205 protein-coding genes are annotated in these 191,581 nt (G+C 63.7%); 117 read left to right on the top strand and 88 right to left on the bottom strand.

The genetic code is table 11. From position 1 onward, the window contains the following. Positions 1 to 712, top strand: a 712-nt coding sequence (locus E8E95_RS04975) for an OprD family outer membrane porin (RefSeq protein WP_280348612.1), incomplete at its 5' end; no start/stop codon positions are given. Between the two features lie 459 nt (positions 713 to 1,171). Here the strand turns inward: E8E95_RS04975 and E8E95_RS04980 are convergent. Genes E8E95_RS04980 through E8E95_RS05005 form a run of 6 tightly spaced genes read right to left on the bottom strand, consistent with a single transcriptional unit; the run spans position 1,172 to position 6,345 of the window. Next, positions 1,172 to 1,825: an HAD-IB family hydrolase gene (locus tag E8E95_RS04980; RefSeq protein ID WP_280348614.1), complete on the bottom strand. Its 654-nt coding sequence runs from the start codon at positions 1,823 to 1,825 to the stop codon at positions 1,172 to 1,174. Continuing rightward, positions 1,825 to 2,814: an ABC transporter ATP-binding protein gene (locus E8E95_RS04985; protein WP_280348616.1), complete on the bottom strand. Its 990-nt coding sequence runs from the start codon at positions 2,812 to 2,814 to the stop codon at positions 1,825 to 1,827. The genes E8E95_RS04980 and E8E95_RS04985 overlap by 1 nt, the downstream gene beginning before the upstream one ends. Beyond that, positions 2,811 to 3,608: an ABC transporter permease gene (locus tag E8E95_RS04990; RefSeq protein ID WP_280348618.1), complete on the bottom strand. Its 798-nt coding sequence runs from the start codon at positions 3,606 to 3,608 to the stop codon at positions 2,811 to 2,813. The genes E8E95_RS04985 and E8E95_RS04990 overlap by 4 nt, the downstream gene beginning before the upstream one ends. Then, a complete protein-coding gene (locus tag E8E95_RS04995) occupies positions 3,595 to 4,437 on the bottom strand; it encodes an ABC transporter permease subunit (RefSeq protein WP_280348620.1) in 843 nt (280 codons plus the stop codon). The genes E8E95_RS04990 and E8E95_RS04995 overlap by 14 nt, the downstream gene beginning before the upstream one ends. Next, complete coding sequence (locus E8E95_RS05000; protein ID WP_280348622.1) at positions 4,434 to 5,240, bottom strand: alkaline phosphatase family protein; 807 nt, start codon at positions 5,238 to 5,240, stop codon at positions 4,434 to 4,436. The genes E8E95_RS04995 and E8E95_RS05000 overlap by 4 nt, the downstream gene beginning before the upstream one ends. Positions 5,241 to 5,286: 46 nt before the next feature. After that, entirely contained in the window at positions 5,287 to 6,345 is a 1,059-nt protein-coding gene (locus E8E95_RS05005; protein ID WP_280348624.1) for an extracellular solute-binding protein, read from the bottom strand. 301 nt (positions 6,346 to 6,646) lie between these two features. Here E8E95_RS05005 and E8E95_RS05010 point away from each other — a divergent pair, with 301 nt between their 5' ends. Next, positions 6,647 to 7,363, top strand: a complete 717-nt coding sequence (locus tag E8E95_RS05010) for a UTRA domain-containing protein (RefSeq protein WP_280348626.1) — start codon at positions 6,647 to 6,649, stop codon at positions 7,361 to 7,363. Between the two features lie 291 nt (positions 7,364 to 7,654). On the opposite strand, the gene lpcA is transcribed toward E8E95_RS05010, so the two are convergent. From lpcA to minC, 7 genes are all read right to left on the bottom strand, one after another. Beyond that, on the bottom strand, positions 7,655 to 8,242 hold the full coding sequence (gene lpcA, locus E8E95_RS05015) for a D-sedoheptulose 7-phosphate isomerase (RefSeq protein ID WP_280348627.1): 588 nt from the start codon (positions 8,240 to 8,242) through the stop codon (positions 7,655 to 7,657). A 17-nt stretch (positions 8,243 to 8,259) separates the two neighbouring features. Beyond that, positions 8,260 to 9,549, bottom strand: coding sequence for a M18 family aminopeptidase (locus E8E95_RS05020; RefSeq protein WP_280348628.1), 1,290 nt, complete (start codon positions 9,547 to 9,549; stop codon positions 8,260 to 8,262). Between the two features lie 306 nt (positions 9,550 to 9,855). Continuing rightward, positions 9,856 to 10,431: a class I SAM-dependent methyltransferase gene (locus E8E95_RS05025; RefSeq protein WP_179062213.1), complete on the bottom strand. Its 576-nt coding sequence runs from the start codon at positions 10,429 to 10,431 to the stop codon at positions 9,856 to 9,858. Positions 10,432 to 10,469: 38 nt separating this feature from the next. After that, the gene (locus E8E95_RS05030; protein WP_120652641.1) at positions 10,470 to 11,105 is read right to left on the bottom strand and encodes an RluA family pseudouridine synthase; all 636 of its coding nucleotides are present in this window, start codon (positions 11,103 to 11,105) and stop codon (positions 10,470 to 10,472) included. Positions 11,106 to 11,168: 63 nt separating this feature from the next. After that, positions 11,169 to 11,423 carry a cell division topological specificity factor MinE gene (gene minE / locus E8E95_RS05035; RefSeq protein ID WP_016491219.1) on the bottom strand — a complete coding sequence of 85 codons (255 nt, stop codon included), beginning with the start codon at positions 11,421 to 11,423 and terminating at the stop codon, positions 11,169 to 11,171. After that, a complete protein-coding gene (gene minD / locus E8E95_RS05040) occupies positions 11,420 to 12,235 on the bottom strand; it encodes a septum site-determining protein MinD (RefSeq protein WP_077523931.1) in 816 nt (271 codons plus the stop codon). The genes minE and minD overlap by 4 nt, the downstream gene beginning before the upstream one ends. Before the next feature lie 99 nt (positions 12,236 to 12,334). Continuing rightward, positions 12,335 to 13,081: a septum site-determining protein MinC gene (gene minC, locus E8E95_RS05045; protein WP_280348629.1), complete on the bottom strand. Its 747-nt coding sequence runs from the start codon at positions 13,079 to 13,081 to the stop codon at positions 12,335 to 12,337. A gap of 121 nt (positions 13,082 to 13,202) precedes the next feature. On the opposite strand from minC, the gene E8E95_RS05050 reads away from it, so the two are divergent. Together E8E95_RS05050 and E8E95_RS05055 are read left to right on the top strand one after the other, a co-directional pair. Further along, positions 13,203 to 14,123: a lipid A biosynthesis lauroyl acyltransferase gene (locus E8E95_RS05050; protein ID WP_280348630.1), complete on the top strand. Its 921-nt coding sequence runs from the start codon at positions 13,203 to 13,205 to the stop codon at positions 14,121 to 14,123. Between the two features lie 43 nt (positions 14,124 to 14,166). Next, positions 14,167 to 15,369 (top strand): patatin-like phospholipase family protein, encoded by a 1,203-nt coding sequence (locus tag E8E95_RS05055; protein WP_280348631.1) that lies wholly within the window; start codon positions 14,167 to 14,169, stop codon positions 15,367 to 15,369. 101 nt (positions 15,370 to 15,470) lie between these two features. Here E8E95_RS05055 and E8E95_RS05060 read toward each other — a convergent pair whose 3' ends face one another. Beyond that, positions 15,471 to 16,214 (bottom strand): VacJ family lipoprotein, encoded by a 744-nt coding sequence (locus E8E95_RS05060; RefSeq protein WP_280348955.1) that lies wholly within the window; start codon positions 16,212 to 16,214, stop codon positions 15,471 to 15,473. Between the two features lie 13 nt (positions 16,215 to 16,227). Further along, the gene (locus tag E8E95_RS05065; protein ID WP_179062218.1) at positions 16,228 to 17,523 is read right to left on the bottom strand and encodes a serine/threonine protein kinase; all 1,296 of its coding nucleotides are present in this window, start codon (positions 17,521 to 17,523) and stop codon (positions 16,228 to 16,230) included. A 267-nt stretch (positions 17,524 to 17,790) separates the two neighbouring features. Between E8E95_RS05065 and E8E95_RS05070 the strand changes: the two genes are divergently transcribed. Beyond that, entirely contained in the window at positions 17,791 to 18,174 is a 384-nt protein-coding gene (locus tag E8E95_RS05070; protein WP_280348632.1) for a hypothetical protein, read from the top strand. 125 nt (positions 18,175 to 18,299) lie between these two features. Here E8E95_RS05070 and E8E95_RS05075 read toward each other — a convergent pair whose 3' ends face one another. Both E8E95_RS05075 and E8E95_RS05080 read right to left on the bottom strand, forming a co-directional pair. Then, the gene (locus E8E95_RS05075; RefSeq protein ID WP_280348633.1) at positions 18,300 to 19,850 is read right to left on the bottom strand and encodes a beta (1-6) glucans synthase; all 1,551 of its coding nucleotides are present in this window, start codon (positions 19,848 to 19,850) and stop codon (positions 18,300 to 18,302) included. 114 nt (positions 19,851 to 19,964) lie between these two features. Beyond that, positions 19,965 to 20,189 (bottom strand): DUF2061 domain-containing protein, encoded by a 225-nt coding sequence (locus E8E95_RS05080; protein ID WP_280348634.1) that lies wholly within the window; start codon positions 20,187 to 20,189, stop codon positions 19,965 to 19,967. 224 nt (positions 20,190 to 20,413) lie between these two features. Here E8E95_RS05080 and E8E95_RS05085 point away from each other — a divergent pair, with 224 nt between their 5' ends. Then, positions 20,414 to 20,722, top strand: coding sequence for a DUF485 domain-containing protein (locus E8E95_RS05085; protein WP_179062222.1), 309 nt, complete (start codon positions 20,414 to 20,416; stop codon positions 20,720 to 20,722). Beyond that, positions 20,722 to 22,380: a cation acetate symporter gene (locus tag E8E95_RS05090; RefSeq protein WP_280348636.1), complete on the top strand. Its 1,659-nt coding sequence runs from the start codon at positions 20,722 to 20,724 to the stop codon at positions 22,378 to 22,380. Before E8E95_RS05085 ends, E8E95_RS05090 begins: the two co-directional genes overlap by 1 nt. A 160-nt stretch (positions 22,381 to 22,540) precedes the next feature. On the opposite strand, the gene E8E95_RS05095 is transcribed toward E8E95_RS05090, so the two are convergent. Then, a complete protein-coding gene (locus tag E8E95_RS05095) occupies positions 22,541 to 22,696 on the bottom strand; it encodes a DUF3309 family protein (RefSeq protein ID WP_280348637.1) in 156 nt (51 codons plus the stop codon). Between the two features lie 135 nt (positions 22,697 to 22,831). Between E8E95_RS05095 and E8E95_RS05100 the strand changes: the two genes are divergently transcribed. The 7 genes from E8E95_RS05100 to cls all read left to right on the top strand — a co-directional run bounded on the left by E8E95_RS05100 (position 22,832) and on the right by cls (position 28,281). Continuing rightward, a complete protein-coding gene (locus tag E8E95_RS05100) occupies positions 22,832 to 23,200 on the top strand; it encodes a DUF2784 domain-containing protein (RefSeq protein ID WP_280348638.1) in 369 nt (122 codons plus the stop codon). A gap of 104 nt (positions 23,201 to 23,304) precedes the next feature. Further along, entirely contained in the window at positions 23,305 to 24,114 is an 810-nt protein-coding gene (locus E8E95_RS05105) for an SDR family oxidoreductase (protein WP_280348639.1), read from the top strand. 303 nt (positions 24,115 to 24,417) lie between these two features. Continuing rightward, positions 24,418 to 25,572 carry an MFS transporter gene (locus E8E95_RS05110; RefSeq protein ID WP_280348640.1) on the top strand — a complete coding sequence of 385 codons (1,155 nt, stop codon included), beginning with the start codon at positions 24,418 to 24,420 and terminating at the stop codon, positions 25,570 to 25,572. Between the two features lie 75 nt (positions 25,573 to 25,647). Continuing rightward, positions 25,648 to 26,076: a hypothetical protein gene (locus tag E8E95_RS05115; RefSeq protein ID WP_280348641.1), complete on the top strand. Its 429-nt coding sequence runs from the start codon at positions 25,648 to 25,650 to the stop codon at positions 26,074 to 26,076. Positions 26,077 to 26,111: 35 nt separating this feature from the next. Then, on the top strand, positions 26,112 to 26,444 hold the full coding sequence (locus tag E8E95_RS05120; RefSeq protein ID WP_280348642.1) for a YnfA family protein: 333 nt from the start codon (positions 26,112 to 26,114) through the stop codon (positions 26,442 to 26,444). Positions 26,445 to 26,605: 161 nt separating this feature from the next. Next, entirely contained in the window at positions 26,606 to 26,767 is a 162-nt protein-coding gene (locus E8E95_RS05125) for a hypothetical protein (protein WP_280348643.1), read from the top strand. A 122-nt stretch (positions 26,768 to 26,889) separates the two neighbouring features. Next, on the top strand, positions 26,890 to 28,281 hold the full coding sequence (gene cls, locus E8E95_RS05130; RefSeq protein WP_280348644.1) for a cardiolipin synthase: 1,392 nt from the start codon (positions 26,890 to 26,892) through the stop codon (positions 28,279 to 28,281). Positions 28,282 to 28,293: 12 nt separating this feature from the next. On the opposite strand, the gene E8E95_RS05135 is transcribed toward cls, so the two are convergent. Both E8E95_RS05135 and E8E95_RS05140 read right to left on the bottom strand, forming a co-directional pair. Then, complete coding sequence (locus tag E8E95_RS05135) at positions 28,294 to 29,379, bottom strand: alpha/beta hydrolase (RefSeq protein ID WP_280348645.1); 1,086 nt, start codon at positions 29,377 to 29,379, stop codon at positions 28,294 to 28,296. A gap of 157 nt (positions 29,380 to 29,536) precedes the next feature. Next, entirely contained in the window at positions 29,537 to 29,899 is a 363-nt protein-coding gene (locus E8E95_RS05140; protein ID WP_280348646.1) for a hypothetical protein, read from the bottom strand. An 815-nt stretch (positions 29,900 to 30,714) separates the two neighbouring features. On the opposite strand from E8E95_RS05140, the gene E8E95_RS05145 reads away from it, so the two are divergent. Continuing rightward, positions 30,715 to 32,184 (top strand): multiheme c-type cytochrome, encoded by a 1,470-nt coding sequence (locus E8E95_RS05145; protein ID WP_280348647.1) that lies wholly within the window; start codon positions 30,715 to 30,717, stop codon positions 32,182 to 32,184. 137 nt (positions 32,185 to 32,321) lie between these two features. Here the strand turns inward: E8E95_RS05145 and E8E95_RS05150 are convergent, their stop codons facing one another. From E8E95_RS05150 to mnmC, 7 genes are all read right to left on the bottom strand, one after another. After that, on the bottom strand, positions 32,322 to 32,552 hold the full coding sequence (locus tag E8E95_RS05150; RefSeq protein ID WP_280348649.1) for a YheU family protein: 231 nt from the start codon (positions 32,550 to 32,552) through the stop codon (positions 32,322 to 32,324). A 49-nt stretch (positions 32,553 to 32,601) separates the two neighbouring features. Beyond that, positions 32,602 to 35,379 carry a hybrid sensor histidine kinase/response regulator gene (locus tag E8E95_RS05155; RefSeq protein ID WP_280348650.1) on the bottom strand — a complete coding sequence of 926 codons (2,778 nt, stop codon included), beginning with the start codon at positions 35,377 to 35,379 and terminating at the stop codon, positions 32,602 to 32,604. Positions 35,380 to 35,539: 160 nt separating this feature from the next. Further along, positions 35,540 to 36,733 carry an osmoprotectant NAGGN system M42 family peptidase gene (locus E8E95_RS05160; RefSeq protein WP_280348651.1) on the bottom strand — a complete coding sequence of 398 codons (1,194 nt, stop codon included), beginning with the start codon at positions 36,731 to 36,733 and terminating at the stop codon, positions 35,540 to 35,542. Between the two features lie 40 nt (positions 36,734 to 36,773). Continuing rightward, positions 36,774 to 38,513 carry an N-acetylglutaminylglutamine synthetase gene (gene ngg / locus E8E95_RS05165; RefSeq protein WP_280348652.1) on the bottom strand — a complete coding sequence of 580 codons (1,740 nt, stop codon included), beginning with the start codon at positions 38,511 to 38,513 and terminating at the stop codon, positions 36,774 to 36,776. A 4-nt stretch (positions 38,514 to 38,517) separates the two neighbouring features. Then, positions 38,518 to 40,287 (bottom strand): N-acetylglutaminylglutamine amidotransferase, encoded by a 1,770-nt coding sequence (locus tag E8E95_RS05170; RefSeq protein WP_280348653.1) that lies wholly within the window; start codon positions 40,285 to 40,287, stop codon positions 38,518 to 38,520. Between the two features lie 170 nt (positions 40,288 to 40,457). Continuing rightward, positions 40,458 to 41,207 carry a sulfite exporter TauE/SafE family protein gene (locus E8E95_RS05175; protein ID WP_280348654.1) on the bottom strand — a complete coding sequence of 250 codons (750 nt, stop codon included), beginning with the start codon at positions 41,205 to 41,207 and terminating at the stop codon, positions 40,458 to 40,460. Between the two features lie 2 nt (positions 41,208 to 41,209). Further along, complete coding sequence (gene mnmC / locus E8E95_RS05180) at positions 41,210 to 43,180, bottom strand: bifunctional tRNA (5-methylaminomethyl-2-thiouridine)(34)-methyltransferase MnmD/FAD-dependent 5-carboxymethylaminomethyl-2-thiouridine(34) oxidoreductase MnmC (protein WP_280348655.1); 1,971 nt, start codon at positions 43,178 to 43,180, stop codon at positions 41,210 to 41,212. Positions 43,181 to 43,423: 243 nt separating this feature from the next. On the opposite strand from mnmC, the gene pap reads away from it, so the two are divergent. Continuing rightward, complete coding sequence (gene pap, locus E8E95_RS05185) at positions 43,424 to 44,911, top strand: polyphosphate:AMP phosphotransferase (RefSeq protein ID WP_280348656.1); 1,488 nt, start codon at positions 43,424 to 43,426, stop codon at positions 44,909 to 44,911. Positions 44,912 to 45,015: 104 nt separating this feature from the next. Next, positions 45,016 to 46,200, top strand: coding sequence for a thiolase family protein (locus tag E8E95_RS05190; RefSeq protein WP_280348658.1), 1,185 nt, complete (start codon positions 45,016 to 45,018; stop codon positions 46,198 to 46,200). Between the two features lie 181 nt (positions 46,201 to 46,381). Here the strand turns inward: E8E95_RS05190 and E8E95_RS05195 are convergent, their stop codons facing one another. Continuing rightward, on the bottom strand, positions 46,382 to 46,591 hold the full coding sequence (locus E8E95_RS05195; protein ID WP_280348660.1) for a DUF6316 family protein: 210 nt from the start codon (positions 46,589 to 46,591) through the stop codon (positions 46,382 to 46,384). 221 nt (positions 46,592 to 46,812) lie between these two features. Between E8E95_RS05195 and E8E95_RS05200 the strand changes: the two genes are divergently transcribed. Continuing rightward, entirely contained in the window at positions 46,813 to 47,772 is a 960-nt protein-coding gene (locus E8E95_RS05200; protein WP_280348662.1) for a DMT family transporter, read from the top strand. 276 nt (positions 47,773 to 48,048) lie between these two features. Here the strand turns inward: E8E95_RS05200 and E8E95_RS05205 are convergent, their stop codons facing one another. The 3 genes from E8E95_RS05205 to E8E95_RS05215 form a co-directional block, all read right to left on the bottom strand. After that, positions 48,049 to 48,672, bottom strand: a complete 624-nt coding sequence (locus tag E8E95_RS05205; protein ID WP_179062241.1) for an NAD(P)H-dependent oxidoreductase — start codon at positions 48,670 to 48,672, stop codon at positions 48,049 to 48,051. Beyond that, positions 48,665 to 50,059, bottom strand: coding sequence for a class II fumarate hydratase (locus tag E8E95_RS05210; protein ID WP_280348664.1), 1,395 nt, complete (start codon positions 50,057 to 50,059; stop codon positions 48,665 to 48,667). Before E8E95_RS05210 ends, E8E95_RS05205 begins: the two co-directional genes overlap by 8 nt. Positions 50,060 to 50,131: 72 nt before the next feature. Beyond that, positions 50,132 to 51,142, bottom strand: coding sequence for a DUF2804 domain-containing protein (locus E8E95_RS05215; RefSeq protein ID WP_280348666.1), 1,011 nt, complete (start codon positions 51,140 to 51,142; stop codon positions 50,132 to 50,134). Between the two features lie 341 nt (positions 51,143 to 51,483). Between E8E95_RS05215 and E8E95_RS05220 the strand changes: the two genes are divergently transcribed. The 5 genes from E8E95_RS05220 (at position 51,484) to E8E95_RS05240 (ending at position 55,872) form a co-directional block, all read left to right on the top strand. Further along, entirely contained in the window at positions 51,484 to 51,993 is a 510-nt protein-coding gene (locus E8E95_RS05220; protein ID WP_077523899.1) for a DUF2059 domain-containing protein, read from the top strand. A 13-nt stretch (positions 51,994 to 52,006) separates the two neighbouring features. Beyond that, complete coding sequence (locus E8E95_RS05225) at positions 52,007 to 52,312, top strand: BolA family protein (protein ID WP_077523898.1); 306 nt, start codon at positions 52,007 to 52,009, stop codon at positions 52,310 to 52,312. Between the two features lie 209 nt (positions 52,313 to 52,521). Beyond that, positions 52,522 to 53,457 (top strand): rhodanese-related sulfurtransferase, encoded by a 936-nt coding sequence (locus E8E95_RS05230; protein WP_280348700.1) that lies wholly within the window; start codon positions 52,522 to 52,524, stop codon positions 53,455 to 53,457. Between the two features lie 38 nt (positions 53,458 to 53,495). Beyond that, positions 53,496 to 54,098 (top strand): DsbA family protein, encoded by a 603-nt coding sequence (locus tag E8E95_RS05235; protein WP_280348957.1) that lies wholly within the window; start codon positions 53,496 to 53,498, stop codon positions 54,096 to 54,098. Then, positions 54,091 to 55,872, top strand: coding sequence for an ABC transporter ATP-binding protein (locus E8E95_RS05240; RefSeq protein WP_077523896.1), 1,782 nt, complete (start codon positions 54,091 to 54,093; stop codon positions 55,870 to 55,872). Before E8E95_RS05235 ends, E8E95_RS05240 begins: the two co-directional genes overlap by 8 nt. Before the next feature lie 327 nt (positions 55,873 to 56,199). Here the strand turns inward: E8E95_RS05240 and E8E95_RS05245 are convergent, their stop codons facing one another. Both E8E95_RS05245 and E8E95_RS05250 read right to left on the bottom strand, forming a co-directional pair. Beyond that, positions 56,200 to 57,096: a class I SAM-dependent methyltransferase gene (locus E8E95_RS05245; protein WP_280348702.1), complete on the bottom strand. Its 897-nt coding sequence runs from the start codon at positions 57,094 to 57,096 to the stop codon at positions 56,200 to 56,202. A 153-nt stretch (positions 57,097 to 57,249) separates the two neighbouring features. Further along, positions 57,250 to 58,347 (bottom strand): helix-turn-helix transcriptional regulator, encoded by a 1,098-nt coding sequence (locus E8E95_RS05250; protein WP_280348704.1) that lies wholly within the window; start codon positions 58,345 to 58,347, stop codon positions 57,250 to 57,252. 296 nt (positions 58,348 to 58,643) lie between these two features. Between E8E95_RS05250 and maiA the strand changes: the two genes are divergently transcribed. Together maiA and E8E95_RS05260 are read left to right on the top strand one after the other, a co-directional pair. Then, on the top strand, positions 58,644 to 59,309 hold the full coding sequence (gene maiA / locus E8E95_RS05255; protein ID WP_280348706.1) for a maleylacetoacetate isomerase: 666 nt from the start codon (positions 58,644 to 58,646) through the stop codon (positions 59,307 to 59,309). Between the two features lie 227 nt (positions 59,310 to 59,536). Next, complete coding sequence (locus E8E95_RS05260; RefSeq protein ID WP_280348708.1) at positions 59,537 to 60,952, top strand: amino acid permease; 1,416 nt, start codon at positions 59,537 to 59,539, stop codon at positions 60,950 to 60,952. Between the two features lie 161 nt (positions 60,953 to 61,113). Here E8E95_RS05260 and E8E95_RS05265 read toward each other — a convergent pair whose 3' ends face one another. The 3 genes from E8E95_RS05265 to E8E95_RS05275 form a co-directional block, all read right to left on the bottom strand. Continuing rightward, complete coding sequence (locus E8E95_RS05265; RefSeq protein WP_280348710.1) at positions 61,114 to 62,721, bottom strand: methyl-accepting chemotaxis protein; 1,608 nt, start codon at positions 62,719 to 62,721, stop codon at positions 61,114 to 61,116. Positions 62,722 to 62,839: 118 nt separating this feature from the next. Continuing rightward, on the bottom strand, positions 62,840 to 63,877 hold the full coding sequence (locus tag E8E95_RS05270; protein ID WP_280348712.1) for a metal-dependent hydrolase: 1,038 nt from the start codon (positions 63,875 to 63,877) through the stop codon (positions 62,840 to 62,842). A 184-nt stretch (positions 63,878 to 64,061) separates the two neighbouring features. Next, positions 64,062 to 64,349 (bottom strand): hypothetical protein, encoded by a 288-nt coding sequence (locus E8E95_RS05275; RefSeq protein WP_280348714.1) that lies wholly within the window; start codon positions 64,347 to 64,349, stop codon positions 64,062 to 64,064. Positions 64,350 to 64,860: 511 nt separating this feature from the next. Between E8E95_RS05275 and E8E95_RS05280 the strand changes: the two genes are divergently transcribed. The 11 genes from E8E95_RS05280 to E8E95_RS05330 all read left to right on the top strand — a co-directional run bounded on the left by E8E95_RS05280 (position 64,861) and on the right by E8E95_RS05330 (position 75,906). Further along, complete coding sequence (locus tag E8E95_RS05280) at positions 64,861 to 65,754, top strand: VOC family protein (protein WP_280348715.1); 894 nt, start codon at positions 64,861 to 64,863, stop codon at positions 65,752 to 65,754. Positions 65,755 to 65,765: 11 nt separating this feature from the next. Beyond that, positions 65,766 to 66,647 (top strand): CoA transferase subunit A, encoded by an 882-nt coding sequence (locus E8E95_RS05285; RefSeq protein WP_179062255.1) that lies wholly within the window; start codon positions 65,766 to 65,768, stop codon positions 66,645 to 66,647. 10 nt (positions 66,648 to 66,657) lie between these two features. Next, positions 66,658 to 67,470, top strand: coding sequence for a ketoacid CoA transferase (locus tag E8E95_RS05290; RefSeq protein ID WP_280348717.1), 813 nt, complete (start codon positions 66,658 to 66,660; stop codon positions 67,468 to 67,470). Positions 67,471 to 67,485: 15 nt separating this feature from the next. Then, the gene (locus E8E95_RS05295) at positions 67,486 to 68,355 is read left to right on the top strand and encodes an enoyl-CoA hydratase (protein ID WP_280348719.1); all 870 of its coding nucleotides are present in this window, start codon (positions 67,486 to 67,488) and stop codon (positions 68,353 to 68,355) included. After that, positions 68,355 to 69,422, top strand: a complete 1,068-nt coding sequence (locus E8E95_RS05300; RefSeq protein ID WP_280348721.1) for a nitronate monooxygenase — start codon at positions 68,355 to 68,357, stop codon at positions 69,420 to 69,422. The genes E8E95_RS05295 and E8E95_RS05300 overlap by 1 nt, the downstream gene beginning before the upstream one ends. Before the next feature lie 12 nt (positions 69,423 to 69,434). Next, positions 69,435 to 70,193, top strand: a complete 759-nt coding sequence (locus E8E95_RS05305; RefSeq protein ID WP_280348722.1) for an enoyl-CoA hydratase family protein — start codon at positions 69,435 to 69,437, stop codon at positions 70,191 to 70,193. Positions 70,194 to 70,197: 4 nt separating this feature from the next. After that, entirely contained in the window at positions 70,198 to 71,364 is a 1,167-nt protein-coding gene (locus E8E95_RS05310; RefSeq protein WP_280348723.1) for an acyl-CoA dehydrogenase family protein, read from the top strand. A 10-nt stretch (positions 71,365 to 71,374) separates the two neighbouring features. Next, positions 71,375 to 72,427 carry an acyl-CoA dehydrogenase family protein gene (locus E8E95_RS05315; protein WP_280348724.1) on the top strand — a complete coding sequence of 351 codons (1,053 nt, stop codon included), beginning with the start codon at positions 71,375 to 71,377 and terminating at the stop codon, positions 72,425 to 72,427. 148 nt (positions 72,428 to 72,575) lie between these two features. Then, positions 72,576 to 73,724, top strand: coding sequence for an acetyl-CoA C-acetyltransferase (locus tag E8E95_RS05320; RefSeq protein WP_280348726.1), 1,149 nt, complete (start codon positions 72,576 to 72,578; stop codon positions 73,722 to 73,724). 114 nt (positions 73,725 to 73,838) lie between these two features. Beyond that, complete coding sequence (locus E8E95_RS05325) at positions 73,839 to 74,714, top strand: SDR family oxidoreductase (RefSeq protein ID WP_280348728.1); 876 nt, start codon at positions 73,839 to 73,841, stop codon at positions 74,712 to 74,714. Beyond that, positions 74,704 to 75,906, top strand: coding sequence for a helix-turn-helix transcriptional regulator (locus tag E8E95_RS05330; RefSeq protein ID WP_280348730.1), 1,203 nt, complete (start codon positions 74,704 to 74,706; stop codon positions 75,904 to 75,906). The genes E8E95_RS05325 and E8E95_RS05330 overlap by 11 nt, the downstream gene beginning before the upstream one ends. 9 nt (positions 75,907 to 75,915) lie before the next feature. On the opposite strand, the gene E8E95_RS05335 is transcribed toward E8E95_RS05330, so the two are convergent. Further along, positions 75,916 to 77,208, bottom strand: a complete 1,293-nt coding sequence (locus E8E95_RS05335) for an MFS transporter (RefSeq protein ID WP_280348732.1) — start codon at positions 77,206 to 77,208, stop codon at positions 75,916 to 75,918. 209 nt (positions 77,209 to 77,417) lie between these two features. On the opposite strand from E8E95_RS05335, the gene E8E95_RS05340 reads away from it, so the two are divergent. The 7 genes from E8E95_RS05340 (at position 77,418) to E8E95_RS05370 (ending at position 88,610) form a co-directional block, all read left to right on the top strand. Beyond that, positions 77,418 to 78,785, top strand: a complete 1,368-nt coding sequence (locus E8E95_RS05340) for an FAD-dependent oxidoreductase (protein WP_280348734.1) — start codon at positions 77,418 to 77,420, stop codon at positions 78,783 to 78,785. Between the two features lie 128 nt (positions 78,786 to 78,913). Further along, positions 78,914 to 80,104 carry a saccharopine dehydrogenase NADP-binding domain-containing protein gene (locus tag E8E95_RS05345; RefSeq protein WP_280348735.1) on the top strand — a complete coding sequence of 397 codons (1,191 nt, stop codon included), beginning with the start codon at positions 78,914 to 78,916 and terminating at the stop codon, positions 80,102 to 80,104. Between the two features lie 104 nt (positions 80,105 to 80,208). Then, positions 80,209 to 81,582 (top strand): DUF1329 domain-containing protein, encoded by a 1,374-nt coding sequence (locus E8E95_RS05350; RefSeq protein ID WP_280348737.1) that lies wholly within the window; start codon positions 80,209 to 80,211, stop codon positions 81,580 to 81,582. A 154-nt stretch (positions 81,583 to 81,736) separates the two neighbouring features. Next, positions 81,737 to 83,359, top strand: coding sequence for a DUF1302 domain-containing protein (locus E8E95_RS05355; protein WP_280348738.1), 1,623 nt, complete (start codon positions 81,737 to 81,739; stop codon positions 83,357 to 83,359). A gap of 58 nt (positions 83,360 to 83,417) precedes the next feature. Continuing rightward, complete coding sequence (locus tag E8E95_RS05360) at positions 83,418 to 84,434, top strand: YCF48-related protein (protein WP_280348740.1); 1,017 nt, start codon at positions 83,418 to 83,420, stop codon at positions 84,432 to 84,434. Beyond that, positions 84,434 to 86,803, top strand: a complete 2,370-nt coding sequence (locus E8E95_RS05365) for an MMPL family transporter (protein ID WP_280348742.1) — start codon at positions 84,434 to 84,436, stop codon at positions 86,801 to 86,803. The genes E8E95_RS05360 and E8E95_RS05365 overlap by 1 nt, the downstream gene beginning before the upstream one ends. Positions 86,804 to 87,137: 334 nt before the next feature. After that, complete coding sequence (locus E8E95_RS05370) at positions 87,138 to 88,610, top strand: FAD-dependent oxidoreductase (RefSeq protein ID WP_280348744.1); 1,473 nt, start codon at positions 87,138 to 87,140, stop codon at positions 88,608 to 88,610. Positions 88,611 to 88,957: 347 nt separating this feature from the next. On the opposite strand, the gene E8E95_RS05375 is transcribed toward E8E95_RS05370, so the two are convergent. The 4 genes from E8E95_RS05375 to E8E95_RS05390 form a co-directional block, all read right to left on the bottom strand. Further along, complete coding sequence (locus tag E8E95_RS05375; RefSeq protein ID WP_280348746.1) at positions 88,958 to 89,461, bottom strand: hypothetical protein; 504 nt, start codon at positions 89,459 to 89,461, stop codon at positions 88,958 to 88,960. A gap of 730 nt (positions 89,462 to 90,191) precedes the next feature. Then, positions 90,192 to 90,593, bottom strand: a complete 402-nt coding sequence (locus E8E95_RS05380) for a type II toxin-antitoxin system MqsA family antitoxin (protein WP_280348747.1) — start codon at positions 90,591 to 90,593, stop codon at positions 90,192 to 90,194. A gap of 2 nt (positions 90,594 to 90,595) precedes the next feature. Beyond that, entirely contained in the window at positions 90,596 to 90,829 is a 234-nt protein-coding gene (locus E8E95_RS05385) for a type II toxin-antitoxin system MqsR family toxin (protein ID WP_280348749.1), read from the bottom strand. A 54-nt stretch (positions 90,830 to 90,883) separates the two neighbouring features. After that, positions 90,884 to 91,810 (bottom strand): LysR family transcriptional regulator, encoded by a 927-nt coding sequence (locus tag E8E95_RS05390; protein ID WP_280348751.1) that lies wholly within the window; start codon positions 91,808 to 91,810, stop codon positions 90,884 to 90,886. Positions 91,811 to 91,988: 178 nt separating this feature from the next. On the opposite strand from E8E95_RS05390, the gene E8E95_RS05395 reads away from it, so the two are divergent. The 11 genes from E8E95_RS05395 to E8E95_RS05445 all read left to right on the top strand — a co-directional run bounded on the left by E8E95_RS05395 (position 91,989) and on the right by E8E95_RS05445 (position 102,244). Beyond that, the gene (locus E8E95_RS05395; protein ID WP_280348753.1) at positions 91,989 to 93,329 is read left to right on the top strand and encodes a dicarboxylate/amino acid:cation symporter; all 1,341 of its coding nucleotides are present in this window, start codon (positions 91,989 to 91,991) and stop codon (positions 93,327 to 93,329) included. A gap of 63 nt (positions 93,330 to 93,392) precedes the next feature. Next, the gene (gene ttdA / locus E8E95_RS05400) at positions 93,393 to 94,292 is read left to right on the top strand and encodes a L(+)-tartrate dehydratase subunit alpha (protein WP_077524645.1); all 900 of its coding nucleotides are present in this window, start codon (positions 93,393 to 93,395) and stop codon (positions 94,290 to 94,292) included. Continuing rightward, positions 94,289 to 94,897, top strand: a complete 609-nt coding sequence (gene ttdB, locus E8E95_RS05405; RefSeq protein ID WP_077524644.1) for a L(+)-tartrate dehydratase subunit beta — start codon at positions 94,289 to 94,291, stop codon at positions 94,895 to 94,897. Before ttdA ends, ttdB begins: the two co-directional genes overlap by 4 nt. A gap of 240 nt (positions 94,898 to 95,137) precedes the next feature. After that, positions 95,138 to 96,004 carry an oxaloacetate decarboxylase gene (locus E8E95_RS05410; RefSeq protein ID WP_280348757.1) on the top strand — a complete coding sequence of 289 codons (867 nt, stop codon included), beginning with the start codon at positions 95,138 to 95,140 and terminating at the stop codon, positions 96,002 to 96,004. Between the two features lie 431 nt (positions 96,005 to 96,435). Then, positions 96,436 to 97,593, top strand: coding sequence for an acyl-CoA dehydrogenase family protein (locus tag E8E95_RS05415; protein WP_280348759.1), 1,158 nt, complete (start codon positions 96,436 to 96,438; stop codon positions 97,591 to 97,593). Further along, positions 97,590 to 98,777 (top strand): acyl-CoA dehydrogenase family protein, encoded by a 1,188-nt coding sequence (locus E8E95_RS05420; protein ID WP_280348761.1) that lies wholly within the window; start codon positions 97,590 to 97,592, stop codon positions 98,775 to 98,777. Before E8E95_RS05415 ends, E8E95_RS05420 begins: the two co-directional genes overlap by 4 nt. Before the next feature lie 14 nt (positions 98,778 to 98,791). After that, positions 98,792 to 99,574: an SDR family oxidoreductase gene (locus tag E8E95_RS05425; RefSeq protein ID WP_280348763.1), complete on the top strand. Its 783-nt coding sequence runs from the start codon at positions 98,792 to 98,794 to the stop codon at positions 99,572 to 99,574. A gap of 2 nt (positions 99,575 to 99,576) precedes the next feature. Beyond that, positions 99,577 to 100,035, top strand: coding sequence for a MaoC family dehydratase (locus E8E95_RS05430; protein ID WP_280348765.1), 459 nt, complete (start codon positions 99,577 to 99,579; stop codon positions 100,033 to 100,035). A gap of 151 nt (positions 100,036 to 100,186) precedes the next feature. Further along, positions 100,187 to 101,389, top strand: a complete 1,203-nt coding sequence (locus tag E8E95_RS05435) for an acetyl-CoA C-acyltransferase (RefSeq protein WP_280348767.1) — start codon at positions 100,187 to 100,189, stop codon at positions 101,387 to 101,389. Positions 101,390 to 101,399: 10 nt separating this feature from the next. Continuing rightward, positions 101,400 to 101,789: a nuclear transport factor 2 family protein gene (locus tag E8E95_RS05440; RefSeq protein WP_280348769.1), complete on the top strand. Its 390-nt coding sequence runs from the start codon at positions 101,400 to 101,402 to the stop codon at positions 101,787 to 101,789. Further along, positions 101,786 to 102,244, top strand: coding sequence for a nuclear transport factor 2 family protein (locus E8E95_RS05445; protein ID WP_280348770.1), 459 nt, complete (start codon positions 101,786 to 101,788; stop codon positions 102,242 to 102,244). The genes E8E95_RS05440 and E8E95_RS05445 overlap by 4 nt, the downstream gene beginning before the upstream one ends. Positions 102,245 to 102,458: 214 nt before the next feature. Here E8E95_RS05445 and E8E95_RS05450 read toward each other — a convergent pair whose 3' ends face one another. After that, positions 102,459 to 103,232 carry an SDR family oxidoreductase gene (locus tag E8E95_RS05450; protein WP_280348772.1) on the bottom strand — a complete coding sequence of 258 codons (774 nt, stop codon included), beginning with the start codon at positions 103,230 to 103,232 and terminating at the stop codon, positions 102,459 to 102,461. A gap of 311 nt (positions 103,233 to 103,543) precedes the next feature. On the opposite strand from E8E95_RS05450, the gene E8E95_RS05455 reads away from it, so the two are divergent. From E8E95_RS05455 to dmpG, 4 genes are read left to right on the top strand one after another with little or no spacing between them, the layout of a single operon-like run. Then, positions 103,544 to 104,371: an alpha/beta fold hydrolase gene (locus tag E8E95_RS05455; RefSeq protein ID WP_280348774.1), complete on the top strand. Its 828-nt coding sequence runs from the start codon at positions 103,544 to 103,546 to the stop codon at positions 104,369 to 104,371. Further along, entirely contained in the window at positions 104,368 to 105,159 is a 792-nt protein-coding gene (locus tag E8E95_RS05460) for a fumarylacetoacetate hydrolase family protein (protein ID WP_280348775.1), read from the top strand. The genes E8E95_RS05455 and E8E95_RS05460 overlap by 4 nt, the downstream gene beginning before the upstream one ends. A gap of 15 nt (positions 105,160 to 105,174) precedes the next feature. Beyond that, a complete protein-coding gene (locus E8E95_RS05465) occupies positions 105,175 to 106,083 on the top strand; it encodes an acetaldehyde dehydrogenase (acetylating) (RefSeq protein ID WP_280348777.1) in 909 nt (302 codons plus the stop codon). 14 nt (positions 106,084 to 106,097) lie between these two features. Continuing rightward, positions 106,098 to 107,132 carry a 4-hydroxy-2-oxovalerate aldolase gene (dmpG, locus tag E8E95_RS05470; protein WP_280348779.1) on the top strand — a complete coding sequence of 345 codons (1,035 nt, stop codon included), beginning with the start codon at positions 106,098 to 106,100 and terminating at the stop codon, positions 107,130 to 107,132. A 4-nt stretch (positions 107,133 to 107,136) separates the two neighbouring features. Here the strand turns inward: dmpG and E8E95_RS05475 are convergent, their stop codons facing one another. The 12 genes from E8E95_RS05475 to E8E95_RS05530 form a co-directional block, all read right to left on the bottom strand. Next, a complete protein-coding gene (locus tag E8E95_RS05475) occupies positions 107,137 to 107,268 on the bottom strand; it encodes a hypothetical protein (protein WP_280348781.1) in 132 nt (43 codons plus the stop codon). 256 nt (positions 107,269 to 107,524) lie between these two features. Further along, on the bottom strand, positions 107,525 to 108,571 hold the full coding sequence (locus tag E8E95_RS05480; RefSeq protein ID WP_280348783.1) for a chemotaxis response regulator protein-glutamate methylesterase: 1,047 nt from the start codon (positions 108,569 to 108,571) through the stop codon (positions 107,525 to 107,527). Positions 108,572 to 108,575: 4 nt separating this feature from the next. Further along, the gene (locus E8E95_RS05485) at positions 108,576 to 109,187 is read right to left on the bottom strand and encodes a chemotaxis protein CheD (RefSeq protein ID WP_280348785.1); all 612 of its coding nucleotides are present in this window, start codon (positions 109,185 to 109,187) and stop codon (positions 108,576 to 108,578) included. After that, the gene (locus tag E8E95_RS05490) at positions 109,184 to 110,029 is read right to left on the bottom strand and encodes a CheR family methyltransferase (RefSeq protein WP_280348787.1); all 846 of its coding nucleotides are present in this window, start codon (positions 110,027 to 110,029) and stop codon (positions 109,184 to 109,186) included. Before E8E95_RS05490 ends, E8E95_RS05485 begins: the two co-directional genes overlap by 4 nt. Positions 110,030 to 110,077: 48 nt before the next feature. Next, on the bottom strand, positions 110,078 to 112,084 hold the full coding sequence (locus E8E95_RS05495) for a methyl-accepting chemotaxis protein (protein WP_280348788.1): 2,007 nt from the start codon (positions 112,082 to 112,084) through the stop codon (positions 110,078 to 110,080). An 18-nt stretch (positions 112,085 to 112,102) separates the two neighbouring features. After that, positions 112,103 to 112,588, bottom strand: a complete 486-nt coding sequence (locus E8E95_RS05500; RefSeq protein ID WP_190827640.1) for a chemotaxis protein CheW — start codon at positions 112,586 to 112,588, stop codon at positions 112,103 to 112,105. Beyond that, positions 112,575 to 114,401: a chemotaxis protein CheW gene (locus E8E95_RS05505; RefSeq protein ID WP_280348792.1), complete on the bottom strand. Its 1,827-nt coding sequence runs from the start codon at positions 114,399 to 114,401 to the stop codon at positions 112,575 to 112,577. The genes E8E95_RS05500 and E8E95_RS05505 overlap by 14 nt, the downstream gene beginning before the upstream one ends. Positions 114,402 to 114,422: 21 nt before the next feature. Then, positions 114,423 to 114,788, bottom strand: coding sequence for a response regulator (locus E8E95_RS05510; RefSeq protein ID WP_077523849.1), 366 nt, complete (start codon positions 114,786 to 114,788; stop codon positions 114,423 to 114,425). A gap of 215 nt (positions 114,789 to 115,003) precedes the next feature. Further along, positions 115,004 to 116,152, bottom strand: coding sequence for a methyl-accepting chemotaxis protein (locus E8E95_RS05515; RefSeq protein WP_280348796.1), 1,149 nt, complete (start codon positions 116,150 to 116,152; stop codon positions 115,004 to 115,006). Positions 116,153 to 116,317: 165 nt separating this feature from the next. Next, positions 116,318 to 116,470, bottom strand: a complete 153-nt coding sequence (locus E8E95_RS05520; RefSeq protein ID WP_178123565.1) for a PSPA7_2676 family Cys-rich small protein — start codon at positions 116,468 to 116,470, stop codon at positions 116,318 to 116,320. Between the two features lie 174 nt (positions 116,471 to 116,644). Then, positions 116,645 to 118,174, bottom strand: coding sequence for a glycerol-3-phosphate dehydrogenase (gene glpD, locus E8E95_RS05525; protein ID WP_280348800.1), 1,530 nt, complete (start codon positions 118,172 to 118,174; stop codon positions 116,645 to 116,647). Between the two features lie 138 nt (positions 118,175 to 118,312). Beyond that, positions 118,313 to 119,071 carry a DeoR family transcriptional regulator gene (locus E8E95_RS05530; RefSeq protein ID WP_280348801.1) on the bottom strand — a complete coding sequence of 253 codons (759 nt, stop codon included), beginning with the start codon at positions 119,069 to 119,071 and terminating at the stop codon, positions 118,313 to 118,315. 101 nt (positions 119,072 to 119,172) lie between these two features. Here E8E95_RS05530 and ybaK point away from each other — a divergent pair, with 101 nt between their 5' ends. From ybaK to E8E95_RS05550, 4 genes are all read left to right on the top strand, one after another. Next, on the top strand, positions 119,173 to 119,643 hold the full coding sequence (gene ybaK / locus E8E95_RS05535) for a Cys-tRNA(Pro) deacylase (protein ID WP_077523846.1): 471 nt from the start codon (positions 119,173 to 119,175) through the stop codon (positions 119,641 to 119,643). A gap of 63 nt (positions 119,644 to 119,706) precedes the next feature. Next, positions 119,707 to 121,194, top strand: coding sequence for a glycerol kinase GlpK (glpK, locus tag E8E95_RS05540; protein ID WP_280348802.1), 1,488 nt, complete (start codon positions 119,707 to 119,709; stop codon positions 121,192 to 121,194). Positions 121,195 to 121,222: 28 nt separating this feature from the next. Then, positions 121,223 to 122,014: a transporter substrate-binding domain-containing protein gene (locus E8E95_RS05545; protein ID WP_280348803.1), complete on the top strand. Its 792-nt coding sequence runs from the start codon at positions 121,223 to 121,225 to the stop codon at positions 122,012 to 122,014. Positions 122,015 to 122,108: 94 nt separating this feature from the next. Next, positions 122,109 to 122,891, top strand: coding sequence for a PhzF family phenazine biosynthesis protein (locus E8E95_RS05550; protein ID WP_280348804.1), 783 nt, complete (start codon positions 122,109 to 122,111; stop codon positions 122,889 to 122,891). 50 nt (positions 122,892 to 122,941) lie between these two features. Here E8E95_RS05550 and E8E95_RS05555 read toward each other — a convergent pair whose 3' ends face one another. From E8E95_RS05555 to E8E95_RS05605, 11 genes are all read right to left on the bottom strand, one after another. Then, positions 122,942 to 124,051, bottom strand: coding sequence for an ABC transporter ATP-binding protein (locus E8E95_RS05555; RefSeq protein ID WP_280348806.1), 1,110 nt, complete (start codon positions 124,049 to 124,051; stop codon positions 122,942 to 122,944). Further along, complete coding sequence (gene argF, locus E8E95_RS05560) at positions 124,048 to 124,965, bottom strand: ornithine carbamoyltransferase (RefSeq protein ID WP_280348808.1); 918 nt, start codon at positions 124,963 to 124,965, stop codon at positions 124,048 to 124,050. The genes E8E95_RS05555 and argF overlap by 4 nt, the downstream gene beginning before the upstream one ends. Positions 124,966 to 125,148: 183 nt before the next feature. Further along, complete coding sequence (locus E8E95_RS05565; RefSeq protein ID WP_280348959.1) at positions 125,149 to 126,261, bottom strand: site-specific integrase; 1,113 nt, start codon at positions 126,259 to 126,261, stop codon at positions 125,149 to 125,151. After that, positions 126,165 to 126,509: a hypothetical protein gene (locus E8E95_RS05570; RefSeq protein ID WP_280348809.1), complete on the bottom strand. Its 345-nt coding sequence runs from the start codon at positions 126,507 to 126,509 to the stop codon at positions 126,165 to 126,167. Before E8E95_RS05570 ends, E8E95_RS05565 begins: the two co-directional genes overlap by 97 nt. A gap of 56 nt (positions 126,510 to 126,565) precedes the next feature. Next, a complete protein-coding gene (locus E8E95_RS05575; protein ID WP_280348811.1) occupies positions 126,566 to 127,012 on the bottom strand; it encodes a hypothetical protein in 447 nt (148 codons plus the stop codon). Further along, positions 127,005 to 127,865, bottom strand: coding sequence for a hypothetical protein (locus tag E8E95_RS05580; RefSeq protein ID WP_280348813.1), 861 nt, complete (start codon positions 127,863 to 127,865; stop codon positions 127,005 to 127,007). Before E8E95_RS05580 ends, E8E95_RS05575 begins: the two co-directional genes overlap by 8 nt. Next, the gene (locus E8E95_RS05585; RefSeq protein ID WP_280348815.1) at positions 127,862 to 128,071 is read right to left on the bottom strand and encodes a hypothetical protein; all 210 of its coding nucleotides are present in this window, start codon (positions 128,069 to 128,071) and stop codon (positions 127,862 to 127,864) included. Before E8E95_RS05585 ends, E8E95_RS05580 begins: the two co-directional genes overlap by 4 nt. Continuing rightward, the gene (locus E8E95_RS05590; protein ID WP_280348818.1) at positions 128,068 to 128,397 is read right to left on the bottom strand and encodes a hypothetical protein; all 330 of its coding nucleotides are present in this window, start codon (positions 128,395 to 128,397) and stop codon (positions 128,068 to 128,070) included. The genes E8E95_RS05585 and E8E95_RS05590 overlap by 4 nt, the downstream gene beginning before the upstream one ends. Further along, entirely contained in the window at positions 128,394 to 128,579 is a 186-nt protein-coding gene (locus tag E8E95_RS05595) for a hypothetical protein (RefSeq protein WP_280348820.1), read from the bottom strand. The genes E8E95_RS05590 and E8E95_RS05595 overlap by 4 nt, the downstream gene beginning before the upstream one ends. 133 nt (positions 128,580 to 128,712) lie before the next feature. Next, positions 128,713 to 128,907, bottom strand: coding sequence for a hypothetical protein (locus E8E95_RS05600; RefSeq protein ID WP_280348822.1), 195 nt, complete (start codon positions 128,905 to 128,907; stop codon positions 128,713 to 128,715). Then, a complete protein-coding gene (locus E8E95_RS05605) occupies positions 128,904 to 129,761 on the bottom strand; it encodes a hypothetical protein (protein WP_280348824.1) in 858 nt (285 codons plus the stop codon). Before E8E95_RS05605 ends, E8E95_RS05600 begins: the two co-directional genes overlap by 4 nt. 115 nt (positions 129,762 to 129,876) lie before the next feature. On the opposite strand from E8E95_RS05605, the gene E8E95_RS05610 reads away from it, so the two are divergent. After that, positions 129,877 to 130,137: a hypothetical protein gene (locus E8E95_RS05610; protein ID WP_280348826.1), complete on the top strand. Its 261-nt coding sequence runs from the start codon at positions 129,877 to 129,879 to the stop codon at positions 130,135 to 130,137. On the opposite strand, the gene E8E95_RS05615 is transcribed toward E8E95_RS05610, so the two are convergent. From E8E95_RS05615 to E8E95_RS05655, 9 genes are all read right to left on the bottom strand, one after another. Next, positions 130,138 to 130,431 (bottom strand): hypothetical protein, encoded by a 294-nt coding sequence (locus tag E8E95_RS05615; RefSeq protein WP_280348828.1) that lies wholly within the window; start codon positions 130,429 to 130,431, stop codon positions 130,138 to 130,140. 59 nt (positions 130,432 to 130,490) lie between these two features. Next, positions 130,491 to 132,191 (bottom strand): DNA cytosine methyltransferase, encoded by a 1,701-nt coding sequence (locus E8E95_RS05620; protein WP_280348830.1) that lies wholly within the window; start codon positions 132,189 to 132,191, stop codon positions 130,491 to 130,493. 9 nt (positions 132,192 to 132,200) lie between these two features. Continuing rightward, positions 132,201 to 132,518 carry a hypothetical protein gene (locus E8E95_RS05625; protein WP_280348832.1) on the bottom strand — a complete coding sequence of 106 codons (318 nt, stop codon included), beginning with the start codon at positions 132,516 to 132,518 and terminating at the stop codon, positions 132,201 to 132,203. A gap of 60 nt (positions 132,519 to 132,578) precedes the next feature. Further along, positions 132,579 to 132,794 (bottom strand): GntR family transcriptional regulator, encoded by a 216-nt coding sequence (locus E8E95_RS05630; protein WP_280348835.1) that lies wholly within the window; start codon positions 132,792 to 132,794, stop codon positions 132,579 to 132,581. Further along, on the bottom strand, positions 132,782 to 133,297 hold the full coding sequence (locus tag E8E95_RS05635) for a hypothetical protein (RefSeq protein WP_280348837.1): 516 nt from the start codon (positions 133,295 to 133,297) through the stop codon (positions 132,782 to 132,784). The genes E8E95_RS05630 and E8E95_RS05635 overlap by 13 nt, the downstream gene beginning before the upstream one ends. 2 nt (positions 133,298 to 133,299) lie before the next feature. Next, positions 133,300 to 133,869 carry a hypothetical protein gene (locus E8E95_RS05640; RefSeq protein ID WP_280348839.1) on the bottom strand — a complete coding sequence of 190 codons (570 nt, stop codon included), beginning with the start codon at positions 133,867 to 133,869 and terminating at the stop codon, positions 133,300 to 133,302. A 56-nt stretch (positions 133,870 to 133,925) separates the two neighbouring features. Continuing rightward, entirely contained in the window at positions 133,926 to 134,060 is a 135-nt protein-coding gene (locus E8E95_RS05645) for a hypothetical protein (RefSeq protein ID WP_280348841.1), read from the bottom strand. A gap of 647 nt (positions 134,061 to 134,707) precedes the next feature. Further along, positions 134,708 to 135,457 carry a hypothetical protein gene (locus tag E8E95_RS05650; RefSeq protein WP_348532572.1) on the bottom strand — a complete coding sequence of 250 codons (750 nt, stop codon included), beginning with the start codon at positions 135,455 to 135,457 and terminating at the stop codon, positions 134,708 to 134,710. A 315-nt stretch (positions 135,458 to 135,772) separates the two neighbouring features. Continuing rightward, the gene (locus tag E8E95_RS05655) at positions 135,773 to 136,021 is read right to left on the bottom strand and encodes a DUF1654 domain-containing protein (RefSeq protein ID WP_280348842.1); all 249 of its coding nucleotides are present in this window, start codon (positions 136,019 to 136,021) and stop codon (positions 135,773 to 135,775) included. Between the two features lie 123 nt (positions 136,022 to 136,144). On the opposite strand from E8E95_RS05655, the gene E8E95_RS05660 reads away from it, so the two are divergent. Then, the gene (locus E8E95_RS05660; RefSeq protein WP_280348844.1) at positions 136,145 to 136,387 is read left to right on the top strand and encodes a hypothetical protein; all 243 of its coding nucleotides are present in this window, start codon (positions 136,145 to 136,147) and stop codon (positions 136,385 to 136,387) included. A gap of 192 nt (positions 136,388 to 136,579) precedes the next feature. Here E8E95_RS05660 and E8E95_RS05665 read toward each other — a convergent pair whose 3' ends face one another. From E8E95_RS05665 to E8E95_RS05675, 3 genes are all read right to left on the bottom strand, one after another. Continuing rightward, complete coding sequence (locus E8E95_RS05665; protein ID WP_280348846.1) at positions 136,580 to 137,089, bottom strand: DUF4411 family protein; 510 nt, start codon at positions 137,087 to 137,089, stop codon at positions 136,580 to 136,582. After that, positions 137,086 to 138,267, bottom strand: coding sequence for an XRE family transcriptional regulator (locus E8E95_RS05670; protein ID WP_280348848.1), 1,182 nt, complete (start codon positions 138,265 to 138,267; stop codon positions 137,086 to 137,088). Before E8E95_RS05670 ends, E8E95_RS05665 begins: the two co-directional genes overlap by 4 nt. Before the next feature lie 116 nt (positions 138,268 to 138,383). Further along, positions 138,384 to 139,040: a LexA family transcriptional regulator gene (locus tag E8E95_RS05675; protein ID WP_280348850.1), complete on the bottom strand. Its 657-nt coding sequence runs from the start codon at positions 139,038 to 139,040 to the stop codon at positions 138,384 to 138,386. Positions 139,041 to 139,153: 113 nt separating this feature from the next. On the opposite strand from E8E95_RS05675, the gene E8E95_RS05680 reads away from it, so the two are divergent. Continuing rightward, entirely contained in the window at positions 139,154 to 139,432 is a 279-nt protein-coding gene (locus E8E95_RS05680; RefSeq protein ID WP_280348852.1) for a YdaS family helix-turn-helix protein, read from the top strand. A 100-nt stretch (positions 139,433 to 139,532) separates the two neighbouring features. Here E8E95_RS05680 and E8E95_RS05685 read toward each other — a convergent pair whose 3' ends face one another. Then, positions 139,533 to 139,751 (bottom strand): hypothetical protein, encoded by a 219-nt coding sequence (locus tag E8E95_RS05685; RefSeq protein WP_280348854.1) that lies wholly within the window; start codon positions 139,749 to 139,751, stop codon positions 139,533 to 139,535. Positions 139,752 to 139,825: 74 nt separating this feature from the next. Here E8E95_RS05685 and E8E95_RS05690 point away from each other — a divergent pair, with 74 nt between their 5' ends. From E8E95_RS05690 to E8E95_RS05890, 41 genes are all read left to right on the top strand, one after another. After that, a complete protein-coding gene (locus tag E8E95_RS05690) occupies positions 139,826 to 140,437 on the top strand; it encodes a hypothetical protein (protein ID WP_280348856.1) in 612 nt (203 codons plus the stop codon). Positions 140,438 to 140,567: 130 nt separating this feature from the next. Then, a complete protein-coding gene (locus tag E8E95_RS05695) occupies positions 140,568 to 141,215 on the top strand; it encodes a phage regulatory protein/antirepressor Ant (protein ID WP_280348963.1) in 648 nt (215 codons plus the stop codon). Then, positions 141,215 to 141,970: a DnaT-like ssDNA-binding domain-containing protein gene (locus E8E95_RS05700; protein WP_280348858.1), complete on the top strand. Its 756-nt coding sequence runs from the start codon at positions 141,215 to 141,217 to the stop codon at positions 141,968 to 141,970. Before E8E95_RS05695 ends, E8E95_RS05700 begins: the two co-directional genes overlap by 1 nt. Next, positions 141,970 to 142,644 carry a replication protein P gene (locus E8E95_RS05705; RefSeq protein WP_280348860.1) on the top strand — a complete coding sequence of 225 codons (675 nt, stop codon included), beginning with the start codon at positions 141,970 to 141,972 and terminating at the stop codon, positions 142,642 to 142,644. The genes E8E95_RS05700 and E8E95_RS05705 overlap by 1 nt, the downstream gene beginning before the upstream one ends. After that, positions 142,637 to 142,876, top strand: coding sequence for a hypothetical protein (locus E8E95_RS05710; protein ID WP_280348862.1), 240 nt, complete (start codon positions 142,637 to 142,639; stop codon positions 142,874 to 142,876). The genes E8E95_RS05705 and E8E95_RS05710 overlap by 8 nt, the downstream gene beginning before the upstream one ends. Continuing rightward, positions 142,873 to 143,232, top strand: a complete 360-nt coding sequence (locus tag E8E95_RS05715) for a Ref family recombination enhancement nuclease (protein ID WP_280348864.1) — start codon at positions 142,873 to 142,875, stop codon at positions 143,230 to 143,232. Before E8E95_RS05710 ends, E8E95_RS05715 begins: the two co-directional genes overlap by 4 nt. Continuing rightward, on the top strand, positions 143,229 to 144,209 hold the full coding sequence (locus E8E95_RS05720) for a site-specific integrase (RefSeq protein WP_280348866.1): 981 nt from the start codon (positions 143,229 to 143,231) through the stop codon (positions 144,207 to 144,209). The genes E8E95_RS05715 and E8E95_RS05720 overlap by 4 nt, the downstream gene beginning before the upstream one ends. A 50-nt stretch (positions 144,210 to 144,259) precedes the next feature. Continuing rightward, positions 144,260 to 144,550, top strand: coding sequence for a hypothetical protein (locus tag E8E95_RS05725; protein WP_280348868.1), 291 nt, complete (start codon positions 144,260 to 144,262; stop codon positions 144,548 to 144,550). Next, entirely contained in the window at positions 144,547 to 144,891 is a 345-nt protein-coding gene (locus E8E95_RS05730) for a DUF1064 domain-containing protein (RefSeq protein WP_280348870.1), read from the top strand. The genes E8E95_RS05725 and E8E95_RS05730 overlap by 4 nt, the downstream gene beginning before the upstream one ends. Further along, the gene (locus tag E8E95_RS05735) at positions 144,891 to 145,202 is read left to right on the top strand and encodes a hypothetical protein (RefSeq protein WP_280348872.1); all 312 of its coding nucleotides are present in this window, start codon (positions 144,891 to 144,893) and stop codon (positions 145,200 to 145,202) included. The genes E8E95_RS05730 and E8E95_RS05735 overlap by 1 nt, the downstream gene beginning before the upstream one ends. A gap of 10 nt (positions 145,203 to 145,212) precedes the next feature. Next, positions 145,213 to 145,587 carry an antiterminator Q family protein gene (locus E8E95_RS05740; protein ID WP_280348874.1) on the top strand — a complete coding sequence of 125 codons (375 nt, stop codon included), beginning with the start codon at positions 145,213 to 145,215 and terminating at the stop codon, positions 145,585 to 145,587. Between the two features lie 140 nt (positions 145,588 to 145,727). Further along, positions 145,728 to 145,952, top strand: a complete 225-nt coding sequence (locus tag E8E95_RS05745) for a hypothetical protein (RefSeq protein WP_280348876.1) — start codon at positions 145,728 to 145,730, stop codon at positions 145,950 to 145,952. 33 nt (positions 145,953 to 145,985) lie between these two features. Further along, entirely contained in the window at positions 145,986 to 146,357 is a 372-nt protein-coding gene (locus tag E8E95_RS05750) for a hypothetical protein (RefSeq protein WP_280348878.1), read from the top strand. A gap of 179 nt (positions 146,358 to 146,536) precedes the next feature. Beyond that, on the top strand, positions 146,537 to 147,058 hold the full coding sequence (locus tag E8E95_RS05755; RefSeq protein ID WP_280348880.1) for a DUF1441 family protein: 522 nt from the start codon (positions 146,537 to 146,539) through the stop codon (positions 147,056 to 147,058). Further along, positions 147,039 to 149,147: a terminase gpA endonuclease subunit gene (locus tag E8E95_RS05760; RefSeq protein ID WP_280348882.1), complete on the top strand. Its 2,109-nt coding sequence runs from the start codon at positions 147,039 to 147,041 to the stop codon at positions 149,145 to 149,147. The genes E8E95_RS05755 and E8E95_RS05760 overlap by 20 nt, the downstream gene beginning before the upstream one ends. Further along, the gene (locus E8E95_RS05765; protein WP_151133187.1) at positions 149,147 to 149,377 is read left to right on the top strand and encodes a hypothetical protein; all 231 of its coding nucleotides are present in this window, start codon (positions 149,147 to 149,149) and stop codon (positions 149,375 to 149,377) included. Before E8E95_RS05760 ends, E8E95_RS05765 begins: the two co-directional genes overlap by 1 nt. After that, positions 149,377 to 150,828, top strand: coding sequence for a phage portal protein (locus E8E95_RS05770; protein WP_280348883.1), 1,452 nt, complete (start codon positions 149,377 to 149,379; stop codon positions 150,826 to 150,828). Before E8E95_RS05765 ends, E8E95_RS05770 begins: the two co-directional genes overlap by 1 nt. Positions 150,829 to 150,873: 45 nt before the next feature. Next, complete coding sequence (locus E8E95_RS05775) at positions 150,874 to 152,277, top strand: S49 family peptidase (RefSeq protein ID WP_280348884.1); 1,404 nt, start codon at positions 150,874 to 150,876, stop codon at positions 152,275 to 152,277. 5 nt (positions 152,278 to 152,282) lie between these two features. Beyond that, a complete protein-coding gene (locus tag E8E95_RS05780) occupies positions 152,283 to 152,645 on the top strand; it encodes a head decoration protein (RefSeq protein WP_280348885.1) in 363 nt (120 codons plus the stop codon). 31 nt (positions 152,646 to 152,676) lie between these two features. Further along, positions 152,677 to 153,672 carry a major capsid protein gene (locus E8E95_RS05785; protein WP_280348886.1) on the top strand — a complete coding sequence of 332 codons (996 nt, stop codon included), beginning with the start codon at positions 152,677 to 152,679 and terminating at the stop codon, positions 153,670 to 153,672. Further along, positions 153,672 to 154,004, top strand: a complete 333-nt coding sequence (locus E8E95_RS05790) for a hypothetical protein (RefSeq protein WP_280348887.1) — start codon at positions 153,672 to 153,674, stop codon at positions 154,002 to 154,004. Before E8E95_RS05785 ends, E8E95_RS05790 begins: the two co-directional genes overlap by 1 nt. Further along, complete coding sequence (locus E8E95_RS05795; protein WP_280348888.1) at positions 154,001 to 154,618, top strand: phage tail protein; 618 nt, start codon at positions 154,001 to 154,003, stop codon at positions 154,616 to 154,618. Before E8E95_RS05790 ends, E8E95_RS05795 begins: the two co-directional genes overlap by 4 nt. Then, positions 154,615 to 155,082, top strand: coding sequence for a hypothetical protein (locus E8E95_RS05800; protein ID WP_280348889.1), 468 nt, complete (start codon positions 154,615 to 154,617; stop codon positions 155,080 to 155,082). Before E8E95_RS05795 ends, E8E95_RS05800 begins: the two co-directional genes overlap by 4 nt. Before the next feature lie 4 nt (positions 155,083 to 155,086). After that, entirely contained in the window at positions 155,087 to 155,278 is a 192-nt protein-coding gene (locus E8E95_RS05805; protein WP_280348890.1) for a hypothetical protein, read from the top strand. Beyond that, a complete protein-coding gene (locus tag E8E95_RS05810; RefSeq protein ID WP_280348891.1) occupies positions 155,271 to 156,014 on the top strand; it encodes a hypothetical protein in 744 nt (247 codons plus the stop codon). The genes E8E95_RS05805 and E8E95_RS05810 overlap by 8 nt, the downstream gene beginning before the upstream one ends. Positions 156,015 to 156,125: 111 nt before the next feature. Further along, positions 156,126 to 156,593 carry a hypothetical protein gene (locus E8E95_RS05815; protein WP_280348892.1) on the top strand — a complete coding sequence of 156 codons (468 nt, stop codon included), beginning with the start codon at positions 156,126 to 156,128 and terminating at the stop codon, positions 156,591 to 156,593. Positions 156,594 to 156,651: 58 nt separating this feature from the next. Beyond that, the gene (locus E8E95_RS05820; protein WP_280348893.1) at positions 156,652 to 157,092 is read left to right on the top strand and encodes a hypothetical protein; all 441 of its coding nucleotides are present in this window, start codon (positions 156,652 to 156,654) and stop codon (positions 157,090 to 157,092) included. A 55-nt stretch (positions 157,093 to 157,147) separates the two neighbouring features. Further along, complete coding sequence (locus E8E95_RS05825; RefSeq protein WP_280348894.1) at positions 157,148 to 157,615, top strand: hypothetical protein; 468 nt, start codon at positions 157,148 to 157,150, stop codon at positions 157,613 to 157,615. Positions 157,616 to 157,650: 35 nt separating this feature from the next. Next, a complete protein-coding gene (locus E8E95_RS05830; RefSeq protein ID WP_280348896.1) occupies positions 157,651 to 157,788 on the top strand; it encodes a hypothetical protein in 138 nt (45 codons plus the stop codon). An 18-nt stretch (positions 157,789 to 157,806) separates the two neighbouring features. Then, a complete protein-coding gene (locus E8E95_RS05835) occupies positions 157,807 to 161,082 on the top strand; it encodes a phage tail tape measure protein (RefSeq protein WP_280348898.1) in 3,276 nt (1,091 codons plus the stop codon). Then, entirely contained in the window at positions 161,079 to 161,585 is a 507-nt protein-coding gene (locus E8E95_RS05840; RefSeq protein WP_280348900.1) for a hypothetical protein, read from the top strand. The genes E8E95_RS05835 and E8E95_RS05840 overlap by 4 nt, the downstream gene beginning before the upstream one ends. After that, positions 161,585 to 163,363 carry a hypothetical protein gene (locus E8E95_RS05845; RefSeq protein WP_280348902.1) on the top strand — a complete coding sequence of 593 codons (1,779 nt, stop codon included), beginning with the start codon at positions 161,585 to 161,587 and terminating at the stop codon, positions 163,361 to 163,363. The genes E8E95_RS05840 and E8E95_RS05845 overlap by 1 nt, the downstream gene beginning before the upstream one ends. A gap of 3 nt (positions 163,364 to 163,366) precedes the next feature. Next, positions 163,367 to 163,741 carry a hypothetical protein gene (locus E8E95_RS05850; RefSeq protein ID WP_280348904.1) on the top strand — a complete coding sequence of 125 codons (375 nt, stop codon included), beginning with the start codon at positions 163,367 to 163,369 and terminating at the stop codon, positions 163,739 to 163,741. A gap of 95 nt (positions 163,742 to 163,836) precedes the next feature. Further along, a complete protein-coding gene (locus E8E95_RS05855) occupies positions 163,837 to 165,306 on the top strand; it encodes a hypothetical protein (protein ID WP_280348906.1) in 1,470 nt (489 codons plus the stop codon). Between the two features lie 52 nt (positions 165,307 to 165,358). Further along, on the top strand, positions 165,359 to 166,147 hold the full coding sequence (locus E8E95_RS05860; protein ID WP_280348908.1) for a hypothetical protein: 789 nt from the start codon (positions 165,359 to 165,361) through the stop codon (positions 166,145 to 166,147). Further along, a complete protein-coding gene (locus E8E95_RS05865; RefSeq protein ID WP_280348910.1) occupies positions 166,144 to 167,121 on the top strand; it encodes a WD40 repeat domain-containing protein in 978 nt (325 codons plus the stop codon). The genes E8E95_RS05860 and E8E95_RS05865 overlap by 4 nt, the downstream gene beginning before the upstream one ends. A gap of 46 nt (positions 167,122 to 167,167) precedes the next feature. Then, entirely contained in the window at positions 167,168 to 169,654 is a 2,487-nt protein-coding gene (locus E8E95_RS05870; protein WP_280348913.1) for a hypothetical protein, read from the top strand. Positions 169,655 to 169,684: 30 nt separating this feature from the next. Next, positions 169,685 to 170,179, top strand: coding sequence for an XkdW family protein (locus E8E95_RS05875; protein WP_280348915.1), 495 nt, complete (start codon positions 169,685 to 169,687; stop codon positions 170,177 to 170,179). A gap of 164 nt (positions 170,180 to 170,343) precedes the next feature. Beyond that, positions 170,344 to 170,703 (top strand): HNH endonuclease, encoded by a 360-nt coding sequence (locus E8E95_RS05880; RefSeq protein ID WP_280348917.1) that lies wholly within the window; start codon positions 170,344 to 170,346, stop codon positions 170,701 to 170,703. 47 nt (positions 170,704 to 170,750) lie between these two features. Then, positions 170,751 to 171,239: a glycoside hydrolase family 104 protein gene (locus E8E95_RS05885; protein ID WP_280348918.1), complete on the top strand. Its 489-nt coding sequence runs from the start codon at positions 170,751 to 170,753 to the stop codon at positions 171,237 to 171,239. Beyond that, on the top strand, positions 171,236 to 171,757 hold the full coding sequence (locus tag E8E95_RS05890) for a DUF2514 family protein (protein ID WP_280348920.1): 522 nt from the start codon (positions 171,236 to 171,238) through the stop codon (positions 171,755 to 171,757). The genes E8E95_RS05885 and E8E95_RS05890 overlap by 4 nt, the downstream gene beginning before the upstream one ends. On the opposite strand, the gene E8E95_RS05895 is transcribed toward E8E95_RS05890, so the two are convergent. The 4 genes from E8E95_RS05895 to E8E95_RS05910 form a co-directional block, all read right to left on the bottom strand. Further along, positions 171,748 to 172,035 carry a hypothetical protein gene (locus E8E95_RS05895; RefSeq protein WP_280348922.1) on the bottom strand — a complete coding sequence of 96 codons (288 nt, stop codon included), beginning with the start codon at positions 172,033 to 172,035 and terminating at the stop codon, positions 171,748 to 171,750. The genes E8E95_RS05890 and E8E95_RS05895 overlap by 10 nt on opposite strands. A gap of 84 nt (positions 172,036 to 172,119) precedes the next feature. Next, positions 172,120 to 172,824 carry an SOS response-associated peptidase gene (locus tag E8E95_RS05900; protein ID WP_280348924.1) on the bottom strand — a complete coding sequence of 235 codons (705 nt, stop codon included), beginning with the start codon at positions 172,822 to 172,824 and terminating at the stop codon, positions 172,120 to 172,122. A 47-nt stretch (positions 172,825 to 172,871) separates the two neighbouring features. Next, positions 172,872 to 173,354, bottom strand: coding sequence for a hypothetical protein (locus E8E95_RS05905; RefSeq protein WP_280348926.1), 483 nt, complete (start codon positions 173,352 to 173,354; stop codon positions 172,872 to 172,874). 346 nt (positions 173,355 to 173,700) lie between these two features. Beyond that, positions 173,701 to 174,189 (bottom strand): HNH endonuclease, encoded by a 489-nt coding sequence (locus E8E95_RS05910; protein ID WP_280348928.1) that lies wholly within the window; start codon positions 174,187 to 174,189, stop codon positions 173,701 to 173,703. A gap of 399 nt (positions 174,190 to 174,588) precedes the next feature. On the opposite strand from E8E95_RS05910, the gene E8E95_RS05915 reads away from it, so the two are divergent. The 4 genes from E8E95_RS05915 (at position 174,589) to grxD (ending at position 179,409) form a co-directional block, all read left to right on the top strand. Next, positions 174,589 to 176,112 carry a sensor domain-containing diguanylate cyclase gene (locus E8E95_RS05915; protein ID WP_280348930.1) on the top strand — a complete coding sequence of 508 codons (1,524 nt, stop codon included), beginning with the start codon at positions 174,589 to 174,591 and terminating at the stop codon, positions 176,110 to 176,112. Between the two features lie 196 nt (positions 176,113 to 176,308). Further along, positions 176,309 to 176,746: a hypothetical protein gene (locus E8E95_RS05920; protein WP_280348932.1), complete on the top strand. Its 438-nt coding sequence runs from the start codon at positions 176,309 to 176,311 to the stop codon at positions 176,744 to 176,746. Between the two features lie 134 nt (positions 176,747 to 176,880). Then, positions 176,881 to 178,989: a molybdopterin oxidoreductase family protein gene (locus tag E8E95_RS05925; RefSeq protein WP_280348934.1), complete on the top strand. Its 2,109-nt coding sequence runs from the start codon at positions 176,881 to 176,883 to the stop codon at positions 178,987 to 178,989. A gap of 93 nt (positions 178,990 to 179,082) precedes the next feature. Continuing rightward, entirely contained in the window at positions 179,083 to 179,409 is a 327-nt protein-coding gene (gene grxD / locus E8E95_RS05930) for a Grx4 family monothiol glutaredoxin (protein WP_077523837.1), read from the top strand. A gap of 177 nt (positions 179,410 to 179,586) precedes the next feature. Here the strand turns inward: grxD and bfr are convergent, their stop codons facing one another. Further along, positions 179,587 to 180,057: a bacterioferritin gene (gene bfr, locus E8E95_RS05935; RefSeq protein WP_280348936.1), complete on the bottom strand. Its 471-nt coding sequence runs from the start codon at positions 180,055 to 180,057 to the stop codon at positions 179,587 to 179,589. Between the two features lie 202 nt (positions 180,058 to 180,259). Beyond that, entirely contained in the window at positions 180,260 to 180,478 is a 219-nt protein-coding gene (locus E8E95_RS05940) for a bacterioferritin-associated ferredoxin (RefSeq protein ID WP_069085145.1), read from the bottom strand. A gap of 280 nt (positions 180,479 to 180,758) precedes the next feature. On the opposite strand from E8E95_RS05940, the gene E8E95_RS05945 reads away from it, so the two are divergent. Next, a complete protein-coding gene (locus tag E8E95_RS05945; protein ID WP_028626298.1) occupies positions 180,759 to 181,361 on the top strand; it encodes a peroxiredoxin C in 603 nt (200 codons plus the stop codon). Between the two features lie 122 nt (positions 181,362 to 181,483). On the opposite strand, the gene rnt is transcribed toward E8E95_RS05945, so the two are convergent. Both rnt and pyrC read right to left on the bottom strand, forming a co-directional pair. Further along, complete coding sequence (gene rnt, locus E8E95_RS05950; RefSeq protein WP_280348939.1) at positions 181,484 to 182,158, bottom strand: ribonuclease T; 675 nt, start codon at positions 182,156 to 182,158, stop codon at positions 181,484 to 181,486. After that, entirely contained in the window at positions 182,155 to 183,201 is a 1,047-nt protein-coding gene (gene pyrC / locus E8E95_RS05955; RefSeq protein WP_280348941.1) for a dihydroorotase, read from the bottom strand. The genes rnt and pyrC overlap by 4 nt, the downstream gene beginning before the upstream one ends. A gap of 167 nt (positions 183,202 to 183,368) precedes the next feature. On the opposite strand from pyrC, the gene E8E95_RS05960 reads away from it, so the two are divergent. From E8E95_RS05960 to modC, 6 genes are all read left to right on the top strand, one after another. Then, positions 183,369 to 184,385 (top strand): OmpA family protein, encoded by a 1,017-nt coding sequence (locus E8E95_RS05960; RefSeq protein WP_280348943.1) that lies wholly within the window; start codon positions 183,369 to 183,371, stop codon positions 184,383 to 184,385. A 129-nt stretch (positions 184,386 to 184,514) separates the two neighbouring features. After that, positions 184,515 to 185,732 carry an argininosuccinate synthase gene (locus tag E8E95_RS05965; protein ID WP_280348945.1) on the top strand — a complete coding sequence of 406 codons (1,218 nt, stop codon included), beginning with the start codon at positions 184,515 to 184,517 and terminating at the stop codon, positions 185,730 to 185,732. Positions 185,733 to 185,826: 94 nt separating this feature from the next. Next, entirely contained in the window at positions 185,827 to 186,219 is a 393-nt protein-coding gene (gene gloA / locus E8E95_RS05970; RefSeq protein WP_077523832.1) for a lactoylglutathione lyase, read from the top strand. Between the two features lie 57 nt (positions 186,220 to 186,276). After that, complete coding sequence (locus E8E95_RS05975; protein ID WP_280348947.1) at positions 186,277 to 187,323, top strand: GAF domain-containing protein; 1,047 nt, start codon at positions 186,277 to 186,279, stop codon at positions 187,321 to 187,323. Between the two features lie 68 nt (positions 187,324 to 187,391). Next, on the top strand, positions 187,392 to 188,078 hold the full coding sequence (gene modB / locus E8E95_RS05980) for a molybdate ABC transporter permease subunit (protein ID WP_179062307.1): 687 nt from the start codon (positions 187,392 to 187,394) through the stop codon (positions 188,076 to 188,078). Positions 188,079 to 188,081: 3 nt separating this feature from the next. Next, entirely contained in the window at positions 188,082 to 189,167 is a 1,086-nt protein-coding gene (modC, locus tag E8E95_RS05985) for a molybdenum ABC transporter ATP-binding protein (RefSeq protein WP_280348950.1), read from the top strand. 41 nt (positions 189,168 to 189,208) lie between these two features. On the opposite strand, the gene E8E95_RS05990 is transcribed toward modC, so the two are convergent. Beyond that, positions 189,209 to 190,723, bottom strand: coding sequence for an amino acid permease (locus tag E8E95_RS05990; protein ID WP_280348952.1), 1,515 nt, complete (start codon positions 190,721 to 190,723; stop codon positions 189,209 to 189,211). A 132-nt stretch (positions 190,724 to 190,855) separates the two neighbouring features. Further along, positions 190,856 to 191,581, bottom strand: a 726-nt coding sequence (locus E8E95_RS05995) for an aldehyde dehydrogenase family protein (protein WP_280348954.1), incomplete at its 5' end; no start/stop codon positions are given.

Raw genomic sequence — 191,581 nt, forward strand, 5'->3', positions numbered from 1 at the left:
CAACAAGTTCTACTTCGCCGGTGGCGACTACAAGGTCAGCGACAACCTGCTCGCGCAGTACTATTACGGCAACCTGGAAGACTTCTACCAGCAGCACTTCGTCGGCCTGACCCACAACTGGGCGCTGCCGGTGGGCGCGCTGAAGTCCGACCTGCGCTACTTCTACAGCGACTCCGATGGCAAGAACGCCAGCGTCGAAGGCCGCCGCGAAGGCTTCCGCAGCTCGGGCAACTGGGCGACCAACGACCCGGACCGCTTCGAGGTCGACAACCGCACCTGGAGCGCCCTGTTCACCTACACCCTCGGCGGCCACGCGGCCAGCCTGGGCTACCAGCAGGTCTCCGGCGACAGCGCCTTCCCCTTCCTCAACCAGGGCGATGGCGCCACCGCCTACCTGATCACCGACCGCCAGATCGGCAAGTTCCTCAGCGCCGGCGAGCGCACCTGGGTGGCCGAATACGGCTACGACTTCGCCAAGCTCGGCGTGCCGGGGCTGAAGGCGGTGGGCACCTACCTGAAGGGCAGCAACATTGAGACCCAGGGCAGCGACCAGGGCGAGTGGGAACGCGACTTCCGCCTCGACTACGTGCTGCAGGGCGGCCCGCTGAAAGGCCTCGGCGTGTCCTGGCGGAATGCCGCGCTGCGCAGCGACGCCGCGCGTGACCAGGACGAGAACCGCCTGATCCTGAGCTACACCCTGACGCTGCTGTAAGGGCTGGTGGGCTGAAGCCCACCCTACGATCGCGAATGAATTCGCCCCCACAGGAAAGCGCCAATGCCGAACGCCGGCACGGATAGCCCCCTCTCCCTTCAGGGAGAGGGTTGGGGTGAGGGGCTTTTGTAGGTTGGGCAGAGCGCAGCGAAGCCCAACGAGGTGCGCCGAAACTCCGCGTGTTGGGCTTCGCGTAGCTCAGCCACAACCTACGGGACCGCTGCGCGGCCCTTGGCGAATGAATTCGCCCCTACAGGGAAGTGCCTGGCCTGAACGCCGGCACGGACAGCTCCCTCTCCCTTCAGGGAGAGGGTTGGGGAGAGGGGCTTTTGTAGGTTGGGCAGAGCGCAGCGAAGCCCAACGAGGTGGGTCGCAACTCCGCGTGTTGGGCTTCGCTTAGCTCAGCCACAACCTAAGGGTCAGGCTCACTAATGAATTCGCTGCCACATCAAGAAACGATCAACGCCAGTCCAGCACCGGCCAGCCGGCCTGTTCGGCATGGGCGCGCAGGGTCGGGTCGGGGTTGACCGTGTTCGGGTGGGCCACCAGCGAGAGCAGTGGCAGGTCGTTGCGTGAGTCGGAATAGAAGTAGGCGCCTTCCAGGCTTTCGCGCTGTTCCTCCAGCCAGGCGTTCAGGCGCGTTACCTTGCCGTCGCGGTAGGTGAGCACGCCGCGCGTGCGGCCGCTGTAGCAACCGTGCTGTTCTTCCAAGTCGATGGCCAGCACTTCTTCCACGCCCAGGCGTTCGGCGATGGCGCTGACCAGGAAGTGTGCCGAGGCGGAAATGATCAGGATGCGATCGCCAGCGGCGCGGTGCCGGGCCAGGCAGCGCATGGCGTCGGAGTGGATCAGCGGCTCGACCACGTCCTCGACGAAGGGCCCGACCACGAACTCCACTTCTTCAGCGGTGCGACCCACCAGTGGCGACAGGCTGAAGGCCATGTAGTCCTCCATGGCTAGCTTGCCCTCGGCGTACAGCGCCATCAGTTCATGGTCCTTGCGGACGAAGGATTCCCCATCGACCCAACCCAGTTCTGCCATGTGGGCGCTCCACAGGCTGGCGCAGTCGCCGTCAATCAGGGTGTCGTCAAGGTCGAAGATTGCCAGGGCCATCAGGCCACCTCCCGTATTGCGTGATCGTCTATTCGAAGGCCGATTCGTTGGCCTTTGCGGTGCAGATCTTCGGCGGAGCAGTTGAGTACGTCCACCACCAGTTCCACGCCGCGTGCCTCGACGCGATAGCGCACCACGTTGCCCAGCAGGCTGTGGCTGCGCACTTCGGCCTCGATACCGCCTTCGTTGCTCAGGGCAATGGCCTCCGGGCGGATGGCGACGCGGCTGTTGACCGGGCGCTGCAGCAGTCGGCTGGCGGCGTCGGCGTCGAGCAGGTTGTAGTTACCGATGAAGCCGGCGGCGAAGGCGTCCACCGGTGCGGTGTAGAGGGTTTCCGCGTCGCCGCTCTGGACGATGCGTCCGGCGTTCATCAGGAAGATGCGGTCCGACAGGGTCAGGGCTTCTTCCTGGTCGTGGGTCACGAAGATGGTGGTCAGCCCCAGCTCCTGCTGGATGGCGCGGATCTGCTCGCGCAGGTGCTTGCGGATGCGCGCGTCCAGCGCCGACAGCGGCTCGTCGAGAAGCAACAGGCGCGGACGGGTAACCAGCGACCGGGCCAGGGCCACACGTTGGCACTGGCCGCCGGAGAGCTGGTGCGGGTAGCGCGTGGCGAAGTCGGAAAGCTCCACCATGGCGAGGACTTCGTCGACCCGCCGCTTGCTGTCGGCGGCGCTGACTTTCTGCATGCGCAGGCCGAACGCGACGTTCTGCTGCACGTTCATGTTGGGAAACAGCGCGTAGCTCTGGAACACCATGCCGATGCCGCGCTTCTGGGGCGATACGGGCACCAGGTCCTGGCCGTCCAGCAGGATCTGCCCGCCATTCACGTCGGTCAGGCCGGCGATGCAGCGCAGCAGGGTGGATTTGCCGCAGCCGGACGGGCCGAGCAGGGTGACGAATTCGCCCTTGCCTATCTCACAATCGATGTCGGTGAAAATGGTGGTCTGGCCGTAGTTCTTGTGCAGGCCACGGATGGAAAGAAAACTCATGCGTTGTCCTTGTTCAGGCGGTTGGCTGCCCAGGTGAACAGCAGCACGAAGAAGAAGTAGGAGATCACCAGGGCGCTGTTGAAGTGGCCGCTGCTGTTGCGCATGTTGTTCAGGTAGACCTGCAGGGTCTCGTAGCGGGTGCCCACCAGCAGGTTGGCGAAGACGAATTCGCCGAAGAGGAAGGAGAACGACAGGAACAGCGACACCATCAGGCCCTTGCGCAGGTTGGGTAGCACCACCAGGAAGGCCGCCTTCCAGGTGCTGGCACCGAGCAGTTGGGCGGCGTCCATCAGGTCGCGCAGGTTGATCGCCTGCAGGTTGTTGGTGATGGCGCGGTACATGAAGGGCAGGGCGATGGTGAAGAAACAGCCGATCAGGATCCACGGCGTACCGACCATGGCCAGCGGGCCTGAACCGTAGATCTGCAACAACCCCACCGAGGACACCACCGGCGGAACCGCGAAGGGCAGCAGGATGAGGATGTTCATCAGCCCGTCGAGCCGTGGGAAGTGGTAATGCACCACGAACAGCAGCGGCAGGATCAACACCACCGACAGCGCCAGGGCACCGAAACACACCAGCAGCGACTGGCCGAAGGCGGTGAGAAACCGCGTGTCGCTCCACAGCGCCAGGTACCACTTGAGGGTCAGTCCATCCGGCAGGATGGTCGCCGACCAACTGGTGGAGAGCGAGTAGAGCAGGGTGCCGGCCAGAGGCAGCAGCAGTATCAGGAACAGCAGCCAGACCACCACGCGATGATAGAGGCCGCCATTGCGGGATTCAGCGCGCGACATGGTAACTCCTCTTCAGCAGCCACTGATGGACCACGGTGATCAGCGCCATCAACCCCACCAGCACCATCGCCAGGGCGCTGGCCAGGCTGGGATTCAGCGCGATGTCGCCGGCGACCATGGCGGCGATGCGAATGGTCATCACGTTGAAATTGCCGGTGGTCAGGGCGTAGACAGTGGCGTAGGCGCCGAGGGCGTTGGCCAGGAGGATGACGAAGGTGCCGAGCAAGGCGGGCGTCAGCACCGGCAGGCCGATGTGCCGCCAGAACTGCCAGGGGCTGGCCCCCAGCAGCGAGGCAGACTCGCGCCAGTCCTCGCGCAGGGCGTCGAACGCCGGATAGAGCAGGAGCACGCCGAGGGGAATCTGGAAGTAGGTGTAGAGCACGATCAGGCCGACCTTGGAGTAGAGGTTGAAGTCCTCGATCACCCCGGACTGCTTGAGCAGGATGGTCAGCGCACCGTTGAAGCCCAGCAGGATGATGAAGGCGAAGGCTAGCGGCACGCCGGCGAAGTTGCTGGTCATGTTGGAGAAGGCCATGACGAAGTCACGCAGCTTCGAGTCCACCCGGCGCAGCGAGTAGCTGCCGATCACCGCGATGACGATGCCGAACAGGCTGGACCAGAACGCGATCTGCAGGCTGTGCTTGATGGCCTGGAGGTAGAACTTCGAGCTGAACACCTTGGTGTAGTTGGCCAGCCCCCAGCCTTCGGGCGTGTTCAGGCTGTGGATGGCGACCCAGGCCAGCGGCGCGATCTGGAACAGGATGAAGAACAAGGCGAAGGGCAGCAGGCAGAGTAGCGCGAGCCATTTGCCCCGGTTGGTTGAACTCACTTCAGCAACTCCCGGCAGACCGCCTTGTCGTGGGCGGCGCCCAACAGCTCGCAAACGGTGCCGCACAGTTCGGTCTGCTTCGGCTGCGCCGTGGCGTCCAGGCTGAAGGCATCGCCCAGCACGAACAGCGGTACTTCACGTTCCTCGGGGAGCAGGCCGTTGTGGGAGCGGTCGTTGTTCATGCCATGGTCGGCGGTCACCAGTACCTGATAACCGGCGTCCAGCCAGCGCTGCAGGTATTCGGCCAGCAGAATGTCGGCGACCCGCGCACTGTTGCGGTACTGCGGCGAGTCCAGGCCGTGCTTGTGGCCGGCGTCGTCGACGTTCATCGGGTGCACCAGGAGGAAATCCGGGTTGTGGCGCTGGCGCAGGCTTTCCGCGTCGGCGAACAGGTGCGAGTCCGGGTAGTGGTCGGCGTAGTAGAAGTGGCCGTGCTGGATCGGCAACTGCGGCGCTTCGGTGTGGCGGTCGCGGGCGGCGTTGAAGGGCGAGTCGTTGTACAGCTCGCTGACCCAGTGGTACGCGGCGGCGGCGGTGCTGAGTCCGGCGGCGCTGGCGTAGTGGAAGATGCTGCGTTCCTTCGACAGGCGCGATACATCGTTGTGGACGATGCCGCTCTGGATCGGTGGAACGCCGGTGAGGATGCATTCGTAGAGCGGACGGGACAGCGCCGGCAGCTCGCACTGGAGCTTATAAAGCACTGCCTTGCCGGCGCCGCAGTAGGCCTGAAGGTGACCCAGCGCGTGCCGGGCCACCTCGTAGTTCAGGCCATCCAGCAGGACGAGGATGACTTTGTTCTTCATGGTTCGCCTCAAAGCAGCCCAAGCGCCCGGCGATTGGGCCGGCTCCTTATTCCATCTCGATGATCACGTGTTCCTGCCACAGCTGCGGCAGTGCCTTGGAGGTTTCTTCCCAGGCCTTGGCATCCTTGATCGGCTGGACCTTGGCGTACTGCTCGTTGGGCAGCAGCTTGGCCTTGACCTCGGCCGGCAGGGTCAGATGCTCGGCACGGATCGGACGGGCGTTACCCTTGGCCAGGTTGATCTGGCCGGCATCGCTGAGGATGTACTCACGGGCCAGCTTCGCCGCGTTGGGGTTCTTCGCGTACTTGTTGATGATGGTGGTGTAGCCGGAGATCACCGAACCATCCGAGGGGATCAGCACGTCGAAGCGGCTGGGGTCGATCTGGTCGCGATAGGACAGGCCGTTGAAGTCCCAGACGATGCCCACTTCCACCTCGCCCTTTTCCAGGGTCTGGATGGTCGGGTTGGACAGCGACAGGCGACCCTGCTTGGCGATTTCGGCGAAGAAGTCCAGGCCCGGCTGGATGTTCTTCTCGTTGCCACCGTTGGCGATCGCAGCGGCGAGCACGCCGTTGACGGCCTGGGCGGCGGCGCTGACGTCGCCGATGGCGACCTTGTACTTGCCTTGCTTCAGGTCGGCCCAGGACTTGGGCGACTCCTTCACCAGTTGCTTGTTGACGATGAAAGCAATGGAACCGGTATAGGCCAGCATCCAGTGGCCGTCGGCGTCCTTGGCCCAATCGGGGATCTGCGCGAAGGTGCTGGGCTTGTAAGGCTGGGTCACGCCCTGCTGGACGGCGATGGGGCCGAAGGCTGCGCCCACGTCGCCGATGTCGGCGGTGGCGTTGTCCTTCTCGGCGGCGAATTTGGCGATTTCCTGGGCGGAGCTCATGTCGGTGTCGACATGCTTCAGGCCGTACAGCTTGTTCAGGTCAACCCAGGTGTCCTTCCAGTTGGCCCAGCTGTCGGGCATACCCACGCTGTTCACCGCGCCTTCCTTGCGGGCGGCTTGTTCGAGATTCTTCAGATCTGCGTCGCTCGCCATCGCCTGGGTTCCCAGGGCGATGGCCGTTCCCATCAGTGAAGCCAGCAACAGGCGTTTCATGTGAAGCTCCTTAGCAGGTTTGGAGGTTGGTCTAGATCAGCAAGACCCAGGCCAAATCTAAAAGCCTTGGATGACGGTTTGATTTCAGGGTCGCCACCCGGTCCGGCGGCGGCAGACGCCTGAAAAGCGTAGACCATGGGCAAGTGGCGGATTCGCAGGGCTGTCGCTATTGGCGATGGCATGGCGCCTGCAGGCGCGCCTGACTGTCATCCCGCAGTCATCTAGGCTGCCTAGGATGGCCGGCAAGCCCGGCCATGACGCACCCAAGTGGTGCTGGTCTATTCCAGATTGGAGTTTTTCGATGCGCGATGAGGCGCCCCGCACCCTGACCGCCATCTGTAGCGCGCTGCAGGAACAGATCGAGCACGGCTTGCTGCCCCAGGGCAGCAAGTTGCCGGCCGAGCGCAAGTTGAGTGAGCTGTTCGACACGACCCGCATCACCTTGCGCGAGGCGTTGGGGCAACTGGAGGCCCAGGGGCTGATCTACCGCGAGGAGCGTCGCGGCTGGTTCGTCTCGCCACCCCGGCTGCTCTACAACCCGCTGGTGCGTAGCCATTTCCACGCCATGGTGGCCGGGCAGGGCCGGGTGCCCGCAACCGAAGTGCTGGGGGCACGGCTGATTCCGGCCAGTGTGGAAATCTGCGAGTTGCTGGAGCTGCCGGCGCTGTCCAGCGTCTACCAGATCCGTCGCGTGCGCCGCATAGACGGGCGCCTGGTGCTCTACGTAGAGCACTACCTGAATCCCGCCTACTTCCCCGGCATCATCGATTTCGACCTGACCCGTTCGCTGACCGAGCTCTATGACAGCCAGTACGGCATCCGCTACGGCCGGGTGCGTTTCGACATGGTGCCTACCGCCCTGCATCCGGAGGCGGCGGCGACGTTGAAAGTGTCAGCAGGAAGTCCGGCGCTGAAGATCACCCGTATCAACCGCGACCAGCATGGCCGTCTGATCGACTGCGACCTGGAGTTCTGGCGGCACGATGCGATCCACGTGAGCGTCGAAGTGCCGGAGTGATTGGACGGCTGCGCCGCCCTTGGCGAATCAATTTGCCCCCACAGAGAACGGCGGCACTTGTAGATTGGGTAGCGGAACGAAACTCAACGTTGCGGTGTTTGTGACTGGCGACGTTGGGCCTCGCTGCGCTCGGACCAACCTACGGGGCGGCTGCGCAGCCCTTGGCGAATGAATTCGCCCCCACAGAGAACGGCGGCATTTGTAGGTTGGGTAGAGGAACGAAACCCAACGCTTCGCGGCCGATGCCAGAATTGTTGGGCCTCGTTGCACATGGGGTGAGGGGATTCCCCCTCAGGCGTAGTTCTCTGGCGACAGCTTGCGTTCCACCAGTTCGATGAGGATATGCACGACCTTGATGTGCAGCTCCTGTACGCGGTCGGCGAAGTCGCCACCGGGGGCGCAGATGCAGACGTCGGCCAGGGCTTCCAGGGCGGAGCCGGGCTTTCCGGTGAGGGCCACTACCTTCACGCCGAGGGCGCGGGCGGCTTCGGCGGCCTTGATCACGTTGGGGCTCCTGCCGCTGGTGCTGAAGGCGAGCAACACGTCGCCTTCGCGGCCGTGGGATTCGATGTAGCGGGAGAAGATGTGGTCGTAGCCGAAATCATTGGCCACGCAGCTGATGTGGCTGGCGTCGCTGATGGAGATGGCAGCGATGCCGGGACGGTTCTTGCGGTAGCGGCCGGTCAGTTCTTCGGCGAAATGCATGGCATCGCACATCGATCCGCCGTTACCGCAGGAAAACGCCTTGCCCTTGTTCTCGAAGCTCTCGACCAGGAGCTCCGCCGCACGCTCAATGCTTTTCAGCGCTTGCTCGTTGGCGATGAAGTTGTCCAGCGCGGTCCTGGCTTCCTCCAAGCTGTTGCGAATATGGCTGAGCATGCGGGTTTCCTTCCTGCTCAGGGCAGGTCGTGGCTGGAGTAGAAGGCGGCGAGGACCTTCACCAGGTGGGCCAGGTCATGGCTTCCGGCCAGTTCGCGGATGGAGTGCATGGCGAAGGTGGGCAGGCCGATGTCCACGGTGCGCACGCCGAGCTGGCTGGCGGTGATCGGACCGATGGTGGAGCCGCAACCCATGTCGCTGCGGGTCACGAAGCTCTGGACCGGCACTTCGTTCTCCAGGCAGAGGTGGCGGAAGAAACCGGCGGTTTCGCTGTTGGTGGCGTAGCGCTGGTTGCTGTTGACCTTGATCACCGGGCCGGCGTTGAGCTTCGGGCCGTGGTTGCCGTCGTGCTTGTCGGCGTAGTTCGGGTGCACGCCATGCGCGTTGTCGGCCGATACCAGCAGCGAGCGTTGGATGACGCGGGCAAAGGCATCGCCTTCCGGCAGCACGCGGCGCAGCACCTGTTCCAGCATCGGACCGTCGGCGCCGCAAGCGGAGCATGAACCCACTTCCTCGTGGTCGGTGCAGACCAGCACGCAGCTTTCGTCGGCTTCGGCAGCGAGCAGGGCTTGCAGGCCGGCGTAGCAGGACAGCAGGTTGTCCAGGCGCGCGCCGGCGATGAAGTCGCCGTCCAGGCCGATGACCGCAGCACTCTGGGTGTCGTAGAAGGACAATTCGTAGTCCAGCACCGCATCCGCGACGATGCCGTGTTCCAGGGTCAGCTGTTCAGCCAGCAGGTCACGGAATTCGCGGGCCTGGCCGGCGGCGAGCTGGGCCAGGATCGGCGGCAGTTCGGTCTGAGCGTTGATGGCCCAGCCCTGGTTGGCTTCACGGTTGAGGTGGATGGCCAGGTTGGGGATCACGGCGATGGGCGCCTGGAAGTCCACCAGCTGGCTTTCCACCATGCCGGCGGCACGGTAGGTGACGCGGCCGGCGAGCGACAGGTCGCGGTCGAACCAGGGGGCGAGCAGGGCGCCACCATAGACTTCCACGCCCAGTTGCCAGAAACCTTGCTTGTGCAGTTCCGGGTTCGGCTTGACCCGCAGACAGGGGCTGTCGGTGTGGGCGCCGACCAGGCGCAGGCCGCCTTCCAGCACCGGGCGCTTGCCCAGCTTGATGGCGACGATGGAGGAGTCATTGCGGGTGACGTAGTAACGGCCGCCGCTTTCGATACGCCAGGCCTCGCGTTCGTCGAGGCGCACATAGCCGGCGGCTTCGAGGCGCTTGGCCAGGCTGCGGGTGGCGTGGAAGGGGGTGGGCGAGGCCTTGAGGAAATCGATCAGGCCCTGGTTCAACTCTTCGCGCATTGGGGGACTCCAGACAGCAGTGGCGCGAGTTTATCCCATAGCCCCCGAGGATTAGGAGGCCGACCAGCGGTGAATTTTCCTAACAGGCCGATAGGTGGGGTGTTGCGTCATTGCTACGGAGCTATATCCAGCCAGGCATTGCGCCGGCTTTCAGCTACTGCCGTAGGGTGGATGTCGCTTTTCACATCCACCAGCGATGCCTGGTCCCGACGCCGATGGTGGATCGATGGAGCGTGATCCACCCTACAGGTGCTTGGGTGAATACATTCGCGATTGAAATCGCCCCCACAGGAAAGCGGTGACCGATCAAAGGCGCCGGGCGACCACCGAGAACAGGTGCCAATGCTTGTTGCGGCCCTTGGCGGTGACGCCGTCTTCTTCTTTCTCTTCGAGCATCAGCACGTCCCAGCCCGAGAGCAGTTCTTCCAGTTGCCGGCGGCGCAGGATGGTGATGCCGTTGTTGGCCCAGTCGTCCCGTTCGCCGAACAGGTGGCCGGCGAACAGTCCGCCAGTTGGCAGGGCGCCGCAGATCGCCTGCCAGAGGGAGGGAAAGGCCTCGGGCGGACAGAGGGGCAGGGCGAAACTCGAATTGACCAGCTGAGCTGCCGGCAGCGGCATGGTTTCGAAACGGCAGCAGCGGCTCTGCAGTCGCTGGCGTTTCTCGTCGTCCACCTGGGCTTCCAGGCGGGCCAGCGCTTCGGGTTCGGCGTCCACGGCCAGCACCTGCCAGCCACGCCTGAGCAGTTCCAGGGTGTCGCGTCCGGCGCCGCAGCCCAGGTCCAGCGCGCGGCCGGGCGGCCCGTCCCAGCATTCCAGGGCGGTACGCAGGGTGACGCGTGCAGGTTGGCCTTCTGTGGCGTTGTAGAAATCGGTGAAGCTCATGGTTTTCCCGGAACTGCAGCCTTTTTCTTGAGCCTAGGTCAGAACGGCGCCGGGCACTCGAATCTCAGGCGTTCACCTGTCTGCGGATGGGTCAGGCACAGCATGCTGGCGTGCAGGCACAGGCGATCATGGGCGGCCAGGGCTTCCGGGTTGGCATACAGACGGTCGCCCAGCAGGGGGTGGCCGATGGACAGCATGTGCACGCGGAGCTGGTGCGAACGGCCGGTGATGGGCGTGAGTTCGACGCGACTGTAATGGCCGCAACGCTCGACCACCTGCCAGAAGGTCAGGGCATGGCGGCCCTGCTCGAAGTCCACCACGTGGCGCGGCTTGGTCGGCGGGTCGTAGCGCAGGGGGAGTTCGATGCGGCCGCTGTCCAGTTCCGGTTCGCCCCAGCAGAGGGCCGTGTAGGCCTTCTCGGTCTCCCGGTCGTGGAACTGGCGGGACAGTTCGCGGTGACTGTCGGCGTCACGGGCCAGCACGATCAGGCCGGAAGTCTCCCAGTCCAGCCGGTGGACGATGCGCGCCTCCGGGTAGCCGTTCTCCTGCAGGCGGGTGATCAGGCAGTCCTTGTTGTCGTCGGCCCGGCCGGGCACGGAGAGCAGGAGGGTCGGCTTGTTGACCACCAGCAGGGCGTCGTCCTTGTGGATGAACTCGATCTGGGAAAGCGGCATGGATTGGGGCGTCCGAAAAAGCAAACGGCGGCCGAGGCCGCCGTTAGTGCACAACTGCGTCGATCAACGATCGGGCAGGGTGATGTTCAGTTCGAGAATGGAGCAGCTGCCCTGATTCTCCAGCAGGACCTGAACCTGCTCTTCGTCGATGTCGACATATTTGCGGATCACGTCCACCAGATCTTTCTGCAGGGCCGGCAGGTAGTCCGGCTGGCTACGCTGGCCACGTTCGTGGGCAACGATGATTTGGAGTCGTTCCTTAGCGATCGAAGCGCTGTTCTGCTTCTTCCGCTCGCGAAAGAAGTCGAAAATGTTCATTCACGGCCTCCGAACAGGCGTTGTAAGAGTCCCTTCTTCTGCACGTCGAGGAAGCGGTGGGGCAGCTCCTTGCCGAGCAGGCGGTCGACGGCATCGCTGTACGCCTGGCCGGCGTCGCTCTGGTCGTCGAGGATGACCGGAATACCCTGGTTGGAGGCCTTGAGTACCGCCTGGGATTCCGGGATGACACCGAGCAGGTTGATGGCGAGGATTTCCTCGACGTCTTCGACGCCGAGCATTTCGCCCTTGGTGACGCGCTCGGGGTTGTAACGGGTCAGGAGCAGGCGTTCCTTGATCGGATCTTCGCCTTTCTCGGCGCGGCGGGACTTGCTGGCCAGCAGGCCGAGCATGCGGTCCGAGTCACGCACGGAGGAGACTTCCGGGTTGGTCACGACGATCGCCTCGTCGGCGTAGTACATGGCCAGGTGGGCGCCTTTCTCGATACCGGCCGGCGAGTCGCAGACCACGTATTCGAAATTCTGCTTCAGTTCCTCGATGACCTTGCCGACGCCTTCGAGGGTCAGCGCGTCCTTGTCACGGGTCTGGCTGGCGGCCAGCACGTAGAGGTTCTCAAGGCGCTTGTCCTTGATCAGGGCCTGGGTGAGGGACGCTTCGCCATTGATGACGTTGACGAAGTCGTACACCACGCGGCGTTCACAACCCATGATCAGGTCGAGGTTACGCAGGCCAACGTCGAAGTCGACGATGACAGTCTTGTGACCGCGCAGTGCGAGACCGGTACCGATGGCGGCGCTGGTGGTGGTTTTACCCACACCACCCTTGCCGGACGTGACAACTAGGATCTTGGCCAAGGTGATTCACCCCAAATGATAAGAAAATCGGGAAGTTATCGGCCCGATCGAGCCATTCCTCTTCCCTTTCAGGTCCCTGAAATTTCGCGGCAGTATCCGTTAAAGGCGGGTGATGTTCAACACGTCTCCCGACAGGCTGACTTGTACCTGCTGACCCCAGAGCGGGTCGCGCCGCAGGTCGTCGGCAACCTTGTATTGACCCGCTACCGACACCAGCTCGGCGGCCAGTTGACGACAGAAGATGCGAGCCTTGGTATCCCCCTTGATACCGGCCAGTGCACGACCGCGCATGGGACCGTAAACATGGATATTGCCATCGGCGAGAAGTTCCGCGCCGGGGCTGACCGCCGCCAGGACTACCAGGTCGCCGCCAGGAGCATAGACCTGTTGGCCGCCGCGCACCGGGGTGGTGATGACTTTGGTCGGTTGCACCTCGGGTTTGGGCGGCTCGGCCGGTTTCTCGACTTTCTTCTTCGCCTCGGGTTCTACCGGGTCGATGCGCCGCTCGCGGGCCCCGGACGGTGGCAGGACCGGGATGTCCAGGGCATCGGCGGCGGCGATGTGCTCCTCGCGGCTGGCACGGACCGCCAGGGTGCGCAGGCCATGGCGGCGGCAGATTTCCAGCAGCGCGGGCAGGTCCAGGGGCGGTTCGCCCTCGGGCAGCTTGTCCAGCGCCATGACCAGCGGGGTGTTCTGGAAGAAATTGGGGGCCTGGGCGACTTTTTCGTCCAGTTGCCGATTGAGGCGTTCGAGGTCGTTGTGTGCCAGTTCCATCACGGTGATGGCGAGCATGCTGCCCTTGAGCTGGAACACGGGTTCTTGGTCGAGAAAGTCGGCTTGGCTCATGGTCTGCCTGCAGTCGTGAATGGCGAGGACTTATAGCGAGATCGTCCGGCGCTAGCAAGCCGGAAGGGGGCGGCGCATTTGGAGTAGAATGCGCGGTTTTCTCGCTCAAGCGGATTCAGAGATGGATAGACCTCAATTTCGCCCACAGTTCCTCTACCCGCGTTTTTGGCCGCTGTGGCTGGGGCTCGGTGTGCTGTGGCTGATCACCCTGTTGCCCTATCGGGCGCAACTGGGAATGGGGCGCGCACTGGGGGCGCTGATGCTGCGGGTGGCCGGGTCACGGCGCAAGATCGCCCGGCGCAACCTGGAGTTGTGCTTCCCGGAACTGTCCAGTTCCGAGCGGGAGCGTCTGCTGCGCGAAAACTTCGCCTCCACCGGCATCGCCTTCTTCGAGATGGCCATGAGCTGGTGGTGGCCCAAACCCCGCCTCGCACAGCTTTCCCACATAGAAGGGCTGGAACACCTGCAGAAGGCCCAGGCCGAAGGCCAGGGCGTGATCCTCATGGCCCTGCACTTCACCACACTGGAGATCGGCGCGGCACTGCTCGGACAGGTGCACACCATCGACGGCATGTACCGCGAGCACAAGAACGCGCTGTTCGACTTCATCCAGCGTCGTGGCCGCGAACGCCATAACCTGGACGCCAGCGCCATCGAACGTGAGGACGTGCGTGCCATGCTCAAGGTGCTGCGCGCCGGCCGCGCGATCTGGTACGCACCCGACCAGGACTACGGCCGCAAGCAGAGCCTGTTCGTGCCGCTGTTCGGCATCGAGGCCGCCACCGTTACCGCCACCACCAAATTCGCCCGTCTGGGCCGTGCCATCGTGCTGCCCTTCACCCAGCGCCGCCTGGAGGATGGCTCCGGCTACCGGTTGGTGATCCATCCACCGCTGTCGGACTTCCCTGGCGAAACCGAGGAGGCCGATTGCCTGCGCGTCAATCAGTGGGTGGAAGGTGCTGTCCGCGAATGCCCGGAGCAGTACCTCTGGGCCCATCGCCGCTTCAAGACGCGGCCGGAAGGCGCACCGAAGCTTTACTGATCGCTGAACCTATACTCGGAAAATCCCGCCCGGAGAGCAGTCCATGGATGCCAGCGCCGCCACCACGAAGCCCGTGACCGGGCTGATCCTTTCCGGTGGTGGCTCGCGGGCGGCCTATCAGGTGGGCGTGTTGGGCGCCATCGCCGATCTGCTGCCGGATTCGGCCTGCAATCCCTTCCCCGTGATAGTCGGCACCTCGGCCGGCGCAGTGAATGCCGTCGGCCTGGCCTGCGGCGCGCTGCACTTCAGCCAGGCCATTCGTCGCCTGAATGCCGTCTGGAAGGGCTTCCGTTGCGGGCAGATCTACCGCAGCGACTGGCCCGGTGTGTTGCACCAGAGCTCGCGCTTCTTCGGTCACAATCTGCTGGGACTCGGCCGCGACATCCCGGCGGCCCTGCTGGACAACGCCCCATTGCGTGAATTGCTGGAGCGCGAGCTGGATTTCTCCGGCATCTCCGCCGCCGTGCGCACCCGGCAACTCCGCGCGGTGGCGGTGACCGCCTTCGGCTACGAATCTGGGCAGGCGGTGACCTTCTACCAGGGCCGCGCCGCCATCGATCCCTGGTTCCGCCATCGCCGTGTCGGCGTGCCGACCCGGCTGGGCGTCGAGCACCTGATGGCCAGCGCAGCGATTCCGCTGCTGTTCCCGGCGGTGCGCCTGGGCCGTGAATACTTTGGTGACGGTGCGGTGCGGCAGACGGCGCCGATCAGCCCGGCCCTCCATCTGGGGGCCAACCGGGTGCTGGTGGTCGGGGTAAGTGGCAACCCGCTGGGTATGAACCCCAATCAGGAAATGCCGTTGCCGCAGAGCGGACGTCCGCCGACCCTGGCGCAGATCAGCGGGCATCTGCTGAACAGCACCTTCATCGACAACCTGGAAAGCGATATCGAACTGCTTGAGCGAATCAACCGCATGAGTCGGGCGATACCGGCCGAGGCGCGTCCGCGAAACCTCAGCTCGGAACAGGTGGAAGTGCTGGTGATTTCCCCGAGCCGGCCACTGGATGAAATCGCCGCCCGCCATCGACGGGAAATGCCCCGCGCCATCCGTACCTTCCTGCGCGGACCGGGTGCGACACGGGCGAGCGGGGCAGGCGTACTCAGTTATCTGCTGTTCGAACCGGGCTACTGCAATGAGCTGATCGAACTGGGTTACCAGGACGCCATGGCCAAGCGTGCTGAGCTGCAGAGCTTCCTCGGCCTGGAGATGGCGCCGGCCTATCCCCACACCGTTCCTGCCGTCTAGCTGTAGCGTGAGTAGGAGCTGGCTTGCCAGCGAATGGCCCCTGTTCGCTAGCAAGCTAGCTCCTACAAGGCTCCTCGCCCCTACAAGTGCCGCGTAAGGCCTTACTCGGCAATCTGCAATCTGCGTGACTCGGTGTAGACGTAGCGCAGTTTCTCGTACTCGAAGGGGGTGTTGAGCTGGCCGTAGCGGAAATTGGTGGAGTAGCGCTTGTCCACCATGCGCAGCACCGTGATTTCCGGATGGTTGCTGCTGACTTCCGGCACGTTGAGGAAGTTGATCTGGTAGTCGGCCACGTAGTCCACCACCAGCCCACCGGTGTCCCGCAGGTTGGAAGGGCCGAGGATCGGCAGCATCAGGTACGGACCATCGTTCACGCCGTAGTAGCCGAGTGTCTGGCCGAAATCCTCGGTCTGCTTGGGCAGCCCCATGCGCGCGGCCGGGTCCCAGAGACCGACGACGCCGATGGTGGTGTTCAGCAACAGGCGCCCGGTGATTTCCATGGAACGCTGGCCCTTGAGCTGCAACATGCTGTTCAGCAGGTTGGGCACGTCGCCCAGGTTGCTGAAGAAGTTGCTCACGCCGCTGCGCAGGAATCCCGGCGTGACATACCGGTAGCCGCGCACCACGGGCAGGAACACCCATTCATCGAAACGGTAGTTGAAGTGGTAGATGCGCCGGTTCCAGGCTTCGTAGGGGTCGTAGACATTCAGCGCGTCCAATGTCGAGCGCTCGAACTCGCGCTGGTCGAGTCCGGGGTTGAACTTCAGGTCTTTCAGCGGTTCGGTGAATCCGTCCTGGTCGGGCTCCTGGGCCCAGGTCAGGCCGCTGGTCAACAGCAGGGCGATGAAGAGTGCTTTCTTAGCCACGGAAGAACTCCAGCATGGCGTCGCCGTTGACGCGGTAGTTGAGGTTGCCGCAGTGACCGCCGTGGGGGTACACGGTCAGGCGGTCGCCGATGGTGCGGCGCAGGAAGCCCAGGTCGCCCGGACCGAGGATGAGGTCGTCGGCGTTGTGCATCACGGCGATCTTGCTGTTGCCCTTCAGGTAGTCCTCCAGCGCATAGAGGCTGACCTGGTTGATCAACTGGGTCAGGCTGCCGCCGTCATAGCGGGCGCGCCAGTAGGGGATCAGTTGCTCCGTCATGTAGCAGTCGAAGTCGCACTGCAGGGCGCGTTTATAGAAAGGCGTCAGGCTGGTGCCTTCGCTGATCGGGTATTTCACCGGGGTGATCAGGCCGCGATGGTTGATCAGGTCCGAGGTGAAGGCGATATCCGACGACGAGAAGCGGAAGGCGGTGCCGATCAGCATCGCCATCTGCTCGTTGGACAGCCGCTGCTTGGACTCCTGGAAGTCGAACATCAGCGCGTCGTTGAGATCGATGTAGCCTTTCTGCTGGAAGTAGCGGGTCAGCTTGCCGAGCACCACCTGGTAGAAGGTCGTGTTGTCGTCGACGCCTTTCACGCGGGTCTGCACCAGGCGGTCGAGGTTGGTCACCGAGGTGTAGAGATTCACCGGCGGGTTCAATAGCAGGACGCGCTTGAAGTTGAAGCTGCGGCGAGTTTCATCCAGATGACTGACGAAGGCGGCTTGCAGGGCGCCAAGGCTGTAGCCGGTGAGGTAGAAGTCGCTGACCTCCAGGCCCGGATGCTGGGCGCGTACGGCCTGCATGACGCGGTAGAGGTCGTCGGCATCCTCGGCTGAAAGCCCGGGGGTGGCGTGGCGCGAGGCGGCGGCCATGAAGTCGTAGCTGGTGGGCGAGGAGAGCTGCACCACGTGGTAGCCAGCGCCATAGAACAGCTTCTTGAGGCTTTCGGCGTGCGTGCTGGCGTAATTGCCGCCGGTGCCGGCGATGACGAACACCAGCGGCGCGGAACCCTTCTGCTGGGCGAGGCGGTAGCGCAGCTTCTTCACCGACCAGAAGTTGTCGGGCAAATCGGCCTCACGCTCGGGGCGCAGTTTCAGGTCGTAGTCGGCCTGGTTGATGTCTTCGTCCGCCGGCACTTTGCTACGCAAGTCGGGCGGCGTCGTGGCGATGGTCGCTTCGAAGGGGTTGCTGATCGGAAAGCCGTAGCTTGCCGCATCCAGGTCCGTGGCCAGCACATGGGCACAGAAAGTCAGGCTGCCCAACAGGGCGGCAAGTCGAAGACGGAGCATAGGAAAGGTCCCTGTTCAGTTTCTGCGGAGGCCGTGCCGCAGTCGCTTGCAGGCTCCAGCCTCTCCCCCGGTTCCACCCCGTTCAGGGGCCACCGGGCCGTGTTCCTTATAAGAGAACGTGATGAGTGAATACCGAGCCTATGACAACTGCAAGTCCCGTGAGTGCGGGCCGTACGTCAGGCCAGGTTGTTACCGATGGTTGGAAGGTCCTTGCATAGCCTGGGCTTGGGGGTATCCTTGGCGCCGCTTACCCATTCGGAGATCACCATGTCCAGCCGTTCGTCCCTCATCCTGCTGCTGATCCTGCTGCCACTCTGGCTGGCCGCCAGCTACGGCGTTCGTTTCGCCCTGATGGAGGACGGCCAGTGGGTCGGCTTGTGCGTCGATGAAGCGCAACGCTGGGAATGCCAGGTTCGCGCAGGCCTGGGCCTGTTGATCCATTTCCGGGTGATCGCCTGGATCGGCCTGGGCGCCGCGCTCGCCGCGTTCTTCGTTCCCGGCCGCGCGGGTTGGATTCTCGCTCTGCTGGCCCTGCTGTTCGCCCTGCCGGCCCTGGTGCTCTACACCGCCAGCCTCGCCGTGTTCGCCTGCGTCATCGCCGGCCTGCGCCTGGTGCGCCGTGAAACGGAACTGGTTGCGGCCACCGCCTGAGTTTCCAGCGAGCAATAAAAAAGGACGCCTTGGGCGTCCTTTTTTGTTTCCTGCGATACCGTGCCTGTGGGAGCGATTTCAATCGCGAATGAATTCGCTCCTACAGAGGCAGAGCATGTCCCGGATTAGCCGCGAACCCGCAGGCTGCGCCACAGGGCAGCCAGCAGCAGAACGCTGACGGCGGCCCAGCCGATCGCCTGGACGTTGCCCAGGGTTTCTTCGTAGAGCTGCGGCACGATGCCGGCGCCGACCAGCACCGCCATCAAGGCGACTTCGCGGCGCGGGGCGGCAACCGGGCGGAACAGGTACACCAGGGCCGGCAGCAGCAGGGCTGCGCTGGGGAAGCTGCGGTAGCGAGCGTCGAACACCAGTGCCAGCATCAGCACCGCGCCGGCAAAACCGGAAGCCAGCAACCACCAGCCGCCACGGGACTCCAGCCAGTCGAACAGGCGGCTGCGTACCCCGCCACGAGCTGAAAGCGCCAGGGCGCCGTGAGCCAGGACCATCAGGTTGAGGCCGACCAGGAAGGCCGCCCACGCCCATTCGCCGACGAAGCGACTGGTAACCCGCGCCATCTCGCCCCACAAACCGATGCACGCTGCGCCAGTTGCCGCCAGCAGCGGCAGTACCAGAGCTGCGCGCGTGGAAGCGGGACGGCCGGCAAGCAGCAGGGTCGTCAGGAAAATCAGGCCGGAAACGCCCAGCCACATGGGCCAGTAGGGCAGGTTGGTGACCGGGCCGGCGAGCACGCCTTTTTCCTGGCGGTCGGCGTCGAACAGACCCCAGTAGCCGCCCACGGCGCCTTCGCTGGCGCGCTTCCACGGCTGGTCGAAGGCTTCGATCAGGTTGTAGCCCCAGCCGTTCTGCTCGGCCATGGCGACGAAGCCACGGATGAACTTGGCCTCGTTGACGCGGCTCGGTAGAGCGGTTTCACGCTGGCGGCCTTCGCTGGGCCAGCCGGTTTCGCCGATGAAGATGTCCTTGGGGGCGAACTTGTTGCCGAATACCTGGCGGATTTCGGCGACGTGACGCAGGGCCTGGTCGATGCCGGCAGGATCGTCTTCCCAGTAGGGCAACAGATGGATGGTGAGGAAATCAACCGCCGGCGCGACTTCCGGATGGCGCAGCCAGAATTCCCACACGTCCGCGTAGGTCACCGGCTGCTTCACCTGAGCCTTGACCTGCTCGATCAGCTTGGCGAGTTGGGCGCCGGTGACTTCCTTGCGCAGCAGGGTCTCGTTGCCCACGATCACCGATTGCACCACATCGGGGTTGGCATTGGCCGCCTTGACCAGGGCGTCGATTTCTTTCTGCGTGTCCACCGGGTTGCCGTTCACCCAGGCACCCAGCATCAGCTTGAGGCCGTGTTTGCGGGCGAGTTCCGGGATGGCTTCCAGACCGGTCATGGAATAGGTGCGCACGCAGTGGAAGCGAGTCGCCAGCAGGGCCAGGTCGGCGTCCATGCGCTCGGGGCGCAGCACGAAAGGCTGGTCGAACGGCGATTGGTCCTTGTCGAACGGGCTGTACGACGCGCACTGCAGCTTATGGCTGGGAGTGGCGGCGTCCGGCAGGATCACCGGCTTGCCAAGGCCGTACCAGAGGCCGGCAAGGGCGAGCGCCGCGATCACGAAGGAAAGCAGATAGGGGAGTGCAGGGAAGCGGTCGTTCTGACTCATGGCTAAGGGTGCTTGCGTTGGGGGCAAAGCCGCGCATCTTAGCGGATTAGCCCCCCGCGCTCCTACGGCCAGGAAGGGGAAATTCCTGACAGCGCATTTCGGTCCCGAGCCCCGTTACGCGTGGTGATGCAGCCAGGCGTGCTTTGGAATCTCCTGGCCCGGCTTGTCGCCTTTTTCGAAGCGCTTCCAGAACTTCTCGTGGAAGTAGAAACCGACCGAGTTGCACAGCGGCTCAACCGCCGCGACCAGCCCGCCGACCGTCACACTGCCGGTCAGGGCATAGGCCACGCTGAAGGCGATGCAGAAGTGCATGAGGGTGAAGGTCACGGTCTTGAGCATGGCGCACCTCGGGAATGAGAATGATTATTCGGTGTGCTCAGGCTAGGCCCATCGCGTGATACAGGGAAATGTTCATCCAGCATGGCGCTGATAGTTTCACTGCATGGACGGCGTACGACCTTGGTCGAGAATCGCCCCGAGTAAGACTAAGGTCGTCTGTTGCGCTTGTACCGCCGTTCTATTGTTGGCTTCACCAGCAACCCGCGCTGTGGAGGACAACAATAATGAACGACAGCACCTACAAGCGGATTCAAGAGAATCCGCGTTTTCAGGAACTGGTTTCCAAGCGAGAGCGCTTCGCCTGGATCCTCTCCGCAATCATGCTCGGCCTTTACCTGGCCTTCATTCTCCTGATCGCTTTCGAGCCACAAGTGCTCGGCACCCGCATCAACCCTGATTCTCCTGTCACCTGGGGTATCCCGATCGGTGTCGGTCTGATCCTGTCCGCCTTCGTGCTGACCGGCATCTACGTACGTCGTGCCAACGGCGAGTTCGACCGTCTCAACGTGGAAATCCTCAAGGAGGTCCAGTAATGATCGCGCGCATCCTTGCCGTGCTCGGCCTGATGGTCGTGGCGCCCGCCCTCTGGGCCGCCGGCGCCATCGAGGGCGATGTCCAGCGCCAGCCGCTGAACGCCTCGGCCATCGTCATGTTCGTCGCCTTCGTCGGCGCCACGCTGTACATCACCTACTGGGCGTCCAAGCGCAGCAAATCCGCTGCGGACTTCTACACCGCCGGCGGCAGCATCACCGGCTTCCAGAACGGCCTGGCGATTGCCGGTGACTACATGTCCGCCGCGTCCTTCCTGGGTATTTCCGCCCTGGTATTCACCTCCGGCTACGACGGCCTGATCTACTCCATCGGCTTCCTGGTGGGCTGGCCGGTGATCCTGTTCCTGATCGCTGAACGGCTGCGCAACCTCGGCAAGTACACCTTCGCCGACGTGGCCTCCTACCGCCTGAAGCAGAAGGAAATCCGCACGCTGTCCGCCAGCGGTTCCCTGGTGGTGGTGGCCTTCTACCTGATCGCCCAGATGGTGGGTGCCGGCAAGCTGATCGAGCTGCTGTTCGGCCTCAACTACCACGTCGCCGTGGTCCTGGTCGGTATCCTGATGGTGCTCTACGTGCTGTTCGGCGGCATGCTGGCGACCACCTGGGTACAGATCATCAAGGCGGTGCTGCTGCTCTCCGGCGCGTCCTTCATGGCGATCATGGTGCTCAAGCACGTCAACTTCGACATCGCGACCCTGTTCAGCGAAGCCATCAAGGTTCACCCGAAAGGCGAGGCGATCATGAGCCCCGGTGGCCTGGTGAAGGACCCGATCTCCGCGATCTCCCTGGGCCTGGCGCTGATGTTCGGCACCGCTGGCCTGCCGCACATCCTGATGCGCTTCTTCACTGTCAGCGATGCCAAGGAAGCCCGTAAATCGGTGTTCTACGCCACCGGCTTCATCGGTTACTTCTACATCCTGACCTTCATCATCGGCTTCGGCGCCATCCTGCTGGTCAGCACCAACCCGGCCTTCAAGGACGCTACCGGTGCCCTGCTGGGCGGCAACAACATGGCGGCGGTGCACCTGGCCAACGCCGTAGGCGGCAGCCTGTTCCTGGGCTTCATCTCCGCCGTGGCCTTCGCCACCATCCTGGCGGTGGTTGCCGGACTGACCCTGGCTGGTGCCTCGGCTGTGTCCCACGACCTCTACGCTTCCGTGTTCAAGAAGGGCAAGGCGAGCGAGAAGGACGAGCTGCGCGTATCGAAGATCACCACCGTGGTGCTGGGCTTCGTGGCCATCGGTCTTGGCATCCTGTTCGAGAAGCAGAACATCGCCTTCATGGTGGGCCTGGCCTTCTCGATTGCCGCCAGCTGCAACTTCCCGGTGCTGATCCTCTCCATGTACTGGAAGAAGCTGACCACCCGTGGCGCCATGATCGGCGGCTGGTTGGGCCTGGTCACCGCAGTGGGTCTGATGATCCTCGGCCCGACCATCTGGGTACAGATCCTCGGCCATGCGACCGCGATCTACCCGTACGAGTACCCGGCGCTGTTCTCCATCCTTGTGGCCTTCGTCGGTATCTGGTTCTTCTCCATCACCGACAAATCCGCTGCCGCAGACGAGGAACGCGCGCGCTTCTACCCGCAGTTCGTACGTTCCCAGACCGGCCTGGGCGCCAGTGGTGCAGTCGCCCACTGATCCCTGGCTGGTACGCAAGACCATGGGGCAGCCTTCGGGCTGCCCTTTTTCATTTGGACTCAGGGCTAATGTAGGAGCGAGCTTGCTCGCGAAAGATCGTGCGCGGACCCTTCGCGAGCAAGCTCGCTCCTACAAGTTTTGGCAGGCGCAGAGCGGGCGGCTAGATCATTCCTAGCAGCATCAGCACGACCACGATGACCAGCAGTACACCGACCATGCCGGATGGGCCATAGCCCCAGTTACGGGAGTGGGGGAAGACTGGCAGGCCGCCAATCAGCAGCAGGATAAGGATGACGAGCAGCACAAGGGTGATCATGGGCAATGGTCCTCGGTATCTGGGATTGCCAAGCGCACGTCGCGTTATCGTTGGTGGCAGATTGACGTGCCTGTAATAACCGACTGACCACCTTTCGTGATGGTTCAAGGAAAACGACCCTGTGGATGACTCGCCATGAGCTACCGGATCGCCGCTGATGCCGTACTGCTGCTGCACCTGGCCTTCATTCTCTTCGTGGTGCTGGGCGGGCTGTTGGTGCTGAGGTGGCCGCGCCTGGCACTGCTGCACCTACCGGCGGTGGCCTGGGGCGCCACGGTGGAGTTCCTTCATCTGATCTGCCCGCTCACGCCGCTGGAGAACCGTCTGCGCCTGGCGGCGGGGGAGCAGGGTTACAGCGGCGGATTCATCGAGCATTACCTGGTGCCGATGATCTATCCGGCTGGACTGACACCGGCCATCCAGCTCTGGATCGGCGCCTTCGTGCTGCTGCTCAACCTGGTGCCCTATGGGCTGCTGGCGATGAGGCTGTTGCGGCGCCACTAGCGGCGTTTGCCCTCATCATTCAGCGCCGTGATTTACGGGTGGCGGAATTATGGCCTTCGCTACACTGCGGCTCATCTACCGCACAAGCAGAAAGGCACCTCACCATGCACAACCGCATCATGATCACCGGCGCCGGTTCCGGACTCGGTCGCGAAATCGCCCTGCGCTGGGCGCGCGAGGGCTGGAAGCTGGCCCTGTCCGACGTCAACGAAAGCGGCCTGGCCGAAACCCTCAAGCTGGTCCGCGAAGCCGGTGGCGATGGCTTCACCCAGCGCTGTGACGTTCGCGACTACAGCCAGCTCACTGCCTTCGCCCAGGCTTGCGAAGAGAAGCTGGGCGGCGTCGACATCATCGTCAACAACGCGGGCGTCGCCTCGGGCGGCTTCTTCGAGGAGCTGTCCCTGGAAGACTGGGACTGGCAGATCGCGATCAATCTGATGGGCGTGGTCAAGGGGTGCAAGGCCTTCCTGCCGCAGCTGCAGAAGAGCAAGGGCCGCATCGTCAACGTCGCTTCCATGGCGGCGCTGATGCAGGGCCCGGCCATGAGCAACTACAACGTCGCCAAGGCTGGCGTGGTGGCCCTGTCCGAGAGCCTGCTGATCGAGTTGAAGGAAGAGGGCGTCGGCGTGCACGTGGTCTGCCCGTCGTTCTTCCAGACCAACCTGCTGGACTCCTTCCGCGGCCCGACCCCGGCCATGAAGCAGCAGGTGGGCAAGCTGCTGGAAAGCTCGCCGATCAGCGCCGCTGAGATTGCCGACTACATCTTCCGGGAAGTCAACGCCGGCACCTTCATGATCCTGCCCCACGAGCAGGGCCGTATGGCCTGGGCGGTGAAGCAGAAGAACCCGCAGGCGCTCTACGACGAGATGGCCAGCATGGCGGCCAAAATGCGCGCCAAGCATCACAACGCCTGATATGACCTGCTGCGCGTCGGAATAACTGCGTTGGGAATGGCTTCGGGCTTGCTCATTTACAGCACGTAAACTCCGCACCCTCAGCCATGACGCGCTGCGCTCGCCCTGCGGGCCAGCCTTCGGCAGTTACTCCGCTTCGCTACGTTTCCCGCCTTGTTCTTCTCTAGCTCGCTAGGTCATGGCTGATTGTTTGGAATTGGCTGTCCAATCGGTCAGCTTTCGCTGCGTTCGGGGTTGCCCGGCGGCGGATCGGGGGAGTAGGGTTGCTCCCCCGGCCTGCCCGCCAACCCGGATGGTTCCATCGTGAAACCCCTTTCCCGTGCGCTGCTGATGCTGGCGCTGGTACTGGCCGCTATCAACCTGCGGCCCGGTATCACTTCCCTTGCCCCCTTGATCGAACGCATCGCCGATGAGCTGGCGCTCAGTCGCAGTCTGATCAGCCTGACCACCGCCCTGCCGGTGCTCTGCATGGGCTTGCTCGCGCCCCTGGCGCCGCAGCTGGCGGTGCGTTACGGCCTGGAGCGGGTGATCACCGTTTGCCTTGGCCTGATCGGCGTTGCCTTGCTGGCGCGCCTAGGCAGCCATGCCAGCAGCGTGCTGATCGGCAGTGCCGTGGTGATGGGAGCCGGTATCGCCGTAGCCGGCCCGCTGCTGTCCGGTTTCATCAAGCGCCATTTCCATGATCAGGTCGGCCGGGTGGTCGCCTGGTACTCCCTGAGCATGACGATTGGCGGCGCTGCCGGCGCGGTGCTGACGCCGCCGGTTACCCAGTTGCTGGGGGACCAATGGCATCTCGGACTGGCCTTCTGGGCCGTGCCAGCACTCGGCGCCCTGTTGCTCTGGCTGATGGTGCCGAATCGCGCCGAGACCGCCAGCGAAGCGGGGCAGGGCGGACTGCCCTGGGGCGAACCGCGAGCCTGGCTGATCACCGCTTTCTTCGCGCTCCAGGCCGGCCTGTTCTATGCCCTGACCACCTGGCTGGTGGCGCGCTACCACGAGGCCGGGCTCAGCCTGCTGCGCAGCAACAGTCTGTTCAGCCTGTTCATGCTGGTGGGGTTGCCCAGCGCTTTCGTCCTGCCCTGGCTGGCCCAGCGCTTCGACAACCGCTACCAGTTGCTGCTGGTCTGTGGCCTGGTCAGTACGGTCTGCCTGGGGATGATCTGCTTCCAGCCGACGCTGCTGCCGGAAGTCTGGGCGGGCTTCCTGGGGCTGGGCCTCAGCGGTTCGTTCGCATTGTCCCTGGTGCTGCCGCTCTATGAAGCGCACACGCCGCTGGCGGTGAGTCGCTGGACAGCGATGATGCTGTTCGCCGGCTACGGGATGGCCAGTTTTGCGCCCGTCCTGGCCGGTTTCGGCCGTGATATGGCGGGGAGTTACCAGGTGCCTTTCATGGTCATCACCGCACTTGCCCTGGTGATGTGCGCATTGGCCTGGCTGCTCGGTCGCAGGCCGGCCTGAAGACTTCGACGCAATTCCTTTCTCCCGTGGCAGTCCTGTGTTAGAAGGCTGCCACTGTTTTACTGGAGTGCCCGCGTGGAGTCCGAATCCATCGTCTATGGTTGCATCCGCGACTGGCCGTCGCTCGACGATCAGGAACACCGCCTGCGCCGCGAGACCAACCGTCGAGTGCTCGACAACCTGCCCAGCGGGGAGGCCTGGCCGTTCCTCGGCCGCGAGATGTTCTCCTGCTGCGAGCACCCCGGCGAAGGGCTCTTCCGCACCCAGGTGATCCATTTCGGTGCCAGCTACCCGGCGATTGAATACGAGTGGAGCCTCTGGGTGAAAGCCTTCGAAGGGCTACTCAAGCAGCTCTACTGGAGCAGTGCGGTGGTCCATCTGGAAACCGAGCTCAACGGCATCCACACCTTCCGCTGGGAAAGCGAGCAGGGCTTCCACAGCCCCCAGGAAGACAACTTGCGTGTGCGTTGTGCCTGGGAGCGTGAAGGCGGCGTACACGGCTGACAACGGGATCGGTCCACCTCGCAGGGAAAACATCGATGCTCAATTACCTGTGGTTCTTCCTCGCCGCGCTCTTCGAAATCGGTGGTTGCTACGCCTTCTGGCTGTGGCTGCGAATGGGCAAGAGCGCCTGGTGGGTCGTGCCCGGCCTGCTCAGCCTGACCCTCTTCGCCCTGCTCCTGACCCGTGTGGAAGCCGCCTACGCAGGCCGCGCCTATGCGGCTTACGGCGGTATCTACATCGTCGCCTCGCTGCTCTGGCTCGGCATCGTCGAGCGCACCCGGCCGCTGGCAAGCGATTGGCTGGGGGCCGCGCTCTGCGTAGTGGGCGCAACCATCATCCTGCTGGGGCCGCGCTTCTCGCAAAGCTGATGGACGGCCGGGCCGTGATTCGCGGGATACGCAGTCGCGTGCCAGTATTTGCGGACAGCGCCTCCACCAGGGAAGGGTTTGATGAAACGCGCCTGGCCGCTCCGCTTCTATCTCGTGCTCTTCATGAGCCGAGCAAGACCCTGGACCAGGCCCTGGCGATCATGCGAAATATGTGCGAGCAGGGCCATCTCGACCCCGACCTGTTCAGCCTGCTGCTGCGTTCCGGTGCCTGCCTGCGGTATGCCGAACGCTACCTGCCTGACGACCTGCCTACACCTGAAGCGCTACTGCGTTTCGTTCCGGACAACCGTGTCCAGGTGTGATTCCCGCAACGCAGATTGTGCCAACCTTTTCCCTGCAGGCACTGTCGAATCGCTCAGGATCGTCCGGAAAACAGTCGTTGCGAGTCTTCGCGTAACGACGTCATTCAGGTGGAGGATGCTGAATGAAATTGCCGTCATCAGGGACAGTGGCGTTTGTCCTGGTGGTGCTTTCATCGCTCCTCCTGGCGTGTACGTCACTGCCCCGTATCAATCCCGACATGGTCCACTCACCCGAGGCGCAAGTGCAGGTCGACGGTGCCCATGGCCCGCTTTCGGAGGCCCGCAGCAAGGCCGTTCTGGAACGACTCAAAGCCTCCGGGATGGAGACCAATATCTTCGACTTGCACCTGGCGATCGAAGAGGCTCTGGTCGGGAGCCCGCTGACCGCCGGTAACAAGGTGGAGTTGCTGCAGGATGGGCCGGACACGTATAAATCCATGTTCGAGGCCATAGAAGGCGCTCGCGACCACATCAACATGGAGACCTACATTCTCGAAGGCGATGAGGTGGGGCAGCGCTTCGCCGACAAGCTGATCGCCAAGCAGCGCAGTGGCGTGCAGGTCAATCTCATCTACGACAGTGTCGGCAGCCTGGGCACTTCGCCGGAGTTCTTCGACCAGTTTCGCCGGGCCGGCATTCGCCTGGTGGAGTTCAACCCGGTCAATCCCATGACCGCCAAGGCCGGCTGGGAACTGAACCAGCGGGACCACCGCAAGTTGCTCATTGTCGATGGACGCATCGCCATCCTGGGTGGCATCAACATCAGTGGCGTGTATTCCGGCGGCTCCTTCGGCTCCGGTACCGAGCCGCCACCGAGCGGAGACCTGCCCTGGCGCGACACCGACCTGCGCATCGAAGGGCCGGTTGTCGCCGATCTGCAGAAACTCTTCATTGCCACCTGGGACGGGCAGAAAGGCGGCACCCTAGCACCCAGACACTACTTCCCGCCCATCCAGCCGTCAGGCAAGGAAGTGGTGCGCGCCATCGGCAGTTCGCCGGATGAACCCTACAGCCAGATCTACGCCACCCTCATCTCCGCATTGCACAGCGCGCAGAGCGAGATCTGGCTCACCAGCGCCTACTTCGTGCCGGACCCACAGTTGCTCGACGCCCTCAAGGCCGCGGTGAACCGTGGCGTCGACGTGCGTCTGGTGGTGCCCAGCAGTACCGACTCCTGGCTGGTGTTCCATGCCGGGCGGGCCTACTACAAGGAGCTGCTGGAGTCAGGCGTACGCCTCTACGAGCGCAAGGACGCCCTGCTGCATGTGAAGGCGGGGGTGATCGATGGTGTCTGGTCGACGGTGGGCTCCACCAACCTGGACTGGCGCAGCTTCCTGCACAACCAGGAAGTCAACGTGGTGGTGCTGGGGGCGGATTTCGGCGAGCGCATGCGCAAGGCCTTCCTGGAAGACGTGAAAGGTTCGCAGGAGCTGACCCTGGACTCCTGGAAGCGTCGTCCCATCCGCGCCCGCGTCGGTGAACGTATCGGGCGCGTCTGGGAGTACTGGCTTTAGCCGGGTTAGCCGTCAGGGCTGCTGGGTCGAGTGGCCGGCCGGTTGTTGCCAGGCACAGATGTCCAGGCTGGCGCCGCGCTGCAACAGGCGTGGGGCCTGGTCGGAATCCACCAGCTGGGAACGGCCTTTGCTGCACACCAGGATGCGTCGCCCCTGATAGGCCAGGTCAGTGAGGATCTGGCCCCAATGCCGGTACTGCACGTCGTGGCCTTCTCCGGGATAGAGACGTTCGGCGGCTACGTTGGGGAAGCGGCTTTTCCAGAATTCCGCGTGTGCCGGGGTCACCGTGGCATCGGCGAGTCCGTAATACAGGAACACCGGGGCGTAGACGGCGGAAAGGTCCGCTACCGGCTGGTCGCAGTACAGGCGGAGTTCATGGGTCAGGGGCGCCATGTCGAAGCCCTTCGAGCCTTTGGCGTAGTAGAACCGCGCACCTTCATCAGCTGCTTCGTCGAGGAAACCATGGATGCGGTTCACCGCCGTGTTCGGTCCCAGGTCCCACCAGACCGAGGGCACATCGTAGTGGCCGGCGAGATAGGCCTCGGCTACCTGCTGATCACTCAGGGCGCAGCGAGCGGGAGTCGCCATCACGCCTTCGGTCTGCGAGAAGGCTGCGGCCATGTGCACCGAGCGCACGCGAGACGCCAGGCCGGAGGCGATCTGTGCCACGTAGGGACCGCCGCCTGAGATCGCCACCAGGGAGAAGCGGCTCACGTTCAGGTGATCGAGCAGGGCGGCTACCTCATCGGCGTATGACTGGTAATTGCCTGCGGGGTCGAACGCGGTCTGGCCGAAACCATTGCGTTCCAGCGTGATGAAGCGCAGGTCCAACTGCTCGCGCAGGCTGCGCAGGAAGTCGGTGAGGGCAAGCACCCGTCCACTGGTGCCATTACCACCGACCAGCACCACGGGCAGGCCATCGCGCGGGCCCTCATCCAGGTAGTGGAGCGTCTTGCCCTTGCCATCGACCCAACTCTGCATCGCCGGCCCCATGGAGTCGAAGCTGTTCTGCACCTGAATAGGCCCGGATGCGTGCGCGGCTCCAATGGCCAGCACCCAGGAAAACGCCAACGCCAATCCATTTCGGTAAACGCTCATGTGCACCTTCCTTCTTGTTGTTGGTGGTCCTGCCCGCATCGCCTCGGTTAGGGGGGGCGAGCAGGCCAAGTCTAGGGAAGGGCGCGTGATGATTTTTGATGCGGTTCGACGCTTTGTTTAAGTGGGCCGACCTTTTCAGTGTGTCTGTTCGGGGGGATCAGGCAGACGATTCGCCCGGACGACGCTGTTCTTCCCTTACGCGCTGGAAGGCGGCTTCGTGGAGGGCCTGGGCATCTGCCAGGAGCAGTCCGAGGGCGGAGGCCAATCGTGCCGTTTCCTGGGCCAGGGAGCTGGTGCGGCTACCGGATTCGATGATCCGCAGCAGGTCGCCCAGGGCGCTCATGCGTTGGTTGGCGGCTTCGAACAGGTGCGCGGAAGGTGCCCGCCCGTTGATGAACAGGACGTCTTCGTAGGGCTGGGATTGTGGCAGGAGCGGCGTGAAGCTGGTGGTGGGCAGTCGCCGGGAAGGGAGATCGGCAGCCGTGCGAGTGTCTGTCTGCGTAGCGTGTGGGGTGTGCATATCCTTGCTTCCTCGCGTGGTAGAGCTACCGACCTTGTTGTCACGACTCCTTTAAGGGCGGCGGGCCGTGCAGGGGTCGCAAACCGGTTACGCGAGGAAAACCCGGCAAGGCTTAAGCCTTCCCTGCACAGCCCACCATGGCGCTTGCGCGTGAGGTGGACGTGGCCTGCGTGAAGTTCGGGTTGCGACTCCCGGTCGCGGTTCCAACCGCGATGGCCAGGGACTTTAGCCATGGGCTGTGTAGGCGCTCAAGGCGAATGTCCTGTGTGAAATTTCTTATCGAAAGCGCCTGGTGGGCGACGGGGATATCAGCAGGATCGACCTGCATCGAGATCGTGCACAGCTATCCCGCGAACTAGAGCGGTTTAACCTGGGTTCGGCGATTTTGCCGACGAAATGCCGGTCGTTTTTCTATGTTCTGTCATCTTTTCGTAGCAAAGCTTCTACACTCTGACCTCAGAGCTTATTGGTGCTCTGCTTTGTTTTGGGTCGCCCCGTGGCGGCCTTTTTTGTGCCCGCCGTTCAGGACTGACAGATCTGTCGCTGGTACTGAATAATCGCCGCTTCATCGCCTGCCACGTCGCATTCAAAAAACGATCAGCCTCATATGAATCAATCGGATAGCTCGCTTGCATAGGCGGGTTTGGCTGTTGCCGGTCCTTTGACGCCGCCCTGCGCTCCAACTACTACTGACTTACCCCCAACTGCGGGGGCGGATGAATCCGGCAGAAGTTTGCTGAAGGAGACGGCCATCGCCGTGATTCTGCTGGATTCGCGCGCTCTTTTGATGGATCAGGTGCAAGCGAGGCAGCGCAATGGGCTATCTGACAAAGAGGTCGTTCACGTCAGCGCCCTATGCGCGGCGTGGAACTTCGCTCCTTCCGCTGGCGGTCTGCGCCGTTCTTGCGTTGCTGGGCACAGTCGTCGCCATCGCTGAAACACCCCCGCGCAATGACAAGTGGCTGGAGCCGGCACGCTCACGCTTGCTGGAAGACAAGGACGGGATGCCGTTCTTTCCCCATCGGGCCAACACGCCAAACAATGCCGTGCTCAATGCAGGTGACTTTGATGACGCGCAGGTCTGCGGCGCGTGCCATGACGAGATCTACCGGCAGTGGCGTACATCGATGATGTCCCACGCCTGGGAAGAACCCATCTACCGAGCGCTACTGCGACACGCCAGCGAGGCCACCGAAGGACGTGTGGATAACTTCTGCACCGGCTGCCATACCCCCATCGGCCTCACCACGGGTCAGATCAACTCGACGGTCAATCGCGCATCCGTGGAATTCACCGCCGAGCACAACCCCATGCCCGGCGTGGACTGCGAGACCTGCCACAACATCAGTGCCCGCACCGGCCTGGATAACGGTGCCTATGTCCTCAGTCCGCGCGCCCACGGCAAACCGACCAAGTTCGGCCCCCGCAGCGACGCCACGTCGCCCTATCACGACACCGTTTATTCCGACCTGCACACCCGTTCCGACTTCTGCGCCACCTGCCACAACGTCACCCATCCGTTCAGCACGGTGGCCGTCGAGCGGACCTATGACGAATGGCTTGAAAGTCCCTACAGCTTCAACGGCCAGACCTGCCAGAGCTGCCATATGCCGGGCTTCGCCGGCAAGGCGGCGATCATGGGGCCGGAGCGCGCGGACGTTGCTTCCCACTGGTTCACCGGCGCCAACGCAGCGGTGCTGGAGTACCTGGGCCAGAAAGAGGCGGCGCAGCGCGCCCGCGAGTACCTGGCCAAGGCGGCCGAGATCAGTTTCGAGTCGGTTCCTGAGCACCTGGTGCCGGGGCAGGAGGTTTCGGTGCGGGTGAAGGTTGCCAATGTCGGGGCAGGGCACAAGCTGCCCACCGGTTTCCCCGAGGGCCGTGAAGTCTGGATCGACTTCCGTGCCGTGGACGCAGCAGGTCACGAGTTCTACCGGCTGGGTGCGGTTCGCGACGGCGCCACCGAGCCCGACACGCGCAACTTCAAGGTTCACCTGGGCGACAAGGATGGCAAGGAGCTGGACATCGAGGTCTGGAACGCCACCCAGATCCTCTCGGACAACCGCATCCTGCCCAAGGGCTACGACGTCCGCGAATTCTCCTTCGTGGTGCCGGCGGATGCGGTGGCTCCCGTCACCCTGACTGCAGAGCTGAACTACTGGCCATTCTCGCAGCGCCTGGTGGATTACCTGCTGGGCGAAGGCAAGCTGAAAGTGGAAGTGACGCGGATGGGCCAGGTGGTGCGCAGCTTGCCGTTGGGCGCAGCCGTGCAGGCGGCGAAGTTGTAACCCAGGCTGACCTGCGATGGTGGGCTGAAGCCCACCCTACGGTTGGCCATGTGCCGATGCCAGGCTCTGTAGGGTGGGCCGGGCGGCGTTCCGCTTCAGCCCACCAGCGATTGAAATCGCCCCCACAGCATTAAGCGTTACTCCTCCAGCCACTCCTTGGGCACGTCCAGCTTGAGCATCAGTTGGCAGAGCTGGCTTTCGGGGTCGTAGACGATGACCGCTTCGCCTTTCTTCAGCGCCTTGCGCACACGCTCGACGCGGGTTTCCAGCGGAGTGTCGTCGCCATTGTCGGTGCCTTCGCGGGTGACGAAGTCCTCGATCAGGCGGGTCAGGGTGTCGGCTTCGAGCAGGTCAAAGGGAATGAGCATCGGGGTATCTCCGGCGGGGGCGGAATGCTAACGCCGCCGCCGGACGCCGTCATCCATCCACGCTCTGGCGCTGGATGAAACGTTCGAGGGTGGCGAACAGCAGCGCGCTGTCCAGGGGTTTGCCGAGAAAGTCGTCCATGCCCGCGTCGGCACCGGCCTGGCGATGCTCCTCCAGGATATGCGCGGTCAGGGCGACGATGGGCACTGGCAGCCAGTTGCGGGCGCGTTCCAGCTTTCGAATCTGCCGGGTGGCCTCGAAACCGTCCATTTCCGGCATTTCGCAGTCCATCAGGATCAACTGGATACCTTCCGGGTCGCGCTGGTACTCGTCCACCGCCGCCACGCCGTTGGCGACGGTGCGCACCAGATAACCGCGCTTCTTGAGGAAACCCTGCACCACCATCTGGTTCACCGGATTGTCTTCGGCCACCAGGATGCACGGCGTTGCACTCACCCGGCGACGCTCATCCTGCTGCTGGGTTCGTTCTTCCAGGCGCCGCTCGCGGTACAGCTCCTGCAAGGTGTCGCGCAACTGCGCCAGGGTCAGCGGTTGGGCCACCGCCCGAAGCCGCAGGCCGGTGCCCATAGGCAGGTTCTGGCAGTACTCCGGCGGGCAGATCAGCATGATGCGCTGGCCCTGCTCCAGGTGCGGGCGCAGCCGGTCCATCCAGCGTTCCGGGTCGCCGGGCCAGGGCGCTTGCAGCACGAGCAGGGGCGGTACGGCGAAGTCCTCCAGATGCTGGAGCAGCCTTTCCGGGTCCTGGCAACGCTCGCAACGCATGCCCCAGCGCCCGAGCAGACGCCCCAGGGCATCCAGGCCGAGGGCGTCCTGGCAGGCGATCAGGGCGGTACGGCCATCGAGCAGCTGGTTCAGCTCATCGGTCCTGAACTCGCCGGGCTGCAACGGGATGTCGAAGCTGAAGCGGGTGCCCACATGGAGCGTGCTTTGGACTTCGATGTGACCACCCATCATTTCCACCAGCTCCTTGCTGATGGCCAGGCCCAGGCCGCTGCCGCCAAAGCGACGGGTCGTGCTGGAGTCGCCCTGGGCGAAGGAATCGAACAACTGGGTCAGGGCTTCGGGGCGGATGCCGATGCCGCTGTCACTGACGTTGAACACCAGGCGCGAATGACCATCGGCCTTTCGGCGCAGGGAAAGGTGGAGGGCGACATGGCCCTCGGCGGTGAATTTGAGGGCATTGCCCAGCAGGTTCATCAACACCTGCTTGAGCCGTGTCGGGTCCCCGAGGACGCGCCGAGGCACGCCGGCGTCCAGGCTCAGGTGCAGGCCTAGGCGCTTGTCCATGGCCTGGGCGGTGAACAGCCCGAGGGTTTCCGAAACCAGGTCTTCCAGGTCGAACTCGATGTGCTCCAGCTCCAACTTGCCGGATTCGATGCGGGCGAAGTCGAGGATGTCGTTGATCACCGCCATCAGCGCGGTGCCGGAGCTGGAAATGGTGTCGACATAAAAGCGCTGGCTGCGATCCAGCGGGGTTTCCTTGAGCAGTTGCAGCATGCCCAGCACGCCATTGAGCGGGGTGCGGATTTCATGGCTCATGGTGGCCAGGAAACGGCTCTTGGCCTGGTTCTCGAAGTCCGCTTGCTCGGCGGCCTGGCGGGAGCGGTAGCCTTCCTCCTTGAGCGTGTTGATGCGGTCGGCGAGACCGATGGACAGGGTGATCAGCTCGATGGTGACGCCGATCTTCACCACCGTGGCGCCGAACAGCCCGAGCACTTCGACGCCGAGGGAGCCGGTGGTGATCTGGATGAAGGCGAACAGCAGCACGCCCCAGGCCAGGGTGTAGTAGGAGCCGTAGCGCAGGCCCTTGCGCCAGACATACAGGCCGGTGAGCAGCAGGAAGGCGGAGATGGCCGATACAGTGAGGCTGGCGAGGATATTCCAGTTCTGCAGGCCGATCAGCGGCGCGCTCAGCAGCGCCACCAGGGTTGCGATCATCAGCCCTTGCAGCACCTTGTCGAGGCGCGGGAAGTGCAGGCCGGTGTGGAGGAAGTGACGGCTGAACTGCAGCGCCGTCAGGCAGTGCAGGTACATGAAGATGTAGATCGCCACCGATTGCAGCACGACGTGGTCGGGCAGCAGCTTGAACAGCATGCCGTCGAAGCAGGCGGCGAGCAGGCCGACGTTGAGGTTGTAGGCCAGATACCATAGGTAGGCCGGTTCCCGCAGCGACAGGTAGAGGAACAGGTTGTAGAAGAACATGGCGAAGAGCACGCCATAGAAGGCCCCGTTGAACCCCATGAGGTTCTCCTGGGCCGCGGCGCTGGCATCGAAGGTGCTGAATACCAGCGGCACGAAGATGGTGCTGGTGCTTTCCACCCGCAGGATCAGCGTGCTCTGCCCGGGTTCGACGTGCAGGGGGAACCAGAAGTTGCGCACCTGCACCGGACGCTGGGAGAAGGCGAAATGGTCGCCGGTCTCCTGCGCCTGCACCTGGCCGTCGGGCGTGAGGTAGTAGAGGCGGAGGTTGTCCAGCAACGGGTAGTTGGCTTCCAGGTAGCCGTCCAGCGTATGGGCTCGGCGGTTGTCCAGGTGCACCTTGAACCACCAGACCGAACCATTCTTGCCGAGGTTGGCCTGCTCGCCACGCACCGGCTGGAAGGCCGGGTCGGGGAGATTGCGGACCTGTTCCAGGTCGAGTTCGCCCCTCGGGTCTTCGAGGTAGCCGACCCAGTGGCCGAGGGAAAGGCGTAGCTGATCCTGATCGAGGGGCACGGCCTCCAGTGCGGAGGCGGGCCGGCAGACCAGGAACAGGAGCAAGGCCAGACCGAGTGCGACAGTTTTCACACAGCCTGAGAGGTGAAGCATGGGTGACCACCCGCGTTGTTATTCGTCCTTTGTCTCTCTACGAAAGGTAGTCGAGGGGCGGGGAAACCAGGCAGAAACCGATGTTCGACATGGCCTCATCGCATCCGCGCAACCTTCGTAATGAGCATAGGTGGCACTTTGCTCCTGGCGGGATCGCCCTTCAAGGGCCGGCGTCACCCTTTCCCACAAGACTTTCCACGGTCGGGACGCGCGTCTCGCTCTCCATCTGCGCGTCGTGTTCCAACTGGTGGCTGAAGGGTTCGAGGGATTGCTGGCTGGTCACCGCGTCGCTGGCGAACACCGGCGGGCTCATCAGGTAGGCGCCGAGCAGCCGGGTCAGGGCCTCCAGGCTGTCGATATGGGTGCGCTCGTAGCCGTGGGTCGCGTCGCAACCGAAGGCCAGCAGGGCGGTGCGGATGTCATGCCCGGCGGTGACCGCCGATTGCGCATCGCTGTGGTAGTAGCGGAACAGGTCGCGGCGCAGCGGGATGGAATGCTCGTCGCCCAGTTTCAACAGATGCCGCGAGAGATGGAAATCGTACGGGCCACCGGAATCCTGCAGGGCCACGCTGACCGCATGTTCGCTGGAGTGCTGGCCGGGGGCGACCGGCGCGATGTCGATGCCGACGAATTCGCTGACGTCCCACGGCAGTGCAGCAGCGGAACCGGAACCGATCTCCTCGGTGATGGTGAACAGCGGATGACAGTCGATGGGTGGCACCAGGCGTGCTTCGGCGATGCCCTTGAGGGCGGTGAGCAGGGCGGCGACACCGGCCTTGTCATCCAGGTGACGGGCAGTGATATGCCCACTCTCGGTGAATTCCGGCAAGGGGTCGAAGGCGACGAAATCGCCGATCGAAACACCCAGGCTTTCGCAGTCGGCCCGCGTAGCGCTGTAGGCATCCAGGCGCAGTTCGATGTGGTCCCAACTGATGGGCAAGCTGTCCACCTGGGTGTTGAACGCGTGCCCCGACGCCAGCAAGGGCAAGACGCTGCCGCGCAATACGCGGCTGTCGCAGAACAGGCTCACGCGACTGCCTTCAGCGAAGCGACTGGACCAGCAGCCAACGGGGGCCAGGGCGAGCCGGCCGTTGTCCTTGATCTCGCGGACGATGGCGCCAATGGTGTCGAGGTGCGCCGACACGGCGCGGTCAGGGCTGTTCTGGCGTCCCTTGAGCGTGGCGCGGATGGTGCCGCGCCGGGTCAGTTCATAGGGAATGCCGATTTCGTCGAGGCGCTCGGCCACGTAGCGCACGATGGTGTCGGTGAATCCTGTGGGGCTGGGAATGGCGAGCATTTCCAGCAGCACTTGTTGCAGGTAGGCGAGGTCGGGTTCGGGGAGTCTCTTGCTCATGACATCTCCTTGGCGTGGACCTTGGGACCGGCCGGAATGGTCAGGGCGCTCGCGTCAGCGGGAACAGCAGGTCGATGAAACACTCCGCCACGGGCTGCGGTTGGTGGTTGGCCAGACCCGCCCGCTCATTGGCTTCGATCAGCACGTAGTCCGGCTGTTCGGCGGAGGACACCAGCAGGTCCAGGCCGACCATCGGGATTTCCAGCGTGCGTGCGGCAAGGATCGACGCGTCGGCCAGGGCCGGATGCAGGGTCGCGGTGACGTCTTCCAGGGTGCCGCCGGTGTGCAGGTTGGCGGTGCGGCGCACGACCAGGCGGGTGCCGGCGGGCAGGACATCGTCATAGGTGTAGCCCGCCGCGCGCAGGGTGCGTTCGGTTTCGGCGTCCATCGGGATACGGCTTTCACCCTGGGTGGCGGCCTGGCGTCTGCGGCTCTGGTGTTCGATCAGCAGGCGCAGCGTTTGCTGGCCGTCGCCCATGACCTCGGCGGGGCGGCGGATAGCGGCGGCCACGATTTCGTAGTTGATCACCACCACGCGCAGGTCGGAGCCTTCGTGGCAGCTTTCCAGCAGCACACGGCTGTCGAAATGTTCGGCGGTGGCGATGGCAGTCTTCACTTCGTCCAGGGTTCGCAGGTCGACCGCCACGCCATGGCCCTGCTCTCCGTTCACCGGCTTGACGACGATGCTGCCGTGTTCGGCCAGGAAGGCGGCATTCGCCTCGTCGCTGCTGGCCAGGCACTGGAACGGCTGCCTGATCCCCACGCGGGCTAGCGCGCGGTGGGTGAGCTGCTTGTCCTGGCAGAGGGTCATGCTCACGGCGCTGGTGAGGTCGGTGAGAGATTCACGGCAACGGATGCGCCGGCCACCGTGATTGAGGGTGAACAGCCCGCCCTCGGCATCATCCACCTGCACTTCTATGCCCCGGCGCAGGGCTTCGTCGACGATGATGCGCGCGTAGGGATTGAGCTTCTCTTCCGGGCCGGGGCCGATGAACAGGGTCTGGTTGATGCTGTTCTTGCGCTTCACGGCGAAGGTGGCCAGCTCACGGAAGCCGAGCTTGGCATAGAGCGCCTTGGCCTGGCGGTTGTCGTGCAGCACCGACAGGTCGAGGTAGTTGAGCTCGCGGCTCATGAAGTGTTCCACCAGATGGCGCACCAGGGCCTCGCCGACGCCGGGGCGGCTGCACTGCGGGTCCACCGCCAGGCACCAGAGGCTTGAGCCGCCTTCCGGGTCGTGGAAGGCCTTGCGGTGATTCAGGCCCATGACGGCGCCGATCACCTGGTTGTCGCGTTCATCCTCGGCCAGCCAGTAGACCGGTCCGCCGAGGTGGCGTGGGGTGATGGCGTCCTGGTCCACCGGGAGCATGCCGCGGCACCGGTAGAGCTGGTTGACCGCCTGCCAGTCGGCATCGCTCTGGGCGCGGCGGATGCGGAAACCCCGGAAGCCCCGGCGCGCCGGGCGGTAGTCGGGGAACCAGAGACGCAGGGTGTCGGACGGGTCGAGGAACAGTTGCTGGGGTGCCTGGGCCAACACTTGCTGGGGCGCGGCGACGTAGAGGGCGATATCGCGCTCGCCGGGCTGCTCGGCCAGCAGTTCGCGGGCCAGGCTGGACGGGTCGGGGAAGGTATGGCCGAGCAGCAGGCGGCCCCAGCCGCAGTGGAGTATCTGCGGTTCCTCGTGAGGCTGCTGGTGGCCTTCGGCAAGCTGGGCCTGAAGGCGCTGATAGGAGGGCGCCTGGCCACGCAGGAGGCGCTGGCTGTGCAGGGTATGGGCTTTCATCGATTCAGAGTCCCTGTTGGTTGAGCCAGAGATTGAGAGCGGCCATCTGCCACAGCTTCGAACCTCGCAGCGGGGTGATGTCTTCCGTGGGGCTGGCGAGCAGCCGCTCGAGCATCGCCGGCTGGAACAGGCCGCGGTCCTGGCTCGGGTCCAGCAGCAGTTCACGTATCCAGTCGCGGGTCCGGCCTTCTAGGTGCTTGAGGCCGGGCACCGGGAAATAGCCCTTGGGCCGGTCGATCACTTCATGGGGAATGACCTTGCGCGCGGCAGCCTTGAGGACCGCCTTGCCGCCATCGCCGAGCTTGAAGCGGGAGGGAATGCGCGCCGAGAGTTCCGCCACCCGGTAGTCGAGGAAGGGCACCCGCGCTTCCAGCCCCCAGGCCATGGTCATGTTGTCCACCCGCTTCACCGGGTCGTCCACCAGCATCACCGTGCTGTCCAGGCGCAAGGCCTTGTCCACGGAGTCGAGGGCACCGGGCTGCTCGAAGTGCTGGCGCACGAAGTCGCCGGCCAGGTCCTCGGTGAGCCAGGCCGATTGCACCGTGGCCTGGTATTCGGTGTGGGCGCGATCGAAGAAGGCCGCGCGGTAGCTGTTGAACGGGTCACGGGTATCGGCCAGGGGCGGATACCAGTGGTAGCCGCCGAACAGTTCGTCCGCCCCCTGGCCGCTCTGCACCACCTTGCAGTGCTTCGACACTTCGCGGGAGAGCAGATAGAAGGCGATGCAGTCATGGCTGACCATGGGTTCGCTCATGGCCGTGAAGGCCGCCGGGAGCTGTTCCAGCACCTCGCGCTCGTCGATCCGCAGTTGCTGGTGGCGAGTGCCGTAGTGGCGGGCGATCAGGTCGGAATACTCGAACTCGTCGCCGCGCTCGCCGCCGGCATCCTCGAAGCCGATGGAGAAGGTCGCCAGTTGCTCCACGCCGGTCTCGGCCAGCAGGCCCACCAGCAGGCTGGAGTCCACCCCGCCGGAAAGCAGCACGCCCACCTCGCGGGCGGCGCGTTGGCGGATCGATACGGCATCGCGCAGGCTGGCCAGCAGGCGGTCGCGCCAATCGTCCATGCCAAGGCCCTGTTCGTCCTCGTGCGCGCCGTACTCCAGTTGCCACCAGATCCCCTGGCTGCAATTGCCGTCCGCGTCGATCTGCATCCAGCTGGCCGGCGGCAGTTTCTCCACACCCTTGACCAGGGTGCGGGGCGCGGGCACCACGGCGTGGAAGTTGAGGTAGAAGTTCAGCGCTTGTGGGTCCAGCCCGGTGTCCAGGTCGCCGCCCTTGAGCAGGGCCGGCAGGCTGGAGGCGAAGCGCAGGCGTTGATCCGTGCGCGAGAGGTACAGCGGCTTGATGCCGAGGCGGTCGCGGGCGAGGAACAGGCGCTGCCGGTCCCGTTCCCAGATGGCCAGCGCGAACATGCCGTTGAGCTTCGGCAACATGTCCTTGCCCCAGGCGTGCCAGGCCTTGAGCAGCACCTCGGTGTCACCGTCGGAATGGAATCGGTAACCCAGGGCCAGCAGTTCCTTGCGCAACTCGGGGTAGTTGTAGATGGCGCCATTGAACACCATGGCCAGGCCCAGTTCGGGGTCCAGCATGGGCTGCCCGGAGGCTTCGGCCAGGTCCATGATCTTCAGTCGTCGATGACCCAGGGCGATCGGTCCCTGGCTGTGCAGACCCCAGGCGTCTGGGCCGCGGGGGGCGAGATGGTGGGTGATCCTGTCGAGGGCGGCCAGGTCGGCCGGTTGTTTGTCGAAACGAAGTTCTCCAGAAATGCCGCACATAAGTCCTTACCGGTGTTGCCGTTGGGGAATTCGTGCCGCCTTTTGCAGCAGGCACTAAGGGTCCGACCCCTGTGCACTTCTGTGAGTTTTATATCGTTTGGTTATGAAATCGCGACATAGGAAACCGTCCATGACCGCAAGCGGGATACGCGCCGGTCATGGAGTAGTTCTCAGGAGAAGAGTTTCTGTGCCGCCAGGGACAGGCTCACGGCCACCAGCATCAGGGCGAACAGCCGTTGCAGGGTGGCGCCGCGCAGGCGCGTGGCCAACTGGTTACCCCAGAGGACGCCGACGGCACCGCCGGCCGCCAGTCCGCCGAGCAGGGCCATGGGGGGCTGGGCACCGGTGAGATAGAGAAGGAAACCGCCGCCGGAAACCAGCGCGATCACCGCCATCGAGGTGGCCGTGGCAGCCAGCATCGACAACGGTGTGTACCAGAGCAGCGCCGGCACGACGAGGAAACCGCCACCGACGCCCATCACCCCGGACAGCAGACCGACACCGGCACCGATCATCACCAGTGGCGCGCTTCGCAACGGACCGTCATGGATCTTCGGCAGCGCCGCCCCGCGCCACATGCGCCATGCGGACCAGAGCACCAGCATGCAGAAACCGAGGATCAGCACCGTTTCCGGAATGAATCGGCCCAGCCATTGGCCGACGGCATTGCCGGGCAGCCCGCTGATGGCCAGCAACAGCACCGGACGCCAGGCCACCATCCCCTGGCGGGCGCGGGGAATGGCACCAATAGCGGCGGACAGGGCGACTGCACCCAGGCTCACGCCGATGGCATCGCGCAGCGGCAGGTGCAGACTGAGGAGCAGGGGCAGGGCCACCAGCGATCCGCCGGCACCGGTCAGGCCCAGCAACAGGCCGAGCACGCCGCCGATGACCAGGGCTTCGATCAGGAGCAGATCCATGTTCAGGCGCTCCTGCCGCGAATCAAGCGGCGCAGGGCGAAGCGGTTGGGATGGCAGGCTTCAGCTACCGCGCGGGGCACCGGCAACGGTTCGTCATCCAGCCAGGCGGCCAGCAGTTCACCCGACAGTGGCGCGGTGATCAGTCCGCGCGAGCCGTGGGCGCTGTTCACGTAGAGGCCGTCGAGCCACGGCGCTGCCACATCCGGCACCTGGCGTGCGTCCTTGGCCAGCACCGCGTAGGTTTCGGCGAAGGCTTCGGCATCGGCTAATGGGCCGACGATGGGCAGGTAGTCGGGCGTGGTGCAGCGGAATGCGGCGCGGCCTTCGAGACGCGCGGGTTCCAGATCAGCGACGCGCAGGCGGCGGCCGAGGTCGGGGGATATTTCGTCCAGCAACTCCAGGTTGCCGGCATGTTCCGCGGCGGTCGGCGTGATGTCCGTGCTGTGGAAGTCGAAGCTGGCGCCCAGGGTGTGTTCGCCGTCGCGCGGCGGCGCCACATAACCCTCGGCACAGAGCACCGTGCCCAGGCCCGCGCTCTCGGCGGTGGCCGGCAGGCGGCTGATCTGCCCACGGATGCGCTTGAGTGCGAGCCCGGCGGCCTGGGGAAAACGCAGCACCTCGGCGGCACCGGCCAGCACCACCACCGGCGCTGAGGCCAGGGTGACGTCGCCGGCGCGGGCGTGCCAGCGACCCGCTTCTTGGCGCAGTTCCAGCGCTTCGGCGTGGCTGACCAGGTGGATGTTCGGATGCCCGGCCAGCAGTTGGCACAGGGCCGGCGGATGGACCCAGCCGGCATCGGGATAGAACAGGCCGCCAGCGGGCAGCACGACGCCCGACAGGGCTTCGGCCTCACTGCGGTCGAGGCTGTGCAGCAATTCGGCAGGGAAGGCCTCGGCCAGTTTGGCCTGGCGCTGTGCTTCCTTGTCGTCGAAGGCCAGCTGCAGCACGCCGCAGGCCTGCCAGTCGCGGCCTTGCTCCAGCCGCTGCAGCAGCCGGCGGGTATGTCCGAAGCCGCTGAGGATCAGCCGGGAAAGCGGCGTGCCATGGGCAGAAAGCTTGAGATAGAGCACCCCTTGGGGGTTTCCCGAAGCCTCGCGGGCGGGGGCGTCATGACGCTCCAGAAGGGTCACCTGCCAACCACGGGCTGCGAGGCTGGCGGCACTGGCGCAGCCGGCGAGCCCCGCACCAATCACCAGGGCCTCACGGCGCTCCGGCACGAAGCCTGGACGGGCGAACCAGGGTTTGCCGGCATCCATGCAGGCCTGACCTTCGAAGCGGCCCTGGCTCATTTCCCATTTCTTGCCGAACCCCGGCGTGCGCTTGATGGCGAAGCCAGCCTCCTTCAATGCGCGGCGCACGAAACCGGCGGAGGTGAAGGTGGCGAGCGTGGTGCCGGGGGCGGACAGTCGAGCCAGTTGGACGAAGAGGGTGGGGCTCCACATTTCCGGGTTCTTCGCCGGGGCGAAACCGTCGAGGAACCAGGCGTCGATACGGGCGTCCAGCTCCGGCAGGCAGTCCATGGCATCCCCCACCAGCAGGGTCAGCACCACGCGGCCGTTGGTCAGGCTGAAACGCTGGAAGCCGGGGTGTACGGCTACGTACTGGCCGATGAACTCGGCGGCGAGCGGCGCCAGTTGCGGCCAGAGGGCCAGGGCGCGCTGGATGTCGTCGCGGGAGAGGGGGAATTTTTCCACGCTGACGAAATGCAGCCGGGCGTCGGCCGGGGCATGTTGCACGAACAATTGCCAGGCGCAGAGGAAGTTCAGCCCGGTACCGAAACCGGTTTCGCCAATGCAGAAGCGCCCGCCGGCCGGCAATTCGCCGAAACGCCGGGTCAGGTCATTGCCATTGATGAACACATGATGGGTTTCGTCGATGCCCGATGTCGGGGAGAAGTAGACGTCGTCGAATTCCCGCGACAGCGGTTGGCCCTGGTCGTCCCAGTCGAGTCGGGCGTGGTGGAAGTCGGACATGGAGGTTTCCGAGACTGCGAAGCGCGAATGTTAGCCGATCGGGGTTGGTTCTGAGATTGGAATTCCGGCTTTTCTTGTGGGGGCGAATTCATTCGCTGAGCAGGTCGCAGACCTGCCCTGCTTGGGGCTGCTGCGCAGCCCTTTGCGAATGAATTCGCCCCCACAATCGGAGTGCTCCTCTGGAACGCCCCACAGACAGTCCCTCATCCGCTACCTTTTCTCCATCACGCCAAGGAGGTCTGCATGTTTGAATCCGCCGAGATCGGCCACTCCATCGACAAGGAAACCTACGAGAAGGCCGTGCTGGAACTGCGCGAAGCCCTGCTGGAGGCGCAGTTGGAACTGAAGGAAAAGGCGCGCTTCCCGGTGCTCATCCTGATCAACGGCATCGAAGGCGCCGGCAAGGGCGAGACGGTCAAGCTGCTCAACGAATGGATGGACCCGCGCCTGATCAACGTCGAGAGTTTCATGAGTCCAACCGATGAAGAACTCGCGCGGCCGCCACAGTGGCGTTTCTGGCGCAAGCTGCCGCCCAAGGGACGCATCGGCATCTATTTCGGCAACTGGTACAGCCAGATGCTCCAGGCTCGCGTCGAGGGCGATATCAAGGATGCCCGCCTGGACCAGGCGATCAATGATGCGGAAGGCTTCGAGCGCATGCTTTGCGACGAGGGTGCGCTGGTCCTCAAGTTCTGGTTCCACCTTTCCAAGAAGCAGCTCAAGGGGCGCCTCAAGGCCTTGGAGAAGGACCCCCAGCGCAGTTGGCAGCTCAATCCGCTGGACTGGAAACAGAGTCAGGTCTACGACCGCTTCGTGCGCTTCGGTGAGCGCGTATTGCGCCGTACCAGCCGCGACTACGCGCCGTGGTACGTGATCGAAGGTTCCGACGAGTATTACCGCAGCCTCAGTGTCGGACGCATCATCCTCGAAGGGTTGCAGGCGGCACTCGAACAGGACTCCGGTCGCAAGCCGCACACCCGCGCCGCGCCGCTCATGTCCAGCCTGGACCGGCGCAGCCTGCTGGACAGCCTCAACCTTCAGCTCGAGCTGGAAAAAGACGCCTACAAGGAACAACTGGCCATCGAGCAGGCCCGCCTGAATGGCCTGATGCGCGACAAGCGCATGCGCGGCCACGCACTGATGGCGGTGTTCGAGGGCAACGATGCGGCCGGCAAGGGCGGTGCCATCCGCCGCATCACTGGCGCGCTGGACCCACGGCAATACCGCACCGTGCCGATCGCCGCGCCCACCGAAGAAGAACGTGCCCAGCCCTATCTCTGGCGTTTCTGGCGGCATGTGCCCGGTCGCGGCCAGTTCACCATTTTCGACCGCTCCTGGTATGGCCGCGTGCTGGTGGAACGGGTCGAGGGCTTCTGTGCCCAGGCGGACTGGCTGCGTGCCTATGGCGAAATCAACGACTTCGAGGAGCAACTGCACAACTTCGGCATCGTGCTGGTGAAGTTCTGGCTTTCCATCGACAAGGACACCCAGATGCAGCGCTTCAAGGAGCGCGAGGAGGTGTCCTTCAAGCGCTACAAGATCACCGAGGAGGACTGGCGCAATCGGGACAAGTGGGACCTCTACGTCGACGCCGTGGACGACATGGTCGACCGCACCAGTACCGAGATCGCGCCCTGGACCCTGGTGGAGGCCAACGACAAGCGCTATGCGCGGGTGAAGGTTCTGCGCACCATCAACGATGCCCTGGAGGCTGCCTTCAGGAAGGATTGAGCAAAGGATGGGCGCGCATACGCGGGGTGAATGATCGTGGTGCCTGAATATGGGCCGCAACTATGCTCGCCCCACTATCCCTCCCAACTGGAACGAGGTGCGTCATGCGTGAAGTGGTGATCGTCGACAGCGTGCGGACTGGCCTGGCCAAGTCCTTCCGCGGCAAGTTCAACATGACCCGGCCGGACGACATGGCCGCCCATTGCGTGAACGCGCTGCTGGCGCGCAACGATATCGACCCGGCGCTGGTGGACGATTGCGTGGTCGGCGCCGGTTCCAACGAAGGTGCCCAGGGCCACAATATCGGCCGCAACGTCGCCGTGCTTTCGGGGCTGGGCGTCGGCGTCGCCGGCATGACCCTCAACCGCTACTGCTCCTCGGGCCTGCAGGCCATCGCCATCGCCGCCAACCAGATCGCCTCGGGTTGCAGCGACGTGATGGTGGCCGGCGGCGTCGAGTCCATCACCCTCACCCTGAAGAGCATCAACCAGGACAACTTCGTCAACCCGCGCCTGAAGCTCGAACACCCCGGCATCTATTACCCCATGGGGCAGACCGCTGAGATTGTCGCGCGCCGCTACAACGTCACCCGCGAAGCCCAGGACCTCTATGCCCTGCAGAGCCAGCAGCGCACCGCTCGCGCCCAGGCCGAGGGCCTGTTCAACGATGAAATCGTGCCGATGAGCGTGAAGTACTTCATTGAAGACAAAGCCACTGGCGAGAAGAAAATCGTGGACGGCGTGGTCGACCGCGACGACTGCAATCGCGCCGACACCACCCTGGAAGGCCTGTCTTCCCTGAAACCGGTGTTCTCCGAGGATGGCTCGGTGACCGCCGGCAACTCCTCGCAGCTGTCCGACGGCGCTTCCATGACCCTGCTGATGAGCCTGGACAAGGCGCTGGAGCTGGGCCTGAAACCGATCGCGTACTTCCGTGGCTTCACCGTCGCCGGATGCGAGCCAGACGAAATGGGCATCGGCCCGGTGTTCTCGGTGCCGAAGCTGCTCAAGGCCAAGGGCCTGTCCATCGACGACATCGACCTCTGGGAACTGAACGAAGCCTTCGCTTCCCAGTGCCTCTATGCACGTGATCGCCTGGGCATCGACAACGAGAAGTACAACGTCAACGGCGGTTCCATCTCCATCGGCCACCCGTTCGGCATGACCGGCTCGCGCCAGGTCGGCCATCTGGTGCGCGAACTGCAGCGTCGCGACAAGCGCTTCGGCATCGTCACCATGTGCGTCGGCGGCGGCATGGGCGCCACCGGGCTGTTCGAGGCGTATCGCTGAAAGCTGTGTTGCCTGCTTTTCGTGGGGGCGATTTCAATCGCTATGCGGACCGCAGGTTCGCCCTGCGGTGTCGAGTGGGGCAGCTGCGCTGCCCATAGCGAATGAATTCGCCCTCACAGACAGGTAGCTCCACGTAAAAGAAAAACCCGCGCCTGGCGCGGGTTCTTTCATTGCGGGGCACTCATCGACCCCGGAGCGCGAAGAGCGCATTGGATTGATGGATGCGGCGAATGTACAGGGCGATCTCCCGCTCTGCATCCACACGTGTGAAGAAGGGTCCCTCCAGCGTTCCTTCTCGGGTGGAAAAGAAGTACTGACCGTTCACGGCGCTGACCCGCTCACTCCGATAGTGGGTGTTTGAGGCCGCGTCGCACGCACGTCGACCGAACATCGGACCACCTCCGTCATTCATTGGCAACTTCAGTCTAACCAGCGCTGACGAGCGTGCTCTGGGGCTCGACGGGCGGCTATCGGCGATGATCCCGGTGCGACAGGTACAGTTGTGCCGTCGACAGAGCGGAAACTGTTCCTGTGCCCTGATAGCGGACGCTCCTAGAATGGCCTCTCCCTTTTCGCCCGCCGCCAGGCGGGCGCGCTCCTCCTGAGGTCTCCATGCATATCACCTCCGGCCGTTGGGTCTACGGCCTGCTCCTTGCCCTGGTTACGGCCGTGCTCTGGGGCGTCCTGCCGATCTGGCTGAAGGAAGTCCTGCAGACCATGGACCCGGTGACTGTCACCTGGTACCGCCTGATCGTCGCGGGCTCGCTGCTGTTCCTGTACTTGGGCGCCAACCGCCGGCTGCCGGCGATCCGTCCGCTGGGCGCGCGTGGGCGCTGGCTGGTGGTGCTGGCGGTGGGCGGACTGACCGGCAACTACGTGTGCTACCTGATCGGACTCCGCATGCTCAGTCCGGGCACCACGCAACTGGTGATCCAGGTGGCGCCGATCCTGTTCCTGCTGAGCAGCCTTTTCGTCTTCAAGGAGAGCTTCAGCCTGGGCCAGGCATTCGGCCTGGTGGTGACGGTGCTGGGCTTCGGCCTGTTCTTCAACCAGCGACTGGAGGAACTGCTGACCTCCATGAGCGAGTACACCCTGGGCGTACTGGTGATCCTGCTGTCGGCCTTCGTCTGGACCTTCTACGGCCTGGCGCAGAAGCAACTGCTGAGTCACTGGAGTTCGGCGCAAGTGATGATGGTGATCTACCTCGGTTGCGCCGCGTTGCTGACGCCCTGGGCGCACCCCATGGAACTGCTCAATCTCAGCCCGCTGCAGGGCTGGCTGCTGCTGGCTTGCTGCCTGAACACTCTGATTGCCTATGGCGCCTTCGCCGAAGCCCTGGCCCACTGGGAAGCCTCTCGGGTCAGCGCCACCCTGGCGATCACCCCGCTGGTGACCTTCGCCAGCGTCGCTGCCTGCGCTGCATTCTGGCCGGACCATGTGCAGCCGGAGGAGATCAATCTGATCGCCTATGCCGGTGCGGTGTTCGTGGTACTGGGTTCGGCCCTCACCGCCTTGGCCCCATCGCTGGTGCGCAGCTGGCGCGCGCGGCGTGAGGCGGCGGCAACCAGCTGAGCCACGCGAAGCCCAACGCCTGTCCGGGCTCCGCTATTGGGCTTCGCTCCGCTCTGCCCAACCTACCTCTCCTTAGCAGCGGGTCCCGAGCGTTTCCGCTCCCTGTAGGTTGTGGCTGAGCTACGCGAAGCCCAACGCCTGTCTGGGCTCCGCTGTTGGGCTTCGCTACGCTCTGACCAACCTACGGGACTGGTCCGTAGGATGGGTGGAGCTTGCGATACCCATCAGCCGTGTCCGCATGGGTATCGCTCCGCTCTTCCCAACCTACGTCTCGGCCTAGCAACGCGTTCCGAGCGTTTCCGCCTTGCGCAGCCAGGTCTGGCGTTGTTCCTCGGAGGAGGGGCGCACCGGGGAGAACTCGGTCAGGCGGCGGGTCTTGATGCCGCAGAAGCCGAGAATGGTGCGCACCATCTGCCGGTGCGCGGGCGCGCCGTAGATCCAGCGGAAGTACCAGGGCGGCGTATCCAGGGTCACCAGCAGGTCGGCGGTGCGCCCGGTCAGCAACTTGTCCCAGGCCTGTGTCTGCTGGCCGCGATAGCGGAAGGCGAAGCCGGGCAGGAAGACGCGGTCGAAGAAGCCCTTGAGCAGTGCCGGAAGGCCGCCCCACCAGACCGGATAGACGAACACCAGGTGCTCGGCCCAGTGAATCTGCCGCTGCGCTTCGAGCAGGTCAGGCTCCAGGTTCTGGCTCTGGTCATACCCCTCGCGCAGCACCGGGTCGAAATGCATCTCGCCGAGCTTCAGCAGGCGCACCACGTGGCCTTCGCTGCGCGCGCCCTGGGCGTAGGCTTCGCTCAAGGCATGGCACAGGCTGCCGCCCTTGGGGGTGCCGAGGATCATCAGGATGCGTTTGCCATCGCCTTCCAGCGGCGTGGCGCCGTGCTTGACCGTCTCAACCATGTTGACCGGCCTCCAGCATGCTTTCCGGTCGCACCCAGGCGTCGAACTCCTCCTCGGTCAGGTAGCCCAGCGTGAGGGCCGCTGCGCGCAGGGTGGTGCCTTCCGTGTAGGCCTTCTTGGCGATCTGCGCGGCCTTGTCGTAGCCGATGTGCGGGTTGAGTGCGGTGACCAGCATCAGGCCGCGTTCCAGGTGTTCGGCCATGCGCGCTGAATCCGGCTCCATGCCGGCCACACAGTGCTGCTGGAAGTTGCGGCAACCGTCGCCGAGCAGACGGATCGACTGCAGCAGGTTGTGCACGATCACCGGCTTGAACACGTTCAGTTGCAGGTGCCCCTGGCTGGCGGCGAATCCGACGGTGGCGTCATTGCCCATCACCTGGCAGGCCAGCATCGACAGCGCCTCGCACTGGGTGGGGTTGACCTTGCCCGGCATGATCGAACTGCCCGGCTCGTTCGCCGGCAGGCGTACCTCGGCCAGGCCGCCGCGCGGGCCGGAGCCCAGCAGGCGCAGGTCGTTGGCGATTTTCATCAGGGCAACGGCGAGAGTCTTCAGGGCGCCGGAGAGGTTCACCAGCGGCTCATGGCCGGCGAGGGCGGCGAACTTGTTCGGTGCCGAGACGAAATGCAGCCCCGTCAACGCCGCCAGTTCGGCCGACATGGAGTCCGCGAAACCGTGGGGTGCATTGAGGCCGGTGCCCACGGCCGTACCGCCCTGGGCCAGTTCCAGGACTGCGGGCAGGGCGGCGCGGATGGCCTTGTCGGCGTAGTCGAGTTGGGCGACGAAGGCCGAGAGTTCCTGGCCGAAGGTGATGGGCGTGGCGTCCATCATGTGCGTACGGCCGGTCTTCACCAGCTGGGCGTGACGGGCGGATTGCTCGGCCAGGCCGCCGGAAAGTTCGGCTATGGCTGGCAGCAATTCCTGCTGTACCGCCTTGGCGATGGCGATATGCATCGCGGTGGGGAAGCAGTCGTTGGAGCTCTGGGCGAAGTTCACATGGTCATTGGGGTGGACCGGGCTCTTGCCGCCGCGTTGTCCGGTGGCCAGTTCGTTGGCGCGGCCGGCGATCACTTCATTGACGTTCATGTTGCTCTGGGTGCCGCTGCCGGTCTGCCAGACCACCAGCGGGAACTGCTCATCGTGCTTGCCGGCCAGCACCTCGTCGGCGGCCTGTTCGATCAGCCTCGCGACGTCCGGCGGCAGGTCGCCGTCGCGCCCATTGACGCGGGCGGCGGCCTTCTTGATCAGGGCCAGGGCGTGCACCAACGCCAGGGGCATACGTTCGCCACCAATGGCGAAGTTCTCCAGTGAGCGTTGGGTCTGGGCACCCCAATAGGCGTCGTCGGCGACTTCGACTGGCCCCAGGCTGTCGGTTTCTGTGCGGCTCATTTGGGTTGGCTCCGGGTATTGATTCCGCAGTTTAGGCTCTCTCTCCCGCACTCGGTTCAACCGTTCGGGCAATTACCAGCGCGCGTGGGTGGCCCCCAGCCAGCCGAGAGCGTTGGTCACCGGCACGCATTCACCGTCCGGGCTGCGCAGCACGCCGTCGAAGCGACCGAACCACTGGCGCGTGTCGGCATAGAACGGCCCCAGGCGCGGACGGGCCTGGTGCAGTTGGAGGGGTGTGAAGGTCAGCTCCACCCGGCGACAGGCGGTGGACAGGCGCCAGGGCGCGAGGGGATTGTTCGGTGCCTGTTCGATCTGCACCGGCCGGTCGAGCTTGGACAGGCTGCCGCCGAACCACAGGGCGTTCTCGGTAAGGCCGCTGGAATCAGTCCAGCCCGCGCCGAAATTCCCGGCGATGCCGCCCGGAGCGGCGAAGGCGGCGCGGGTCCAGTGGCTGTGGAAGGGCCAGACACCCCGACCGAAGTCGAGCGCGGCGAAACTCTGGCCTGTGGTGCAGAGATAGTGGCGTTGCCCCAGCTGCACGCTGCCGCTGGCGGGCAGGCCGAGCTGGCGGCTGCTGGCATGGAAGCAGCGGCCGGGCAGGGGGGCGACCAGGTTCACCGAATCCAGATGGGCCGGGCGCAGCACATCGAGGGCGACGTGCAGCGGATGGCCGCCGAGGTCCGGCGCTTCCACCCGCAGGCTCAGGCGGCCGGGGTGCTCGTCAATGCGTATCTGCAGCAGCGGGTGGTCGAAACCATGACTTTCCAACGGCGTGTCCGGCAGTTGGCAGCCGAGCGCGAATGGCCGCAACTGGGTATGGGCCACGGCCTTGCCGGTGTCGAGATCGAGGAAGTAGGCGGCGCCGAAGCCCAGCAGGTCGAGGTCTGCGAGGGTCAGCGAGAGCATCCAGCGCGGGGTGGTGATGCACCAGTGGTTCCAGCGTTTGCGACGACCGAAGTTGCCGGGGATCGCGCAGTTCAGACGCGGTCGGCTGGACCAGCCGACGGCGGCGGGCTCAAGCTTGCCGCGGGCATCGCAGAGCGCGGGAATTCCCGGCGGCAGGGTGGATATATGGCTATTCATCGGGCACGTCCATGTGTGTGCGAAGCCTGGGCACTTCAGTCTCCGTACGAAGTCCGTCTGCGCTTGACGAGCTTTCGTACGGCGCTTGTGGAAACTGATTGCACCTCATCGGAAATTCCGTCGTCAGGTACGGCAGATTTCCTAGTCGCCAAAGCATGCCCAGTGGGCGGAAGCATGAGCAAGTGATGGCATTTTGACAACAGCTTCGTGGAGTGCGGCATTGCACATTTTCGCCATAGGGTTGTCGAAAAAAACCGTCGCTTGAGCCCGATCTCCGCTTGAGCGCAGAATGACCAGCCCCGGGGCAGTCCCCGTCATCCGTGCTTAGACAAGGATACCCAATGACCAAGCTTCGCATTCTCTGCACCGCCGTCCTGCTGGCTTGCGCCAGTGGCCAGGTCCTGGCCGATGCCGCCAGCCATGCCGCCGATGCCGAGCGCTTTCTCAAGCTCGCCCGTGCCGACAAGCTGACCGTTCCGGTCTACGCCCAGGTGCAGCAGATGTTCGAGCAGCGTTTCCAGCAGACCCAGGCGCCGGCCAGCAAGAAGGCCACCCTGGAGAGCTACCAGGCCAAGGCCAATGCCGCCCTGGACAAGGCCGTCGGCTGGGACAAGCTGAAACCTGAACTGGTGAAGATCTACACCAGCAATTTCAGCGAGAGCGAACTGAAAGAGCTGATCACCTTCTATGAATCCCCGCTGGGCAAGAAGGTCCTGGAAAAGATGCCGGCCCTGACCCAGCAATCCGCCCAGCTCACCCAGAGCCGCCTGGAAGCCGCCGTACCCGAGGTCAACAAGTTGCTCAGCGACATGACCACCGAACTGGCGCCCCAGGACAAGAAAAAGCCGTAAGCGGAGTCGATCGATGTCCATGCGTGACCGCATCCTGACCGCCTTGCAGAGCCTCGAACCCCAGCACCTCGACGTGCTGGACGAGAGTCACATGCACAGCCGCGGATTGGAAACCCACTACAAGGCGGTGATCGTCAGCCCGGTGTTCGCCGGCCTGAATGCCGTCAAACGCCACCAGAAGGTCTACGCCAGCCTCGGCGAGCTGATGGGGCAGGTCCATGCCCTGGCCCTGCACACCTACACCCCCGAGGAGTGGGCAGCGCAGGGCGCAGCACCGGATTCGCCGACCTGTCGTGGCGGCAGCAAGCACGATCACTGAGTAAAACTGTCTGAGTTGCCAATGGCACGTTGCGTCTGATCCTTGGTTTGCCGGTGGCTTCGATCTTCCATTCGGCGCCTGGGACCATTTCACGCAGCGTCCGGCCTGCGGCTTTTTGATAGACTTCGCACCGCGCCGGCCCAGCCGGCGCAGTCGTTTCTATCACCCGGTCCGCCCTTTACGCGGGCGACCACTGGAGGAAGTACCGCATGACCCAGATCGTTGTTGCGGCGCTGTACAAGTTCGTCACCCTGAAGGACTACGTCGCGCTGCGTGAACCCCTGCTCAAGACCATGCTCGACAATGGTGTCAAGGGCACGCTGTTGCTGGCCGAAGAAGGCGTCAATGGCACCGTGTCCGGCACGCGTGAAGCCATCGACGCGCTGATCGCCTGGCTCAAGGTCGATCCGCGTCTCGTGGACCTGGACCACAAGGAGTCCTACTGCGATGAGCAGCCCTTCTATCGCACCAAGGTCAAGCTGAAGAAGGAAATCGTCACCCTGGGCGTGCCCGGCGTCGACCCCAATCAGAACGTCGGCACCTATGTCGACCCCAAGGACTGGAACGCCCTGATCAGCGATCCCGAAGTGCTGCTGATCGATACCCGCAACGACTATGAGGTGGCCATTGGCACCTTCGAGGGCGCCATCGACCCCGAGACCAAGTCGTTCCGCGAGTTCCCCGATTACATCAAGGCCAATTTCGACCCGGCGGTGCACAAGAAGGTCGCGATGTTCTGCACCGGCGGCATCCGCTGCGAGAAAGCGTCCAGCTACATGCTCGGCCAGGGCTTCGAAGAGGTCTTCCACCTCAAGGGCGGCATCCTCAAGTACCTCGAGGAAGTGCCCCAGGAAGACACCCTCTGGCGCGGCGACTGCTTCGTCTTCGACAACCGCGTCACTGTGCGCCACGATCTCTCGGAAGGGGATTTCGACCAGTGCCACGCCTGCCGTAACCCGATTTCCGTGGAAGATCGCCAGTCGGAGCACTACGCGCCCGGCATCAGCTGCCCGCTCTGCTGGGACAGCCTGAGCGAGAAAACCCGTGCGAGCGCCATCGAGCGACAGAAGCAGATCGAACTGGCCAAGGCCCGCAACCTGCCTCACCCGATCGGCCGAGACCCGCGCCAAGCCCTGGAGGATTGAGCTTGCCCAACGCCCGCCTGCTCTATGTGATGGACCCGATGTGTTCCTGGTGCTGGGGCTTTGCCCCGGTGGTCACGGCGCTCGCCGAGCAGGCTGCGGCAGCCGGCGTTCAGCTGCATCTGGTGGCGGGCGGCCTGCGTACCGGCCAAGGCGCCGCGCTGGATGCACATACCAGACGCTACATCCTCGAGCACTGGCAGGCGGTCAATCAGGCCACCGGACAGCCTTTTTGCTTCGAGGGCGCGCTACCTGATGGCTTCATCTACGACACCGAGCCGGCCTGCCGCGCCCTGGTGGTCGCCCGTTCGCTGGCGCCCGAACTGGCCTGGCCACTGGTGAAGAAAATCCAGCATGCCTTCTATGCCGAAGGTCGCGATGTCACCCAGGCCGCAGTCCTGGTGGAGCTGGCCGAGCAGATCGGCATTCCGCGCATCGAGTTCGCCGCCGCCTACGATGCCGCTGCCAGCCACGAGGCGACGGCTGCTGATTTCACCTGGGTGCAGGACCTTGGCATCGCCGGTTTTCCCACCCTGCTGGCCGAGCGTGACGGACAGCTCGCGCTGTTGACCAACGGCTACCAGCCGCTCGAACAACTGTCGCCCCTGCTGGGCCGCTGGCTGGAGCGGGGTGCCCATGCCTGATCGCCTGAGTTGGGCGGAAATCCGTCGTCTGGCCCTGCGCCACAAGAAAGCCCTCTGGCTGGCCAACCTGGTCGCCGTGCTGGCCACTCTCTGCAGCGTGCCCATTCCGTTGCTGCTGCCCCTGCTGGTGGACGAAGTGCTGCTGCAGCGGGGCGACGGCGCGCTGCGCTTCATGGACCACTTCCTGCCCCAGCCCTGGGAAAGCGCCGTCGGCTACATTGGCCTGATGCTCGTCGTGACCCTGCTGTTGCGTGGCATGGCACTGGTGTTCAACGTCTTGCAGGCGCGCCTGTTCGCGCGGCTGGCCAAGGACATCGTCTACCGCATCCGTACCCGCCTGATCGAGCGCTTGAAGCGCATTTCCCTCGGTGAATACGAGAGCCTGGGCGGCGGTACCGTCACCGCCCACCTGGTGACCGACCTGGACACCCTGGACAAGTTCGTCGGCGAGACGCTCAGCCGCTTCCTCGTGGCCGTGCTGACCCTGACCGGCACGGCGGCCATTCTGGTCTGGATGCACTGGCAACTGGCGCTGCTGATCCTGCTGTTCAACCCGCTGGTGATCTACGCCACGGTGCAGCTCGGCAAGCGTGTCAAACACCTGAAGAAGCTGGAGAACGACAGCACCTCGCGCTTCACCCAGGCGCTGACCGAAACCCTGGAAGCCATCCAGGAAGTACGCACCAGCAACCGCCAGGGCTTCTTCTTCGGCCGACTCGGCCAGCGTGCCCAGGAAGTCCGCGACTATGCGGTGGCTTCCCAGTGGAAGAGCGATGCGGCGGGGCGCACCAGCGGCTTGCTGTTCCAGTTCGGCATCGATTTCTTCCGCGCCGCGGCCATGCTCACGGTGCTCTTCTCCGACCTCTCCATCGGCCAGATGCTGGCGGTGTTCAGTTACCTCTGGTTCATGATCGGTCCGGTGGAGCAGCTGCTCGGCCTGCAGTACTCCTACTATGCAGCCGGTGCCGCACTCACCCGCATCAACGAACTGCTGGCCCGTGCCGACGAGCCCCAGTACACGCCGAGCGTCGATCCGTTCCGCGGCCGCGAGACCGTGGGGATCGAAGTGAAGGGATTGCGCTTCGCCTATGGCGAGGAGCCGGTGCTGGACGGCCTCAACCTGTCCATCGCCCCCGGCGAGAAGGTCGCCATCGTGGGTGCCAGCGGTGGTGGCAAGAGCACCCTGGTGCAATTGCTGCTGGGGCTCTACCAGCCGCAGGCCGGGCAGATCCGCTTCGGCGGCAGCCGGCTGGACGAGATTGGCCTGGCCGAAGTGCGTGACAACGTGGCGGTGGTCCTGCAGCACCCGGCGCTGTTCAACGACAGCGTGCGTGCCAACCTGACCATGGGCCGCGAGCGCAGCGACGAGGCCTGCTGGCGGGCCCTGGAAATCGCCCAATTGGCAGAAACCATCCGCAACCTGCCCATGGGACTGGACAGCGTGGTGGGTCGATCCGGCGTGCGCCTTTCCGGCGGCCAGCGGCAGCGATTGGCCATTGCCCGCATGGTGCTCGCCCAGCCGAAGGTGGTGATCCTCGACGAAGCCACCTCAGCCCTGGACGCCGCCACCGAGTACGCGTTGCACCAGGCGCTCGGCACCTTCCTCAACGGTCGCACCACCCTGATCATCGCCCACCGCCTTTCGGCGGTTAAGCAGGCGGATCGGGTACTGGTATTCGACGGCGGCCACATCGCCGAGGACGGCGACCATCAGCAGCTCATCGCCGAAGGCGGCCTCTACGCCAAGCTCTACGGGCATCTTCAGCAGGGCTGACGGCGGATTCTCTTTGTAGGAGCGAGCTTGCTCGCGAAAAGATCCTGCCTGGGCTCTTCGCGAGCAAGCTCGCTCCTACACGTTCGGCCATGAGATAGGTGCAGCGCGCCGCCCTTGGCGAATGAATTCGCCCCCACAAGAGGAGCAAACGGCGGACGGGACAAGCCCTGTCGGAACGCACGTTCCCTGTAGGAGCGAGCTTGCTCGCGAAAAGATCGCGCCCGGGCTGTTCGGCGGAGATCATGGCGCCAGGTCGTTGGGGCGGCTGCGCCGCCCTTGGCGAATGAATTCGCCCCTGCAAGAGGAGCAATCGGGGAGCAGGGTGGCTCAGCCGTGCTTCACCGCTTCCAGGAACACCACGCGCTGGCCGATATCGTGGAACACCCGCGCCGAGGCGATCTGCTTGTAGTCGACTCCGTCCAGCAGGCTGAGCATCTGCACGTCGTGGCGGTAGTGCGGGCGCCAGTCCAGCAGGTCTTCGAGGAAGCCGATGCCGTTGACCCCGGGACGGAAGTTGGCCAGCAACAGGCGCCCACCCGGTCGAACCGCCTGGAACAGCCTGTGGACAAGTCGCTCGCTGCGGCGGTCATCCAGCAGCTCCGTGACGCCGGCGGAATACACCAGGTCATAGCCGTCGAATCCACATTCGCCTGCCAGCAACTCGTTCAGGCTGCCATGACGCGTGAGTACGCCAAGCGCACCGTAGCTGTTGCGCACGGTTTGCAGGCGTACCGCGTCGTCATCGAACACCAGCATTTCGCCGAAGCGCCCATGACGCAGTTCGCGGGCCAATTCCGCCTCGCGGAAATGGCCGCCGGAAATGCACAGGATGCGTGCGGCCTTGCCGGCGCGCTGGCAGGTTTCATCCAGGGCGCGGGCCAGCATGCGCCGCCGGCAACGCAGGGCGCGCGCCGCCGGTGCGCTGGTGGCGAAGTCGAATAGCTGGCGGGTGCGCTCTTCCGGCAGGGTGTGCAAGGCGTCGGATTCCACGCCATAGAGATAGTCCTGCAGCAAGGCGTTGCCGCAGCGCAGGCCTGGACTGGGCAGCTGGCGGCAGGGGAAGGGCAGGATATTGCTCGGTGGCGGCGCTTCCTCGCGGACAGGCGCCGGTTTCTCGAATCGCAACTGCTCACGTTCGGTCTTGATCTGTTGCAGTTCGTCGTGGAGTTGCCGTTGTTCTTTTATGCCTTTGCTCAGATCTTCCGGATCACTGATCTCTTCCACATGCCACCTCGTCTGGCCAGTCGTGGATTCCTAGACCCGTCACGCGGGATGGAGGCAGGTATTCGCTTCGAGTTGAACCTTAGTTGATGGCTATCTGCCTGCAATCATCCAGATAGATGAAATCGCGCTTTCGAAAAGGCGCGACTGCACGATTCAGAGCCCTTGCAGTCGAGTGAGCAGGGTGATCAGCTCGGCCTGGCGTTCCGTTTCAGTCTTGCGGAACAGTGCGCGCAATTGCGTGCGTACCGTGTTGATCGAGACATTCAGCCGCTCGGCGCAGGCTTCCGGGGTCAACCCCTGGAGGAGCAGTTCGGCCAGACGCTGCTCCGCCCGGCTGAGCTGGAACAGATCGGCGAGCCACTGGCTTCCTGGCTGGTGCTCCAGCAGTGCCACCAACGCCAGTGGGCCGCTGTGCTGGGGCGCCAGCCCGGACGCTTCGGGGACCGGGGTGACCATCAAGCGAGCGGGCGGGTCACCGGCCAGGCTCAGCCAACCAGCACGGTGCCTGCCATCGCTGCCGGTGGCCTGGCGGATGAGTGCCTGCAGGCGTCCGTCCTGGGCCTTGCCATGCAAGCGTCCCTGGCGATCCTGTAGGGCAAAGGCCGCCTGGCCCATGCGCCGTTCCGCCTGGCGGTTACAGAACAGGACGCGCCCTTCGCCATTCAGCAGCCAGACCGGCGCCGGGTGGCGCTCCAGCAGTAGGTCGCGGCGAGCCACATCCAGCTTCAGATCCTGCAGTCGATTGCTCATCCGTGCCGCGCGCAGCAAGTGAGGGCTCAGGCGTTGCAGCAGGTCGCGCTGCTGCATCTCCGGCAACGCCGCACCCACCGCAGTCAGGAGCGACAGATAGATGCCCGAGCCCGCCGCCTCGTGCAGCTTGATGCAGGAGATGTTGTTCATGCCAAAGGGGATGTGGAACTCCTGGTAATACGGATCGCGGTGAATGCGCTGCGGGCCGAGGTCTTCCAGGTCGTGGTACCAGCTGCCTACCGGGCGCGGTACCAGCACATCCTTGGCCGGGTCGTACTGGTGGTAATAAGCGTTGTAGGCCTCGACGCTGGCCGGGTCGCACAGGTTGATGGCGGTGACCTGGGGGCGCTGGTCCCGCTGGTCGAGGAACAGGAGGGCGCCCATCTGATGGCCGGTGGCGCTCGCCAGCGCCTCCAGCATCGAACGCCACGCGCCTTCATCGAGGACGCACTCGTAGCAAAGGTTGACCAGGTTGTCGTACAGGTTGTTCAGGTGCGGCATCAGACAGCTTCCCTGCGAGGATGGGTGGCACATCGCTTTCATATGGCACAGGCCAGAGCTCCTTGCCTAATGCCGCTGGTCGGCTTGATGGCTTCCCTCCTGGAAGCCTGGATGAACGCCCTGTCAAGAAATCCTTACGCGAATGGCGCGCCTGCCAGGCGGTATCGGCAATCCCGGGGTGGCGTAAGGAAAACTTTCCGGATCGACCGTTCGGCGCCGCGCCAACCGCAATCCCACGCCTTGTTCGCCAGGCGCTGCCAGAGTGAGATGGCGCAAACAAAAAACGGCCCGACGCCATGAATACCGAACTCACCCTCTACGGCTACTGGCGCTCAAGCGCTGCGTACCGCGTGCGTATCGCCCTCAACCTCAAGGGCCTGGCCTATCGCCAGGAAGCCGTCCACCTGGTCAAGGATGGCGGCCAGCAGCACCAATCGGCCTATCGCGAGCTCAACCCCCAGGGCCTCTTGCCCCTGTTGGTGGATGCGGGCAACGCGGGCGGCGAAATCCGCATCGCGCAATCCCTAGCCATCCTCGAATACCTCGATGAAGTCTTCCCCGTACCCGCGCTGCTGCCGGCTGATCCGGCTCAACGCGCGCTGGTGCGTTCCCTCGCCATGCACATCGCCTGCGACGTGCATCCGCTGAACAACCTGCGCGTGCTGCAGTACCTCAAGGCCGAACTGGGCGTGGCTGATGAGGCCAAGGACGCCTGGTACCGCCACTGGGTCGCTCTCGGTCTCGCGGCGGTGGAAAAGGGCCTGGAGGCCTTCGGCGGTAAGCTCTCCCTGGGGAGCCGGCCGGGTTACCTGGAAGCCTGCCTGGTGCCCCAGGTCTACAACGCCCGACGCTTCGACTGTGACCTGTCGGCCTATCCGCGCATCCTCGATATCGCTGCGCGCTGCGACGCCCTCGAAGCATTCAGGAATGCTGCTCCGGAGGTACAGCCAGACGCGCAATAGGAAGGTTACCCGCCTTGCACGGCTCTGCCGAAATGGCGTCTGCGCTTTGCCAATGCTGCGTTAGAAACCGACTCAGAATGCTCATTTAGGGAACCTAAACTCCGCTTCTTCGCCGGTTTCTGCCTTGCCTTGACTTTGCTCGGCACCCTTTCGACTAGATCCAGATTCCGCCGGACCACAAGCCCGGCGGGTGAAATCCCGTCACGACAACAACAAAAGGTGACGCAATGAGTGATATGCAACACTCAGGCGAGCTGAAACGCGGCCTGAAGAATCGCCACATCCAGTTGATCGCCCTCGGCGGCGCCATCGGCACCGGTCTTTTCCTCGGTTCCGCCGGCGTGCTCAAGTCCGCCGGCCCGTCGATGATCCTTGGCTACGCCATCTGCGGATTCATCGCCTTCCTGATCATGCGCCAGCTCGGCGAGATGATCGTCGAAGAGCCGGTCGCCGGCTCCTTCAGCCATTTTGCCCACAAGTACTGGGGTGGTTTCGCCGGTTTCCTTTCCGGCTGGAACTGCTGGGTGCTCTACATCCTGGTGGGCATGAGCGAGCTCACCGCGGTTGGCAAGTACATCCACTACTGGTGGCCGGACGTGCCCACCTGGGCCACCGCCGCGGTGTTCTTCCTGGTGGTCAATGCCATCAACCTGGCCAACGTGAAGCTGTTCGGCGAAGCCGAATTCTGGTTCGCCATGATCAAGGTGGTCGCCATCGTCGGCATGATCGTCCTGGGTTGCTGGATGCTGTTCAGCGGTAGCGGCGGCGAGCAGGCGGCCGTGAGCAACCTCTGGGCCCATGGCGGCTTCTTCCCCAATGGCGTGAGCGGCCTGGTGATGGCCATGGCCTTCATCATGTTCTCCTTCGGCGGCCTGGAAATGCTCGGCTTCACCGCTGCCGAGGCCGACAAGCCCAAGCAAGTGATCCCGAAGGCGATCAACCAGGTGATCTACCGCATCCTGATCTTCTATGTCGGTGCCCTGGTGGTGCTGCTCTCCCTGAGCCCCTGGGATGCACTGCTGGCCTCCATCAACAGTGCTGGCGATGCCTACAGCGGCAGCCCGTTCGTGAAGATCTTCGCGCTGATCGGCAGTGACACTGCTGCTCACCTGCTGAACTTCGTGGTGCTCACCGCCGCGCTGTCGGTCTACAACAGCGGCACCTACTGCAACGGTCGCATGCTGCTGGGCCTGGCCGAACAGGGCGATGCCCCGCGTTCCCTGGCCAAGGTGGATAAGCGTGGCGTACCGGTGCGTGCCTTGGTGGTATCCGCCGCCGTGACCTTCCTCGCCGTGGTGGTCAACTACGTGGTCCCGCACAATGCCCTGGAGCTGCTGATGTCCCTGGTGGTGGCGGCCCTGGTGATCAACTGGGCGATGATCAGCTACTCGCACCTGAAGTTCCGCCAGCGCATGGACAAGGACGGTGTCCGCACCGGCTTCCGTTCCCTGTGGTTCCCCATGAGCAACTACCTGTGCCTGGCTTTCGTGCTGTTCATCCTCGTCATCATGCTGATGATCCCGGGCATCCAGGTGTCGGTGTACGCCATCCCGGTGTGGCTGCTGGTGATGTGGGGTTGCTACCGCCTGAAGCGGAGCGGTAAAGCCGAGACCAGCAAGGTCGCAGGCTACGAGGCGGGCTGATAATCCGCTGTACCAACAAGAACCCCGGCCATGCGCCGGGGTTCTGCTTTGTAGGTTGGGTAGAGGAACGAAACCCAACAGGCTGGGTTTCAAGCCCTCGCTTAGCCTGTCGTACCTCCCATCGTTGGGCTTCGCTTCGCTCAGCCGCAACCTACGGGTCATCAGATCTGGAACCGCGCCACCGACGATTGCATGGCGCTGGCCACCGCATCCAGGCGTTCGGCGGCGTGGGCGAGGTCCTGCATGGCGCGGCTGTTGCTCCGCGACATCTGGGCGATCAGCTCGACGCGCTGGGCCACTTCGCTGCTGGCCTTGGACTGCTCGCCGATGGTGTAGGAAATCTCCTCCACCACTTCCGCCGCACGATGAGCGCCGCTGCGAATCTCGCTGATCGACTCTCCCGCCTGCCGCGCCAGGCCGACGCCAACCTGCACCCGTTCCACGCCGGTCTGCATGCTGTCCACCGCGTGCTGGGTAGATTCACGGATGCGCTGGATCATCCCGGTGATTTCCTGGGTCGACTGCGCGGTGCGCGCCGCCAGGTTGCGTACCTCGTCTGCCACCACGGCGAAACCCCGGCCGGCTTCCCCGGCGCGGGCGGCCTCGATGGCGGCGTTCAGTGCCAGCAGGTTGGTCTGTTCGGCGATGCCTTTGATCACCTGGATGATGGAGTGGATCTCTTCCGAAGACTCACCCAGGGCGGTGATGGTGCTGGAGGACTGGTTCACTGCGTCGGCGATGCGATTCATGCCTTCCACCACCCCGAGGATCACCTTGCCGCCGCTGCCGGCGAGGTCTTCCGACTGGGCGGAAATGCTCTGCGCATTGCGCGCGTGTTCGGCGATCTGGCCGATGTTGGTGATCATCTGTTCCATGGCTGCGGCCATGCTGGTGGCGCTGTCGGATTGCTCGCTGGCGCCGTCGACGATGCTTTGCGAGGTCTCGCTGAGACGGTGCGCGGTACCGCGCAGTTCCTCGCTCTCGCTGCGGATGGTGGCGATCATCTGCCGCAGGTTGCCCTGCATGTCGGCCAGCGCCCGTTGCAACTGGCCGGCTTCGTCGTCGCTGTCGATGCTGACCTGGGTGGCCAGGTTGCCCTGGGCGATGGCACGCGCCACGCCGACGGTTTTCTCCAGCGGCCGTAGCACGGCGCGCATCAATTGGCCGGTGACCAGGCAGAGCAGGCCGATCACCAGCAGGATGCCTCCGACCAGCCATTTGGCGGCGTTGCTGACGGCCGCTTCGCCATCGGTGCGGGTCTTGGCCGCATGGGATTCGATCTTGCCGCTGAGGGCTTCGTTCTTTTCTTCCAGCTCGCCGAAGCTGCGTTCGAAGGAGGCCAATTCGGCACGGGCCGCCTGCGAGTCGCGCAGGGCGAGGTTGACGATCCGCTCGGCGTCGCCGATGTAGATTTCCAGGGCGGGCTGGGATTCGGCGATTGCGTTGCGGATATCCGCCGTGAGCGGCAGCTTGGCGTTCTCGCCGAGGGTGCGGCGGAACCATTCGCTGTGATCGCGCAGGTCATTGCGCACCTGGTCGGCGCCGGCCTGGTCGCCCGGCTGCACCACCAGGGCGGCCAGCACGTCCGCGCGCAGGGCGTCGTGCATCATGTCGCCCTCCAGGTGGTTGCGCAGCGCGCTGACGCTGAGCTGGTTCTCGGCCAGCGCGTCGGCGAGGTCGGTCTGTCCCCAGTAACCGATGCCACCCAGGAGGGTGGCGGCGAGGACGCTGATTGCCCCGGAGGCGACCATTTTCTGTCTTATTTTCATGTCCTGTACTCGCTGGATTGGCCGAATGCTGGCAAGGGTAGTCCAGCAACAAGTGGCGCTGGAGTGTTTATCGGCCGCCAGGCGAGTGGCATGAGGGGGGGACGACTCAGTGGATTCCCTAGCGCTGCAACAGTCCCGCCCAGCTGGATAGGGGAATCACCTGATCCTCGTGCCAGATCCGCTGCCAGAGCAGCTTCAGGCGCTCCAGGTCGCCCCGGCTGGTCGGCCAGCGGCGTGCCTCCGTCACCGGTTGCCAGCGGCCGTCGCGCTGCTCCGCGAGGATGAAGCGGAAGGGGTGGAAACCGGTCATGCCGAGGCGCAGGTCAGTGACCACCAGCATCTGGTCGATCTGGTCGTAGCGCAGGATGCCGTGGGTGAACCAGGCCAGCCGCACGTGCTGCGGGGAGTCCCGCAGGCGCCGGGCCAGGTCGGTGCCGCGCGGTATGCGCTCGAGCCTGGGTGGCGCGTCGTCGAACCAGCTGACCAGCGCTTCGTGGTAGTCCTCGCCGTCCAGCACAGTCACGCGCCAAAGCAGCGTGTTGAAGGGTGTAGGCGCGCTGAAGATGGTTTGCGGACGGATGCCGTCCCGCTCCAGCACGTCATACACCCGCTGTTCGGCCATGAACTTGCCGCCAAGGCTGGAGAGCAGGTAGAGGCTCGACAGGGCCAGCGCCGCCACCGGTAGGCGCGGCTTGCGTCCACGCAATCCGAACAGCAGGCCACCGATCACCGCTGCGATCAGCGGCAGGGTGTAGAGCGGGTCGATGATGAAGATGCTCGACCAGGCGATGGGCGGCGTCTGCATCGGCCAGAACAGTTGGGTGCCGTAGCTGGTGAAGGCATCCAGCAGCGGGTGGGTGACCAGCACCAGCCAGAGGGCGAGGAACAGGCGCTGGGTGGTATACTCCGGATTGGGGCGCCATCGTCGTACCAGCAAGGTCAGCAGGGCCGCCAGTGCCGAGAGCACGAAGATCGAATGACTGAAACCCCGGTGGTAGGTCATCGCCGCCACCGCGTCGGTGTAGCGGATCACCACGTCGAGGTCCGGCAAGGTGCCGAGCATGGCGCCGTAGAGCAGCGCCTTGCGTCCTTGCCAGCGCCCGAGCAGCGCCCCCTGGATAGTGGCGCCGAGCACCGCCTGGGTGAGTGAGTCCATTGCCATCTCTCGAAAATGATCCGCCGGCTAAATTACTGCGCCGACAGCCATCCCGGCAGCGGGAAATTCTCACCAGATTTTTCCGACAATGGAGAGGGTGAAAGACCGTATGGATGCGAAATGAATCCTGCTGATTCCCCTCCTGGTGCGGGGCGGACCAGGAGGGGAAGCTGTTGCCGACCGATTACTCGTACACCACTGGACGATGATGGATGCGTGATTGATAGCGGGATTTCTGTGCGGGTTCAGCCGCTTGCGTCGGGGTCCCTGACCCGGCCGCCGTGGGTTTTTCCTCGACCAGTTGGGCGAAACGCTCGCTTTCGTCCTGGGTCGTCTGCTCGCGCTGTGCTTGCAGCTCCTTGTGCTGGATGAGCCGGTCGCTGCCTCCTTCAGCTGTGGCCTGGAAAGAGGTCAGCGCGACAAGAGAGAACAACAGGCTGGAGAAGGCAGTGGTGCTAATTGCGGATTTCATGTTTCTTCCTCGTTTAAACACTTGAACAACCCCCGAGGCCGGATATTAAGGAAGAACTTAGGTGCCGCCAGAAGTATTTTGTGGTGCCTGACAAATGGCCAATTTAAAGATAATTGGTAGTTTTATAAGGAGCTGATTGGCATGGAGTATTCCGTAATTCATGCTCTTTTGAAGGGCATGTAACGGACTGTTGTTAGGTATGTAATTGGCTGTAATTGAGTTGTTTCTGTCGGGTTTCAGGGAAACACTTCAGAAACAAAATAAGTTGGGCAACAGAGCTCACTGGTCCGACTTTTGACTTGGAATGCCGGTAGTGATTTCAATGCCGCCCCGAAACGCCCGCTCGCGTTCCCCCCGATACCCCGTTCTACAAGCGCCAGAGCCCCCGTCCTACGTGCCTTTCGCGCTAGTCCCATTGGACGATGCCCACCTCCGGACCTGCGGATTTAATCCATCCCCATAGTGCCCCGTGCCCCGAGTGCGCGGCGATAACGACAATGAGGAGAACCGCATGGATATCCGTGGCCTGGGTTACGTCACCGTAGCCTCGACAGACCTGAAGCGCTGGGGCGACTACGCCTCCGGGGTGCTCGGCATGATGGTGGATGCCGTGGCGGACGAGTGGCTCTACCTGAAGATGGATGAGCGCCCCTACCGCATCCTGGTAGAACGCGCCGACCGCGATGGCTATGGCGCCTGCGGTTGGGAAGTCGCCGGCAAGGCCGCCTTCGAGCAGGCCATCACCGAGCTGCAACAGGCCGATGTGGACGTCCAACGTGGTAGCGCGGCCGATGCCGCCAGCCGCAAGGTGCAGGAACTGGCGCGTTTCGCCGACCCGGATGGCAACCGCCACGAACTGTTCTGGGGCCCGCTGCAGAATTTCGCCCCCTTCATTTCCCCGGCCGGTGTTTCCGGCTTCGTCACCAGCGATCTGGGCATGGGTCACGCCGTATTGCCGGCGCCGTCCTTCGACCGCTGCCTGGATTTCTACGAGCGCGTCATGGGTTTCGGCCTTTCCGATCTGATGAAAGTGCGCTTCACCCCTGATCCGGCTGAGCCGGAAAAACGCATCCACTTCCTCCACTGCAACAACGGTCGCCATCACTCCCTGGCGCTGTTCGAGTGCCCGATTCCTTCAGGCTGCGTGCACCTGATGGTGGAAGTAGGCGAGCTGGACGACGTGGGCCGCGCCCTCGACCGCATGCACGCCAGCGGCGTGAAGCTCTCCGCCACCCTCGGCCGTCACACCAACGACGACATGACCAGCTTCTACATGCAGACCCCAGGCGGCTTCGACCTGGAGTACGGCTGTGGCGGCAAGGTCATGGACTGGGAGCGCCACACCCCCTTCGAGAGCACCGTGGTCAGCCACTGGGGCCATGACTTCAGCGTCGGCCGTCAATAAGGAACCGCCCCATGGACAAACGCATGACTGCTGCCGACGTCGTCGGCCAGCTGAGCGACGGCATGACTATCGGCATCGGCGGCTGGGGTCCCAGGCGCAAGCCGATGGCCCTGGTGCGCGAGATTCTGCGCTCCGACCTCAAGGACCTCACGGTGGTCGCCTATGGCGGCGCCGACGTCGGCATGCTCTGTGCGGCCGGCAAGGTGAAGAAGCTGGTCTACGCCTTCGTATCGCTGGACTTCATCCCGCTCGAACCCTACTTCCGCAAGGCCCGCCAGGACGGCGCGGTGCAGGTCATGGAGATCGACGAAGGCATGTTGCTGCTCGGCCTCAAGGCCGCCGCCATGGGCGTGCCGTTCATTCCCACCGCCGTGGGCCTGGGCACCGACGTACTGAGCATCAACCCGGAGCTGAAACTGGTCAGCTCACCCTACGACGACAGCCGCGACTGGGTCGCCATGCCGGCGCTGAAGCTCGATGCGGCACTCGTCCATGTCGACCGCGCCGACGCCCGTGGCGTCTGCCAGATCGCCGGTCCCGACCACTACATGGACGACCTTTTCGTGCGCGCCGCCCAGAAGGCCTTCGTGAGTTGCGACGAACTGGTCGACAGCGCCTGGTTCCATGAGGACCCGGCCCGTGCCCGCCAGGTGTTCTGGGAACGCAACCGCACCAGTGCCGTGGTGCATTTGCCGGGCGGCGCCCATCCGTCGTCCTGTGCGCCGCTCTACGGCTTCGATACCGCTCACTTCAAAGCCTACAACGCCTCGGCCACCGAGCCGGATGGTTGGCAGGCCTACATGGAGCGCTACGTGAACTGCGGGGAAGCGGAGTACCTCGCGCGTGTAGGTGGCCTGGACGCCATCCGCCAACTGCCGCTCCCGGTTTTCTGAGGACGCTGAGATGACTGCCACCAAACAACCCTACAGCCTCGCTGAACTGATGATCTGCGCCGCCTCCGAAGCGTTCGCCGGTGACGGTGAGGTGCTCGCCACCGGTATCGGCGTGCTTCAGCGCCTGGCCGCGTCGCTGGCGATGCTCAATTCCAATGCTGAACTGATGATGACCGACTCCGAAGCCTTCATGGTCGCCGAACCGGTGCCGATCGGCCCGCGTGGCGGCTACCAGCCGAAGTTCGACAGCTGGATGGGCTTCTCGCGGATTTTCGACAACGTCTGGAGCGGCAAGCGCCATGCCCTGGTAGGGCCGGTGCAGATCGACCGCTTCGGCCAGGCCAACATCTCCTGCATCGGCGAACACGCCAAGCCCAAGTCGCAGATGCTCGGCGTCCGCGGCTTCCCCGGCAACTCCATCAGCCACGCCAACTCGTTCATGGTGCCCAGCCACAACAAGCGCGTGTTCGTTGATGGCGAAGTGGATGTGGTGGCGTCGGTCGGCTACAACCCCGAGCGCCTCGCCCGTGGCTGGTCGCTGGACGAGATCGACCTGCGCCTGATCGTCACCGACCTCTGCGTACTCGATTTCCAAGGGCCCGGCCGGCAGATGCGCATCCGTTCCCTGCACCCCGGCGTCAGCGTGGAAGACGTACAGGCCGCTACCAGCTTCCCGCTGCACGTGCCGAACACGATCCCCACCACCGCCGCACCGACTCTCGAACAACTGATCCTCATCCAGCAACTGGACCCGCACAACCTGCGCGCCAGCCAGCTCAAGGACAATCCGCCGGGCGTGCGCGCCCAGGCCATGACCCACTAAGGCGGAGCCGCACACATGAGCCACGAACAGGCCGCAGAAGCAGAGGTGGTGCAGTACGAGGTGCAGGGGCCGTTGGCCCTGGTCACCATGCACCGCCCCGAGTACCACAACGCGCAGAACTCGCGCATGACCTACGCCCTGGATGCTGCCTTCCGCCGCGCCTGTGATGACGACGCGGTCAAGGTCATCATCCTGCGCGGTGCCGGCAAGCACTTCTCTGCCGGCCACGACATCGGCACGCCGGGTCGCGACGTCAACCAGAGCTTCGAGCGCACCAGCCTCTGGTACGACCACGTGAACAAGCCGGGCGGCGAGTTCCTCTACGCCCGCGAGCAGGAGGTCTACCTCGGCATGTGCCGGCGCTGGCGCGACATGCCCAAGCCGACCATCGCCATGGTGCAGGGCGCCTGCATCGCCGGCGGCCTGATGCTCGCCTGGGTCTGCGACCTGATCATCGCCTCGGAAGACGCCTACTTCGCCGATCCGGTGGTGCGCATGGGCATTCCGGGAGTCGAGTACTTCGCCCATGTGCACGAACTGAATCCGCGCATCGCCAAGGAATTCCTCTTCCTCGGTGAACGCATGGGCGCCGAGCGTGCGTACCAGATGGGCATGGTCAACAAGGTGGTGCCGCGCGACGTGCTGGAAGACGTGACCCTGGACGTGGCCCGGCGCATTGCGCAGATGCCGCGCCTGGGCCTGCAACTGACCAAGCAGGCGGTGAACAACGCCGAGGACCTGATGGGCAAGCGCGCCACCATGGACATGGTGTTCGGCCTGCATCACTTCGCCCATGTGCACAACGAACTGGTCAGCGGCGACAAGCTCGGCGGCTACGACGCCCGTGGCATGGCGCAGTCCCAGCGCAACCCGTCGGAGGCGTGATGGCGATTTCCCTCGATACCCGCCTGACCCGACTGCTGGGTTGCCGCTACCCGATCATCCAGACCGCCATGGGTTGGGTGGCCGATCCGAAACTGGTGGCCGCCACCGGCAATGCCGGCGGCTTCGGCTTCCTCGCCGGGGCCACCATCGAACCGCAACACATGGAAGCGGCCATCCTCGAGACAAAGCGGCTGACCGACCAGCCCTTCGGCGTCAATTTCCACATGTACCAGGCCAACGCCGGTGAGATCGTCGAACTGGTGCTCAAGCATGGCGTGCGTGCGGTGAGCTACAGCCGCTCGCCCGGCAAGGCGATGATCACCCGGCTGAAGGATGCCGGCGTGGTCTGCATACCCACCGTGGGCGCACTCAAGCACGCGGTGAAAGCCGTGGAGATGGGCGCCGACGCCGTGACCGTGCAGGGCGGGGAGGGCGGTGGCCATACCGGCTCGGTGCCCACCTCGATCCTGCTCGGCCAGGTCGTGGATGCCGTTGATGTCCCGGTGGTCGCCGCTGGCGGCTTCAAGGACGGACGCGGCCTGGTATCAGCCCTGGCCCTCGGTGCCGAGGGTATCGCCATGGGTACGCGCTTCTTGATGAGCGCCGAGAGCCCGGTGCCGCCGGCCACCCTGGAGCGCTACCTGAAGGTCCGCGATCCGGCCGCCATTATCGTCAGTCGCGCCATCGACGGCATGCCGCAGCGGATGATCCGCAACGAGCTGCTCGACAGCCTGGAGCGTTCCGGCGGTCTCAAGCGCCTGTTGCTGGCCCTGCGTAGTGCCCTTGCCTATCGCCGCCACAGTGGCGCCAGCATCGGCCAGTTGCTCGGCAGTGCCCTGAAGCTCGGCGGCGCAGATGGCCTGACCGCCGCGCAGACGCTGATGGCCGCCAACGCGCCCATGGTGATCCAGAAAGCCATGGTCGAGGGCCTGCCGGCAGCGGGCGTGCTCCCCGCCGGGCAGATCGCCGCAAGCATCGACAGCCTGCCGGGCTGCGCCGAACTCATCGAATCCATCGTGCAGCAGGCCGAGCAGCGACTCGCCGAGCTGTGCCGCCGTGCATCCTGAGGGGAGAAGGCCATGGCAACACCATTCAACGTCAGTCTCGACAACGGCATCGCCGAGATGGTCTTCGACCATCCGCCGGTGAACGCCTTCGACAGCAAGGGCTGGGCAGCCATCGCCGCCGAGCTGGAACGCCTGGGCGAATCGCCCGAGGTCCGCGTCATCGTCATCCGTGCCGAGGGGCGGGGTTTCTGCGCCGGTGTCGACATCAAGGAACTGGCCGCCGACGGCAACCTGATCGTCGCCGTCAACAAGGGCAACTACGACAGCTTCAAGGCCGTCCACCGCAATCCCAAGCCGGTAATCATCGCCGTGCACGGCTTCGTCCTCGGTGGCGGTATCGGCCTGTGCGGCGCGGCGGACATCCTGGTCGCCTCCGAATGCGCGCGTTTCGGCGTGCCTGAAGTGGACCGTGGCGCCATGGGCGGCGGCGCTCACTTGCAACGCCTGTTCCCGGTGCAGAAGGTGCGCCACATGTACTTCACCGGCGAAATGATCGACGCCGCCGAGGCCTACCGCCTGGGCGCCGTGGAACGCGTGGTACCCCGCGCTGAATTGCGTGAGGCGACCCTGGATATCGCCCGCAAGATCGCCGCCAAGAGCCCGGCCATGATCGCCCTGGCCAAGGAGGCGCTGACCGGTATCGAGGACGGCAACCTCGAAGACAAATACCGCTGGGAGCAGGGCTTCACCCTGCAGGCCTATCGCTCGCTGGATTCCCAGGAAGCCCGCGATGCCTTCGTCGACAAGCGCACTGCCACTTTCAAGGGCTAAAGCCATGGAACTGACCTACACATCCGAACAGCGGGCCTTCCGTGAGGAGGTCCGCTCCTGGCTGGCGGCCAACGTGCCGGCTGAACAGCTGCAATCCTTCGATTGCGAGGAAGGCTTCCGCCAGCACCGCGCCTGGGAGGCGAAGCTCAACGAAGGTCGTTGGGGCATGGTGACCTGGCCCAAGGAACTCGGCGGTCGCGGCTGCGACCTGATCGAGTGGCTGATCTTCGAAGAGGAGTATTACCGCGCCGGCGCCCCGGCACGGGTCAACCAGAATGGCATCTTCCTGCTCGGCCCGACCCTGATGGAGTTCGGCACCGCTGCGCAGCAGGAGCGCTTCCTGCCGAAGATGGCCACCGGTGAAGAAATCTGGGCCCAGGGCTGGTCCGAACCGAATGCGGGCTCGGACATGGCCGCCATCCGTTGCCGTGCCGAGCGCAAGGGCGATGTCTATGTGATCAACGGCCAGAAGACCTGGTCCACCCGCGCCGTCTGGGCCGACTGGCTGTTCGGCCTGTTCCGCAGCGACCCGCAGTCCAGCCGTCACCACGGCCTGACCTTCATCCTCCTGCCGCTGAACAGCCCCGGTATCACCGTGCGGCCGATTCCGCAGCTCAACGGCCTGCCGGGCTTCGCCGAAATCTTCTTCGATGACGTGGAAGTGCCGGTGGAAAACGTCCTGGGCGGGGAGGGCATGGGCTGGCATGTGGCGATGTCCACCGCTGGCTTCGAACGCGGCCTGATGCTGCGCTCGCCAGCCCGCTTCCAGGAAACCGCGCGGCGCCTGGTGCAGCTCTACCTGGCCAACCGCGAGCAGGCCGACCTGGACCCGGCCATCGGCGAAGCCGTGATGCGCGCCTGGATGGATGCCGAGGCCTACACCCTGAACACCTACATGACCGCATCGCGGCTGGTGAAGGGCGGCAAGATCGGCCCCGAATCCTCGACGAACAAGATCTTCTGGTCCGAACTGGACCAGCGTATGCACGAGACGGCGCTGTCGATCCTCGGCCTGCGCGGCGAACTGCTGCCGGAAGCACCGGACGCGGGCGATGTCGGCCACTGGCTGGACGGTTTCCTGTTCGCCCAGGCCGGCCCCATCTACGCCGGCACCAACGAGATCCAACGCAACATCATCGCCGAGCGCATGCTCGGCATGCCGCGAGCCTGAGGAGCGCGCCATGGACTTCACCTTCAGCGACGACCAACTGCTGTTCCAGGACAATGTGCGTGCCTTCCTCACCAACGAAGTGATCCCGGAACGCATCCGCGAGCTCTGGCGGACCGAGAGCGGCCGCAGCGATGCGCTCTGGGGGCAGCTCACCGAACTTGGCCTCACCGCCCTGACCGTGCCGGACGGCTTCGGCGGCCTGGACATGAACGAACTGGACTTCGTCCTATTGGCCCAGGAGTGCGGCTACGCGGGCCTGCCCGAGCCCCTGGTGGACACCATGCTCATCGGCGTGCCGCTGCTTGCCGCCCTGACGAACCAGCTCGACCTGCAAGGCGAATGGCTGACCCGCATCGCCGAAGGCAAGGCCCGCCTTGCTGTGGGCGAGCCGGGCAACCCGCTGGTGGCCGACGCCCATGTGGCCGATCTGTTGCTGCTGCCCCATGGCGATGAAGTACACGCCGTGCTGCCCGAGCAGGTGCAGTTCACCCGCAACGAATCGGTGGACCCGAGCCGCCAGCTGTTCCGCGTTGACTGGACGCCGAGCGCGGAGACCCGCGTGGCCGAAGGCGAGCAGGGCCGGGCGCTGTGGGCCGCCGCGAAGAACCGGGGCGCGCTGGGCACCGCCGCCCAGCTGCTCGGCCTGGCCAAGCGCATGGTCGACCTGGCGGTGGACTACAGCTTCGAGCGCAAGCAGTTCGGCAAACCGGTGGGTTCATTCCAGGCCGTGAAGCACCTGATGGCCAACGTCGCCGTGCAGATCGAGTTCGCCAAGGGCCCGCTCTACCGCGCCGCCCATGCCGTCGCCCAGGGGCTGCCGGAACAGGACGTACAGGTTTCCCACGCCCGCCTCGCCTGCACCGAGGCCGCGCTGCTGGCGGCGAAGAACGCCATCCAGACCCACGGCGCCATGGGATACACCTGGGAAGTGGACCTGCAACTCTTCATGAAACGCGCCTGGGCCCTGGACAAAGTCTGGGGCGACCGTGGCTGGCACAAGGCGCGGGTGCGCCAAGCGCTGTTTTCCGGCGCCGTCGAGCCGGGGGCGGGGAATACCTTCTGATTGATAGCGCCCTCTCCCCCGGCCCCTCTCCCTGAAGAGGAGAGGGGTGACTCGCGCCTGCCATACCGTGCACGGACAGCCCCCTCTCCCTTAAGGGAGAGGGCTGGGGAGAGGGCTACCGACTTCACCCTTACAAAGAGACCACCTCATGCCCGAAGCCTACATAGTCGACGCCCTGCGCACGCCCACCGGCCGGCGCAAGGGTGGCCTGAGCAAGATCCACGCCGCTGACCTGGGCGCCCATGTACTGCGCGAACTGGTCGCCCGTAACTCCATTCCCGACGCCGACTACGACGACGTGATCTTCGGCTGCGTCGACACCATCGGCCCGCTGGCCGGTGACATCGCCCGCACCTGCTGGCTGGCCGCTGGCCTCGACCAGGCCGTGCCCGGCACCACCATCGACCGCCAGTGCGGCTCGTCCCAGCAGGCCGTGCACTTCGCCGCGCAGGCCGTGATGAGCGGCACGCAGGATGTAGTGATCGCCGGTGGCGTGCAGACCATGACGCAGATTCCGATTTCCTCGGCCATGACTGCCGCCGAACCGTTGGGCTTCACCGACCCGTTCTCCGGCTCCGAAGGCTGGGTGAAGCGCTACGGCAAGGTGCCGCCGACCCAGTTCCGCTCGGCACAGATGATCGCCGAGCGCTGGGGCCTGTCGCGCGAGGCGTTGGAGGCATACTCCCTGGAGTCCCATCGCCGCGCCCTGCACGCCATTGCGGAAGGCCGCTTCGCCCGCGAGATCGTGCCGCTGGCCGGCGTCGAGCACGACGAGACCCCGCGTCAGACCAGCCTCGACAAGATGGCCGAACTGGAAACCCTGTTCGGCTGCGACCGCGTCACCGCCGGCGTATCCAGCCAGACCTGCGATGGCGCCAGCGCACTGCTGGTGGTTTCCGAGGCTGCGCTCAAGCGCTACAACCTGAAGCCCCGTGCCCGCATCCACCACATGAGCGTACGTGCCGACGACCCGGTGTGGATGCTCACCGCGCCGATTCCCGCCACCGAGTACGCGCTCAAGCGCGCCGGCATGAAGCTGGAAGACATCGACCGGGTAGAGATCAACGAAGCCTTTGCTTCGGTCGCCCTGGCCTGGCTGAAGGAAACCGGCTACCCCCATGAACGCACCAACGTCAACGGCGGCGCCATCGCCCTCGGCCACCCCCTGGGCGCCACCGGCACCCGCCTGATGTGCACCCTGCTGCATGAGCTGGAACGCAGCGGCGGCCGCTTCGGCCTGCAGACCATGTGCGAAGGCGGCGGCCAGGCGAACGTGACCATCATCGAAAGGCTCTGAGCCCGTGCTGGACCGTAGGTTGGGCTGAGCTACGCGAAGCCCAACAAAACCCCCGCACCGACGTTGGGCTTCGCTGCGCTCTGCCCAACCTACGAAACTACCGGAGAACCCCACATGCCAATCTGCCAAAACCGCTCCGTCATCATCACCGGCGCCGGCGGCGGGCTGGGCCGGGCATACGCCCTGGCCTTTGCCGCCGAAGGCGCCAAGGTACTGGTCAACGACATTAACCTGCCGGCCGCCGAAGCCGTGGTCGCACAAATCCGTGCCGCTGGCGGACAGGCCATTGCCAACAATGGCGACATCACCCACTACGCCGCTGCCGGTGAAATCGTCCGCCAGGCCATCGAAGCCTTCGGCGACCTGCACGTGCTGGTGAACAACGCCGGCATCTGCCGCGACCGCATGTTCGCCAGCCTCACTGAAGCTGACTGGGACGCCGTCATGGCGGTGCACCTGAAGGGCCATTTCTGCCTCGCCAGCCACGCCGTGAAGCACTGGCGCGAACAGGCCAAGGGCGGCGTCGCGGTCAAGGCGCGGATCATCAACACCAGCTCCGGCGCCGGCCTTCAGGGCTCCATCGGCCAGTCCAACTATGCCGCGGCCAAAGGCGGTATCGCCTCTCTGACCCTGGTGCAGGCCGCCGAGCTGGCGCGCTACGGCATCACCGCCAACGCCCTGGCCCCGGCCGCGCGCACGGGCATGACCGAAGACGTGTTCGCCGACGTAATGAAGAAGCCCGAAGACGGCTTCGACCACTTTGCCCCTGAGAACGTCGCCCCCTTGGTGGTCTGGCTCGGCTCCGAAGACTCGCAAGCCATCACCGGGCGCATGTTCGAAGTGGAAGGCGGCAAACTCTCCATCGCCGACGGCTGGCGCCGTGGCCCCGAGTTCGACAAGGGTGCGCGCTTCGCGCCGGAGGAACTGGGCGGGGTGGTGCAGCAACTGCTGGCCGAGGCCGTGCCGGCGCAGAAGGTGTATGGCAGCTGAGCCCGTCGTTCTACTGAGGCGCCCGGTAACCCAGGTTCCGGGCGCCAGCGTCGCCCTATTGCCTGAACTGATCGGGCTGGTCTACGAAGGCCTGAACGAAACCATCCCCTGGTTCGGCCTGGCCGAGCGCCTGCGGCATGCGCTGGCGGCGCGCAATGTCACGGTCACCCTGCATCATTCCGATGACCGCCCCTCCGATGTCCAGGTGATGTCCGTCGAGCCCCATGACGATACGGACTGGCTGCTGGCCGAACGGATTTACCGCGAGCGCTTCACGCATATCGAGCTGTTGGACCCCGAGTCGGTGCTGCCGGGCGATATTCTCGTTTTCGGTCCGCGCGATGTGGAACCCGATTGCGCCGACTTCATGCGTTCCTTCGAAGTCGCCAGCTGTCTGCGCACCTGCTTCGCCGAGCCCGGCGGCATGCGCTGCTGGGTCGACGTGGTGCGTGGGCACAAAGCGCCGGAACAGGGCTTCTCGTCCAGCGACGTGGAGCTGATCAGGAACCTGCTGTCGCACCTTTTCCGCGCCCTCGGGCTCTACGCACGGCTACAGCGCCAGGAGGCGGAACGCTCGATCTACGAGGGCTGCCTGGATCACCTGGTGCTGGGCTGCCTGCTGCTGGATGGCGAAGGGCGGCTGCTGTGCGTGAACCGGGCAGCCAGGGCCATCATCGGCAAGCACCCGGGCATCGAACTCAGCCATGGGCGCATGCAGCTTCAGGACCGCGCGACCCAGCGCGCCCTGGATGCGGCGATCGCCAGCGCCATCGCCGCCAGAGCCTGGGAAGGCGCTGCCTATCGTGGCGAATTGGTGCGCCTGCAGGCCCAGGATGGCGTGTTGCTGGGCATGCTGGCCGCGCCGGCGCCCTTGCTCGATTACTACCAGGGCCGCCATGTGCCGAGCGTGATCATCTACCTCTCGGAGCTGACCGAGAACCAGGCCATGCAGCCGGTGCCGCGCGGATTTCCGGCGGAGCTGATCGCCCAACTGCTGGACCTGACCCGCCAGGAAGCCAGGCTGTCCGCGTTGCTGGCCTGCGGCCAGACCATCAGCGAAGCCGCCGGCGAGATGGGCATCGCGGTGACCGCCGCGCGCAATTACTCGAAGAACATCTACGCGAAGCTCGGCATCAAGGGACAGACCGACCTGGTGCGGATCCTCTGCAAGAGCTTCGCCCTCCTGCGCTGACCCTCCCTCCTAGTCCACGTGCCGGTGCCCCTGCAAGGCGATCGGCAGCGAGGCCGAAGCCGCCAGCACCGCGCACAGCAGCAGGGCGGGCGTGTAGGTGTGGGTGGCGTCGACCAGGTGGCCGACGAGTTGCGGACCGAACGCCGAGCCGAGTCCGGCGACCAGGTTGCCAATGCCCAGCAGGCTGCCGAAATTGCGTTGTCCCATGGCTTGCACCAGGAGCAGCGGCGAGAGTTGGTTGACCAGGTTGAAGGTGGTGCCCCAGCTCAGGGAAAACGCCACGACCGCCAGTAGGCCCAGCGCCGGGTGGGGCGCCACCAGCAGACAGAGGATGCCGGCGGTGCCAACGGCGTTTCCGAGCAGGAGGATGTTCCTGGCTTCCCAGCGATGGCTCACGGCCCCGAAGAGGAAGTTGCCCGCCAGCGCCGCGGCGCCGATTCCGGCATAGAAAACGGCGGCGGTCTGAGCTGAATAGCCGGCCGATACCAGATAGGGCACCAGGGCGATGTAGATGCCCAGGCTGCTCAGGGTCAGGAGCAATTGCATGGCGATCCACAGCCAGTAGCGGGGCATGCGCAGGACCTGGCCGATACCGTGGCCAGGGACCTCCTCTGTCGCGTTCCGGCTCGCCGTCATGCTGGCGTCGGGCAAGCGCGCCAGCCACAGCAGCAAGGGCATGCAGACGAGCAGGATCAGAGCGGCGCTGGCTTGCATGGCGTCGCGCCAGCCGAGCGTGCTGATGAGGTGGGTCAGCCCGATGGGAAAGACGACGGCCCCCATGGCGGCGCCGCCGAGCAGGACGCCGAAGGCCAGGCCCTGCCGTTCGGGCGCGATCCAGCGCGTGGCCAGGGTAATGGCCGGGACATAGGTGGAGGCGCCGACGCCCAGGCCGCCCAGTGCCAGGGCAAGGGTCAGCCGGTCAATGTCGGGGCTGCGGGCGGCGAGCAGGTAGCCCAGTGCCGCCAGGGCGGCACCGGCGGTCATCACCAGGCGCGGTGCGGTGCGGTCCAGCAGCCAGCCGGCCAGGGGCATGGCCAGGGTCATGCTGACCATGAAGGCGGTGGCGATGCGCGCGGCCTGTTCACTGGTGCTGTGCAGCGCTGTGCTGATCGGCAGGGTATAGAGGCCGAGGGCGTTGAGGGTCGTGCCGAAGATCACGCACAGCACCAGCGCCAGGCCGAGGACCAGGCGCCACCCCTGGCGCTGGTCCGGCAGCGCCGGAACCCTCGCCGGAGGAATGGTGAAGTCCTGCGCTGCCGTCGCGTTGTCCAGTGCCGCTGCCGTCTGTTGCCAACGCGCCATGCTGATTCTCTCTGAAGATGATGGGCCGGGATGCCTGGTCCGGAGTCTACCCAGCGGCCTATCTCGCTCAGCAGTACCAGTTGGTACTGGAGCGTCGATTGGCCTCCTCAATAGGATCGAAACCGCTGTGGCAGGCAGAGGCGGTCAGATTCCGTTCAGCCTCGATCAGTCCCAAGCAAGGGTTCTGAATTGCATTCGAGGAGACGGCAGTGAGCTGGAGTGAATATCGGCGTGCGATGACGGGACAGGTGGCGCTCTTTCCTGTCTCGGAGGCGTATGAGTCGGGGTTGGTGCCCATTCGCTTCAGTGGCTGGCCGATGCCACGGCAAATTCCGGCCTACCCGGCGCTGGACCACGACATTGAGGCAGATGTTGTCGTGGTCGGCGCCGGGCTGGTCGGCTCTTCCCTGGCCCTGCGCCTGGCCGAGAACGGCGTGCGTGTCGTCGTGCTGGAAGCCGACCAGCCGGGCAGTGGCGCCTCCGGCCGCAATGCCGGCCATGTGCAGCCGTATCTGGCTTCGTTCGCTCCCCTGCGTGCCCATGCCGACCAGGGGCGGCGCTTCACCGAGTACTTCATCGAGCACCGCGACGTGGTCTTCGATCTTTGTCGCCGGCATGGGCTGGAGGCCGATGCAGTGAAGTCCGGCATGGTCGATGCGGCCTGCCGCCGGCATGTCGCGCTTGAGGAAAAGGTCAAGCAGTGGAAGGCCTTCGGCTACGACGTCGACCTGGTCGGCGCGGAGCGCCTCAAGGAGCTGTTGGGCACCAGCGCTTACAGCCACGGCATCCACTGGCGTGAAGGCGGCCGGGTCAATCCCTATCTCTTCACCAACGGCATGATTGCCGCCGCCGCCCGCCTGGGCGCCAGGGTGTACGGCAATTCCAGCGTGCTGTCCTGCGAGCGGCGCACAGCGTACTGGTGCGTGCGCACCGCCACCGGAAGCGTGAACGCGCAGCAGGTGGTGATCTGCACCAACGGTCATGCCGGCAACTTCTTCTTCCCGGAACTGAACCGCACCCAGTTCCCGTTGGTGGCCTGCGGCATGGCGACGCGACCGTTGCCTCGGGCGGTCCTGGACATCGTCAATCCGGCCCGGGTCACCCTCATGCAGTATCCGACGGGCCTGTATCCGCTGATCATCGACGGCCGCGACCGGCTCATCACCGCGACCATTCCGGGCGCGGGCCGCGCGCAGCGCGCGGCGGATCATTTCACCTACTTCCTGCGTTACCTGCGGCGCACCTACCCGCAGCTCCGCGATACCCCCATCGAGATGGAGTCGTACTGGACCGGCATGACCGCCAATTCGTCCTCGGTCTACGACGCGTCCTACCCGAAGTTGTACCGGGCCGCCGATGGCGTGTTGGCCCTGATGAACTTCGGCTCCTGGGGCAACGTCATGGGTCCGATGCTGGGCGTCAACCTGGCTGACGCACTGGCCAGCGACCGCCTGCAGGACTGCCTGCTCCCACTGGAAATCCCCAAGGCCGTGCAGTGCCCCGGCCTGTTCGAAACCAAGATCCGACGCGTACTGATTCCCGCGGCCCGCTGGGCCGACAGGTTCAACCTCGTCTGAGGAACGCGTTGGCTGGTAACGCCAGAAAAACCGGCGAGGACTATCGGGCATGGATGTCCCGCCCGGGAAGGCGTGATCCGGCGGTCATGAATCGCCATAAGACAAAAACAAAAGGTGGAGATTTAAGAATGAGAGTCTTGCTGTTGGGCTGCGGAAACGTCGGCGCGAATGTCGCGCGCCAGTTGCTGCCCCGTAACCCCGAAGTCGAATGCATCATCGGCGACCTCAACCTCGAAGCCGCTGAGAAACTGGCCGGCTCGCTCGGCCCGCGGGCCAGTGCCGTCAAAGCCGACATTCGTGATCCGGCCAGGCTGGACGCGTTGCTCGACGGTGTGGACCTGGTCTTCAACGCCGTGGGGCCGTTCTATCGCAGCGCCGTTCCGGTCATCGAGGCGGCGCTGCGGGCACGGGTCGACTACATCGACATCAACGACGACCACGATGTCGCCGAGACCCTGTTCCTCGACCCAATCTGGAACCAGCGCGCGCTGGAGGCGGGGGTCAAGCTGGTCATCGGTTGCGGCTCGACGCCGGGCCTGACCAATGTGATGGCCAAGATGCTCGCCGACCGCCTCGACAAGGTGCGCGAAATTCACCTGGCCACCGCGGTGCCCTTCGTGCCGGACCTGCTGTCGCCTTCTGTGATCGACCACATGATGCACATCACCGCCGACGACGTGGTGCAGTTCGTCGACGGCGAGTATCGCAAGATGCCGGGCTGGGGCGGCCGGCTGGAGGTGCCCTATGCGGCGCCATTCAAGGCCTACCCGTCGTTCTTCATCGGCCATGGCGAAACCGTCACCCTGCCGCACTTCATCAAGGGGCTGGACCAGGTGACCAACCGCATCGCCTTCTTCCCCGAGGCCGGCGCTGAAGTCTGGCGTTCGCTGATCGACCTGGGGCTTGGCAGTTCCGAGGTGATCGAAGGCCTGGGCATTTCGCCGCTCAAGTTCCTCACCCACCACCTGGCCAGCGAGGTCGGCCGCGCGAGCGTCACCGTCGACCTTTCGGACGAGCCCTGGGCCGTCGCCTCCCGCGTGGAAGTGGTGGGCGAGCGCAACGGCAACGAAGTGCGCTGCGTGCTGGAGCACCACCTGGACCTGCCCACCGAGCAGGTCGAGGACAGCACCCCCGACCCCACCCCGACCTGCGCCCGTCTGGTCATCGAGGCCTGGCTGGCTGGTTGCGTCACCGGCGAGGGCCTGCTGGCGCCCGAGGTCTGCCTTGACGCAGAGGCTTACGTTCGTGCCTTCGCGAAGGAGACCGGCGGCCGCCTGATCGAAACGGAAACGGTGCTCAAGCGCGATTGCTATGCCTGAAGATCGTCGGCGCCGCCGGGCAACGATGGCGCCGCAACGACCTGTCGACCAATCCGGGGTCGCCCTCCGCTGGAGGGCTGGCCCCCAACAGGACAACAAGAAGCATGATGAACATGAGATTGCGCAGGACGTTGCCGCTGCTCGCAGCGGCGATGCTGGTCGCCCAAGGGGCCTGGGCCGTGGTCAGCGAGAGCGAGGCCGCGAAGCTGGGTGGAGACCTCACCTGTATCGGCGCGGAAAAGGCGGGTAACGCCGATGGCTCCATCCCACCCTTCGGCGGGCAGTGGCTGGGGACTCCGCCGGGCGTAGCGTTCGGCGGCCTGGGCAAGCGCCACCCCGATCCCTATGCCTCTGAAAAGCCGCTGTTCGTCGTCACCGCGAAGAACATGGCGCAGTATGCGGACAAGCTTTCCGATGGGCAGAAGGCGCTGCTGAAAAAGTATCCCGACAGCGTGTCCATCCCTGTTTACCCGAGCCATCGCGATTTCCGCTACGAGGACTTCCGGTGCGACCTCACCCGCAAGAATGCGGTCAGCGCGGAGCTGGAAGACGGCAACATGGGGGTGCGTGCACTGAAAGGCGGGACACCGTTCCCCATCCCGAAGAGCGGTGACCAGTTGCTGCGCAACATCCTGCTGCCGGCCTATGCCAACCAGGAAGATGCGGTGTACGACCAGGCCGTGGTCTACCCGGACGGCAATGTGGCCTGGGGGCGCATGCGTTACGAAATCCTCGACCAGACCAGCGACGCGGAAAATGTCGGCAAGCCGACCGAGGGCATCTTCGCCTACGCGCGGGTGACCATCCTCAAGCCCGAACGGCAGAAGGGCGAGGTGATGCTGACCTACACCTACTTCAACGAGGCGAAGAATCCGCAGACCAGCTGGACCTACAACCCGGGCACGCGAAGGGTCCGCCAGTCTCCCGGATTCGGCTTCGACATGCCGTTGGGGGTGGGCGGCTTCCGTACCATCGACGACGACCGTCTCTTCAACGGCTCGCCGGAACGCTACGACTGGAAGCTCGTGGGCAAGCGCGAGATGTTCATCCCGTACAACGGTTATCGCCTGGAGGCTGCAGGGATCAAGTACGACGCCCTCCTCAAGACCGGCAGCATCGATTCGCAGTTCATGCGCTACGAACTGCACCGAGTCTGGGTGCTGGAGGCGACCCTGAAGGAAGGCTACCGCCATCAGTACGCCAAGCGCGTCCTGTATGTGGACGAAGACACCTGGAATGCCGTGATGGCCGACAACTACGACGCCCATGGCGAGTTGTGGCGCACCAACTTCATGAACACCTATTACGCCTATGGCGCGAAGCTGTTCCACGCGGGCGTCACCGTCTATCACGACCTGGTGTCCGGGGCCTACCTGGCCGACCGCCTGACCAGTGAACTCCTTGCACCGAGGGTCAATGGCGACCGGCTGAAGCCGTTCATGTTCACCACCGACCTGTTGCGCCAGTCGGGTAAGTAAGCGTGCCGGGCGCGGCGCCCGGACACGGAATTTATTCACCAAACCTTTCATATGACGACAGCCCTGGCGACGGCACGACCGCCGCCAGGGCGTGCGGCTGCGCGCCCGTGCCCGCTGACTTGGCGAGGCCGGCACGCGGAACAGGAGACTGTAGATGAAGCATTTCGCAGGCAATCTGGTACGGGAAAGCAGGGCGGTTCGGGGCGGGCGCTTGCGCCAGTTGATGCTCGGGTTGTCGATGGTGCCATTCGGCGCGCCCGTGTCCGCCGGCCAGTTCAGCATCGGCGAAGAGATCGGCGTCGATTACCTGGTCAACATGACTTATGGCGCCGCGTACCGGCTGAACGATCCCTCGCGGGCCCTGGTGGACGGGCCGGTCGATCAGGCCACGGGGCTGCCCACCACGGTCAACGCCGATGATGGTGACCGAAACTTCAAGCAGGGCGCCCTGATCAACAATCGTGTGTCCCTGCTAGGCGAGATGGACATCAAGTACCGGAACTATGGCGCCTTCGTGCGGGCCAGCAGTTTCTACGACGATGTCTACCAGCACGAAAACGACAACGACTCGCCGGACACGGTGAACAAGGCCGGCGCCCACGACCATTTCACCAGCCATGCGCAGAACCTGGCGGGCAGCCGCAGCCGCTTCCTGGATGCCTACGTCTACGGCAGTTTCCAGACGGCCGAGCAGTCCATGCTCAACGTGCGTCTCGGACGCCAGGTGGTGCAGTGGGGGGAAAGCCTGTTCTTCCCCAACATCGCCGGTGCCCAGTCGCCTGCCGATGCCACCAAGGCCAACGTGCCGGGCACCGAGGTAAAGGACATCCTGCTGCCGGTCGGCCAGTTCTCGGGCCAGTGGCAGCTGACTCCGGATTTCGGCGTGGCCGCGTACTACCAGTACGAGTACAAGCGCACCGAACTGGACCCGGTGGGCACCTACTTCTCCTACACGGACGTGGTCGGGCCGGGTGCGGAGTTCATCCGTGCAGCTCCCGGTTTCAACATTCCCCGGTCCCCGGACGACCAGCCCAGCGACAGCGGCCAGTGGGGGGTGAGCACCCGTTTCTCGCTGGGTAGCGAGAGCGAGTTGAGCCTCTTCTACCTGCGCTACCACGACAAGAACCCCAACGTGGTGACGAACTTCGATGGCGCATTCCCGACCGACTACAACGTGGTGTATTTCGACGATATCGCGTTGACTGGGGCGAGCTTCTCGACGCGCCTGGGCGATTTCAACGTGGCCGGCGAGGTCAGCTACAAGGATGGCGTGCCGGTCCTGGTCGATTCGCTGATCGGCCCCTCGGCAACGCGTGCCGATGCCACTCAGGCGAACCTGTCCGCCATCTACCTCCTCGGGCCGATGGGGCTCTCGGACCAGACCACCTTCATTGCCGAAGCCAGCTACCTGCACGTGAACGATGTTGATCCGTTCGAGTTCGCCGGCGAGCAATCCGACCAGCTCACCCTGGACCGCAACTCCTGGGCATACCAGCTGCTGATGACGCCCTCCTGGAACAACTTGGTCGATGGCTGGGATCTGACGATGCCGGTTTCCTTCGCCCATCAGGTCCGCGGGGCGCCGGCTGTGGCCGGTGCCTTCGGCAGCCTGGTCGGCGAAGGGGACAAACGGGCGAGCGTCGGGGTCAACGCCAAGTACCTCAACAACCTGGAGCTGGGCATGGCCTACAACGCCTTCCTCGGCGAGGCGGACCTGGAAAAACGACCCCTGGCCGACCGCGATTACCTGGCGATCAGCGCCAAGTACAGCTTCTGACCGCTTCGGCGATGGGCATCCGGGTACCGGATGCCCATCGCCCATGAAGGAGTGCACCATGAAAGTGTTTGTAGGGCTCGCGATTTCGGCCCTGGTGGGGCTGGCCGGTGTGCTGGCCTTCGCCCCGAGATCGATGCCGGCGCTGCAGCCGACGCAGATTCCCGCCGAGCGCATGCAGATCAACGGGATAGAGGTAACCCGCATGGGCTGGGTCATGGCAGGGGAACTGGGCCATATCCTGATCTCCCGCGACCAGGGGCGGTCCTGGACCGCCGCGGCCGTGCCGTCGTCGCGCCAGGCGCTGATCAATCGCCTGGTCTTCGCCGACGACACCAACGGCCTGGCCCTGGGCCACGAAGGCTGGATCCTGCGTACCGCCGATGGCGGGCGCAGCTGGAAGGAGTCGGCGTTCCAGGCCGAAGCAGGCGAGCCGCTGATGGATGCGGCACGCCTGCCGTCTGGCGATTGGCTGGCCGTGGGCGCCTTCGGCCGCGTGCTGCGCTCACGCGATGGCGGCAAGAGCTGGCAAAGCGAGGCGATGCCGGAACCTACGGACTGGCACCTGAACGGCATCGCCGCATCGAAGGATCGACGGAACTGGCTGATCCTGGGCGAGGCGGGGACGCTGCTGCGTTCCCAGGATGGCGGGGAGAACTGGCAGACGGTGGAGCCGTTCTACAGTGGCTCGCTGTATGGCGCCGTCAGCCTCGGGGGGGCCACCTGGGTCGCCTACGGCATGCGCGGACACCTGTTCCGCAGCAGCGACAACGGGCGCAGCTGGTCCGCAGTCACACTGCCCAGGCTGGCGTCCCTCTATGCCGGCACCCTGCTGCCGGACGGCAGGCTGCTGCTCGCGGGGCAGGGCGGTGTGGTCCTGGCCAGCGATGACCGGGGCCTGTCCTTCCAGGTCCTGCGGGAAACCGGGCAGGAGAACCTGACGGACATCCTGGTTCCGTCTTCGGGCCCCTGGCTGCTGGTCAGCGACGCCGGCCTACGCAGGCTCGAACGGCCCGGCGCAGAGCCCCATGCCCCTACCACCATGCCGATCACCTCGTCGCATCAGGGAACCCCGTGATGACCCACTCGCCACCTTCGACTCGCACCGAACGCCTGGTCGCCGTCCTCGCCCGCGGCCTGATCGCGCGGCGCCTGCCCCTGGGCATCCTGTTCCTGCTGTTGACCGCAGGTCTCGGTTTTTCCGCCCTGGATACCCGGCTCGACCCCGGTTTCAACAAGCTGATCCCACTTTCACACCCCTACATGGCGGCCTTCAAGGACTACGGCACCACCTTCTCCGGCGCCAACCGCGTCATGGTCAGCGTGCACTGGAAGGGGCCGGGCGATCTCTACAACGCCCACTTCCTCGATGTGCTGCGCAAGGTCACGGACGAGGTGTTCTTCACCCCCGGAGTGAACCGCAGTCGCGTGCGCTCCCTGTTCACCCCCAATGTGCGCTACATCGAGGTGACCGAGTCCGGCTTCACCGGCGACGTGGTCGTGCCGTCGCGCTTCGAGGCCAATGGCGCCGGTCTGGCGCAGATCCGCTCCAATGTGGCCAAGTCCGGGGAGATCGGCCAGTTGGTGGCCAACGACCTGCGCTCGGCCATGGTCCAGGCGGACCTGCTGGAGACTGATCCGCAGACCGGCAGGAAGCTCGACTATGCGGCAGTGGCGAAGCGCCTGGAGTCGATTCGCGCCACCTACGGTAGCGACGAGATCGATATCCAGATCGTCGGCTTCGCCAAGGTCATGGGCGAGGTGATGGACGGCCTGCTGGGGGTGGTGCTGTTCTTCGCCATCGCCTTCGCGATCACCACGGCCATGCTGTGGCTGTATTGCCGCTCACTGAAACTCACGCTGCTGGCGGTCGGCGTCGCTCTGCTGCCAGTGGTCTGGCTGCTCGGGCTGCTGCCGCTGCTGGGTTACGGCATCGACCCGATGTCGGTGCTGGTGCCCTTCCTGATTTTCTCCATCGGCGTATCCCACGCGGTGCAGATGACCAACGCCTGGAAGCAGGACGTGCTGGCCGGCGCCGGCGCGCGGGAAGCCGCCGAGGCTGCCTTCCGCAAGCTCGCCGTGCCGGGCACCGTTGCCTTGCTGGCCAACGCTCTGGGCTTCATGGTCATTATGGTGATCGACATTCCCATCGTCCGTGAGCTGGGCCTGACCGCTTGCCTGGGCGTGGCCCTGATGATCGTCACCAACAAGATGTTCCTGCCGATCATCCTCTCCCGCCTGCAACTTGAACCGGGCAGTCGCGACGCGGCTGTCGGGGCGGGTGCCCGTCATCGGCTCTGGTGGCAGCTGTCGCGCCTCGCCGAGCCCGGCCCGGCGCTGGCCTGTCTGGCCGTCATGTGCCTGCTGCTGGCGGCTGGCACCTACCAGGCGCGGTTCCTCCTGACTGGCGACGTGGGGGCCGGCGCGCCGGAGCTGCACGGCGATTCGCGCTACAACCGGGACAATGCGGCGATCATCGGCAGCTATGCCATCAGCATGGATGTGCTCTCGGTGTTCGTGGAAACCACCGGGCTGGAAGAGGCCTGCCTCGACTGGTCGGTGATGAACGCCGTCGAACGCTTCGACCTGCACATGCGCGGGGTTGCCGGCGTGCAGTCGGTGAGCACGGTGGCCGGCGGTGTGAAGCTGTACATCGCGGCCAACAACGAGGCCAATCCGCGCTGGGCGGCCCTGCAGCGCGACGCTGCGGCTCTGCGCACGGGCGGCGGCGCCTCGAACCCGGAGTTGGGCCTGAACACCGAGGGCTGTCGGGTGCTCAACCTGCTGGTCTACCTCGACGACCACCAGGGCTCGACCCTGAAGCACGTGACGGCTGAGGTCGAGAAATTCATCGCCAGTGAGCACACGCCGAATGTGAATTTCCGCCTGGGTGGCGGCAACGCCGGCGTGGCGGCCGCCACCAATGAGGCGGTCGAGCAGGCCGAGGTGCAAATGCTCGGCTCGATCTTCGCGGCGATATCCCTGCTGTGCTGGCTGACCTTCCGGGCCTGGCGCGGGGTGCTTTGTGTGATCGTGCCGCTGATGCTGGTGACCATCCTCTGCAACGCCCTCATGGCCCTGCTCGGCATCGGCCTGAAAGTGGCGACCCTGCCGGTGATCGCACTCGGCGTGGGGGTGGGCGTGGATTACGGCGTCTACCTCTACGAGCGCATGCAACACGAAATGGCGAACGGCCTGGACCTGCGCGAAGCCTTCTACCAGGCCATGTGCCAGCGCGGCACTGCGGCCGTGTTCACCGCGCTGACCATGTCCATCGGCGTGGGTACCTGGGCCTTCTCGGCGCTCAAGTTCCAGGCCGACATGGGCGTGCTGCTGGCGTTCATGTTCCTGGTCAATGTGCTGGGCGCGATCTTCCTGCTACCAGCCCTGGCGGTATGGCTCGGGGTAGGGCAGCGCCGCCGCGTCACGGCGCTGGCCTCGGCGTGAGCCCCATCGGCTTCCGCAGGTTGGGTAGAGCGAAGCGAAACCCAACGATCCCGGGTTACGCCCCAACCCTGTGGGGGCGGATTCCTTTGCCAAGGGCAACCCCGTTGCCCTATACGGCCCCTCCCCGGTTCCGGAGAGGGGTCACTCACTCAATTCACCCACTCCTGGCGTTGGAAGTGGTCTGGTAGTTCAGTTGGACGAGGGCCGTCATACCCTTCGCGGTTAAGGTGGGCACTCACCTGCCTGCCCGAACGGCGCCGACTTCGCGACCGATCGCCAGCGTTCCCCGGACCCCACAGGTCTACTCGCCAGAACAACAATAAGGATCGCCTGCATGTCAGTACCTTTCTCCGTAAACCGGCCTTGCCGTCTGAATAACGTCTCCGCCTGGGACCAGGAAGCCGATGTGATTGTCGTCGGCTTTGGGGCCGCGGGCGCCTCTGCCGCCATCGAGGCCGCCAGCGCGGGAGCCCAGGTCGTGCTGCTGGAGGCCACCTCCGGCAACGGCGGTACCAGCGCGCTTTCGGGAGGCGAGATCTACCTGGGCGGCAGTGGTGGCACCCCGGCCCAGCGGCAGGCTGGCTTCGACGACGACACCGAAGACCTGTATCGATACCTGATGATGGCCGGCGGCCCGGATGCCGATGAGGCCAAGGTGCGCCTCTACGCGGAGAACAGCCTGGACCATTACCACTGGCTGGTGGCCCAGGGCGTCCCCTACAAGAACACCTTCCTGCCGGAGAAGATGCTTGAACCCGTGACCGACGATTGCCTGATCTGGTCCGGCAGCGAGGAGGCCTGGCCGTTCGCCGAAGAGGCCAAGCCGTGTCCGCGCGGCCACGCGCCGCAGTACAAGGGCTGGGGCGGTGGCCGCCTGCTGATGGACGTCCTTGCGGCCCGCGTCAGCGAACTGGGCGTCGAAGTGCACTATGACAGCCGCGTGATGGCACTGGTGGCCGATGACGATGGCAAGGTCCACGGCGTGGTGGTGCGCAGCGATGGCCGCCTGCGTTTTGTCCGTGCGCGCAAGGGCGTGATCCTGTGCGCTGGCGGCTTCGTCATGAATCGCGAGATGGTACGCAGCCATGTCCCGCAGTTGATGCATAACGAAAATCCGATCGGCACACCGGGGGACGACGGCAGCGGTATTCAGTTGGGCATTAGCGTCGGCGGCGCGGCCATCCACATGGACGAGGCCTTCGTCAGCCTGCCGTTCTATGCGCCGGAATCCCTGGTCAAGGGCATCTTCGTCAATGAATGCGGACAACGCTTCATCAACGAGGACAGCTACCACGGCCGCATCGGCTACCACATCCTGCGCCAAGGCGGGAACCGGGTGTTCCTGCTGGCGGACAACGCCACATTCGAGCGTCCCGCCGAGTTCACCCGTATCGATATCGCCGCCGTCGGCGAAACCTGGGACGAGGTGGAGCAGGAATTGGGGATGCCGGCGGGCACCCTGGCAGCGAGCGTGGCCTTCTTCAACCGTCATGCCGCCGAGGGCCGCGACCCGCTCTTCCATAAGGCGGAAAAGTGGCTCAAACCGCTGGACGAGCCGCCCTTCGTCGCCCTGGAGTGCCGCTTCGATTACGCCTTCTACCCGCACTTCACCTTCGGTGGCCTCGACACGCTGCCTACCGGCCAGGTGCTGACCGCGCAGCGTGAGCTTGTCGCCGGCCTCTATGCAGCAGGGCGCACCAGTTGCGGCCTGCCACGCTGGGGCGGTGGCTACAGCTCGGGCATGTCGCTGGCGGACGCTACGTTCTTCGGCCGTCAGGCCGGTCGCCACGCGGCGACGCAGGGCTGAGTTCGACAAGGGCGCGCGTTACCAGCCCGGCGAAGTGGGCGAGGTGGTTGAACACCTGCTGGCCGAAGCCGACCCGGCTCAGAAGGTCTACGGCACCTGATCCCCGCTGCTCTCCTGCTCTTTCTTCTGTGGGGGCGAATTCATTCGCTAAGGGCAGCGCAGCTGCCCCAAATGGCCGGCACGCAATCACCACCGTAGGAGCGAGCTCTGCTCGCGAACAACCTCACCCCAAATCCGCTCCCATAGATTTCGCATTCCCCAAAAAGAAAGAAGGCGCCATAAGTGGCGCCTTCTGCCTTTCGAGGTGCATACATCATGAATTGCCTGCCTCTGAACTGCTCCGGGAGTTAGCTGATGCGATTGGCACCAGTGCGGTCGGCACCGCCTTCAGCTACTTGGAAAGCCTGGGTGCGGTCGGATCCACCTTCAGCGACACGCAGGGCCTGGGAACGCTCGGAACCATTCTCGGCAACATCGAAGGCCTTGGTACGGTCCGAACCACCTTCAGCCACACGCAGGGATTGGGAGCGTTCGGAACCGTTCTCGGCAACATCGAAGGCCTTGGTACGGTCCGAACCACCTTCGGCAACGCGCAGAGCCTGGGAACGCTCGGAACCGTTCTCGGCAACATCGAAGGCCTTGGTACGGTCGGAACCGCCTTCAGCCACACGCAGAGCCTGGGAACGCTCAGAGCCGTTCTCTGCAATGCGGTGGATGCTGGTGCGGTCAGCGCCACCTTCAGCGACGCGGTGGATGGAAGTGCGGTCGGAACCACCCTCGGCAACCGACAGTGCAAAAGCGGAAGCAGACAGGCTGGCGATGAACAGGCTGGCGAAGATTTGCTTTTTCATTTTGGTCACCTTGGTTGGAAGGGGTTGGAATTCGTCTACGGAGCTCATGTTACTGATGTGATTTCGATGAAGAAGTGATGCTGCGTAATGGTTGCTATCGATGTTATTGATGGTTGATTTATTTCAATTAAAAACAATCAGTTAACAATGTTATAAGTGCGTGGTTGCGTTAAACGGAAAAGCTTTTTCCGCTGGCTTGAATAATCAATTTTCTAGATGCATTCAGGCTGAATTTGCTCGTTTTCTGAGCATTTTGTGAATCGAGCCCTCGCTGCTACCAGGCGCGCCGGTGGCAGCGAGCCTGCCCTGTCTGCACTTCAGAGGTTGTCGGCGTCGATGATGGCCTTGGTGAAGTCATGGCGATGTCTCCGTTGCAAGCCAGTGGTCAAGGGGCGGGGGTCCCCTCTGTGTCTGGCTTGCAGTTGAACAGTGCGACTTATCTGGCCTGTGTCGATTACCGGGCCATATCGATGCCCATGTATCTCGATGCATTTCAGACACACTGTGATGCACGGCGATCCTCCCCAGATCCGCCCACCTGTAGGGATCGCCAATGGCAGCGCAGCTGCCCTCAAGACCGGCACGCGATAACCACCGTAGGAGCGAGCTCTGCTCGCGAACAACCCCTAAGCCAGCGCTATCGTTCAGGTACGAAAAAGCCCGCTCAATGCGGGCTTTGATACCTCGGTAGGCGGGTGACGGTGCGCTTCCCCAAACCTCGCGCGCAAGGCTAGGTCGTCCTGACTTCGTTCAATAGTTCCGGGTGGCGATCAAGTATCTTGAGTAGTTTCACCAGAGCCAACGGCGGTTTGGTTTTGCCGTTTTCGTAGCGTGAAAATGCATTGACGCCACCGCCGAAAATCTCGGCCGCTTCACGCTGGTCGAGTGCGAGCTTCTTGCGAACGCTGGCGATGTAGCTTGGATCGACAATCGAAGCATTCACCTGTTTGTTGAATTCCAGCATCGCCGCACTGACGCGGGCCGACTCGGCTACATCGAGAACCGCTTCGCCACAGGCCGGGCAGAAGTCACCGGTAACTGTCGGAAGAATTGTCGACTCGTTCTTGTAGGTGTACGGCAAATCACGGGTGTCATGCACCAGTTCTGACGCTGCACAAGATGGACATTTCATGTTCATAGCTCCTTGAAGGACACGATGAGCACGTCATCAATGACCGTGAGTTTCAGATAGACCTCTCCGGCTTCCGTGTTAGTTCGGTACACGTCTTGCCAAACCTTGTGATCGGCGTGCGTGGTCATGCTCTTGTAGAAGTCTGCCGGGGCCAGCGCCATGACAACCCTGACGATTCCTTCAAAGTCGAATCCCAACGACGCCCCGCCAGCCAGCGCAGACATGGTGGAGCGCACTTTGGCGTTCGAAGACGATGTGTATTGGCACTGATTGTTTTGACGGGGGGATCGTCACCGCCATTTGACGAGGCTATCGTTCTGTCCATTCGCCTTGTGCTGGAAAACGTCGCGCAGGTGATCGACGAAAAGAGACACCTTTGCAGACAGGTTGAGGCGCTCCAGATAGACGGCATAGATGTCTGCAGGCGGCGTTTCATATTCCCCTAATACCTCTACGAGACGACCATCTCGCAGATGACTGGCAAGGTTCCACTCGGCGCGCATCAAGATACCGTGCCCCTCCAGCGCCCAATTCAATGCCACCTCGCCGTCATTGGTGCTGAGGCCACCACGTACCTTGATCGATTCATTTTGCTTACCTCGACTGAACCGCCAGATACCGAAGGCGGCATCGTTCTGGCGCAAGACGATGCAGTTGTGCCGCATCAAGTCCTTGGGCGACTCCGGCGTACCGAAGCGCTCCAGGTAGACGGGTGCTGCGCACAGGCGACGTCGATTGGCGGCGATTTTGCGGGCGATCAGCCGGGAGTCGGGTAACTCACCAAAGCGGATGGCGACGTCGATGGCATCGTCCGGCAGATTGATCGGCCGGTCGGTCAGGTGCAGTTGCACCTCGACTTCTGCGTAGCGCGCCACAAAGGAAGAAATCGCCGGCCCTACATGGGTACGACCGAAGCCCAGCGGCGCGTTTACCCGTAGGAGCCCCTTGGGCTCCGCCCGGCTGCTTGCGATCTGGCTCTCCATTTCCTCAATTTCGCCGAGGATTCGCTGGGCGTTGACCAGATAGAGCTCGCCCTCGGCGGTGAGGCTGATGCTACGAGTTGTGCGATTGAGCAGCCGTACACCCAATCGCTGTTCCAACTGCGCCAGCCGCTTGGAGACCGCTGGTGGCGTCAGGTTCAGCTCACGCGCCGTGGCCGCAAGGCTGCCAAGCCTGACCAACTGGGTGAAGAAGGCCAATTCGGATACCGGGCTCATTAGTAACTCCAAAGAAACAATGAAATAACTTTCATTGTATTACTCAATTTTTGGGAAACCATTAACTTTGACTCCGTGAATTGCCCACACGAACGCTGGGGCATTTGCCCGCCATAGCCCGGTAAAGCCGCCCGGGTGAAACCCAAATCCGACTCACAACAATAATTCGGAGAAAACCATGGCCAAGCGATTCCTAGGAAAGCTCTATGTCCAGGTCCTGATCGGCGTAACCATCGGCATCCTGCTCGGTGTGTTCTGGCCGCAATTTGGTGCCGACCTGAAGCCGGTCGGCGATGCCTTCATCAAGCTGATCAAGATGGTCTTCGCACCGATCATCTTCGCCACCGTTGTGCTCGGCATCGCCAAGATGGAGAACATGAAGGAACTCGGTCGGGTCGGCGTCCGTGCGCTGATCTACTTCGAGGTCCTCTCGACCTTCGCCCTGATATTGGGCCTGGTCGTGGTCAACTTTGTGCAGCCCGGCCAGGGGATGAACGTTGACCCAGCCACCCTCGACACCAAGAGCATCGCCTCCTACACGGCGACTGCGGCGAGTGGCTCCGGCAGTTTCACCGACTTCCTGCTGCACATCATTCCTGCCAGCGTCACCGATGCTTTTGCCAAGAATGAGATCTTGCAGATTCTGCTGTTCTCGACCTTGTTCGGCATCGCCCTGTCTCACCTGGGCCCGCGCGGTAAGCCGATGGTAGATGTGCTGGAAGCCTTTTCCCACGGCATGTTCTACATCGTTGGCATGGTCATGCGCGTCGCACCGCTGGCTGCCTGCGGCGCGATGGCCTTCACCGTCGGCAAGTACGGACTGGGCTCGATCGTTTCGCTCGGAAAACTGATGGCGACCATGTACCTGACCTGCTTCCTGTTCGTGGTCATCGTCCTCGGCTTCATCGCCCGTCTATCCGGCTTCAGCCTGTGGAAGTTCCTGAAGTACCTCAAGGAAGAGCTGTTCACCGTGCTTGGTACCAGCTCCTCGGAATCGGTGGTGCCGCAGCTGATGAACAAGCTGGAGAACGTCGGCGTGTCCAAGCCGGTGGTAGGCCTGGTGATCCCCTCTGGGCTGACCTTCAACCCTGACGGCCAGTGCATCTACTACACCATGGCGGCCATCTTCATAGCTCAGGCCACCAATACCCCGCTTTCCTTGATGGACCAATTGATCGTGCTTGGCGTGTTGTTGCTCACCTCGAAAGGTTCGGCAGGCGTCACCGGCTCCGGTTTCATCACCCTCGCCGCGACATTGGCCTCTCTGGACAACATCCCGGTCGCCGGCATGGTGCTGTTGCTCGGAGTCGACCGTTTCATGTCCGAGGCGCGCGCTATCACCAACACCATCGGCAACGCGGTCGGGACCATGGCGATCGCGAAATGGGTCGGTGCCCTCGACAAATCCCGAATGGAACAGGTGCTGAACGGTACCGACCTGCCGGAACAGAACCAGGCGCAGGAATCATCGGCGCCAAACCACACCGTAAAGCCGGTAACGACAGCCAGCGGCGCCTAGTTCAGCAGGCACGCCAACGCCATACCAACAGACCCGCCTTGTGATGCAGTGAGGAGAATCAAAGTGGATAACGAATCTGCCGTTCAATCGCTTACCGACGTGATGGCCAAGTTCACCGCCTATATCGGCAAGCGCCTGCCGAAAGACGTCAAGGAGAAGACTGCGAAGTTGCGCGCCGCGGAAACCAATTCTCTGGCGATCGAGATCTACGACTCGATGGCCGAGAATCAGGACTACGCGGACAAACTGGACCGCCCGAGCTGCCAGGACACCGGGGTGATCCAGTACTTCATCTCCGCCGGGGCACGCTTCCCGCTTCTGGGCGAACTGGAAGGCATCCTGCAGAACGCGACCCTGGAAGCCACCATAAAGGGACCGCTGCGCCACAACGCCGTGGAAACCTTCGACGAGAAGAACACCGGCACCAACACCGGTTCGAAAATCCCGTGGCTGGACTGGGAAATTATCCCCGACGCCGACTACGCCCTGATCGACGTCTACATGGCCGGCGGCGGCTGCACCCTGCCGGGCTCGGCCAAGGTGCTGATGCCGGGCCAAGGCTACGAGGGGGTGACCGAGTTCGTCTTTGACGTGATCACTTCGCGCGGCGTCAACGCCTGCCCGCCACTGCTGGTCGGGGTCGGCGTTTCCACCTCGGTGGAGACCGCAGCTCGCCTGTCGAAGCGGGCAATCCTGCGCCCGGTGGACTCCAGTCACCCCAACGCGAACGCAGCGATGATGGAAAAGCTTCTTGAGGAAGGGCTTAACGAGATCGGCATTGGCCCGCAGGGGCTGACGGGCAATAGCAGCGTGATGGGTGTGAATATCGAATCCTCGGCGCGCCACCCTTCGACCATCGGCGTCGCCGTCTCCACCGGCTGCTGGGCACACCGTCGCGGCAAGATCCGCATCAACGCCGACCTCTCCTACGACATCCTCTCCCACGAAGGAGTAGTACTGTGAAAAAAGTTCTTTCGACCCCGATCAAGGACGAAGACCTCGCGGCCCTCAACGTCGGAGATGTGGTCTACCTGACCGGCCAACTGGTGACTTGCCGCGACGTGGCGCATCGCCGCCTGATCGAACTCAAGCGCGAACTACCGGTGGACCTGCGTGGCGGGGCGATCTTCCACGCCGGTCCCATCGTGAAGAAGAAGGACGACGGCAGCTTCGAGATGGTGTCCATCGGCCCGACCACCAGCATGCGCATGGAGAAATTCGAGCGGCAGTTCATCGAGGAAACCGGCGTCAAGCTGATCATCGGCAAGGGCGGCATGGGCCCGGAAACCACCGCTGGATGCCTGGAAAATAAGGCCGTACACGCGGTATTCCCCGGCGGCTGCGCAGTACTGGCCGCCACCAAGGTAGAGGAAATCGAACGCGCCGAGTGGCAGGATCTGGGCATGCCGGAAACCCTCTGGGTCAACCGAGTTCGTGAGTTCGGTCCCCTGATCATCTCCATCGACACCAAGGGCAATAACCTTTTCGAGCAGAACAAGGCGCGATTCAACGAACGCAAGGGCGCTGTCATCGAGAAGATCAACAGCCAAGTGCGCTTCATCAAGTGACGTAGGGCGATCTGGGCCGGAGCCGTGATCGCCACCTCTTCAACTGCCTGCGCAAGGAAGGCCATGGACTGGCTACGGCGAGTTTCCGCCCTCCTTGCGCTGGTTTGCGGCGCTTTTCCTCCATTCGCCCATCACTCACTCCGGTCGAATCGGCGACCTACCAACATCTCGACCGTCAGGTACAGGTCTTGCACAGCGTGACCGGTAGTAAGGCTCGATAAAGACCCGAGGGATAAGATTATGCAAAAAGCCTGTCACCACGATCTGCGCAGCGCCTTCCGTGCCTTGCTTGAAAGCCCCGCCTGTTATCACACGGCCTCCGTGTTCGACCCCATGTCGGCACGCATTGCCGCCGACCTGGGCTTCGAAGTCGGCATCCTGGGAGGCTCGGTCGCCTCCTTGCAAGTGCTCGCCGCACCTGACATCGCGCTGATCACCCTAAGCGAGTTCGTCGAACAGGCGACCCGTATTGGCCGGGTCGCCCGGCTGCCGGTTATCGCCGACGCCGACCATGGCTACGGCAATGCCCTAAACGCCATGCGAACGGTGATTGAGCTCGAACGCGCTGGTGTAGCCGCGCTCACACTGGAAGACACACTGTTGCCCGCCCAGTTCGGACGCAAATCTTACGACCTGATCAATGTCGAGGAAGGCATCGGCAAGCTGCGCGCCGCCCAGGAAGTGCGCGACGACAAGGCCCTGTCCATCATTGCCCGCACCCACGCCGGAGTGCAGCCGCTCGCCGATGTTGTCCACCGTACCCGCGCCTACCAGGATGCCGGCGCTGATGGAATTTGCCTGGTCGGTGTGAAAGATTTCACCCATCTCGAAGCAATCGCTGAAAACCTGCGCGTACCGCTGATGTTGGTCACCTACGGGAATCCGGAGCTGCGCGATGACCACCGCCTGGCAGAGCTGGGCGTACGCATCGTAGTGGACGGCCATGCAGCGTACTTCGCGGCGATCAAAGCCACCTATGACAGTCTTCGCGAACAGCGCGGCATCACCATCGATAACGGCCTCAGTGCATCAGAACTGGTGACCCGATACACCCATCCTGAGGACTACATCACCTGGGCGCTCGACCACATGAATGTGAGGGAGTGAGGCTGAACCCTGTACTTGGCCAGGACTTGACGATGCGCTGATATCGCTTCATTAACGCGCAAGTTGCTGGTTCGTGAGGCGCGGCTATGTCAACCAAGACAGTCCCCACCACGCCGCCGGCCTGAACCAACCCGTCTCTTCACACGTCAATAAATGCCCCTTCCAGGGGTATGCCCATCGTGCAAGCCAGTAAGTCGTCATTACTTGCTGGCCCCGCGTTGGGTTTCGCTGCGCTCTACCCAACCTACGGCCGCCAAGCAGCTTTGAGCGCACACACCGTGTAGGGGCGAATGAATTCGCCCCTACACATTTACCTCGCCCTAACGGCCATTCCCCTCGTCGTCCATCCGGACGATTCCCCCTCCAGCGCAACTCGCCAGACTCCTTCGCACCAGGGGCGCTCGCCCCGAGAATCACATGAAGGCAGCGTTATGGAATTCGCATTCAGCGATGAGCAGGAGATGATCCGCGAGTCCGCCGAGAGCTTTCTCGCGGATGTATCCGACTCCGCCGCCGTGCGTGCGGCAATGGCCAGCGACCTTGGCCATGACCCGGCGCTCTGGCAGCGCGTGTGCAGCGAGATGGTCTGGCCGGCCATCCATATTCCCGAAGCCTATGGCGGCCTCGGCTTGGGCTTCGTCGAACTGGCGATCCTGCTGGAGCAGATGGGTCGACGGCTGTTCTGTTCGCCGTTCTTCGCCAGCGCCTGCCTGGCTACCCCGGCCCTGCTGCTGGGCGGGAGTGAGGCGCAGAAAGCCAAATGGCTGCCGCAACTGGCCGATGGCAGCCTGACGGGCACCCTGGCCTACGCCAGCAACAGCCGCAACGGCCTGGACTCGGTACAGGCCAATGTGCGCGAAGAGGGCAAGGGCTTCGTCCTCGACGGCAAGTTGCGCCAGGTGGTCGACGGCCACAGCGCCAACCTGTTGATCGTGGCGGCGCGCGGTAGCGAGGGCATCGGCCTGTTCGTGATACCGGCAGATACGCCCGGCATCAGTCGCAGGCTGGTACCGACCCTGGACCAGACCCGCAAGCTGGCCGAAGTCGAACTCAACCACGTTTACGTCGGCGCCGATGCTGCGCTGGGGGCATCGGGGCAGGGCGGTGAGTTGCTGGAGAGAATCCTCCAACTGGCCTGCGTGGCCCTGGCCGCCGAGCAGACCGGCGGTGCCCAGCAGGCTCTCGACCTGACCCTGGCGTACACCGCCGAGCGCCAGCAGTTCGGTCGCGCCATCGCCAGCTTTCAGGCCATCAAGCACCGCGCCGCCGACATGATGCTGGAGGTGGAGTGCGCGCGTTCGGCGGCCTTGTATGCCGCCTGTGTGGCCGAAGAAGTCCTGGCCGGCAATGGCGACCTGGACGTCGCCGCCGAACTGCCCCTGGCCGCCGCCCTCGCCAAGTCGCGCTGCTCGGAGGCCTTCTTCCATTGCGCGGCGGAATCGATCCAGCTGCATGGCGGCGTCGGCTTCACCTGGGAATACGACCCGCACCTCTACTTCAAGCGCGCCCGGGCCAGCGAAGCCCTGTTCGGCGCGCCGTCCTGGCACCGCGAGCGCATCGCCGTCGCCCTCCTGGGGGAATACGCATGAAGATCAGTTTCAGTGAGGCCGACGAAGCCTTCCGTCGCGAGGTGGCCGGCTGGCTGGCCGACAACCTGCGCGGTGAGTTCGAACAGCTGCGCTTTCGCGGTGGACCGGGCGACGAACACAGCTTTCCCGAGGAGCGTAAGGCCTGGGAGCGCAAGCTGGCGGAAGGGGGCTGGACCTGCGTGGGCTGGGCGCCGGAATGCGGCGGGCGCGGTCTTTCGATCAACCAGCAGGTGATCTTCCACGAGGAATACGCCCGGGCTGGCGGTCCTGGCCGCATGGGGCACATCGGTGAGGGACTGGCCGGGCCGACCATCGCCGCCTTTGGCACCCTCGACCAGAAACGCCGCCTGTTGCCGGGCATCGTCGCCGGCACCGAGTTCTGGTGCCAGGGCTACTCCGAGCCCGCCGCGGGCTCTGACCTGGCCAACGTGAAGACCCGCGCCGTGCTGGAAAACGGCCAGTGGCGCATCAGCGGGCAGAAGGTCTGGACCTCGCTCGCCCACGAATCCGAATGGTGCTTCGTCATTGCCCGTACCGAGGCGGGTAGTTTCGGCCACCAGGGATTGTCGTTCCTGCTGGTGCCCATGCACCAGCCGGGCATCACGGTACGCCCTATCGAGCAGCTCACCGGCACCTCCGAGTTCAACGAAGTGTTCTTCGACGAGGCGCTGACCGATGCCGACAACATTCTCGGCGCGCCGGGCGATGGCTGGAAGATCGCCATGGCCCTGCTGGGCTTCGAGCGCGGCGTGTCCACCCTCGGCCAGCAGATGCTGTTCCAGAACGAGCTGGAAGAAATCATCCAGATCGCCCGCACCAATGGCGCTGCGCGGGACCCGCTGCTGCGCCAGCGCATCGCCGAAGCCTGGGGCGGACTGCGCATCCTGCGCTACAACTCCCTGCGCATGCTTTCCGGTGCCCAGGACGGCGCGCTGCGCCGCGAGGCGATGATCTACAAGCTGTGCTGGGCCAACTGGCACGTGGCCCTGGGCAAGCTGGCCATGGACGTGCTCGGCCCCGACGCCGAATTGCTGGAAGGCGGGCCCTACGAGCTGGGCCGCCTGCAGTCGATGTTCCTCTTCAGTCGCTCCGATTCCATCTACGGCGGCACCAACGAAATTCAACGCAACATCATCGCCGAACGCGCGCTGGGCATGCCCCGCGAGCCGCGCGTACGTGCCTGACCCGAGGACCTTGCATGAGCACTCCCACCTACGTTCCCGGCCACGGCCTGCTGCGCGGCAAGTCGGTGCTGATCACCGCCGCCGCTGGCGCCGGTATCGGTTTCTCCGCCGCCCTGCGTGCCGCCGAGGAAGGCTGCCGCGCGCTGATGATCAGCGATATCCATGAAGGCCGTCTGCAGGAAGCCGCTGCGAAGATCCGCGAAGCCACTGGCCTCGACCAGGTCCATGTCCAGGTCTGCAACGTCACCAACGAAGAGCAGGTGCAGGCCCTGGTGGCCGCCGCCGAGCGCGAACTGGGCGGCGTCGATGTACTGATCAACAACGCCGGCCTCGGCGGCTCGCGCCTGCTGGTGGAGATGGGCGATGAGGAGTGGAATCGCGTCCTCGACGTGACCCTCACCGGCACTATGCGCATGACCCGCGCCATGCTGCCGAAGATGATGGATCGTGGCCGCGGTGTGATCGTCAACAACGCCTCGGTCCTCGGCTGGCGCGCACAGAAGGAACAGAGCCACTACGCCGCGGCCAAGGCCGGGGTGATGGCCCTGACCCGCTGCGCAGCGGTGGAAGCGGCCGAGCACGGCATCCGTATCAACGCCGTCAGCCCGAGTATCGCCCTGCACGACTTCCTGAAGCGTTCCGCGCCCAAGGAGCTGCTGGACCAGCTCGCTTCCCGCGAAGCCTTCGGCCGCGCGGCGGAAGTCTGGGAAGTGGCCAACGTGATGATGTTCCTGGCCAGCGACTACAGCTCCTACATGACCGGCGAAGTGCTGTCGGTTTCCAGCCAGAGGGCATGAACATGTCGACGATCTTCGCGACACCGTCCGCCTTGCTGGAGCACGTCGGCGAACAACTGGGCCGGAGTGACTGGATCAGCGTCGAGCAATCGCGCATCGACCAGTTCGCCGAAGCCACCGGCGACCACCAGTGGATCCATGTCGACCCCGTCCGCGCCGCTGGCGGCCCCTTCGGCTCCTGCATCGCCCACGGCTACCTGACCCTCGCCCTGGTCAACCTCTTCCTGCCGCAGATAGTCGAAGTACGCGGCATTTCCATGGGGGTGAACTACGGCTGCGAAAAGGTGCGCTTCCCCAATGTGGTCCGTGCCGGCAGCCGCGTGCGCGGCAGCGCCCAACTGGTCGCCGCCGAAGAAGTGAAGGGCGGCATCCAGGCCACCATCCGCGTCAGCGTGGAGATCGAAGGTGAGGATCGGCCGGGCTGCGTGGTGGACACCATCAGTCGGTATTACCCCGAGTGAGGGCGATTTCCTTGTAGGGGCGAATTCATTCGCCAAGCAGGCCGCAGGTCTGCCCTGCAAGGCCCGATGGGGCAGCTGCGCTGCCCTTTAGCGAATGAATTCGCCCCCACAAAGAAGCCATAGCCGGCCAACGAATTTCGAGGACAACCCAATGAAAGAAGCCGTAATCGTATCCACCGCCCGCACCCCCATCGGCAAGGCCTTCCGGGGTGCTTTCAACGACACCGAAGCGCCGCTGATGGGCGGCCACGTCGTGCGCGAGGCACTGCGTCGTGCCGGTGTCGAAGGGGGCGAGGTGGACGACGTGATCATGGGCGCCGCCGCCCAGCAGGGCACCCAGGCCTATAACCTCGGCCGACTCTGCGCGGTGGCCGCCGGGCTGCCGTCCAGCGTCGCCGGCATGGCGGTGGAGCGTCAGTGTTCTTCCGGTCTGATGAGCATCGCCCTGGCCGCCAAGAGCATCATGTGCAACGAGATCGACATCGCCGTTGCCGGTGGCCTGGAGTCCATCTCCCTGGTGCAGAACAAGCACAAGAACAGCTACCGCAACCAGTCCGAAGCGGTGCTGGCGCAGGACCCGCGCGCCTACATCCCGATGATCGAGACGGCGGAAATCGTCGCCGAGCGCTACGGCATCTCCCGCGAGGCCCAGGACGAATACAGCTACCAGAGCCAGATACGCACCGCCCTGGCCCAGAGCGCAGGCTTGTTCGACGCCGAGCTGGCGCCACTGACCGTACGCAAGCTGGTAACGGACAAGGCCACCGGCGAGAGCCGCCACGAATCCGTGACCCTGACCCGCGACGAATGCAACCGCGCCGACACCACCCGCGAAAGCCTGCGCGCCCTGGAGCCCGTGTGGCAGGGCGGCCAGTGGAGCGGTGCCGGCCGCTTCATCACCGCCGGCAACGCCTCGCAGCTCTCCGACGGCGCCAGTGCTTCGGTGCTGATGAGCGCGCAAGCGGCTGCCCGCCGGGGCCTGGAGCCCCTGGGCATCTACCGCGGCCTGGCGGTCGCTGGCTGCGATTCCGATGAAATGGGCATCGGCCCGGTGTTCGCCATTCCCAAGCTGCTCAAGCGCCACGGTCTTTCCATGGACCACATCGGCCTGTGGGAGCTGAACGAGGCGTTCGCCTGCCAGGTCATCCACTGCCGCGACACCCTGGGAATTCCCGACGAGCGCCTGAACGTCAACGGCGGTGCCATTTCCATCGGCCATCCCTTCGGTATGTCCGGTGCACGCATGGTCGGCCACGCGCTGATCGAAGGTAAGCGCAGGGGCCTGCGTTACGTCGTGGTGAGCATGTGCATTGGTGGTGGCATGGGTGCCGCTGCCCTTTTTGAAGTGGCATGAGGAGCGTCCGATGATCAGTCCGCAACAAGTACAGGAAACCATGGCCCGCTACGTCGAACTGGTGGACGCCTGCGACATCGACGGCATCGTCGCGCTCTATGCGGCGGATGCCACCGTAGAGGACCCGGTAGGCAGCCCGCCCCATGTCGGCATCGAGGCCATCGACCGCTTCTACCGCGAAGGCCTGGGCCGCGCCAGCGCCCGTGCCCGCCGCACCGGCCCGGTTTCCGCCAGCCACGCCGGCAGTGGCGCGGTGCCCTTCTGCGTGGACCTGGTGTGGAACGGCGCGCCGTGCTCCATCCAGGTGATCGACGTGATGGAGTTCGACGCCGAAGGTCGCATCCGCTCCATGAAAGCCTTCTGGGGCGAGGCCAACCTGGTGGCGAGGGACGCGTCATGAGCCTTGAGGCGCGCATCGCCGGGCTGGAAGCACTGGAAGCCATCCGCCTGCTCAAGCACCGCTACTTCAACGCCTGCGACCTCAAGGACGTTGAAGCGATCCGCGACTGCTTCGCCGAAGGGCGCATCGCCATCGACTACGGGCCGGTGGGCACCTTCCAGGAGCGCGACAGCTTTGTCGCGCTCTACCAGTCTCTGGCCTGCAACGAACGGGTGATCGACCTGCACCACGGCGCCAACCCGGAAATCGAGCTGGCGGGGGAGGGTGAAGCGGTCGGGCGCTGGGCGCTTTACTACTTCAACCTCGACGCCGAGACGGGTGCCACGCGGCAATTGGGTGGGATTTACCGGGATCGTTATCGGCGCATCGATGGGCGCTGGAAGATCGTCGAGACGGTGTTCAGGGCGCACTCGATGGTGGAGGGGAGTTCCCTCTCCCCCAGCCCCTCTCCCTGAAGGGAGAGGGGAGTTAGTCCGCGCAGTGCTCTATCAATTCGTTCAGATGAACTCCGCGTTGCCGGCAGCCTTCATACAATCAGGCGCGAGTCACCCCTCTCCACTTCAGGGGTGAAGAGGCATGCTTTCGGATGCACTGCATTCGGTGCCGATGAACGACTGAGCGCGAAGCGATCAGGCCGGGGCGCAGGGCGGGGGCCGGGGGAGAGGGTTTTCAGTTCACCCCCGCCGCATCCAGAAACGCCGGCTTCTCCCCTCCGCCATGCACACAGATATCCGCACCGCTCACATAGCTGGCCAGCGGTGATGCCAGGTACAGGCACGCATCGCCAATGTCCTCCGGGCTGGCCATGCGCTGCAGGGGAATCCCCGCCGCCACCCGCGCCACGCCCTCGGCATCGCCGTAGTGCAGTTCGGCCTGCTCGGTGAGGATCAGCCCCGCCGTCACGGCATTCACCCGTACCTTCGGCGCCCATTCCACGGCGAGGGAACGGGTCAGGTTGAGCAAGCCAGCCTTGGCTGCGCCGTAGGCGGCGGTGCCGGGAGAGGGGCGGGTGGCACTGACGCTGCAGATGTTGACGATGGCGCCGCCGCCCGGCTGTGCCTGCATCACCCGGTTGGCGAGTTGGCAGAGGTTGAGCGGTGCCAGCAGGTTGAGGCGGATGATGGATTCCGAGAAGCGTGGCGACGCAGTGGCAGCCTCGGCATGGGGCGCGCCGCCGGCGTTGTTCACCAGCACGTCGAGACGGCCGAAACGGTCGACGATGGCGTCCACCAACTGCTGAAGCTGCTCGATGTCGCGCACGTCGCAAGGCAGGAAGTGCACCTCGCGGCCGCCATGGCTCGGCAACTGGTCCGGCGCATTGCGACCACAGATCACCACCTCGGCGCCACAGGCGAGAAAGCGCTGGCTGATTCCCCGGCCCACGCCCTTGCCGCCTCCGGTCACCAGCACCACCTTGCCGCTGAAATCCAATGCATCGCCCATGGTCGCTTCCTCTGAATTGTCGATGGGCAGAGGCTAGGTCGAGCAGGGCGGGGTGCCTACGTCCGGGAGGACTAGGGCCGGTACGGGGAGAACATCTGTGGGGGCACTCCTTGTGGGGGCGAATTCATTCGCTAAGGGCAGCGCAACTGCCCCCAAGGGCCTTGCCGGGCAGACCTGCGGCCTGCATAGCGAATGAATTCGCCCCCACAGAAAAGCTGGACCTCTGCATGGGTTGCTAGTCCTCTCGGACGATGTTGCCCACTGGAGCGCGCCGAATAATCCGGGCACAACAACAAGCCGAGGAGAGTCCCATGGACGCGCGATTGCCAGGGCGTTTCGTCACGCTGCCCGATGGCCTGCGACTGCATTACATCGAGGCGGGAGAAGGCGAACCGGTGGTGTTCATCCATGGCAGCGGCCCCGGCGCCAGCGGCCATAGCAATTTCAAGCAGAACTACCTGGAATTCGCCGATGCCGGCTACCGCGTCATCGTCCCGGACCTGCCGGGCTACGGCGCTTCCGACAAGCCGGAAACCACCTACAGCCTGGACTTCTTCGTCTCCGCCCTTACCGGCCTGCTCGACGCCCTGGACATCCAGCGTTGCGTGCTGGTGGGTAATTCCCTGGGCGGCGCCATCGCCATCAAGCTGGCGCTGGATGCACCGCGCCGCGTCAGCCGACTGGTGCTGATGGCGCCCGGCGGCCTGATGGAGAAGGAGCAGTACTACCTGCAGATGGAAGGCATCCAGAAGATGGGCGCCGCCTTTGCCAATGGCGAGCTGAACGACGCTGACGGCATGCGCCGGCTGCTGTCCCTGCAGCTCTATGACGCCTCGCTGATCAGCGATGAAACCGTCAACGAGAGGGTGGCCGTGGTGCAGCAGCAGCCGCGTTGCGTGCTGAGCACCATGCAGGTGCCGAACATGGCGGCGCGTCTGTCCGAGCTGTCCTGCCCGATCCTCGGTTTCTGGGGCATGAACGACAAGTTCTGCCCGTCCTCCGGCGCCCAGACGATGCTGGAGAACTGCACCAACATCCGCTTCGTGATGCTCAGCGAGTGCGGCCACTGGGTGATGGTGGAGCACCGCGAGCTGTTCAACCGCACCTGTCTCGAGTTTCTCGCGGAGGGCCGGCCATGAGCGAAGTCCGACAACGCGAATTTGGCGAGGAGCTCTACCAGGCCCTGCTCGCCGGTCGCACCCTGGCGCCGCTGACTGAGCGCTGGCCAGAGATCAGCATCGAAGACGCCTACCGCATCTCCCTCTACAGCATCGAGCGCCGTGTGGCGGCGGGCGATGCCATCGTCGGCAAGAAGATCGGCGTCACCTCGGAAGCCGTGCAACGCATGCTCAACGTGCACCAGCCGGACTTCGGTTTCATTACCCGAGACATGTGGTTTGACGACGGCGACAGCATTTCCCTGTCCGGCAACCGCCTGATCCAGCCGCGCGCCGAAGGCGAGATCGCCTTCAAGCTGAAGCTTGACCTCATCGGCCCCGGCGTTACCGAGCAGGACGTGCTCGACGCCACTGAATACGTGATGCCCTGCTTCGAGATCGTCGACTCGCGCATCCACGACTGGAAGATCCGCATCCAGGACACCGTGGCCGACAACGCCTCCTGCGGTGTCTTCGTGCTCGGCCGCGAGCAGGTGGACCCACGCGAGCTGGACCTGCCCAACCTGCGCATGACCGTGTTCAAGAACGGCACGCAGATCAGCGAGGGCCTGGGCTCGGCGGTGCAGGGCAACCCGCTCACCGCGGTGGCCTGGCTGGCCAACACCCTGGGAGCCTTCGGCATCCCGTTCAAGGCTGGGGAAATCATCCTCTCCGGCTCCCTGGTTCCATTGGAGCCGGCTCGTGCCGGCGACCTCTTCGAACTGACCATCGACGGCCTGGGCAGCGCCCGGGTGTCCTTCCGCGACTGACTCCGGGGAAAGAGCATGAGCAAGAAACTCAAGGCGGCCATCATCGGGCCGGGCAATATCGGCACCGACCTGTTGATCAAGATGCGCCGTTCCGAATGGATCGAACCGGTGTGGATGGTGGGCGTCGACCCGACCTCCGAGGGCCTGAAGCGCGCCGCCGAATTCGGCCTGAAGACCACCGCAGAAGGCGTCGACGGCCTTTTGCCCCACGTGCTGGACGACGATATCCGCATCGCTTTCGATGCCACCTCGGCCTACGTCCATGCCGAGAACAGCCGCAAGCTCAATGAGCTGGGCGTGATCATGATCGACCTCACCCCGGCGGCCATCGGCCCGTATTGCGTGCCGCCGGTGAACCTCAAAGAGCACGCCGAGAAACTGGCGATGAACGTCAACATGGTTACCTGCGGCGGCCAGGCCACCATTCCCATGGTGGCGGCGGTGTCCCGCGTGCAACCGGTGGAGTACGGCGAGATCGTCGCCACCGTGTCGTCGCGCTCCGTAGGGCCGGGCACCCGGCAGAACATCGACGAGTTCACCCGCACCACGGCCGGTGCTGTGGAGAAGATCGGCGGCGCCAAGCGCGGCAAGGCCATCATCGTGATCAACCCGGCCGAGCCGCCGCTGATGATGCGCGACACCATCCATTGCCTCACCGAAGGTGAACCTGACCAGGCGGAAATCCGCGCTTCGGTGCTGCACATGGTCAAGGAAGTGCAGCGCTACGTGCCGGGCTACAAGCTGATCAACGGGCCGGTGTTCGATGGTCGCAAGGTGTCGATCTTCATCGAAGTGGAAGGGCTGGGAGACTTCCTGCCCAAGTCCGCCGGTAACCTCGACATCATGACCGCCGCCGGCCTGCGCACCGCCGAGATGTTCGCCGAAGAGGCCCACAAGGGCGCTCTGCAATTGCCCACTCGCTGATTGGAGATACCCACATGAACCTGCAAGGCAAGCGCGTGCGCCTGCACGACATGAGTCTGCGTGATGGCATGCACGCCAAGCGCCACCAGATCAGCCTGGACGAGATGGTCGCGGTGGCCACCGGCCTCGACGCCGCCGGCGTGCCACTGATCGAGATCACCCACGGCGATGGCCTGGGTGGCAGCTCGCTGAACTACGGCTTCCCGGCTCACTCGGACGAGGAATACTTCGACGCGGTGATCCCCAAGCTGAAGCAGGCCAAGGTCTCGGCGCTGCTGCTGCCGGGTATCGGCACCGTCGACCACTTGAAGATGGCCCACGACCTCGGCGTTTCCACCATCCGCGTCGCCACCCACTGCACCGAGGCGGACGTCTCGGGTCAGCACATCGGCATGGCGGCGAAGATGGGGCTGGATACCGTTGGCTTCCTGATGATGGCGCACATGGTCAGCGCGGAAAAACTGCTGGAGCAGGCGAAGCTGATGGAGAGCTACGGCGCCAACTGCATCTACTGCACCGATTCGGCGGGCTACATGCTGCCGGATGAAGTGACCGAGAAGATCGGCGTGCTGCGCGATGGCCTGAATGCGAACACCGAGGTCGGCTTCCACGGTCACCACAACATGGGCATGGCCATCGCCAACTCCCTGGCCGCCATCGAGGCTGGCGCCGCGCGGATCGACGGCTCGGTAGCAGGCCTGGGCGCCGGTGCCGGCAATACGCCGCTGGAAGTGTTCGTCGCCGTACTGGCGCGTATGGGCGTGGAGACTGGCATCGACCTGTACAAGATCATGGACGTCGCCGAGGACCTGGTGGTGCCGATGATGGACCAGCCGATCCGTGTCGACCGCGATGCCCTGACCCTGGGCTACGCCGGGGTGTACAGCTCGTTCCTGCTGTTCGCCAAGCGTGCCGAGAAGAAGTACGGCATCCAGGCCCGCGAGCTGCTGGTGGAGCTGGGGCGTCGCGGCACCGTGGGTGGTCAGGAAGACATGATCGAAGACCTCGCCCTGACCCTGTCGCGGCAGCGTGGGGTGTTGCCGACCTGACGGATCAGGCGATCAAGTCGTCATCACCTGGCCGGTCTTCCTGTGCCAGGTGATGGATGACGTACCAGCGGACGCCCAGCGACGCGCCCAGTGCGGCCAGTACCGTCAGCAGAATCCGAAAGCTTTCCCCGTCCATGATTGCGAATCCGGTTGGTATGGGGGTTCAGCCTAATGCTGCCGTTCGGGGATTGAACAGGTGCAGTTGTGGGCAGGGAGGGTGGAGCAGTTTTGGTAGTTCGAGTCGGGATCGATTGCCCTCTCCCCAACCCTCTCCCTAAAGGGAGAGGGGGCTGCCCGTGCAGGATGGGCAGTGCGTGCCAGGCGCGAGTCACCCCTCTCCTCTTCAGGGAGAGGGGCCGGGGGTGAGGGTAGTCATGCCCCGCACATATCCCTCACACCCGATTCCCACTCCCCCTTCTCCGCGCCTGCGCCAGCAGCGCGGGGCCTATCTCTTCCAGCGGCAACACCTCTTCCGCCGCGCCAATCTCCGCCGCTTCCCTGGGCATTCCGTAGACCACGCAGCTGGCTTCGTCCTGGGCGACGGTGTAGCCGCCGGCTTCGCGGATTTCCAGCAAGCCTCGCGCGCCGTCCTTGCCCATGCCGGTGAGCAGGGCGGCGATCAGGTTGCGGCCGGCGCAGCGGGCGGCGCTGTTGAACATCACGTCCACCGCCGGACGATGGCCGTTGACCGGGGGCGCCTCGGACAGGCGCGCAACGTAGTTGGCGCCGGAGCGGGCCACTTCCATGTGCAGGCCGCCGGGGGCGAGGAGGGCGGTGCCGGGGAGGATGCGGTCGCCGTCGCGGGCTTCGCTGACGCTGATGCGGCAGAGCTTATCCAGGCGGGCGGCGAAGGAGCGGGTGAAGCCGGGCGGCATGTGCTGGGTGATGACCACGCCGGGGCTGTCGGCGGGCAGGCCCAACAGCACTTCCTTGATGGCTTCGGTGCCACCGGTGGAGGCGCCGATGGCGATCAGCTTTTCAGTGCCGACGATGGGCAGGCCGCGTTCGACCGGGCGCTCCATCGCGCTGCGGCGGATCATGCGGGCGCGGGCGGCGACCTTGAGCTTGGCGCGGATTTCCTCGGCGTAGGCCTGCATGCCGTCGGCAATGCCCAGTTTGGGCTTGGCGACGAAGTCGATGGCGCCCAGTTCGAGGGCGCGCAGCGTTGCCTCGGAACCGCGCTCGGTCAGCGAGGAAATCATTACCACCGGTGTTGGGCGGCCCTTCATCAGCTTGTCGAGGAAGGTCAGGCCGTCCATGCGCGGCATTTCCACATCCAGGGTGATGACGTCGGGCGAGTGTTGCTTGATCAGGTCGCGGGCGACATAGGCGTCGGGCGCCACGCCGACCAATTGCAGTTCGTTGTCGGCACGGACGATTTCGCTGAGCAGGCTGCGGATGAGCGCCGAGTCGTCCACCACCAGTACCTTGATCGGCACGTGTTCACTCCTTGAACAGGTCGTAGGGCCCCAGCGCCTCCCCGCGCTTGAGGTAGAGGATGTATTCCAGCTCGCGCTGCAGGATGGTGTCGTTGTGCAGGCTCTTGAGCTTCTTCACCAGTACCTTGCCGCTGGACGGGAAGATATAGACCTTGCGCGCTTCCGCGCCCATCACGTCTTCGGCCAGCAGGGGAATGCCTTCGGTATCCAGGTAGCTGTGGACGAACTCCACGGTGCGCAGCGTGGTATCGACGCGGAGCAGGTCGTTGGGCAGGTTGCCGGCGCCGAACACCTTGGCTTCCAGCTGGTGACGTCGCGCGCCCTGGCGCAGCATCTCGTCGCTGAGCTGTTCCATGATGCGCACCCCGTGGTGGGTGGCGGCGCTGGCCAGGCCGCTGCCGATGCCGGGTTCAGGCAGCATGAACTGATTCATGCCTCCGATGCCTCGTTGCAGGTCGAAGAGGCACACCGCCACGCAACTGCCGAGTACCGAGACCAGCACCTGGTCCTCGGTGGTGGCGTAGAACTCGCCGGGCAGCACCTTGACCGCCGGCAACTGGAAATCCGGGTCGAAGTAGCGGGTGGCGGCAATGGCGCCTGCGGTTTCTCCTTTCATGACGAGGCTCCCGGTACAGGCTGATAGACGGTGCGGCTGACCAGTTTCACCACATGGCTGGCCTGCACGAAACTTTCCGAATGGCCGGCAAAGAACAGCCCGTCCGGCCGCAGCAGGCGCACCATGCGTTCCAGCAGGCGCACCTGGGTGGGCTTGTCGAAGTAGATCATCACGTTGCGGCAGAAGATGGCGTCGAGCCCGCCACTGAGGTGCCAGTCGCGGTCCAGCAGGTTGATGCGGCGGAACTCCACCATCTGCCGCAGCTCCGGCACGACGCGTGCGAGACCGGCATTGGCGCCGGTGCCACGCTGGAAGTAGCGCTTCTTCACCGCCGGGTCGAGCTGGTCGAGGCGCTCGACTGGATAGATGCCGCGCCGCGCGGTTTCCAGCACGCCGGTGTCGATATCGGACGCCATGATCTGCACACCTTGTGCCCGGTCCCCCAGGGCCTGGTGCAGGGCGATGGCCATGGAGTAGGGCTCTTCCCCGGTGCTGGAAGCGGCCGACCAGAAGCGCAAGGGCCGGCTTCGGCGCGAGGGGTCCCTGGCCAGGGCGGCGAGCTGGTCGAAGTGGTGCCGTTCCCGGAAGAAGGCGGTGATGTTGGTGGTCAGCGCATTGATGAAGGGCTGCCACTCTTCGGGATGCTGGTCGAGGTAGGCCAGGTAGCTGGAGAAGGTGCGCAATTCGAGGTGGCGCAGTCGACGTGCCAATCGGCTGTACACCATCTGCTGCTTGCTGGTGGCCAGGCTGATGCCGGCACGACGATAAAGCCGCTCGCGCACCTGCTCGAAATCGTGGTCGTTGTAGCCGAATTCGTGTTCGCCCAGCACCTGCGCATTCATTGCATGACCTCAAGAAACCCCGACGCAGGGCGCCGGGGTGGGTTGGGACTAGAACTCTTCCCATTCCTCTTCCTTGCTCCGCGCCGCGCGGCCGGCACCGCGAGGCGACTTCGCCGACGGCGTCTTCCGTGAGGCATTGCGCGGGGCACCGGCTTGGCCGGCGTGGGCCGGGTCCAGCTTGAACACGGCCACCGACTCGGCCATCAGCCCGGCCTGTTCCTGCAGGGCTTCGGCGGCTGCGGCGGCTTCTTCCACCAGGGCGGCGTTCTGCTGGGTCATCTCGTCCATCTGGCTGACCGCACCGTTGACCTCCTCGATGCCACGGCTCTGTTCGGTGGAGGCGGCGGCGATCTCCGCCATGATGTCGGTGACCCGCTTGATGGCGATCACGATGTCGCTCATGGTCTGGCCGGCCTGGGCCACCAGGGTGTTGCCGTTCTCGACCTTGCTCACCGAGTCGGAGATCAGCGTCTTGATCTCCTTGGCCGCCGCTGCCGAACGCTGCGCCAGGGTGCGTACTTCGGCGGCTACCACGGCGAAGCCACGACCCTGTTCACCGGCCCGCGCCGCTTCCACCGCGGCGTTGAGGGCGAGGATGTTGGTCTGGAAGGCGATGCCGTCGATGACGCCGATGATGTCGGAGATCTTCCGCGCCGAGTCGTTGATGGCGGTCATGGTGCTGACCACCTTCTGCACCACGTTGCCGCCTTCGGTAGCCACCTCCGAGGCGTTCACCGCCAGGGAATTGGCCTGGCGCGCATTCTCGGCATTGAGCTTCACCGTGCTGGTCAGCTCTTCCATGCTGGAAGCGGTTTCTTCCAGGCTGGACGCCTGCTGCTCGGTGCGGGTGGACAGCTCGGCGTTGCCGCTGGCGATTTCGCTGGCGGCGGTGTTGATGGTGTCGGCGGATTCGCGGATCTGCCCGAGCATGCGCGACAGGCTCTGCGCGGTTTCGTTGGAGTAGTCCTTGAGTTCGCCGAAGGTGCCCTGGTAGTCGGCACTGATGCTTTGCGACAGGTCGCCCTGGGCGAGCGCGCCGAGCATCCGCGAGACATCCTTGAGGCCCTTGTCGGCGGTGTCCACCAGGCTGTTCAGGCCGGTGGCCAGGTTGAGGATGAAGCCGTTCTTGCCGGTTTCATCGATGCGCTTGGAGAAGTCGCCAGCCGCCGCTGCGCCGACCAGCGCGGCGACCTCGCGTTCGACCTGAACCTCCAGTGTCCGGTCGGCCCATTCGACGACCGAGCCGAGACGCTCGCCGTCATCGCTGATGACCGGGTTGGCCACGAGGCCAAAGGTCCGTCCGCCGATGTCGATCTGGGTGCGGAAGGTGCTGGTGAAGGTGGCGAGCAGGCGCTTCTGGTGCTCGGGGTTCTTGTGGAACTGGTCGATCGAGCCGCCCAGCAATTTGTTTACGGAGAATGACGGCAGCGCCTTGCGCAGGTCGGCCTCGGCGTTCTGCAGCATGCTGGTGACGGTCTTGTTCATGTAGATGATGGTGCGTTCGCCGTCGGCGATCATCACGTTGGTGCTGCAGTTGTCCAGCGCGCTCTTGATCCGGGTGTTCTCCGCAGCGGCCTGGGCGGCGGCCTTGAGGCGGTCGCGTACGCCGTCGATGGCTTCGGTGATCTGTGCCTTCTTGCCGGGGAGGCGTTCCATGTCCTTGCTGAAGTCGCCGCGACCGTAGGCGGTGACCACGCCCACGACCTGCATCTTCACCGCGATATGGGCGGCCACCAGTTCGTTGATGCCTTTGGCGATGCGCGCCTGGGTGCCGCTGAAGCGGTCTTCCGGGATGACCTGGTCGATCCAGCCTTCAGTGTGCTGGCGGGTCATCTCGACCAGTGCCTTGTCCAGCACCTCGGTGCTGGTGCTCTCCGCCTGCTGCTGGCGCAGACTCTTCTGCAAGCGGGCGAGACTGTCGTAGACCGGCGTCCAGATCGGGTCGTCGCCGGCGCCGATGGATTGGTCGAGATTACCTTCGGCCAGGCCCTGGATCAGGCTGGCCAGGTGTTGTGCGCGAAGCTGAGCTTGTGCTTTTCCGTTGAACAGACCCATGGCTTATCCCCTTGCGTGTCAGGCTGCGGCTGCTTCGACCAGGGCCATTTCGCGGCTGGTCATCAGCTTCTCGATATCCACCAGGATCAACATCCGCTCGGCCACGGTGGCAAGGCCCAGCAGGTACTCGGTATCGAAGCTGGCGCCGAATTCCGGCGGTGGCTTGATCTCCTCGCCCGAGAGGGCGATCACGTCGGACACCGAATCCACCACCACACCGACGATGCGTCGACCGATGTTGAGGATGATCACTACGGTGAACGGGTCGTAGGTGACGTCGGCGAGGTTGAACTTGATGCGCAGGTCGACGATGGGAACGATGGCGCCGCGCAGGTTGATCACGCCCTTGATGAAGGCCGGGCTGTTGGCGATGGTGGTCACCTGGTCATAGCCGCGAATTTCCTGCACCCGGAGTATGTCGATGGCGTACTCCTCGCGACCGAGGGTGAAGGTCAGGTACTCCTGGGCCGGTTGGCCGGCCTGTTCCGCGCTAAGGGAGTTCATGCAGCGCTGCTCCTTGTTGTTTTGCCAGACCCGGCAGGGCGTCGACATCGAGGATCAGGGCGACGCTGCCGTCGCCCATGATGGTGGCGCCGGCGATGCCATCGATCCGGCGGAAGTTCTGTTCCAGGCTCTTGATCACCACTTGCTGCTGCCCGACCAGGTCGTCCACCAGCAGGGCGAAGTGACGCCCGTCTGCTTCGAGGATGACCACGATGGACTGCTCGGCCGGCAGCGGCGGGGTGGATTCGCCGAGCAGGTCGTGCAGCGAGAGCAGCGGCAGGTACTCGCCGCGCACGCGGATCACCGCGCCTTCCTCGCCACCCAGGCCGCGAATGTCGGCGGCTTTGGGCTGCAGCGATTCGACGATGTAGGTCAGCGGGATCACATAGTGGGTGCGTGCCACAGCGACGATCAGACCATCGAGGATTGCCAGGGTCAGCGGCAGGCGGATGCTGATGCGCGTACCGAGGCCGGCGGCCGAATCGATGTCGATGCGACCGCCCATGGCCTGGATATTGCGCTTGACCACATCCATGCCGACGCCGCGACCGGAAAGGTCGGTGACCACTTCGGCGGTGGAGAAACCGGGCATGAAGATCAGCTGCCAGACCTCGGTGTCGCTCATGCCGTCGTGCACCGCCAGGTTCTTCTCGCGGGCCTTGGCGAGGATGCGCTCGCGGTCCAGGCCACGACCGTCATCGCTGATTTGCACGACGATGCTGCCGCCCTGGTGGAAGGCACCCAGGCGTACGGTGCCGCTCGCCGGTTTGCCGGCGGCCAGGCGCACGTCGGGCAACTCGATGCCATGGTCGATGCTGTTGCGCACGATGTGGGTGAGCGGGTCGCTGAGGCGCTCGATCACGCCTTTGTCGAGTTCCGTATGTTCGCCCTGCAGCACCAGTTCCACCTGCTTGCCGAGGCGCGAAGAGGTGTCGCGCACCAGGCGTGGGAAGCGGCTGAAGATGAAGCTGATGGGCAACATGCGGATCGACATCACCGATTCCTGCAGGTCGCGAGTGTTGTGTTCGAGCTGCGCCAGGGCCTGGTGGATGCGCTCGTGCTGGCTCGGATCAAGTGCGCCACCGAGCTGGCCGAGCATGGCCTGGGTGATGACCAGCTCGCCCACCAGGTTGATCAGGCTGTCGATCTTCTCGACGCTGACGCGGATCGAGCTGGATTCGTTTTCCGCCGTTGCAGGTTTGCTGGCAGGCGGTATCGCCGCGGGGGCTGGCCTGGGCGCTTCGGCGACGGTTTTGGCGGGCGCGCCGGGGGCTTCATCGAATAGGCCGAAGGCGCTGGATTCGTCCTGGACGGGCAGGCCGGGAGCATCGTCGAAGAATCCGAAGTCGTCATCAGCGACCGCTTCCGGTGAGCCCGGTGCGTCATCGAAGAAGCCGAAGTCCGCTGCTTCGTCAGGCGTTGGCGCGGCGTCCAGCAACCGGCGCAGACGGGCCACCGTTTCTTCCACCGGCACGCTCGGATCGGGGCACTGCCGGCGATGGGCGTCCAGCAGGCGCATCAGCACGTCACGGGCTTGCAGGAACAGGTCGACCATCTCTGCGCGCAGCGCCATCTGGCCGCTGCGGATGCGGTCGAGCAGGGTTTCCAGCTCGTGGGTCACGGCGGTCAGGTCATCGAAGCCGAACATCCCGGCCGAACCCTTGATGGAATGCGCGGCGCGGAAGATGCCGTTGAGTTCTTCCGCGTCAGGCTGCTGCAGGTCGAGACCGAGCAGCAGCAGTTCGAGGCTTGCCAGGTGCTCTTCGGTTTCCTCGAAGAAGACCTGGAGGAACTGATTCATCCCTTCGCTCATGGGAGGCGCCTTGTGCTGGGATCAGGGGAGGACCTTGCGGGTGACTTCCAGCAGTTTTGGCGGATCGAAGGGTTTGACCAGCCAGCCGGTGGCGCCGGCGGACTTGCCTTGCTGCTTCATGCTGTCACTGGATTCGGTGGTCAGCATGAGGATGGGCGTGGCGCGGTAGCCGGGCAGCCCGCGCAGGCTGCGGATCAGGCTGAGGCCATCCATGTTGGGCATGTTCTGGTCGGTGAAGACCAGGTTGTATGCCTTGCTCTGCGCCTTGCCGAGGCCATCCTTGCCATCTACCGCCTCGTCCACGAGGTACCCGGCGGCTTTGAGAGTGAAGCTCAGCATCTGTCTGATGGATGCGGAGTCGTCAACGATCAGGATCTGCTTGCTCATCAGTGCCGCTCTCCTTGCCGCTTTTTCTTGGGGTGAAGCTTTTAGGGTCTTGTCAGGCTTCGCTTCGCTCTGCGCCAACCTACGGAAAAACCTCGTCTTTCCGATTGGTAGCTAGTGGCCATGTTTATGTGTAGATGGGTGCCTGATGAGCGTCCAGCCGCTGACGCCAGCCATTCGTCGCAATGATGGGCGGCGAATGGCTGCTGTCTATCGATTCAGAAAAGCTCCACCTCTCCGGCACTTACGTTGCTCTGGGCGACGGGATTGGCGACGGGCTTGCGCAGCTCGCGGGTTTCCTGGTCGACCCGATCCGCCCATTGCTCCGACGTCACCGCACGCAACCCGCCGAGCCCCGCAGCGAATCCGCCGAGCTTGGCGAAGTGCTTGCGCATCTGTCCGATCAACTGGCTGCTCATGTCCTGGAACTGCAAGGCGGTAATGGCCTGGTCGACGCCCGAGCCCACCTCCAGCGAAATGCGATCCAACTCCTGGATCACTTTCAGCGTGTGGCGGTTCATGCCCTCGAGGTCTTCCAGCATGTGATGCAACTGCTGTTTGGATTCCAGGGCGATGCCCATGTCCTTGTCCGCCAGTTGGGAGATGGCCGACTCGGCGTCCTGGATTTCGCGGTAGACGACGTCCACATGCTCGCGAATCTTTTCCGAGAAGCCGGTGGATCGAGTGGACAGGGCACGGACTTCGTCCGCGACCACGGCGAAGCCCCGGCCGCTTTCGCCGGCGCGGGCTGCCTCGATGGCAGCATTCAGCGCCAGCAGGTTGGTCTGCTTGGCGATGGCGTCCATATCGTGGGTGGATTTCAGGATATCGGCGATCTTCTGCGTCACCCGGTCCATGCGTTTCACCAGCTCCTGGGAGGTCTGGCTGGTTTCCAGCGTCGCCTCGACGAACAGGCCGAGGGTGTTGCGGGTGGTGGAGATGAACTCCTGGAAATTCATGCCGTCATCGGCGCCCTGGTTGCCGTAGCGCTCGATCAGGGAATGGGAATGGGCGCGCTGCTGGTCGATGCGCGCGGCCAGGCCCTGGAAGCTGTCACCCAGGCGAGCGATGGCGTCCTGCAACAAGCCATCGACCTGCCCGGCATGTGCCTGCAAGGTGCCCAGGTGTTCGTCCACGGCATCCTGGGCCTGCTGCCAGTCAGGTGCCACCACGGCCGGGACTTGTGCTTGCGCCGCCTGCGGACGGGATTCTCGTTGCAACCAGGTCAGCAGCAGGCTGGCCAGCCAGCCACCGGCGAGGGCCAGCCATACCGGCAGGTCTACGGCAACCATGCCGGCGCAGGCCAGCCAGATCAGGGAGTGCAGGGCCAGGCCCTTGATGGGGTTAGCAGGCGACGGATGCGACATGGAGCACTCCCTTGCTGGGGTTGTTTGACCGGACGGCGGCCCCAGGCAGGGTGAAAACTACGGTGACGTTTTCACTCAGCCTGTAATGGGCCATCGGCAACGCTGGTTAAAGCTAGAGGCCGCTCGTCTGCTGTCAAATCGCTATCCATCAGTTTCTTGCGCCATTCATCCCGCTGTTTCTGCCTCCTCTTCAGGCGGGCTGAGATAGCGATGTGCGCCGCAGCGCAGGCAGCGCTGGCAGATCATGGGAACGGCGCCCACTTCTGTACGAAAACCCTCGGTCCATTGGCAACCGAGCAGAAAGCAACGAATACGCATGGCTCCTCCCGGGGGCGTACCCCCTGGTCCAATCCGGCAGTGATGGGATGAACTGCACTCGCCTTGTTCTTGTTGGAGGCATGGGTCGCCGCGAGAATCGGCCGACCGCTCTAGAGCCGGCAACCTAAAAGGGCGAGCGGTGGGACCGTTGGTCGGGGAGGGAGCTGGGAGGGGTTAAGCGGCATCCACCCGCGGCCGGCGCGGATGCTCGTGTTTCAGATACTGGACCAGGCGGGCTTTCTGGCTGGGGCTCATGAACAGGCCGAGCTTGGTGCGGCGCCAGAGGATGTCTTCGGCGCTGACGGCCCATTCCTGCTGGCAGAGATAGTCCACTTCCCGGGAATAGAGACCGGCGCCCAGGTGTTCGCCGAGGTCCGCCAGTTCCCGCACGTTACGCAGCAGGTGCCAGCAGCGGCTGCCGTAGAGGTTGGCCCAGCGCCTGGCGATGTGCGTAGGCAGCCAGCCGAAGCTGGAGCAGAGGGCTTCTACCAGGGCGCTGCGGCTTTCCATCTTTTCTCCGCCGGGCAGCGGCGCGCTGGCGGTCCAGGCGCCTTTGGCGAAGGGGAACCAGGGCGTCAGTTGCTCGAGGGCGGCTTCGGCCAGTTTGCGGTAGGTCGTGAGCTTGCCGCCGAACACCGAGAGCAACGGCGCTTCGCCGGGATGGGCGGCGAGGGAAAGGGTGTAGTCGCGGGTCACTGCTGACGGATCGTCCGACTCGTCATCGCACAGTGGGCGCACGCCGGAATAGCTGTGGAGGATGTCCTGCTCGCTCAGCTGGCGCTTGAAGTGGCGATTGACCACGTCCAGCAGGTAACGGGTTTCTTCGGCTGTGATTGCCACTTCCGCCGGGTCGCCGTGGTACTCGCGGTCGGTGGTGCCGATGAGGGTGAAGCGCTCCAGGTACGGAATCGCGAAGACGATGCGGCGATCTTCGTTCTGCAGGATGTAGGCCTGCTCGCCGTCATGCAGGCGCGGCACGATGATGTGGCTGCCCTGGATGAGACGGATGCCATAGGGCGTCGCCTGCTTGAGGTCTTGCTGGATGAAGCGGGCCACCCAGGGACCGGCGGCGTTGACCAGGGCGCGGGCGCGGATCGACAGCAGGCTGCCGTCGACACGTTCCAGGTGGATGTGCCAGAGGCCCTTGCTGCGGCGGGCGCTGACACAGCGGGTGCGGGTATGCACATGGGCGCCGCGCTCGCGGGCGGCCATGGCATTGAGTACCACCAGGCGCGCGTCGTCCACCCAGCAATCGGAGTATTCGAATCCCTGGGTGATTTCCGCCTGCAACGGGCTGCCGGCGCCAAAGCGCAGACTGCGCGAGGCGGGAAGGTGCTTGCGTTTGCCGAGGTGGTCGTAGAGGAACAGGCCGGCGCGGATCATCCAGGCCGGACGCAGGTGCGGCCGGTGGGGCAGGATGAAGCGCAGCGGCTTGACGATGTGCGGCGCCTTGGCGAGCAGCACTTCACGCTCGGCCAGAGCTTCGCGCACCAGGCGGAATTCGTGGTGTTCCAGGTAGCGCAGGCCGCCATGGATCAGCTTGCTGCTGGCCGAAGAGGTGTGCTGGGCGAGGTCGTCCTTCTCGCAGAGAAATACCGACAGCCCCCGTCCGGCTGCATCAGCGGCGATACCGACGCCATTGATGCCGCCGCCGACGATTGCGAGGTCATAGACTTCCGCGATGGGGGAATGGTTGTGGTTCATTGGCAGGCACCAAGGTCGAAATCGAACTTTCAATGTTCATTTTCGAAAATAGCCTAGATGAGCGGACGCAAAATGACCAGCCCAATGCGCGAACTCGCGCCGGGTGGTCACGGAAAATTCATACAGGTGAAGGGCGGATCACACGCGGTCGAGGTGCACCTTGTGCTCGGCAAGCAGGCGGGACAGGGCGGGGGAGGGCTGGTGGTCGGTGAACAGGCGGTTCACCAGTGCGATGGAGCCCAGGCGTACTACGGCGTTGCGGCCGAACTTGCTCGAGTCGGCGGCGAGGAAGACCTGTCGGGCGTTCTCGATAATGGCCTGGGAGACGCGCACTTCCTGGTAATCGAAATCCAGCAGGCTGCCGTCCTCGTCGATTCCGCTGATGCCCACCAGTGCGTAATCCACCTTGAACTGCTGGATGAAATCCACCGCTGCCTGGCCGACGATGCCGCCGTCGCTGCGCACCGTGCCACCGGCCACCAGCACCTCGAAGTCCGGCTTGTCGGCCAGTTGCGCCGCCACGTGCAGATTGTTGGTGATCACCTTGAGGCCCTTGTGGCCCATCAGGGCGCGGGCGATGGCTTCGGTGGTGGTGCCGATGTTGATGAAGAGCGAGGCGTGGTCCGGGATGTATTCGGCCACCGCATCGGCGATGCGTTGCTTTTCATCGCGGTTCTGCCCGGCGCGCATGGCGTAGGCGGTGTTCTGGGTGCTTGAACCTTCGCTGGCGGCGCCGCCGTGGGTCCGTCGCAGCAGGCCATGTTCGGCGAGCTGGTTGATGTCGCGTCGGATAGTCTGCGGGGTGACGGCAAAGGCCTGGGCCAGTTCGTCGATGCTGACGTAGCCGCGATCGCGCGTAAGGTCGAGGATGTCTTGCTGCCGTGGGCCCAGGTTCATGCTGGCTCCTTGTTTTGCGCGGCATTATAGCGATGGGCTGTCGAATCACCGCTTTTCCGCTAAGGTACGCCGAATCTGTCGCAGGATTTTCACAATCGAACATGACACCCGCAATCGATCTGCTGAAGAAAGCCAAGGCTGAGCACAAGGTGCACAGCTATCACCACGATCCCAAGGCGCCGTCCTACGGCCTGGAAGCCGCCGAAAAGCTCAACCTGGACCCGGCGCGGGTCTTCAAGACGCTGCTCGCCGCCACCGAGAAAGGCGAATTGCTGGTGGCGGTCGTACCGGTGGCCGGGACCCTCGACCTCAAGGCCCTGGCTCACGCTGCCGGCGCGAAGAAGGCCGAGATGGCCGATCCCACCCAGGCCCAGCGCTCCACCGGCTACCTGGTAGGCGGCATCAGCCCGCTGGGGCAGAAGAAGCGACTGCGCACCTTCATTGACGGTACCGCGCGCAATTTCGAAAGCATCCATGTCAGCGCTGGCCGGCGCGGGCTGGAAGTCGAACTCTCCGCCGATACCCTGGCGACCCATACCCAAGGCCAGTTCGCCGATATCGGCCGTCCCTGAAAGCCTGCCCACGTCCGCGAGATCGCGTACAGGCTTGAAAACCAATAACAAGGAAGCATCACCATGGCCCAATACCTGCTCGCCATCGACCAGGGCACCACCAGCAGCCGCGCCATCGTATTCAGCGCCCAGGGTCTGCCGGTGGCGCGTGCCCAGCAGGAGTTCAAGCAGTACTTTCCCAAGGACGGCTGGGTAGAGCACGACGGTGAGGAAATCTGGCTGACCACCCTCAAGGTCTGCCGCGAGGCCATCGAGCAAAGCGGGTTGAACCCGGCCGAGATCGCCGCCATCGGCATCACCAACCAGCGTGAGACGACCCTGGTCTGGGACGCGGTGACGGGCACGCCCATCCACCCGGCCATCGTCTGGCAGGACCGCCGCACCGCGGACTATTGCGCCACGCTCAAGGCTGCCGGCCATGAAGCCGACGTGGCCAATCGCACGGGCCTGCTGATCGACCCTTATTTCTCCGCCACCAAGCTGCGCTGGGTGCTGGAGAACGTGCCCGGCGCCCGCGAGCGGGCCGAGCGTGGCGAGCTGCGTTTCGGCACGGTGGATTGCTTCCTGCTGTGGCGCCTGACTGGCGGCAAGGTGCATCGCACCGATGCCACCAACGCCTCGCGGACCCTGCTGTTCAATATCCACAGCCAGCAGTGGGACGCGGAGCTGCTGCGTCTGTTCGACATCCCTACCAGCCTGCTGCCGGAGGTGCTGGACTGCGCCGCCGAGTTCGGCGATACGGACGCCGCGCTGCTCGGCGCCAGCATTCCCGTGCGCGGCATGGCGGGCGATCAGCAGGCGGCGCTGATCGGCCAGGCCTGCTTCCAGCCGGGCATGGTGAAGAGCACCTATGGCACCGGCTGCTTCATGATCCAGAACACTGGCGACCAGCCGGTGGTTTCTCGCAACCGGCTGCTGACCACGGTCGGTTACCGGCTCAATGGCAAGGTGAGCTATGCGGTGGAGGGCAGCATCTTCGTTGCCGGCGCCGCGGTGCAGTGGCTGCGCGACGGCATCAAGCTGATCAGCCACGCCCGTGATACCGAAGCCCTCGCCGAGCAGACCGGCGATGCCTGCGGCGTCTACCTGGTGCCGGCCTTCACCGGCCTCGGCGCTCCCTATTGGGACCCGCGCGCTCGCGGCGCGATCTTCGGGCTGACCCGTGATACCGGTATCAAGGAAATCGTCACCGCCGGGCTGCAATCCGTCTGCTACCAGACCCGCGACCTGCTGGAAGCCATGGCCCAGGATGGTGCCGCCGCGCCCAGCGCGCTGCGGGTGGACGGCGGCATGGTCGAGAACAACTGGGTGATGCAGTTCCTTTCGGACATCCTCGGGGTTCCCGTCGAGCGTCCCGAAGTCACCGAGACGACAGCCCTGGGTGTGGCCTATCTCGCAGGTTTGCAGGCGGGGCTGTATCGCGATCTGGACGAAGTGGCCAGTCACTGGCATCGTCAACAGCGTTTTGCCCCGCGCATGGCCGATGAGCATCGCAAGAAGCTCTACGACGGCTGGCTGGATGCCGTGCAGCGGGTGCGCAGCGGCGCGTGACAGCGCCGCATGGACGCTGGGAGGCAGGATGGGGAAAGGGCAAGGATCGCTGAAACGCCTTTGGCAGGCACTGACCCTGCTGCTGGCACCTTTGCTCTTCCCATCGGCCCATGCCGAAACCCTGGTGATCGCCGGGGACATCTGGTGCCCGATCAATTGCGAACCCGGCTCGGCGAAGCCGGGCATCTTCGTCGAGCTGGCGCAGGAAATCTTCGGCGCGGCCGGCATCGGTGTGGAGTACCGCCTGGTGAACTGGGCGCGCGCCGTCCATGACACCCGTTATGGCCGCCTGGATGCACTGATCGGTGCCGGCATCCAGGACGCTCCCGACTTCGTCTTCACTCGCACGCCGCCCGGCGTGTCGCGCATGTGCTTCTACGTTGCCCCTGACAGCAAATGGCGTTACCGCGGATTGGCGTCGCTCGCCGAGATTCGCCTGGGCAGCATCAACAGTTACAGCTACGGCCAGGAGCTCGACACCTACATTCGAATCAAGCGGGACGATCCGGCTCGGGTGCAGGTCGTGTCCGGCGACCAGGCCCTGGCCATGAATGTGGAAAAGATCCTGATCAGCCGCGTCGACGCCACCATCGAGAACGCCTGGGTGATGGACGCCTGGCTTGCCGAAAGTGGCCAGCAGGGCAAGCTGGTGAAGGCCGGCTGCCGCTCGCCGGACGTGCCCATCTTCCTGGCATTTTCCCCTGCACTGAAAGGCAGTCCGCGCCATGCGGCGATGTTCGACGCCGGGCTCAAGCGTTTGCGTGAGTCCGGACGGATGAACGAGCTCCTGCAGCGCTACGGCCTGCCTCCGCTAGACTGATCAGGCTGTTCCACCGATATCCACCGGCCACTGTACCGCGCGTGGAGCGTCGGTGACTGGCATGCTGGTGCCCCCACACATCAAGGAGCGAGTCATGCAGCTGGATTTCCATCAGGTCGACGCCTTCACCCAACGGCCCTTCGGCGGCAACCCGGCGGTGGTCTATCGCCTCGACGCCTGGCTGGATGATCAGCTCATGCAACGCATCGCCGCCGAGCACAACCTGTCGGAGACCGCCTTCCTGGTGAAGGAAGGCAGTGCCTGGCACATCCGCTGGTTCACGCCCAGGGCCGAGGTGCCGCTCTGTGGCCATGCCACCCTCGCCAGCGCCCATGTGCTGTTTGATCTCTACCAGGAACCGGGCGACCGCCTGGAGTTCACCAGCAAGTCTGGCGAATTGCGTGTGTCACGCGAAGAGGAGGGCCGTCTGGCGCTGGACTTCCCAGCGCAGGTGCCGCAAGAGGTGGGCGTCACCCTGGAGCTGGAACATGCCTTGGGCATCCCTCCGGTGGATGCGCTGGGCGCCAACTTCCTGATGGCGGTACTGGAGTCGGAGCATGACGTGCGTGAGTGCACGCCGGACTTCAAGGCATTGGCCAAGCTGCCCTGGTCTGGCGTGATCGTCACGGCAGCAGGGGGGAAGCACGACTTCGTTTCGCGCTTCTTCGCCCCGGTGATCGGCATCGATGAAGACCCGGTGACCGGCGCCGCGCACTGCGCCCTGATTCCCTACTGGGCCAATCGTCTCAACAAGCGAGTGCTGCGGGCCCAGCAGTGTTCCGCGCGTAGCGGCGAGCTCTGGTGCCGCCTGGATGGCGACCGGGTGAGCATCGCCGGGCATTCGGTGCTGGTGGCCAGCGGTAGGCTGTGGATCTAAGGCGCGAAACGATCGAAAAGCTCTGATTGGCTTTCTGTAGGTGGGATGTTTCAGAGTGCGCCGCTGATGCGGCGCACGCCGGATTCCTGGGGCGTGAAGTGGGCGGCGACAGTGCCCTGGGCGGGGAAGACCACCAGGTGATCGGCCGCGATGCGGATGCCCACTTCCTGTCCGGGCTGGTGATCGGCGTGGCTGGGGAAGATCGATTCCAGCTGGCTACCGGTAGAGAGTTGCAGGCGATAGAGGGTGGCGGCGCCGAGGAAGGTCTTGCCGATCACCTTGGCGCGCAGATCGCTGTCCGGCGCGTGGACGATGTCGTCCGGCCGCAGCAGTACGTCCACCGCGGAGCCATGGGGCCAGGTGTAGGCGCGATTACCACGGATGGTGCCGAGTTCGGTGGTCACGGCATCGGCTGAAATCAGCTGGCCGCGAATGAAGTAGCCCTGACCGACGAAGCTGGCGACGAAGGGCGTCAGGGGTTCGTGGTAGAGGTTGAACGGGGTGTCCCACTGCTCCAGCAGGCCGTCTCTGAACACGCCGACCTGATCGCTGACGGCGAAGGCCTCTTCCTGGTCGTGGGTCACCAGGATCGCACTGGTGCCGCGTGCCTTGAGGATTTCGCGGACTTCCTGGCTGAGGCGTCGACGCAGTTCGCCATCGAGGTTGGAGAAGGGTTCGTCGAGCAGCAGCAGACGCGGCTCTGGCGCCAGGGCGCGGGCCAGTGAAACGCGTTGTTGCTGGCCGCCGGACAGCTCGTGGGGGTAGCGCTTGGCCAGGTGGTTCAGCTTCACCAGTTCCAGCAGTTCGTCGACCTTGCGCTCGCTATCGGGCTCCTTGCGGATGCCGAAGGCGACGTTGTCGGCCACCGTCAGGTGAGGGAACAGCGCATAGTCCTGGAACACCATGCCGATTCGCCGTTTCTCCGGCGCCAGGGTGAAGCCGGCGCGGGAGATCACTTCGCCGGCTAGCTGGATTTCGCCTTCCAGCACCGGTTCGAATCCGGCGATGGCGCGAAGCGTCGTCGTCTTTCCGCAGCCGGAAGGGCCGAGCAGGCAGCCGATGTCACCGGCGTTGAGATGAAGGTTCAGGCCTCGCACAACCTGCTGTTCGTGATAACCACAGCTGAGGTTGTGGAGGCTGAGGAGCAATTCGCGAGTCATGCGTGATGGGCGTGTTCAACCAGCAGTTCAAGCAGGGCCTTCTGGGCGTGAAGGCGGTTTTCCGCCTGGTCCCAGGCAACTGAACGCGGGTCGTCGAGCAGGTCGACGCTGATCTCTTCGCCGCGGTGGGCCGGCAGGCAGTGCATGAATATCACGTCGTCCGCGGCCAGGTCGAGGAGCGCCTTGTTCACCTGGTAGGGCGAGAACAATGCCAGGCGCTTGGCGGTTTCTTCCTCCTGGCCCATGGAGGTCCAGACGTCGGTGCTGACCAGATGGGCGCCGGCCACGGCTTCGCGCGGGGCGCGCACGACCTTGACGCGGTCGCCGGCCTGGGCGAGGAACGCCGGATTGGGTTCGTAGCCTTCGGGGCAGGCGACGCGCAGTTGGAAGTCGAACTGGATCGCTGCCTCTATATAGGTGTTGCACATGTTGTTGCCATCGCCGATCCAGGCCACGGTCTTGCCCTGGATGCTGCCGCGATGTTCGAGGAAGGTCTGCATGTCCGCGAGCAACTGGCAGGGGTGCAGGTCATCGGACAGGCCGTTGATCACCGGTACACGGGAGTGGGCGGCGAACTCGGTCAGCGTGCTGTGGGCGAAGGTCCGGATCATCACGGCATCCAGCATGCGCGACATGACGATGGCGCTATCGCTGATGGGCTCGCCACGACCGAGCTGGGTGTCGCGCGGGGACAGGAAGATGGCCTGGCCGCCGAGCTGGATCATGCCGGCTTCGAAAGAGAGACGGGTACGGGTCGAGGCCTTCTCGAAGATCATGCCCAGTACGCGGCTTTTCAGGGGTTCGTAACGCACGCCTCGGTTGCGCAGATCCTTCAGCTCGGTGCCTCGACGGATCAGGCTGTTCAGCTCCTGGGGAGTGCAGTCCATCAGGGAGAGAAAATGCCTAGCGCTCATGGTTACTACCTTTCTTCTTTTGTCACTGGCCGCATGTCCTGGCCGGGTGTTGCGGGAACAAAGCAGGCGGGACGGGCGGTTGAAGCCGCACGTGGCGACGATTTGGGGGAAGGCGCGATCTTATAAGGAAATGTCGCATGATGCCAACTTGGGCCACGAGTGGCGCGGCCTAGAGGGGTATCGCTATTTTTCCTGTACCAATTTCGTACCAATTGGCTGGTTTTCCAGCTTCTGCAACTCGCTCCAGTCCGAGGTGGAATTGAGCCACTTGGCATAGGTCGAGAGCAGCATTTGTACACTGTGCCCCAGCTGGTTCGCAATGAACGCGGGGTTCATTCCCGCCATCAGGCACATCGTCGCGTAGGTGTGGCGGGTGTCGTACTGACGGCGGATGCGGATGCCCAGGGCCCGGAGCGCCACGTTGAAATAGCCCTTCGCCGTGCTGTCACTGCGAATCCAATCCTGTCCTTCCTCCATCCTTGCCGGTGCGAAGACATAGGCGCTGCGCGCCTGGGTCAGTGCCCGCGCTTCCTTCAGGGCATGCAGCGCCCTGTCATTCAGCAGCACATGCCGGTGGTTCTTGGTCTTGACCCGGTCCTTGACCTCGCCGTCGACCACGATCCGGCAGACGTGCGCGCTCCTTCCCTTGAAATCGATCTCCTCCCAGCGCAATGCCATCAGCTCGCCCGGGCGCATGCCGGTGAAGAAGGCGAACTCGAAGTAGCAGGCATAGATGCGGGTCAGCCCGGTCAGCTTCTTATAGAGGTGGTCGATCACCGCTTCGGCTTCCGGGCGGGTGAACGGGTCCACCACCTTCTTCGCCACCCGTGGTCGCGCGATCGAGTCGACCGGGTTCCGCGCGATCATCCCATCCTTGACTGCCGACTCCAGTACGCTCGACAACTTGTCCCGGGCATTGCGCCGGACCAGTGCCGAGGTCCACGTGGTTTCCGCCACCACCCGCCGCACGTCCGCCGAGGAAATGTCGTCGATACGGCGGGTGGCGAAGTGGGGCATCCAGTAGGCATTGAGGGTGCCCTTGTAGTTGGACCGGGTGCCATCGACGATTTCCCGGCTGTCCAGCCAGATCTGGGCGTACTCACCGAAGGTGGGCGTCTTACCCGACAGCATGTAGCTGGAACTGGGGAACAGCTCGGCGTACTTGTCGTCGGTCATGACGCCGAGCTTGATCAGCTGCTTTACCTGAGCTCTAAGACTTGCGGCCTGTGCGATACCCGCCGGCGTGGGGTCGACAGCAAGGGTTTCACAGCGACGGTGTTTCCAGGTGAAGCGGATCCGGACAGAGTTGCCGACGACTTCGACTCCCGTGGGGAGGCCCATAGGCTTTCGACCCATTCGTCATATCTCCTTCTGCTGTACATCACACGGCCGTCGATGAGCTGCCAGACGCCGCGAGGGATAACCCCGCGCTCGCGTTTGCGCTGCAGGGCCTTGGTGGTGGTGCCGATCAGATCGGCCATCTTCGATTCCAGCACCTTGTCGTGCAGGTCCTCGTCCGGTGGGGGCTGCTTCAATTTGTGCATAGGAGTACATCTCCGCCGACTCTCGCCGGCAGCTGGTGGGGTAGGTGGGGAAGGGGTTACGGGTTCTTGTTGCGGCGCGCGACGACCAGCTTCTTGGATGCCATGGACACGCCACCGACCACGTCTTCAGGGAGGATTGCTGCGTCGCAGTGCGGGCAGAGCGGGGCCATGCTGGTGCTGCGCCAGGCTTCATCCATCACCTTGGCTGCGCGGCTCCGGAGCGCGAACTTTTCGGCCTCTGCCAGTTCCCGTCGCCGCCGGTTCAAGTCGCTGACGCCGGCGCTGAACACCTCGCACAGGCCTACGAAGGCGTCGAAAGCCTCAACCTCAGACTCACAGTCGCTGCACCAGATGCGGCGCTCCTTGTCGTCGTACACCAGCTTCTTGTGGCGGCAGGAAGATGCGGGCCGCCGGGTGAGACCGCGCGCAACCCGCAAGTCCTCGATCTGGACCACCTTCATCCCGAACAGGTAATCCTGCGGCTCGATGGGGGCGTCAGCCATTCCCCACCTCCTCCCCATCTTTGCCGAGCAGGGCGCGGAGTTCTTCGAAGTCCGCAAGACTGGCCATGCCTTCGTCATCGCTTGCGATTCGGCGAAGCAGCTCCACCGGTATCGCGTTGCGGTTCAGGTGGGTGATGTCGGACATGCGGCAGACTGGATACCAATCGCGCTTATGGCCAAGCGTCGGCAGCGTCCTCTTGAAGCTGTCGTCATCCTTCAAAAGGTCGCCGCCGCGCCAGATATATCCGACAGGCTCCGGCATCACCACCGCAGCCGGGGCGAGCGCGGCGCGGGCTTTCCACGCGAGCGCCGAAGCGTGGTCGTGCTGCCAGTGATGAATGGCGTCAGCCTCGCTGAAAACGGCCGGGAATGTTCCCGCAAGCCATGCGACATATGCCGCTCGCTCATCCCCGCCGACCTGGCGGGCAGGCTGTTCGGCGAGGGCAGCGCGTAGGTTCTGCACTTCGGACTGCAGCTGGAAGTAGTCCTTCTCCTTCTCGCGTGCAGCCTCGGCCAGCTCATCCAGCTCGGCGCGCAGTCTGGCGTTCTCCTTCTCCACCTTCTCGTGATCCTCTTCCAGCACGCACCATTTCCGTTCCTGGTGCTGGTGGAAGTCCACCATGGCGTGGTGGCGTGAGGCTCGATAGCCAGCTGGCGCCATATAAGCCTGCAGCGCCGCCTGGAGCACGCTGGTTTCCGCACGGAACGTCACTTCGATGGGCGCCTGGGCGCGAGCCTGCCAAGCGGCCCAGCCAACACCTTCCCAACCATGGGCATCGCCGTGCTTGCTGATCTCTGGCCATGCCGCGTCGAATCCGGCGCGCTCTTTCCTCAGTTGTTCTTCCGTCATCACTGTTTCTCCCAGACTTCCGCGTTGCTCAGCTGCTCTTCGGGCACTTGCCTGCTGGCGCCGCTGATGGGGTGGAGTTGGCTGACGCCGCCGGAGGTGTAGGTCACCTGGTAGCGGACGCCGCTGGACTTGTGGAGGTAGACGATTCCGCCCTGGAGCTGCTGCTCGATGCGGCGCTGGGTGGCGGAGGGCTGCATGCTGGTGGTCATGGCATCGATCTCCCTATCTCGGCGGCGGCACGGACGATGGCGCGGCGCACGGCGGCCATGAAGTCGGCTCCGTCTTCCTTGCAATCGATGCCGCCGTCGTCGCCGTCTGGCAGGATTTCAGCGACTACGCCACCACCAAATCCCATGTACAGATTCATGGTCAGCGCTGCTGCCAGGCGTAGCGCATCGGCGTCGTTGATCAGCGGATTCCAGAAGCAGACGTATTGGCCATCCTTGTGCAGCTGAGTGGCATCCACCTTGTTGACGTACAGTTCATAGCCAAGAGCCTTGGCGGCCAGTTCCAGCAGTTCACGATCAGTGCTCATTGGTTCCCTCCTTCGCCCAGGGCGATATCCATCGAGTGCCAGCCGCCCAGCCACAGGCTGCGCTTGAACATTCGGCGTTCTCCATACGGACAGGCCTCGCGGCCCAAGTCTTTGCTTCGGGCATCCGCCCCAAGCTGGTATTCGTGCCGGCTCTCCGGCGAGTCGATGCCTTCTGCAGACATGACGGTGCCTCCCTGGCGTGTATCGCCAAGCTGAGTAGGTAGGGGATGGATCAGGACTTGGGTGGGACGGGGATGCAGCGGAGACAGGAGCAGGGGTAGAGCTGGCCGGTGACTCGGCAGTAGATGGGCGGGCTCATCGTCTGTTCCTGCCGCCGCCGGCCTTCAGCGAGGCGTCGTGGTTGGCCTGGCGGAACTCATTGCAGATGACCACCACGTCCGCGCCGTCTCGCCGGTGAACTGGCATGGTGTGAAAGGGCAGGTCCGAGCAATCGTCGTGGGCCTTCTGGCATGCAGAGCAGCGACCGCCCTTGGGGTAGTAGTTCGTCATGGTGTCACCCGCTTGAACGAGATTGCCCAGACCCAGGGGTTGGATTCCCAGTCACCGCCGGTCGACTCCCAGAGCTCACGCCACTGGCGTCTCAGGTCGCACTCTGCGTCGTATTCGCGCAGGTTGGTGCTCAGGCCTTCGGCGATGATTTGCTCGACGGTGATGTCGTGCAGACGCTCGGCGCGCACGTCGGTGATTTCCAAACGGATGCGGCACGCCTCGCGAGGCATGTGAATGCTTGGGCGCCACTTCAGGCCGAAGTCCTTACGGGCCTCATCGCTGGCTGAGCCAGGCGGCGAGTCAGCTCCATAGGCATACCGCTGGAGCGGGCTGTCAGGCGTCGGTCTGTGCTCAACACCGGTGCCTCGCAGATCCATCCAGGTCTCGCGCACCCAAAGCCTCTCCCAGCGCCGGCCGTACGGGGTTTCGCCGTACATGGTCAACTCATCGGCGCAGGTCTGCTCTGTTTCGCCGAAGGCGGCGAAGCCCCATCGAGGATGCTTTTGGGCGATTGCTATCCAGTTGAAGCGCGGCTCGCAGTCAGGCTCGCTCCTCTTTTTCGGGATCTGCCAAGTCGGCAGCAGGCGGCGCGTTACTGTCTTCTTACCGTCGAGAATGGCGCGCACCATGGGGCCGGAGAACAGGATCGGACGCGCCCTCTCGCTGAACGGCACGCGTGGTTCCGGCGGTTTCGCCAGGGCGGCGATGCAGCGCTTGCAGGTGGCATTCTCCTTCTTGTGGGTGCCATCCCACTCAAAGTCCTCGTCACCGGTGAATCCGCAGGCTGAGCTGGCGTAGTACTCGCCGCTGATGTCCTGGCCCGAGGACGTCAGGTAGTGGAGTTTTCTGGGCATGGCTGATCCTTCGCCGTAGTGGCGCTATGGCATGGAGTGGGGTAGGTCGCGCAGCGAAAATGCGCGATGAAAATGTGTGTTAAAATATCGCTTTACAATCAATTGGAGTTGATGTATGGCGACAATCAAAGAAGTGGTTTTGGAACTGTGCGCTGACGACCTCATGAACGGCGCAGGCAGCGTCCATGGTCGAATTGTGCGAGTCGCAGAGTCTGGCGTTTATCAATGCTGCTCGGATCGTCACGTCTCTCGCGTTCCATTTCCTGACCAATCATTCGGCAGCCTGGACGAAGCCCGGGAGGCGCTGATCGATTACTGGCTGGTCTGCGATCGGAAAACCACTGAAGGCCCTTACTACTGGTCAAGCGTTACCTGATCACACCACCCTGCAATGCCACGACTGCGCATAGGCCACCCCGTCGATGATCTCCGTGCCGGTGATCACCAGGGCGAGGGTGGCCATGCCGTGTACCTGGACGTCGTAGAGCGTCGGTAACGTCGGCATCCCACCCATCGTTTTCAGTATCTCGGCGACCAGGGAAGGCCTGCCCATTGGTGAGCGCTCATCCATGCGGATGTACACGTCGCCACGGATGGGCTGGACGTTCTTCATCTTTCGGTCGTCGATGGGTTTGCCCTTGAAGCGGAGGCGGCGGATGTCGAAGTGCATGGCTAATACTGGATAAATAAACAGTATTTTGCGCGTGCACCTCGATTGAGTCCAGAGCCTCAGGCCAGGCGGTCGAGTTGCTGCTGGATCCGGCGCCCGATCCAGCGCACCACCGGAATCGCCTTGCTGTTGCCAATGGCCTTGTAGCGCGGGCCATCCGGGCATTCCTCAGCAGGCTTCCCGCGCCAGGGGATCAGCGTGTAGTCGTCGGGCATGCCCTGGAGGCGCTCGCACTCTCGTGGCGTCAGTCGGCGAACAGACGACCCAGAAACCAGGGCTTCACTGCCGCCTCCGGCGTCGCCGCCTTTGGCGCGCAAGCAGGGCATCCCATCGCCGTAATCGCTGATCCCGCGAAGGGCGGCGACAATCGGTTGCCCGCGCCCGGTACCGTCTTCACTGGCATCAAAGCCTTCGGCCTTCAGGGTGTGGGTGATCTCGCCGGTGATGCAGACGGCAACCTGGCCGCCCGCATTGGCGTGGCTGTCCCCATGCCCCATAGCCCGCAGCGTCGGTGCCAGTTCTCCAGCATCTGCGCCGTAATCCTTGCAGCTGAAGGCGAGCACCGCATTTTCCTGGCCGTGGTTGCGGCCCAGCGGATGAGCCAGGCTGCTGAGGACGTCCGGGTCTTGAGTGCCATGTACCACCAGCAGGCCCGACTCGGCATCCTGACTGGTTGCTGAGCCTGCTGCCTTCCCATTGGCCTGGAGGGTTCCCGCCACCAGGTGGTTGGCCTGGGCGTGTGTGACGTCGCTTCCCCGATCCGAGCCGCGCAGGGTGCCGGCGGTCATAGGGATGTCGTCCATGCTGTAGCCGCCAGCCTTTCGTGATCCGCCCGCCAGTGTCGGAGCCACGCAGAAGGTCTCCGAGGCGAAGTCATTCCGGGCGCCGTGAGCGGTGAGGGCTGGCGCCTGGAACAAGGAACCGCCCTGGTTCTCGCCACCGAAGGCTGGTTGGCCAGCTGTCACGCTGACAGCCGGACCTTCTTCTCCCTCGCAGGCGGGGCATCCGAACTGGCCGAGCTGCTCGTCGAAGACGTATCCACATCCGCACTGGAGCGCAGGGCCGAAAGGAGCGTGTCCGGCAACGTCTTGCCCCTCGCCTCGGCGCGGCGGAGTATCCCGGCGCACGCCTTCTGGCTCAAAAAGTACCGCAGCGGGATCGAATCCAGCTCGAGCACTTGCGACAACGAACACACGGCGGCGTCGTTGGGCCAGGCCGAAATATTGGGCATCCAGCACCCGCCATGCGGCTGTTCGCGTGGGTCCATACACACAACCAGCGTCCGTCCATTTGCCCCCTGCCGGCTGCAGCGCGTCGGATTCGCCCACCAGGGCGCCGAGGAAGCAGCCGAACGCATTGCCTTTGTCGGAGAGGACACCGGGGACGTTCTCCCAGACGACGATGGAGGCGGGCTTTCCCGCACGGGTTCTAACAAGGTCAGCTGCATCTGCGAGCTCCACGTACTTGATGGTGAGGGCGCCGCGCGGGTCGGCCAGGCCTTCGCGCATGCCGGCCACGCTGAAGGCCTGGCAGGGCGTGCCGCCGACCAGGACGTCCGGCGCCTTGATGCTGCCCACCAGCACCTGGCGGGCGAGCTTGGTCATGTCGCCCAGGTTGGGCACCTCCGGCCAGCGGTGCGCCAGCACGGCGGAAGGGAAGGGCTCGATCTCGGCGAACCAGGAGGCGCGCCAGCCCAGCGGGTGCCAGGCCACGCTGGCGGCCTCGATGCCACTGCACACCGATCCATAGGTGATGGTCATTCCTCTCTCCTAGAAGTCGCTGATCTCGTCGAGCGCTTCCTCGACGGCGGTGAGCAGTTGTCCGTGGTGCATGTGCCGGAAGTCCTTTAGTAGACCGCGGACCCGGCGAATCGCGTCGTGCAGGTCGCTGGCGTCATCCGCGTCGTCCACAGCGCTTTCCAACTGGCTCTCCAGGTCCTCGACTTCGTTCTTCAGGGCATTGATCTCGTGGAGATACGTGCCACGGAACTCGACAGACCGGCGTGCCAGTTCAGCTGCTGCGCCGTCATCGATGCCGGCGTAGTGCATAAGTTCTTCGTCACTGCAGGCGTGTACTGGAAGTCCCATGGCTTTCTCCAGGTCGAGCGATGCCGTGCCGCTGGTGCGGCTGGCGGGTGGGATGGGGAATCAGGAGGCCGGGCGAATGGTTCGGACGGTGCCGGGAGCGCGGGTGATCAGTCCCTTGCGCTCAAGGGCGTTGAGGCGGTCCTGCACTGCGTTGGTGTTCACCTCGGCGAGGTTCGCCAGTTCCGCCACGGTGGGCGAGTAGCCTTTCTCCTTGATGTAGGAGCGTATGTGCTGCAGGGTTTCGGCCTGCTTGGGGGAGGGTGTCAGTCGCGCCATTCGTCGCGGGCCTCCTGCAGGTCTTGAAGCCGGCACTGGCTGATGCCCTTGGCGTGAACCCACTGCGCCACGTTTTCCGATACATGGATTTCGTGGCGCGGTACGCGAACCCGGTGGGCGGAGTGCTGTTGCCCAAGCATGTGGGTTTCGTGAATGAGTTGCTCGACTACGGCAGCCAGGTTGTCGGTGCCGCGCCACTGCGCGATCTCGTCCAGCATGGCGCGGGTGCCTGGGCGTAGTCGGTGGCGCAGCCACTCGGCCGGCTTACGCGTGCAGGGGCTGGCGCTCGCAGCCACTGCCGCCGAGAACTCAGCGCCCAGGGCATGAGTGTTGATGATCAGGATCTGGATGGCCTCGGCCTTCTGGCTAAAGCCATGCCACAGCATGATTTCGGCGAGTGCTGCGTCCGTACCCTTGATGACACGGTGCCGCAGTTCGATCTCTCCGAGTTCCTTGCGTTTCGCAGTGGCGTCGTCGTCCCGCTCTCGCTGGGTCTTGGCCATGGTCATTCATCCGCCGGATCAGGGAAGTGAAGGTTGAAGGCCTTGCACACCCGGTTGAACGCTCGATAGCCGATACCAGAGCGCATGCAGGCCTGACGCTTGGTGAGGCCGATCTTCAGAAAGGCCCGCAACCTTTCGGCGAAAGCCCGGTCGCGGTTCTCTGCGGCGACCTGGGAGGATGACTTGGCCGGAATGAAGACGATGTCGTACTCGCGGCCGATGGTTCGCAGGGTGGTGAGCCCGATGCCGAGGCGGATGGCGATCTGCCGGGCGTTGGTCGTCTTGGCCAACTCCCGCACCTCCGGAGCCAGGGCAGCGCGCTTGGCTCGCTGACGATCCGCCAGCGTCATCGGCATTTCCTTCACTGGCTTCGGCGCCTTGGCTGCCTGTGGCGCACGCTTCGAGGCGCGGGGCGCTGGTTCAACTTCACGGCGCGAGGGCAGCGGCTTGGCTTCCATCGGCGCTGCTACGTCGATCCGTCCACCGGCGGCCAGGAACTGCTCGATCTGGGCGGCCAACGTTGCGCTGGTACGGCTGTTCGCCTCCACGGCGCTGAGTTCATGGCTGATCATGATGATGGTCCTGAAAAAGAGGGGCCCCGAAGGGCCCAAGGCTTTCGCGTGCTCGGTTACCGTGCGGCGGTGTAGGCGCCGACGGGTTGTTCTGCTGTCCACTTGCCGGCCAGGCCACTCGCGCCCATCCAGGCGGTGAAGGTGAGGAGGGCCAGCATGTAGGCGATGAAGATGCGTTTACGCCTTGCCATGCTTCACCTCACGCAGCCGCTTACCTGCGGCCACCAGGTCGCCCTGGGTCTTGAAGCCAAGCTGCTGCAACTCCTCGATGGTGTAGCGACGTTCCTTGCTCATGGCGGGTCCTCGCGGTTGCGTGGAGTGGGAATAGGGGATTCGGCTCTGTCGCCACTGGCGCCGCTACCAGCTAGCGGGAAGGCCGCCATTCAGCGGGCCACCTGGCTTCCGGTTTACTTGCACAGCCGCGCGCTTTGGTCCGGCCGGGCATAGGAGGCGGCTGACCTGCGTCTGATGTTTGGCGCGCTAACGCTGCTGCATGCCGAACCGGCACGGAGGGAGGGAAAGGGGTGGGCAGGCGGGGCGCTACTCCCGCTATCTCCAGGCCAACGGACACCCGCACTGGGGCCGATACAGCCTTGCTCTCTGCGGCACGGTCGCATCCGTGTTGGCCCGCCGATTATTTTTCAGCCAGAGGCCTTATCCCCTGGCAACTGCGACCTCCGGTTTTCTGAGTGCGCTCGGAGCCACGTTGCGCTGCGTGTCTGCTTCCACGCCGCTGCCCATAAATCGTTGCCCCTGGTGCCCAGGCGAGGCCCACCTGCTCGTTGCTGCGCTCGGCGTCATGCGTTGCGCGGTGGCGCCCCGTGTCGTTACCGCGGGGTTACTCTTCGTCAGGGTCAGGCTGCCAGCGCTTCACCTCGTAGGCGAAGGCTGTCCACTTCTTCTGTTCCACTTCACTCATGTCGGCCCAGCGAGGCGCTTCGTCGCGAGTGGTCGCCTTGCCACCCAGGAAGGTCACACTTCCGCAGTTGCTGCCGGTGTCTTCGTCGGCATAGCGAATCTCGATTGTTGCGTCTGGGAACTGCTCGGATACCTTCAGCAGGATCGGCTCCGGAAAGGACCAGGCCGTATCGAATCGCGCTGTTCCGGCTTCCTGATCCACCGTCTGGTCATAGGCATTCCACTTGGTTCCCCATTTAGCTCTGGCGAACTCCATGTTGTGCAGGTAGCCGGTGGAGCGGTGGTTGCGAAGCATCTGCACGAACTGTTCAAAGCTCTCATCGGAGAGTTGATCGAGGGTCGTGCGATCACGATTGCCCGCTTCCAGCGAGGCGATCAGCGGATGCTCATCCAGAGGCTTGCGCCGCACGACATCGGCTAGTGTTTCCGCATCGCAGGAAATGCCGTTCCAGGGGAATTCCCCGGCAAACGGGATGATCTTGCTGAAGTCGATGCGTCCTTCCTCGTTGAGCATCCAGGCAATCACCTCTGGGGTTGCCTTAATTTCGGTTGTGACATGGTTTGGCATTGCCGTTCCCTCAAGGTGATTCGGTTGGTGTGCATCCCAATGCGCCCTGTCGCCAAGGCGCATCAGTGATGCATTGCTCGCGATCGGCGACTGGCTGATCACGCTTTGCCGCTGCTGCTCCGGGTCATTCGCACGGTTCGGTATGGCCTCGTCTCCCCTTCAGCCCCTCAGTTGGCCTCTGGATCGAACGCCGGTCGCCGGTGCTGGGCAGCGGTGTGTTCGGTATTCGCTGGTTTGTTAAAGAGCGTTCGGGTTGCCCCAGGCCTCTCGGCCCTTTCACTGTCCGGGGGAGTCGATCCCCCGTCCGTTGAATGCAAATTAGCAAACGCTAATTTGAGTGGTCAATAGCAAATGCTAAATTTACTTTCGAGGGGGAAAAGAAAGCCCGCTCGTGGGCGGGCTTTGGGGAGGGGGAGGTTAGAGCTCGTTCTCGACGTACCAGGCTAGGTGGGCGCTTCCGTCTGGTCGTGGCGTGATGGTCACAACTTCGGCGTCCCGGATCTCCTCAATGAGGCGGTCCCAGTCGCTCTGTGATTCGTGGGGCTCGCGTCTGATGACCACCTGGTGCTCAGCTTGGGCGAGCCGAGAGTGGACTGCGGCGTGGATGCGGCGGGTGAGGGCGGCGTAGGTTTTGGCGGATTGATGGTCAAGGGAATGCGCTTCCATGGGGGTTCCTCCTTGTGCTGTATATCAATACAGTATTTGTGGAGGTTCTCAGGTTCAAGAGTTCCCTGACCAAGCCGAACTTCACCTGTAAACTTCTTGCGCACATTCGCCCTGGAGATCGCCATGTCCCTGAACCTTGCCAACATGCCCAAGGATGACCGCCAGGTCATTGAAGACGAGAAGTCCCGCCTGTTTGAGTTCTGGCAGCTGAACCTGGAGCGTGCGAAAGGGGAGGCCGGGAAGATCTGGTTGGAGAAGGACAGGCGTAAAGGAAAGTGGCAGGACTGGGCTGCCGAGCAGATCGATGCGCTCAACCCGCCGGAGTACCAGAGCCTGGTGAAGCGAGAGCTGGCGCGGATGGGCTGAGCCCAGAAACGACAAAGCCCGCGCGAGGCGGGCGTTTGTCGGCGGGACGATCCTTCAGCGTCTCTCCCTGCTTCCTTGCTGGGTTTTCCGAGGTCAAGGTTAGGGCAGGGCCCCGGCCTGACTCTATCGGAAAATCCTGCTGAGACTGTCAGAGGGAGAGGATGGATGAGTCAAATCTTTCCCCTAGAGTGCCTATCGATTCCATCCAGTTGTGAATCCCAGCTTTCTCAATAGAAGAAACGTATTGCAGTGTGAAACTCCAACGTCAACACATACGTCCGGAACCTTCCGGTTCGCTCTCTTTTTACTCGGCTTGGATACTTCTTCTGTCACGACTACGCGATTTTCTGGGTCAATTACCCCATAAGCAACGAGAAAGGGGTCTCGCCCAACCTGCTCGATCTCGGTATCAGTCAGGTCAGGCGCGTAGCCAGCGTCCAAAATATAGCGAACAGCTGATATATCAGGGCTTTCATTCAAGATCAGCGCTTTCTCCACCTCTGGCTTCTTCATCCATTTGGTGAGCAAGTCCTCCTGGCCTCCGCGTACCTCTTCGAAGGTCTCAATTGGCATCTTGATGAGGCCGTACTCTCCAGCATGAATTAGCCAGTCCCAAAACTCCGGCACCATGTCGACCGGGTAGTACTTGTTATGGGCGTTGATGAGGACGTTGGCGTCTAGCAGGTAAATTGTCTGAGTCATCGGGTGCCCACCATGCTAGCTACATTCCCTGGGCTAACACCGAGCACTCTTCCTGCTTTGGTCGGGGTGAGAACTCCCTCATCCACGCCTCTTCTAACCAAGTTCACCAAAGCGGCCCCTGCCTTGTGTCGCTTCACTGTGTAATAGTCCGGACCTGTTTTCCCGGCGCTCTTCTGCTTCAATTTCTGCTGGTCTTTGTCAGCCTTCCACAACTCCCTGAATCTTTCCGTGGCCTGCTGCCAGTTTTCCTTGGAGATAGATCCTTTCTGCCAAAGCCTGTAAGTGACCATGGCGCTACTTATTTTTCGTTGGCGCGCAAAATCACCAACCAAAACAACGAACTCTTCAAGGTCTTTGGCTCTTGGTTCGAAATTGGCTAGCTCTTGCTTTGGGAGTAGTATCTGGCTGGCAATGTCGTTGCAGTACTTCTCAGTTCTTTGCTCTGCATAAGATCCACTAATCCCGCTCTCGCCCAGGCAAATATGAGCCATCTCATGAAGGAGCGTGAAAGTCCATGCAGACTTAGCGTCTTGGTCATTGATTGCAATGAAGGGCGCGATTTTGTCAGACAGGGCGAAGCCGCGGAACACTTCCGTACTGACATTGGAATGGTGACTTCCCAAGTTTCCAGTCAGAAGAACGAATACACCGGCGCGTTCTGCCAGACCTCTGGCATAAGTGAATGAATCTTCAATGGTGCGCTTTTGTCGGAAGGCGCCAAGGTCAAATCCAAGAATTTCTACAACTTTCTGGGCGAAGCTTTCTATTGGGAGGTCGATGGAAAGCGCACCAACGTATCCGCGCGGATCGGCCTCTTCAGCATCCTCAAGGGCCTCACTCACCAAGCGCTGCCGCACATAAAGATCTCGGACCAATGCGTCAAGCGTTCCCTTGTCCTCAACTCTGCGCTCTTCGGGTAGGGTTCTAAAGTCCTCCCCGCGGTCACCTATTCTTGGCGGCTGGGCAAGGTAGAAAGTCAGCAAGGGCCGATGATAGGTCTTCGCCATTTTGAGCAGAAGCGGTCGTGTGGGGGCCTTCGCGCCGGTCTCATACTGCAGCAATGCTTCTGCACCGGACAGGCGTTTACCTCCCAAGCTAAGGGCTTTTCCGGCCTCTTCTGGGCTTAGGCCGGCAGTCTCTCGAGCCCACACAATAACTGCTGGGTTAACTTGTTCCATGGTCGTAGTGATCTATTGAGCTGCCATCCATCCTCGGATGTACTGAGCGTGCGCCTTGATAAGGAGGCGCGCAAGGTGCCTCTCTTACGCTTGTGATGCAATCCCTTACATGCCAACTAGAGCTTCATCTTCGCTTCTTTCACCACCCCAATAATCCGGCAGTTCCCGTTGATCGGGATTATCGGATAGGAGGGATTCAAGGGCTTCAGGTAGAGCTGGCCGGCATCGCTGACCAGCTTCTTGAAGGTGGCTTTCTCGTCACCCTCCAGCTTGGCCACCACCAGGTTCCCGGGCTGCGCCTCGATGCCGGTGTCCACTAGGATCAGCATTCCCTCGGCGATGCTGGGCGGCGTGGGGGAGGTCATGGAGTCGCCTTCCACTTCCAGCCAGAAGGCCGGCCCCTTGGCCTTGTAGTCGGTCAGTTCTGCACGATCTTCGGCGCCAGGCTCATAGGGTTGGATGGCTTCACCCCATCCGCCAGCAACCACGCTGCTGACCACCGCGTACCGGTAGTAGCGCGTAGGTTGGGATGCTGGGCCTAAGCTGCTGTAGTAGTCCCGCGCGACTGTCTCGACGGTTTCTTCGCGCACGACTGGAGAGACCAGGCGGCCGGGACAGCCGATCTTGTCTTCCATTTTCTTGGCGGCTTTCTCACCAAGGCTCCTATGTCCATTCAAGACCTGGGACAGGTATGAGGGGTCAAGGTCGTGCTTTTCAGCAAACTCCTTGAGGGTGCTTGAGCCGATCAGCTCCTTGAGAGCTGCGATGCGCATGATTCGAATGTCCATTTCCCAATAGTGATTTCCGGTTAGCAAACAGTAAATTACGGAATGCTATTGCTGCTCCAATTAGCAATTGCTAATCTGCTCTCGACAGGAGGGCACTTATGCAACTGCGCGACTTCATCAAGGGCATGACCAAGGACCAGCTCGAGTCCTTTGCAACCGCCTGCGCCACCACCGTCGGCCAAATCAAGCAGGTCGCTTACGCCAAGCGCCGTGCTGGTGAGGGGCTGTCCATCAACATCGAGCGAGAGTCCAACCGTGCCGTGACCTGCGAAGAGCTGCGGCCAGACGTTGACTGGGCGTACTTGCGCGGCACGCCAGCCCCAAAGGCGGCGGCCATGGAGGGCGGGAAGCATCGGATCAGTGCTCCAGCCATTTGACGCTCGACGACCGCTTGCAGCTGGTCGAGATCCACCTGAAGTCGTTGCTCGATGAAGTCCATGAGGCTCGCGAGGAGTTGGCAGAACACGAGAAGCCCGATCACGACGACAACCCCTCGAGCTGAACCTCGAAGGCACGCATCACGGGGCCATCCCAGTCGGTGCTGATGATTTCTACGCGGGCCAGGTCGGCCTGCTGCTGTAGATGAGCCGCCACTGCCTTCCGCATTGCTGGAGTCAACGAGAAGAGCAGGGCGTTGAGTTGGGCCTGCAGGGCCAGGACTTGGCCTTGCAGATGATGGATAGATGGCTGGCGCATGGGGTGACTCCTTCCGCTGGCCCCGACAACAGGGCCTCCTTCGATGGGGGCCAGAGTAGGACCAGGAGCGCAACGTGAACACGTCCAATCCAAGACGCACCAACACCCGTGATCAGGTCCTGCGCGCCTATGCCCAGGAGCAGATCGCCCGCACGAGCCTGAGCCAGGACGACTTCGCCCAGGCGCTGAGCCGAACCCTCCACCAGAAGTGCCACTCCACCGCCGACGTCGAGCGCGTGCCGGATTTCGAATCCGACCTGCTGCGCAACGACACCGGCGAGTTCATCAAGGCCACTGGCCGCTGGCTGAAGCGTGTACAGCGCCTTCTGAGCGGCGAGCAGGAAATGCCCTGCTGGATGGAGGAGGGCTGGGTGGCAGCGCTGGAGCCGGAATGGCGCGACCGCTGCATCAATGAGCTCGCCTCCCGTTACGGCCTGACCGGGGCGCGCTCGCAGGATGGTGAGTTCTGCCCAGCCACTTCGTTCGGTCGCCTGGTGAAGCACATCGGCGGAGCTGTCGAGGCCTGCAGCGCCATCCTGGCCGATGGCCAAGTAGATGCGAATGACGCTGCTGAGTTGCCAGGGGCGATTCACGAGCTTCGATCGATGATCGCGCGCGCTCATGAGCTGGAGAGCCGCATGGTCCGTGAAGCCAAGAGTGCCGGCGCAGTTTTGACCACGCATTAACAACAAAGCCCCGGCGGAGTGGGGACTCAGAACCGGGGCTTTGGACACAGGAGGCAGTATGCACATGCAGAGCACCACCATCAATCCCGCGCCACGTTTTCCCGAATCGCAAAACGTGGCGCAAGCAACCATGAGTTCCCGCGAGATCGCCGAACTGACGGGCAAGCAGCACAAGAACGTCATCCGTGACATTCGCGAGATGCTGGAGGCCCTCGTGAAAGATGGCTCAGATGTGAGCCATGCCCTGATGGACCTGGACTCCCGCGGATACACCAGCAATATCCACCTCAACCGCGAGCTGACCGAGACGCTTATCACCGGCTACAGCATCCCGCTGCGCCATCGGGTAATCCGTCGGCTGCATGAGCTCGAGGGCCGCACCATCGGCACGATCGCCACGCCTCAGTCCCTGCCCGAGGCGCTGCGCCTCGCCGCCGACCTGGCCGAGCAGATCGCCGAACAGGCGCCGAAGGTCGCCGCGCTGGAGCGCCTGCAGGGCGCGGCCGGAACCCTGTGCCTCACCGACGCTGCCAAGCACCTGGGCATCTCGCGCCATCGCCTGATGGACTGGCTCCAGCAGAACCGCTGGATGTACCGCCGCGCCGGTACCAGGCCCTGGATCGCCTACCAGCCCCGCCTCGAGGCCGGCCTGGTGAAGAACAAGGTCACCGTCATCGGCACCACTGACGAAGGCGACGAGCGCTGCGCCTCGCAGTTCCGTATCACCGCCAAGGGCCTGTCCGTGCTGGCGCAGAAGATCGCGCAGGGGGTGCTGTGATGGCTGGTGACTGGATCAAGATGCGCACCGCCCTGGCTGACGACCCGGCCGTAATTTGCATGGCGGATCGCCTGGGTATGGATGAGTTCTCCGTGGTGGGTCGCCTGCACCATCTGTGGAGTTGGGCCGACAAGCAGTCACGCGACGGTCACGCTGATGGCGTGACAGGAAAGTGGATTGACCGTTACGTGCAGTGTGACGGGTTCGCTCAGGCGCTTGTGTCGGTCGGCTGGCTGGTGCTGGGCGACGACGGAATCGAGTTCCCGAACTTCGACCGCCACAACGGCGAAACCGCCAAGGCACGCGGTCTGGCGAAGAATCGTCAGCAGAAGAAGCGGGCAGGTGTCACGCCCCCAAAGGGACAACTGTCACGCCCTGAGCGTGACGACAGCGTGACCAGAGAAGAGAAGAGTAAGAACTCTCTCTCTGATGCGCGCGAGCCTGTTGTCGATGGCGCCCCCTTCGAGATGTTCCTGGAGTGGACCCCCGAAGAGCGAAAGCTCAAGGCAATGGCGTTCAGAGCTGGGCTCACCATGGACGCCTTCGCTGCCGAGGGTATCGCCACCTTCGTGATCCACCACCACGCGAGCCATGTGGCAAAGACCGAAGACGAGTGGCTGGCTTCCCTTGTCACCTGGCGCCTCCGCGACAAGGCCCATGCCGCCGGGAAGGTCACGCCGCTGCGCGCTGCGAAACCAGGTGCGAGCGAAGTCGACTTCGAAACCAATGGTTGGCTCGCCGGGAGTACGCACTGATGGACCGCGTTCAAGACGTCGTCACCCGCGTAGCAGGCCGTCCAATGGTGCCGATGGTACCCGACCTGAGCACCCTTTCCGCCGAAGCCCGCACGGCCGTCGAGGAGTTGATCAATCGACTGTTCCGCGAGATCCGCACCGCTCGACCGGCATGGCGTCAGGCCTGGCCGTCGACTGAGGTGCTCGAGGCTTCGAAGAAGACCTGGATCACTGCCTTCCTGGAAGCTGGCATCACCGATTGGGACAGCCAGATCGCGTTCGGCCTGCAGGCGCTTCGTGGCGAGCCGAGCGACTTCGTGCCGGCCCCGGGCAAGTTCGTCACCTGGTGCCAGCCGACTCCCCAGGCCCTGGGTCTGCCCTCGCTGGAAGATGCCTACGCCGAGGCACTGGCGAAAACCCATCCGAGCATGGCGGGCGTAGCGCGCTGGAGTTGCCAGGCTGTGTACCACGCCGCCGCCCGCGCTGGCTTCAGCACCCTGCAGCAACTCGGCCGCTCTGATGGTTTGGCTCTGCTGGAGCAGAAGTACGTCCTGATCCGTCGAGCCCTAGCGCGCGGCGAGCAGCTGCCCGCGGTTCCGGTTGCTGCGCTGCCCTCGAAGCCCAGCAGCACCCCTGAAGTGGGCAATGACGCCCTCGCCGCAATCCGCAATCGCATTGGAGGTCGCCGTGGCTGACCAGATTCGTATCCGTCCCGTTCGTGACGCCAACGGCCACCAGTTGCTGGGTCATTGGGAAACCGCGTGTGGCTACCTGGTGCTGCCTTGCCGCTCGCTCGCGGGCGGATTCGCCAAGGGCGTGGCCATCATCCGTCCTCAGGACGAGGCGCCATTCGCCTATTTGGGGGGCGAGCAGGAGGCGTACCTGCTGATTCAGGCCGACAAGGCGACCAGCGGGGTATCGGCATGATGCAGGGTCGCAACGTTACCCAGGCGCAGAAGGACTGGCACCACATGCTGGTCAACGGCGTTGGCTGCATCGCCTGCCGCGTCGACACCGGCGAGTTCAACGACTTCTGCAGCATCCACCACATCGACGGCCGGTCGAAGCCGCACGCGCACTGGAACGTGCTGCCGCTGTGCGCCGCGCACCACCAGACCGGCGGGGAAGGCGTGGCCTTCCATCACAACAAGGCCCGCTTCGAGCAGCGCTTCGGCACCCAGCGCGAGTTGCTCGAGCGCTGCATGCAGATCCTGACCGAGGACGGCCACGACATCCCGGCTGGTTTCCTGGCCTGGCACGACGGGGAGGGCATCGAGGCATGAGCCGCGACTCCTTCAAGACCGTCGGCCAGGTGATCACCTGGTGGGTCAGTCGCATCGAGCAGAACCGTACCGTGTCGACCAGCTACCGCCGCACCATGGCCAGTCTGGCCAAGCGGCACCTGATCCCCCGTTTGGGTGGTGTGAAGCTGAAGCAACTGAGCCGCGCCGTGGTGGACGACAAGCTGGTCTGGCCGATGCAGCAGACCCACTCGCCGCACACTGCGCACAAGGCCCTGCAGGGCTTGCAGCAGTCGCTGGCGCTGGCCGAGAAGCAAGGGCGGATCGAGGTAAATCCACTGTCGGCCGTGAGCTGGAAGGACTTCTGGACCGGCAACCTGCCGCCGCGCCCGGCCGGCCTGCTGCCGGTGGCCATCCCGACCCTGCTGCCGCACATCTGCCAGACCCTGGAGCAGGACCCGGTGGCCGGCATGCTGGCGCTGATGATGCTGGCCCACGGTACCCGCATCGGGGAAACCTGCCTGGCGCAGTGGCAACACATCAGCCTGCCGGAGCGGGTGTGGATCATCCCGGCGCAGAACACCAAGACCGGCCAGGAACTGGTGGTGCCGCTGACCGACCAGGTGTGCGCGTTGCTGACCCGCTACCGCGAACTGCAGCACCCGGTTCGCCGCAACAGCCCGTGGGTGTTCGCCATGGCTGGCGGCGCCCAACTGTCCACCGCTCAGGCCTCTGCCCTGTTCCGCACCATGAGCCAGCGCCAGTGGAAGAGCCACGACCTGCGCAAGCTGGCCCGCACTGTCTGGGCGGAACTCGGCATCGACTTCCTGGTGGGCGAACTGATGCTCAACCACTCCATGGGCAAGTTGGCCAGCACCTACATCAAGACCGGCATCGACCAGGCCCGGCGCAAGGGGCTGGAGGCCTGGCATGCCTACCTCGACGAACGTGGTTTTGCCGAGGCCCACGGGCTGAAAAGTGCCGAAATAAGCTTTTCCTCGACTGCCGTTACGGCCTAGTGCGGCGCGGTCTGTAGCCGAAATTTAACTTTCTAAATGAGGTAGATGAAATGGGGTGTAAATGCGGCGGCTACGTCACCCAAGGCAGGGCAGGGGAGAAGGGCTCCTGGTGCGTTGAGTGCGGAACGAAGGTGTTCGATGCCGACGATCGGCGCTGCGGTGACTGCATCCACTTCATCCCCAGCAATGACGCTCTCGGGCTCACGGACGTATCTGGCGTCTGCGGCCGTCATCTGATGCGGGTCACGGCCTGCATGCACGTGACCTATCAGATATCCGAAGGGTCGTGCTGGAAGGACAAGCAGGATGTCCCGCGCGGCTTGATGGGTGACCAGTCATGACGTCGATGCGTAAGTACCAGGCCCTGGGGAGGCTGAAGGCCGGCGCGATGAACAAGACCGAGGCCGAGTACGACCGCCTGCTGGCTCGGCGAATGGCTGCTGGGGAAATCCTCTGGTACCGCTTCGAGGGGGTGAAGCTGCGCCTGGCGGACAAGACCTTCTACACCGCCGACTTCTTCGTGATGAACGCGGCCAGCGAGCTTGAGGTGCACGAGGTGAAGGGGTTCTGGACCGACGATGCCCGGGTGAAGACCAAGGTCGCTGCCGATCAGTACCCGTTCCGCTTCCTCGGTATCACCAAGGGCAAGCGCGGTGCCGGCTGGGAAATGGAGGAGTTCTGATGTTTGCCATGCAGAAGCTGGAGCGCTGCGAGATCTGCATGGGGAAGGGTTCATTCCTGGGGGTTTTCCATCGGATGGAGTGCGCCGGCTGCAACGGCGGCGGGTTTGTCACTCCCGATGGCCAGCCGCTGGAGTACCCGGCGCTGGTTCAGCAACTCCGTCTACGCCTGGCTATGTCGGGCAGCGAGCGCCGGATGATGCAGGCGGCGCTAGAGAAAGCTGGGCTTTGGCCGCTGGCCGGGCCGGGTGATGACTACGCGGGACGCAATAACCGCCGCGGGGCTGGCGGATCACATTACACAGGGGATTGAGGGGGAAGCCATGAAGATCGAAGCGACCGAGTTTCTGATGGAGCAGTACGGGCTTTGGGTTTGGCGTGACAACGGGACGCCGCGCTGCTCTTCACCCTTGCTCGCCCTGATGCTGCGCAACCCGGCCAACCAGAAGCGCTATAGCACAGTGACGCCGGCGATCAGTGATGATCGCGCGCTGCAGGTGGACTCATTCTTGGCAGGCCTGGTGAAGGGCGACCCAGACGCAGTGCGCAGCATGACGCTGTACTTCGTCCACGGGCTGACCTATCGGGAGGTGGGGCAGCAGATGGGGAGGAGCTACGCGGACGCCAGGATGTTGGTCCGGGCCGGGTTGTCGGCCATCTCTGCCTGCTTCCACATGCAGGCCTTGCAAGCGGCCTGAATAAATATCCAGCCTGGATATATTGACAGTGATTATTTTCGGTCGTACAGTTTGAGTCATCTTGCGGTTTTGCCGCTTAGGCGACTCGCAGTACTACACCAAGCCCGGCCATTGAGCCGGGCTTTTTATTTGGAGTTGCCATGACTCTGGAAGCGCGGATTCGCCGTTGGTACTACCACGCCGAACGCCAGGGCAAGGCACTCGACAGCATCCTGATTCACCCGGACGACTACTGGCGCAATCGCGATCTACTGCGGTTCCTGCCGATCCGGGTGATCGGGCTTAGCGCCAGCTCTGCTGACCGCAGGGCTAACTCCCACCCGCCGCATGGTGGGTTTTTTCTTTCTGCATTGCCCGAGCTGTGATCAGCTCCGGAGGTGCTCTTGAGGATTCAACCTATGACCGAGCCGGCTACCACTGCCGCTGGCGGCTTTGCCCTGTCCAAGCTGCTGGGCCTGGTGCTGGGTGTGCCGCTCGCTGTTGCTGTCGTGATGATCATGACCCGTCCGCGCAGCTCGCGTGAGTGGGCTGTCGCCCTGATCTCGACTGTCGTCGTATCCATTGGCGGCGGCGCTGCGGTGATCCAGCACTACGGCCTGCACGAGTGGGCTGCCAGCTTCTACGGTTCGCTGGCTCTGGCCAGCTTGCACTTCACGTGCGGCCTACCTGCTTGGGTGCTGGTCCGAGCCTGGTTCATCTACGCCGAGAAGCGCCGCGACACTGCCATCACCGACATGGTGAAAGAGATACGCGAGGCGGCAGGCAAATGATCCGCTGCTTGCACCATGCCGGTGCGATGGCGGGGGACCCTGGCACCCCACCCCCTACCGCGGGGAAGGCGTCGAGCCGCGCGGTGACAGACAATTTTTCGATTTTCTAATGCTCCACCACACCCCCTCTCGCCGCATGGCTCAAAGCCGCGCCGTTACTGGGCTGCGTAGGAGTCAGCATGGTTGCGACCCTTGTACATTCCGGGGCGCGATTGTGGTCCATCAATGCACTGGCTGAAGAGTTCGGTATCGATCGCCGGACGGTGAAGAAACGACTGGAGGGAATCCCGCCGGCAGGCGAAACCAACGGCCATCCCGCCTGGCGTCTTCGGGACGTGGCCATTGCCGTGATGGGACCGCAATCCGCCGCCCAGTCCCTCGGCCATGATCCGGACGAACTGCCGCCGAAGGATCGCCTCGATCACTACCGAGCCGAGCGCGAAAAGATCAGATGGGAGTCCGAGCAGCGCATCAGCATTCCGGCTCCCGAGGTTGAGCAGGTGGTGGCCACCGCCTTCAAGGCGCTCTCCCAGGGACTGGACTCCATCCCCGACGTGCTGGAGAACGACTGCGCTCTCGGTGCCGCTGAGGTGGAGCGCACCATCGAAGTGATCGACAACATCCGCGAAGGCCTCTATCAGCAGTTGCTGGAGGTCTGCGGCAACATGGAACAGAACGACGATGCATGCGAATCCAGCTGACATCGTTCGCAACATCGCCGAGTTGATTCGGCCTCCGCAGCGGATCTCGGTGAGCCAGGCCGCGCAGGACTACCTAGTCCTGAACGAGCCAGGTGGATACCAGGGCAAGTTCACCCTTGATGTCGCGCCCTACATGCGCGAGCCAATGGACCTCAAGGCTAGTAGGCGCTTCGAGGGCGTGGTCTTCGTCGGCCCCGCGCGGTCGCTGAAGACCCAGGCTCTCATCGACGGCGGCATGGCCTACACCGTCATGTGCGATCCCGGCGATGCCCTAATCGTGCAGATGAGCCAGGAGGCCGCCCGGGACTTCTCTCGGGCTCGTATCGATCGAGCAATCCGTTACAGCGAGAAAATCAAGGCAAGACTGTCCACCGGCCGTGCCGATGACAACGTCTACGACAAGTTCTTCAAGACCGGCCAGATACTCAAGATCGGTTGGCCGGCAGTGTCCCAGGTCTCGTCGAAGTCGATCCGCTGGGTCGACATCACCGATTACGACCGCATCCCGGACGACATCGAAGGGGAGGGCAGTCTCTGGGCTCTGGCGCTGAAGCGGACTCAGACTTTCAAGTCGCGCGGCATGTGCTGCGCGGAGTCGTCTCCCGGGCGCGAGATCACCGATCCAACTTGGCGCAAGCAGACGCCTCACGAGGCGCCGCCCTGCACCGGGATCGTCGGCCTGTACAACACCGGTGACCGGCGCCGCTGGTACTGGCAGTGCCCCAGCTGTCGTGAGTTCAGCGAGCCGACACCCGGCGTCTCGTGTTTCGCCTTGCCGCCCTTCGAAGAGCTGAAGGAGACGATCCGCAGTGCTGATCTGATGGCGCTCGCCGCGAAGAGCGCCTTCTTCTGCTGCACCCACTGCGGGGACATGATCAGCGAGAAGTACAAGCGGCAGATGAATCGCTCGGGCCTCTGGCTTATTGAAGGCCAGCAGGTGAACCGGCATGGCGAGGTGAGCGGTACAGCTCGCCAGAGCAAGATCGCCAGCTTCTGGTTGGGCGGCATGCCTGCCGCGTTCCAGAGCTGGGAGTCGATTTGCCTCCGTTACCTGGAGGGCGTGCACGCCTACGTCACCACCGGTGACGAGACCAAGCTGAAAGGCACGACGAACCTGGACCAGGGCGCGCCGTACATGCCGCAGCGCTCCGAGGCAGTCCGTTCGGCTGATGTGCTGATTGATCGCCGCGAAGAGGTGATCAAGCACCAGGTACCCGAGGGCGTCCGGTTCCTGGTCACCTCGGTGGACGTCCAGGCCGGTGGCAAGCCGCGCTTCGTGGTTCAGGTCCACGGTTATGGCGTTGGCGGAGAAGAATGGCTGGTCGATCGCTACAACATCCGGAACAGCCGACGCGTCGGCCCGGATGGAGACGAGTTGCCGATCGATCCAGCTGCCTACCTCGAGGACTGGGAGGCCCTGGTCACCGACGTAATGCAGAAGGCCTACCCGCTCTCTGATGGGAGCGGGCGAGCGATGTTGCCGGCCCTGGTGGTCTGCGACTCGGGCGGTAAGGCTGGTGTGACGGAGAAGGCTTATGACTTCTACCGGAAGCTGAAGCGCCGCGGCCTGCATCGCCAGTTCATGCTGATCAAGGGTGGCAGCCAGCCCAACGCGCCGCGGCTGCGAGAGAGCTACCCCGACAGCGAGCGGAAGGACCGCAAGGCGAAAGCCCGGGGCGAGATCCCGGTCTGGATGCTGAACACCAATCTGCTGAAGGACGCCGTGAACAACGACCTGCAGCGGGATAAGCCAGGTCCTGGCTATGTTCACCTCCCGGAATGGATCGGGGAATGGTGGTTCGAGGAACTCACCTTCGAGGTGCGCACGCAGCGCGGCTGGGAGAAGCCCAGCAAAGGTGCCAACGAGGCCTTTGACCTGTTCTGCTACGCCCGCGCCGGCGCCATCAAGCTCGGCATCGAGCAGATGGACTGGGAGCGGCCCAAGCCTTTCGCCCGGGGTTGGGATGAGAACCCGCACGTGCACCAGGTCGCCGAAGTCTCCGTGGTCATGCCCAAGCCGGTCGAGGCAGCCAATCAACCAATCAAGAAAACCGCCACCCGCCGGGTGCGAATGCAGGTATCCCGCTGATGGCATACACCCAAGCTCAACTCGATCAGGTCGAGCAGGCCATTGTCGACCTTGCTCGAGGTGAGCGCGTGGTCGAGGTCCGTTTCGGGCCGAACGACACCACCCGCTATGCAACCGCCGAGCTGCCCCAACTCATTGCTCTGCGCGACACCATGCGCGCCGAGATCATTGCTGCAGGGCAGGGCAAACGAATCCGCGGCTACCGTCTCCGTCACTCCAGGGGGTTCTGATGGAATTCGAAACCCTCAAGAGTCGCGGCTTCCAGATCGACGGGAGCCCTCTGACGCCCCAGGCGAACTACGACGCCGCCAGCACCGGCCCGCGTTTGAAAAGCTGGGCACCGGGCTCCGCCGGCCCCACCCGTTCGGTGGTCAGCCAACTCACTACCGTGCGGGCGCGCTCGCGGGATGCAGCCAGGAATAACGGCTGGATCAGCAACGGCATCGGCAACTGGGTCGGCAACGAGGTCGGCACCGGCATCAAGCCGCGCTCCAAGGCGAAGGACAAAGCCTTTGCCGCCGCAGCCAACAAGCTGTGGGAAGAAGAATTCTGCCCGGCCGCCGACTTCGATGGTGTGTTGGACGCCTATGGCCTCATGGCCCTTGGCGTTCGCTCCCGGAAGGAAGCCGGCGAGGTGTTCCTGAAGATCCACCACCTAGGACTCGATAGTGGCATGCCGCTGCCGATCCAGTTCCAGTTGATCGAAGGTGACCAGGTTCCACATACCCTCAACGAACAGCGCCCGGACTACGAAATTGTCGCCGGCGTGGAGTTCCGAAGTGGTCGCCGGGTGGCGTACTGGATGTTGCCGCGTCACCCCAGCGATACCTCCCAGGGCAGCACCCAGCCGGTGCGCATCCCGGCCAGCGAAGTTATTCACCACTTCGCCCCGCTGCGGCCGGGCCAGGTGCGCGGCATGGCGGAGACTGTCCAGGCGCTGGTGAAGGCTCGCGACTTCGACGAATACGACGACGCCGAGCTCACCCGTAAGAAGACCCGAGCCGACTACACCGGCGTGATCAAACGCCAGCAGTACGACGAGGAAGACTACAAGTTCGACCCCTTCACCGGAGAACCGCTGGAGAACGAAGGCGGCGTCGGCGTGGTGAACATGCAACCCGGAAGCTTCCCGGCTCTGCTGCCAGGCGAGGAGATTCAGCTCTTCGATGGCGACCAGGGCGGCGGCTACGGCGACTTCATGCGTCAGCAGCTGATGGGCGTGGCCGCATCTCTGGGCATTCCCTATGAACTGCTCTCCGGGGACATGCGCAACGTCAACGACCGCATCCTTCGTGCTCTGCTGAACGAGTACCGCCGTCGCATTGAGCAGTACCAATGGCTGTACACCATCCCGCAGCTTTGCCAGCGGATGTGGACGGCCTTCATCGATGCCGCTGTGCTCGCCGGTCGCCTACAGGCGCCGGACTACGCCACCCGCCGCATCGACTACATCGCTTGTGATTGGCGTCCCCAAGCCTGGCGCTACCTGCATCCGGTGCAGGACGCCCAGGGCGAACTGATGCTGATCAAAGGCGGCCTCGGGTCGCGTGCATCTGCTGCTGCCGAACGCGGCTACGACGTCGAGGAGATCGACGAACAGAACGCCGCCGACACCCAGCGCGCCCGCGAGATGGGGCTGGAATACAGCCACGACCCCGTCAAGACCAAGGACGACGAGTAACCCCAGGCCCGCCCAGTGCGGGCCTTCTTCATTCTGGAGCACCCCATGTCGAAACCGACCAATCTGCTGGCGCGGCTGTTCAGTCGCGGCCAGGGTGGCCCGCTGGTGCCGCAAATCTATTCCCGCGTCATCAACCGCCCGCTGCTGGTCGAGCCGGGCATGGCCGAAGCCCTGATTGATGGCTGGCTGCGCGGAGGAGTCGAGGCTGGCGATGGTGGAGAGCCCCGCCAGGTACTGGAGAAGGTTGGCCACATTGCGGTTGTCGAGGTATCGGGCCCACTCATTGCTCGCGCAATCGAAGCCCCCCTCTGCGGTACCGCTCCTGTCAGCTACGAGAACCTGATGCTGGCCTTCGATGACATCGAAGCCGATGCCAACATCACCCACGTCGTGATGCGACTGGAAACTCCAGGCGGTGAGGCCGCTCAGCTGTTCGATCTAACGGACCGCATGGCCGAGATGCGCAAGACCAAGACCATCATCTGCATGGTCGACGACTATGCCTATTCCGGCGGCTACGGTCTGGCAGCTGCCTGCTCCGAAATCTGGTTGACCCGCACCGGCGGCGTCGGAAGTGTCGGCGTGGTCATCGGCCACAAGGACGTCTCCGAGAAGAACGCCCGAGAGGGCGTGAAGTGGACCTACATCCACTCCGGCGCGATGAAGGTCGCGGGCAACCCAAATGAACCGCTCAGCGAAGAAGCCCGCTCCTTCATGCAGGGCGAGTCCGACCGCCTCTACGAGATGTTCACCAGCAGCGTCGCCAACTATCGCGGCCTGAGCTTGGACGCGGTGAAGGCTACCGACGCCAAGCTCTACTTCGGCCAGAACGCTATCGACGCTGGCCTGGCCGACCACCTGGGCACGTTCCGGGAATTGATGGTCGAGTTGCAGGGCGGCACCTATACCCGCAAACGCCAGGCCGCTGCCGCGGCTGCGGCCAGCGTTGAGGCTGAAGAGGTCGCCGCAGTCGAGCTTCCCGCGGAGCCAGCAGAAGAAGGCGATGCAGCCGGAACCGTCGAGGCTGATCCGGACAGCGAGGTGGTGGGTGCCGTCGAGGAGACTCAGGAGGCCGTGGCCGAAGGCGATGCTGTAGTAGCAGCCGACCAGCCGCTGGCCGCCGATGCCATCGCCGAGCAGTGCCAGGCCAACGGTCTTGCCTCTGTAACTGCCACTGCCATCCGCGAGAAGTGGACCGCCAGCCACATGGCCGCCGCCGTCGCGCGAGCCAATGAGGTGCGCAACCTCTGCACCGCTGCCGGCCTGCCGCAGCTCGCTGCCGGTTACATCAACGCCTCCACCGGAGTGGAAGTGGTTCGCCAGGAACTGGCCAGCCGCCTCAAGACCGGTAACCAAGTGAATTCCCGCCTGAAGGCGGACAAACCTGCCGGGGCGACTGCCTCGAGCTCTCCCTATGCCGCCATCTACGCGCGGCGCAATGCGAGGTAAGAGACATGCCCGTTTTGACTGAATCCCGCCGCGCCGGCGACTTCGTACTTTCCGAAGCGAACGGCAACCTGTCGCGCGATCGCATCGTGATCGACACCGGCGTACACCTGCCGGGCACCGTCCTTGGTCAGGTAACCGCCACCAAGAAGTTCGTGGCCCTGGACCCTGCTGCCAGCACTGGCGCTGAGAACGCCGCTGCTGTGCTGCGAGACCACGCTGACGCTACCGACGGCGACGTGAATGCCGTGGGTTATGTCCGCCTGGCCGAGGTTCGCGCCGACATGCTCGTTTGGCCGGCAGCCATTAGCGACAACGACAAGGCCGAGGCTCTCGCCGCTCTGGCCACTGCCCACATCGTAGCGCGCTGATCCAGCCGCCAGACCATCAGGAGACGAATTCATGGCTCACATGGACATCTTCAACGAAGACGCCTTCAGCGTCGCCACCCTCACCGCCGCCATCAACCAGCAGCCGTACCAGCCGGGCCGCCTCGGCGCCCTGGGCCTGTTCCAAGAGGAAGGCGTCACCACCACCACCGTCACCATCGAGTACAAGGAAGGCAAGATCAGCCTGGTGCCGGTGGGCGAGCGTGGCAAACCCTACAAGCCGGCCGATCGCGATGCGCGCAACCTGCGCTCCTTCGTCGTGCCGCACCTGAAGACCGGCGACGCCCTGCTGGCGGACCGCATCCAGAACCTGCGCGCCTTCGGCAGCGAGAGTGAGCTGGAGTCGGTGCAGAACGTGGTGAACCAGGACTTCGCCCGCTTCGGCCGCAACCTGGAAACCACCCTCGAGTTCCACCGCATCGGCGCCATCAAGGGGCAGATCCTGGACGCCGACGGTACTTCGGTGATCTACGACCTCTACGACGAGTTCGGCATCACCCAGGAAACCGTCTCCCTGGTCCTGGGCACCGCCACCACCAACGTGCGTGCCAAGGTCCTGGAGGCCAAGCGCAAGTCCGAGGCCAAGCTGGGTGCCGCAATGATGAGCGGCTGGCGCGCCTTCTGCGGTGCCAGCTTCTTCGACGACTTCGTGGGCCACGCTAAGGTCGAGAAGGCCTGGGAGCGTTACAACGATGGCGAGATGCTCCGCAATGACGTGCGCGGTGGCTTCAAATTCGCTGACGTGATCTGGGAGGAGTACCGCGGCAAGGTCGGCTCCCAGGCCTTCATCGGCGATAACGACGCCTACCTGGTACCGGAAGGCGTGGCCGATCTCTTCATCACCCGCTTCGCCCCGGCGGACTACATGGAGACCGTCAACACCCTCGGTCTGCCGAAGTACGCCAAGCAGGAGCCGCTGCCGATGAACCGCGGCGTGGAGATGGAGGCTCAGTCCAACCCGCTGAACCTCTGCACCCAGCCTGGCGCGATCATCAAGCTGTCGAAGTGATGACTCGCCAGCAGCTGAAGGCGCGGGCCGCCCGCGCCATCTTCCAGCGCATGCGCGAGGCGGATGGCGAAGGCGAACCTACCGAAGGCAGCTACATGGATGCCGTCCAGCCGCTAGTGCATGGCCTTGAGCTCGTCATCCTGCGGGATGTCGAGCGAGTAGGCCCGGAGGGCATGCTTGTGGTCGACCAGGTGCAGATCAGCGTGCTGGCCGAGCAGTTGCCCAAGGTTCGCCAAGACGGCATTTTCACGGCGAACTGCCAGCGCTGGCGCGTCTCCTCGCCAGTGCGCAACGACGGTGTCATCGTCACCGCAGCGGTAATGCCGGCATGAGCGGTCTACGCGTCGAGTTCAAGGGTGGCAAGGAGGCGCTGGCGCGTCTCGATGCCATCCCTGCCAAGGCCAAGATGGCTGTGGTGATGGCGCTGAACGACACCGGCGAGTCGCTGCGCGCCGAAGTGCTCCGCGAGATTGGCGCTGAGGTGAACATCAAGCGTGTTCTGCTTCGTGAGCGAATCCGCCTCACCCGGGCGACCAAGGGCCGAATGGCCGTGCGCATTTGGGCGATGAAGAAGGGCCTCGTGCTCAGCCACTTCCCACACAAGCAGTTGTGGAAGAAAGGGAAGAACGGCAAGCGGCGCCCGGCTGGCGTCCAAGTGAATGTTTCCGGCCGGACCTCGGTCATGGACGGCGCCTTCATCGTCGAGTCGGCGGGATCGGGCAGCACCAACGGACTGATCTTCGTCCGTTACGGCCCAAAGCGAGAGATGAGCGAGCGCCGCGGCGCCGGCCCGAATGGCTACGACTTGCTGCGTCAACGCATCCGCGCCCTGTACGGCCCGTCACCCTCTCAGATCCTGAACACCCGCAAGCCTGACTTTGAATCGCAGGGGGAGCACATCCTCGAGCGTGAGGTGAGGCGCCAACTCGAAAGGGCCAAGCTGTGAGCCAGAACCCGCTGAACCTGGTGGACCAGGCGCTGATTGATCGGCTTTCGACGATCACTCCGGCCAATGGCTACTTCACCGACATCGGCACGCGCATCCACACCAAGTGGATCGGCTCACTGCTTGCCGTGGAAGATTTGGCCTACCCCTGCATCACCATCCAACCAGATGAGTGCCCCCCAGCACTCGCCGGTGCCGGAGCCTGGCTGTTTCACCTGGGCCGCAAGGTCATCGGCCTGGCCAAGCCCGACCACCCTGATGACTGCCTCGAGCAGCTCAACGATATCGCCGCCGATCTGGCGCGCTGCCTGCACGTCCAGGAGGGGGTGCCCAATCCCTGGGGTCAGCCCGGCCCGCGCAAGGTAGTCCTGAAATCCATCAGCCAGTTCCAGCCGGACCATGAAGTTCCCGTCGGAACGGTTTCCATCCCCGTGCTGCTGCACGTCGTCCTCCCCGGAGAGTAACCCCATGTCGAGAAGCAACGACTCCGCTGCGCAGCAGCCGGAGCTGGTCGAGGTGCGCTTGGCGCAACCTCACACCCACAAGGGCCAGCAGAAGAAGGCTGGCGAAACCATCACCGTAACCGCCGAACGCAAGACCTGGCTGGAAGCTCAGGGCGTCGTAGGCGGCACTCAGCAGGAGGAATCCAGCAATGGCTGATCTGCGCGGCGCATTCCTGGGGGTAGGGAAGATCTACCTCGAAGACCTGGACGACCCGAAGGGTCAAATCCAAATCGGCAACTGCAACAGCCTCACCTATGAGGCCCAGGCGCAGGAGATCGAAGAGCAGGACTACACCACCCCCGGCGGTGGCCTGGATACCTCGGTTCAGCGCATCAGTGCAGTGAACGTCAACTACAACGCTCGCCACTTCAAAGCCGCCAACATGGCGCGCGCTGTGTACGGCAGCGCGACCGGAGTGGCTGCCGGCACCGTGACCGGAGAAGAGGCGAAGGCCTGGCCGGGTGCGATGATCGACTTGAAGTACCCGGGCGCTACCAGTGTGGTCATCACCCCCGCCGCCGGCGGTGCGGCGCTGGTCGCTGGTACGGACTACAACCTGAACGCCGCCGGCTTCCCTGAGTTCACTGAGGGTGGCGCAGTCACCACCGCCGGCATGGATGTCGAGATCGACTACTCCTACGCCAAGCACGTGAACATCCAGGCCCTGGTGAAGTCCGGCAAGCGCTTCCGCATGGTGTTTATCGGACTCAACGATGCTCGGTCCGGCAAGCCGGTGGTCATCCGTGTCCACCGCGTGAACCACTCTCCGGCGAGCCTCAGCTTCATCGGCGACGAGTTCCAAGGGATGGAGTTCACCGCCAAGGCTGAAAAGGACCCGACCATCATCGGGTCTTCGCTCTCCCAGTACCTGGAGATCCTGGACGTCGACTGAGGTAAGTGAAAAGCCCCGCTCAAGGGTGGGGCTCCTAATTAAGGGAAGTGGCTATGAGACCCGAGAAGTCATTGAAACTGGCATTGCTCAAGGCCAGGTTCGCGGTGCTCGATGGGCAGTATCGGACCTTCATCTCTGAGGAAGGAAACTCGAAATCCGCTCGCGAGTGGAGTCAGTCGAGAATTCAACGGCTTCTCCGCTCAAGGTAAGCCCATCAGTGATGGGCAATCTGCGAAGGGCCTTGGAAAACACGATGAAGCGATCCATTCTCTGGAGCTGCCGAAACAAAAGGAGTGCAGCGTGACGGAACCAAACTACGAGGCGATTGGCCGGTACACCCATCTGGTGGGAGAGCTGGATTCGCTGTCCATGAAGCGCCGGTCCTTGTTTACCCGGATCGTGGGCGTATTGAAGAACGCCAACGAAAACCCGCTCGAAAGCAAGGTACCGCGCAAGTGCAACTTCGAGGCTGTGCGGGACCTTCTGGACGAGGCAGAGGAAATTGAAAAGGCCATCCGCTCTACGGTTGACCAGGTGAACGAGTTGGCACCCCTGGCGGACAAGTCCGCCATCAGCTAGCCCGCCGCCCGCTGCTTGGTCTACATTCCCTCCCATTTCACGATGGGAGGGAATGTCTATGGCCAAGGAAAGACCGGCGAAGCACTTGCACCCGGCGTACACGGCGTTCGCCTTGCTGGTGGTGGTTCCGCTGCTGATCTGGTGGAAGATGGAGGAAGCTCCGGAGGAAGGTCACGAGGCCCCGGTTCATGAACAGTCTGTGGCGGAAGCTCCCCAGGCACAGCAACTGGCCCCCGAAGTCATTCACGGAATGCAGACTGCCGAGTACCGCAAGCGTCAGTCAAAAAACGGATTGTTCATTGGCATGCGTCGAGACGACCTGAACGAGTATGAGGTTTGGCGGCATCCAGACTCTGTCGGGAACGTCGACCTATCCGATGGTGAAGTAACGATTGTGACGTACAGGGCAGGGTTCGATGGGGAGCTTATTCAACTGCTTTTTCGAAACGACAGCTTGATAGATATAGATTGCGACCCCGCTTGCGCCGGGCCTGATTGAAAACATTGAGCACTAACAAGACCCGCTTCGGCGGGTTTTTTATTGGAGGCAAGAAATGTCGGAAGGCGTTGACGACAGTCTCGCGCGGTTCCTGGGTGAGCCCGTAGAGGTGCCCCTCCGGGCCAAGGGTTTTTCGGTGTACCCGATCCAGGTGGAACAAATCCCCACGATCAGCAGATTGATTGGCGAGATGCACCCCCAACTTCAAGAGTTGGCGGAACACCTAGAGCGCGCCCGTGCCGATGGTTCCGACCTGTCTGCCATGTTCGAGCAGGCGCTGGAGCGTTTGGACATCCTGTCGTTGGTAGATCAGCACCGAGATGCTCTTCTGGGGCTCTGCTCGATACTGACTCACCGATCAATGGAGGATATTGCGCAACTCGGCATTGATGACTTCCTGGGGCTCCTGCTGGCGCTGGTGGAGTTGAACTTGGATTTTTTCTACCTGCGCCTCCGTCCGCAGCTTCGGGCGAACATGGTTCGCCTGGCCGAGGCGATTTCTTCGAAGCAGCGCAGCGCCTGATACAGCACGGGCATTCAGCCGAAGGTATTCGGCAGATGACCTTGGCCCAGGTTCGAGGCCACCTGATGGCCATCAATGAACTGGAGCGCCGCCGCGACCGCATGCAGCTCTACATAGCGCGGGCTGCCGGAGCCAAGTCTGAAGACTTCAAGGGCTTCCTGAAGTCTCTCTAATCCCTGAAAGGACAGAACATGAGCAATGACGTTGATGTAGGGATCGTCATCGGCGGAGCCGTGTCCGCTGCATTGCGGAGCAGTATCAAGGACGCCAGCAAGAGCGTTGGTCAGCTCGGTAAGGAGATCGAGGAGGCCGGGCGTAAGGGCCAACTCATCGAGGGCTTCAATCGCACGAAGGAAGCGGCAAAGGCTGCTTCCGCTGCGTATTTTGCCAACAAGAAACGCGTCGACGAATTGAAGCGTGCCATTGCTGCGGCGGGGCAACCCGTCAAGGCCTTCGAGCGAGAGCTTGCTGCTACCCAGCGGGCTTTGGATCGCAGTAAGCGGGCCCTGGATGCCCAAACTAAGCGGGTTGGCGACTATCGCAAGCAATTGCAGGGCGCCAGCATTGATGTGAAGAACCTGGCCTCCGAACAGTCTCGGCTGGCGGCCGAGTCGGAAAGGCTCAGTCGCGTTCGCGCGTCCGTTTCTCGATCTGAGCAGGCGGCATCTCAGCGGAATGCTGTTCGCGGAGAAAGTCTCGGATTTGCTGGCGAGGCTGCAGCTTTCGGATTCACTGTAAAGCAAGCTCTCGATCCGGCGGTCAAGTTCGAGGCGAGCCTCAAGAAGATTGAGGCCCGGGTCAACTTCCCCACTCCCGACGGCATCGTCAACCTGAGAAATGAACTGGAGGCGCTTTCCGAGCAGACCGGTATCGCAACGGAGGAGCTTGCCAATACGGCGGCTCTTGCCGGTCAGTTCGGGATCGAAGGCCCGCAGATTGCGGATTTCGTTCGCCAGGTAACTCAGGTCGGTATCGCCTTCGACATGAGTTCAGCTCAAGCCGCTGAGAGCATCTCTACTCTCTCGACGGTACTGAGTATTCCGATAAATGAGACCGGTAAGCTCCTCGACGCCATCAACCAACTGGCGAACAACAGCAAGGCCAGTGAATCTCAGATCCTCGATGTCCTCGGACGAGTAGGTGGCATCGGCCGGCAGTTCGGTCTGGTTGATACCCAGATTGCGGCGCTATCGTCGACGTTTCTTTCCCTGGGCAAAAGTCCCGAGGTAGCAGCCACCGCCATCAATGCGTTGCTGAACAAGCTTCAGACGGCTGGCGTGCAGAGCGACGATTTCCAGCAAGAACTGAAGAACCTGGTGGGTGATGTGGATGCCTTCACCAAGAGCATGGACACTGACGCCCAGGGAGCCCTTGATAACTTCCTGGCAAAACTGGGTGAGCTTGATAGCCGGGGGCAGGCTGAGGCGATCACTGTCCTGTTCGGTCAGGAGTACGCCGACGACATCAGCGTGCTCTCCGGTTCGCTTGGCGAGTATCGCAAGCAGCTTGCAGCAGTTTCCGACGAGACGGAGTACGCAGGCAGCGTTCAGCGCGAGTTCCAGCGATTCAACTCCGGCGCAGCGGTCGAAGCCGCAAAAGCAGCGACGGCTATCAATAATGCATTCGCTCAGCTTGGTGCGGCTGCTCTTCCAGTTATCACCAAAGTTTCCAAACAAATCGCCAGCCTGGCGCAGTGGCTGAAGAGCACAGGCGAAATCGGCCAGAACGCCCTACTTGGAATTGTCTATCTGCTGGGTGGTGGTCTTCTGCTGAAGGGCGTCCGCTTACTAGGTCGACTGCTCTTCACCGAAGTCGCTGCTGCGTTCACCACCATCGACAAAGTCGCCACTCGGGTTCTTGGTCAGAGCCTCGTTACTGTTGCTGCACGTGGTTTCGGGGGAATGGCGACTGCTGCCAAGACGGCAGCGGGCAAGGTGACGACTGCCTTGGGTACCATCCCAGTGGCAGCGCAGGCGGCATTGCGTGGCCTGTCCCTGATCGGCTCTTTCTTCGTTGGCTGGGAGATCGGCACCTATCTGCGTGAGCAATTCGTTGAGGTCGAGAGAGCGGGCATCGCCCTGGCTTCCGGTCTGCATACCAGCTTCGTCCGGATCAAGGGTTACGCCCAGGAGCAGTTCGAAGCGCTGAAGTTTGCGATGACCAATCCTCTGGATTACGTCCGGACGAAATTCGCCACGTTCGCCAGGGATCTCGGGACCCTGATCAGCAAGGTGCCGCGCTTCGGCGAGGCCGCAGGCAATGCGCTTCGATCCGCTGCGGACACGATCATGCCGGGTGGAGCGGACGCCCAGGAATTCCAGAAGCGTCAGAAAGAGATCCGTGACCAGACTGCCGCTGAGGTGAAGCAGATCCAGGACGGATACTTCGACCTGTGGGAGATGGCCGGCCAAAACGCCGACAAGACCAAGGCAGCCAACGAGGAGTCTGGGGAGTCCCACAAGGACCTCGCGGAGGCCGTGAAGAAGTCTCAGCAGGCCATGACTCAGGAAACTGAAACCGGCACGAAGCAGCGCATCGCCCAGGCCGCCAAGGAAACGGCAGAGGTCAAGAAGGCGAAGAAGGAACAGGCCGCGCTGCTGAAAGAGGTGCGGGATCGCACGAAGGGAATTGCCGGGGAGAAGTTCGCGACGGAGAAGGAACCCACCTTCAATCGGGCCAGCGACCTCACCGTGAAGGCTCGCCAATCGCTGGTAAGCAAGGACTACGTCCAGGCGTTGAAGTTTGCCGAGCAAGCCACCCAGGTGCTGGAGGAGCTCCAGCAGGCCGGTGACAAGAACACTAAGGCCTTGGCCGGCCAGGCGAAGATGGCCCAGCAAATTGCCGAGCAGGCCTTCGCTGCCATCGGCACTAGCGGAAAAGATGGTGTAGCCGCGACGAAAGACGTTTCGGTGAAGCCAGTGCTGGACGCAGCCGCTGCCACACAAGTCCAGGGCGAAGTGGCGGCCTTGGCGGAATCCTTGAAGGCAAGCTTGGTGATCCCGGTGTCCACGGTGGCCTCCAAGGCGCCGAATTACTACCAGGACGGAAACAGCTTCTCGCAGTTCCCTGAGCAGGGCTTTGCCGCTGGCGGCTTTACTGGATTCGGCGGCCGGCTGGAGCCCGCCGGTATCGTGCACCGGGGTGAGTACGTTCTGCCTCAGTCGGTGGTACGTGAACCGGGCGCGGTCTCCGTGTTGTCAGCCATGCGAGTCAAGGGTGTCGCCGCGGTGTTGGAGCAGGCTCGCCGGAATTGGGGCGGCTATGACATTGGCGGTCTGGTTGGCGGCCTCGCCAGCCCGGCCCTTCCCGGTCTACCGCAGTCTGCAGTATCTGGAAATCCGGACTTTCCACACCTGGGGACAATCGACTTCAACCTGGGTGGTCGCTCACTGCAGGCCTACGCGACTCCATCGATGGCTGAGGAAATACGTCGAGAAGCGCGGAAACACGGAAGGAGAAGGTCATGAACAGGGTAATGCTTGGGGGCATCCCTATTCGTATCGAAGGGGGTGCCCCTACGGTGGAATACGCCCCCATCGGCGGGGTAACCGTGGGGCGTCGTTCCGGTGGTGCAGCAGTGAAGATGCAGCACTGGCGCAAGACCGCCATCACCATCCGGGGGACAGGCTGGATGGGACCGGGGTTCGCTGGCTTAGATTTTTCCCAGCCACTGGAGCTGCGATGCACCAAGCAGCAGTCGCTGGCCACCACGGCGCTGACTGGCACTTTGCCGGGCACGCCGCGGCCGGATGATTCGCCCTGGGCATTGGCGTACATAGATGGCGACTGGCGGCGCACGCCGGTAGCCGTCGTGTCTGATGGAGCCTTCACCATCACTGAAGTTCCTGGTGCATTGCAGTACCAGGTGTGCTGGCGCCCGGTGTTCATGGTGTTTTGCGAGCCTCCGCCTGAGTCCATGGACCCGGCCTCCAACACCCACGACTGGACTATCACCGCCGAGGAAATCTGATGGAGCTGAATGGTTCCGAGCTGAACGCCGTCGAATTGAATGGCGCTTCGGCCGGTAGGAGTGCTCCCGTTGATCCGGTCATCATCGTTCCGGTTGTCTCGGTGATCTGGACCGCGCGCTTGCTCCTGAATGGGGTGGATGTCAGCGACCTGCTTGCTGGCGCTGCACGCATCGAGCGCGATGAAGGCGCGGATGCCCTTGCCGATTTCAGTCTGCTGCTCGATGCGGGGCCGGTGAATCCTGCTTCGTACACTGGGCAAAGCGTAGAGCTTTACTACCGCGATTGGGTGGGCGGGGCCTGGCGCGAGGAGTTGTGCTTCAAGGGCTGGATCATCCGGCCGCAGTTCACCCTGCAGACGAGCGTCCTGGCTTGCGAGTGCAGTGACCGTCGCCAGGAAATCGTGGAAGCCATGGACATCGTGGCTATCGATGCCCTGACTGGTGGCTCCTGGTCGGCTGACGTGTTTGAACCGGTCGATGGCCGTTCCCGCTGGGACTATGCCATGGAGCGGATGAGCACGCGCGCGGCCAGTCTGCAGTGCAGCGTTGAAGGGGAACTGCAGGTGACGCCGTGGGCGTCCCGCCCGGCGACCTTTGTGATTCCTGCTGGAATGGTGCTCGACGGCAGCCTGGAGTGGGTGCCGGTGGAGCTGAACGACCGCATCAACGTGGTGGAGGTCGCTGCGGACTATCGCTTCATTCGCCTGCGCGAGCGTCACCAGGACTTCCTCTGGGAGCACCCGGCAGTCGAAGGCGTCACCATCATCGACGGCTTCTGCCTGACCTGGGGGCGCGAGGACAACACCGAGGTGCCGGACATCGTCATGGTGGAATCCGCCAGCAGCAGCGCCGGTTACCAGGCTGTCCTGGCGACGGCCAACTGGGAGCGGGTGCCGGCCACCGGGAGCGGGTCCTTATGTGATCCGCCTTTCGGTTGGCGCAACGACTTTCCTGATTTGCTGCTGAGAGCCACCTGGACCAGTGCCATGCGTTGGAGTCAGCGTGTGACCGAGCAGTACACCCTGCGGGTTGAGGCGCCTGCCAGCATTGCCCAGGCCGGGGAGGTGATCAGCCGCGAGCGCATCGCGCTGGAGACTGAGAGCGACCGCGAAGCGGAGTTCGAGGGTACTGAGTTCACCGAGCCGGACACGGATGCCACCGAGGATGCCTTGGGCGACTGGGTGGTAGATGTGCGCGAGGATGATCGCCGCGCCGCCGCGCTGTCCTGCGGATTGGCTATGGCCACCGCCACCATTCTGGGAGGGCACCGGGGTAACCGATTTTCCTTCCAGCTGCCGACTTCGGACACGCTTGGCATCCGGCTGGAGCACACCCTGCATGTGCAGGACGAGATTCTCGGCCGGTCGGTGCAGTGCCGAGCCAAGGTGTTCAGCATCATCCACGAGTGGGATTTCGACAGCGGCTCTGCCTTGACCAGCATCCAGTTGGCCGTGAGCCAGGGCGGGGGCGCCATCACAGATCCTCTGACCCTGCCGGCCATTCCGCCGAGCACTCCACCGGGAACCCCGTCGGCGTTGATCATCCTCGGGACCCAGCTGGGCTCGCGGAATAGCAGTCCGATCTATGACGACGAACTCGACGGGTTCGCCGGCAACTACACGGTCAACGACCTGGACATCAACCCGGAACTTGAGGAGTTCCCGCGCCGCTTCGACCTGACCGCGCCGGAGATTCCAGAAGATCACCGTGACGAGTACGCGGCCACCCAGGCCCATACCTATCAGTTGGCCATCCCGAACGACCTGCTGGAGCTGTAACCCATGACCCTTGCCCAAGAGCGCGCCGCGACCCGCGCGGGGATCACGGCTGCCCGTACCAACACCCTTCGCCGGGACCTCAACTCCCTGGAGACCCAACGCCGCCAGATCCGCGAGTTGGTGACGCTGGATCGCCGCGGTCTGCGGCCCGCAACGAAGGGGCGGGGCACCTGGGACGCCAACAAAGCCAAGACCACCGGAGGTGGCGGCATCGCCAGCCCGCTGACCGAGCTGGTCTTTGCGGATCGAGAATATTGGGAGACGGGCTTTCCCAGCAGTGACGGCCTGTTCATTCTGCCGGCGATCAAGACCCTCAAACTGCAGGATGTCGACGAGGCCGAGGTAGTGATCAACCTGGCCGACCCGGGGGCGGTATGACGACGCCGATGTGGGGATGCCCCTGGCACGGCCTGGTCACTGTCTCCGGGCTGGCCTTGCCGAACGGCACGACCATCCCTTTTCCGGGGCCGGGCGTGCTGAACGACACTGCGGGCGACACCATCTTGCTGAAGGTCCCCGGCATTCCGCCGATCGAGCGCAGTGAGGAGGAAGCGGCAGCCGATGCGCTGGCGGGGCGGCAGTGGTGGAACCAGGCGATCCTCTCCAGCACTGACCAGAAGCTTCATGGCACTGCGCTCGATGGCTGGGTGTACTGCGATCCCGCTGGCCGCCGCTGGCGCGTCAGCAAGATCGTCGACCTGTCGGGCAGCTATACCGTCGAGCTGCGGCTGTTCGGGATGTTTGGGGTGGCCGAAGAGGTGCACACCTACGCGGTCAGCCTCGCCGACCTCGGGCAGAGCACCCCGGCCATCGACGATGTTAACGCCGCGACCTTGTCCATTCAGCTGCGGGATGTCTGGCGCGATGGTAGCCGCGCGCTGTACGCCATTCGCACCAGCCGCCTGGTGAACGGTGCCGGTGATTGGCCAGCGGTCACCCAGAGCCGCTGGCTGCCGGCCATGGGCTGGCTGGAGATGACCATCAGCGGCCCGGGTGAGGATGCAGCCATCGGCCTGAGCGTGTTGGCCAATCGTGCTGAGACCATTGGCACCTACAGCATCACGGCTGATCCGCCGACACCGACGACCCAGTTCTGGCTCACCGAGACAGTCACGGTGGTCGAAGACGCGATCAAGCGCACCACCACCCGCGTGCCGGTCATGAACAGTGCCGTGGTGCCGGCCGGTGATGCGGAGCAGTTTGGCAACGCCTACCTGGATGGCGTATCCAGGGGGCATGTGCGTCCCGGCACAGTGAGCTCCACGGAAGGACGCCGAGGCATCATCCTGGCCATGTGGTACGCCAGCGATGGCAGCCATGAACAGCTGACGATGGACATCGAGGAGTACAACTCCTACTCGGCCACAGAAGTACCCTGGTCGATTTCCGGCGAGGACGTGACGGAGTTCATCAAGGCAACCGGCGAAACCAACGTGCTGAGCCGATACACCGAGTCGGCCAGTAACAGCTTCGCGAGGTCGACTCAGTTTGCCTTGATACTGCGGTTGGACGGCGTGGAGGTGGTGCGGGAGGAGGGGGCCGTTGGCAACTCGTCAGGAACGCTCTACTACGATCGCGAGGACGGATTGTCTGATTTGCCGATCGCGTTTTGGCACAGCACGGCGGTTCTGGCCGATGAAACCAACCTCGATTTGCTGTTCGCCCGGCGCTTCCTGGGGCTGGATCAGATCCGCTACGGCCCCGCCGGCACGGACGTCTTCTATGCGCCGTACCAACTCAGCAATCACCTGTGGTGCGTGTTGAAAAACACCAAGGCGGGCACGGTCTACACCTGGCGCTGGGGCCCGGCCTTTGGCCCGGAAAGCGTGAGCGACGGCGAGATCACCACCTCCACCCACAGCAGCGGCCTGCGCCTGTATGGCAGCTGGTGCCCGGTGACCGGGCAGATGGCGCGCAGCACGTCCCGAATCGTCTGGACCTGAACCCTTTTCACTGATCGACCCCTGGCGGCTTGCCGGCGGGGAGGGAGTCTTCATGCTGAAATTCGTCAATAACTGGGCCACCAGCCTGCAGGCGCTGCTCGCGGCTGATGCCACGCAAATGTCGGTGCCGGCGGGCAAGGCCGCGCTGCTGACCGGCCTGGGCAGTGGGCACACCTACCGCCTGACCCTGGTGGACGTGGACATCGACGGCGTGGAAGTGGGCTGGGAAATTGTCCTGGTCAGCGCCAACGACAGCGGTTTGCTGACCGTGGCCCGCGGGCAGGAGGGCACCCCGGCACGCGCCTGGTCGGCAGGTACGCCAGTCCGCGCGCGCTTGACCGCTGCCTCGCTGGATGGGTTGTCGGAGGAGAACTACACCACCGCCGACAAGGCCAAGCTGGACGGCATTGCCGAGGGCGCCACGGTGAACGACACCGACGCCAACCTGAAGAGCCGCGCCAACCACACCGGCACCCAGGCCATTAGCACCGTGACCGGCCTGCAGGCCGCTCTGGACAAGGCCACCTTTTCTCCGGTGGTGGCGGACAGTACGACCGCGCGCATTGCGCCCCTGACCGACGCGGGTGCCTACCTGCGCTTCACCAATACGGGGGCTACCGCCTATACCGTTGCACCCCAGGCCGATGTCGCCTGGCCGTCCGATGCGGAGATCCACGTACGTCGCGCCGCGGCCGCCAACCTGACCCTCACGCCGGGTGTCGGTGTGACCCTCAACGCCCCCAGCGGGGGAACGCTGGTAATGACTGACCGCATGTCGGTCACCCTCAAGCGCGTGGCGCCCGACGTCTGGGACGTGATCGGCCATACGGTGGCCGTATGATCCCGGGTATCGCCGCGCAGCAGGCGCTCCTCGCGCTGCCGGAGACTCCGCTGCTGCTGGCAGTGGGGCACGACTCCAGCCCGTTCCTCACCGTCTACGATGCGGCGAGTGAAACCAAGCTCACCCTGGCCGGCGGCAACCCCGCGTCCTCGGGTCTCGGCGTGGCGATCAGCCCGAATGGGCGCTGGCTCGCGGTAGCGCACGGCACATCACCCCGCGTGACCGTCTACGACACCGAAGACTGGAGCAAGGTCAGCCTGTCTGGTGGACTGCCGGCGGGCTCGGCCAACGCGGTGGCGTTCAGCCCTGACAGTACGCAACTGGTGGTGGGGCATGCCACTTTCCCGTACGTGACCATCTACCCGACGGACACCTGGACGAAACGGGCCAACCCCAGCATCCCGCTGGGGAGCCAGATTTTCTCCATCGCGTTCAGTCCCGATGGTTCGAAGGTGGTGCTCGGGCACACGGCTTCGCCTTACTTCTCCATGTACAACCCGTCGACCTGGGGGAAGTTGAGCAACCCGGTATTGGGTCCGGCAGGCCAGCCCAATGGGATCGCTTTTAGCCCTGACGGCGCGTTGCTGGCGTTCGCACATGCGACGACCCCGTTCCTCACCGTGCTGCGCACCAGCGACTGGAGCCTGGTCACGCTGGCTGGCGGCGATCCGCCAGCGGCGGGGAATGCCGTCTGCTTTGGGCTGGACGGCGAAACCCTGTATGTCGCCCATGACACCAGCCCGTTCCTGACTCGCTACGACACCAGCGACTGGAGCAAGCGCGCGGCCATGGCTGGCGGTTCCCCGGCAGGCATCGGGCGCGGTGTGGCCGTGAGCCCGGATGGCACTGTTCTGGCGGTGGTCCACTCGACGACGCCGTTCCTGACCCGCTATCGCCTGAGCGATGAGACCAAGCTGGCCAACCCCACGGGCGGCCTGCCGCCCAACACCAGCCGCAGCGTGGCCTGGGGCTAGCGCTCCACCCATTCCGACTTCATTCATACCGACAAGGAGCAGCCGCATGCAGCCGGCCCGCCTAGACCTGTCCGTTATTCAGGGCGCGACCTTCCGCCAGATCCTGCGCGTCATGCAGCCGGAGCTGGCCTACCGGTCGATCACCGCCGTCGCCAGCACTTCGCCCGTGCGTTTGACCGTCGACCATGATCTGCCGACCGACTGGCCGGTGTGGGTGCGGGGCGTCACCGGCTTCCCGGCGCTGAACAAGGAGTTTCCCCGCGCGCTGCCGCACCTGGCCCAGGTGGTGGATGCCGGGCACCTGGACATCAATCCGTTGGCTGCCACCGGCCTGCTGCCCAAGGGCGGTGAGCTGAGCTACTACCTGCCGGTGGACCTGACCGGCGCAGCCGCCACCCTGAAGGTGCTGGATGCTGCCGGAACCGAGCTGCTCAGCCTGGCACCAACCGTCCATGCCGCTGGCTGGGTGGAGCTGCTGCTCTCCGACGAGCAAACCGCCGCGCTGACTTGGAAGGAGGGCGTCTGGTACCTCGATCTGGCATTCCCCAGTGGGGAGAGTTACCGCGCCGCCACCGGCAAGGCCACGGTCTACCCGGCCGGCACGGTCCCGTCTGGCACCTGCGAAAGCGCCTGGGTCCTCACCGCGGGCGGCCAGGGTGTGCCTGGTCCAATGGGCCCGGCCTTCCAGATCGACGCCTTCGGTCTCCTGGCCGCGCGCGATCAGTACGACGACGAGGCTGAGGGCTTCGCCTTCCTGGCCACCGATACCGGCGACCTGTACCTACGCGAGGGCGCTCCGGGCGGCTGGTCCGATGGCGTACCGTTCCAGGGTCCGGCGGGCGAAGAAGGCCGCAGCATCACCAGCGTGACGGTGAACGGCAGCGGTCACCTGATCATCACCTACAGCGACGGCACTACCAGCGATGCCGGCGCCATCCCGGCGGCGCCGACCGTGTGGGGCGCTATCGGTGGGACCCTGCTCGATCAGGTAGACCTTGCCGACGGACTGAATACCAAGGTCGACAAGGTGGCGGGCAAGGGGCTCTCCACTGAGGACTACAGCACCGCCGAAAAGTCAAAGTTGAGCGGAATCGCCAGTGGCGCAACGGCGAACGCCTCCGATGCGCAGCTGCGTGACCGCGCGACTCATACCGGCACCCAGCTGGCGGCCACGATCAGCGACTTTAGCGAGGCGCTGGACGACCGCGTGGCGACGTTCTTGGTGCCGGGGACGAACATCACCCTGGTCTACGACGACGTCGCGGGTACCCTGACCATCTCCAGCAGTGGGGGTGGTGGTGGCGGTGCGGTGGACTCGGTGAACGGTCAGACCGGCGTGGTGGTGCTGGATGCAGCCGACGTCGGCGCGGACCCTGCGGGCGCCGCTAGCACCGCAGTGGGGGACCACATCGGCGCCAGTGATCCGCACCCGCAGTACCTGACCCCGACCGAGGGCAACGCCGCCTACGCGCCGCTGAGCCACGCCGGTGCGGGCGGCAGCGCCCATGCGGTGGTGGTCGCCGACGGGGCGGCCGGGTTCATGAGCGGCGCTGACAAGACCAAATTGGATGGTGTGGCCACGGGCGCTACGGCGAACGACACCGACGGCAACCTGAAGAGTCGGGCCAACCACACCGGTACCCAATCGGCTAGCACCATCAGCGACCTGACCGAGGCGGTCCAGGACATCGTTGGCGGATTCCTGGTCCAGGGTAGCAACATCACCCTGACGTACAACGATGCAGCCAATACGCTGACCATTGCTGCTGCGGGAGGAGGCGGCACGGCAGGAGATCTGTTGGCCAGCCTCGTGAACAGCGAGGTGTCAGTCACGGGTGCGACTACCTTGACCGCTACGGCGTTCGGCAAGATGCATGTGTGCTCCGGGGCAAGCGCGTACACAGTTGGGCTGCCGGCTGTTTCTGGCAACGCGGGCAAGCTGATCGGCCTGCGCGGTGCCACCACGCTGACCGGGCTGATCACCGTCGACCCCAACGCCAGCGAACTGGTGGACGGGGTGGCCACGACCACGCTGATGGCAAGCGAGGTGCTGCTGCTGTTGTGTGACGGCACGGGATGGGTGGCGCTGGTCAACAAGCGGCTGTCGGTGCGCTGCTCGGCGGCGAAGACCGCGACCCAATCGATCGCGGGGGCAGCCTTCACCAAGATCACTTTCGGTTCGGAGGAGTTCGACGAGGGCTCCGGCTTCGACCTGCCGAACAGCCGCTTCATCGCTCCGCGGGCGGGCGACTATCAGCTCAACGCCAACGCAACCTTCCTAACCACGGCGGTAAACGACATTTTCATGCTGCGGTTCTACAAGAACGGCACGGCGGTCCGCCACGCAGGCTACGTCACCACGCCGGTCAGCTCCGCATTTATCACCGCCGTCGGCGCGGCGATGATCCGCCTCGCTGCCGGTGACGTGATCGAACTGTACGCCTACAACGGCCAAGGCACCGCGCGCGATGTCACCGGCACAGCAGCCAGCGGCACCACACTGTTCAGCGCCTTTGAGATACCGCCGCGGTGACGCGGTGTTCTCCATGATCGAGGTATAACCATGATCGATACATCATCGGCCCAGGCCATCCGGCACAAATACCCGCAGTTGGCGGCGGGAAAAGACTGGTACTTCCAAGACGACGGCAATGGCCCGTACCTAGCCATGTGGCCGGAGGACCTGGCGCTACCGACGGCGCCTGAGTTGTTGAGCGCTGCTAAGGACATTCAGCTCGCCACTATCAACCTGGCTTACGAAGCAGAGTTCGTGGCCATCAAGCAGCAATACCCGGATGCCGAACGGGAGTCCTGGCCGATTCAACTCAGCGAGGCGGCCGCCCTGGCGGAGGATGCCCAGGCTCCGGCACCCTTCCTCGATGCCCTGTTGTTGGCTCGAGGCTTCGGCGAAACCCGAGCCGAGCTCGCGGCGAAGGTGCAGGCAAAGAACCAGGCCTACAGCGTCGTCAGCGCCAGCCTGACCGGAAAGCGGCACAACCTGGAGCGGCAGGTGCAGAACGCGGAAACGCTGGAGCAGGTGGCGGGGATTTCCTGGTAAGGCTCTGCTAGGTCTTGATCCTTTCGCGGCGAATGATCTAGATTCGGCTCGAGCGCATCCAATAAAGGGTGCGACTTGTTATTTGGCTTGCAGGAACGCTCCTGCAGGTACCGTGTCATTCCACTTGGTATGAGCGGATTCCCTCTAATCTGAAGGAGTCGGCCATGCCCGCTCGACAATCCCTCATCAAACCCCGCGCCCAGGCTTTCCAAGCTCAGGGTGGTCGCTGCTTTTATTGTCATCTGCCCATGTGGCAGGGCAATCCCGAACAGTTCGCCGCCCGGCATGGGCTGACCATGAATCAGGTCGAGCGCCTGCAGTGCACGGGCGAGCACCTTGTGGCGCACAAGGAAGGCGGAGGGGGAGGGCGCGACAACATCGTGGCCGCCTGCCGGTTCTGCAATCAGGCACGTCATCGGCGCCAATGTGATCTCTCGCCTGACCAATTCAAGACGATGGTGCAGAAGCGTCTCGCCCGGGGTGCTTGGCATCCTCTCGATCTACGACGGCTATTAGCCGCCTGACCAATCCAACCCCGCTCCGGCGGGGTTTTTCATTTCTGGAGAACCCCATGGCTCGACTCACTGCTGCCCAGGCGGGCGGCTCGAACGTGCTCGCCTTCCTGGACATGCTGGCCTGGTCTGAGGGTACCGATCACCCAAATCAGCGGACAAAGGACCATGGCTATGACGTCGTGGTGGGAGGCGGTCTGTTCGAGGGATACGCCGACCACCCCCGCCGGCTGGTTCCCCTACCTCGGCTGGGGATCAAGTCCACGGCTGCCGGCCGATACCAATTGCTTTCCCGGTACTGGGACACCTACCGAATGCTGCTGGACCTGCGGGGCGGATTCACGCCTGAGAACCAGGACCGCGTGGCGCTCCGGCAAATCCGGGAGCGACGGGCCCTGGATGACATACAGGTCGGACGTATCCCGGAAGCAATCGCCAAGTGCCGGAACATCTGGGCCAGCCTCCCGGGCGCGGGCTACGGGCAGAACGAACACAAGCTGGACGACCTACTAGCCCATTACCTGGCTGCTGGCGGGAGGTTGGCGTGACCTGGCTGAAGGTAGTGCCGGCCTGGTGCTGGTGGGCGCTGGTGCTGCTCCTAGTGTCTGGAGGCCAGCAACTACGTGTCAGCAGTGCCCAGGCCGATGCTGCAGGCGCCCGCAGCGAACTGGCTGATTACCGCCTGGAAGTGTCGGAGCGCGATCGGCGTGCTGATGCCCAGGCCCGAACAGAAGAGCAACGCCGCCAGAAGGCGGTGGACGAGGTGGGGAATGAAGCGGATAGGAAACTGGAAGTGGCTCGGACCGATGCTGCTCGGGCTGGCGATGCTCTCGAGCGGTTGCAGCGGCGCTTCGACGAAGCAGAGCGAAGGAGCCGAGCCTGCGGAAATTCCATCACTGCCCAGCTCGGCCAGGCAGCCGAAGACGACGCCCGAATGCGAGCCGACCTGCTCCGCCGGATTGGAGAGGCTGCTCGACTCTATGCTGCTGAGGCCGACCGAAGGGGGGTAGCGGGGCAGGCGTGCGAGATGGCCTATGGCCGCGTGAGGGGTGACCGTCAGAAGTAAAGATAGAGCGCGCCGACGCCTACCGAGAGGAAGACGAACAGCAGGACCGCCAGGAAGAATGGAGGCGCTGACTTATTGTTGCGAGCTTCGAGGATTTCCTGCGCCTGTAGATGAACATAGGACGGGGTAGTGCGCGGTTTGGGTGGTCGCGGATCGCGCTGGACCGGGCCGGTGCTAACGTCGGGCTTGGGAGCGGTGAATCGGCCAGGACGCTTCCACCCCTTGCCATCCCGTTCCGCGCGAGCTTCCTGGAACCAGTCGCGGTCTTCGAGACCCATACGCCCTCCTTAGCCATCCGTGGTTATCAGCCCAGCTGACGATACCTTGGGAAGGTCAGAAATCATAGAACCGCTATCCGGACGCTAGTCCGCCAGCACCACCACGACCGGCTCCAGCAGCTCCGGGGAATCGTTGCGGTTGTTGCCGACGTCCGTGGTGACCGGGTGGGCAGCGAAGTCCTCTCGGCTTATCGCGATGGTACTGTGGACTTGCTCGGCGCTGGTGCTTGGCGACAACCAGATGTCGAACTGCTCCGGCCGCAGGATTACTGGCATCCGGTGGTGGATGTCAGCGGCCGGGCCGGCAGCGTCCTTGGTCAGCAGGGCGCAAGTCACGACCTCCTGACCCTCCGGACCTGTCCAAGTGGCCCAAAGCCCCGCAATGGCCAGTACCTCGTTATTCGCGGCGTGGTGATAGTAGGGTTGATTCACGAGGAGCCCGGCGCGATTCCTGACGCGCTGATGCTCATTCCATTCGTACCAGCCCTGCGCGGGCATGATGCAGCGCTGTCGCTGCAGCGACGAACGCCACATAGGCTTCTTTGCGGCTTCCTCGCTGCGGGCATTGAAGCTCAGACTTGGAGGCTTCGGCTGCTTCCACCAAAAAGGGATCAGGCCCCAGCGAGCAGTGACAAGCTCTGCCTCGCCGCCATGGTCCAGGCGCAATATGGGCACCTGGGTGGTTGGGGCGGCGTTGAAGCTCTGGACCCAGCGTCCAGAATCGCGGGCGCCGATATGCCAGAAGTCCTCAATGGCCCGATCAGATGGGGTGACGTAGCGTCCGCACATGGTCATTCCTTCTTCGTGGCGGCCGTCTGATTCCGCCTCACTGCAGATTACGGGGCGCAGGGACCAGAGCCGACGGTGTCAGTCGTCTGGCCGGAGTTCCTGTAAGACACTAGCTGCTTAGACACATCCAACGTGAATGTGTTTATCCCCCAAACTATTGTGGCAACTTTGCCCGCCACAGAAACGAGTCTCATGCCATCGGGCTGAACCAATTCGCCGAAGCCGATAGGCTCGCCTTTTTCCAAGTTATCGAGGTTCAGACCTGAGGCAACGCAGTCGCCTGTAGCCATGTAGCAGTGGATGGCCCAATAGTATCTGTAAGTATTTGGAGTATTTTGGGCATCTGCTCCCTTAATTGGAGTCTCCACAGACTCGATGATTGTATTGATCCACAGCCCATCGCTGTTGATCACGCACCATGGAACTGCCTCAACCTTCCGGGGCTCTGCAAAGGCGCCCGTAACGGCAAGCAGGCCAAGTGCAGTAGCTGTCAATTTCCTTCTAATTTCATTGACCCTGGCTTTCAACACGAGTCTGACCCTCCGTCATGGGTGGTGTGGATCGTTGCTGATTTCGTAGACAGGATTCTAGGCTGGGTGGAGGCCGTTCGAACTGATTCGACGCGGTGGTCTTCGGCCGCTTCGCCTCTGCTACAGGCGTCGGTCGGATGAAAGTTGGGTGTTGCGAAAGGGTAGTCGGAGTGCCCAGAACGGGCGCGAAATGCTGTCTAAAACTAACGCGATTCATCCCGGAATTACTGGCTTTCCAGGGCGCTATCTCGGCATTTCGTTTTAGACAGTTTCGATCTCGAAGCCAGGCATGGCGGGCGATGCAGCGTCCTCGTTACGCTACTGCTGCATTACTGGAAGGCTGGAGTTATCGGCTAAGGTGCGATGCGAATTGGCCATGGTGTTTCTCGGCTGCTTCTTTGTAGGCAGCCTCGGCTTCTTCGATTGAGTTAAAGAGGCCTAGATGCACTCGCCTTCCATCGAAGCGAATTGTCGCGCGAAACTTGCCCGAACACCGGCTGACACCTTTGACGCCAGTCGATGATCTGGCGCTGACTTTGGCGTTCTTGAGATTTTCTGCCCTGGTGGCTTCTCGGAGGTTTGCGATTCTGTTGTCCGACGTAATTCCGTTTACGTGGTCGATGTCGCCATCAGGCCAGCGGCCGTGCACATAGAACCAAGCAAGGCGATGAGCCAGCTGTCGGGTCTGGTCAACGCGAATCAGGATGTAGCCATAAGTGATGATTGAACCGGCTGTGTCGCCAGCCTTCGCCCGTCGCTTGTTAACCAGCCATGTGAAATTCCCGGTCTCCGGGTTGTAGTGCAGGACTTCCTTTAGCCTCGCAATCGTCAGCATGACGCCACTCTCCCTATGAAGTGCGTGACAGCTAAATCAAGACGAACTCAATACCACTTTTCGTACCAATCGATGGGGAAAACAGGGGAAATCAGGGAATGTCGCGGGTGCGAAAGTGCCGGTTTTACTGCCCTGTAGGCCCCTTTGGACCCCTGTCGGCATCATAAGGAAATGTCGCGGTTTTCCAATATGTCCGGAAACCGCGTCGTTCGTGGCTATGCGCCGGGCGTCCGGGAGTTTTCGGCGCAATCGGGTGGGCCGCTCTAGCGTGCCGTTTGCGTGAGGCCGGACGTTGTACAACGGCGTCGGGATCGGCGGCAAATGTCCATCATTCCAGATTGTTTCGGCACAGGCGCTTGTCTAAGGTGAGCGCAGGCACGGGCAGTGAGGAGTATGCGGATGGCTGGAACCGGTCCGGAGCCCGTTCAGGGCACCCAGGGAACGCGGCGTTCCCTGTGGTTGGCGTACGCACTGCTGCTGTTGGCGGGGCTGGGGGCCATCCTGATGAACCTGGCCCAGGTGCTGGATTCGAAACAGGTCTACCTGCGAGAGGCGGACAAGGCCAATGCCAACCTGGCCTATTCCATTGCCCAGCATGGCCAGGAGTCCATCAAGGAAGCCGACATCATCCTTGGCGGCCTGGTGAACCTGCTGGAACGGGGCGAAAACAGTCCCGAAGCCATCAATCAATTGCTGGTGACCTACAAGCAGCGCGCCTCGCAACTGGCCGGGCTGTTCGTCTATGACGCCGAAGGGCGTTGGCTCTACTACACCAATCCGCCGCCGGCGGGCTACGCGAACAACTCGGATCGGGCCTACTTCCAGCATCATCTCCATTCCGTGAGCCGCGATACCGAAGTGAGCAACCCCATTCGCAGCCGCTCTACGGGCGAGTGGATTCTGCCGGTGTCGCGCCGCTTCAATGACAAGGACGGCCGTTTTGCCGGGGTGGTGCTGGCGACCATCCGCATCGAACACTTCCGCGAGTTCTACAAGCACTTCGACATGGGCGTGCAGGGTTCCCTGCTGATCGCCATGAACGACGGCACCATCATCTACCGGCGGCCGGAAATGTCCGGTGCTACCGGGGATAGCATGGCTGGCAGCTACATGTTCCAGTCTGACCTCAAGCGTTCGCCGGTCGGCTTGGGGTCGAGTATTTCCGTGCTCGACAGGGTGGACCGCATCTATGCCTACCGCGCCCTGGACCACTTCCCGCTGGTGGTCGCGGTGTCCATGTCCCGCCAGGAAGTGCTGGCCGAATGGGGACGCAAGACCATGGTGGTCGCTTGCCTGGTGGCGATGCTGGTGCTGGCGCTGATGCTTGTCGGTGGCGGGCTGGCTACGCGGATGCGCAAGCGCATGGCCGCCGCCCAGAACATCGCGCGGGAAAATCGCGAGCTGTTCCGACTCGCCAACCGCGACAGCCTGACCGGCATCTCCAATCGACGGCAGTTCGACCAGGCCTTGCAGGTCGAGTACCACCGCGCCGCCACGGTAGGCTCGCCGCTGGCCCTGGTGATGATCGACGTCGATTTCTTCAAGGCCTACAACGACCACTACGGTCACCAGGCGGGCGATGTCTGCCTCAAGGCAGTGGGCGACGTGCTGCGTCGCTTCAAGGTGCGCGCCGGGGACACCGTGGCCCGTTATGGCGGCGAGGAGTTCGCCGTGCTGCTGCCCCATACCGACGTCGCCGGCGCGCGCCTGGTGGCTGAGCGGATACGGCAAGCCGTCTACGAGCAGGGTCTGGTCCACTCCGGCAATCCCTTTGGCGTGGTGACCGTGAGCGTCGGAGCGCACAGCGCGGTGCCGGGGCAGGGCGACAGTCCAGGGCACCTTCTGGAGCAGGCCGATGCCGCGCTCTATCGGGCCAAGAGCGCCGGTCGCAATCGAGTCTGCCTGGCTGAGCCTACGCCCTGAGGCGCGGGGACTTCCTCATTTGCCACCACTGGACGGGAAACTATCTGAAGGTCGTTTCGGAACGCGTGAACTGATGCCCCGCGAGGCGGATTGATAGGTTTGCGCGTCCCCGGATTCGGGTGATTTCCGGGGACGGTTACCGCGTATGGAAATTCAGCGGAGCTGTTCAGACTTTCCAAGATCCATGGAGATCCCAATGAAGAAGTTTCTTGTCCCCACTTTCATGGCTGCCACATTCGCTGCCCTGACCGGCTGCACCAGCTACAACGTCAGCCAACCGACTTCACCGCTTAACGGCAGTGTGAATACCGACCTCAAGGCCGATATCAAAGTGGGCGAACAAATCACTGGGCAGTCCGAGGTGAACATCCTGTTCAGCTTCCTGCAGTTCGGCGGGGACTCGGAGTTCGCCGATGGTGTGGCGTATGGCGGCGACGGTAGCGGTGGCCTGCCTTTCGGCCCGGACCCCATCTCTTCCGTCAAGTCCGCTGCTGCCTACAAGGCCGTCAAGGAGTCGGGCGCAGACCTGATCGTCGCGCCGCGCTACGAGCTGAGCGTGCAGGATTACTTCGTGTTCAAGAAGGTGACTGCCAAGGTGACAGGCAACAAAGGCACCATCCAGTCCATTCGCTGACGGTACAGGTGAATCGGCAGGCATGATGCCTGCCGATTCATGGCGGTGACGCTGCTGGCCTGGCGGCGGTTCTGGTTCCATAGTCTTGTACTTGCGACCTGACCGGTCGTCTCGAACAAGAATGAGGCCAGGCAATGACCAAGACCCTTCATCACCGTGCATGCCATCTCTGTGAGGCCATTTGCGGCCTGACCATCGAGACCGAGGACCAGGCGGATGGCAGCCGGCGCATTCTCTCCATCAAGGGAGATGCCCAGGACAGTTTCAGCCGTGGCCATATCTGTCCCAAGGCCGTGGCCCTGCAGGACATCCAGAACGATCCGGACCGTATTCGCCAACCCATGCGCCGAGCTGGCAACGAATGGCTGCCCATCGAGTGGGATGATGCCTTCGGGCTGGTGGCCGAGCGTCTGGCGGATATCCAGGCGCGCCATGGCAACAATGCGGTGGCCGTTTATCAGGGCAACCCGAGCGTGCACAACTACGGGCTGATGACCCACAGCAACTACTTCCTCGGCCTGCTGCGCACCCGTGGACGCTTCTCGGCGACCTCGGTGGACCAGTTGCCCCATCACCTGATCAGCCAGCAGATGTACGGCCACGGTTTGCTGATCCCGATTCCGGACATCGATCACACGCAATTCATGCTCATCCTGGGCGGTAATCCACTGGCGTCCAACGGCAGCATCATGACCGTGCCGGACGTGGAGAAGCGCCTTAAAGCGCTGCAGGCGCGGGGAGGCAAGCTGGTGGTGGTGGACCCCCGGCGCAGCGAAACCGCGGCCATGGCCGATGAGCATTTGTTCGTGCGTCCGGGGCAGGATGCGGCGCTGCTGTTCGGCTTGCTCAATACCCTGTTCGAAGAGGGGCTCGGTCGCGCTACGCACCTTGAGACGGAAGGCCTGGAACAGGTGCGCGAAGCCATTGCCCGATTCACGCCCGAAGCCATGAGCCAGCGCTGCGGTGTTCCGGCAGAGCGCATTCGCCAATTGGCCCGGGACTTTGCAGCCGCTGAAAGCGCCGTCTGCTACGGCCGCATGGGTGTCTCGACCCAGGCCTTCGGCAGCCTTTGCCAATGGCTGATCCAGCTCATCAACCTGGTGACCGGCAACCTGGATCGGGTGGGTGGGGTGCTCTGCACTGAGCCGGCGGTGGATCTGGTAGCCGCCACGTCGGGCGGTCATTTCAATCGCTGGCAGAGCCGGGTATCCGGCCTGCCCGAGTATGGCGGCGAGCTACCGGTGGCTGCGCTGGCCGAGGAGATGCTCACGCCTGGGGAAGGGCAAATCCGGGCCCTAGTGACAGTGGCCGGCAATCCGGTGCTGTCCACGCCCAACGGACGCCAGTTGGAACAGGCGCTGGATGGTCTGGAGTTCATGCTCAGCATCGACCTCTATATCAACGAAACCACCCGCTACGCCGATCTGATCCTGCCACCCACCGCGCCCCTCGAGCACGAGCACTACGACACCACCTTCAACGTTTTCGCCGTTCGCAACGTCACTCGCTTCAACGAGCCCGTGCTGAGCAAGCCTGTCGGTGCGCTGGATGACTGGGAAATCTTCGTCGGCCTGGCCAAGGCGTTTGCCGCGCGCACCGGTGTCGAATTGAAGCCCACCATGGCGCCTCAGCAGATGATCGATCTGGGTCTGCGTGCGGGTGCCTACGGTGACCGCTCGGAACACAAGCTTTCTGTTGCGCGCCTTCGCGAGCATCCCCACGGCGTCGACCTCGGCCCGCTCAAACCCAATCTGGCCGGCCGGCTGAAGACAGCCAGCCGCAAGGTCGAGGCTGCGCCGTCGATTCTCCTGGCCGATCTTGATCGCTTTGCGGCACAGCCCGTTCCCCGTGAGGGAGAACTCGTGCTCATCGGTCGTCGCCATGTGCGCAGCAACAACTCCTGGATGCACAACTACCACCGTCTGGTGAAAGGCAAGCCGCGTCACCAGTTGCTGATGCACCCGCATGACCTCGAAGCACGCGGTCTGGTCGACGGGCAGCGGGTGAAGGTGCGCTCGAGGGTCGGGATGATCGAGGTGGAGGTAGGCGCCAGCGAGGACATGATGCCGGGCGTAGTCAGCCTTCCTCACGGTTGGGGCCATGCGCGGCCGGGCGTGCGCCTGGGAATCGCGAGTGAGCAGCCGGGAGCCAGTGCCAACGACCTGACGGATGAGCGCCAGTTGGATGCCGTTTCCGGCAATGCCGCACTCAATGGCGTTCCTGTGGAAGTGGTGGCCGCCTGAAGACAAGGGAAGTCCGAGCGCGCTGCTCGGCTTTCCGTTACAATGCCGCCATCCCGCCGACTCGCCAGTCGGAAAGTTCAGCCGAGGTGCCCAATGGATATCATCGAAACCATCAAAGAGCAGATCGCCAACAACACTGTCCTGCTGTACATGAAAGGCTCGCCGAACGCTCCGCAGTGCGGCTTCTCGGCCCGCGCCGCGCAAGTCCTGATGGGCTGTGGCGAGAAGTTCGCTTACGTCGACATCCTGCAGAACCCGGAAATCCGCGCCAATCTGCCGAAGTACGCGAACTGGCCGACCTTCCCGCAACTGTGGGTAGGCGGTGAACTGGTTGGTGGTAGCGACATCATGACCGAGATGTTCGAAAAGGGTGAGCTGCAGACCCTGGTCAAGGATGCCGTGAGCAAGGCCAGCGCCTGATCCGCTCCGGTTTCGAAAAAAGCCCCGCTAATGCGGGGCTTTTTATTGCTGGAAGTTGTTGGTTTATTTCACCGCGTTATTTGCGGATTGATAGCGTTCTTCTTTATCCAGCTCTGATTGCAGAAATACCAAATAAAAAAAGCCCCGCATTAGCGGGGCTTTTTTTGTGCTGCCGGATTATTCGTCCATCTGCGACTGCAGATAGTTCTCCAGGCCGACTTTGTCGATCAGGCCCAGTTGGGTTTCCAGCCAGTCGATATGTTCTTCCTCGGACTCGAGGATCTCTTCCAGCAGTTCGCGGCTGCCGTAGTCACCCACGCTTTCGCAGTAGGCAATGGCTGTCTTCAGGTCCGGTATCGCTGCCTGCTCCAGCTTGAGGTCGCTGGCCAGCATCTCCTTGGTGTTCTCGCCGATCATCAGCTTGCCAAGGTCTTGCAGGTTGGGAAGGCCTTCGAGGAAGAGGATGCGCTTGATCAGCTTGTCCGCATGCTTCATCTCGTCGATGGACTCGTGGTACTCGTGGTCGCCCAGTTTCTTCAGGCCCCAATCTTCGTACATGCGGGCGTGCAGGAAGTACTGGTTGATCGCAACAAGCTCGTTACCGAGGATCTTGTTGAGATGCTGTATGACTTTCTTGTCGCCTTTCATGTGGAGTCCTGCCGTAGAAGGTGGGTGGTCGATAAATTCTGATCCTCACAACTTAGTGTGTCAAATCTAAGTTGTTGAATTGCAAATAAATTTGAATATTAATAAGAATGTTTTACTTCTACATTTGAACTCTAAATTATTGAAAATCAGGCACAAAAAAACCGGACGCTGAGGTCCGGTTTCCTGTGATTCCGCCGAATGGTCAGGCGATGGCGTATGCCGCAGGGTAGGCGAGGGCCGCCTGGCTGCTCTGCACCTCGGCCAGGGTCTCCTTGACCACCTGTTTGGCGAGGCATGCGCATTTGCCGCATTGGGTACCCACTTCCAGGGTGTTGCGTACTTCGCGATAGCTGCAGCAGCCTTCATAGATGGCTTCGCGAATTTGACCGTCAGTGACACCTAGACAGAGACAGACGTACATAGCACTCAGAACTCGGGGAGTGGTTGGATGGAGGGGATACTAATAGTAATGAGAATGATTGTCAAAGATCGTCTTGAAACGCCCGGACCAGAGGCGTTCCAGAGGGAATCGGTGGGTGCTGGCAGAGGTTGACCCGTCAGTCGAAAGCGGTGGGCGGGTGTGCACTCCAAGTGTATGATTGCCCGTCCTTTTGGAAGCGGGTGTCATGGCGTCGCCACATTGGTCGGCCAGGCTGTGACCCCGACCCTCTGACTACTCATGACAACTCAGGAGACATTGAATGAGCGTTCTCGTAGGCAAGCAAGCTCCGGACTTCACCGTTGCCGCCGTTCTGGGCAATGGCGAAATCGTTGACAGCTTCAACCTGTCCTCGGCCATCAAAGGCAAATACGGTCTGGTGTTCTTCTACCCGCTGGACTTCACCTTCGTCTGCCCGTCCGAGCTGATCGCCCTGGACCACCGCATCCCGGAATTCCAGGCTCGCGGCGTGGAAGTGATCGGCGTATCGATCGACTCCCACTTCACCCACAACGCCTGGCGTAACACCCCGGTGGACAAGGGTGGCATTGGCCCGGTCAAGTACACCCTGGCTGCCGACATGAAGCACGAAATCGCCAAGGCCTACGACGTAGAGTCCGAAGACGGTGTTGCTTACCGTGGCGCTTTCCTGATCGACAAGAACGGCGTTGTGCGTTCCCAGATCGTCAACGACCTGCCGCTGGGTCGTAACATGGACGAGCTGCTGCGTCTGGTCGATGCCCTGCAATTCACCGAAGAGCACGGCGAAGTCTGCCCGGCCAACTGGAAGAAAGGCGACAAGGGCATGACCGCTTCTCCGGAAGGCGTTGCCCAGTACCTGGCTGAAAACGCTTCTTCCCTGTAAGCGTTTCCAGGTCAAGAAAAAGCCCGGCATTTGCCGGGCTTTTTCATGTCTGGGTGTTGGTAGGGGCCAGCTTGCTGGCGAAGCTTCGCGAGCAAGCTTGCTCCTACAACTGGATGCCGAGGTCAGTCCTCGTCGTCGATCCAGCCGCCCATTTCCTTCCAGCGGTTGACGATGCCGCAGAACAGCTCGGCGGTCTTCTCGGTGTCGTAGCGCGCCGAGTGGGCCTCGCGGCCGTCGAACTCGATGCCGGCGGCCTGGCAGGCCTTGGCTAGCACGGTCTGGCCGTAGGCGAGGCCAGCCAGGGTCGCGGTGTCGAAGCTGGAGAAGGGGTGGAACGGATTGCGCTTGAGGGCCGTCCGGTTCACCGCAGCATTGAGGAAGCCGAGGTCGAAGCTGGAGTTGTGGCCGACCAGGATGGCGCGCTTGCAGCCGTTGGCTTTGATCGACTTGCGCAGGCCGCGGAAGATTTCCGTCAGCGCGTGCTCCTCGCTCACCGCCATGCGCAGCGGGTGATCCAGCTTGATCCCGGTGAACTCCAGCGCGGCCTGTTCGATATTGGCGCCTTCGAACGGCTCGATGCGGAAGAAGTGGGTGTGGTCCGGATAGAGGAAACCCTGTTCATCCATCGCGATGGTGGTCGCGGCGATCTCCAGCAGGGCATCGGTCGCGGCGTTGAAACCGCCGGTTTCCACGTCCACCACTACCGGCAGGTAACCACGGAAACGCGCCGCCATGGGGTGGCGCGGGCCGGATGGCAGGCTGCCGTCCAGTTCGTCGTCGTAGAGGTCTTCGCTCACGCTTGTTCCTCCAGCATGCGCCAGCGCAGCTTCTCGCCAGCGCGTAGCGGTACCACTACCTGCTCGCCCAGCGGCAGGGTAGCGGGGGCAGTCCATTCTTCACGCACCAGGGTGATGCGGTCGGTGTTGCGCGGCAGGCCGTAGAAGTCCGGGCCGTGGAAGCTGGCGAAGGACTCCAGCTTGTCCAGGGCATTGCGCTGCTCGAAGGCCTCGGCATACAGCTCGATGGCCGCATAGGCGGTGTAGCAGCCGGCGCAGCCGCAGGCGGCTTCCTTGGCGTGCTTGGCGTGGGGGGCCGAGTCAGTGCCGAGGAAGAACTTGGCATTGCCGCTGGTGGCGGCGTCCAGCAGGGCTTCCTGATGCACGTTGCGCTTGAGGATCGGCAGGCAATAGAAGTGCGGGCGAATGCCGCCAACCAGCATGTGGTTACGGTTGTACAGCAGATGGTGGGCGGTGATGGTGGCGCCCACGTTGGCCGAAGCCGATTGCACGAACTGCACCGCGTCGCCGGTGGTGATGTGTTCGAACACCACCTTCAGGGTCGGGAAGCGCTCGACCACACGGGTCAGGTGCTCGTCGATGAACACCTTCTCGCGGTCGAACACGTCGATCTCGCCACGGGTCACTTCACCATGGACCAGCAACAACATGCCGACTTCGGCCATGGCTTCCAGGGCCGGGAAGATCTTGTCGACGCTGGTGACGCCGGAATCCGAGTTGGTGGTGGCGCCGGCCGGATAGAGCTTGGCCGCATGCACGAAGCCGGAAGCCTTGGCCGCGCGGATGTCCTCCGGGCTGGTGCGGTCGGTGAGGTACAGCACCATCAAGGGCTCGAATCGGCTGCCCGCTGGACGGGCTTCGAGGATGCGTTGGCGATAGGCATCGGCTTCCTCGGCATTGCGAACCGGCGGAACCAGGTTGGGCATGATGATGGCGCGGCCGAAAGTACGGGCAGCATCCGCAACGGTGTGGGCCAGGACGGCACCATCGCGCAGATGGATGTGCCAGTCGTCGGGACGCAGGAGGGTCAAACGGTCGGACATGAGGGGCTTCCAGGCGGGCAGAACTGGGCCGACATGCTACCGGAAAAGCCCTGCAGGGGCACGCGGGGCCTGATCCTCGGGCGGCTGAGCCGGTAAATCCGCGCTCAAGTTTTGCCGCGCGATACCGATATCCAGCAGGAACGCCGTAATTCCCCGTGGAGCCTGCCGTGCGCCAGCGCTATCTCGCCATCCTGAGTCTGTTCGCCAGCCTGCCGGTCATGGCCATCACCTTCCAGACGCGCCTGGAGAAGGTGGAGTGGAAAGTCGAGGGCGACAAGTTCGAGTGCCGCCTGTCGCAGCCCATCACCGATTTCGGCGCCGGCGAGTTCGTGCGACGCGCCGGCGAGCAGGCCACTTTCCGTCTGAAGGCGCACGAGCGCTGGATGGGCGCGGGCTCGGCGACCTTGTTGGCGGCAGCGGCGCCCTGGCAGCCGGGGAGGGGGGACATCAACCTCGGCATCGTCAGCGTCGGTGGGGGCGAGGTGCCTTTCAACAGTTCCCAGCAACAGGCCGGGCGACTGCTTGCCGGCCTGATGGAAGGCCGCAGCCCAGTCATACGTCATCGCACCCTGCAGGGCGGCGATGCCATGGAAGTGCGCCTCCTGCCGGTGAAGTTCAACCAGGCCTACCAGGATTACCTCGCCTGCACCGCCAAGTTGCTGCCGGTGAACTTCGACCAGGTCAAGCACGTGCAGGTCGGCTTTCCGGGGGGCGGCATGGAACTGGACGAGATGGCGCGGGCGAAGCTGGAAATCATGCTCGACTTCATCAAGGCCGATCCCAGCGTCAATCACATCGAAATCGACGGTCACTCCGACAACAGCGGCAACCGCCTGACCAACCGAGACCTGTCCCGTCGCCGCGCCCTGGCGGTGTACGACTACTTCAAGGCCAACGGCTTCCCCGAGGCGCAGATGGTCATGCGTTTCCATGGCGAGCGCTATCCGCTGGCGCCGAACAACAGCTCGGCCAATCGGGCGAAGAACCGCCGGGCCACCGTGCAGTTGTCCCGCGTCGACCTGCCCGAGGAAGCGCCCGCCGCTGCCCCTGCTCCCGCACCTGCACCCGCTGAGTCGCCCGTTCCGGCCAAGCCTGGTGTTCCCGCCGCTGCGCCTGCCGCCCCGGCTAGCGCGCCGGGTGTCCAGGGCGCTGCTCCGGCCCCCGGGGCTCCGACCGGTTCCTGACCCTGCCGCTCGTCGCGCAACTGACAGAATCTGTCGCCTCGTCGTCATAAGCTGTCGCGCCACTGTAATTTGGCCGCCAGGGTCAGTAGAATCACGGGTTTTTCGTACAACCCCCGTGGAGTTGATGGCATGGCGGACGTAAAGAAGGTTGTCCTGGCTTATTCCGGTGGCCTGGACACCTCGGTAATCCTCAAGTGGCTGCAAGATACCTACAACTGCGAAGTGGTGACCTTCACCGCTGACCTCGGCCAGGGCGAGGAGGTCGAACCGGCCCGCGCCAAGGCTCAGGCGATGGGCGTCAAGGAAATCTACATCGATGACCTGCGCGAAGAATTCGTCCGCGACTTCGTGTTCCCGATGTTCCGCGCCAATACCATCTATGAAGGCGAGTACCTGCTGGGTACTTCCATCGCCCGTCCGCTGATCGCCAAGCGCCTGATCGAAATCGCCAACGAGACCGGCGCCGACGCCATCTCCCACGGCGCCACCGGCAAGGGCAACGACCAGGTTCGCTTCGAGCTGGGTGCCTACGCTCTGAAACCGGGCGTGAAAGTGATCGCTCCCTGGCGCGAGTGGGACCTGCTGTCCCGCGAGAAACTGATGGACTACGCCGAGAAGCACGGTATCCCGATCGAGCGTCACGGCAAGAAGAAGTCCCCGTACTCCATGGATGCCAACCTGCTGCACATCTCCTATGAAGGCGGCGTGCTGGAAGACACCTGGACCGAGCACGAAGAAGACATGTGGAAGTGGACCACTTCCCCGGAAAAAGCGCCGGATACCCCGACCTACATCGAGCTGACCTACCGCAATGGTGACATCGTCGCCATCGACGGCAAGGAACTGACTCCGGCCCAGGTGCTCACCGAACTGAACCGCGTTGGCGGCATCAACGGCATCGGCCGTCTCGACATCGTCGAGAACCGCTACGTCGGCATGAAGTCCCGTGGCTGCTACGAGACCCCCGGCGGCACCATCATGCTCCGTGCTCACCGTGCCATCGAGTCCATCACCCTGGACCGCGAAGTCGCGCACCTGAAAGACGAGCTGATGCCGAAATACGCCAGCCTGATCTACACCGGTTACTGGTGGAGTCCGGAGCGTCTGATGCTGCAACAGATGATCGACGCCTCGCAGACCAACGTGAACGGCGTAGTTCGCCTGAAGCTGTACAAGGGCAACGTCATCGTGGTCGGCCGCAAGTCCGACGACTCCCTGTTCGACGCCAACATCGCCACCTTCGAGGACGATGCCGGCGCCTACAACCAGGCCGACGCTGCTGGCTTCATCAAGCTCAACGCGCTGCGCATGCGCATTGCCGCAGGCAAGGGCCGCAAGCTGTTCTGATAAGCTTGTCAGCGTGAGCCTAAGAACCCCGGCCATAAGCCGGGGTTCTTTCATTTTGAAACCAGAAAAACGGGCAACCGATGAGGAAGCAACGATGAGACTGCTGCATACCATGCTGCGCGTCGGCGACCTGGACAAATCCATCGCCTTCTACACCGAAGTGCTGGGCATGACCCTGCTGCGTCGCAAGGACTACCCGGATGGTCAGTTCACCCTCGCGTTCGTCGGCTACGGCGACGAAGCCCACAACAGCGTGATCGAACTCACCTACAACTGGGGTGTGGACAAGTACGAGCTGGGCAACGCCTATGGCCACATCGCGCTGGAAGTCGACGATGTCTACAAGGCCTGCGAGGACATTCGCGCCCGTGGCGGCAAGATCACCCGCGAGCCGGGTCCGATGAAGCACGGCACCAGCATCCTGGCGTTCGTCGAAGATCCGGATGGTTACAAGATCGAATTGCTGTCGCCCTCTCGCAAGGACTGAAGCTCTGTGCTGATATGAATCCGGGGCGTATTTGCCCCGGACTGGAGGCGTGGGTCTATGGATGGTTCCGCTGTCAGCTACGAACGCAATCTCGAATGCCTGGTACGGGCCATCCAGGAGCTGTCCCTGGCCCGCAATCTCGACCGAATCGCCGAAATCGTGCGCAGCGCCGCGCGGGAACTGGTAGGGGCAGATGGCGCCACCTTTGTCCTGCGTGATGGTGATCGCTGCTTCTACAAGGACGAAGACGCCATCTCGCCACTGTGGAAAGGCCTGCGCTTTCCCATGGAAACCTGCATCAGCGGCTGGGCCATGATCAACCGCGAGCCTGCGGTGATCGAAGACATCTACCAGGACCCGCGCATTCCCCACGATGCCTACCGTCCCACCTTCGTCAAAAGCCTGGTGATGGTGCCCATTCGCAGCATGGCCCCGGTGGGGGCGATCGGTACCTACTGGGCCACTTCGCGCCTCGCCAACGTACGGGAGGTCGGCCTGCTGCAGGCCCTGGCGGATTCCACCTCGGTGGCGATGGAGAACGTCCAGCTCTACGACGAGCTGGAGCAGCGTGTCATCGCCCGTACCCAGGACCTGGTGGCCGCCAATCGGCTGCTCTATGACGAAGCCTGTGAACGCGAACGCGTCGAGCAGGACATCCAGCGCTTCTCCATGACCGATGAACTCACCGGCCTGCACAACCGGCTCGGCTTCCTGCACCTCGCCGCCGGTGAACTGGATGCCGCACGCCAGCGCGACATGCCCTGCCTGGTGCTCCACCTGCTGGTGGGCAGTAACGACAGCGCGCCAGCTGAAAGCCTGCCGCTGACGGCCGCGCGCATGCTGCGGGCGCAGTTCCGGCGAGATGATCTGCTGGCGCGCCTCGGCGGCGGGGAGTTCCTCGTGCTGACGTCCGGCTACGGCGATCCGAATGCCGTTCTGCAGCGTCTGCGCGCGGGCCTGGGCGCTTTCAATCGCGCCACGGAACAGAGCCTGACCTTGCGCATCGGCCATGCCGAATCCGCCCGCGGGCAGGACCTTGAACAGCTCTTGTTCGAAGCGGACAACGCCCTGCACCGCAGCGGTCCCGATTGGAGCGGAGTCTGATTCTGGCTGGCCGCGCAGCTTCGCTATATAGTTCGCAACACAGCGAAAACTGATCAATCGGCCAACCCATGAGCTTCCCTCTCGACCGCACCGACCTGGCCGCCATCTGGCTGACCCTCGAACTCGCCACCCTCACCACGTTGCTCCTGCTGGTGGTGGGCACCCCCATCGCCTGGTGGCTGGCGCGCACACGCTCGCGCCTGAAGGGGACCGTGGCGGCGGTGGTCGCCCTGCCACTGGTGCTGCCGCCCACCGTCATCGGTTTCTACCTGCTGGTCAGCATGGGACCCCACGGGTTCATCGGCCAGTTCACCCAGAGCCTTGGCCTCGGCACCTTGCCCTTTACCTTTGCCGGCCTCGTGGTAGGGTCGGTGATCTACTCGATGCCCTTCGTCGTGCAGCCCCTGCAGAACGCCTTCACCGCCATCGGCCAACGTCCGCTGGAAGTCGCTGCCACACTCCGAGCCAGCCCTTGGGATACCTTCTTTTCGGTGGTGCTGCCGCTGGCGAAACCGGGATTCATCACCGCCTCCATCCTCGGCTTCGCGCATACGGTGGGTGAGTTCGGCGTGGTACTGATGATCGGCGGCAACATCCCTGAGAAGACCCGCGTGGTCTCGGTGCAGATCTTCGATCACGTCGAAGCCATGGAGTACGCCCAGGCCCACTGGCTGGCCGGCGGCATGCTGCTGTTCTCCTTCCTCATCCTGCTGGCACTGAACTCCAGCCGGCGCCTGAAACCGGGCTGGACCTGACCCATGCAACAGATTCGCGCGCGATTCCGCCTGTGCCATCCGGGCTTTTCCCTGGAGACCGACCTCGAACTGCCCGGTCGCGGTGTCAGTGCCCTGTTCGGCCATTCCGGGTCGGGCAAGACCAGCCTGCTGCGCTGCATCGCCGGGTTGGAACAGGCCGCCGAGGGTTTCCTCGAAATCAACGGCGAGGTCTGGCAGGACAGCGACCGTGGCCACTTCCTGCCCACTCACAAGCGACCCCTGGGCTACGTGTTCCAGGAGGCCAGCCTGTTCGAGCATCTTTCGGTGCGGCGCAACCTGGAATTCGGACAGCGGCGCATACCGGCGCGGGAGCGTCGTGTCGCGCTGGAGCAGGCGGTGGAACTGCTGGGAATCGCCCATCTTCTGGAACGCATGCCGGACGGTCTGTCCGGTGGCGAGCGGCAACGCGTTGGCATTGCCCGTGCCCTGCTCACCAGCCCGCGCCTGCTGCTGATGGACGAACCCCTCGCCGCGCTGGACCTCAAACGCAAGGGTGAAATCCTGCCCTACCTGGAGCGCCTGCACGACGAGCTGGATATCCCGGTCCTCTACGTCAGCCATTCGCCGGACGAAGTGGCGCGGCTGGCGGATCACCTGGTGCTGTTGGACAACGGCCAGGTACTGGCCAGCGGGCCGCTGGACCAGACCCTCGCGCGCCTCGACCTGCCCACCGCCCAGGAAGATGAGGCCGGTGTCGTGATCGAAGGACGGGTGCAGGGTTTCGATGCCCAGTATCAGTTGCTGACCCTGGCCTTGCCCGGCAGCTCACTCAGCGTGAGGGTGGCTCACTCGCCGGTTGCCGAAAGCCGTTCCCTGCGCTTCCGGGTGCTGGCGCGCGACGTCAGCCTGAGCCTGGAAAAACAGCGCGACAGCAGCATCCTGAACCTGCTGCCGGCGCGGATGGTGGAAGAGTCTCCGGCCGCCAATCCAGCCCACGTGCTGGTGCGCCTCGACGTGGACGGCACGCCCATGCTGGCGCGGATCACCCGCTTCTCCCGCGACCAGTTGGGCCTCTACCCGGGCCAGACCCTCTGGGCGCAGATCAAGTCGGTGGCACTGCTGGCTTGAAGGCGGGGAGGGCGGGGCCTGGCAGCCCCGCCCCGTTTGACTCAACGTGCCAGCTCGCTATCGCTATCCAGCTTTGGCGTCGACAGTTTCCAGGCGTCCCCTGCGGGAGCCTGGCCACGGTCATAAGGCTTGAGCGCGAACATGTAGATCAGGCCGATTGCAATGACGACTGCCGCCGTGACGACGATTCCGTAGTTGACGTACCACGGCGCATCCGGCGTGCGCGGCCAGGACATGTTGACGATGGCCAGCACGCCGTAGATCAAGGCCGCGATGTTGACGATCCAGCCCCAGTTGCCCAGGGTGAATTGCCCGCTCGGCTGCCAGCCGCGGAAGCGGGCGAACAGCGCGCCGCCAACGATCATCTGGAACGACAGGTAGATGCCGATTGCGGCGAAGGCAACCACCGCGGCGATGGCATTCTGCAAGAAGAAGCCTGCACAGACGATGGCGGCCGGCAGCAGGCCGCAGACCACCAGGGCAGCGGCCGGTACATGGGTGTTCGGCGACAGGCGCTTGAGTATCGAACTGCCCATGACCATCTCGTCACGCGCATAGGAATAAAGCAGTCGGCTTGCCGCAGCCTGCAGGCTCAGTACGCAAGAGACGAAGGAAACGATGATCACCGCCATGACCAGTCGCGACCCGAGGGGGCCGAAGGCGTTGTTGAGGATGGTGGACATCGGGTCGCTGTCTTCACCCGAAATCACCTTGGCCATATCCGGCACCGCGAGGATCAGCGCTATCGCCGCGAACATGGCGGCGGCGCCGCCGATGTAGATGGTCATGCGCATGGCTTTGGGGATGCGCTTGCTCGGGTTCGGTGTTTCCTCGGCTACGTCGCCGCAAGCCTCGAAGCCGTAGTAGAGGAACATGCCGGCCAGCGACGCAGTCAGGAACGCGGGCCAGTAGCTGCCGTCGATGCTGATATCGAATGTGTTGAACAGCACGCTGATGGGCTGGTGGCGCTCGAAGATCAGCAGGTAGCCACCGATAACCAGGGCGCCCAGCAGTTCGCAGATAAAGCCGAACATCGCCATGCGCGCCAGCAGCTTCGTGCCGCTCAGATTCAGCAGGGTGGCTAGCAGGGTCAGGCCGAGGGCGATCAGCGTATTGGTGACAGCCGTGGGTTCGAAGCCGAGCAGGCTGGCGATGTAGGGGCCGGCACCCAGGGCGACTGCAGCGATGGTCACGCAGAGCGAGACGGAGTAGATCCAGCCCACCATCCAGGCCCAGCGCTTGCCCACCAGGCGTCGTGCCCAAGGGTAGACGCCACCTGAGATGGGGAACTGCGAAACCACTTCACAAAACACCAGGCACACCAGCAACTGACCGATGCCCACCAGCAGGTAGGACCAGAACATCGGAGGGCCGCCGGCCGCCAGACACAGGCCGAACAGGGTATAGACCCCTACCACTGGCGACAGGTAGGTGAAGCCCAGGGCGAAGTTTTCCCAAAGGCTCATGCTGCGTTCGAAGTTCGAGGTGTAGCCCAGGGCGCGTAATTGCTCGGCGTCCCGGTCAGCCGCTGCAGCCTTGCTGGTTGCGTTGCTCATCGGTCGGTTCCTTTATTGGTTTTGTATCGGTAACGAACAAGAAGCGGTGGTAGGGCGGCACATGCCGCCAGTGGTCTCTTCGTTGAGGGTGGCCACCGGACCTCTCCCCGTCCGGTTGCCACCTGCCATAGGTCAGAGCTTGATCCAGGTGGCTTTCAGCTCGGTGTACTTGTCGAAGGCATGCAGCGACTTGTCGCGGCCGTTGCCGGACTGCTTGAAGCCGCCGAAGGGCGCGGTCATGTCGCCGCCGTCGTACTGGTTGATCCACACGCTGCCGGCGCGCAGGGCCTTGCCGATCAGGTGAGCGCGGGACAGATTGCTGGTCCATACCGCTGCGGCCAGGCCATAGATGGTGTCGTTGGCGATGGCGACGGCTTCTTCTTCGCTGTCGAAGGCGATGACCGAGAGCACCGGGCCGAAGATCTCTTCCTTGGCGATGCGCATGGCGTTGCTCACGCCGTCGAAGATGGTCGGCTCGACGTAGGTGCCGCCGGTCTCTTCCAGCACGCGCTTGCCACCGGCCACCAGCTTGGCGCCGTCGTCATGGCCAGCCTGGATGTAGGACAGAACGTTGTTCATCTGGGTGGTATCCACCAGGGCACCGACGTTGGTCGCCGGGTCCAGCGGGTTGCCCGGTTTCCAGGCCTTGATCGCCTCGACCACCATGGGCACGAACGTGTCCTTGATGGAGCGCTCCACCAGCAGGCGCGAACCTGCGGTGCAGACTTCACCCTGGTTGAAGGCGATGGCGCCAGCAGCGGCTTCGGCCGCGGCCTGCAGGTCAGGGGCGTCGGCGAAGACGATGTTCGGGCTCTTGCCGCCGGCTTCCAGCCAGACGCGCTTCATGTTGGATTCGCC

This window comes from Pseudomonas sp. BN414 (genome assembly GCF_029871275.1).
GTDB classification, from domain to species: Bacteria; Pseudomonadota; Gammaproteobacteria; order Pseudomonadales; family Pseudomonadaceae; genus Metapseudomonas; species Metapseudomonas resinovorans_C.

What these genes read in the sequence shown, in the direction of transcription:
- E8E95_RS04980 (WP_280348614.1), bottom strand. Translation starts at nt 1,825, where the DNA reads ATGGCCCTGGCAATCTTCGACCTTGACGACACCCTGATTGACGGCGAC.
- E8E95_RS04985 (WP_280348616.1), bottom strand. Translation starts at nt 2,814, where the DNA reads ATGAGTTTTCTTTCCATCCGTGGCCTGCACAAGAACTACGGCCAGACC.
- E8E95_RS04990 (WP_280348618.1), bottom strand. Translation starts at nt 3,608, where the DNA reads ATGTCGCGCGCTGAATCCCGCAATGGCGGCCTCTATCATCGCGTGGTG.
- E8E95_RS05000 (WP_280348622.1), bottom strand. Translation starts at nt 5,240, where the DNA reads ATGAAGAACAAAGTCATCCTCGTCCTGCTGGATGGCCTGAACTACGAG.
- E8E95_RS05005 (WP_280348624.1), bottom strand. Translation starts at nt 6,345, where the DNA reads ATGAAACGCCTGTTGCTGGCTTCACTGATGGGAACGGCCATCGCCCTG.
- E8E95_RS05010 (WP_280348626.1), top strand. Translation starts at nt 6,647, where the DNA reads ATGCGCGATGAGGCGCCCCGCACCCTGACCGCCATCTGTAGCGCGCTG.
- lpcA (WP_280348627.1), bottom strand. Translation starts at nt 8,242, where the DNA reads ATGCTCAGCCATATTCGCAACAGCTTGGAGGAAGCCAGGACCGCGCTG.
- E8E95_RS05020 (WP_280348628.1), bottom strand. Translation starts at nt 9,549, where the DNA reads ATGCGCGAAGAGTTGAACCAGGGCCTGATCGATTTCCTCAAGGCCTCG.
- E8E95_RS05025 (WP_179062213.1), bottom strand. Translation starts at nt 10,431, where the DNA reads ATGAGCTTCACCGATTTCTACAACGCCACAGAAGGCCAACCTGCACGC.
- E8E95_RS05030 (WP_120652641.1), bottom strand. Translation starts at nt 11,105, where the DNA reads ATGCCGCTTTCCCAGATCGAGTTCATCCACAAGGACGACGCCCTGCTG.
- minE (WP_016491219.1), bottom strand. Translation starts at nt 11,423, where the DNA reads ATGAACATTTTCGACTTCTTTCGCGAGCGGAAGAAGCAGAACAGCGCT.
- minC (WP_280348629.1), bottom strand. Translation starts at nt 13,081, where the DNA reads ATGAGCCAAGCCGACTTTCTCGACCAAGAACCCGTGTTCCAGCTCAAG.
- E8E95_RS05050 (WP_280348630.1), top strand. Translation starts at nt 13,203, where the DNA reads ATGGATAGACCTCAATTTCGCCCACAGTTCCTCTACCCGCGTTTTTGG.
- E8E95_RS05055 (WP_280348631.1), top strand. Translation starts at nt 14,167, where the DNA reads ATGGATGCCAGCGCCGCCACCACGAAGCCCGTGACCGGGCTGATCCTT.
- E8E95_RS05065 (WP_179062218.1), bottom strand. Translation starts at nt 17,523, where the DNA reads ATGCTCCGTCTTCGACTTGCCGCCCTGTTGGGCAGCCTGACTTTCTGT.
- E8E95_RS05070 (WP_280348632.1), top strand. Translation starts at nt 17,791, where the DNA reads ATGTCCAGCCGTTCGTCCCTCATCCTGCTGCTGATCCTGCTGCCACTC.
- E8E95_RS05075 (WP_280348633.1), bottom strand. Translation starts at nt 19,850, where the DNA reads ATGAGTCAGAACGACCGCTTCCCTGCACTCCCCTATCTGCTTTCCTTC.
- E8E95_RS05080 (WP_280348634.1), bottom strand. Translation starts at nt 20,189, where the DNA reads ATGCTCAAGACCGTGACCTTCACCCTCATGCACTTCTGCATCGCCTTC.
- E8E95_RS05085 (WP_179062222.1), top strand. Translation starts at nt 20,414, where the DNA reads ATGAACGACAGCACCTACAAGCGGATTCAAGAGAATCCGCGTTTTCAG.
- E8E95_RS05090 (WP_280348636.1), top strand. Translation starts at nt 20,722, where the DNA reads ATGATCGCGCGCATCCTTGCCGTGCTCGGCCTGATGGTCGTGGCGCCC.
- E8E95_RS05095 (WP_280348637.1), bottom strand. Translation starts at nt 22,696, where the DNA reads ATGATCACCCTTGTGCTGCTCGTCATCCTTATCCTGCTGCTGATTGGC.
- E8E95_RS05100 (WP_280348638.1), top strand. Translation starts at nt 22,832, where the DNA reads ATGAGCTACCGGATCGCCGCTGATGCCGTACTGCTGCTGCACCTGGCC.
- E8E95_RS05105 (WP_280348639.1), top strand. Translation starts at nt 23,305, where the DNA reads ATGCACAACCGCATCATGATCACCGGCGCCGGTTCCGGACTCGGTCGC.
- E8E95_RS05120 (WP_280348642.1), top strand. Translation starts at nt 26,112, where the DNA reads ATGCTCAATTACCTGTGGTTCTTCCTCGCCGCGCTCTTCGAAATCGGT.
- E8E95_RS05125 (WP_280348643.1), top strand. Translation starts at nt 26,606, where the DNA reads ATGCGAAATATGTGCGAGCAGGGCCATCTCGACCCCGACCTGTTCAGC.
- cls (WP_280348644.1), top strand. Translation starts at nt 26,890, where the DNA reads ATGAAATTGCCGTCATCAGGGACAGTGGCGTTTGTCCTGGTGGTGCTT.
- E8E95_RS05135 (WP_280348645.1), bottom strand. Translation starts at nt 29,379, where the DNA reads ATGAGCGTTTACCGAAATGGATTGGCGTTGGCGTTTTCCTGGGTGCTG.
- E8E95_RS05140 (WP_280348646.1), bottom strand. Translation starts at nt 29,899, where the DNA reads ATGCACACCCCACACGCTACGCAGACAGACACTCGCACGGCTGCCGAT.
- E8E95_RS05145 (WP_280348647.1), top strand. Translation starts at nt 30,715, where the DNA reads ATGGGCTATCTGACAAAGAGGTCGTTCACGTCAGCGCCCTATGCGCGG.
- E8E95_RS05150 (WP_280348649.1), bottom strand. Translation starts at nt 32,552, where the DNA reads ATGCTCATTCCCTTTGACCTGCTCGAAGCCGACACCCTGACCCGCCTG.
- E8E95_RS05155 (WP_280348650.1), bottom strand. Translation starts at nt 35,379, where the DNA reads ATGCTTCACCTCTCAGGCTGTGTGAAAACTGTCGCACTCGGTCTGGCC.
- E8E95_RS05160 (WP_280348651.1), bottom strand. Translation starts at nt 36,733, where the DNA reads ATGAGCAAGAGACTCCCCGAACCCGACCTCGCCTACCTGCAACAAGTG.
- ngg (WP_280348652.1), bottom strand. Translation starts at nt 38,513, where the DNA reads ATGAAAGCCCATACCCTGCACAGCCAGCGCCTCCTGCGTGGCCAGGCG.
- E8E95_RS05170 (WP_280348653.1), bottom strand. Translation starts at nt 40,287, where the DNA reads ATGTGCGGCATTTCTGGAGAACTTCGTTTCGACAAACAACCGGCCGAC.
- E8E95_RS05175 (WP_280348654.1), bottom strand. Translation starts at nt 41,207, where the DNA reads ATGGATCTGCTCCTGATCGAAGCCCTGGTCATCGGCGGCGTGCTCGGC.
- mnmC (WP_280348655.1), bottom strand. Translation starts at nt 43,180, where the DNA reads ATGTCCGACTTCCACCACGCCCGACTCGACTGGGACGACCAGGGCCAA.
- pap (WP_280348656.1), top strand. Translation starts at nt 43,424, where the DNA reads ATGTTTGAATCCGCCGAGATCGGCCACTCCATCGACAAGGAAACCTAC.
- E8E95_RS05190 (WP_280348658.1), top strand. Translation starts at nt 45,016, where the DNA reads ATGCGTGAAGTGGTGATCGTCGACAGCGTGCGGACTGGCCTGGCCAAG.
- E8E95_RS05195 (WP_280348660.1), bottom strand. Translation starts at nt 46,591, where the DNA reads ATGTTCGGTCGACGTGCGTGCGACGCGGCCTCAAACACCCACTATCGG.
- E8E95_RS05200 (WP_280348662.1), top strand. Translation starts at nt 46,813, where the DNA reads ATGCATATCACCTCCGGCCGTTGGGTCTACGGCCTGCTCCTTGCCCTG.
- E8E95_RS05205 (WP_179062241.1), bottom strand. Translation starts at nt 48,672, where the DNA reads ATGGTTGAGACGGTCAAGCACGGCGCCACGCCGCTGGAAGGCGATGGC.
- E8E95_RS05210 (WP_280348664.1), bottom strand. Translation starts at nt 50,059, where the DNA reads ATGAGCCGCACAGAAACCGACAGCCTGGGGCCAGTCGAAGTCGCCGAC.
- E8E95_RS05215 (WP_280348666.1), bottom strand. Translation starts at nt 51,142, where the DNA reads ATGAATAGCCATATATCCACCCTGCCGCCGGGAATTCCCGCGCTCTGC.
- E8E95_RS05220 (WP_077523899.1), top strand. Translation starts at nt 51,484, where the DNA reads ATGACCAAGCTTCGCATTCTCTGCACCGCCGTCCTGCTGGCTTGCGCC.
- E8E95_RS05225 (WP_077523898.1), top strand. Translation starts at nt 52,007, where the DNA reads ATGTCCATGCGTGACCGCATCCTGACCGCCTTGCAGAGCCTCGAACCC.
- E8E95_RS05230 (WP_280348700.1), top strand. Translation starts at nt 52,522, where the DNA reads ATGACCCAGATCGTTGTTGCGGCGCTGTACAAGTTCGTCACCCTGAAG.
- E8E95_RS05235 (WP_280348957.1), top strand. Translation starts at nt 53,496, where the DNA reads ATGTGTTCCTGGTGCTGGGGCTTTGCCCCGGTGGTCACGGCGCTCGCC.
- E8E95_RS05240 (WP_077523896.1), top strand. Translation starts at nt 54,091, where the DNA reads ATGCCTGATCGCCTGAGTTGGGCGGAAATCCGTCGTCTGGCCCTGCGC.
- E8E95_RS05250 (WP_280348704.1), bottom strand. Translation starts at nt 58,347, where the DNA reads ATGCCGCACCTGAACAACCTGTACGACAACCTGGTCAACCTTTGCTAC.
- maiA (WP_280348706.1), top strand. Translation starts at nt 58,644, where the DNA reads ATGAATACCGAACTCACCCTCTACGGCTACTGGCGCTCAAGCGCTGCG.
- E8E95_RS05260 (WP_280348708.1), top strand. Translation starts at nt 59,537, where the DNA reads ATGAGTGATATGCAACACTCAGGCGAGCTGAAACGCGGCCTGAAGAAT.
- E8E95_RS05265 (WP_280348710.1), bottom strand. Translation starts at nt 62,721, where the DNA reads ATGAAAATAAGACAGAAAATGGTCGCCTCCGGGGCAATCAGCGTCCTC.
- E8E95_RS05270 (WP_280348712.1), bottom strand. Translation starts at nt 63,877, where the DNA reads ATGGACTCACTCACCCAGGCGGTGCTCGGCGCCACTATCCAGGGGGCG.
- E8E95_RS05275 (WP_280348714.1), bottom strand. Translation starts at nt 64,349, where the DNA reads ATGAAATCCGCAATTAGCACCACTGCCTTCTCCAGCCTGTTGTTCTCT.
- E8E95_RS05280 (WP_280348715.1), top strand. Translation starts at nt 64,861, where the DNA reads ATGGATATCCGTGGCCTGGGTTACGTCACCGTAGCCTCGACAGACCTG.
- E8E95_RS05285 (WP_179062255.1), top strand. Translation starts at nt 65,766, where the DNA reads ATGGACAAACGCATGACTGCTGCCGACGTCGTCGGCCAGCTGAGCGAC.
- E8E95_RS05290 (WP_280348717.1), top strand. Translation starts at nt 66,658, where the DNA reads ATGACTGCCACCAAACAACCCTACAGCCTCGCTGAACTGATGATCTGC.
- E8E95_RS05295 (WP_280348719.1), top strand. Translation starts at nt 67,486, where the DNA reads ATGAGCCACGAACAGGCCGCAGAAGCAGAGGTGGTGCAGTACGAGGTG.
- E8E95_RS05300 (WP_280348721.1), top strand. Translation starts at nt 68,355, where the DNA reads ATGGCGATTTCCCTCGATACCCGCCTGACCCGACTGCTGGGTTGCCGC.
- E8E95_RS05305 (WP_280348722.1), top strand. Translation starts at nt 69,435, where the DNA reads ATGGCAACACCATTCAACGTCAGTCTCGACAACGGCATCGCCGAGATG.
- E8E95_RS05310 (WP_280348723.1), top strand. Translation starts at nt 70,198, where the DNA reads ATGGAACTGACCTACACATCCGAACAGCGGGCCTTCCGTGAGGAGGTC.
- E8E95_RS05315 (WP_280348724.1), top strand. Translation starts at nt 71,375, where the DNA reads ATGGACTTCACCTTCAGCGACGACCAACTGCTGTTCCAGGACAATGTG.
- E8E95_RS05320 (WP_280348726.1), top strand. Translation starts at nt 72,576, where the DNA reads ATGCCCGAAGCCTACATAGTCGACGCCCTGCGCACGCCCACCGGCCGG.
- E8E95_RS05325 (WP_280348728.1), top strand. Translation starts at nt 73,839, where the DNA reads ATGCCAATCTGCCAAAACCGCTCCGTCATCATCACCGGCGCCGGCGGC.
- E8E95_RS05330 (WP_280348730.1), top strand. Translation starts at nt 74,704, where the DNA reads ATGGCAGCTGAGCCCGTCGTTCTACTGAGGCGCCCGGTAACCCAGGTT.
- E8E95_RS05335 (WP_280348732.1), bottom strand. Translation starts at nt 77,208, where the DNA reads ATGGCGCGTTGGCAACAGACGGCAGCGGCACTGGACAACGCGACGGCA.
- E8E95_RS05345 (WP_280348735.1), top strand. Translation starts at nt 78,914, where the DNA reads ATGAGAGTCTTGCTGTTGGGCTGCGGAAACGTCGGCGCGAATGTCGCG.
- E8E95_RS05350 (WP_280348737.1), top strand. Translation starts at nt 80,209, where the DNA reads ATGATGAACATGAGATTGCGCAGGACGTTGCCGCTGCTCGCAGCGGCG.
- E8E95_RS05355 (WP_280348738.1), top strand. Translation starts at nt 81,737, where the DNA reads ATGAAGCATTTCGCAGGCAATCTGGTACGGGAAAGCAGGGCGGTTCGG.
- E8E95_RS05360 (WP_280348740.1), top strand. Translation starts at nt 83,418, where the DNA reads ATGAAAGTGTTTGTAGGGCTCGCGATTTCGGCCCTGGTGGGGCTGGCC.
- E8E95_RS05365 (WP_280348742.1), top strand. Translation starts at nt 84,434, where the DNA reads ATGACCCACTCGCCACCTTCGACTCGCACCGAACGCCTGGTCGCCGTC.
- E8E95_RS05370 (WP_280348744.1), top strand. Translation starts at nt 87,138, where the DNA reads ATGTCAGTACCTTTCTCCGTAAACCGGCCTTGCCGTCTGAATAACGTC.
- E8E95_RS05375 (WP_280348746.1), bottom strand. Translation starts at nt 89,461, where the DNA reads ATGAAAAAGCAAATCTTCGCCAGCCTGTTCATCGCCAGCCTGTCTGCT.
- E8E95_RS05380 (WP_280348747.1), bottom strand. Translation starts at nt 90,593, where the DNA reads ATGAAATGTCCATCTTGTGCAGCGTCAGAACTGGTGCATGACACCCGT.
- E8E95_RS05390 (WP_280348751.1), bottom strand. Translation starts at nt 91,810, where the DNA reads ATGAGCCCGGTATCCGAATTGGCCTTCTTCACCCAGTTGGTCAGGCTT.
- E8E95_RS05395 (WP_280348753.1), top strand. Translation starts at nt 91,989, where the DNA reads ATGGCCAAGCGATTCCTAGGAAAGCTCTATGTCCAGGTCCTGATCGGC.
- E8E95_RS05410 (WP_280348757.1), top strand. Translation starts at nt 95,138, where the DNA reads ATGCAAAAAGCCTGTCACCACGATCTGCGCAGCGCCTTCCGTGCCTTG.
- E8E95_RS05415 (WP_280348759.1), top strand. Translation starts at nt 96,436, where the DNA reads ATGGAATTCGCATTCAGCGATGAGCAGGAGATGATCCGCGAGTCCGCC.
- E8E95_RS05420 (WP_280348761.1), top strand. Translation starts at nt 97,590, where the DNA reads ATGAAGATCAGTTTCAGTGAGGCCGACGAAGCCTTCCGTCGCGAGGTG.
- E8E95_RS05425 (WP_280348763.1), top strand. Translation starts at nt 98,792, where the DNA reads ATGAGCACTCCCACCTACGTTCCCGGCCACGGCCTGCTGCGCGGCAAG.
- E8E95_RS05430 (WP_280348765.1), top strand. Translation starts at nt 99,577, where the DNA reads ATGTCGACGATCTTCGCGACACCGTCCGCCTTGCTGGAGCACGTCGGC.
- E8E95_RS05435 (WP_280348767.1), top strand. Translation starts at nt 100,187, where the DNA reads ATGAAAGAAGCCGTAATCGTATCCACCGCCCGCACCCCCATCGGCAAG.
- E8E95_RS05440 (WP_280348769.1), top strand. Translation starts at nt 101,400, where the DNA reads ATGATCAGTCCGCAACAAGTACAGGAAACCATGGCCCGCTACGTCGAA.
- E8E95_RS05445 (WP_280348770.1), top strand. Translation starts at nt 101,786, where the DNA reads ATGAGCCTTGAGGCGCGCATCGCCGGGCTGGAAGCACTGGAAGCCATC.
- E8E95_RS05450 (WP_280348772.1), bottom strand. Translation starts at nt 103,232, where the DNA reads ATGGGCGATGCATTGGATTTCAGCGGCAAGGTGGTGCTGGTGACCGGA.
- E8E95_RS05455 (WP_280348774.1), top strand. Translation starts at nt 103,544, where the DNA reads ATGGACGCGCGATTGCCAGGGCGTTTCGTCACGCTGCCCGATGGCCTG.
- E8E95_RS05460 (WP_280348775.1), top strand. Translation starts at nt 104,368, where the DNA reads ATGAGCGAAGTCCGACAACGCGAATTTGGCGAGGAGCTCTACCAGGCC.
- E8E95_RS05465 (WP_280348777.1), top strand. Translation starts at nt 105,175, where the DNA reads ATGAGCAAGAAACTCAAGGCGGCCATCATCGGGCCGGGCAATATCGGC.
- dmpG (WP_280348779.1), top strand. Translation starts at nt 106,098, where the DNA reads ATGAACCTGCAAGGCAAGCGCGTGCGCCTGCACGACATGAGTCTGCGT.
- E8E95_RS05475 (WP_280348781.1), bottom strand. Translation starts at nt 107,268, where the DNA reads ATGGACGGGGAAAGCTTTCGGATTCTGCTGACGGTACTGGCCGCACTG.
- E8E95_RS05485 (WP_280348785.1), bottom strand. Translation starts at nt 109,187, where the DNA reads ATGAAAGGAGAAACCGCAGGCGCCATTGCCGCCACCCGCTACTTCGAC.
- E8E95_RS05490 (WP_280348787.1), bottom strand. Translation starts at nt 110,029, where the DNA reads ATGAATGCGCAGGTGCTGGGCGAACACGAATTCGGCTACAACGACCAC.
- E8E95_RS05495 (WP_280348788.1), bottom strand. Translation starts at nt 112,084, where the DNA reads ATGGGTCTGTTCAACGGAAAAGCACAAGCTCAGCTTCGCGCACAACAC.
- E8E95_RS05500 (WP_190827640.1), bottom strand. Translation starts at nt 112,588, where the DNA reads ATGAACTCCCTTAGCGCGGAACAGGCCGGCCAACCGGCCCAGGAGTAC.
- E8E95_RS05505 (WP_280348792.1), bottom strand. Translation starts at nt 114,401, where the DNA reads ATGAGCGAAGGGATGAATCAGTTCCTCCAGGTCTTCTTCGAGGAAACC.
- E8E95_RS05510 (WP_077523849.1), bottom strand. Translation starts at nt 114,788, where the DNA reads ATGAGCAAGCAGATCCTGATCGTTGACGACTCCGCATCCATCAGACAG.
- E8E95_RS05515 (WP_280348796.1), bottom strand. Translation starts at nt 116,152, where the DNA reads ATGTCGCATCCGTCGCCTGCTAACCCCATCAAGGGCCTGGCCCTGCAC.
- E8E95_RS05520 (WP_178123565.1), bottom strand. Translation starts at nt 116,470, where the DNA reads ATGCGTATTCGTTGCTTTCTGCTCGGTTGCCAATGGACCGAGGGTTTT.
- glpD (WP_280348800.1), bottom strand. Translation starts at nt 118,174, where the DNA reads ATGAACCACAACCATTCCCCCATCGCGGAAGTCTATGACCTCGCAATC.
- E8E95_RS05530 (WP_280348801.1), bottom strand. Translation starts at nt 119,071, where the DNA reads ATGAACCTGGGCCCACGGCAGCAAGACATCCTCGACCTTACGCGCGAT.
- ybaK (WP_077523846.1), top strand. Translation starts at nt 119,173, where the DNA reads ATGACACCCGCAATCGATCTGCTGAAGAAAGCCAAGGCTGAGCACAAG.
- glpK (WP_280348802.1), top strand. Translation starts at nt 119,707, where the DNA reads ATGGCCCAATACCTGCTCGCCATCGACCAGGGCACCACCAGCAGCCGC.
- E8E95_RS05545 (WP_280348803.1), top strand. Translation starts at nt 121,223, where the DNA reads ATGGGGAAAGGGCAAGGATCGCTGAAACGCCTTTGGCAGGCACTGACC.
- E8E95_RS05550 (WP_280348804.1), top strand. Translation starts at nt 122,109, where the DNA reads ATGCAGCTGGATTTCCATCAGGTCGACGCCTTCACCCAACGGCCCTTC.
- E8E95_RS05555 (WP_280348806.1), bottom strand. Translation starts at nt 124,051, where the DNA reads ATGACTCGCGAATTGCTCCTCAGCCTCCACAACCTCAGCTGTGGTTAT.
- argF (WP_280348808.1), bottom strand. Translation starts at nt 124,965, where the DNA reads ATGAGCGCTAGGCATTTTCTCTCCCTGATGGACTGCACTCCCCAGGAG.
- E8E95_RS05570 (WP_280348809.1), bottom strand. Translation starts at nt 126,509, where the DNA reads ATGCACAAATTGAAGCAGCCCCCACCGGACGAGGACCTGCACGACAAG.
- E8E95_RS05575 (WP_280348811.1), bottom strand. Translation starts at nt 127,012, where the DNA reads ATGGCTGACGCCCCCATCGAGCCGCAGGATTACCTGTTCGGGATGAAG.
- E8E95_RS05585 (WP_280348815.1), bottom strand. Translation starts at nt 128,071, where the DNA reads ATGACCACCAGCATGCAGCCCTCCGCCACCCAGCGCCGCATCGAGCAG.
- E8E95_RS05590 (WP_280348818.1), bottom strand. Translation starts at nt 128,397, where the DNA reads ATGAGCACTGATCGTGAACTGCTGGAACTGGCCGCCAAGGCTCTTGGC.
- E8E95_RS05595 (WP_280348820.1), bottom strand. Translation starts at nt 128,579, where the DNA reads ATGTCTGCAGAAGGCATCGACTCGCCGGAGAGCCGGCACGAATACCAG.
- E8E95_RS05600 (WP_280348822.1), bottom strand. Translation starts at nt 128,907, where the DNA reads ATGACGAACTACTACCCCAAGGGCGGTCGCTGCTCTGCATGCCAGAAG.
- E8E95_RS05605 (WP_280348824.1), bottom strand. Translation starts at nt 129,761, where the DNA reads ATGCCCAGAAAACTCCACTACCTGACGTCCTCGGGCCAGGACATCAGC.
- E8E95_RS05610 (WP_280348826.1), top strand. Translation starts at nt 129,877, where the DNA reads ATGGCGACAATCAAAGAAGTGGTTTTGGAACTGTGCGCTGACGACCTC.
- E8E95_RS05615 (WP_280348828.1), bottom strand. Translation starts at nt 130,431, where the DNA reads ATGCACTTCGACATCCGCCGCCTCCGCTTCAAGGGCAAACCCATCGAC.
- E8E95_RS05620 (WP_280348830.1), bottom strand. Translation starts at nt 132,191, where the DNA reads ATGACCATCACCTATGGATCGGTGTGCAGTGGCATCGAGGCCGCCAGC.
- E8E95_RS05625 (WP_280348832.1), bottom strand. Translation starts at nt 132,518, where the DNA reads ATGGGACTTCCAGTACACGCCTGCAGTGACGAAGAACTTATGCACTAC.
- E8E95_RS05630 (WP_280348835.1), bottom strand. Translation starts at nt 132,794, where the DNA reads ATGGCGCGACTGACACCCTCCCCCAAGCAGGCCGAAACCCTGCAGCAC.
- E8E95_RS05635 (WP_280348837.1), bottom strand. Translation starts at nt 133,297, where the DNA reads ATGGCCAAGACCCAGCGAGAGCGGGACGACGACGCCACTGCGAAACGC.
- E8E95_RS05640 (WP_280348839.1), bottom strand. Translation starts at nt 133,869, where the DNA reads ATGATCAGCCATGAACTCAGCGCCGTGGAGGCGAACAGCCGTACCAGC.
- E8E95_RS05645 (WP_280348841.1), bottom strand. Translation starts at nt 134,060, where the DNA reads ATGGCAAGGCGTAAACGCATCTTCATCGCCTACATGCTGGCCCTCCTC.
- E8E95_RS05655 (WP_280348842.1), bottom strand. Translation starts at nt 136,021, where the DNA reads ATGGAAGCGCATTCCCTTGACCATCAATCCGCCAAAACCTACGCCGCC.
- E8E95_RS05660 (WP_280348844.1), top strand. Translation starts at nt 136,145, where the DNA reads ATGTCCCTGAACCTTGCCAACATGCCCAAGGATGACCGCCAGGTCATT.
- E8E95_RS05665 (WP_280348846.1), bottom strand. Translation starts at nt 137,089, where the DNA reads ATGACTCAGACAATTTACCTGCTAGACGCCAACGTCCTCATCAACGCC.
- E8E95_RS05670 (WP_280348848.1), bottom strand. Translation starts at nt 138,267, where the DNA reads ATGGAACAAGTTAACCCAGCAGTTATTGTGTGGGCTCGAGAGACTGCC.
- E8E95_RS05675 (WP_280348850.1), bottom strand. Translation starts at nt 139,040, where the DNA reads ATGCGCATCGCAGCTCTCAAGGAGCTGATCGGCTCAAGCACCCTCAAG.
- E8E95_RS05680 (WP_280348852.1), top strand. Translation starts at nt 139,154, where the DNA reads ATGCAACTGCGCGACTTCATCAAGGGCATGACCAAGGACCAGCTCGAG.
- E8E95_RS05685 (WP_280348854.1), bottom strand. Translation starts at nt 139,751, where the DNA reads ATGCGCCAGCCATCTATCCATCATCTGCAAGGCCAAGTCCTGGCCCTG.
- E8E95_RS05695 (WP_280348963.1), top strand. Translation starts at nt 140,568, where the DNA reads ATGAGTTCCCGCGAGATCGCCGAACTGACGGGCAAGCAGCACAAGAAC.
- E8E95_RS05700 (WP_280348858.1), top strand. Translation starts at nt 141,215, where the DNA reads ATGGCTGGTGACTGGATCAAGATGCGCACCGCCCTGGCTGACGACCCG.
- E8E95_RS05705 (WP_280348860.1), top strand. Translation starts at nt 141,970, where the DNA reads ATGGACCGCGTTCAAGACGTCGTCACCCGCGTAGCAGGCCGTCCAATG.
- E8E95_RS05715 (WP_280348864.1), top strand. Translation starts at nt 142,873, where the DNA reads ATGATGCAGGGTCGCAACGTTACCCAGGCGCAGAAGGACTGGCACCAC.
- E8E95_RS05720 (WP_280348866.1), top strand. Translation starts at nt 143,229, where the DNA reads ATGAGCCGCGACTCCTTCAAGACCGTCGGCCAGGTGATCACCTGGTGG.
- E8E95_RS05725 (WP_280348868.1), top strand. Translation starts at nt 144,260, where the DNA reads ATGGGGTGTAAATGCGGCGGCTACGTCACCCAAGGCAGGGCAGGGGAG.
- E8E95_RS05730 (WP_280348870.1), top strand. Translation starts at nt 144,547, where the DNA reads ATGACGTCGATGCGTAAGTACCAGGCCCTGGGGAGGCTGAAGGCCGGC.
- E8E95_RS05735 (WP_280348872.1), top strand. Translation starts at nt 144,891, where the DNA reads ATGTTTGCCATGCAGAAGCTGGAGCGCTGCGAGATCTGCATGGGGAAG.
- E8E95_RS05740 (WP_280348874.1), top strand. Translation starts at nt 145,213, where the DNA reads ATGAAGATCGAAGCGACCGAGTTTCTGATGGAGCAGTACGGGCTTTGG.
- E8E95_RS05745 (WP_280348876.1), top strand. Translation starts at nt 145,728, where the DNA reads ATGACTCTGGAAGCGCGGATTCGCCGTTGGTACTACCACGCCGAACGC.
- E8E95_RS05750 (WP_280348878.1), top strand. Translation starts at nt 145,986, where the DNA reads ATGACCGAGCCGGCTACCACTGCCGCTGGCGGCTTTGCCCTGTCCAAG.
- E8E95_RS05755 (WP_280348880.1), top strand. Translation starts at nt 146,537, where the DNA reads ATGGTTGCGACCCTTGTACATTCCGGGGCGCGATTGTGGTCCATCAAT.
- E8E95_RS05760 (WP_280348882.1), top strand. Translation starts at nt 147,039, where the DNA reads ATGCATGCGAATCCAGCTGACATCGTTCGCAACATCGCCGAGTTGATT.
- E8E95_RS05765 (WP_151133187.1), top strand. Translation starts at nt 149,147, where the DNA reads ATGGCATACACCCAAGCTCAACTCGATCAGGTCGAGCAGGCCATTGTC.
- E8E95_RS05770 (WP_280348883.1), top strand. Translation starts at nt 149,377, where the DNA reads ATGGAATTCGAAACCCTCAAGAGTCGCGGCTTCCAGATCGACGGGAGC.
- E8E95_RS05775 (WP_280348884.1), top strand. Translation starts at nt 150,874, where the DNA reads ATGTCGAAACCGACCAATCTGCTGGCGCGGCTGTTCAGTCGCGGCCAG.
- E8E95_RS05780 (WP_280348885.1), top strand. Translation starts at nt 152,283, where the DNA reads ATGCCCGTTTTGACTGAATCCCGCCGCGCCGGCGACTTCGTACTTTCC.
- E8E95_RS05785 (WP_280348886.1), top strand. Translation starts at nt 152,677, where the DNA reads ATGGCTCACATGGACATCTTCAACGAAGACGCCTTCAGCGTCGCCACC.
- E8E95_RS05790 (WP_280348887.1), top strand. Translation starts at nt 153,672, where the DNA reads ATGACTCGCCAGCAGCTGAAGGCGCGGGCCGCCCGCGCCATCTTCCAG.
- E8E95_RS05795 (WP_280348888.1), top strand. Translation starts at nt 154,001, where the DNA reads ATGAGCGGTCTACGCGTCGAGTTCAAGGGTGGCAAGGAGGCGCTGGCG.
- E8E95_RS05805 (WP_280348890.1), top strand. Translation starts at nt 155,087, where the DNA reads ATGTCGAGAAGCAACGACTCCGCTGCGCAGCAGCCGGAGCTGGTCGAG.
- E8E95_RS05810 (WP_280348891.1), top strand. Translation starts at nt 155,271, where the DNA reads ATGGCTGATCTGCGCGGCGCATTCCTGGGGGTAGGGAAGATCTACCTC.
- E8E95_RS05815 (WP_280348892.1), top strand. Translation starts at nt 156,126, where the DNA reads ATGGGCAGTATCGGACCTTCATCTCTGAGGAAGGAAACTCGAAATCCG.
- E8E95_RS05820 (WP_280348893.1), top strand. Translation starts at nt 156,652, where the DNA reads ATGGCCAAGGAAAGACCGGCGAAGCACTTGCACCCGGCGTACACGGCG.
- E8E95_RS05825 (WP_280348894.1), top strand. Translation starts at nt 157,148, where the DNA reads ATGTCGGAAGGCGTTGACGACAGTCTCGCGCGGTTCCTGGGTGAGCCC.
- E8E95_RS05830 (WP_280348896.1), top strand. Translation starts at nt 157,651, where the DNA reads ATGACCTTGGCCCAGGTTCGAGGCCACCTGATGGCCATCAATGAACTG.
- E8E95_RS05835 (WP_280348898.1), top strand. Translation starts at nt 157,807, where the DNA reads ATGAGCAATGACGTTGATGTAGGGATCGTCATCGGCGGAGCCGTGTCC.
- E8E95_RS05840 (WP_280348900.1), top strand. Translation starts at nt 161,079, where the DNA reads ATGAACAGGGTAATGCTTGGGGGCATCCCTATTCGTATCGAAGGGGGT.
- E8E95_RS05845 (WP_280348902.1), top strand. Translation starts at nt 161,585, where the DNA reads ATGGAGCTGAATGGTTCCGAGCTGAACGCCGTCGAATTGAATGGCGCT.
- E8E95_RS05850 (WP_280348904.1), top strand. Translation starts at nt 163,367, where the DNA reads ATGACCCTTGCCCAAGAGCGCGCCGCGACCCGCGCGGGGATCACGGCT.
- E8E95_RS05860 (WP_280348908.1), top strand. Translation starts at nt 165,359, where the DNA reads ATGCTGAAATTCGTCAATAACTGGGCCACCAGCCTGCAGGCGCTGCTC.
- E8E95_RS05865 (WP_280348910.1), top strand. Translation starts at nt 166,144, where the DNA reads ATGATCCCGGGTATCGCCGCGCAGCAGGCGCTCCTCGCGCTGCCGGAG.
- E8E95_RS05870 (WP_280348913.1), top strand. Translation starts at nt 167,168, where the DNA reads ATGCAGCCGGCCCGCCTAGACCTGTCCGTTATTCAGGGCGCGACCTTC.
- E8E95_RS05875 (WP_280348915.1), top strand. Translation starts at nt 169,685, where the DNA reads ATGATCGATACATCATCGGCCCAGGCCATCCGGCACAAATACCCGCAG.
- E8E95_RS05880 (WP_280348917.1), top strand. Translation starts at nt 170,344, where the DNA reads ATGCCCGCTCGACAATCCCTCATCAAACCCCGCGCCCAGGCTTTCCAA.
- E8E95_RS05885 (WP_280348918.1), top strand. Translation starts at nt 170,751, where the DNA reads ATGGCTCGACTCACTGCTGCCCAGGCGGGCGGCTCGAACGTGCTCGCC.
- E8E95_RS05895 (WP_280348922.1), bottom strand. Translation starts at nt 172,035, where the DNA reads ATGGGTCTCGAAGACCGCGACTGGTTCCAGGAAGCTCGCGCGGAACGG.
- E8E95_RS05900 (WP_280348924.1), bottom strand. Translation starts at nt 172,824, where the DNA reads ATGTGCGGACGCTACGTCACCCCATCTGATCGGGCCATTGAGGACTTC.
- E8E95_RS05910 (WP_280348928.1), bottom strand. Translation starts at nt 174,189, where the DNA reads ATGCTGACGATTGCGAGGCTAAAGGAAGTCCTGCACTACAACCCGGAG.
- E8E95_RS05915 (WP_280348930.1), top strand. Translation starts at nt 174,589, where the DNA reads ATGGCTGGAACCGGTCCGGAGCCCGTTCAGGGCACCCAGGGAACGCGG.
- E8E95_RS05920 (WP_280348932.1), top strand. Translation starts at nt 176,309, where the DNA reads ATGAAGAAGTTTCTTGTCCCCACTTTCATGGCTGCCACATTCGCTGCC.
- E8E95_RS05925 (WP_280348934.1), top strand. Translation starts at nt 176,881, where the DNA reads ATGACCAAGACCCTTCATCACCGTGCATGCCATCTCTGTGAGGCCATT.
- grxD (WP_077523837.1), top strand. Translation starts at nt 179,083, where the DNA reads ATGGATATCATCGAAACCATCAAAGAGCAGATCGCCAACAACACTGTC.
- bfr (WP_280348936.1), bottom strand. Translation starts at nt 180,057, where the DNA reads ATGAAAGGCGACAAGAAAGTCATACAGCATCTCAACAAGATCCTCGGT.
- E8E95_RS05940 (WP_069085145.1), bottom strand. Translation starts at nt 180,478, where the DNA reads ATGTACGTCTGTCTCTGTCTAGGTGTCACTGACGGTCAAATTCGCGAA.
- E8E95_RS05945 (WP_028626298.1), top strand. Translation starts at nt 180,759, where the DNA reads ATGAGCGTTCTCGTAGGCAAGCAAGCTCCGGACTTCACCGTTGCCGCC.
- pyrC (WP_280348941.1), bottom strand. Translation starts at nt 183,201, where the DNA reads ATGTCCGACCGTTTGACCCTCCTGCGTCCCGACGACTGGCACATCCAT.
- E8E95_RS05965 (WP_280348945.1), top strand. Translation starts at nt 184,515, where the DNA reads ATGGCGGACGTAAAGAAGGTTGTCCTGGCTTATTCCGGTGGCCTGGAC.
- gloA (WP_077523832.1), top strand. Translation starts at nt 185,827, where the DNA reads ATGAGACTGCTGCATACCATGCTGCGCGTCGGCGACCTGGACAAATCC.
- E8E95_RS05975 (WP_280348947.1), top strand. Translation starts at nt 186,277, where the DNA reads ATGGATGGTTCCGCTGTCAGCTACGAACGCAATCTCGAATGCCTGGTA.
- modB (WP_179062307.1), top strand. Translation starts at nt 187,392, where the DNA reads ATGAGCTTCCCTCTCGACCGCACCGACCTGGCCGCCATCTGGCTGACC.
- modC (WP_280348950.1), top strand. Translation starts at nt 188,082, where the DNA reads ATGCAACAGATTCGCGCGCGATTCCGCCTGTGCCATCCGGGCTTTTCC.
- E8E95_RS05990 (WP_280348952.1), bottom strand. Translation starts at nt 190,723, where the DNA reads ATGAGCAACGCAACCAGCAAGGCTGCAGCGGCTGACCGGGACGCCGAG.